We start from the raw sequence: 230,686 nt of genomic DNA, 5'->3' as shown, positions 1-230,686 counted from the left end.
TGATGTTACCGGGCTAATGGGCCCGGGCGTTGATCCCCACTTGTACAAGGCATCCCAAGGTGATATTCGCAAGCTGGAACAAGCCAAAGTCATTTTCTATAATGGACTGCATCTCGAAGGCAAAATGACAGATATTTTGGAGAAAATGTCCTCAAACAAGCTGGTTACTGCTGTTACAGAGACTATTCCCGTCAACGAGTTGCACTCAGGCAAAGATACAGGTGGCACCGAATACGACCCACACGTCTGGTTTAACGTCAGCCACTGGATGCATGCGGCAAAAGCCGTACGCGATACGCTCGTGGAGGCGGACCCGGACCATGAGGAAGAATACAAGGCTCAGGCAGAGACGTATTTAGCGAAGCTCGAAGCGCTGGATGCCGAGGTACGTGAGAAGATTGTGGAGATTCCGGAAGCAAGCCGGGTATTGGTTACGGCGCATGATGCATTTGGATATTTTGGTCAGGCTTATGGCATGAAAGTGATGGGGCTTCAGGGCATCAGTACAGCAGCCGAATACGGTGCAAAAGATGTTAGCGAACTGCGGGATTACCTCGTAGATAACCATATCAAAGCAGTGTTTGTTGAATCGAGTGTGCCTGCAAAAGCGATGGAAGCCATCATTGCGGGAGCAGCTCAAAAAGGACATACGGTCAACATTGGTGGAGAACTGTTCTCGGATGCCATGGGGGCTGAAGGAACGGAAGAAGGCACATACATCGGTATGATTCGCCACAATGTTGAGACGATTGTAGAAGCCCTGAAATAATGAATCATATGAAGAGAGGAGTTACAGGATTATGAATGATACAATTTTATCGGAACAAACTCCTACGCATCTGAACAACAGCCACTTGCAGGGAACGCAGCCGACGTCGGCTCCTCTTAGTGTGAGGGATCTGGCTGTTGCGTATCACAAAAAGCCGGTGCTTAGTAGCGTATCCTTTGATATTCCGGAAGGACAGCTCATCGGTATTCTTGGCCCAAATGGTGCAGGTAAATCCACTCTAATCAAAGCTGTTCTGGGATTGGTACCGAAGATGCATGGTGAGGTACGGATCTTCGGACAATCGTACAGGGAACAACGTCGCCGCATCGGTTATGTGCCACAACGGGAATCGGTGGACTGGGATTTTCCAACGCATGCACTCGATGTGGTGATGATGGGACGGTATGGTCATCTGGGCTGGTTCCGTCGTCCGGGGAAAAAAGAGCGAGACCTGGCAGCACACTGCCTGGAGCAAGTCGGCATGGGTGATTACATGTACCGCCAGATCAGTCAGTTGTCTGGTGGACAGCAGCAACGTGTCTTTCTGGCGCGGGCACTCGTGCAAGACGCAGATCTGTATTTCATGGATGAGCCATTTGCAGGTGTGGATGCCACTACAGAGAAAGCGATCATTTCGCTTTTGGAACAGTTGAAGAAACAAGGCAAGACGGTACTGGTCGTTCACCATGATCTGGCGACAGTCGAGGAATACTTCGACCATGTGCTGCTGCTCAATGGACGACTGGTGGCAGGTGGGCCGACAAGTGAAGTATTTGTACCGGATACACTGCAAGAGACGTACGGAGGCCGGATTGCGATGATCGGAAGCCGGACGGAGAAAGGTCAGGTGTAGTGCATGTGGAACTGGATCGTTGCCATCTTATCTGACCCCAATACACGTTGGATATTGCTTGGCTGTCTGTTGTTAGGATTCAGTAGCGGAATTATTGGCTCCTTCACCTTTCTTCGTAAACAGAGCCTGATGGGGGACACCCTTGCTCATGCTGCTCTGCCTGGGATCTGTATTGCATTTATGTTGACGGAAACGAAGTCGGTCGGATTATTCCTGTTCGGTGCTCTGGTGGCTGGCATTGTCGCTACCTTCGGAATCTCGTGGATCACGCGCTACTCCCGGATCAAGCAGGATGCGGCGATGGGAATTGTGCTGACCGTCTTTTTCGGGGTTGGTGTGGTGATGCTGACGCGCATCCAGCATGGGGCGAGCGGAAGTCAAAGTGGACTCGATAAATATTTGTTTGGGCAGGCGGCATCCATGGTCATGACGGATGTGTATGTCATGGGTGGCGTATGTCTCGTATTACTGATTGCCTGTCTTGCCTGGTTCAAGGAATTCAAACTGGTGAGTTTTGACCCGGGTTTTGCAAGAGGTATGGGACTGCCAGTTGCCATTTTGGAGCAGCTCATTTTGCTCTTAACGGTGATCGCGGTGGTTGCCGGGATTCAGGCCGTTGGTGTGGTGCTTGTTGCGGCGTTGCTGGTAACTCCAGCAGCAGCGGCACGTTGCTGGACCGACTCACTCGCACTGATGGTGGTGTTGGCTGGCATATTTGGTGCATTGAGCGGTGCAACAGGCACGATCTTCAGTACGCTTGTACCTAATCTGCCAACAGGACCTGTAACCGTTCTTGCGGCTACGGTGTTGTTTGCCGGATCAGCCTTGCTGGCTCCGCGTCGTGGATTATTAGCTCGACGGTTGCGTAGTATTCAGGCAAAGTCGGCATATATGCGTGAAGAGCGGGCTACACTTCAGACCCTCGCCGTACAGCGAAATCAGCAGGAACGGGGGGAGATGTAATGGCAACGTTTTGGATTATCTTAACGGCCGTATTGGTATCTTCTGCCTGCGCCATCCTCGGTTGTTTTCTGATTCTGCGGCGAATGGCTCTGGTCGGTGATGCGATCAGCCATGCGGTTCTCCCCGGTATTGCGATTGCTTTCCTGTGGAGCGGTTCCAGAGATTCATTGTGGATGCTGCTCGGCGCAACGGTGTTTGGACTACTGACGGTGTTCTTCATCCAGAGTTTGCAGGCGGGTGGACTTTCGTCTGACGCCTCGATCGGAATTGTGTTTACAGCACTCTTCGCAGTAGGGGTCATTCTGATTAGTCTGAACGCCCAGCATATTGATCTGGATCTGGACTGTGTCTTGTTCGGTGAGATCGCTTATGTGCAGTGGGATACACTAACCCTTGGAGGTACGGATGTCGGGCCGAGGGCGGTCTGGATGCTGGGTATCACTTTGCTAGTCATCCTCGTCGTCATTGGGCTGTTCTACAAACAGTTCAAGCTATGTGCCTTCGATCCGGCGCTGGCTGCGGCCTGCGGCATTCCAGTAGTGCTGTTCCACTATCTGCTCATGGGACTCGTTTCGATGACGTCCGTAGCTTCATTTGAAAGTGTTGGTTCGATTCTCGTTGTGGGCATGCTGATTGTACCTGCGGCAACGGCTTACCTGCTCACAGATCGTCTGGGCAAAATGATTCTGTATGCCGTCTTGATCGGAGCAGCATCCTCGGTTGGAGGTTATATCATGGCATACGCCCTAGATGCTTCCATCGCGGGCTGCATGGTAGCTGTTGCTGGAATTTTATTTGTCCTTGCACTGCTGCTGTCACCGAAACATGGCATCGTATTCCGTTACGCTCGTCGCAAATTCGCGGCAAGGTAATGGAAGTTTAAGTAGATAACAGGTGAATAAACAAAATTATAAGAAGCCGTCTGCAATGCAGGCGGTTTTTTGCGTGTCTGGTCGTATTCCTTTGACAAGGGCAACCGGATATAACATATGCAATATAAATTGATAATGTAGCGTCATCCTGCTGATTGCGGGTTATTTTGTTGCATACAGATGATCTGTGGTAAAATGTCGTTAGCTGTGACGTCCGGAGCGTCCGTTTTAAGGATGCCGGGCGATCTTGTTGTGAGAGAATGTTTAAAATAGATAAAGAGAACCTTTAAGTTGAACTGGAGAACCATTGTGGAACGTAAAGGGCAGAAAGGACCTAGAGAAGGGAAATTTGTTTATGAATTTCCTTCTTGATGTTAGGTGTTATGAGCTCTAAATACAAAGGTGATGTAGTGAAGGGGGCGGAATCGATCTGAAGAAGCGATAGCGTTCGCCTTTGTCTCCGAATTTCTAACCTTTAAGAAGAGAGAATCTAGAAAATTCGGAGACAACAGCGATCGGAAGACGATCCGTACACGTAACGGTTACCTCGTATAATCTCAATACACTAAAGAAAAAGGTAATTCTAAAACAAAGATACTACGACTCGAAAGGTTTTCTGCCCGCGTAGTGCCTGAATGGATATCCATGAGTTCAACTTGGAGAGAGACAACCTAGGAGGAACTACTGTATGAGTGAACTGAAATACAAATTGCTAGCATTGGATATGGATGGAACCTTGCTTAACGATAATCATGAAATTACACAGGAGACCGCCAAGTGGATTCAAATTGCCATTCGTCGGGGTGTACATGTGTGCCTTTCCACGGGAAGAGCGGTATTCCACGCCATGCCCTATGCGGTCCAGCTTGGGCTGGAGACACCGATGGTTACCGTTAACGGCAGTGAGGTCTGGAAAGCACCGCATGATCTGCATATGCGTCATCTGATGGACCCGGCATTGATTCGCCAAATGCAGGAGATTGGTGAGAAATATAACAGCTGGTACTGGGCATACTCCGTGGAAGAGCTGTTCAACCGTGATCGCTGGACGGACAATATTGAAGGTCTGGAATGGCTGAAATTTGGCTTCAATACCGAAGTGGATGAAGTGCGTCACCAGATCATGATGGAACTGCAACAAATGGGCGGTCTGCAAATGACCAACTCCTCACCCGTTAATATTGAGATCAACCCTGCTGGCGTATCCAAAGCCAGTGGTGTAGCCGAAGTCTGCAAGCTGCTGGGTATCGAGATGTCCGAAGTTGTTGCTGTCGGAGACAGTTTGAATGATCTGGCTGTCATTGAGGCCGTAGGTCTGGGTGTGGCTATGGGTAATGCGCAGGAGCAGGTGAAGGAAGCAGCTGATCTGATCGTAGCGAGTAACAATGAAGACGGCATCGTCGAAGTGATCCGTGAACATATTTTGAAGGGGGAGTAACCTTTGCTCGCAACCGTTGCCTGGATTTTAATTGTGCTGCTGTTTGCAGTGGGGATGGCTGGAACGGTATATCCCATACTGCCTGGTGCTGTAGCGATTTTCTTCGCGTTTCTGGTCTACGGCTGGTTCTTCAGCTTTGATCCGTTTGGTGTGTGGTTCTGGATCATTCAGATTCTGATTGTTGTTGTGTTGTTTGTGGCTGATTATGTCGTCAGCGCATGGGGCGTGAAGAAGTTCGGTGGCTCCAAGTTATCGACCACGCTGAGTACCATTGGTGTTATCATTGGCCCATTTGTCATTCCAGCATTTGGACTGGTGCTGGGACCATTTATCGGTGCTTTTATCGGGGAACTGATCGGAGGGTCTTCACCTTCCAAAGCGTCGAAAGTTGGATTTGGTTCCGTCGTGGGGCTATTTACGAGTACTGTGATGAAAATTATTTTGCAAATCGTCATGATTGTTCTCTTTATTATCTGGGTGGTAAGATTCGCCTAAACGTTCAGGATTAGCTTCAACGGGATGCACGTCCGGTGTGGAGGAAAGAAGGGGAATTGGTTTGTCTAAGAAAGAAACATTCATTAGGGGTACGCTCATTCTGGCGGCCGCTGCGCTGATCGCAAGAGTACTCGGATTGGTTCAACGGGTGCCGCTGGAGCATATCCTCGGCGATATCGGTAACGCATCATTCACGATCTCCAATACGGTATATTTAATGCTGTTAACTGTAGCAACGGCGGGCATACCGAGCACACTTAGTAAAATGGTATCGGAACGCTATGCGCTCGGACGCGCGAGTGAAGCCCAACAGATCTACCGTGCAGCCCTGATCTTTGCGGCTGTCGCCGGGGTAGTTATGTCTGCTTTATTGTGGTTCGCAGCACCTTATTATGCTACGTATGTCTCCAAAGTACCGGAGTCAGTCAGCGCCATTCGCGCCTTGGCTCCAGCCTTGCTGCTGTTCCCGGCCATTGCGATGATGCGTGGATATTTCCAGGGACGCGGCAACATGACAGCAGGCGGTATTTCACAAATCGTGGAACAGTTCGCTCGTGTAGGTACAGCCATTATCGTGGCTTATGTCATGCTGCAATGGAATTATGATGACCAGACGATTGCTGCAGGTGCTTCATTTGGTGGAGTATTAGGAAGTGTGGGTGCCTTCGGTGTCATGCTGTACTTCACCTTGAAGCTACGTCGTAGCGACCGTGCGGCCCAATTGAATTACGAGCGTGCAGAGCAGTTACCGATGCGAGGTATCTACAGTGATATCTTCAAGCTGTCTATTCCAATTGTGCTGTCTTCACTTGCGGTTCCAGCCATTAACTTCATCGATTCATCCCTAGTGGTTCCACTGCTTAGTGGCCAGATCGGACTTGAAGAAGCGACTGGTGTACTTGCGATCCTGGGTGCGAAAGCCCAAAGTATTGCGGGTATTCCTCCGATTCTGGCTATCGCTTTGAGTCAATCGTTGGTGCCTGTCATATCGGCAGCATTTGCCCGTAAGGATGAAGCTCATCTGAAGAGTCAGGTTACACTTGCGTTGCGCATTTCGATTCTGACAGGTATGCCGATTGTCATTGCACTTTGTGCGGCAGCATATTCGGTTAACGGATTGCTGTTTACCAATCTGGATGGAACGCCGATCATTGCCTTGCTGACATTCGGTACCATTTTCCAGATTACGATGATGACCACCAACTCCATTTTGCTTGGGGTAGGTAAACCGCGGATTACGATGGTCAGTGTGGCAGCGGGTGTTGTGGTCAAGCTGATTGCAAGTCTGATCCTCGCGCCGATGTTTGGCATTTACGGCATCATTATAGCAACGGCCCTTTGTTTCCTGGTTATCACCTACCTGAATCTGCGGGTCCTTCGCAAAATCGTTGATTTCTCCATCATGGGAGATCGTTGGAAAGGGTTTATCATTACGGTCTTGCTTGCAGCAGGTGTAGGATTTGCAACGAACTGGATTGGGAATATGATCTTTGGACTGTTCCTGCCAGCGCGTGTATCCTTCCTGTTTACCTGCCTTGTGGTTGGTGCGCTTGTGGTGGTGGTGTATCTGGTTCTCATGGTTGTGCTGCGTGTACTGCGCAAGGACGAGCTGGGCAGTTACCCCCGTATTCTGCAAAAAATTCTTCGTCCACTTATGCGTCTTCAACGTGGAACTGGGCAAAGAGGTTAAGAATGCAAGGAGCATCAATCAAGCTCCAATATTTTATGAAAATAGGATACAAGCTCTGTCTGCTGTTAAGCGGACAGGGCTTTTTGTATAGTTAAGGCGAGCTGAGCGACTGAGTTAGACATTGAGCCCAGCAAGCGAGGATAGCGGTGTATCGGGGTATTCACATCCTCCTCTTTGCCTGCTCTATATGATCTTCAGCATTAGTGTGTGATGGCTTTAGCATCATGAGCCAGTGCTGTTTTCAGCATGCCATACCGGTGTTCGTGACTCATCTCAAACAGCCATGGCCGACGCGGTGCCGTCAGATAACCGAGACAATCCCAAGTCTGAAGCCAGTCATGTCTGGTGATCGGTTCATAAGGCGTGTCCCCCCATACGGAGAGCAGTTCCGGACTATATAATCGTTGCCCTTCTGGAAGCCATTCCTCATCGAGCAGCGCCTGAGCGTATAATGTGTGATCACCCGCCTCGTCTTCACGATCGGTAAACAGGCTAGGCCAATATTCAGCGCGCGAGCCACGATGAGGAACCGAACGTGCGAACTCCAACACTTGTGTGTGTACTTGCTCCACGCCAAACAATAGGGCATATAGCCCTTTGCCAAACATGATTCGCTCATCCAGTTTGCCAAAATGTTCAATGACGCGTCCTGCGAGTCCTGCTCCCCGTCCAAGAGGAAAGACGATATGATTCAGACCGGCCAGATTATGCAGATGGAATGAGGGTTTGGAAAGTGCTTCTTTTTGAAAATAAGGATGCTGCACCACCCGGCTCTCGATATAGTTCTGCTCATTAATAATTAATGCCACACTTAGCAGTGAACTGCATCGTTCCAGCCAAAAGCGTTCCCAAAACGGAGTCATAAACGCTGATACGTGAAAGTGCGACATGAGATGGAAACAGCTACGTCCGATCCGGCGACTGTTCATATACAGCAGAAGCTGGGGATATGCATCCTGGAAAATGAGTGCATTGCACCGCTCCAGTAGCCGATACATATGCTCGCGATCGCTTTGATTCTGTAGATTATGCATTAAGTCACTCTGAAGATCTGTCATGTGATATCCGCCGTTGCGAGAGACCATATGGGCCAGGAGTGCCCAATGCAGTTCGGGATATTGCTCATAACATTCCAGATAGGCTGCCGTGCGGGTGATATTACTCCGATTGTGCTCCTGGGTCAGTGTCTTAATCTCTTCCAAAATGATGCAATCTTCTTCGCAGACGAGTGCGCTTTGAACCTGGTCCGTGCGTGCAAAAGACTTGCCGTTGGCAGGTAACAGACGCTCCACCTCAGACTGTAAAGCAGCTGCCGTATCTGTATCCCACTCGATGTCACGCAATGGGTGACGAAGCTGTGCAGAAGCTTGCCATGCAGCCTGTTTGCCACGCCAGATTTCCCGGGCAGCACCCGGAATGGAACGGACCATCTGCAGGAGGGACCCGTGATGTTGTTCGCTGGAAGAATCGGTTCGGGTGGAAGTCATGATGTGACATCCTTTCATGATGTTCTGGGTTTATTTTCACAGACCATGTGGTTATTCTAAGTATGCGCTGATTATTTGACTTCCACTCGCCAATTTGCTTCACTTAGGGTAAGACAAGGTACAGAAAGGGAGATGAACCGAATGGAACAGATTACTTCCAAACCGGCTTTTGATGTAGCCATCCAATCCCCACGTTTGACAATTGCCGTATTCAAGGCAGACTGGTGTGGTGACTGCAAATACATCGATCCGTTTATGCCTGAGGTTGAAGAGAAATATGCACGTGAACTGACTTTGATTGAGGTCGACGTGGATCAGGTTGGAACGGTTAGCGAAGAGCAGAATATTCTTGGTATTCCGAGCTTTGTGGCATATACAGATGGCCGCGAACTCGTACGGTATGTGAACAAGCTGCGCAAGTCGAGAGAAGAGATTGAGCAGTTCCTGGATCGCGCAGTTGAGGTGTACAACACGATCCATAAATGATAATAAAAGTATGACAGGTTCATGTTGTAAAAGGGTATAATAAAAAGAACGCCATTTCTCTTGAAATAGGGAAATGGCGTTTGTGTGTTCGACACGTTTTACATAAGAAACGTTTCTGTACATATCCTCAATGACCTGCGGGTCATTATTTCACCAGACGTTAACATTTTGTCACAAAGCGCGACGTCAAGGAACATTTTATCCGGTATAATGAATTTAGTTGTGAAATAAGTGTCAAAGTACCGAAACAAGCGGAGAATATTCTTCGCCATCTTAAACCAACAGCGGGTGAGAAAAAATTGAAACACTTAACTTTGTTTAAATGGTTAACCGTATTAACCTGTCTTATCATGTTTCTGGCCACTTTTGGTGGAGGCATCGTAACCAAAACGGAATCGGGCCTTGGCTGCGGAACAGAATGGCCTTTATGTAACGGAAAACTCGTTCCGGCACATACTGTGGCTTCACTTATTGAATATTCTCATCGCGCTGTAAGTGCACTGGCTGGACTGTTGTCCATTGCCTCGTTTGTTGCTTTTCTGCGATTTGGCAAGTCACGCCGTGACCTGCAATTGTTTTCTTTCTTAACCCTGGTATTTGTTATTGTCCAGGGAATCATGGGGGCTTTTGCCGTTGTCTTCTCCCAATCTTCAGCAGTCATGGCACTGCATTTTGGCTTTGCACTGATTGCTTTTGCCAGTTCTCTAATGATGGCGCTGGGCATAAGGCAGGAGGCCAAAGATGGCGGATTGGAGCGCCTGAATAAATACCCTCGGGTTAGTAAAAAATTCAGGAATCTGGTCTGGTTCTCCACCATTTACACATATCTCGTGGTATACACAGGTGCATTTGTGAGTCACACGGATTCTGCCGGAGGATGTTCCGGATTTCCACTCTGTAACGGTCAGATCATTCCTGAGCTTTCGGGTGGGGTAGCGGTTGCTTTTGCTCACCGTGCAGCAGCAGCTTCGCTCGTGATTGTTATCGCAATCCTGGGTCACTTCGCTTACCGTAATCATCCGGACAACAAGGAAATGCGTACCCTTGGCGTGGTATCCGTTGTTCTTATTCTGATGCAAGTAATCATTGGTATTTTCATGATGGTGACAATGAACCGTCCGGAAGTATACATGTTCGTAGCTCTTGCTCATATGCTGGATATCGCCATATTGTTCGGAGTCTTAACGTATATGAGTTTCCTGGTGTACAAGCTGCATCGACCGGCTAATCGTTTCTAAGATATAGATCCATTCTTTTTCCAAAGGTATTGGGCTAAATATGAAAGTCCACCATCCAGTGATGTACATCATTGGACAGGTGGACTTTGTTTGATGTCAGGGGGATCAGGGCAACCTATGGCAAGCAGCAATTACACGGAATGGATGATGTGTTACGTTTACGGTGATGAATTCTTGTTGATTTGGAAAAGAGGAGGTTAGATATGCTGCGAACGTTGTTGGGGGAAAAGCCACGTATAAATGAAGGTAAATTGAAGGCAGCGATGGACGCAATGGCGCACACGCTTGAGCTATTTCAGCGACAAATGCATGTGGATCATGATCCCACGCATGACTATCGGAAACTGTATGTTTGGACCCAAGGGCTCATCTCCTCACTGGATGAACTGGAGCAAAGCTGCTTCGCTGCTGCTCATTTTCGCAAAAAGGTTGTTGCAGGCTCAACGGACGATATGACGCCGGCTGAAAAAGCCGAATATGCCCGGTATGTGTATTTCTACAAAGATGGCTTCATTCGCTGCTTTGCCATTTTGGATAAAGTAGGCACCGTCTTGAATGAAATATTCCAACTGAATACTTCAAATACCAAAGCGCATTTTTCTTATTTTACTGTGTTAAGACAGTTTGAGTATGCGAGGGAGCATCATGATCTTGCGTTGCGATTGATTCAGATCAAGGACTCTTATCGTGAGCCGATGAGCAAGCTGCGCAAACGTCGTAATATGGAAATTCACTACATGAACTCCGAAATGCACGATGACCTGTGGCAGTTACACCAGACCTTGCAAGGTAAAGTGAAATTGGAGGATCTGAATCAGCATGTACAGGAAATGCGTCAGGGCGTCGATATGGTTTGTGAAACATTAACAGCCTCTTATAGCTATATCAATAAAATATGGCAAAGAAATAATTCCCTTTGACAAATCGGAATACTTGGAATATACTGAGTTTCAATCGAATGTTACACGGATATAATTGATATTTCAAAAGTTACGTTCACATTATAAAGCATAAACTACATGAACTTATAAAATCCTACAACAACATATTTCTTATCGAGAGCGGCGGAGGGACAGGCCCGATGAAGCCCGGCAACCGATTTGTAATGACATGATACATGTATCATTCGTTATAGATGTTAGGTGCTAATTCCTACAAAATGGTGCAAGACACGATTTTGGCAGATGAGAAGGTATATTCTTTCACGTGAAGAGCCCTCTTTGTATCTGCAAAGGGCTCTTTTTTTGTACTTTAAGGGGAGTTTTCCTTTAGATCGGGTAAAGATACATGTAGGTGGTTGGAAAGGGGCAAGTGCGATTGATTGAATTAAAAGGTTTAACGAAAACGTACGGCAAAGGAACAAAATCTACAACAGCGTTATCCGATTTGAATTTGAGCATCCAAAAGGGCGAAATCTACGGCGTGATTGGCCATTCCGGAGCGGGCAAAAGTACATTGATTCGCTGTATTAATTTGCTGGAACGGCCTACAGAGGGTGAAGTATGGGTTGATGGGATTAACCTGACTGAACTGAGCAAAACCGAATTGCAGCAACAGAGACGCAAGATCGGGATGATTTTTCAACACTTTAATCTGTTATCTTCGGCAACGGTATATGACAATGTAGCTTTTCCGCTAAAACTTGTGAATACACCCAAGGAAGCCATTGATCGCAAAGTGAAGGAAATGCTCGCACTGGTTGGTCTGGAGCACCATAGCAGCAAATATCCGGCTCAATTATCGGGTGGACAGAAACAACGTGTAGGGATTGCGAGAGCACTTGCAAGTGATCCAAATGTACTTCTCTGTGATGAGGCTACTTCGGCACTTGATCCGCAGACGACAAATTCAATCCTGAAGTTATTGCTGGACATTAATGAAAAGTACAACCTCACAATTGTGCTGATTACACATGAAATGCATGTCATTCAGAACATCTGTGACAAGGTGGCTGTCATTCATCAAGGCGGCATTGTGGAACAGGGACCTGTAACAGAAGTATTCCTGAAGCCGCGGCATGCCATTACGCGTGACTTCATGATGCGTGACCATGAAGCTGGACTTGCTCTGGAAGAGACCGCTCTGACAAATGCAGGCGTTGAATTGCAAGCAGGTGCTGCTTCCAAACTTGTGAAGATATCCTTTCTGGGTAACAAAACGTATGAAGCGATTTTATCCAGGACGGTACGTAAAACGGGTGTGGATTTTGCCATCCTGCAGGGTACAATCTCTACGATTAAACAGGTTCCTTATGGGCAGCTGACCGTTCGGTTCGAGGGTGATTCAAATGCGATTGATCGGACGATATCAGAGTTAACCACTGAGGGACTTGATGTGGAGGTGCTTCGTTAGATGGATTTTTCAACAGTTCGCTGGGAAGAGGTTGGTAAAGCCTCCATTGAGACACTGCAAATTTTGGGTGTATCAGGCTTGTTCACCGTAATCTTTGGTTTACCGCTCGGAGTGCTGCTGTTCATGACAGCCCGATCTGCTTCGATCAAGTCACGGACGGTGTACATTATATTGTCCTTAATTGTGAATATTTTGCGATCAGTTCCATTTATCATATTGATTGTTGCTCTTATTCCGTTCACTCGTTCACTCGTCGGTACAGCTACAGGTGTGTTAGGTGTTATACCACCTTTAGTTATTTCAGCAGCTCCTTATTTTGCTCGATTGGTGGAGACGACGTTGCGAGAAGTTGACCGGGGTGTCATTGAAGCGGCGCAGTCGATGGGTGCATCGACCGGACAGATTGTAAGACGGGTATTACTGCCTGAGGCGTTACCTGGTTTGGTTGCTGGGATAACCATTACCATCGTTACACTTGTCTCTTATACGGCAATGGCGGGCATGGTTGGTGGTGGAGGACTAGGAACGCTGGCAATCAACTATGGGTATTATCGTTATCAAAATGAAATCATGATCATATCCGTAGTGTCGATGATTATTCTAGTGCAAATTCTCCAGATGGCTGGAGATCGATTGGTTACATTTTTCACCAGGAAATAACACATAGATAACATGATGGCTATGCATTCATGCGGACGCTACATGAAAAAAATGATTAGAGAAGGGGTTTTACACATGAAAAAATGGTCTTTTGCTTTACTTAGCCTTATGTTGATTGCGGTTCTCGCAGCTTGCGGAAACAACAAGGACGCCGATAGCGGCGCAGACAATTCAGCAGGTGCACCAAGAACAGTTGAATTGAAAGTTGGAGCTTCACCTACACCACACGCAGAGATTTTGGAAAGCATCAAGCCTGAACTGGAAGCACAAGGTATTCGTTTGCAAGTCGTTACGTTCAATGACTATGTACAACCCAATCAGCAGCTTGCTGATAAAAAATTGGATGCAAACTTCTTCCAGCACCAACCTTATCTGGACACAGAGAATAAAGAACGTGGATTCAACCTCGTTTCTGTAACACCTGTTCATGTTGAACCTTTTGGTGGATACTCCAAGAAGATTAAGTCTTTGGATGAATTGGCTGACGGCGCAAAAGTAGCAATCCCAAATGACCCATCCAATGGGGGACGTGCACTGTTGTTGCTCGCGAAGGAAGGCATCATTACGCTGAAAGACAACACAAATATTACATCTACGATTCAAGATATCACAGCCAATCCGAAGAACCTGGATATCATCGAGCTGGATGCAGCCATGATGCCTCGTCAATTGGATGAAGCGGATCTGGTATTCATCAACGCTAACTATGCGCTTGAAGCAAACCTGAATCCGGCAAATGATGCTTTGCTGATCGAAGATCTGCAAGGTAACCCATACGCAAACATCCTCGTTTCCCGTGAGGACAATAAGGATTCAGATGCCATTCAGAAACTGGCTGCTGCCTTGCACTCGGAAGAAGTGAAAACATTCATCAAAGAGCGTTATAAAGGTGCAGTTGAACCTGCAACTGAATAATTCACGATATGTATGATATGATGTGAAGCTATTAAGAATAAGCCGTATGTCTCTCTAGAAGAGATATACGGCTTATTTTATGTTTCCTAATCTGTGCTGACGTGGGGATCAACATAGGTCAAAGTTTTTCTGATTTATCCACGTCGGATTGATGTCCAGACTGGCGGTAATAGGATAATTCATTCTGATCAGCATGCTGCTGTTCATCCGCTTCTTGCAGGTACGTCCTCTCAGAGGGAGAGAGTTTCTCTTCTTCTCCATTTGAGCTTTTGATTTTGTATCTGATCCAACCGATCAGCCCAAGGATGACAACCAGGATCAAGGTCCATCCTTTTTTGAGCAAAAGAAGAGAACTGAATTTCTGGGAAGCCGTGTACCCGATCCCGCCCATCAGAAGACTGTTGAGCCCTTTAGTGGATGTTTTGTCAGTCGAAGCATTGTACTCCTCATAGGTATATCCTGCATTGATGCTAAGTTGATTAAGGACAGTTTCCTCAAATGCCTGGCGGCTCTGTTGAAAGTTGGCCGTATCTGTAACCAGAATGGCTGTGATGTATCCTTCGCGTGTCAGGAGTTTTACATTGTAATTGACCATGGCTTGCTGATCAGCATTCTTGAAACCAAGGGAGTAAACCAACTGATGTTTGGTACTGTCATATGCCGGTTCGATTTCCCACCCCGTTATGTACGTTCTATATTCAGGATCAAGTTCTCTGTTATCTTCTTCTGTGCCTCGGATATAACTGTTTAACAGTTCTTCGGCACTTAAATTTTGATCGTCATCATGGATATAACCTGTCTTCACGTACTCGAACACAACATACCACGAGCCGAATTCGCTATTGCTGGTTAGACTTCCGATTTCAATCAAGATATATCTGGAATTAAAGGTGGATAATCCCTTGTGGATAAGCGAGTTGTAGGAGGACGATAAATCTTTTATACTGGATAGTGACTGCTCTTTGAAGAGGGGGATGAACGTGAAGGGAAAGATTGCCCTCATAACGGGAAGTGCCAAAGGTCTTGGTAAAATGACGGCCCTCAGTCTGGCAGATCAAGGGTGTAATATTGCCCTCAACTATGTACACAGCAGAACAGAAGCTGAGGCTTTAAAGGCTCAGATTATAGCCAAGGGTGTGCGGTGCATTGCCATCCAGGCTGATATATCCAAGGTGGAAGATATCTCTTCATTGGTTGAGCAGGTGGAAGGTAACCTGGGCAGCATTGATATTTTGGTGAATAACGCAGGTCCATTTGTCCGTGAACGACGATTATTTGCGGATTATTCTGAAGCTGAGGTCCAGATGCTTGTGCAGGGAAATCTGTTGGGACCGATGTTACTTGATCAGCGTGTATTGCCAGAGATGAGACGCAAGCAATGGGGACGCATTATCCATTTTGGCTTCAGTCATGCTGGAGAAGCGAGATCTTGGCCTCATCGCGCCGTATATGCGGCTGCCAAGGTGGGTCTGGTATCTTTTACAAAGACACTCGCGGTTGAAGAAGCCCCGTATGGAATTACGGTTAACATGGTATGTCCAGGTGACATTCGTGGTGCGAACAAAGAGAAAACGATTGATGAAATGGCAGGCATCACCGACGAGGAAACGCCAAGAGGGCGCCCAGGCAGCGGTGAAGATATTGCACGAGTGATTACGTATCTGTGTCTTGATCATTCCGATTTTATAACAGGCAACATTATGGATGTATCTGGAGGACTTGATCCGATTCGTCCAACCATACAGCGCGAGGATACTTAAAAGGTGAATTGAAGGATTGTACGTGGAAACGGGTCAAGGTGACTGTGAACATGGACTCTCTGCATATGCACACAAAAAAAGAGCCCTCCGCTTCATGCGAAGCGAAAGGCTCTTGAGGTTTATTTCGTGAAGGATTGATTAGAATACTTGTACGACTTCTTGTACACCCTCAACTTCTTCGAGAAGGGCGCGTTCAATCCCGGCTTTTAAGGTAATGGTGGAGCTTGGGCAACTGCCGCAGGCACCGACCAGTTTCAGCTTAATGATGCCGTCCTCCACGTCGACCAGTTCCACGTCACCGCCATCGCGTTGCAGGAACGGACGAAGTTTATCAAGCACATCAGATACCTCATCATACATGGTGCTTTGTGCGTTTTCGCTCATATTGTTCAACTCCTTTCCTTCCTATATTATATTACAAATGGCCACAAATTAAAATGGTCAAACAAAGCAGGTGAACTTAAATGAGACCGATTATTGAATTTTGTGCCAATAATATGCATTTTGGCACAGATGAAGTCATGGATCAACTGGAAGAAAATCCAGACTATGATGTGATTGAATACGGCTGCCTCACCAACTGCGGCCAATGTTCTATGACTCCTTTTGCACTGGTGAATGGTGAAGTTGTCATCACGGACAAAGTGGAAGATCTATATAACGCCATACTGGCCAAAATTGCCGAAGCCGATGTCTGGGACGAGCTCGATCTCGACTAACCGAGATGGCGCTTGGACATCCAGAGCACACCACTTTTCAAAATACGAGGTACACGTCCCATCATGGACGTTTTACCCATCAGCCCAAACCCAGACTTCTTGCCGAGTGCACCGAGTGTGCCACGAAGCTTGAGAGGATGTGGATTGGGCTTTTCGCCTTTCCAGAGGGCATGCTGAATATGAGCGATCTGCTCACCCTGTACTTCCGCAGCTTGACCGCTAGGTGCATAAGGTACACTGGCACAGTCACCAACGACATACACATCGGTATATTCCGGGATTTGGTAGTATTCATTCAGGACGACACGTCCTTGAGGGTCTTTGGTCACGTCCAGATCCTGTACCACTTTTACGGGCTGAATGCCTGCAGTCCACACAACAGCATCCGTTAGAATCTGTTCATCCCGGTTATAGATGGCATTAGGTTCAACGCGTGAAATGGCGATATGTCCGCGTGTCTCTACCTGGTGTTCGTTGAACCATTCATGCACATACACGGACAGACGTTGTGGGAAAGCAGATAATACACGCTCGCCACGATCCAGAATGCTGATGTTCAGATCCGGTCTGCTCTCACGAAGTTCGGCTGCCATCTCGACACCACTTAATCCCCCGCCTACGATATGCACATTGCCATAGGCTTTGACTTCATTAAGGCGAAGGTAGGTCTCGCGTGTTTTGCTAAAGCTCTGAATGGTACAGCTGTAGTCTTCGGCGCCTGGTGTGTTGTGGAAACGGTCTGTACAACCAAGTCCAATGACAAGTTTGTCGTATACGAGCGGGTCTTGGCCTTCAAATTCAATCTGACGCTGTTCCAGGTCAATCGAAGTAACTTCTCCATAACGGTAAGTGACTTTATCGCTCACTGGAAATTGGATACGCAGGTCATAATCAGATACGGTTCCTGCTGCGAGTGCGTAATATTCTGTCTTTAATCCCTGAAAGGGGCTGCGGTCCACCAAAATAATTTGTGTATCGGATGGAATTTTACCTTCCAGAAGTTCCTTGATGATGGTGAGGCCGCCATAGCCGCCTCCAAGAATGACGAAATTTTTCATGACTCGGCTTCCTTTCTGCATCAGTCCCACTGAAATGGGGCTGTAAACTGTGGAGCAGCTATGCAATGACATAGCTGCTCCTTTTGTTTGGATTTGAATAATTGAAAAGGTGACATTGAAAATTGAAGATATCATTCAGCAGTTTGCACCACTCGAATTCAAACGTCTCCCTATAATGAAAGCTGCGTTTTGGAGTGGTGCTGATGCAATATTGATTGTAAATGGTGTTCTATTTATATCCTATTCGTACACTTGAATTTCGTTGTAGAACGTATCACGTTCTACCGGAATACGTCCTGCACCCTTAATGAGCCAGATGAGCTCTTTACGTGTAAGGCCTTCAGGTGTGAGTGCACCTGCCGCATGACTAATCCGTTCGCGAACGATCGTACCGTGTGCATCCGAAGCACCGAATCCAAGAGCGACTTGAGCGAGTTGTGGACCGATGTTAATGAAGTAGGCTTTAATATGATCGATGTTATCCAGCATCAAACGGCTGATCGCAATTGTTTTGAGATCCTCGTAAGCCGAGTTACGACGCATAATGCTCGCGTTTTTACTTTTTGGCTGCATGGAAAGCGGGATAAAGACCATGAATCCGTTGGTCTCGTCTTGCAATTCACGAATCTGCACCATATGGTTGACGCGGTCTTCATAGGATTCGATTGATCCATACAACATCGTTGTATGTGTACGCATGCCGAGATTATGAGCTGTGCGGTGCACCTCAAGATAACGATCCACGTTGGCTTTGTCTACACGCATTTTTTTGCGATACTCATCTGACAGAATCTCAGCGCCGCCACCAGTCAATGTTTTCAGACCTGCTTTTTGCAGTTCTTGCAAAACTTCTCTGATACTGAGTCCGCTAATCCGAGTGAAGAAATCAATCTCGGCTGCCGTGTAAGCTTTTAGCGTAACATCCGGATATTTCTCGTTTAAAGCACGCAGGGAATCGACATAATATTGAAAAGGAACATGGTTGTTATGTCCGCCTACGATATGGAACTCACGTACGCCCGGATGAATATGCTGTTCTACATAATCGATCATTTCCTGACCGGATAATGTATAAGAGCCTTCTTCACCCTGGTCTTTGCGGAAATTACAAAAAGCGCAGCGGGCTTCGCATACGTTTGTAAAATAAAGACTCATGTTTTCGATGAAATATACTTTCTTACCATTCTTCCGCAGGTTGGCCTCATTGGCCAGCTGGCCCAAAGTCAGCAGATCATCTGTTTCATACAGATATACGCCGTCTTCTACGTTCAGCCTTACGCCGTTCTGCACTTTCTCAACGATTTCAGCCATTCTTTTGTCTGTGAACGGTGTTACCAATGTAGACATACTGTTTCCTCCTGTTCTTTACCGGAATTGAGTTGTGTGTAGGACCTGACTTACAGAACTACATAGCAAAGATGCGGTCAACTGCCGCCTTCTTATATGGACTAACTCTTATTTACCCGGTGCAGCGTGTGCTGCATATGAAAGCTAAATTTTTTCAAAAAAATGGAGTCTGTTGTGACTCATATATGCATTAGGGACTGCGTTGCAGTCTCGAAATGTGAAAAAAATTACAACTCCAATTATGACCATCGTCTGAATAAGTCATGACAAAATCCCGACATTTCAGTGCGACCACCTATTCATTATAAACCTCGTGTCCCGGGGGTTCAATACACTGGGAAGAAAAAGGAGTACAGGGGGAACGCGGAAAGAGGCAAACATGACTTGAGACCCTTGACGGGGTGGAGTATAATTTAAAGAAGAGTTAACGAAAGGTTGTTCAAAAAGTACGCTTTTGATTACGAAGGATGCCTAGCGGCATCTCAGCGTCGAATATGGGATTCAGCCGAAATGTTATTGCTCACGTAGTTTTGCCTACGCTCCGCTACTCCATTTCTATCTTCATCCCATCTTCTTGGTACTGAAAAGCGCCCTTTTTGAACATGATTTTATATGAAAAAGGAGAGTGACCTGGCATGATTAACATCAGCGAAACGGCTGCTGACAGATTGAAAGAGATGCTTGCACAGCAAGAGACACCTGGTATGTTCCTGCGTCTTGGCGTAGCACCGGGCGGTTGCACCGGATTTTCGTACGCCATGGGCTTTGACGATAAAGAGTCCGATGAGGACCTGTATATGGATATTCAGAACATGAAGGTTGTAGTTGAGAAGGAAAACCTGAAATATCTGAATGGACTCGAAATTGATTTTGAAGAGTCTGGTATGACGGGTGGGTTCACCATCCATAATCCGAACGCGGTAGCCACTTGTGGTTGTGGATCTTCTTTCCGTACGAAGGAAGACGCGGGTGTGCCTGACAAGGATTGTTAAGTTGGCGCGGGTTTGAGCGCATTCGATAACGGATGACGGACGCAAGCCTGTAACGATAGCCTTAACGGTGCAGATTGTGAATTGCGCAGGTATTTCGTTAGGTTAAAAACCCCGGACGATGAACGTTATCAATCCTTGAAATGGCATTTCAGGGTTGTGAATCACGGCCTCTATGACGTATTAGTTTCGTACTAATTACGTTATGGAGGTCTTTTTGTTATAGCGTTAAAGAAACGAGAACGGCGAACTCCGATTGGTGCGTGCGATGTACGATTATACCCGGAACTTACATTTGAACAGGCGCTTGATTTTGTATTCAGCCCGAAGAAGGTGGAGGGGGTATGCGAAAGGAGCCTTAAGGCTTACACGAAACATTACGATTACTTCGTGAAATGTCTTCATGAGTTTCATCCGGATATCACATTGATTGAGCCTATCTACGTCAGTACTATTCGCGACCACATTTCGTATATGAAATACGATCGGGTCAGATACGACTTTTCTTCTGATGGGTGGCCGAGTTTATGATTCCGTTCGATAGATTTATTTCAGGAATTTGATATTACATGAAGCTATATTCTTAAAGACACAGCTTGTAGCTCAGAAGCTATTCGGAATTAGATTAAGGCCAAACAGGCATCCTATGTTATTCCACTTAAAACTAACGGTCTAAATCCATGGAAAGTCAAATGGTTTTTGTACAAAGAACGCCACTTATGGTTAAATCGTTTTTACTATCTCTTTTTTCCAATATATGATAAGATTTTCGTTAAATATCTGTGGAAGTTGAAAGGGGTATTAGGAGAGTGTCCGAGGACTTGGAAACAATTACAGAAAGTGGAGATATCATTTCATCTGTAGAAGGTTATGAGAAGAAAGTAACTACTAGAGATGGTATTGAGTTTACAGTGTCGACTGACGATGTCATTGAATTAACTGAAAAGCAATTTAATGCACTTGCGCTAAATGTACTAAGAAAAAAAGCAGAATACATAAGAAAAGATGGAGTTGACATTGCTTCTTTAAATCAGGACCAGATCAGTAATGTGTTATCAGAAATAAAAGGAAGATTAGATCAATCTGATGATCCATTGGGTGAAAACCTAATACGGCTGTCTGAACACATAACAGATGACCATGCTCTTAATCCTAATCTGTTGCAAAAGAGAGGCTGGTATAGAGACAGTGTGCAAGAGCTTTACGACGATATTATAAACGTCATTAAACAAGCTGATGATGTGCGTAAAGCAAAATTGAAATTCCATAAAATAAAGGAACAATCAATGCCTACATTTACATTCACTGTCATAGGTATTAAAGTAGATGGTTCTCAAGGTGAAGTCTCAATTGCTTTCATAAAAGACGACAGTGGTCTCATACTTGCTGTAACTATTATATAATGTTATGATAAACAGGTATAAACTCTTACTCTGCGCATATACTAAATAAGGAGGGAATCATTATGAGTGCAACTTTATCAACTATCATGCCGGGGGTACCGATGCAAACATCAAACATAAAATGCATATGTGGAGAGCATCCAATCCTTACTCATAAGGCGAAATTAGGCAGATTGGGCGATAAATTAGTTACAGTCTTTAATGTTCCTGTGTATGTATGTGAGGGATGCGAAGAATCCTTTATGAATGGTGCTGATAGTAAGATCTTCGCAACTCGCGTAAAGACTGCAGTTGAATTAAATTTAGATTCTGTAACTTTTTAATTAAATGATGCAAACATATAAATGTAGCACATCTCTCAAGTAATATTTTGACGATGTGCTTTTTTCATACTTGTTTTTAGACACTGTATTAGGGTTGAACCTGGTTAACGAGCTTTTGCGCATTAACTATCCCGCTCACTTGCGAAAAACCGCGTATGTAGATTGACTATTCATAACCCGAATGCAGTGGCCACATGAGGCTGTGGATCATCCTTCCTTATCTAAATGATGCGTGGGTAAGGATCAGGATTGCTAAGGTCTGCCAGATGACGCCTCTGCCGCGTATCATCCTATAACCTATGATCAGTCCAGTTGAAAATCGCAACAAGAGTTTACAGCAGCTCGAACTTTCTTTTCATTTTGGGCTGAGACGCAGCAAGTGTTATTATTTCTTATCTTATGGAATTAATTTCCTTGATTGAATACCTAATTTAAAAAATAATTTCTTGTTCTGCTGAACTAAGCGGAATTGAGAACGTTTACTACACAATACCACCCCATAGCCGATATTAATTCATTGGGTTCATGAATTTCAAAGGCAAATTACCGCTTATCACTTTGAAGGTGGGCTTTTTCTGCGTTCACAGACGGAGTTTGGTCGATAAATGAATAATTTTACTGCGCGATTTTATAAGAAGTGCTCCTAGTTTTATAACTTTTTTCGTAGATCAACGTAGATAATAACCGGTGTTTTACGCTTTATATCAGTGACGTATGTTCCCCGGATACATATTCTAAAGGTAAACACACGCAAAAAAGCGTATTGTTAACCACTTTCTTCGTTGTCTTGCGGTATATAATCTATTAGTGCCTCAATACCGAATTGACGCGTGCTTCCGTTTTCCTTTGCAATACGATTGATCGCGTTCAATATTTCTACCATTGTTTCGAGCTTAATGGTTCGTGTATCTCCACTTGCGAGATCCAAGATCGTAGCAGGACGGGTCTTAGACTCGACAGCTACTTTATTTCGCGTTGTGCCGATCTCAGCAAGGACTTCATTTAAGTTAAATTTGATTTGATTAGTTGACACTTGATACGCCCCCTCGGAGTAGTCACAATACAATTATAAAGGATCACACGCAGCGAGTAAAACTTTTCAGTAAATACTATTGACGTACTACTCTCAGAGTAGTATTATTCATGTAACAGTTTTACTTTATAAGTAGTACTAGGAAAGTAAAACTGTTAAAAATTGCAACGTTTTACTCGAACGAATCATCTCTCACAAAATCACTCGTAAAGGAAGGAATAAGGGGGAAGTTGCTGGGACCGAAATAGTATATCCAGAATGGAAGGGAGAACAAATCATGATTGTGATCATCAGTATATTAACTTCGCATAACAAAGCAAAAATGAAGTTATCATGTTGCTTCGAATGGTTAGAAATGAGCCGATTCATCTATGCTTTTATCATCATTACGAAAGCATTTGAATTATGAACAGCCATGACCGCCTCGAACATGCTTCAGTTGCTATCGCACCATTTGATGATGATGAGTACTACCATTACGATGGATGTGTACTAAACAAACGCTACATATTTTTCATCGACGAGAATGTATTATGGCTTCGTGAAGTTCAGCAGGACCCGAATGATCCCAATCAGTATATTGACGGAGAGAGTGGAGGGATAGCGATTGGGAATAATGTTAAAGGTAATGTGCATCATATGACGGCCGAGCTTGTTACTCGCTTGCGCAGCATGGACGCGCTGGAATTTCTGACACGAATTTTGTTATGTGTGCCTGAGCGATGTGACTTTAACTTGCAACTGGACCGTCTTATCTTAGATCAGAACCATCACCCACGTGGACAAACTGTACAGAATGTACTTTTAAAAAAACAAGGTCAAGAGCCCTTTTACTATCACAATAACTCTAACAAAAGAGTTCGCAGCTGAATACGCATTCCTTTTGAAAAGAGAAAAGGTTGACAAACTTAGTTGTAACAAATATAGTTACAATATAAAATTCAAACATAAACAATATCGATAATTACAAAGGAGAGATCATGATGAACATTGCAATCATTGGTGCAACAGGCAAAGCAGGAAGTGTAATTTTGAAAGAAGCAGCAGACAGAGGGCATAAGGTAACGGCAATCGTTCGTAATGCATCCAAATTGGAAGATAAAAGCCTGAATACGCTGGAGAAAGATGTATTCGATCTTACAGCTGAAGATCTTAAAGCGTTTGATGTGGTTGTAAATGCATTTGGTGCTCCAGCGGGTAAAGAAAACCTGCATGTGGAAGTAGGACAAGCGTTGATCAATATCCTGAAGGATGCACCAAACACTCGTCTGATCGTTGTGGGTGGAGCAGGAAGCCTGTTCACAGATGAGTCCAAAACGTTGCGTGTCTTTGAATCCCCAGGATTCCCTGATGCATACAAAGCAACTGCAACGAACCAAGGCCAAAACTTGCAGGATCTGCAAGCATCCTCGGGTATTCAATGGACATTCCTGAGCCCGGCTGGATTCTTTAATCCAGAAGGTGTACGCACCGGCAAATATCAAGCTGGCAACGACGTTATTCTCGTGAATAGCGAAGGCAACAGCTACATCAGCTATGCAGACTATGCAATTGCTTTGGTTGATGAGATCGAGAATCCACAACACAAAAACAAGCGCTTTACCGTTGTTGGTGAAGTGAAGTAACGCTTTTAAATGATAATATGGAACATACAAACGGACGCTGATCTCCACAGATCGGTGTCCGTTTTTTATGTTATAGAAAATCTGGCTCAAAACAGACATCAAAAAAGAAATTAGTACTCGGCTTTAAACAATACTCATGCTGCACATGTTTTATAAAAGTAGTTTTTGTGGATGCTCGGGTAGCCGAATTTCTTTGGACACAAGTTGTCAGGCACTGATTACTGAATAGAGACCTATTTGTAAACTGACATGTAGCTTAACAGCGGTCGTATGTATAACTCGTAGAATCAACAGACGTACTTTGGTGAATGTTACTACTTCATCGGCGATTGGATGAAGTGCTCTTTGTTGTCTGTCAAGGACACAGTAGTACAAGGGGCCTGTGCTACTAGAGGGGCGACTATGTGCAAGTAAAGGGAAATCATAGTTAGAAAGAACATTCGGATATAAGTCTACTGGTCTTCTCCGTTCTAAAATACAAAAATCCTTTGTTGTTTGGTTGGAATTACGCAATCATGGTATTATAAAGAAAGTTAATTTCATATTGAATTTTTTAAAAAAATGTATATATATGTGCTATAGCTGAGAGGTCGGGAACTAGATATGCTAACAGGAGAAATTCGTAATAAAGTAGATAAAATTTGGTCTGATCTGTGGGCGGGTGGGATATCGAATCCACTGACGGTTATAGAACAATTAACGTACTTAATGTTTATCCGTTCATTAGACGATAAGGATTTGGATGCTGAAAGCTTTGAGGCACTTGGTGGCGACAAGCTTCCGAAAATATTCCCTCAGACAGAAGCTGGACAGGCGATGCGTTGGAGTAATTTTAAGAACAAAGATCCACGTATCATATTCGATACGATTAGTAATGAAGTTTTCCCATTTATTAAAGGGATGAGTGAAGGCTCAACGACTGCATTCGCACGTTATATGCGGGATGCCATCTTCCTCATGCCTACACCTCAGGTTTTGCAGAAGATGATTACAGGATTAGATGAATTGTATGAGCATGATATTAAGGAATTGGATATGCAAGGTGATCTATACGAGTATATGTTGGGCAAACTTGCTACTGCTGGTCAAAATGGACAATTCCGCACACCGAAGCATATTCGTGACTTAATGGTTCGCTTATTGGCTCCAACGCCAGATGATCGGATATGTGATCCTGCTTGTGGTACAGCAGGCTTCTTAGTTTCAACGGCTGAATATATTCGTGAACAATATGAAGCGACGATGACCACGGAGCAATGGGACACGTATGCAGGTGACATCGTATCTGGATTCGATACTGACCGCACGATGCTGCGTCTGTCTGCGATGAACTTAATGCTCCACTCCATTACGAACCCCAATATTGACTATGTAGATAGCGTATCGAAGCAAAATAGCATTTCTAACGAATATACGATGATTTTAGCTAACCCTCCATTCACAGGAACGGTTGATGCAGATAGTATTAATGATAATTTGAAATCGATCTGTGATACGAAGAAAACTGAGTTGCTATTCGTAGCTCTATTCTTACGTATGCTTCGCAAAGGTGGACGTTGTGCTGCCATTGTTCCAGACGGCGTATTATTTGGTTCAACGAAAGCTCATAAATCGCTTCGAAAAGAGTTAGTCGAGAATCATAAACTGGAAGCGGTCATCTCTATGCCAAGCGGTGTATTTAAGCCATATGCAGGAGTTAGCACAGCGATCATGATTTTTACGAAAACAGATGCTGGTGGTACAGAGAGAGTATGGTTCTATGATATGAAGGCGGATGGATACTCGCTAGATGATAAGCGTGCAGCAATTGCTGAGAATGATATTCCAGATATTTTGGCTCGATTCCACAATCTTGATGCTGAGACAGATCATAAACCAACAGAACAAAGCTTTATGGTTGATAAAGCTGCGATAGCGGACAATGGTTATGATCTATCCATTAATCGCTATAAAGAGATTGTCTATGAGAAGGTTGAATATGATGCTCCAGCGATTATTATGGATCGACTAGAGAAGATAGATACGGAGATTGCCTCTAAGATGCAGGAACTAAGGGGGCTTCTTGGTGAGTAAGTGGGAAAAGGTGAAGTTGGGGGATGTAATTAGAATAAATAGAATATCCATACAGGCTTCGCATATTGAAGAGGATTCATATTATATTGGGTTAGAAGATATAGAGAAAGATACTGGAATAATATTAAACAATAATAAATCTGGGGACTCCGGAATAAAAAGTAATAAGTATACTTTTACTGATCAACATATATTATATGGCAAGTTACGTCCTAATTTGAATAAGGTTGCATTACCAACGAAAAAGGGAGTATGTAGTACTGATATATTTCCTATAAGCGTTCAATTAGACAAATCTATTAAAGAGTTTATTTACTATATACTAAAGGGAAAGCGTTTTGTAAGTCATGCTAGTAGTAGTACAGCTGGTGCGAATTTACCACGTGTGAATGAAAAAATAATAAATGAATATGAAATTCCCCTCCCCCCTCTTGAAGTTCAAAAACAAATTGCTCAAAATCTTGATACCGTTTCTGAACTTCTTACTTTACGGAAAAAGCAATTTGAAGAATTAGATAGGCTTATCCGGTCTGTGTTTTATGATATGTTCGGTGATCCTGTTTTAAATGAAAAGGGATGGGAAGTTAGTAGTCTACACAATAAAATATCTATAAAACATGGATTTGCATTCGATGGAGAATACTTTTCAAATTCTGGCCTATATGTTTTACTAACTCCAGGGAATTTCTATGAAGAAGGTGGATATAGGGATAGAGGAGAAAAGCAGAAGTATTATTTAGGGGAGCCAAAGGAAGATTATATCCTAAATAGAGATGATTTACTTATTGCTATGACTGAGCAAGCTCAAGGATTATTAGGGAGTCCGCTTTTTGTACCAGAATCAAATAAATTTTTACACAACCAGCGATTGGGATTAATACAAGTCAAAAATGACGAGTTAAATAAGAAGTATTTATTCTATTTATTTAATGATTTTAATGTTAGGAAAATTATTCACTTAATGGCTACTGGCATAAAGGTCAGACATACTTCTCCTTCGAAAATCGGAGAGATAGTAGTAGCAGTTCCACCCTTATCCTTACAAAACCAATTCGCAATCATCGTAACCAAAATCGAAGAACAAAAATCTCTAGTCAAGCAATCCATTAAAGAAACCCAAACACTCTTCGATTCTTTGATGAGCCAATATTTTAATTAGTTTAATATTAATAGAGTAGGTGAATTGCTTGGCATCAGATATTCTGAAAATTTATGAAGAGTACTCTGAGCAAATTTTATTTTGCAAGTATTTTATCGCGGAATATTTAAATCATAATGCAGAGATGGGACGTTGTGGTGAGAATATTTTAATAAAAGAATTGCGAGAAAGATTTGGAATGTTAGAGTTTATTAGTGGATTTATAGTCTGTGATGGGGAGCGAAGCAATCAATGTGATATTTTAGTGTGTAGGAAAAATATGTATAAAAGGTGTTTGGGTGGAGATCTTTATTTAGTAGATCCAGCAGATTGTTTAATGGTAATTGAGGTGAAGGGAAATCTAACTTTACGTGATATTAATGAAACAAGTAGAAAAAATCAATTTTTCACTAGGTTTAGTGAAACTAAACACATCCAACTTGCTTTGTTTGCGTATAAAACTCGTGTAGCTAAGAAAACCTTATATTCTGAATTCGGATATAGATATGAGAGAATATCAAAATCATATAGCCAGAATAGAGAGGGGGTTAACATACAAATTGACTTGTTTGTTTGCTTGCATAGAGAAACTTTAAATTCAACAGCTTCTCGCGATAAACAACTACTTTTTATCAAGGATAGGCAAGAAGTCACAAAATTTCATCTATCTAGAGAATTTCCGGTTTTCCGGATTTTTTTAACATATATTTATAGTCTTCAAGAACAATGAGAGTGTTCTTTTATATTCGATTATTATTTGAGAGGTGAATGAAATGACTGCAAATTTTACATTTTTGAGTGTGCAAGCGCAATATGAGATGTTTGCACATGCTTGTATAGAAGCTGAACGTGTATGTGCGACTTCTCCTGCGATGTCCGCCGTGGGGAGCCGGAAGGCTTTAGAACTTGCGGTAAAGTGGGTGTATGCAGCAGATCGATCCATGCAGACACCGTATAAAGATAATTTACAGTCATTAATACACGAGCCATCGTTTCGTTTCGAAGTGGATTCACAGACGTGGAGCAAGCTTCCATATATTATTAAGCTAGGCAATCTAGGTGTCCATACGAACAAGAACATTACCAATAGTGAAGCTATGCTTGCCTTAGCCGCATTATTTGAGTTTATTCAATGGATCGATTACTGCTATGGGAATCAATATGAAGAACGCGTTTTTGTTGAGCAGTTGGTTCCAACAGAACAGGTTCATATAGATGTTAGACGGATTAAAGAAACACAAGGGCTGCTGTCTGAGAAAGAAAGTGAAATTGAAAAGCTTCGTGCTCAGGTGGAGGCACTAAGCAAGCAATTAACGCAAGACAAAGTGCAACATATAGAAGAGCGAACATTCACCCCTCAAGACATCTCAGAATTCCTCACACGTAAGAAATATATTGACGTTGATCTTAAATTATTAGGTTGGACCTTGGGTGAAGATGCTCGGGAAGAAGTCAAAGTGGAAGGCATGCCTAATGGCGAAAATGTTGGCTTTGTCGATTACGTGCTCTATGGTCGTGATGGGCTTCCGCTCGCTTTAATTGAAGCGAAACGTACATCGGTTAATCCCTTAGTCGGATTGCAACAAGCAAAGCTGTACGCGGATTGCCTAGAACAGAAGTATGGCCAGCGCCCCATTATGTTCAACACCAATGGCTTTGACACCTACGTATGGGATGATCAATCTTCTCCTCAACGCAGAGTCAGTGGCATGTTCTCACGCAATGATCTAGAAAAGCTAACCAAACGACGTACACAAAAGCAGCCACTAGAACAAATCGTCATTAACGATAAAATTACAGACCGCTATTATCAGAAAGAAGCGATTCGCGCGGTTGGTAAGCATATTGAAGAAGGCCATCGTAAGGCGCTTACTGTGATGGCGACAGGTACAGGGAAAACACGTACGGCATCGAGTTTAACGGATGTGTTATCTCGAAGCGGGCATGTGACGAATGTGTTGTTCTTAGCTGATCGTAAGTCCTTAGTTAAGCAAGCGAAGGACGACTTTAAGCAATATCTTCCAGATATGACCCTATGTAATTTGCTGAGCAACAAAGATGATAGGTTAGCAAGGATTGTATTCTCGACGTATCCTACGATTCTTAATGCCATTGATACAGCGAGGTCTGATGATGGACAACGTCTCTATACGCCTGCCCATTTTGACCTGATTATTATTGATGAAGCCCATCGTAGTATTTTCAAAAAGTACCGAGTCATATTTGAGTATTTTGATGCTATATTGTTAGGTTTGACAGCCACTCCGAAGTCAGAGGTGGACCGTAATACATATGAGTTTTTTGAAATGGAACGCGATGTTCCTACTTATGCCTATGATTATGAGACAGCTGTGGAGAAAGATAAAGTATTAGTTCCTTATTACAATATTGAGGTGCAAACGAAATTTTTGGAGAAAGGTATTACGTATGATGATCTCTCTCCAGAAGACCGCAACCGTTATGAAGATGATTTTGTTGATGAAGACGGTGAACTGCCTGAGGAAATTCCAGCTCCGGCGCTCAATAATTTTATTTTCAATCAAAATACGGTTGATCGGGTGTTAGAAGATTTGATGACTCGTGGTATAAAAGTTAGCGGTGGCGATCTCATCGGCAAGACCATTATTTTTGCTCAAAATAAAAAGCATGCCAACTACATCGTGCAACGCTTTAATAAGCTATATCCGCAATATCATGGTCAATTGATTCGCCAAATCACCTATGAAGATACCTATGCTCAATCATCCATTGATGAATTCAAACTAGCTGATAAAGCACCATATATTTCCGTTTCGGTTGATATGATGGATACAGGGATTGATGTGCCTGAGGTCGTGAACCTGGTCTTCTTCAAACGTATTCGCTCCAAAGCGAAGTTCTGGCAAATGATTGGACGTGGTACGAGGTTAAGGAAAGACTTGTTTGGTGAAGGCCAGGATAAAACTCATTTCATGATTTTTGATTATCTAAGTAACTTCGAGTTCTTCCGTCAAAATAAAGAAGGCTTACAAGGTGCAGAGACATTGAGCTTGTCCGAGTTCATTTTTTCCAAACGCGTGAAGCTGACTCAGCAGTTGCAGCATATGGATTATATGGGTGAAGCGTATCAAGCATTACGTGAGCAGCTCATTCATGACGTGTGGAGTCAAATTAATGCATTGAATCTTGAATTGATTTCGGTCAAAATGCAGCTTCAATACATTGAGAAGTTTAAGCATAAAGAAGCATTTATCTGCCTCTCTGAGACCGATGTATTTGAACTGAATACGAATCTTGCTTCTTTAGTATTTATGGATGATCGTGATGAATATGCCAAGCGATTCGACAATCTCTTGTATGGCTTAATGCTCGGTACATTCGGAGCGAATAAGCAATTTAAACGTAATAAAAAGCAATTGGTGGAGTTGGGTCAAGCACTACAAACCAAGGCTACTATTCCGCAGGTTAAAGCTAAAATTACGCTTATTAAAGCGATAGATACAGACGAATTTTGGTCGGAGTCAGTGATATTAGATTTTGAGAAGGTTCGTGTAGAACTGCGTGATCTCATTAAATTTATAGTGGACGAAGGTAGCAGTCGGATCATCTATACGAATCTTGAGGATGAGATTTTGGGTGAACGTATCGGCGAAGCACTGGGTGCAGCGTATGATTTTGAGAATTATAGATTGAAGGTTAATCGGTATATCGAGAACAATAAGGATCATCTAGCGATTCATAAGCTGCGAAACAATCTGCCATTAACTGCGGGTGATTATGAAAGCTTGGAGCATATCTTCACTGGTGAGTTAGGCACAGCATCAGATTACGAACGTGAGTTCAAGAAAACGCCATTCGGCCTGCTTGTTCGTAAGATTGCCAAGCTGGAGCATGAAGCAGCGATGCAGGCATTCTCTACTTTTATTAATGATCAGTCTCTTACGCAAGCACAGATTGTGTTTGTACGTAAGTTGATTGATTATATAGCAGAGAATGGGTACATTGAAGCTACATCCTCTCTAATGAAGGCACCTTTTGATCGACCGCAAAGTTTCATTAAGCTGTTTGATAGTACGAAGCAAAAGCAACTTGTTGATTTGGTGAATGCTGTGAGGGAAAACGCGGTTAACGTTATTTAAAATCATACACAAGTAAGTTTCATACTTCCAAAGCATTACTTTGGTTGATGAGATCGAGAAGCCACAACACAAAAACGAGCGCTTTACCGTTGTTGGCGAAGTGAAGTAACACTTTTAAATGATAATATGGAACATACAAACGGACGCTGATCTCCACAGATCGGTGTCCGTTTTTTTTGTGTTATCGAAAAGGGAAGTTCTGCAATAACGTTAGACAGATTAGATGATTATAGTTCAACTTCCAACTACTCCTTTGAATATATGTTATATTATTCTAAAGATGGGAAGGGGACGAGATTATGTGAAAACCATCTTCTCTTCATTGGAATTTCTGCGAGTTCAAAAGTACAAGGGAGTGAACAGTTGTGAAGATGTATTCTAAAGGAGTTATATTATTGATCTTTGCCGTTTTTATGATTAGTGTATCGAGTGGTTCAGGGTTATCCCAATATACAAACGTTAAAAATAAGATGAATCAATTTCACATCACTTCTTTTTATCCGAAAAATAAGAATGGACAGACATATGGTTCTGCCGCATATGCGACTTCTCCAGAAACGGAACCTGACTTAATCTTGGCTACTGGTGTGGATGGTACAGACGGATATCTGTTGAAAAAAGGCATGGATGGCGAGCAACCAAAAACACCTGAAGAAGCTATTGCGATACAGAACAGCAGATCACCAGATGGTCGTGATATTCCACTGTATGACAAGGATGGTGAAACCGTAATCGGTGTGTTTCATGTTGGAGGAAAGTGAAACGTTACTGAAATGAACACCATTCGTCAGTTGATCAAAAGGGTCGGTTGCTTTTTGATTTTAAGATTTATTTAGTTTGCTAAAGGATGTGACAGTAATATGAAATACTTCATTGGAATTACCTCTCCAGATGATTATAAAGAAAAAATTGTGGCATTTCGTGATCGTTGGTCCAGTAATCGTCTTAATGATGTAGTCGAGCCTCATATCACTGTAAAAGCGCAGGGTGGTCTTACCGTTGATCTTCATTGGTTAGAAAGTGTGAGACAGACATGCTCTTTAATGCCAAGTTTTCAATTATCATTATCAGAACCGGAATCGTTTGGAAGTGCTGTTACATTTCTTAGTGTTGAAACGAGCAATATCATTGAGTTACATCGAAATTTGGTAAAAGCGATTTCTCCGTCACAAGAACTTTTAGACCGTTACTTTGAAATGGATAAATATCATCCTCATTTAACCTTGGGGCAAACCTATTGGGGTATGAACGAGACTGAGATAGAAGAAATGAAGCTCTTAACAAGTAAGGAATTAGCTCCTTTTCCAACCTTTGATGTCAATTATGTACGCGTATATAAAGAAGTTGAACTGAATACATACCTACCATTTGAAGACATCCAATTGGGAACTGAAAAGTAAAGCGATTCAAATAACAGGCGGCGAGATCGAGTTGAAGGAAATTGCTCAATGTGCTTATTGTTCTTCACATCAGTTTCAGAGAATGTTCTCGTTCATTACCAATGTTTCACTTGCGGAATATATACGAAGAAGACGGCTGACTCTCGCTGCAATTGAATTGCAGAATAGTGATAGGAGAGTTGTTGATATTGCCATAAAGTATGGGTATGAATCACCTTTATCATTCGCAAGAGCTTTTCAATCATTGCATGGTGTGAATCCAGCGATGGCTCGTGAAGAAGGGACTGCCCTCAAAGCCTATCCTCGGCTTTCCTTCCTTATCTCAATTAAAGGGGAAGAGCCTATGAACTATCGTATCGAAACAAAAGAATCCTTCGAAATATTTGGAATTGAGAAAGTGTTTCAATTAAACGGAGTAGAGACCCCTGCAGAATTATGGAAGCAAAGCCACGAAAATGGCGAGGTTGAAAGACTTGCTACAAATGCCGGTGATCTACCGAACTCTTTGAATTCGAATTATCATAAAGTGCATGCTGTGTGCATTTAAAGGTGAAGCAAGTAAACCCGATGGTTACACAAGTATAACGATACCAGCACACACGTGGGCGATCTTTTCCTCTGATCCCTTTACATGGGATAAATTCGATGCAACCATTGAAACCTTATATAGACGATTCTTTTCTGAATGGCTTCCTACTACAGGATATGAACAGGTCGACGGAATGGAATTTGAAATTACTGGTGGTAAAGATGGACTGAATTTTGTTGAGCTATGGTTTGCTGTAAGAAAAATATCTTAGTTTTATTTCTTTTAGTCTTGAATGATAAAGTATTAAAGACAAATGGAGCAACCAACGGTGTCCGATTGGTTGCTTCGTTGTTCATTCACCTAATGGCCAGGGGAAATGCAACATTTTTCCTGTTAAACAGGTCAATAAAGATGTACCCATTAACATGATGAGAAGAAGGTGGAAAAACTGAAGCTTCGTATAATTACGTTAATATTTTTTATATCTAGCGTGTTCTTTATCCCAAATGCACAAAATGCTAACGCTTTGTCATGTGTTGAATCGGGAGGTCCCCAAGAACAGTTAGAAATATATGATGGAGCTGTTTATGGTGAAGTAAAGCAAGTAAAGGTCGACTTGAAGCGAGAGGGATTTACGGGGACCAAAGAGAAAATTAGATATATTTTAGTGGAAGTTGAGAGGAGTTGGAATACTGAAGTTGACTCTCAACTAATTATTGCAACTAACTTCACTTGGGGGTTTGATTTCAAGGAAGGTAACAAATACTTAATATACTTTAGCGAAGTGGATGGCGAATTAAGTAGTAGTCCGTCATTTGAACCAAGCAACTGAGCTATTCGGGGAAGGATTTCCACCAAAACAACAAGTGAACGTAGAACACAAAATGTGGTTTATGTTTGAGCAAGATATTGATTTGTTTATCGTAGGTGTAGTCGTATTTGCAGCGATCTTTATCTTCTTTATGAGATTAAGAAAGAAAAAACGCAAAGTATACTTTGGTTGCGCTAAACGGGGATTTTTGCTCAAAGAAAAAGCCATTTGAACTAGGCATGGATTTCTGTATGACCTATTACCCCCTTTACTTAAACGAGGATCGAGGCGTATAATCCGTTGAGACATTAGAGTAATAAGAGGGGAACTAGTTATGAACAATGGGTTAATTAACGCAATCATTGCGTATATCATGTGGGGGGTTCTCCCGCTGTATTGGAAGTTGTTTGAAAATGTACCGGCAGGCGAGATTTTATCGCACCGGGTTGTCTGGTCATTTGTCTTTATGGGGATTTTTGTTGCCGTCCAACGTCGTTGGAGTGACATGAAGCGCATTTTGACCAGTCGTTCGACGCTGCTGTCCCTTACTGCGAGTGGGCTGCTAATTGCTATTAATTGGCTTATCTTCATCTGGGCAGTTAACAATGGTCATGTTGTTGAGACAAGTCTGGGCTATTATTTGAACCCGTTACTGAATGTGCTGCTCGCGGTTGTCTTCCTTCATGAAAAGCCAAACCGTGGGCAATGGCTCGCGATTGCCATCGCTGGTGTCGCGGTGCTTATCATCGCTATCGACTACGGACGTTTCCCATGGGTTGCGATCTCGCTGGCCGTGTCATTTGGCTTGTACGGTCTGGCGAAGAAGAAGATTAAGCAAGACGCTTCTGTGGGTTTATTTTCGGAGACAGCTGTAGTTTTGCCCGTTGCACTGGGCTACTGGATCTACTTAGCCATAGTAGGAAAAGCCACGGCATGGACTCTGCCTGCACCGATGTTCTTCGAACTGCTGCTTTCCGGTGTGGTAACGGCGTTGCCGCTTCTTTTCTTTGCACGGGCGGCTGCTCGAATGTCGTTGTCCACACTCGGCTTTGTACAGTATATTGGGCCGACAATCATGCTGATCCTGAGTGTGTTTGTGTTCAAGGAAACGGTCTCGCCAGTTTTGCTCGTTGGTTTCGCGCTCATCTGGACAGCGCTCATCGTATACGCTGCCGCATCCATGCGTGCTACGAGACTTGCTAAGGTAAGCTGAACGGATGTATCTGGTATCGCCATAATTGCCCTTCCCGCGAATGAGGTGGAGAGGGCAATTTTTTGTTTGTTGGGAAGCGATAGGTCGATAAACTAAAAAGGAAGGCTGATCAACGTTATGGTAAAATACAGGAGTAGTAATCAAAAATAGTAACCAAACAGAGTAATAGAAAAACGAGGAGGCGACAGATATATGATGGTTAATAACACTTACCGCAAACGTGATCCATTCTTTGTAAAGAATGCTGTAGTTCAGATACTATTTCAGTTTGCAGTTTCAGCAATAATCGGTAGTATATATGGGTTCATGATGGTCAACGAGACGATAGGCAGATATATTAATAAACTATTACCGAGCACGGATGGTCCGGATCTTCATTTATATCTGCCTGTTGTGATAACGGTGTTCATCTACTCGTGTTTAATTCAGAAGAGACAACGGATTTTACTTGAAAAAATCTGATTTAGTTGTCTCCATATTTTGCTTGCCCTGCTAGGCTGTATTTCTTCAGTTGTTGTGTTATTGGTGATCTAATCCAAATCCCTACGTATCCACACCTTCAGCCCCATCAACTGCATCAATGACACCGACAGCGAGTGTTGTTACCGCAGCAGCAGCTAAAAGATTCTTGGCACCAAGCTTCACTCTGTCCTTATCTTCCTCTTTCATGCCCACAACAACATCTTTACCGCTGTTATATACATACTTGGCTGATATCGCTACACCTTTTGCAGTATTGGTTACGGCACCTCCAATATCGGCAAGCCCCGCGTCTATGGCGGTATCATCTTTTCGAATCGCACCACTCGCCAGATCATATGTCCCGCTAGCCAGTTGTCCCACGGTTTTGCCTGTATTAATCGTAGCTTTCTCTACGTCGTTTCCGATTTCTTTGATAAAGGGGCTTCCCGCAATTTCACCAACAACCCTCACGCTGCCGCCCAACACTTTCCCGGTAACTTCCCCAGCTAACTGACCGAGCCCTTTTATAAAACTCATCCTTATGCCTCCTCTCCTATAAAAAGTTGATCCTATGTGTTATCTCAATAAACTTATTATATTCATATGTAAGCCAAAAGAACATCAGTCTCCAGCCCGAGTGATGCAACCCCTCCTCGATTGATTGCGACACGCTTTAGGAGTGCCCGATCCGCCCCCGGAATGCCCACCGCGCTGCCCGCAAACACACAAAAGGCGCTACTCCCACCGGGAACAGCGCCTTCCGCCCTTGTTTACCTTACTACTAATCCATTTGCCTACACACGGTTTTAGAAGTGTCTCAAGGAGCAGCAACGTAGTGGAGGGGGCGGAATCGATTCTGAAGAAGCGGAGCGTTCGCCTTTATCCCCGGATTTTCCCCTAATAAGGGTAATTCATAAAATCTGGGGATAACAGCGATCATAAGAACGATCCGCCCCCGGAACGCCCACCACGCTGTCCGCCAAAGCCCGAACTTCTACCCACCGTACCTAGTCAATAAATCCTTCCATGACAGCCGTTGGCATCATATTGGACTGCCATGCGCCTTTGCCGTAGCCGCCGTTGTATCCTGGTGTAGCCTGAGGCTCCCAGTAGAATACACCTTTACCTTTGCCATTTGGCAGATTACGGATTTGGTTTTTCATCGCGGCAACAAAACTTTTACCTGCTGCAGCCTGATTATTGTCCATGCCAATTTCGGAGATGATGATCTCTTTGCCATAACGGTTGATCATATCCTTGGCGTTGTTTACCGTATTGGTCACAGCGGTGTTCCAGCCGGAAGCGGAAGGATAGAGGGACATGGCGATCATGTCAAAGTTAGCTCCGTTATTAATCAGACCACCAATATTCCATACATAGAGGGCATTATCATCTCCACCTGCGAGATGCACAATGGTTTTGGTGCCACTGCTCAGGGATTTCACTGCGTTATGGCCTGTGTTTACCAGCCACGCATAGTTTTTCATGTTGGTGGATGCTTTGCCATCTTCCCATAACATGCCGTTGCTTGTTTCATTCCCGATCTGTACCCAGTCCGGGGTAACGCCTTTGCTTTGCATCGCCGTCATCACATCACGAGTGTGGTTCCATACCGCATCCATGAGCTGTTGGAACGTGTAGTTTTTCCATGCGGCAGGTTTGGTTTGTTGACCAGGGTCTGCCCAAGAGTCACTGTAGTGCAGAGTGAGCATTACGCTCATGCCAGCATTCTTGGCACGTTGTGCGAGTGCAGCTGCACGATCTTTATTCATGTAACCGTTCCCATAATCATTCGAAGGATTAACGAATACCCGAATGCGAACGGAATTGATTTGATAGTCGTTTTTCAAAATATCAATGATGTCACGCTGTATCCCGTTTTTATCTTTCCATTTGTACCCTTGGGCTTCCATGCCGGGTACCCAACTGATGTCGGCTCCTTTGGCGAAACTTGGTGCTGCGCTGGCATGCTGACCTGCGGGCAACAGGATGGAGGTGAATAACAAAACAAAAGCCAACATGATGGATGTCTTGAAACCCCTTACATTTTTAAACATTACAAGATGCCTCCTCGGATTTGGGTTGAGTTGCATCTTCATTATAGCCATCTTGGTTGGCGCTACTAAAGGGTCTTTTTCCAATATTTTGGGTGTTTTCTTAACCTCTCTATAAAAAAGAGAAAACAAAAAGCCGTCCGAAGACGGCTTTTCTACCCGTGGCGCTTTTTGAAACATTGATCCGTATCCCGCGCCTCCACCAGACTCATTTAATTTGAGCTAGTGGATCGGGTAAGGGACACGTTCAACATGTCATTAGAAATGTTGACGCACCTCCTTTCCTTGTGGCAAGAGTATACAACACCTTGTTTCGGAAAGCTAGTCTTTTTTACGTATTGATGCAAAATTATTTTTCAGTCTGGAACATCGTGATATCCCGTGCATAATGACTCTTCGTTCCGTCATTGTTTCGGATGCGTACACTGTCTTCACTGATCCGCTCTACAATGCCACAACCGACCTCGCAATAGACGCCAGCCGGGTCTTCCTGCCATGCGCTTACCATACATTGCGATAGTGCCGCCGTGAAAAACTCTATATTTTTTTGTAACGTTCTAGGTTTGTTGGATTTCATTATATACTCCTTTAATCAGATATATTTGGAATGAGAACTAGCAACCGGACCAAATCACACTGTACTTCACTTTACTCTGTCTATTGACCTTTGTAAAGGGATGGAAAAAGTTGCGGCCATGAGGTATCATTTACATAAATTTTACGTAGCGTTTACACTGCGCTGACGCTTGATGTTGATTACGAATAGTACAATTATAGGAGAACTTCTAACGAAGAATAGATATGCAACACATTCGGAGGCCATACATGCATAGAGACGTCAAAACAGGCAACTACGTTAATCGTGATTTGAGTTGGGTTGAATTTAATCGGCGCGTACTTCAGGAGGCCCAGGATCCAACAACGCCTCTGCTGGAACGCATGAGATTTCTCGGCATTGTCGCTAGTAATTTGGACGAGTTCGTCAGTGTAAGGGTGGCGGAGACAAAAGAGAAGATCAAGGCCGGATTCACGCAAAAAGATTTTACAGGATACACGCCTTCGGGATTGTACCGCAGATTGATCAAACGTACCGGGACCATGGTCGCCGAACAGTATAAAACGTATCGTGAACTCATTCGTCTACTCGCCAAGAAAGGCGTAAACATTCAGGAATATACAGATCTTAATGTGACACAACAGCGCGCAATGGACCAGTACTTTCATGATATTATTTTCCCGGTACTCACACCGATGGCGATTGACCAGAGTCGTCCGTTCCCATTGGTGCACAACAAGTCGGTCTATCTGTCCGTAATGCTGCAGAAGGAAGGGGAGCAAGAGGGCGAGCCGTTTATGGCCATTGTCCAGGTACCTTCCAATCTTCCGCGGGTAGTTCAGGCTCCCATTCGGGCGAATAGCAAAAAGAAAACATTCATACTGATTGAAGACCTTATCAAACATCATATCCATACGCTCTTCAGCGGATATATCTCGCTGGCTGCGCAGGAATTCCGGGTGACCCGCAATGCGGATCTGTTCATTAATGAAGAAGAAGCGGAAGATCTGCTTGAGGCTATTGAAAAAGAATTGCGCCGCAGACGCCGCGGGGCTCCTGTACGACTGGAAGTCTGCAAGGATTTTCGTACGGACGCTTTGCTTGAATTGCAGGATGAATTCGATATTCAAGACCCGGTGTACGAAATTGATGGACCACTCGATCTGAGTTTTCTGGCTGGATTCGTGGATAGTCTGGAAGGTTTCTCGCATCTGAAGTACAGTCCGGTGAAACCTGTGTATCCACTGGAGTTCCTACCCAGAGAAAGTCATTTCGAGCTGCTGCGCAAACGGGATGTACTGGTGCACCATCCATACGAATCGTTTGAGCCGGTCACCGATTTTATATTGGAGGCTTCGGAAGATCCAAGAGTTCTGGCTATCAAGATGACATTATATCGGGTCAATGGCGATTCACGCCTTATTCCGGCACTTGCACTTGCAGCTGAGAGTGGTAAGCAGGTCACGGTGGTGGTGGAACTGAAAGCCCGGTTTGATGAAGAGCGCAACATTGCTTGGGCCCGTAAGCTCGAGAAGGCCGGATGTCACGTGGTATATGGACTGGTTGGACTGAAGACCCATGCCAAAATCATTCTTGTTGTACGCAGGGAGCAGCAGGGGCTGAGACGTTATGTTCATGTAGGAACCGGTAACTATAATGAGAGTACAGCCAAAGTGTATACGGACGTGGGACTGTTCACCTCTAATCCGATTATTGGGGAAGATGCATCCGAATTGTTCAATGAGATTACCGGATACTCCGGTCCGAAGGCATTGCAGGCGTTCCGTGTAGCTCCGGATGGTATGAAGGATGAGCTGTTTGCACTGATTCGTAGAGAAACAGAGCACGCGCTGAAAGGCAAACCTTCCAGAATTATTGCCAAGATCAACTCCTTATCCCATCAGGAAATGATTGATGAATTGTATGAGGCTTCTCAAGCCGGCGTGCAGATCGATCTGATTGTGCGTGGTGTATGTTGTCTGCGTCCGGGGGTAGAGGGGTTAAGTGAGAATATTCGGGTCATTAGCATTGTGGATCGTTTTCTGGAGCATTCAAGGTTGTTTTATTTTGAAAATAGCGGCAACCCGGATGTATTCATCTCCAGTGCAGATTGGATGACACGTAACCTGAATCGAAGAATTGAACTGATGTGTCCCGTATTTGATCCAGAGCTGAAGAAAATGCTGGTCGATATTCTTAATCTGTCCCTTATGGATAATGTCAAAGCCAGAGAGCTTATGCCTGGTGGCAATTATGTATTTGTAAAAAATGAAAAGCCCCCGCTGAGAAGTCAGACGGAGGCGATGGGTATTATCCCTTGGAAGCCTGCTGAATGGAGTGCGTTAACGTAACTCCCCAGGCTTCCTTCAGATCCTTGACGGCCTCTTCCAGGCCATCAAGTTCCAGTAACGGCTCAGCTGTACAGGTGAATTGCACCTGCAGCGAGTCGTTTTTTTTTGTTGCTTCAATCGCAGCGATGCTTTCGGATCGATTGATGGCTTCCGCTACGCGCAGCAGAGAGCCAATACGATGAGCATGCCGCTCATCCGAGTTTTTCAGAATGTCCCGGTGCTTATTCAGCAGCTGGGGCGTTCTTTTTTTTGGATGATAATCAGCTGCACTGGCACTTAGAATGGTCTCCCGATGAGAAAGCCCATAGATGCTTGAATTCATGATCCAATAGGCCGAGTGCTGGGTATAACGGAAATAGTTAATCTGCTTACCTGCCATATGCAGCATGGAGGACGCATACAGGATTCGAGCATCCGCGTGATCAGGAGGGGTACCTTGTAATGTCGTATACAGGGTAACCATATCCTGATGAATCCGTTGCAGACGTTTCTCTGGAATAGGCGGACCAAAATGGATAAAGTTGCGGATACTGTCCTTTAGCGCGTCTGGAACGACCGGCTGACCTCCAGCCATGTAATCACGCAACAACCCGTCTCGTAGACCCGCACCACTAACCACATAACGATCTCCCTGTATTAACTGGAAGACGGTTCGCAGGATCAGTACGCCGGGCACAATGATGTCTGCGCGATCTTTGGCGAGCCCAGGTACCTTTTTGCGCTGTGCCGAGGTGAGATGAGGCAAGGAGCGAGCGATGTTATCCATCGCTTCCTCACTGATCTCATAATGATGGGTGACAGGCAGAGAATACTGGGTACGCTTCTGTTCCACTTTGGCGAGTGTACGCATTGTGCCGCCAAGTCCGATGAGTGGCAGACCAGGATGCTCACGAATCCAATCCTGTCCACGGAGAGCCTCAATGACTTCGTTGCACAATGCATTTGCATTCTCCTCGGTCCACTGATCTTCGCCCCCGTAACGGGCATGTGAATTCACTGCACCAATAGGGAGGGAGATGCTATGTAACCTCTTCCGATCCCGAAAGACTGTGATCTCAGTGCTGCCGCCTCCAATATCCACGACGTAACCGTCTGCCAGTTCAATGGATTGAGTGACACCAAGGAACCCATAATAGGCCTCCCGATCTCCAGATACACATTCAATGGTAAGCCCCGTCTCTGTCTCCAGCCATTCAATAATCTCTAGGACATTGCTTGCATTACGAATGGCTGCCGTAGCTGCTGCGCGAATCAGTTTGGTCTGATACGCTTCACAGGTCGCTTTGAATTGACGCAAGATGGTGATGGCTTTATCCAGAGAATGGCGCAGAATGGTTCCATCGGATTCAACAACGCTGCTCAGACGAGCGGCGTATTTGTCTTCATGAATGATGCGATAGGCTGCGTCCTGATCCAGTTCATAGATAACTAGACGAATGGAGTTCGAGCCGATATCAATAATTCCTAAGGTTTCATTAGTACGTGTCATAAGCATCTCCTTCTACAGAGGTTCAACTACCCGAAGTGAAGAAGGGCAGCCATGGCTTCCGGTGAACCCGGCGGTGTTGCAGAGAAGGGCGTAGTTAACATAACAACAATGATAAAGACAATGAAACAGGCAAATATAAGACAACTCACGGCAAAGCCGCGATTACGCTTTTGCATAAACAGTCGAATACCTGTGACAAAGAGAAGTACCGTAACGGCTACCAGAACGATCGACATTGCAAAATAGGCTACGCCATAAAGTGATTTGAAAAATGCTTCCATTTGTTCTGAACGCTCCTTAGATCCTCATATTTAAGCCCTTCCAAGCCATTCCTTAGTAGCATACGACAGATTGACTTGTTTGAAAAGTAAACCGGGCGCTTGTTCCCATTTCCGCCATCACCCTGGGACAGGTTCCATGGAAAAGGGGCCATTGCCGTGGACAGACATCCAAGAAAGCAAGGCTTCTGTTGAGTATGTATAAGGAAGGACTATTGTTTCAAGGAAGGAGATCAACCCATGTCGAGACAACTTGCAAGCAAATGGCGGAAGACGGCGGCACTGATGAAATACCCGGTAGCGGCTGTCCATATCCCACAGACCAAGGCATTTAACTCGGGTAATCTGCTGCACATGCTCAGTCGTTATGGAATGGTGTATATCAAACCTATTGTAGGAGGCGGAGGTTACGGTGTTATCCGGGTATCGGCGAGCGGTGGGGCTTATCGATACACTCATATGAAAACAACCCGTTCTTTCGCCAGTTTCAGCCAGATGTATCGCTCTCTGGTGCGTGTAAAGGCTAGACGCAGGTACTTGATCCAGCAAGGCATTCATCTGGCAACGATTCAAGGGAGACCTGTTGATTACAGAGTCAAAGTTGTCAAAACCGAACGAGGCTGGGTATTCCGTTCCTTAGTAGGACGACTCGCTCGTCCCGGACTCTGTGTGACAAATCTGAGCAAGGGTGGCACCATGTTATCAGGAAGGCGAGCTCTTGGTTTATCCCTGCCCCATATATCAGGTCGGCACAAACGCCGGGAGATGCGTTCACTTACACTGACATGTACGTACATTATGGAACGTCAGTTCCCTGGGGTAGGTCAGCTTGGATTTGATTATGGACTGGATTATTCAGGCAAGATTTGGATTTTGGAAGTGAATACCAGACCTCAATAGAAAATGAATGGGAAAGCTCAAGAAAATTCCAGAAAAACCGATAATATATAGAAGAAAACGCTATGAAAAACGTTTGAAATTTTACATTACCGGGTAATTTACTCGCAACAAGTCTTGAAACTATGAATTTATCCCAAAAAAAATACGCTGATAAACGTTCTGATAGTAGTACAAACTTCCTGTGCATAAATATTGTCCACACTATACACGTTGATCACTCTACATTTTTTCCATTTATCAACAAACTATGCACAGGATTTCCACATATCATTGTGGATAACAAGAACGCTTGTTCTCTATATAAATCTCTGATATGATAGTTTTGAGGAAAAAAAAGGAAAGGTTGTGGCGGGAAATGGCTATGTTATCCGATGAGATGTTGTTGGATTCCTACCATAAAGCGATTGAGTTGAATCTCGAACGAGATTTCATCGCACTGCTGTTGGCAGAAATCCATAAGCGCAAACTGGGTACCGACGTATCTGCCATTCTTCACTAGAGATCCTCATTGCAGGCAATGTTACAGGTTTCCGGACAAGTCCCATAGTGAGACAGGCCACGGCGTGCTCATCTGACAATGGTGACAGTACATTACATGATTGCAAACGTTTTCGACTTCGTCTGCCGTGTCAGAGGAAGGTTGGGATACGTAGGGGCTGTATGGTCCGGTGTAATCGTCCAATTTGCCGCATTCTAACAGTCCCTGAAGGCAGTGGGGGCAAGCCTGCTCCGGTACAACCAGACCGTTACACAGCGGGCATATATAAGACAAGGGTATCCCTCCTGATATGGATTCACTCAGGAGTAAGATACCCTTTTTTGTATCAATATATGTTATTTCAGCGAAACTAGCGTTTCATGTTGCTGCTGTGTCCCGGGGACAACTTGGCATCCGGATCGAAGTATACCTTCGCATTGTTGACGGCTGTTGGAGCTTCGCCGAATCCGACAGCGATCAGCTTCAGTTTACCCGGGTAGGTTGTGATATCTCCGGCAGCGAATATTCCTGGAATGGATGTTTCCATGCGGGAATCAACAACGATGGAGTTACTGTCAATTTCGATACCCCACTCGGCAATCGGTCCGAGAGAAGAGACAAATCCGAAGTTAACGATCACGTCATCTACTTCGATTTCCTGTGTTTCTTTGGTTTTCACATGGGAAAGGGTTACCTTGGTAATGGTGTCATCCCCATGAAGTTCTGTGATTTCGGTCGGTGTAACGACATTCACCTTGGAATTCATCAGGTTTTCGACACTGTGCTCATGTGCACGGAACTTGTCCCGGCGATGGATCAGCGTCACTTGCTCAGCGATGGGCTCCAGCATGAGTGCCCAGTCTACCGCAGAGTCACCGCCGCCACTGATCAGTACTTTTTTGCCAGCGAAGGCATTCAGATCACTGATGAAGTAGTGCAGGTTGCTCTTCTCGAACTTGGCAGCACCTTCAAGCTCAAGGCGACGTGGTTCGAATGCACCTACGCCAGCTGTAATAATGACGGCTTTGGCATGATATTCATTCTCATCTGTCTTCACGACGAAATGTTGTTCATCCTTTTTCTCCACCGATACAACCTTTTCTTCAAGGCGGATGTTCGGGTTAAAATGACTCATTTGCTCAACTAGGTTATTCACCAGTTCCTGAGCCGTTACTTTCGGGAATCCGGCTACATCATAGATGTATTTCTCCGGGTAAAGAGCGGCAAGCTGTCCGCCAAGTTGTGGCATACTTTCAACCAGTGTAACGGATGCCTGACGCATCCCACCGTAAAATGCGGCGAACAGACCCGCAGGGCCTCCACCGATAATAAGTAAATCAGTCATATCATGACTGGAATTCTGTGCAGTCAAGAATCAACAACACCTTTCATATTTTAATAGGTAGTTAACAGATGGAATGTGCAGGCTACGTATCATAACCAGCATTGGTGCTGAACTGTCTTTCCTATTATAAACGGTGTATTCAGGGTTGCAAAGTTAGCGGCGTCACGAAACTGGGAACAATTGATGAAGATCAGATGAGAATAGGATGAAATTGGAAATGAAAGGTTATGAAAAATAACAAAAAAAACCTTGATCTTTACTAGAAATACAGATATCCTTGACCTGTACTATGTGTTTTTTTGTCTAATTTAGAGTCAATATGTAATATGGAGACAGATCCCGTGTTTTGTAGAATCTTGTGGTTAATTTCACAACTTGAAACGATAACTTGCGTGCAAACGTATCAATTTCATAAACCCTTTAGTTGCTTCAATCAAGTCTAGATATAGATCAAAACAGTTCAATATATCGATATCTAGTTTCATAAAATCCATTTTTAGTGAGTTATGAAATTGATGCAAACGTTTAAATAAATTCGCGAAGTTAACATTTGTCGTCATAATGGGCAAGACCTCATCAATATTTGTAAGTATGTGCATTTTGCATCTCACCCAAGATCGGGCTGATGCAAGTGAAACCGGAAGGGGTATAGACATGAGCAGTATTCCCAAAATCGTCATCCTCGGCGCGGGCTATGGCGGGATTCTGACAGCCCAGCGGCTGCAGAAGGAATTGAACTATAACGAGGCCGACGTCACATTGGTGAATCGGCATGATTATCATTATATTACTACACATCTACATATGCCGGCAGCCGGCACGGATACCATTGAGCATGCAAGAGTCCCTATTTCGAAGCTGATTGATGAGTTCAAGATTGATCTGGTCAAGTCTTCTGTGAAGGAGATTCGTCTACAGGATCGGAAGATTATTCTGGAGGACGGTACCTTATCCTATGATTATCTGATTATTGGACTAGGCGGTGAACCTGAGACTTTCGGTATTCCAGGGATGCTCGATCACGCCATGACAATCCGCAGCATTAATTCGGTCAGACTGATTCGAGAACACATCGAATATCAATTTGCGATGTACAAAAACGATAACAAACGAAATCGTATTCGGTTTGTCGTAGGTGGAGCGGGTTTCAGTGGTGTTGAATTCGTAGCTGAACTTGCAGATCGTATTCCACAGCTGTGCAAGGAATTCGACGTGAACCCAAAACATGTGCACATCTATAATGTAGAGGCAGCGCCTTCGGCCTTGCCTGGATTTGACCCGGAACTGGTAGAACATGCGATGAATGTGCTCAAGAAGAAGGGCGTTACTTTCAAAATTGGTGTTCCAATTAAGCAATGTCTCCCGGACGGGGTTATTGTGGGTGAGGGTGAAAAGCTCGATGCTGCTACAGTCGTATGGACCGGTGGTATTCGCGGTAACTCACTGCTTGAACAGGCAGGTCTTGAAGTGATGCGAGGACGTGTGAAGGTAGATGATTATCTGCGTGCCCCTGGACATGAGAATGTTTATGTCATTGGTGATAATTCACTTGTCTTTAACGCGGAAGGACGGCCTTATCCGCCAACAGCCCAGATTGCGATGCAGCAGGGTGTGAACTGCGCCAAGAACGTCGTGGCATCCATTCGCAAGAAACAGCCACAACCTTTTGTATTTACGAGCAAAGGCACGGTTGCCTCATTGGGTAAAGGTGAAGCTATTGCCGTTGTAGGCGGCAAGAAATACAAAGGCTGGAAAGCGGCTCAGCTGAAGAAGCTGGTTGATCTGCGTTATCTGTTCATCATTGGTGGTATTCCGCTGGTACTGAAGAAAGGGCGGTTTTTTGGATGAGACATTGCAGTGTTCAGGTCCGGGGACTATTAACGCGTGAGGAACTGGATCGATACAACGCCCTGATGCAGGTCGGTGGTTATCTGGAGGAACAGGATCAATATGATCTGGCCTATATCGTGCAGAAAGAAGTAGATGTTCTCATTTTGCCCGCGATTGAGCGCCTTAAAGAGAAGGGGCGTGACCGTGATCGGGCCACAGCCGAGTTCCTGGAATCACTAAAAGCGGTTGATGAGGAGCAAGATTAGAGACATAACCTTCCAATCGCTGTTATCCCCAGATTTTTTTGATTCCCTTTTGTTAAAGGGAAAATCCGGTGATAGCGTATGCTTCCGATGCAGCTTTCTTTCAGAAAGCTTGTAGCTTCGCTTTTTCAGGTTTTTTCTGTCCTTTCCGTTTTTGGGTAAATAAATAGTTCAAACAATATAGATCTAAATCAAGCTTGAGGTAGTAGAATATTGATAGATAGTAAAGCACCGCAGACAATATCCTTAAAAGGAGATGTCGCGGTGCTTTATTATGCGTTGCACAATTTTAAAGTTTAAGCATTTCTTCCAAAGTACCTTCGTTCAACAGACTTCCCACGTAGAACGAACCGAATTCGCCATAACGGGCGCTGACTTCATCGAAACGCATCTCATAGACGAGTTTCTTGAACTGAAGTGCATCATCCGCAAACAGCGTAACGCCCCATTCCCAATCGTCGAAACCGACAGAGCCGGTAATAATCTGTTTCACTTTACCCGCATAGCTGCGGCCAATCATGCCGTGACTGCGCATCATGGTACGACGCTCGTCCATGGACAGCATGTACCAGTTGTCATTCAGCTCACGTTTTTTGTTCATCGGATAGAAGCAGATGTATTGCCGTTGTGGCAGAACAGGTTTCAGACGGGCGATAATCTCCGGATTCTGCATCGGGTCTTCGCCTTCTTTGCCAAGGTAGTTGCTCAGTTCCACTACACTGACGTAAGAATAAGACTTCGTTGTGTACTGGGCAAACATCGTTTTGTTAAACGCGTTCTCAACAGCCTTCAGATCTTCCAGCGTTTCACGCAGGTGCATCATGACGAGATCGGCTTTTTGACCTACAACCGTATATACGACTGTACTTCCTTTGGATGAATCCTCGACTTCTTTCCATTCTTTCCAAAATTCTTGAAGCTCGTCCAGTGCTACAGCACGTTCTTCATCGTCTGCTGCTTTCCAGGCGGCCCAGTTAATCGAGCGAAAATCATGCAGGGCATACCAGCCCTCCAGTGTTGATGCGGCTTCGTTCATTGGTTGTGTTCCTCCTGCAAGGTATATTTCCAAATCCCTATAAGGGGTTGTTCAAAAAGTCCGCTTTTGATTACGAATAATGCCTGTTGGCATCATCAGCATCGAATATGGCATTCAGCCGAAATGTCCGTTGCTCACGTAGCTTCCTACGCTCCGCTACTCCATTTCTAGCTTCATTCCATCTTCTCGGTACTGAAAACCAGTCTTTTTGAACACGCACTATAAGGGATGGGTGAGTGCTTTATCGTTTACATTGTATCCCAACATGAAGGAGAAGGGCAAATGAACAGAGTATGAATATAGGGAAATTTGTCCAGAAAGTTCGTTGCTTCGCCACATTTTTTGCGGTACACTAACTACTATCCAGAAGTGAAACCTGAATGTGTGAAAGAAGAGGTGAGTGTCGCCCGATGCAATTTATACCTGTGTTGGTATTAATGGTATTATTTTTCGTTATGATGTTTGGTATCGGTTTCATTCTGAACATGCTGATGAAGACCACCTGGTTTCCTTCCTATCTGTTCATCATTGTGATTTTGCCTGTCGTCGTGTACTCTCTATGGGATCATACGTCATCTCTGATGTCACATCTGGGTTCTTTCCAGCTTGTAGACTATATGACGGGCATCGCTGGACTGGCTGGTGCGGTAATCAGTGGCTGGACGATCCAGAAGTTACGTTTGGGTGGGTACAGAATGTTTTAGATTGTTGGAAAGTGTAACACATGCCACTGTATTCGCGTGAAAGTCTTGTCTTTGTCGTAAACGCTTACGAGTACAAAGGGAAGGCTTTTTTGCTGTCTATTTATATTAGAAGGATTATTGTACACTTGTACTTCATATACATCTGGAGAACATTCTCTTCAGATATTCCCTTGTATTCTGCGGCTACAGCTTTTATAGTATTCTAGCGGCTCTCGACATTTTTATTTTAGAAATTTACTGAATTCGGCGAAAACGTGAATGATGTCGACCTAGGACGAAACGGAGCGAGAACAGGCCATCTTTTTACCTGTTTTTGAGCATTTGACGATCAGACATTTATGATAGAATAGATAAACATACTTTTGGGGAGAAGGAGATCAGGCTATGCGCATGAAGAATCTGCACCATTATACTGAACATCATCGCTACTGCGTATACAGGGAGTTTGGACTTAGCGCCCTGGATGACCGTATGCTTACAGGAGCATATCAGCCCATGGTAGGTGCTTTTGCGGTTGGCTTGTATCGGCTGTTGTTTCAGCATCTTCCCGGTGAGCAGGTCGGTTATTCGCCGCTTGAACAGCAACGGAGGCTGTTCATGACGCTTGGCTTGGAGCCAAGCGAGAAGGGGCGTAAATATCTGGTAGAGCAGGCGTCCAAGCTTGAAGCGGTGGGGTTACTTCAGACTTCACGGCTATATATACCGGAAAATGATGATTACATCTACGAATATGAGCTGCAACCGCCGCTCTCTCCGGCAGAGTTTTTTCGGACACAGCATTTGACACTGTTGCTTCGTGACAAGATAGGTAAATTCGCCGTCCTATCCCTGCGTTCGGGTTTCTCGGCAGTGGAAAATGGGGACGCGCCTTATCCGGCAGCCAATAAAGAGAATATTTCCGTTCCCTTTTACGATATATTTGAATTGAATACCCATGTAATTGATTACGAGCTGGAGCAAGCATTGTCGGAAGTATCAACTACGGCCCAGCGGACAGGCACGAACGGTGCAGTAGAAGAAAACAGTTTGAACTATGCCGACATTATTTTGCGTTTCCCGCGGGAGTCGGTCAATCGGCGTCATGTAGAACAGTTGCGGTTCGATCATGAACAACTGGGCATTGTAAATTATGTCGTGAACAAGTTTAACCTCAGTGTGCAGGATGTATGCCGTCTGCTGGATGAAGATGATATCTTCAGTCCACAGGGCCAGCTGATTCTGGATGATCTTCAGCATAAGGCGAGCATGCAGTTCAGGCAGACGAAGAAGCGCCATGAGCAACAGACCGTACAGGCAGCCAAGGTCGTGGCACTGAGACAGCATATGGAGGAGCCAGAGCGGAAAGAAGACTCCGGTGAACCACCTGTTGAGCATGGGGTACAGATGGAATATTACGTCGAAGTACCTCCGCAATTTATGACCAAGTGTGATATTCATCAATACAATATGATGTTACGTAATGAGCCCTATACCCGCCTGCTGCAGACGTTCTTCCCAGGAGCTGTACCAGACAATCTGATCGATATATTTGAGAAAATTGATCTGAGTTACAAGTTACCTGGTGAAGTCATCAATGTATTGATTCATTATTTGATGGCATTGCTTGTATCTGGTGGAGAGCAGCGGATTAACCGTAACTTCGTTGAGGCCATTGCCTCCAACATGTTGCTCAAGCAGGTGAACTCATATGAGAAAGCTGTTCAATATATTCGTGATCAGGCCAAGGTCAAAGGCAAACAGGCTGCTGGTGCAGCTGGAACCCGTACCCGTACATACGGCAAAGGAACCAAAGCTAAACCCGAAATTCCGATTGTACAAGACATAAGCACCGATGGGGATGCCGTATCTGAGGAAGAGTTTGAAGAGATGATGAGATTTGCCCAACAGATGCAGGCGAGTAAACAAAAAGGAACTTCTTAAATATTTTAATAAAACCAAAAAGACGAGTCCTCCCATTAATGGAGACTCGTCTTTTTGCTATATAAGTTGAACTAAAGAATCGATTTTCCGTCCAATCAAATTTTTTCATTATTTCGTAGGATATTTATCTAATTTAAACCACTGCTGAAATTCTTTTTTTGTGATTTTTTTTACAGGCTTAACTTTTTTGGTTTCTGTATCGTATCTGAAAAGAATCCATTGATCTGGAGGATACTCACTAATGAAATCAATACTTTTTCCGTTCTTATGCCATAAAATTAAACCTGTGCTAATATAGTTGGTTGCCCGAGGGAGATAAACAAAACGGTCTTTCTTAGTATCGTATATTGCTAAAGTGCTTTTCTCCGTATTTCCATAAGAAAATGCAATGATGTCTTCTTTTGGTGACCAATTATATGATGAAATGGTTTCTACATTTTGTTTACCTGCTTTTTCAAGATGTTCGTTTAAAATTGTGTTCTCTCCTGTTTTAAGGTTCACGAGAATGAGGTTGCTGCCGGCACTTTTTTCTACTTGGATAACAATCCATTTATTCGATGGAGATTGAGCAACACTAGTGATATCCAATAATTTAACTTTAAAATCTCCTGTTTGCAGGGTGTACCTTTCTTTACCATGAGTAACTACAATGGTGTCAATGATGTTTTGCTCAAAATCGGCAGTAGCATCTAGCTTTAAGGTATTTGCAGTTATAGAGGTGTTGTCACCTTTCCACATAATTTTGTTTGAGCCTATTGTTTTTTCAAACTTAGGTATACTCTGGTATGTCGAAAAGTTCACAGATGTTGAGTCAGCAGCAATGTGTGCTACTTTATCAGAAGTGTGAAACGAAGATGAAGCAATTGATAACGTGCCTAAGCTACCTAAAACAATGACGCTTGATAATAAAACATTGGTGTATTTCATTATTATCTCTCCTTCATTTTGGGAAGGCGGTTACATGATGTGATTCCCTCCAGAACTACTCCAATCTTTGCTTATCATTATAAATTTGTAAAGATATGAAATTATAGAGAATTATCATCCAGCGCGAAAAGTAACGATTGAAGTATATCCTCAGGATGACTTTATTGAAGGTACAACAGAAGAGGCTATTCTCAATTTAGAGATCCCAACGTTCGAACAATTAGATAATGATACCTGGGATTTCGAAACGATGAAGGGTTTTCAGTTTTCGTTCCTATTTGTAGAGTTTGTTGTTCAACAATATGGAATAGACCAGTTAAACAAATTGATCCGTAACCCCCAGGATTTTAATGGTATCTTTCAATGTTCCGAGAAGGAATTACATCAGAAGATGGTAGAATTTATAAGTAAGTAACCCATACAAAAATGTATGTTGCCCGGGGGGAAGAACCGGGCTTTTTTTAACGTGGTTAGAGTTATGGTAAAGGTACTATCAATAAATTGGGTTATTTTGTATAATGTATATAAAAAGGGGTTGTCTATGAATCCTATCATGATTGATTTTCCAGATGAGTTTTTTACAGAGCGTCTACTGATTAGAATGCCTAAACCAGGTGATGGAAAGGAAGTATGTGAAGCTGTAAATGCTTCTATAGAAGAGTTGAAGCCTTGGATGAAATGGGCTCAGGAAAAGCATACGGAGTATAATTCAGAACTTGGGATAAGAGAAGCTCATATTAAATTCCTAAGTAGAGAAAACCTAAGGCTACTTGTATTTTTGAAGGATACCGGGCAATTAATAGCCTCTTCTAGCTTACACAGCATTGATTGGGAAGTTCGAAAGTTTGAAATTGGGTATTGGATTGATACTAGGTATAGTGGGAAAGGTTATATGACTGAAGCTGTACAAGGTATCACTGATTTTGCTTTTAATCATTTGAATGCAAATCGAATAGAAATACGCTGTGATACTAAAAACACTAAAAGCAAGATGATCCCCGAAAGATTGAAGTTTGACATGGAAGGTGTTATTAGGAATGAAGACCTGTCTGTTGATGGAAGTGAATTAAGAGACACGAACATATATGCATTAGTAAAGTAAGAATCGTTTAGTGATGCGATTGTTTAAGCCAACGAGCAGGTTAACGCGGCTGAAGAACCGTTCATCTTTCTAGCATGTATAATATGTTTTCGTTAAGAATGGATGAATGTAAATAATACATATGGAGGTAATTAAGTTTGAAAACTCACTACTATTTCAGTTGGTTTAATCATTTTTTTCCTGAGAAGCTGGTCCATTGTTTACAGGAGGATATACAAGACAGAAAATCGCTTGTTATGATTAGTGCTAATCCGTCTGGTTATAAAGATGAGCAAGTTAACTTTGATGATGTTTCTGAATGGACATGGTTGAATCAGGCTAACATTATTTTTGATGAATATCATTTCATCGATTACCGTATGCAGAAAGAAGATGCTCAGCGATTCATTCGGAACGCTTCTGTCATTTTTTTATGTGGTGGATATCCTGTTTTACAGAACGATTTTTTGTTGGATTATGAATTATCGGATGTTATTAAGAATAGCAATGCCATTATAATGGGTGCCAGCGCCGGTGCGTTAAACATGGCTGCAAAATGGTTAAGCTTGAATAACACTGATGAAGTTGAAACAAGTACTATTTATAATGGTATTGGTTTTGATCATTTTGCCTACGAATCTCATTCTCAACGCGACTACGCCACGTTTGTTCAAGGCTACCTGTCCCCCTTGTCTGAAGCGATTGATGTTTATGCGGCAGAACAGGAGAGCGCTATACGTGTAAAGGACGGCAAAATAGAAATAATGGGACCTGTATATTTAATTTCCCACTCAAAGATTCAGAAATTGGTTGAGACGCTCTAATTAGGGTGAGTGGCTGTGACCTTACATAAGTAATTCCTTTTGAGTAAAAAATCAAGGCTAACAGGCGAATCATTTCAGGTCTCCTTTCTATAATTGGAATACAGTTTGTAAACAGATGCAATCTTAATATCCCAAGGACTTATAGTCGGCAGGGTATCGAAGTGATCAGTTGCTTATTTCAACTAACGGACTGACAATAGGGATCGTTGCACAAATGCTAACGATCCTTATTGGTATACCTTTACAGAAAGTAGAGAACACGAAAATTATGTTAGGATGATGAGCTCCTCATTAAACTAACGGGCAGGTTAGTTTTAATACCTTCACGAATACCTTAATACGAGGCTACTAAAGAGTGGTTAAATAATAGGGTTTAAGCAGACTTAATGACACGGGAAAATCGAGTGTAAAAACACTACTAGATGCTTCAAACTAATAAAGACTTGGATTTATTTAGAGAAAAAGGATTCTGTATACGGATGATTACCACCTGACATTATCCTGCACGGAAAGTCAGGCGACATAAACTACCGGATGATATGCTTCTTACGAAAGGAGGGATTGTCGTGGATTGGCTAGAGAGAATGAATCGAGCTGTCAGCTATATTGAAGACAATTTAGAACAAGATATTGATTATGACCAAATCGCTAAAATCGCCTTATGTTCGGTTTACCAATTTCAGCGCATGTTTTCATTTGTACTTGATGTCCCATTGTCCGAATATATCAGGCGTAGAAGGCTGACGCTTGCTGCATTTGATTTAAAGAACAGGAAGAACACGGTGACGGATATTGCCTTGAAGTACAGATATGAAACACCTGAATCATTCTCACGAGCATTTCAAAATCTGCATGGAATGACGCCTACATTAGCTCGAAATGCCGGAAGTGAGTTAAGAGCCTTTCCTCGTATCTCCTTTCAAATCATATTAAAGGGAGTTGTCGGAATGAATTATCGGATTGAAAAACGGGATGCTTTTCAAGTTTATGGGCTGGAGGATATCTACCATTACGACACTATTGCGAATGAGGAGGGGATATCGATCCCCGAGGTTTGGCAAACCATCAGCAAAAATGGTGAGTTGGACCGATTATCCCAGTCGGTGAGCGGGGAATGGAGAGACGAAAGCAGTTTCAGCAAGGAACTTGGAGCTGTCTTTGCATTCGACGCCTATACATTCACAAACAATACGACGTTCCCTTACCTAATCGGGTGCTACAAAGCGCTTGATAGCAAGGTGAATGGATATACAGTTGTTGATGTTCCAGCATCTACGTGGGCAGTATTTTCAACATTACATGATGGAAATGGCAGCGGCAAGTATGATTTGAGGTCTTTGAAGAATCGAATATTTTCGGAATGGCTGCAAACATCAACATTTACAATTTTAGATGGCGGCAACTTCGAGATGTATGGTACAAGTGTAGATGGCTACGAATATTGTGAACTATGGTATCGGGTCGAGGGATAAAACGGAAAAACGCGACTGCCGACATGCCCGGTCACCGCGTTTTCTTAACTCGAAGATGTCACAAGGACCATTTCAGCATGGTTCATTTAACTAACGGGATACGTTAGCTCAATAACAACAAGAAAGCAGCTGATCATTGTGATTGGCTGCTTTTACTCAACTAACGGGCAGTTTTGCTGAATAGATCTGCTGAGTATGTGGAGCGTCTGGCCTCTCACGGTTGGTTGCGGACAAAAAAGATAAAAATCGTAAGGTAAAGGAGAAATCTGGCAGATACGATCGCGATTAAAAACTACCCATGACGCATGTGCGTCATGGGTAGTTTTTAATCATTTCCATACGTTCAGGAGGAGGCCGTGTGAAATAGCGATGTCCTAATCACTTCGTTGGACAGACAGAGTGGACAGACAAAGTTTTGCGTAAAAATGGCCACCGCCCGGGAACGGCTATTCTTCGTATAGATTTCCGAACCGACTTACTTGACCGGCCCCATCCAGGTTGAAATCGTCTTCTGCTGGTGCGGCAACGGCGGTTTCAACTTCCCGTTATCGATCAAATGCTTCAAAATATAAGCGACAAGCCGGCCTCCGCCGGTGTTGCCTCTCACCATGTAAGCAAGCTGCGGCTCCAAATGCTTCGGCTGATTTTGCAGGAACAGCTTGAGCATTTTATCGTAGAGCTTGCCGACAGCAGGCGCATACAGAGCGGACAAATCCGGCATTGCTTTGTTCAACCGATCCAACGTTTGCGGAGAGTCAATCCAAACCGCATTGAACTTGTACCCCTCCTTCGTCTTGCGGATGTACCCCTTCTCCAGCAGGAACGAATATTGCTCAGCGTTCTCTTCGTTGTCGGGCAGTTCCCCTTGTTGGAACGCATGACAAATCTCGACATTCCGATATTCCAGCAAACGCCAATCCATCTGGCGGTCGCTCCAGTACGTATTGAATTGCCACAAGTATAAAGGAGAGTCTTCGACGTAGCGGAGCGACGGACCGAAGGTGACGTAACTACTCATATCAAAACCCGGATCGGCATAGTGGCTCCGATTTAACGCCGCATAGGCAATATATTGACCTCCGTCCTTTCGCATTGGTGCGACCGCATCGAAGTTTTCGCCAGCCGGCATGCTCCGCCAAGATTGCTCCTCGATGTTCTTGGGCAGCAAGGTCCAGAGCAGGAAGTTATAGTCGCCGTCCGGAACGTAAACTCCGCTATCCTCGACTTGCCGGCGAACTTCCATTAATGCGTCGAAATGAAAATCGGCCACTTCGGCGGCGCAATCTTGCCAGAATTGATGACCAGCTACGGCTAACTCGAAGAGGTCCCAGACGATGGTATTGCTTTGATATTTGCCGGGAGAGGTTTGGATGAGAAAATTGTAATCGGCCAGGTGCCGGACTTCGCCTTCCAGCAAAGACGGCGGCATTCCGAGCTCCTCCGCGATTTGATGTACGGTACGCGCCCTATGATAAGCCGCGTAAACGATATTTTGCGCCAAGGCGCGTCCAAGAAAATCGTTGGTTTCGCCCAGTCTGCCGGCCGAACCGGAATGGCCCATTTCCCCCATGCTGACCGGATTGACACTTAAAGTTCCTGTTGCACGCATACGTTTCATCCCTTTCCGTAACTTCTTTTTAGCCTCGCTCAAATGCCACTTCACCGTGCCTACAGGAATGTTCAGAGCAATCGCGATATCGCCGATTTTAAGCTCGTCGTAGTAATGCATGACCACGATCCGGCGATGGATGTCGGACAGAAACGCGACTTCTCGGCGGAGCTCGCGGTAAGCTTCGGTTACCAGCAGCCGGTCAAGCGGCTCCCGGGAAGGGGCGGCAGACAGTTCGGACATACCGTTGATTTCGATCGCTTGGGGAGCGTGCGCACGCTTTTCCAACCAATTCACCCAAGTGTATCGAGCAACCGTCCAGACGTAAGCGTCAAGGCTTCTAATGTCCCGCACCCCAGAGAAGGATTTCAACAACTGCAGCATAATCTCCTGAGCCAGATCCTCCGCCTCGGCCCGGTGCTTGACCCGGTTTAACGCAAAACCGAAAATCGGTTTGACATAGCTCCGAATCGCTTCCGCCGCTTCTTTTCCGTTTTTACCAATTGAGTCCATTTTTTTCCTCCATAGTTGCATCTGTAATTCCTGACAATTATATAGTGTGCCAGGCGAAATAAAGGTTGGGATTATTTTTTAAAAAATTGGACGTCCTACCGGATCGCTCATATATGTATAATTACAAACATCATGAGTAGATTATTTGAATGGTTAAAAAGACGTTATGAATTTTTTGTTAAGTATATTGGAAAAGAATTAAACAAGTTGAAGATTACTTTAGATGTAAAGACCTCACTTTTAGTATATAAAGATACTTCTTTTCCGTTCAACTTCGGGAGGATACAAACTAGGAGCAGGAGCCGAAGTTCTTCTTCGGGGACTTGGGGTATTCCTTCGTTCCGTAGTTAACCAGGAGTGGTCTCGATTAATTATTCAAATGCATTTCACCTTTAGGAATGGTATATAATCCAGAAAATACGGACAAAAAAAGCCCTAAAGGGCTAATTCGATAATTATCATAATAAACTTTTCCTAGCACTCTCACTGGTAAAAGAAATTATTTCCTTTAACTTTCCCTTGTAGGAGTATGGGTAGCAAATTTCCATTTACCTTCCTCATGGGTTAAAGTTATTTTTGCAGAGAGCGACCCCTCATTGGCACGATACTTACTGACCTCTATGGCAATGTTATTATCTGATTGCTTCTCCTGCTTTTCAATTTTCAGTAAAATCCCTTTAAGCGTGTTTTCAGACTGTTCAGAAAGTCCTTCTTCAATCAATTCTTCATAGGTTAGGTTATAAATTTTTACGTTATATTTGCTGTGAAGGTAATCCCCAATGCTTTTCTTATCAGAATCCTTTAATGGAATTCCTTTATCGAAATCCAATGAGATATACTCCATGTTTTCATTAAGAGCTGTATCTGTTGAAATTAACTCCTCCAACGCCACACGATAAGGTTCACCTAGTTCATTCTGCTGACTAGAGCCAGTAACACCACGCGCGCAAGCTGATAGTAAAAATAACGCTACAACACTGAGAATAAAATACATTGTCTTTACTTTTATGATAATCCCTCCTTGGTACTCGTTACCTAAATAAACGTAATAATAACTAGAAATGTTGTATTTTAGTTTAAAAAGTAGGCCCAATTAGGCTACATAATTAAGTTAGCAAGTAGGTAAAAGGCAGGATCGTCTGTTGGCAGAACTGTAATATCAGGAGAATTTATGGTTTTAATAGGGGATAATGATTACTTATTATTCCAGATATATGCTACTCTCTTTTTATTCCATAGTTTTCTTAACGGAGAAATGGAAATTTAAATGTTGGAGGTAATTGCTTGCTTCTATCCGAACGATTGCCAATTGCAGCAAGTCTGTACCCTGAGGAACCTGCGTTAATGCGACATGGGCAAACGATGAGTTATGGGGAGCTTTACGGTCTAGTTGAAAGACTCAGTCAGGCCCTGTATGTTGAAGGACTCCGGGCCGGTGATCGCTTTGCCCTTTTAGGTGATCCAGATCCCCAGCTCGTTGTTGCGTTTTATGCAGCAGTTGGAATCGGCGCTATACCGCTCGTTCCTTCTCCTATGCTGACAGTGCCTGAACTCGCTGCCATATTTCAGGATGCAGAACCACATATGGTTATTCATGATGACCAACATGCTAACGCAGCTATTGCCACAGTAAAGCTTCTTGGGTATTGTCCAAAACTGCTCACGACAGACGAAGAAGGGACGAATAGCAGTTCGCTCGCTACTCTTTTACAGCAGGAACCCGCGTCCTATCCAAAAGACCATTTCAAACGAAGTGTAGACGATACGGCAGTCCTGATTTATACGGGCGGGACAACTGGTCGGCCAAAAGGGGTCATGCATTCGCATCGAGGAATGGCTGCTTGGAATCAACTTACGCCTTCTGCAGGCTTCGGTCATGATCTCAAGCGTCGTGTGTTAGTGCTCAACTTATCCCATCTGGTGGGTCAGTTCCAGCTGTGGGCGACCATGGCTGCCGGAGGCTGTCTTGTATTTCTAGACGAATACCCAGCGGATGTACATCGGATTATGGAAGCTGTTGAACGTGATCAGATTACACAACTCAGCACAGTAGGCCAACTGCTTCGTGATCTTACCCGCGAGGCATCCGCAGGAGGTAGAAACTTGAAGAGTCTATCACTTATTGGCTGCGGAGGGTCCATTATTTCCCCGGATACACTACAGGAGATCGTATCGCAATTTCCTGAAGTTATCATTGTGAACAACTACTCACAAGCGGAATGTGGAATGTCCATAAGCCGCCTTTTTCCTGCTCAACATATGGGCGATCCTCTTCGCCTTCGATCCGTAGGTCGTCCTGCTGACTTGGCTGCCCAAGGTGAGCAGGCCTTCGAAGTTCGGATATTAGATACGGACGGAAGTGAGACAGTTACGGGCGAGGCAGGAGAAATCGTTGTTCGAGGTGCACAGACCATGCTGGGGTATTGGCGCCAGTTGGAGGCTACTGCCGAGACCATGTCCGATGGCTGGATTCGAACTGGGGATGTCGGTTGTCTGGATGTCGAAGGTTATCTTTATGTGTTTGATCGCTTGAAGGATATGGTTATTGTGGGCGGTTCCAATGTGTTCTGTGCCGAAGTGGAGCATGTTATTGTGAGCCATGAGTCGGTAAGCGAGGCGGCCGTAATCGGACATCCTCATCCCGATGAAGGCGAGGAACTCATCGCTTTCATAGTGTTACGGGACGGTGAAAGTTTGGATCTGACACAGGTGCTGGCGTTTTGTGAGCCACACCTTGCTCCGTACAAATGGCCGACTCAACTGTTCATTGTGGATACTTTGCCGAGAACAGCCGTGGATAAAATAGACAAAAAGCAGTTGCGCAAGCATCTATCCTCAATTTCATCCGAAGGACTATGCTTAACGGAAAATGCTTTTTAATAGCTGTTGGGTAGAATATTTATTGTTAGATCAACAAGAACAGCCCTTCAACCTCCTTTTGGAAGTGAAGGGCTGTACGTTTTTATCTCAACTGGTATGCAGGTTAGCTTGAAAATACCTTGTAGTGTTACCTCAAAATCGTACTGGCCTGATTGCCCGCATAATCCTCAATGACCAGCTTCAAAGAGCTGTTGCTGGACGCTGGTGTGAAGGTCAGTTCACTCAGCTTTGTTCTGCCCCGAATGATATACGGGAATTTCTGCGAAACGTAAGTGACTCCGAACTCGCGTGCCACCCCATTTTCATAAACATAGATCTTGTACCAGTCCTCCAGATCCGGGAGGGCAAGTGTGTACTTTCCATCTTTTACTGTCACCTTTTCCTTGGCGTATGGTGTAATCTGAAGATCTGCGAGCTGTCCGGTATGGGTAACCGGGTTCTGCCCGCCAATGGCAATGTTCAGCACGTAATGTTCACCATTGGTCGGAAGTCCCGTCAGAACGGCAGATGATTTTCCTTTTTTGACCTGAAGCAATTTGGTGAAGGGTTCTTTTGTGTATTCGGTTTTTAGGGTGAGCTGAATGGACTCGTTGTCTTTGCCCGTATCATTCGCTTTCTTCGGGTTGTTCCAACTGGCAATGGCATCGCCATTTTTTTTGAATTTCACATCAATATTCTGAACGGCTGCATTCAGATCGTAAGGCAGGACGGTTGCTTCACTTTCGGTACCATCTGCACCCACCGCACGGATAGACAGTTCACCAGACGGCTGTTTTAGCGATTTGATATAAAAAGTGGAATCATACACTCCACCTACATAGGCGCCATTTTCATATAAATTGTATTGTTTGACCTCTGAATAGTCCTTCATGTCCCATGCAACAACCAGTTCGTCGGTGTTGGTCAGTGCTTTGGCAATATGGAATCCGGTCGGTGCATCCGGTACAGCCGCTGAACCGTCGGAAATGCGGATCTCGCCAATATTCATCTGGTAATTCTCAATCGCTTTGCCATTCGGGTCAAAAGATAACCCCATAGCGGCAATGGTTTTTCCATGATAGGCGCTCAAATCCAGCGAAGTTGTCTTCCAACCTGTAGTATGCTGGCCTGACTGAGGCACTTCCACTTTGACCACGTTGGATGGATCATCTTCGAAGATTAACCCAACATGCAGGGAAGAAGCGTCACTAGTGGACGGTTTGTTATACGTCAGCTCCAGTTTCGATTGCCCGTTGACGGACAGGTCGGTTTTGTAGAGGCGAAGGAAGTTCTCCGCGTTCAGTGTACCGTTCACCACGAGAGAGCTGCCGCCATTGAACGCGCCAATGGAGTCATAGTTGTACCTTGCACCTTTCTCATAAGATGGACCGTAGTCAAAATCAACACTGAGCTTGTCACCTTTACTATCCATCCACCATTGCCAAGTGACAGGGATATCCTGAATGTTAATATTCGACCATTCTTTATCGTTCGAGACGGCGCCATCTTCATAATATTTCAGACCGTGGCCCGTATTGAAGTTTGTGGCAAAAATGGAGCCGTTGATGACGGATCGCTCGGTAAGATAAGCGGCAATCCCATCCCAATTTGCGCCGGAAGCATACACATCCGACAGATCGGCAGATGCATTACGACGTGCATCTGTCGGGTCTTGATTTGGGCCAGACCACCATGCACGATCGCGTACAAAGGTCATCCACTGGTACTTATCCTCAGCTCGGTGATTGGTGCTGCCATCGCCCATCTCTTCATCGAGGGCGTTGTGGGTGAAGTCGGCACCCAGTGTCGCGATGCTATTCATGGGTTGACCGTTCTCATCTAGATTATGGCGCAGGTCATAGGATTGCTTCCAGCGGCCGAATTTGTCATGTCCACCTTCGACACCAGCAAATACGGTTTCCAGTGGATCCAGTCCCAGACTAAGGGCATGATCACGGGAATCGCGGAGCATCTTGTGGTTCCACACATAGTTCAGGAAGATGGAATCCGAGACTCTGCCGAGAACGGAATCCTGTACAAAGGGGCTGTTAAGCCCATTGAATTGGTTCTGGTATTGAATTTTGCCTGTTGTATTGATGGTGGAATCATACCACTGAACGTACAGGCCTTTATCTCTTAGATATTTCATGAATTTCTTGTAGGATGCGATATCTTCAGGGGCTACACCCCGGGCAACTTCTTCCTGATTGAAGAAATATCCATCGTAGTTGTAGTATTCCGCCATCTCGGCCAGTTTCTCGGCCACAGGGAAATTACCGTTTTCATCCTGGATCAGCATTTGTTTATAGGTTTGTGGGCCACGGTCATTATCCGAGAAAAAGATGTTAGCAATGGACTTAACGCCATTTTTGTGGGCTGCATTGGTGTAGGCCGGATTCGGAATGTTCAAAATACCAAACTCGAAGTATTTCTCCGTCCACTCTTTACTCGGGTCATACAGCTCCTCAGGTACTCCCGCAGAGGCCATGCCGTGCCAATAGCTGTAGTAGTCTGTATATTGCCAATAATTAAAGAGATACTGGCTGAATTCATTGGTATAAGGTGTGCTATCGAAGAATGCATTGCCGTAATCGCCACTCATCGTGAATAGCTGGGTGTCCGGGCTAAGCTCAGGATAAGCCTGTGTGGCAGCGAACGCTTCATTACGGGGCTGCAAGGGAACATGGGCACGAAGTAAATCGCCATGGATATCACTTTCGGGTGTCCAGTTCAGAATCTGGGCTGAGGTGTATCCGTGTTGATAGGGCTGATTCACCCCTTTGGCGCTTTCGCCTGTGTAAGGGAGCGTGTCTCCTGCATAAACGGATGATGCAACAACTTGTCCAAGCAGTGCCGTAGTCAGGACCATGGCCGTTATCTTGGGAATGAGGGCTTTTGGTTTGAGTTTGCGTGTCATGCTGTTCCTCCTTCAAGTGGAATGAATGTAAGGTATTCTTTTACACAAAGCTAAACTTATGGTTAACGATAGTGGATGAAAGCGTTTTTAAATAGGGTGAAATTAAAGAAACACGGATATAAACTAAAGAAAAGTTGCAGGTGACAAGTTAATGTCAGAAGCCTGGTGATATAATTCAATATAAGTTGAACTAATCATTTACACGATAACGGAGAGGGCAGAAAAAACCTGAAAAAGCGAAGCTACAAGCTTTCTGCAAGAAAGCTGCATCGGAAGCATACGCTATCACCGGATTTTCCCTTGGGAAAAGAGAATCGAAAAAATCTGGGGATAACAGCGATTGGAAGGTTATTCTGTCATCGTAGTGTCAGTGTAAGTAATCTTTAGTTCAACTTATATAGTCAGGAAAACAGCATCGGAGGGAACATGTGACTTGAAAATTGTTAGCGTTTACAATAATTTCTTCAAAAATAATATGTTTATGAAAATGCTGCTGATCTTCTCGATGATATCGATTGTCACGATCATTACATTGTCTTATATCATCTTCCTGTCAGTGTCCGACTCCACGATTCGCCGGGAACTGGCGATCCAGAAAGCGGCTATGGAACACGTGGATCGATACATTCATCAGCAGTATGAATCGGTACAAAATATGGTGAGGGATATGCATCAGAATGAGGCACTCTCCGCTAACATTACGTATCTGATGAATCACTCATACGCTGAATATGTTCAGCACATGACAAATGGATATTACGCCAACCAGGACGACTATTCGGCCGATGTGTTGAAACATTTTCAGAACATCATGGATCGCAATTTGCAGATTAACCAACTCATGTTATATAGCGCAGAGCAGCAGGATCTGTCGACCTTTAATCAACACAAGCAGTTCCGCAAGCTGGACGCCAATGTGGCTCATTCCTATATTCCGGACGTGATGGCGATGGAAACGCCCAATATCAGTGCACCCAATTACTGGATTCGCAAAGAGATCAATCAATGGGACCCTGCGCTCTATTCCATCCGCGTACCGATTAACAATACACAGACCCTTCGGAATCTGGGCCAGTTTCTTGTCTTCTTTGACTCGGAAGGAATCGGGAATGCGCTGGATAACTACGAGAGCAATCTCAAGGGAGAAATCGTGGTGTTATCGGCCAAAGGCACAGTCCTGTTCGACTCCAACAATCAATATTATGGCAAGCAGTACCCCTACGTGAATGTGGCCGATTCCCTGTTTGATCAGACGGATATGGATTCGATGAAAAAGGAGCAGAACATGTATGTGAACAAGTTTGTCTCCGCGGATCAGGGTTATGTGGTTATTGGCACCGTTCCGGTAGAAGAGATGGCTGAAACGTATGCGGGGATTCGCAATACCATCATCTCGATCAGTATTGTGTGTATTCTGTTTGCCGTGCTGGTTCCGGCGTTTTTCATTATCAACTTTGCCAAACGAACCCGCCGAATTATTCGCTTCACCCAAAAAGTGAAATATGGCAATTTGACGGCTCGCATCGACGATCCGCGTGATGATGAACTGGGGCAGATCTCACATAGCTTCAACGATATGCTGGATGAGCTGAACCTGTACATTGAACGAGTCTACAAAGCCGAGATCAAACAGAAGGAGACCGAGTTGGTCGCATTACAGGCGCGTATCAACCCTCATTTTCTCTACAATACACTTGAAGTGATTCGGATGAGGGCCATATCCCAGGGGGCGAGAGACGTCGGCGAGATGATCTATAGTTTATCCGTATTGTTCAAGAGCCTGGTACAGCAAAAGAAAAATTATACGCTGAAGGATGAGATGGAAGCTTGCCGTTTGTACCTGGAGTTATTCCGAATCCGCTACAAGGATATTTTCATCTATACGATCCAGATCGACGCTGCTTATTATCAACACCCTGTGGTCAAACTTTCGCTGCAACCCATCATTGAGAATTATGTCGTACACGGCATTCAGACAGAACGTTCGGATAACCGATTATCGATTGTTGTGGAAGAGACGGATGATGTGGTGCAAGTGGAAGTCAAAGATAATGGCAAAGGCATTGATCCGGCACGCCTGACGGAAATCCTTGAAGAACTGGAACGTCCTGAAGAGTCTGGTCAGATGTTCGGGCTGCGCAGTGTTCATAGTCGATTGCGCTTCCTGTATGGGCCAGAGTTCGGTATCACCATAGAGAGCACCCTCGGAGAAGGAACACGGATCAGGGTGCGTTATCCACATACAGAAGGGACAGGTGTTTAACATGTACAAGGTGTTTATTGTGGACGATGAGCCATTCATCATTGAAGGTCTATACGATATTGTGGATTGGTCTTCATTTGGAATGGAAATTGTGAGCCATGCAGGTAATGGGCAAGCAGCGTTACAGGTGCTATCTTCTCAGCCTGTGGACATTCTGATTACGGATATATCCATGCCACTCATGAATGGCCTTGACCTGATTCGGGAAGCAAGGCGAGTGAAACCTGAGATTAAGGTCATTATCCTCAGTGGTTTCAATGAGTTCGAATATCTGAAGGAAGGCATGCAACTGGGGATTGAAAACTATCTGCTCAAACCGATTAATGTAGAGGAACTGGAATCCACGCTGCGCAACACGGCGTCCAAGCTGGATCATACGGTATCACCTCAAGCCGATGATGCGTATGGCATTCAGATTCTGAAAGATAACATTCTTCATCGATGGCTTACAGGACAGATTGCAGCTACTGAATTTGAAGAACGTGCCCAGTTCATGAATCTTTCGCTGGATGCACCGGACGTTGCTGTGGCCATTCTGCGTGACAAAGGACAAGTACCCGGCATGTTTGAACGTGTAGAAGAGATGCTTAGAGACAGACGCCATCTGAACGTATTTCATGATATCGATGGAGACATCGTCATTATTGCCAATATTCAGGGTACGAGTGACGAGGAACGGAAGTTGATGGATGGCCTTCAGGCGTTATCTGATGAGATAACCGTAACCCATCCGGCGGCACGCATTGGAGCAGGCAGGTTGATGAAGGGACTATACCATGCGCCGACCAGTTATGCCGAGGCCAAAAAAGCACTCCAGTATGTGATGATTTATCCCGACCTTAAAGTCATCGATCATGCCATACTGCAAAGGTGCGGAAGTTCAACGGCGACCTTTTTCATTGATTGGAGGGAGTACGCCAAACTCATTCTATCCCGCAATACAGAACAACTTGCCGACCGGATTCGCATGGATTTTGAACAACATCGCGATGGGCTTACACCTGGGGAGTTACAGAATACCGCACTGGAAGTTGTGATTCGCTTCAAAATGGAACTGGAGAGCATCAAACACTCGGATGAGTCTACCATATACCAACAAGGGCTTCAACTTGTGCTGGACAGTGGCACTTTTGATGAACTCGTGCGGGCGCTTCAGCAGGTTGGGTCGCAGACGATCCAATCCCTATTGCAGGATCTGAAAAATCCAATTGTGAACCAGGTGCTTCAGCATATCGACAAACACTACGCAGAAGAGCTTTCCCTGAAGCTGCTGGGTGCCCACTATCATCTGCATCCGGTGTATTTGGGACAATTGTTCCATAAGGAGACAGGGGAGACGTTTGCCGAATATATCAACAAATACCGGATTGAACGTGCGAAGGAGCAACTACGCAATTCCAATCTGAAGGTACATGAGATCGCTCGAAATGTGGGGTATTGGGAGACGGGATATTTCTATAAACAGTTCCGCAAATATGTGGGAATTTCACCGACTGATTTCAAGGTGTTTGGTTAATTCGGTGACGGGTAGATCCAACTATGCGGACAGAGAGCCAAGAGACATATCGGGAACAGGAATGGCATGGATGAAAATCATGGCATACGTTACCCGACATGTCTCTTTCATGTAAGCGATTTATTTAAATGGGTACAAAATAGTTGCCCAAGGACGATTTCTCTTTAATTTGTACCTCGAAAACTTAAGTTTATCTTCTTTTTGTAAATGCTTTCATTCGATAAGGTTAAAGCAGTTAGTAAGTAGAGCCTAAGGGAACACGAAAAGGGAGGATCAAAGAAATGAGTAAACAAAGAAAACGCTTCTCACTCGTTCTTGCATTGTTAATGGCCGTTACACTTGTTCTTAGTGCCTGTGGAGGAAGCAAAGATGCTTCAGAATCCGGGGGAGCTGGAGATGACGCGGTAGAGTTGATCTGGTATACCATCGGTACCCCTCAGAAAGACGTCAACAAAGTGATGGAAGAAGTCAGCAAGTATACCAAAGAGAAAATTAATGCCACGGTAACGATGAAGATGGTTGACTGGGGTGACTACCCGCAGAAGATGCAGGTTAACGTAGCATCCGGTGAGCCAATGGATATTCTGTTCACCTCTTCTGGTGGATTCGATTATGTACAAAATGCCAGAAAAGGTGCATTCCTTGAACTGGATGACCTGCTTGCTGAATACGGTCAGGATATCACTAAGACCATTGATCCCGCATTCCTCAGTGGTTCGAAGGTAGACGGACACAATTACGGAATTCCAGCCAACAAAGAACTGCCTCAACAAGAGGTATGGCGCTTTAACCAAATGCTGGTTGATAAATACAAGTTGGACATCTCTGGCGTTCGTACGTTAGACAGTCTGGAGCCTCTGCTCAAAACAATTAAGGAAAACGAGGCGAGTGTAACACCATTTGCCATGGATAAAAACTATGTTCCTTACGTGCCTTATGACTATGTCATTCAGAATCTGCCAATGGCAATCAAGCTGGATACAACAGACTATAAGCTTGTAAACATACTGGAAACACCTGAAATGAAAGAAGCACTTACCACGATGCACAAATACTACAAGGCTGGTTATGTATCGGCAGAAGCGGCAACAACAGGTTCCACGAACGATCTGACAACATCAGGCAACTGGTTCCTGGATCGTGCACAGACTCAGCCGCTCGCGGACAATCAATGGTCTGCAAGTTACGGTTATCAAGTCGTTTCAACACCTGCAAGTGAAGCAATTATAACGAATACATCTGTACAAGGTTCCATCATGGCCATCTCGGCCAACTCGGAATATCCAGAGAAAGCGATGGAATTCCTGAACCTGCTGAATACAGATCCTGTGCTGCGTAATATGGTGGACTCCGGTATCGAGGGCACACACTACAAAAAAGTGGATGACACACATATGGAAAATCTGCCTGAATCGAAAAACTACGATATGCCTTCATACTCCCTTGGGAACAATATGCTGCTCTATCTGAACAGCAATGACCCGGATAACAAATGGGATGAGTTCAAGAAGTTTAACGCTGAAGGTGTCAATTCCCCGATCCTCAGCTTTAACTTTGATGCAAGCAATGTATCGTCTGAACTGACAGCGGTACAGAACGTGAAAGAGCAATATTGGGCAGCACTGATGACAGGTACACTGGACCCGGCAGCCAATCTGGATCAAGTGATTGAGAAGTTCAATCAAGCCGGACTGGAGAAAGTAATGGCTGAAGCCCAAAGCCAGCTGGATGCCTGGAGAGCGGAAAACAAGTAACAGTACATCGTAAGGATCGGGCGGCTGATTATCGCGTCCGGTCCTTTTTCATTCAAGCCTGAAGGAGGATATCCACAATGACTACATTTTTGAAAAATCTGATTAGAAACCGAGTCATGCTGCTCATGGTGCTGCCAGGCGCCATCTGGTTCTTCTTCTTCTCCTACTTGCCACTTGTGGGCACGGTGGCTGCTTTCAAAGAATATCGATTCAGCCGTGAAGGGTTCTGGGCAAGTCTGATGAAGAGTGAATGGGTTGGCTGGGACAATTTCAAATTCCTGTTCAGCACAAGTGACGCATGGCTCATTACACGCAACACCCTCTTTTATAACATCGCCATTATCTTCCTGGGACTGGTGTTTGCTGTGGCATTGGCAATACTGCTCTCGGAACTAGTGAATAAACGACTCGCCAAACTGTATCAAACCGGCATGTTTCTGCCGTATTTTCTATCCTGGGTTATCGTTGGTTACTTCGCATTCAGCTTCTTGAGCATGGACCGCGGGATGTTGAATCAGATTATCGGCTGGTTCGGGATGGAACCAATTCAGTGGTACTCTGAGGCGAAATATTGGCCGTATATTCTGGTATTCGTAGCGTTATGGAAAACCATAGGTTATAGCAGCGTTGTCTATCTGGCTTCCATACTGGGAATTGATAAATCACTGTATGAAGCAGCCATGATTGATGGAGCAAACAAGTGGCAGCAGATTCGCAATATTACGATTCCGTTGCTGTCACCCATCATTACGATTATGACCTTGCTGGCCGTAGGCCGCATTTTCTATGCCGACTTTGGACTTTTCTATCAGGTGCCAAGGGATTCGGGTACGTTATATTCCGTGACAAATGTTATTGATACGTATGTATATCGAGGTTTGAAAACTAGTGGTGAGATCGGGATGAGTACGGCTGCCGGATTGTATCAATCTGTGGTGGGCTTTGTGCTTGTTATTATCTCCAACTATGTGGTCCGCAAAATCGATAAAGACAGCAGCCTATTCTAGGACAGGGAAAGGAGTGAACCACTATGGCTCAAGCAGGGCTTGTTAAAAAACGCGACTTCCACCACGTATCCAGCGGCTGGAACGTGATCATGAACATCATCGCCGGTTTATTTGCTCTGATCTGTGTATTTCCTTTTATATTTGTAGTCATTATCTCGTTTACGGACGAGAAAGCACTGGCCCGTGATGGGTATCGTCTGATTCCGGCAGAATGGAGTCTCGCGGCATATCAGTTTGTCTGGCAGAGTGGGGACACGCTGCTGCGAGCGTATGGAGTTACCATTCTGGTGACGGTACTTGGTACCATCATCAGTCTGATTCTCATGTCGCTGTATGCGTATGCGATTTCCCGCAAGAGCTTCAGATATCGGAGATTTTTCTCCATCTTTGCGATTCTGACCATGTTGTTTAATGGCGGGATGATTCCAACCTATATGGTTGTATCCCAGCTGCTTGGGTTGAAAGATACGTTATGGGCACTGATTCTGCCGCTGGCGATGAATGCCTTCTATATTATGATTCTGCGTACATTCTACTCCACCAGTGTGCCGGATGCAGTCATTGAATCGGCGAAAATTGATGGCGCCGGTGAGTTCTATACCTTTATGAAAATCGTGATTCCACTTTCCTTGCCGGGACTGGCAACCATCGGGTTGTTCAGTACACTCGGTTACTGGAATGATTGGTTCAATGCGCTATTATACATCGATAATCCGAATCTGGTACCGCTGCAATCCATGCTAATGCGGATTGAGTCAAGTATCCAGTTTATCCAGCAGAACTCTGCTAACAGTTCGATGAGTCTGGCAGCCATGCAGTCCATTCCGCAGGATACGTCCCGAATGGCGATGGTTGTGCTTGCCACGTTGCCGATTATATTCGCTTATCCGTTCTTCCAGCGTTATTTCGTACAGGGTCTGACGGTGGGCGCGGTCAAAGAATAACCGGATCACGCTATAGGATTGGAGAGATGCAGATTGATGACTTACAAGGACCAAAGCAAATCCGTAGAGGAACGGGTACAACACCTGCTTAGCCTGATGACTACGGAAGAAAAGGTAGGCCAACTTACGCAGCCATTTGGCTGGCAGACCTATACGAATGATCAAGGGAACATCACGTTAAATGATTCCTTTAAACAGCAAGTGGAAAATGGGGGTATCGGCTCCCTCTATGGTGCACTTCGCGCAGATCCGTGGACGGGTGTTACGCTGGAAAATGGACTATCCGCCAGAGAAGGCGCTGAGGCGGTCAATCTGATTCAACGCTATGCGGTGGAACATTCCAGACTGGGGATTCCCATCTTAATCGGGGAAGAGTGCTCGCATGGACATATGGCCATTGATGGAACGGTCTATCCTGTCCCCCTTTTACTGGGGAGTACATGGAATGTGGATCTGTATCGGGAGATGTGCCAGGCAGTAGCAAGGGAGACACGTGCCCAAGGTGGTGCGGTCACCTATTCTCCGGTACTGGATGTTGTGCGTGATCCGCGCTGGGGACGTACCGAGGAATGTTTCGGTGAAGATCCGTTTCTCATTGGAGAGCTGGCAGTTGCTTCCGTGGAAGGACTTCAGGGTGGAAGTCTTGACCGTGGAGATACAGTAGCGGCAACGCTGAAACATTTTGTTGGTTATGGCAGCTCGGAAGGTGGACGTAATGCAGGGCCTGTACATATGGGCTGGCGCGAACTGCTGGAAGTGGATCTGTATCCATTCCACAAAGCGGTGGAAGCTGGCGCTGCATCGATCATGCCAGCATATAACGAAATTGATGGCACGCCTTGCACGGTAAATACGGAATTGTTGGAAGATGTATTGCGTAAGGATTGGGGCTTTGACGGTCTGGTCATTACGGATTGTGGTGCGATCAACATGCTGGCAAGTGGGCATGATGTCGCGGCAGATGGAATGGAAGCTTCCGTACAGGCGATTGAGGCAGGCATCGATATGGAAATGTCCGGTGAGATGTTTGGGCAATATCTGGTGCAGGCGGTAGCAGAAGGTAAGCTTGATATGCAGGTTCTGGATCAGGCTGCTTCTCGCGTGTTGGCGTTGAAGTTCAGACTGGGCTTATTCGAACAGCCTTATGTGGATGCCGATCGGGCAGCAGAAGTAATTGGCAGTGAGCAACATATTCTACTGGCACGCAAGTTGGCGGCGGAAGGTGTTGTACTTCTCAAAAATGAGGCTGAAACTCTACCTCTATCCACAGCAACAGCTGGGCGGATTGCCGTCATTGGTCCCAATGCGGATCAGGCTTACAATCAACTGGGCGATTACACATCACCACAGCCGAAGTCCAAAGTGGCGACGGTACTGGAGGGGATTCGCAGTAAGCTGGCTAATCATGTGGATGGGCAAACGGAGAAGAGTTCTGTTGGTCCTTTGACTGGTGACAGCAGTACAGATCAGGTTCTCTATGCACCAGGCTGCCGGATCAAAGGTGATTCGAAAGAAGGGTTCGAGCGTGCCCTTGAAGTTGCCAGCCAGGCAGATATGGTCATTATGGTGGTTGGTGGCTCCAGTGCACGTGACTTTGGAGAAGGAACGATTGATCTGAAAACGGGCGCTTCCAATGTATCGGATAACTCCTGGAATGATATGGAGTGTGGCGAAGGGATCGACCGGATGACGTTGGGTCTTGCCGGAGTACAGTTGGAACTCATTCAGGAGATTCACAAGCTCGGCAAAAAACTTGTCGTTGTTTACATTAATGGTCGTCCCATCACTGAACCTTGGGTGGATGAACATGCCGATGCCATTCTGGAGGCGTGGTATCCAGGTCAAGAGGGCGGGCATGCCATTGCAGATATTTTATTCGGTGATGTGAATCCGTCAGGAAAATTGACGATCTCCATTCCGAAGCATGTTGGCCAATTACCGATCTACTATAACGGCAAACGTTCCCGAGGCAAGCGTTACCTCGAAGAGGATCTGGAGCCTCGTTATGCATTTGGATATGGACTGAGTTATACCACATACGAGTACAGTGAACTGAAGCTGAGTGATGCTTCCATGACAGCCGGTGAGTCAGTTACGGTATCTGTGAATGTGACCAACACGGGCCTTTATGCAGGTGCAGAAGTAGTACAGATGTATATCTCTGACGTGGTTAGTTCGCTGACTCGTCCCGCCAAGGAACTAAAGGGGTTTGCAAAAGTGAACCTGGAGTCTGGAGAGACACAGACCGTGGAATTCCAAATCGGAGCCGAGCAGTTGCAGTATATTGGTCGTGAGTTGAAACCTGTCGTTGAACCGGGACAATTCCATATTCATATCGGCAGCAGCGTAAATGATACGCAAATAGCCGAACTGACCGTAAGGGAGGCGTAAGACGTTGGAACGTATCAGACGATTTATTCGCGAGTTGTCCGAACATCAGTGGCTGGAGCAATTGCAGCTGCGCAGCTGGGACATTACCCGCGCTTATTACAATGTGCCAGGACAGTATGAGGATCAGGGTGAATACCTGGAAGGACAAGATTTTGAACGTTTTCCGAGCAAACAGGGAACGACTTATTTTTTTAGAACACGTCTGGAGATCCCTGCTACATGGCAGCAATCGCCTTATGGGCTTGTATTTGAAACAGGGGGAGAAGGTTTGCTGCGGGTAAATGGGCACGCTTATCAGGGCCTTGACCGCAATCATACCTACGTCACGCTTGATCCGTCCAAAGTCGGAAACGCTCCGGAACTTGAGATTGAGATGTTTGATCCAGTACCTGAACCTGTAGACCCGTTGAATCAACAGGCGGTTATTCAGCCGCCGATCACATCAATTACGAGCCTGCTGGTTAGACCCAATGAAGCCGTTCGCAGTCTGATGTACACCGTCATTATTGTGCGTGATTCGGCTGTGCTGCTGCCGGAAAGTGACTTTCGGCGGGTTCGCCTGTTAGAACTGGTGTATCGTGCGATGGATCAATTTGTAGGCATGTCAGCAGAAGAGATTGAGCAGGGAGAGGGTATTCGTCAGATTGAGAATAATCTGAAGCATCATGTGCGTGAGATTGGCGGAAACGCAGAAGGTCTGGAGCATATGGTGGGACAGTCCCATATTGATATTGCCTGGCTGTGGCCTGTACGTGAGACGGTACGAAAAACGAGCCGTACTTTCTCCACCGTGGATGCACTTATGAATGAATATCCGGACTATGTTTATTCCCAGAGCCAACCCTTGTTATATGCATTTCTGAAGGAACATGATCCCGAGTTGTATGCACGAGTGAAGCAACGGATCGCAGAAGGACGTTGGGAACTGGTTGGCGGCATGTGGGTTGAGCCGGATCTGAACATCCCAAGCGGGGAGTCCCTGATTCGCCAGATGTTATATGGCCAGCGTTTCTATATGGAGGAGTTTGGCAAGACATCACAGATTGAATGGTTGCCGGATACGTTCGGGTATTGTGCCTCTCTGCCACAGATTTTGAAGCATGGCAATGTGGAATATTTCATGACAACAAAGCTCGGCTGGAATGACACAAATGTGTTTCCATATGATCTGTTTCACTGGGTGGGCATTGACGGTACGCCAATTCTGTCATACCTCAATCATGGTGTTAATGAGCATACGCTGCCGAAGGACATTCATGATCACTGGCAGTCGTATCGTGAGAAAGCAGCGCATCCGGAGCATATGCTTCTGTACGGACATGGAGATGGCGGCGGTGGCGTAACACGCGAGATGCTGGAGTATGTGGATCGTGCAGACCTGATGGTTGGACAGCCCGCAAGTCGATATAGCACAGCTGGAGCTTTCTTTGCCGGAATCGAAAAGGAGCAACCGCTACTTCCGAAATGGCATGGTGATCTGTATCTGGAGTTACATCGGGGAACCTACACGACACATGCGCGCAATAAGCGCAACAATCGGAAAGCGGAAGTTCTATATCGTGAAGCTGAGCTGTGGAATACACTCGCTCTGCCAGATATGGAGGCGAATACCGAAGCTGAAGTGCGTTCAGCACTGCATGATGGCTGGAAACTGATTCTGCTGAATCAATTCCACGATATTATACCGGGATCGGCGATTACAGAGTCCTACGTGACTTCGAATGAGGAATATGTACAGGTATTTGAATTGGGCAGAACCGGATTGAATCAGGGTGTTGCAGCATTGACAACGGGGATCAACACAGGGGGCCCAGAAGGTTCAGTAGCTTATGTTGTATTCAACAGCCTGGGCTGGAAACGTAGTGCGGTCGTTCAACTTCCTGTGCAGGATGGTTTGGATCGCTACGGCATCGATGAAAAAGGCCAGCGCTTGCGGATGGATCGGGAGGATGGCAGCATGTCTATTCTCTTGACAGACATTCCGGCGTTTGGATATAAGACGATTTGGCTGGTACCGGAAAATACAAGGGAAACGAATGTACGGGAAACGGCCAACCTTGCCTCGAAACCAACTTTCAATGATACATGGGATACTGCATTTTATCATGTGCAGTTTAACGAACGAGGAGAGATTACTCGTCTGTGGGACAAGACCGCAGAGCGTGAGATGCTGAAGCGGGGTGAACGTGGCAATCAGCTTCACTTCTTCCACGATCGTCCGACACTCTGGGATGCATGGGATATCGACAGTCGTTATGAAGAACAGATTGCTGGCGAAGTGGAGCTGTTGGAGAAAAAGCTGGTGCTGGCGGGTACAACGAAGGATGTCCTGCGCTTCCACTGGAAGCTTCATCAATCGGTAATCACACAAGATATCGTTTTTTATCATGACTCACGGCGAATTGACTTCCAGACACAGGTGAACTGGAACGAGGATCACAAACTTCTAAAAGTTGGTTTCCCAATTGATGTGGTGACCTCCAAGGCCACATTTGAAATTCCATTTGGCGCACTGGAACGCCCAACGCATCGCAACACAAGCTGGGAACAAGCCCAGTATGAGGTCTGTGGGCATCGCTTCGCGGATGTATCCGAATATGGATACGGCGTGAGCCTGCTCAATGACTGCAAATACGGTTACGACGTGCAGGGAAGTACCATTCGTTTGTCCTTGCTGCGCGCACCCAAATGGCCGGATCGCACAGCCGATCTGGGAGAACATGAATTCACCTATTCCCTGTATCCACACGACGGAGATTGGCGAACAGCACACACCGTACGTCAGGCTGCTGAGTTAAATCATGAGGTTACAGTACAGCAAGTGAAACAAGTGCAACAAAAGGGCCAGATACAACAAGAGCAGCAGATAGAGCAGATAGAGCAGGTACAGCAGAGGGAAGAAGTACAGCAAAGCACAGGGACTGAGGTAGCTCCAACCGCAGATGCAACTGCAAATGCCAAACATTCTCGCCCAGCTACGGGCTCATGGATTAACTTCAACAGCAGTCACGTGATTCTGGATACCGTCAAAATGGCAGAGGATGGGCACGGAACAGTCCTTCGTTTCTATGAATCGTCAGGCAAACGCGAAAACATCACATTGCAATGGCCACATGCCTTTGAGCAAGCCTATCACTCCAACGCACTGGAAGAACCGATCAAACCACTGGCCCATACCAATGGTCAGATCACATTATCTTTTAAACCTTACCAAATACAAACCGTGCTACTGCGGTAAACCTTTTTGAAATATTTTGAGCTATACATGTCCAGCTCTTTATTCACACGTTAACGGAGAGGACAGAAATAACCAGAAGAAGCGAAGCGTTCGCCTTTATCCCCAGATTTTACCCTTTAGAAAAGGGAAACAAAAAAATCTGGGGATAACAGCGATCGGAAGGTTATTCTGTCATCGTAGTGGTCTAGTGTGAATGTTCTCAGCTTGATCCTATATAGCTACACCATTCAATTTGTTTAAGGAGTTGCACTCATCCATGGAACAGTTCAGATTACCCAAAATACCCATGCCACCTGTTGCTTTGCCTCAATCCATTCAGGCCGTGCTCAAAGAAGCAGAACAGAAACTGGCTGACCGACCAAAACTGCTTCAATTATTCAAAAACTGCTTCCCCAACACTATCGAAACAACAACCAAGTTGATGGAGGATGGTACGACTTTTGTCATCACGGGAGATATTCCGGCTTCCTGGCTGCGTGATTCCGTGGAGCAGGTGGTACATTACATTCCGTTTGCAAAAGAAGACGAGGACCTGCGACGCATCATTGGCGGGCTGATCAAACGTCATATCCAGTATGTCCATATCGATCCGTATGCCAATGCCTTCAATGAGACGGCGAATGACTGGCACTGGAATACCACGGACGAGACCGAGATGTCGCCTTGGGTGTGGGAACGCAAATTTGAGATTGACTCATTATGTTTTGTTGTACGTTTGGCTTATTTATATTGGAAGGAAACCGAACTGACTGACATTTTCGATTCAAGCTTCAAAGCAGCGATGCGTAAAATCGTGGACCTGTTCAAAGTCGAGCAACATCACATGGAACAATCTCCATATCGCTTCACTCGCAATAACGGTATCCCAACAGATTCCCTGCGCAATCACGGAAAAGGCATGCCAGTCAACTACACGGGTATGATCTGGTCCGGTTTCCGTTCCAGTGATGATGCGTGTGATTTCCACTACAATATCCCTGGCAACATGTTCGCGGTTGTAGCTCTGCGCCAAATGCAGGAGTTTGCCGAGTGGGTGTTCCGGGATATGGAGCTTTTGCAGGAATTGAAGGATCTGGAGCAGGACGTAGATCACGGCATTCAGTTGTACGGTATTTATCGTCATCCCGAATTTGGACCGATCTATGCATACGAGACGGACGGTTATGGTAACCACTGTCTTATGGACGATGCGGGTACACCGGGACTTATGTCCATTCCATATCTGGGTTACGTCACAGCAGATGATCCGATCTACCAGAATACGCGCCGCTTCGCTCTGAGCAAAGAGAACCCGTTCTATTATGAGGGCAAGGTTGCCAAAGGGATCGGAAGTCCGCACACCCCACCAGATTACATCTGGCATATGGGATTGTCCATGCAAGGGCTGACTGCCCAGTCTGCCGAAGAAAAACTGGAGATTATCCGCATGCTTGAAGCGACAGATGCAGATACAGGTTATATGCATGAAGGCTTCCACGCCGATGATCCAACGATTTTTACACGAAAATGGTTTGCATGGTCCAACAGCCTGTTCTCCCAGTTGGTCTATAAATCCATGAAGGATGGCCTGTTATGAGTATCCAACCTAATGATAAAAAGCTGATTATCTTCGCTGACCCTGCGTTTCCAGTGGATGGTGCTTTTCCAACTGAGCAGGTTCTGAATGCATGGGAAGCGGTCGAAGAGATCACTGTTGTAAACGCCGAAGAACTTGCAGAGGCTTTGAAGACTACAGCAGGTGAAGGATGTCTGGTGAATCTGCATGCACCCTATTTCCCCAAGTCCGCCTGGACGGAGATTGCAGCTTATCTGCATCAGGGAGGGAGCCTGATCAGTGTGGGGGGTGCGCCTTTCAAACGTCCGGTTCGATATGAGAATGGGGTATGGGTTGTAGAGTCAGAGCAGACCGCGTATCATCAGGAACTCTATATTCATGAGGCACTGAACGTATCTTCTGCCAATGTGAAATCGTACACTTCTTCGGAACAGATCCCGCTTCTCACTGGGAAAGAGGGGCTGTTCGAGAAGGCAGATACATGGAATCTGGTTCCACATACAACCAAAACAAGTGATCTGTCCCACCAGATGGGTTCATCAGGACCGATGAGTACGCAGATTTACCCATTACTTTGTGGCATGAGTAAGGATGGACGCAGTGTTGCCGCTCCGGTCGTTCTGTGGGAAAACTCCCGCGGGACTTTCGTTGGTTCACGCTGGATGTTTGTAAATCTGCCACTGACCACCTCATTCTGGACGCAGGATGGTGCTGACGAGATTGTGAAGTGGGCGCAATTCTGTGCGCAAGGTGTAACCGAGCTATCCCTGAAAACGAATTACGCTTCGTATGAGCCAGATGAACGGGCTGTACTCACACTTCAAGGCCAGATTTTACAGAGAGCAGGCAACAGGCGTACAGCGTCTGAGCTGTGGACGTTCGATCTGAGCGTTGAGCGAGAGAACCGTACTAGTGGCACGACGGAGAAGGTATGGAACCATCGACTGGAGATGGAACTTTCCGGTGAGCAGCGTTTCGAACGCATACTTCTCCCGATTTCCATTGAAAGTGGGCCGTATCGGATTGTATGCCAAGCGCAGGCACCTGATGGAGAAGTTCAGACCTTACGTCAAGGCTTCTGGGGACAAGATGCTGCATTGCTGGCAGAAGGGGAAGTGATTACCCGCAGCAGAGACTATTTTGTAAAAGACGGACGTCCTCTCCCAGTTGTGGGCATGACTTACATGACCTCCGATGTGGCACGGAAATTTTTATTTCTGCCCAATGCGGATGTTTGGGACAGGGACATGGCTCAGATGGCAAAAGCCGGCATCAACTGGATTCGGACGGGAATCTGGACCGCCTATCGCAACATGATGCAGGTGGACGGACATATGGCAGAGGATGTGCTCCGTGCCATTGATGCCTTTATTTTAACGGCGAAGCGTCACGGCTTGCAGGTCACGTTCACTTTCTTCTCCTTTACACCGGAGACATGGGAAGGCACGAATCCGTATTTGGACCCGCAGAGTGTCGAAGCACAGAAACGTTTCATCCGCAGCATCGTCAGTCGTCACACGCATACAACCCATGTGGACTGGGATCTGATTAACGAGCCATCCATGTTTGATCCGGTGCGTATCTTCTCGGCTGGCCCACGCTCCGCGAGGGATTCGTATGAACAGCAGGCTTATATCGCTTGGCTTGAGCAGCGGCATGAGACGATTGAAGCGTTGCAGGAGGCATGGAACATGTCACCGAAGCAGCTTCCCAATTTTGTAGCCGCGGTTATTCCGGAGGCGGAAGAGATTAATTTTGATGTACAGGACATGCACAAGGCCAAAAAAGGAACACGCTGGCTCGATTACTGTCTCTTCTCTATGGAGATGCACAATGTTTGGGCAAGAGAGCTTGTAGGTACGATCAAGGATCTGGTACCGAATCATCTGGTCACTGTGGGACAGGACGAAGCCCTTGGTGCACAGCGTCCTTCGCCATTCTTCTATGAACGTGAAGTGGATTATACAACCGTGCATTCCTGGTGGTTAAACGATGATCTGATTTGGGACGGTATTTTCGCCAAAACGCCAAACAAACCGAATCTCATTCAGGAGACGGGCATCATGTATGTGGAAACCCCGGATGGACGAGCCAAACGTACGGAAGAAGAGCTTCGTGGCATTCTCGAACGCAAATATGCCTATGCTTTCTCGACAGGCGGCGCAGGAGCGGTGCAATGGATCTGGAACACCAACTTTTATATGGATAATGCCAATGAGTCTCATATCGGAGCTCTTCGTGCAGATGGTACGGAGAAGCCAGAGGCGGATGTGTCTTATGATTTTGGCCGATTCATGCATGGCATTCGTGATCTCTTTGAAGACCGTGAGCTGGAAGATATTGCAGTGGTGTTCCCGTATTCCAATGACTTCTCCAACCGTGCCCTGGCCTATGATGCCACAACGAAGCTTACTCGCGTGATGTCCTATGATCTGAAACTACCGTTCCGTGCGTTATCCGAATATCATCTGGAAGCGTTGGAGCAGCAGCCACCGAAACTGATTATCGTGCCGAGTCCGCACAATATGGACAGCGATGCACTGCATCAATTGCTCACGTTCGCGGAGAAGGAAGGTACAAGTCTGCTCATCACTGGACCACTGGGGCTGGATGCATATTGGAAGGCAACTGACCGGGCAGATCATATCGTAGGCAAACGCAGTCTGGGTAACGTGCAGCGGGAAGAATTGCTGAATGTTAATGGCGTGAATCACCGGGTGACCTATGGACGGCGTCGTATCGCCGAGGTGGCGAAGGAGACGTTGCTTCATGGGGATAAAGGTACAGCAGATGAAGTAACCGTTTTGCCTTTGGGTAAAGGGAAATTAATCTGGACCCCACTGCCAGTGGAGTTAAACGGACGGGATGAACCACTTGCTGAATTGTATCGTTATGCGACTGAAATTTCGGGTATCGAACAGGAGTTGGAATGGATATCTGGCGGGGATATCGCTGGGATCTACGGCCGGAAGTTGAGTTTTCCAAAAGGGAATCTGTATGTATTTGTATCGGAGTTTGCCTTGAACCATGAAGTTCACGTGAGAGATCAACGTACGGGTGTATCGTACTCGTTCCAATTGGAGAGTAATCGTTCCGTCCTATTTGCCACAGATGCTTTCGGAAAGCTGACTGCGGTGTATCGCCCTGATGAGGTTGAGATTGTACAACAAGAGGAAAGAGGTGGGATAACACGATGACCAAGAAAAAGAGAGCACATATTATTTCGCATACCCACTGGGATCGGGAATGGTATTTGCCGTATGAGAAGCATCATATGCGTCTTATTCAGCTCGTCGATTCACTGTTGGATCAGCTTGATGAGGGATCAGACTATAAAAGCTTTTATTTGGATGGACAAACGATTATCATCGATGACTATCTTCAGGTTCGCCCGGAGCAGAAGGAACGACTGGAGAAACATATCCGTAATGGCCGGATTGTGATTGGACCATGGTATATTTTGCAGGATGCGTTTCTGACGAGCGGAGAAGCCAATGTGCGCAACATGCAGGTTGGACATAAGGACGCCAAACGTTACGGCACACCTTCGAAAATTGGATACTTTCCCGATACGTTCGGATTGGTCGGACAGACCCCGCAGCTGATGCAACAATCGGGCATTGATAATGTGTTCTTTGGACGTGGTGTGAAGCCTACGGGATTTAATAATACGGTATCCGATGCCGGATATGAATCAAGCTTCTCGGAGCTGATGTGGGAAGGACCAGACGGATCGAAAGTACTCGGCGTATTGTTTGCCAACTGGTACTCCAACGGAAATGAAGTTCCAGTAGACGAGGGATCTGCCCGCAAGTTCTGGGAAACCAAGCTTGCAGATGCCGAGAAATATGCATCGACCAATGAGCTGCTCTACATGAACGGATGTGATCACCAGCCGATTCAACGAGACCTGCCAGAAGCGATTCGCATGGCTGAACAATTATATCCCGATATCGAGTTCATTCACTCGAACTTTCCGGATTATCTGGAAGCTTTGAGAGCATCGGCTGAACATGAGTTGTCCACGGTCAAAGGCGAACTGCGCAGTCAGCGCACCGATGGCTGGGGAACCCTGGTGAACACGGCCTCGGCTCGTGTGTATCTGAAACAGATGAACCAACTGGGCCAGACTATGCTGGAAAAAGTGGCTGAACCCCTGGCATCTTACGCCTATCTGCTTGGACATGCCTATCCACATGATCAACTGACATACGCCTGGAAAACGCTGATGCAGAATCACCCGCATGACAGCATCTGTGGATGCAGTGTGGATGAGGTGCACCGCGAGATGGTGACACGGTTTGATAAGAGCCGTCATGTAGCAGAGGCTTTAATTGAAGAGAGCACCAGCCAGATTGCTACAGCTGTCGATACCTCCATCTTTGAGCGTTACGGCGAAAATGCTCGGCCTGTCGTGGTGTTTAATACAACGGGATGGGAACGCAGCGGTGTGGTTCAGATGGAACTGGACGCGGCTCGGTTGTATTTCCGGGATGGATATACATTGGAAGAGATGGCGGCACAGATGAAAGCCGTTGAACTGTCAGACCGCATACTGGTATATGAAGATGGTAACCACATTCCATGTACGGTGGAGGATCTGGGTCTGCAATTTGGCTATGATCTGCCGGATGACCGTTTCCGCCAGCCGTATAGTTGTCGGCGCGTTCGTATTCGTTTTGAAGCAGAGCATGTAGCAGCATTGGGCTTGAAGACTTATGCGTTGGTGAACTCAGTGGATCATGCCAAGAGTGGCTCTCAACCGAAAACAAATACGTTGTTGCGTGGTGAACGTGGTATGGAAAATCAACATATCACTGTCACGATTGCAGGCAATGGTTCATTCACACTCACAGATAAACGAACAGGCCGGACTTACAAAGATCTTGGCGTGTACGAAAATGTGGGCGATATAGGCAATGAATACATGTTCAAGCAGCCAGAGAACGAAGTGGCGCGAACAACACACGAGCTTCAGGCCGAGATTCGGGTCCTTGAGGATACATCATACTTGGCCTCGTTCGAAGTGATTCATCATTGGGAAATACCGGAGTCAGCGGATGAGATGCTGGATCAGGAACAACGGGAGCTGATTTATTATCCATACCGTAAAGCCCAGCGTTCAGCGAAAATGATCCCACTCCAGATCCGTACAGTGATATCACTCAGTCGTAGTGGAAAAGGAGTACAAATGGAGACAACCTTCAACAATCAGGGGAAGGATCATCGGGTACGTGCCCTTTTCCCTACGGATCTTGTATCTGCTGTTCATCATGTGGATTCCATGTTCGAAATTGCAACGCGTGATAACAAGCCTGCACCGGAGTGGCAAAATCCAAGCAATACACAGCATCAACAGAATTTTGTGGATGTGAGTGAAAAGGACGCCGGATTGGTCGTTGCCAATCTGGGCCTGAATGAATATGAAGTCCTTCAGGATGGACGCAACACTATCGCCGTAACGCTGCTTCGTGCTGTGGGCGAACTTGGAGATTGGGGCTTGTTCCCGACACCTGAAGCGCAATGCCTTGGTGAACATACATTTCAGATCGAGATCATTCCGCATGATGGAAATGGTGCAGCGTCAGGTGCATATATTGAGGCGTATCAGTTCCAGGTTCCTTGGACGCTGGCACAGACTGAAGTACACCCGGGTTATCTGACACCTAACAACACACCGTTTGCATGGCAAGGGGACGGTTTGGCTTTTTCTTCACTCAAGGTGAATGAAAATTCCGGTGATGTGATGCTCCGCTGGTTCAATATGACCACCGACTCTGCCACGTTGAATCTTGCAACATCACAAGCGAATTCACAGCCATTCGAAACGGCATACAAAAGCAACATCCTGGAGGAAGAGGGCGAGATGCTTCATGCCCACAGCATAGAAGAGGCGTCGACATTATCATTTGCCAACAAGGAATGGAACATACAGACAGGTTCATGCGAGATCGTTACTGTCGGCTTGCGTCGCTAATAGAGGTTGTTCAAAAAGTCGAAAAATAGACTTTTGAACACTCATTAAAGGGTACAGGACTGCAAGTGTACTCTGAACTAGGCATTACGTATGGTGGTCGAAGGGTTACGCTATTTACCAGATGTATCTGTTGAGTTATTGGTTGTTTTTCTATAGAATGAACAGTAGAATTGCGAATGATCGAAAGTTCCTATGCCATCAAGAAGGCCATGGGTACACTTCAATTGTTCATTCTATATTGAAACATTAAGGGGGCTTGAAGCCATGGAATCCTTGGGAGGACTGCTTCAGCAGCTGAACCCTGCCTTTCGTGAGCAATCGCGGCGGATTGCGGCGGAATTGATGGAAAATCCGTACGTACGCGAATTCCGCGCAGGTCATCCTGAACTGCAAGATGCACAGCTCATGACCGATCTGAGCAAGCTGTTTCAGTACGCCAAAGACTCTAAGAACTGTGCGAATTGTCCGGGACTCGACAACTGTCCTAACGATTTTCAGGGCCACTTTTGCAAACTGGAAGTAGAACATTTTAACGGTAAACCCGAAATCATAGATATAAAAGCGCCTTGTTCCAAACATATCGCTCGGCAAAATGAACATATCATTAAGCAACGCATTCGCAGTTTCTATGTGGACGAGCGTGCGCTCAGTGCCGGATACAACGACGTGGAGATTATGGGCAAGGATCGGATGCGTGCTCCGGCAGTGAATCAGGTGCTTCGTTATATTAGGGAGACCAAGGAGAATGGATTATCTCCGCAAGGACTGTTTCTGGAAGGAACATTCGGGACGGGTAAGACGTTCCTGATGTGTTATCTGCTGCATGAACTGGCGGTTGCAGGCCACACGGGTGTCATTATTTATATGCCTGACTTTGTGGAGGATCTGAAATCCATGATCAGTGAAGGGCAGAAGCTGAAGGAAATGACGGATATTTTAAAAAGTTGTGATCTGCTCATCTTTGATGATATTGGGGCAGAGAATCTGAACCCTTGGGTTCGGGATCATGTGATGGGGTCTATTTTGAACTATCGGATGAATCGTAAACCAACGTTCTATACGTCCAATTACAATCTGGATGGGCTTGAAAAACATCTTAGTTTCACCAATCGGGACGGCGAGGAATCGAATAAAGGCCAGCGTCTCATGGACCGGATTCGTCCATTCGTGGATGTCATCTCCGTTCGGGGTGAGAATCAGCGCGGTAAACGTTAAAGCGATCTAATTGAACGAAACGGTTCTGGACAAGGTTAATCTTCAAATTATCGGTGGAGCTTTTGATTTAGAAGCTCAGCTGATTGCAATCAAAAGCTACAGTAGTCCCAAAAAAAGCCTGGATTTCGCATTGTCGCGAAAACCGGGCTTTTCTGGTCCTGCGTGAGCCTGAGCAACCTATTCGGTGAGGAATTTGAAGATAACCATACCGAAAAAGATCACTGTCATCAGGCCGGCCATGCCGGCAACACCCGCGATCAGATCAAATAGATCGTTGCGGGGTTCCTCGTTCACATGTTCACGCGGGTCGCTGATCCGCACATTTGCATCCATGTTATTGCCTCCTTATGGGGAAACAGCTTGCCCGTATTGGGGGCTGAAACCCGGAGTAATTTTAGTATACTTGGAAAAGAAAGCGTTTGTAAAGATTTTGCAGTTAGTATGCCACATCCTGTAATTGTGAAGATTTGATGTTGGGAAGATGAACATTGCAGCGTTCAATTCACAAGTTTGACGTACCTGTGTTATACTGGAAGTGTCGTTCACGACGTTACAGGTTAAAATAAACCGTAAGTATATATAAGGAGGACAATTTCATGGCTATTGTTAACGTATCCGATCAATCCTTCAACGCTGAAGTAGAAGGCGAAGGAACGGTTCTTGTTGATTTCTGGGCGCCTTGGTGTGGTCCTTGTAAAATGCTCGCTCCAATCCTGGAAGAGCTGTCCACAGAAGTTGGCGATGCAGTGAAAATTGCTAAAGTTAACGTGGATGAAAATCCGGAATCTGCTTCCCGCTTCGGCGTAATGAGCATTCCAACTTTGATCTTCTTCAAAGACGGTCAACCAGTAGATAAAGTGGTTGGTCTGAACTCGAAAGATGCGCTCAAAGGAATTATCGCAAAACACCAATAATTTACAGGCTTACACATACGCCTCCGGTTTACATGCCGGGGGCGTTTTGCGTCGAATACCTTTATATAGGACAATATAAAGTATATATTTTTTATAAAATGAAACTGGAAATTTACATGTTAACGGAGAGGACAGAAATGAGCTGTAGAAGCATAGCCGTTGCAATTTTTATCCGAGTTTCACCTTTAATATGTATTGGACTAAATACTCACACAATAGCGGAGAGAACAGAAAAAACCTGAAAAAGCGAAGCGTTCGCCTTTATCACCGGATTTTCCCCTTGTAAAAGAGAATCAAAAAATCTGGGGATAACAGCGATTGGAAGGTTGTTCTGTTATCGTAGTGTCAGTGTGAATTATCTTTAGTTTAACTGATATAAAGGTATTAAAATTCTTGTATTACGGCGATCAAAAGATCATTTTGTCATCGGAGTATCTCATGTAAGGTGAGGATTTCAGCTTTTTCGGGAAGGAGGATTCACCGAATTATGGATCAATTCATGAATGATTTACAGGATCAGGAGAAGGCATTGGAGCAGATTCGCCACAAGCTTGCTCTGTTGCCAGATATGTCTGGATGTTACCTGATGAAGAACAGTGAAGGCACGATTATCTATGTAGGTAAGGCTAAAGTTCTGAAGAACCGCGTACGCTCTTATTTTATCGGCAGTCATAACGGAAAGACCCAGCGTCTGGTGTCCGAAATCCGTGATTTCGAATATATTGTGACGGGCAGTAACATGGAAGCACTTATTCTGGAGTGTAACCTGATCAAAAAACATATGCCCCGGTATAACGTGTTGCTCAAGGATGACAAAACATTTCCGTATCTTAAAATTACAAATGAAAAGCACCCCCGGTTGGAAGTAACCCGGCGTGTGCTGAAAGATAAAGCCAAATACTTCGGACCTTATCCGAACTCGTATGCGGCACACCAAACGAAAAAATTGCTCGATCGCATGTATCCACTGCGCAAATGCGGTGTAATGCCCAAAGAAGTGTGCCTGTACTATCACATGGGACAGTGTCTTGCGCCTTGTGTGAAGGAAGTGGAAAAGGAGCAGTACGATCAGATTTCCCAAGAGATTGGTTCATTTCTGAGCGGTGGTCACGAAGAGATTAAGAAGGATCTGCAGCGTAAGATGCAAGAGGCTGCGGAGGATCTTTATTTTGAACGTGCCAAGGAACTGCGCGACCAGGTAATCGCCATTGATGCGATGATGGAAAAACAGAAAATTACGATGGCCGATGCCAGAGACCGCGATGTATTTGGTTTCGCCATTGATAAAGGCTGGATGTGTGTCCAGATTCTATATATGCGTCAGGGTAAAATGATTGAACGTCACGTATCAACCTTCCCGTTTTATGGTGAGGCGTACAGTGATTTCATGTCCTATGTAACACAGTATTACAGCGATAATCCGGCATTGCCACAAGAAATTTTGTTACCGGAAATGCCCAAGGATCTTGCAACGGATAACGACAGTTTGAATACGGGTTCTGATGCTGATGGATCGGTACCTGCCGCAGTTACTGTAGAGTTCGATCAGACGGGACAAGTGGAGCAAAGTACCACTACCCAGCCACTGGTTGCTGAGACCCGTGCAGCTTACGGAAGTTCCGCTGAGGCAGAAGGTGAACAGCTTGACAGTATGCAAGAGGATGCTCCCACAATGGATACAACTGCTTCAACTGAAATGCTCCCAGCAGGTCTGGAAGACCCAACTCAGGTTGCTGCTGCTTTACAGGAGTGGTTGGAGATCAAAGTGCTTATCCCGCAACGTGGATTGAAACGTCAGATGATCACCATGGCCGTGGATAACGCACGTGTGGCATTGGAAGAGAAGTTCCGCCTGATTGAGCGAAATGAAGAACGGACATCCAAAGCTGCCGAAGGACTGGGACGTTTTATTGGATTGGATCAGCTTCACCGTATTGAAGCTTTTGATAACTCGAACATTCAGGGTACGAACCCGGTATCTGCCATGATCGTATTTACCGATGGTAAACCGGATAAGAAGGAATATCGGAAATACAAGGTCCGTTCGGTTGAAGGACCGGATGATTATGAAACGATGAGAGAAGTCATCCGTCGCCGTTACGAGCGGGTATTAAAAGAAAACCTGACCCAGCCTGACCTGATCGTGGTCGATGGTGGTAAAGGACAGATCTCGGCTGCGGTTGATATTTTGGAAAATGAGCTGGGGCTGTTTATTCCGGTATGTGGTCTGGTGAAGGATGCGAAGCATAAGACTTCACAGTTGATGATCGGTAATCCACCGGAGGTCATCTCCCTGCCTCGGGATAGTCAGGAATTCTACCTGTTGCAGCGGATACAGGAAGAGGTCCACCGTTTTGCGATCTCGTTCCACCGGGAACAGCGTGGAAAATCAATGGTGACATCACGTTTGGATGCCATTCCGGGTATTGGAGAGAAGCGGCGTAAGCTGCTGTTGAAGCATTTTGGCTCTTTGCGCAAAATAAAAGAGGCCAGCGTCGAAGACTTCCGGCCTCTATCTATTGGTGACAAGTTGGCAAATCAGATTATTGCAGCACTTCGTGATGAGGAGTCGTAACATACGGCTTCTCTTTTTGTTTTGGATTGAATTTGTAGACCACATATCCAACGATGGCCGGCAGTACAATCCAGAAGAGTCCGGCAGCCATATTCAGGGCATCGCCCATAAATACCAAGCTGAGTCCCATCAGCAAGCTGTCGAAGATCACATGTGCGAATACAACGGCAATGAAGCCGTGACGCAGCATGATCAGACTGAACAGCAATCCAATCACCATCAGCTCAATGGGACGGGTGATTACTGGATAGATCGGATACAATGTGTGTCCAAGTGCCCAAATGATGGTTGGAATCAGACAGGCAATAAACGTGTTACGTACAATCTTTTGCATCATACGAATGCCGAACAGTCGATAAACAGTTTCTTCACCAATACCGGCCATCCAGGCCATGATCGGGAAGAGCCAGGCATAGGTCATATTAAATGTAGATTGATCTGCTGACGTCGTTGACCATGTGCCGATGCTTCGCTCCAGAATGAAGAACAGGATGGATTGCACACCCAGTAGAATGAATGCCCACAGGTAACCAGCATACATGCTGTGAAGTACATATTTTCCATATCCAGGTTCTTTGGCACGAGGCCATGGGTTCAGACCTATTTTGCGCCACATGCCGTCACCGGCAACAAGGGACAGATAGATGGTTGCACTCATGACCAGTGTAATTCCCGCCTGCATTAACATCAGGAATGCTAACATGAAATTGGAGAGCCCTTGTGCCTGAAAGAGTGGAATCATGTTCAGCGTACCAATTATCGAAGCTGCGAAATACACCAGCGAGAGAATGATCCCGCGTTTGAAAGACGTATGTGCTCGGGTCAGAATGCTATAGATGATTGCCAGCACGCCCAGAACAAAGGTCAGGAATGCATAGCCGCCATAAGTCATCCAATTGGCTTGACGCGTTTGACTTTTCACATAGTCGGTATGGGATTCCGGGACCGAGAAGCCAGGATCGAACGATCGTACCGCACCATCTTCAAACGTAAAATTCAGTTCAAGCTTGGAGTTTCCGATGGCTTTTGCAGAATCTGTATACTTCAGTCCCGCTTCACCATCGCGAGTATCCAGTTGAAGTGTAGGCACTTCATAACCGAATTCGGTCAGAACGCCAGCCGCGAGCTGTTGTTTCTCGTCCAGAGATATATTGCCTTCAGCAAGTACTTGCGATGTGGTCACTCGTCCACTAACCTGCTCCGCCTCAATGGCGGTATAGAGAGAAGAAGGCAGTTCCCGTTTAAAGCCGACTACTTTTCCTGTTTTCATATGTACGTCAACATTAAGATAACCGCCCTTGTCCTGATCAGGCAAACGAACGCGGAATACATCGTAAGGATATCTTGTTTCCCATTTCTGGTTATAGGTATCAAGTTGTTTGGTTTTAGCCATATACCCGTAGATATCGGAATGTGTCTGGTAGGTTACCAGGGTTTTTTCATCATCATTTGGCAGTGTATAGTCATTCACAGAAGCTGCGAATGATCGTGCGGATTGCGTCGCCTGCCCCTTGGTTATGAAAGACGTGGACGAAATTTCTGTCGTTTGCGATGAGGTAGCAGGAAAGATCTGAAATACAAAAAATAGAATCAGGCCAATCGCCGCAAGCAACCCCAGCCGCTTGAAGTTAGCCTTGAGTTGCAAAGGCTGCCCTAAGGGATTCATGTAATGGTGTTCCTCCTTAATCTAATATGGATATTAAAGTTAACATAGCACAGGCCAAGCACCGAATGCCAATGATGTAACGAAAACAGGTGTAAATCCTTGAAAATGAATGAAAAGGACCGAAAGAATCTGATCCATCCGTCGCCATATCTGAGTTCTTCCCTTTTTGGCTGAATTCGATGCTATTTACACAAAAAACGTTTTGTCTACAAACGTCGCAGCGCTTATAATTTTGAAACAAATGTGCAATGATTCGCATGTCTTTCGCCCAACAAGGGAACGAATAGAATATATTCCAACTTCATTATATATGTCGTTTTAATCTGAATCATACATGTTTAACGTTTAGTAACAGCATTTCAAATGAAAAGGCTCCACGGGTGTGGAGTTATTTTCATATTAGAAGAGGTGGAAGATACTCAAGTGAAACTGAATGTTCAATGGATGCGATTATCGCCACCCCGTATTCTTGTGTTAGGGTTTGCTGGCATCATATTGGTAGGCACACTGTTGTTAATGCTTCCGGCATCCAACCGTAACGGTGACAGTCTTGCATTTATTGATGCGCTCTTTACAGCAACTTCGGCCGTTTGTGTCACCGGTTTGGTTGTGGTGGATACAGGGACTCATTTCTCGGTGCTGGGTCAGGTTGTGATTGCGATTCTGATTCAGATTGGTGGACTGGGCTTCATGACGATGTCCACATTGGTTGCCATTGCGTTCAAACGGCGGATTTCGCTTAGAGAACGGTTGATTCTACAGGAAGCGATGAATCAGAGCACGATGGAGGGCATCGTCCGGCTGATTCGGAAAGTTGTGATCTACTCACTCATTATCGAAGGCATATGTGGCACACTGTTTGCCATCCGCTGGTCGTTCGACATGCCAGTCGGACAGGCGATCTATTATGGCTATTGGCATGCGATCTCCATGTTCAACAATGCGGGCTTTGATATGTTTGGGGATTTCCGCAGTCTGACCGGTTATGTGTATGACCCGTTGGTTAATTTTACAGCAATGTTCCTGATTGTCTCTGGCGGTATCGGTTTTGTGGTGCTGTCAGACCTGGTGGATTACCGTAAAACGCGAAAGCTGTCTCTGCACTCCAAAGTTGTTCTGTTGATGACTGGATTGTTGATTGTGTTTGGTGCACTTGTCATTTTCGTATTTGAATTCAGCAATCCCCGGACACTGGGTGGCCTGAACTGGGGTGGCAAAATTCTCGGTTCATTCTTCCAGTCCGTTACGCCGCGAACAGCAGGAGCCAATACGGTAGATATTGCAGGGCTCAGACAGGCAACACAGTTCTTTATGATCATTTTGATGTTCATTGGTGCTTCACCGGGCTCTACCGGAGGCGGGATCAAAACAACGACATTTATGATTATGGCTGGAGCGGTCATCGCGATGATGCGTGGACGTGAAGATATCGTATTTTTCCGCTACAGGCTCGTACAGGAACGGATATTCAAGGCGCTTACTATTACGTTGCTGGCGCTCTTGTTGATCATAGCTGTAACGATGGCATTGAGTACCACAGAAGACGCCAGTTTTATGATGATCTTATTTGAAACGACTTCGGCCTTTGGTACCGTTGGATTATCGCTCGGACTGACGCTGAAGCTGACTACATTGGGCAAACTCCTAATCTGTTTTACGATGTTTGCAGGAAGGCTTGGACCGATCACATTAGCGTATGCACTTGGGCAGAAAAAGGGTAAAGAGTTATACAGGTATCCGGAAGGCAAAATGATTATTGGATAAGGGGTTCGTGAAGAACAATGAAAACACAGCAGTTTGCGGTGATTGGGCTTGGGCGGTTTGGCTCCAGTCTGGCACAGGAATTAATGGAACTCGGCTACGAGGTGCTCGGGATTGATAAAAATGAAGAAGTCGTCGAAGACATGAGTGAATTGGTCACCCATGCCGTTGTAGCCGATGCCACAGATGAGGAAGTGCTGCGCTCCCTGGGTATTCGTAATTTTGACTGCTGTATCGTTGCCATCGGGGATGATATCCAGACGAGCATTCTCACTGCGATTCTGTTAAAAGAGCTGGGCGTCAAGACGGTCGTGGCTAAGGCCATATCCGTCCTTCACGGACGAGCATTGGATAAACTGGGGATCGATCGTGTCGTTTATCCTGAGCGGGATATGGGCATTCGGGTTGCCCACCAGCTGGTTACCCCGAACTTGCTGGATTACATTGAATTATCCAATGATTACAGTATTGTCGAGATGAAGGTTCCCGCCTGTCTGCACAACAAAACACTTTCAACCCTGAATGCACGCGTACGCTTTGGTTGCAGCATTGTAGCGTTACAGAAAGAAGCTGGTGTCATTATTGCTCCAACAGCACTGGACTCCCTTCAAATGGGGGATATCATGGTCATTATTGGTAATAATGCAGATATCGACCGATTTGAAGAAGAGGTTATCAGCCAAGAGAGCTGATAATTAAGATGAGTTAAAATGCAAGCCAGGCGTTAGAGCCTGGCTGATTCAGATCAAATCTAAGGCGTCGTAGTCCTCCGTGAGGGCAATGGCGCCTTTGCTGTAAAGAGTGCAGCCGTCTCCTTGACCCATTGTCTGGAGGTCTCGCTGAGGTCCTCTTTTTCCCCATAGATCATGCAGGTTGTTCTTCGGGTCTGCTGTAATTGAGGCAAATGAACAGAAACAAGATCATTGTCCGCGAGCAATTGTGGACGAAGATAGGACTTGGGCAATAGAGCAGCAGCTTTGGCGGAAGGCAGCAGTCGGATGATCGCTTCAAAGGAATCAATCTCCATGCGAATATCCGGCATCACGGCACAGCGCTGGAAGAGGTCGTCCGTTAATTTGCGGTACCAGGTGCCTTTGGAGAACGTAATCATCGGCAGATCCTGCAAATGCTCCATCCCGGCTTCCTTACCGGACAAGGGGTGTGTGAGCGGCACAACCAGCTCCAGGTGATCGTCAAAGAGCGGCACACAGTTAAGCCCCACTTCGCTGATGGAGGAGGCGACAATACCCACATCGGCTTTTTTGTCACGCACAAACGAGACAATCTCATGTGTTTTTCCCGTCAACAGTTTCAGTTCGGCATTTGGATGTTTCTCCATAAAGGCATTGACGAGAGGTGGCAACGTGGTTTGAAGCGTCGTGAGACTGGCTCCGAGTGTAATGGTGCTCTGTTCTTCGTCTTTATATTGGGCGAGCATGGTGAGGAACCTCTGCTGCTGCTGCTTCTGTTCTACCGCGAAGGTATAGGCGAACTGGCCTACGCTGGTTAACTCCAGCCGTTTGCCACGGCGGTGGAACAGGGAAACGCCGAGTTCATCCTCCAATTTGGCAATTTTACGTGAGAGTGCGGGTTGGGACAAGTTCAGTAACTTGGATGCACGGTTCAGGCTGGATTGCTCCACGACCGCTGCAAATGCATTTAACTCCTCGAACATGAACAACGACCTCTTTTCCATGAGTGATGAGTGTGATTCTTGCCCTTGCTTAATCGTTTTCCATGTTATATGTCCTGTAAACCCAATGTTTCACTGCTTATACCTATAGGTTATAACATTTAATAATTATATTGCAATTCCCTTATAAGAAAAAATGGAGTAACATGAACCGTGACACAAGTTGTTCACACCTGGGGAAAACGGAACAATTTGTCGAACCTTTTCATGGAAAAGGATTCGTGTCATGTATAAGTAAAATTATTTATGAAAACGTTGTATTTAGCGAAAGGGGATCGACATTTTATGAAAGGGTTTTACTCCAGAAAGCTGCACTCCTTGCTTGGAGTCATTCCGCTCAGTTTGTTTTTTGTTGAGCATTTGGTGACGAACTTCTCGGCAGTTGAAGGCGGCAAAGAAGCTTTTGACGGTGCTGTTGCATTCTTGAACAGTCTGCCACTGGTTATTGTTTTGGAAACGCTCCTTATCTGGTTGCCGTTGTTCTATCACGGTGTATACGGTCTGTATATTGCATATCAGGCCAAGCCTAACGTGGGCCGTTATGGCAATGAGCGCAACTGGCGTTACACGTTGCAGCGGGTCAGTGGTGTCATTACGTTTGTATTCGTAATCTGGCATGTATGGGAGACGCGGGTGCAGGTTGCGCTGGGTACAGTCACCCACGAACAACTGGGCGGTGTTATTCACGATATCGTGATGAATCCGGTAACATTTATTCTATATCTGATCAGTGTAGTTGCGGCATCCTATCACTTTGCGAACGGTCTGTGGTCGTTTCTTGTTAGCTGGGGGATTACCGTGGGTCCGCGTGCGCAACGTGTGTCCTCTTATGTATGCATGAGCTTGTTCGGTATTATCTCCATTATGTTTATTGCTTCCTTGTTCGCTTTCCGGAGCATGGATTTCCAAGCAGTAACTTCAATGGTTGACGTAGTAAAAACAGTTCTAATCTAAGCATTTATGGAGTTAAATGCTGACTTATAAGGGAGTGAACATCAATGGCATCAACGAATGTAATTATTGTGGGCGGCGGTCTCGCGGGCTTGATGGCGGCGATCAAATCGGCTGAAGCCGGAGTCCATGTTCATTTATTTTCACTGGTTCCTGTTAAACGATCCCACTCTGTATGCGCACAAGGCGGCATTAACGGAGCGGTGAATACCAAGGGTGAGGGTGACTCCCCATGGGTACACTTTGACGATACGGTATACGGCGGTGACTTCCTTGCGAACCAACCTCCGGTTAAAGCGATGTGCGAAGCAGCACCTGGCATCATTCACCTGATGGACCGTATGGGCGTCATGTTCAACCGGACACCGGAAGGTTTGCTTGATTTCCGTCGTTTCGGGGGAACGAAGCATCACCGTACGGCGTTTGCCGGAGCGACAACAGGACAACAACTGCTCTATGCATTAGACGAGCAGGTACGTCGCTGGGAGGCAGCTGGCCTGGTTACGAAATATGAGAACTGGGAGTTCCTGCAGGCGGTTTTGGATGATGAAGGCGTATGTCGCGGGATCGTGGCTCAGGATCTGAAAACGATGAAGGTACAGACCTTCCCGGCAGAAGCGGTTATTCTGGCGAGCGGTGGTCCGGGGATCATCTTCGGTAAAACGACCAACTCGGTCATTAACACAGGTACAGCAGCAAGTGCGGTGTATCAGCAAGGTGTAAATTACGCAAACGGGGAGTTCATTCAGATTCACCCGACAGCCATTCCAGGGGATGACAAGCTGCGTCTCATGTCTGAATCCGCGCGTGGTGAAGGTGGACGGATCTGGACGTACAAAGACGGCAAGCCTTGGTACTTCCTTGAAGAAAAATATCCTTCCTACGGTAACCTGGTTCCACGTGATATCGCGACTCGTGAAATTTTCAGCGTCTGCGTAGATATGGGTCTGGGTGTGAACGGCGAGAACATGGTTTATCTCGACCTGTCTCATAAAGATCCGAAGGAACTGGACGTTAAACTGGGCGGAATCATTGAGATCTATGAGAAGTTCATGGGCGATGATCCGCGTAAAATCCCAATGAAAATCTTCCCGGCAGTCCATTATTCCATGGGCGGCATGTGGGTAGATTACAACCAAATGACTAACATTCCGGGGCTGTTCGCAGCTGGTGAATGTGAATATCAATACCATGGTGCGAACCGTCTGGGTGCAAACTCATTGGTATCTGCGATCTATGGTGGTATGGTGGCTGGACCAAAAGCGGCTGAATATATCAAAGGACTTAAAAAATCGTCCGCTGATATCCCTTCTTCCGTATTTGAGAAACACACCAAACAACAAAGCGACAAATACGAAGGCATCTTGAAAATGCAGGGCACGGAAAATGCCTATGTCATTCATAAAGAGCTTGGCGAGTGGATGACAGCCAACATGACGGTTGTGCGCTACAATGACAAGCTTGAAGCCACGATTGGCAAGATCAAGGAATTGAAAGAGCGTTATGGCAAAATCAACATGTATGACAGCTCCGGTTGGAATAACCCAAGCGCAGCGTTCACCCGCCAACTGTGGAACATGATTGAATTGGCAGAAGCAATGACTCTCGGCGCTCTGCTCCGTAACGAAAGCCGCGGCGCACATTACAAACCGGAATTCACGGAACGTAATGACGAAGAGTTCCTGAAAACGACTATCGCGAGCTGGTCGAAAGAAGGCCCGAAAATCTCGTACGAGCCAGTAGACGTATCCTTGATCCCACCACGTATCCGAGATTACTCCAAAGATTAAGTATCACGGATTATTTATAAGGTTAAACGTTAAACACCTGAACGGAGAGGCAGGAGAACTTTGGAGAAGCAAAGCTTCTTCAAAGTTACTGCCATCAAAGTGATGGAAATGCCCAGAAGAAGCAAAGCGCCTAGCAATGCTTCAGAACTGTAATACTGCCATCCACAATGAATTGGAGAGCAGTTTCCAGCAAAGTGACCCTGTGTGCACGACGTAGCGGAGGAAGCGGAAATGCCTAGAAGAAGCGAAGCGCTCGCCTTCATCACCGGATTTTAACCATGGGAAGGGTTGATCAAAAAAATCCGGGGATAACAGCGATCAGAGGGGCATTCCGCTGACGAAGCGTCTCCCGTGCACCAAAACATTTTGCGCATCAGCAATACAATCATCGTCACCAGAGGAGGGGACAACGATATGGCGGAACAAGCTACAGCCAACAAAACCGTCAAGTTTATCATCACCCGTCAGGATAGCCCGGAATCATCTTCGTACAACGAAGAATTTGAGCTTCCGTACCGTCCCAACATGAATGTGATCAGCGCCCTGATGGAGATTCAGCGGAACCCGGTCAATACAGATGGCAAATCCATTGCTCCCGTGTGCTGGGATTCTAACTGTCTCGAAGAAGTCTGCGGTGCCTGCTCTATGGTCATCAACGGTAAGCCACGTCAAGCATGTGCAGCCCTGATCGACAAGCTCGAACAGCCCGTTCGTATCGAACCGATGAAGACATTCCCGGTAGTTCGTGACCTGGTCATCGACCGTAGCCGGATGTTTAGCGCCCTGAAACGCGTAAAAGCATGGATTCCGATCGATGGTACTTATGACCTCGGTCCAGGTCCACGGATGCCTGAGAAGAAGCGTCAGTGGGCATACGAGCTTTCCAAATGCATGACATGTGGTGTATGTCTGGAGGCATGCCCGAACGTCAATGAGAAAACAGACTTTATCGGTCCAGCAGCACTGTCTCAAGTGCGCCTGTTCAACGCTCACCCAACAGGGGAGATGAACGCCGACGATCGCCTGGAAGCGTTGATGGAAGACGGAGGCATTGAGGGCTGTGGTAACTCACAGAACTGCGTGCAATCCTGTCCAAAAGGCATTCCACTGACAACCTCCATTGCCGAAATGAACAAACAAACGACCAAGCATATGTTCAAACGCTGGTTGGGTGTGTAATCTCGTCATAACATATGCAGAAGTGTAATCTGCAATTTAGAAGAAGTCGTGATCCCGTGCAGCAACATGCCGGAGATCCCGGCTTCTTTTTGTAATGAAGCAGAGGAACCGGGCTACCCTTGCAGAATATGATATACTAAGGGGATGGATTAAGAGCGTAGAAGGAGGGGGAGATATGGCAGAGACACCGCGTCAGGGCAGCAACAACTCGCCGTCCCAGCGCTCGCACAAGGCACCAGGTGCAGAAGAGTCTGTGTTTCCTGGAGAAGAAAAGGATCATGATCCCTCTCGCCGAAGTTTCTTATTGCGCATGGTTTTGATGACAGCGGGTGCCAGTTTGCTTACAGGAGGTTATGCCTGGCTATGGGAACCGCGTCGTCTGGAAATCAAGCAAGTGGAGCTGAAACTTCCGAAGTTTCCAAAGGCATTTGATGGTTTGCGTGTCGTTCAGTTCAGCGATGCCCATCTTGGTTTTCATACCGGGGTGAAAGAGCTGAAGAAGCTGGCAGCAACGATTGAGGAGCAGCAACCGGACTTGATTTGTTTTACCGGAGACATCGTCGAGAGGGAAGCAGAGCCGATGCGTGAATGTATTCCGTTACTCGCCTCCATGCAAGCGAAGTATGGCAAATTTGCTGTTTTGGGGAATCATGATTATCGGGGCGGACAGCAGAATGAAGTGACAACCATGTTCCGTGAAGCTGGATTCACTTTGTTACGTAACGAACATGTGGTGTTTGAACAAGGGGGCGAACGTCTGGCCATAGCTGGTCTGGATGACGCACTTACAGGCAGGCCTGATCCTGACCAAGCCATCAAGGGATTGGATCATGATGTGTGGAAATTGTTACTTATGCATGAACCGGATTATGCCGATATTGCCACTCCCTATGGTTTTGGATTACAACTTTCCGGTCATAGCCATGGTGGACAGGTACGTTTTCCCTGGATCGGGGCACTGACAACTCCGCGAGGTTCACAAAAGTATGTTCAAGGGTTGTATTACACGGATGTCCAGGGGGTATATTACAGCACCCAGACACAGATGCCCGTGTACGTGAATCGTGGTTTTGGCATGACTCAACTGCCCATTCGTTTTCTGTGCAGACCAGAATTAACGGTGTTTGAGCTTAAAGGATCAACCACATAAAAGAATATAAGATGAATATAAAACATAAAGGATTCAACATGAATGGAGGTTATCCAGATGGAACGAATTGCGATTGTATCCGACATTCATGGCAACATGACTGCCTGGGAAGCAGTGTTAGGAGATATTCGAAGTCGTGGCGTGGAGCGAATCTTTTGTCTAGGTGACCTCGTGGGCAAGGGGCCAGAACCGGTACAGGTTGTGGATCAGGTAAGAGCGACGTGCGAACTTGTTATCCGTGGCAATTGGGATGAACTGGTTGCGGTTAACCAAGACAATGAGAACTTTACGTGGCAAGCAGAACGTCTGGGTGAGGAACGCTTGGCGTACTTGGCGAGCCTACCCTTCAGTCATCAATTTCAACTGAGCGGTCGCACCATCCGTCTGGTCCATGCTTCACCCCAAAGTGTATACCATCGTGTACAGCCGTGGGACGCGATGGAAAAGAGGTTGGCAATGTTTGATCCTCCGGCTGATGAGCCTGAGCAAGGTGTTGCAGATGTTGTAGGTTATGGGGATGTGCATAACGCATACTTGCAGTATATGAACGGCAAGTTACTGTTTAATGCAGGCAGTGTTGGTAATCCACTCGATCTTCCCCAGGCTTCCTACTGTATTTTGGAGGGAGAAGATAGCGACGACAATAATACCCCATTTAATGTTCAATTTGTTCGGGTACCTTATGATATTGAGCGAGAAGTACAGATTGCACAGTCCGCGAATGTTCCTGCATTGGATTTCTATATCCGTGAGATTCGTACGGGTATCTATCGCGGGTTGCAGGAGTAGTCAGCATCTGGGCTCTTTAGCGTCAGGAATTGAATGATGCAATATATTAATACTAAAATGCGAATACTACAGTTCGTGGATCAGTTCAAATGGTATTACGCCGGATCATCTTCAGAGCATGCTTGTCTTACCGGACTAGAGCCCGTATAGGCAAAAGGAGCGATTGTCATGCTTACCCGAAAAATGCTGGTTCAAGGTTTGCCGGCTTTGTGGACAGAGCGTCTTGTCCTGCGATCATTACGTCAAAGTGATTACAGCACATTATCGGAACTCTTTTCCGATCCTCAAGTCATCCGATATGTGAATAGGGGAAGCCAGCCCACGCCAATCAGGGCGAGACGGTTATTGAACCAGATACGGAGCAGCAGCGCCAAGCTGGATTCGTTACATTATGGGATCTGCTGGAGAGGCAAGGAACAGGTGATTGGGATCACCTCATTCCAGCACTGGAATGATCAGAATGGAACCGCACAGATTGGTTATATCCTGAACAGGTCCTGTTGGGGCAGGGGTGTGGCTACCGAGGCGGTACAGCGGCTGTTGCAGTTTGGATTTGACGATCTTCATTTGTGGAGGGTGGAAGCACGTTGTTATGAGGCCAATGTATCTTCACAACGGGTGTTAAGCAAAATAGGGATGTCCTATGAGCGGAGTCTTCCCTCGTTCGGACTGCATGATGAGGATGACGAGGGATCAGAATCTCTGATGGATGTCAAAGTGTACAGCATGTATCGGGAACAATACGTGCGCCCGCTTCAGGAGAAAGACTTGCAAACACTGGTATCTGACAAGCCGCAATAACATAGAGTAAGAGTAGTCAAACGTGAATGAATCGAACTTCAATCATTTGTTACACAATTGAAATATAGCTGCAATTGAACTCTAACAGACAGGGGGTAAACTTATCTCATGACCCCCTTTTTGATAATAGATAATGCTGTTGGGACCCGCGCGAGCGGGTTCATTTTTTTTGAATTTTTTACACAGTCACTCCGATGACAGAATAACCTTCCGATCGCTGTTATCCCCAGATTTTTCGATTCCCTTTTGAAAAGGGGCAAATCCGGGGATAGCGTATGCTTCCGATGCAGCTTTCTTTCAGAAAGCTTTTAGGCGACCGCTTCGCTTCTTCACGTTATTTCTGTCCTCTCCGTTATCGTGTAAATGTTCAGTTGAACTTATATAATATTTTCAATCTAGAATTAAACCCAAAACCCCCACAGCGTGAACAAGCGCGCTGTGGGGGCTTTGTGTTTGCTCTATTTTACAGTGGTACAACCTGCATCTGTTTCTGTTTGAAGTATACCCAGTCGGTGAATCCAATCTCCAGCAGGCGTGTACGAACGTCATCCAGCTCGTCTGCAACCCGCTGCGGTTTATGAGCGTCCGATCCAAATGTCACCTTTACCCCATAATGATGGGCGCGTTCCAGAATGGCATCCGAGGGGTACCAGCCACCGCTAAGTTTGGTTTTGCCAGATGTGTTAATTTCAATCGCTACGTTGGATTCTGCAATGACCTGCAACGTTTCATCAATGGCCTGATCAGCGATAATTTCGGAGAAAGGGGGATAATTTCCTTTCATCGCATCAATGTGTCCAAGAATCTGGAACATGCCGCTGCGAGCCGATTGCCGGATCAATGAATAATAACTCTCTTTCACTTCAACTTTGCGAGCATTGCTTAGTCCATTCCACCGGGTTTTGTTGAAGATACTCACATCCTCGGTATGATGAACTGAACCAATAATATAGTCAAAAGGATACTGTCCCAGTATGGTACGGTACAATTCTGCATGAGCAGGGAAGTAGTCGGATTCAATGCCGAGCAGCACATCGATTTTACCAGCGTACTCTTCTTTCAAAGCAAGGACTTCTTCCACATAATGCTGCAATTCAGACTTGCCCATTGCGATCCGGGGGAATGCCTGCTCAAGCTCACTGCCAAAGTATGGCGTATGATCCGAGATACCGATGGCCTGGAGTCCTGCCTTAATACCTGCCTCTATATAATCGCGGATGTTGCCGTCTGCGTGACCACAACGAAAATGATGTGTATGAAGATCAAATTTCATATGGAATCCTTCCTTTCTCATGGCTCATTGTCATTCTGAACTGATGAATTGGGTTTCCGGCATGCCTTTGAGATCACTTATGAATTGCTGCATCGCTGAGTTAAGGTACCGACTGGACTTATAGATGACACCAACAGGATGACTGACCTCCAGCTCACTTAAGGGTATCATTCGCAATGTACCTTGACGCAACTCATGCGCAACAGATTGTTTGGAGATGACAGCTGCTCCGAGATCAATCTCGACCATCCGTTTCACTTCTTCGCTGCTCGACAACTCCATTACAATATTAGGTTCAATATTATGTTTCTTGAAGATGGTTTCTGTAAACCTTCGTCCTACTGTATCAGGGGACAGCAGAATCAATGGTGTACTCCGGAGCACATCCACTGCAGCATGTTTTTTCTTTGCCAGCGGATGGGAAGGAGATACGACGAGTTCAAATGTGTCATAGTACAGTACAGATGTATTCAGGTTGGGATTACGTTCCGTGAGATAACCGATACCAATATCAACCAGACCATTTTCGACCTGGGTATAGATCTGTGATGAAGGAAGGGATTGGATACTGGTTTTGATCAGCGGGAATTGATCTTGGAAATAGGATAACACCCTTGGCAAGATCTGAATAGCAATGGAAGTTGTTGTGCCTAACACGATACGTCCCTGAGGCGTTTCATCGAGATCGGACAATTTCTGTTTCAACTCATCAACGATGTCGAGCATCCGTTCAGCGTGCTCCAGAAATACCTGTCCACGGTCTGTCAGGGTAACGGGTTGGTTCCGATCCACAAGAACGGTGCTGAATTCGTCCTCCAGACTTTTGATCTGGGCCGAGACGGCAGGCTGGGTCAGGTTCAGAAGTTCTCCCGCTTTGCGGAAGCTCATCGTTTTGGAAATGGTAATTAGTGTCTCCAGTTGGCTTATGTTCATAGGTGACCTCCTTGCAGGAAAAGTATCTTCGTATGTAGATGTGGTGCGATGAAATCCCGTAACTGGTTATTGTTCCGTTATCTTAAATTATAGGTGATTCAGGACAGCAGAGCAATGAAGGTAATTGTCAGGAGCAAAAGTAGTTCAAGAGACTGTGAAAAAAACGCGAATACAAGAATTTGATTTTTTTAACAGTTGTGAGAAAGTAGTAATAAAGTCCTGAATACCTTTTGCCACGCACGATGATCGAAATGCTTTCTTCAAAAGAAGCGAAAAGCTCTGTTTATTCGCTAGAATCAGCTATAAACATTTGCCCCACGGATGACGATAAATTATAGTACACATGATTTAACGAATTCTTAATGAATTCTTGTACGTGATAAAGTATAATAAATTTAATGAATATGGGACTTTTGGTGTGTGACCAATAACCCAGTGTGAGGGGGACATAGACAGTGAAAGCGGAAGTGATTAATCCTTTCCTGGAATCGGCACGGAACGTATTCGAACAGCTCATCCAGGTTTCGCCTTCCACCGGGAGTCTTGGCGTGAAAAATGTAGAGTACATTGCAGACCATGTCTGGATCGTGATCGGAATGACCGGACAACTTAGCGGAAACATTGTATTTGGAATCAATGAACAAGTTGCATTGAAAATTGTATCTGCGATGATGGGCGGCTTTGTCATTACAGAAATGGATGAAATGAGCAAAAGTGCGATTTCGGAACTGGGTAATATGATCAGCGGTAATGCCAGCACCATCCTGTCGAACCAGGGTGTTGTGGTCGATATTACACCTCCACAAGTGATGAAGTCCGAACATCTGACTACATTTAGTGCAACGAAAGCACTGAGCATTCCTTTGCTGATGGATGGCATTGGTGAGATGGATATTCAGGTCATGATCTCGTAGAATAGAACCATACGCCTCAAAAGGCAATATGTGTTCAATACGGGAGGACATCACGGATGCTGAAAGATCAGGTAGTGTTTATCACAGGTGCATCGAGTGGTATCGGTGCGCTGTGTGCGCAGATGCTGATAGAAGAAGGAGCCATCCCGATTCTGGCTGCCCGTTCACGGGACAAGCTGGAAGAGATTGGTGCCTCGCTGAAAGGGCCGCATGAATTACTCACGCTTGATGTTACGGATAGTGAGCAAGTTCAGGCAGCTGTGAATGCGATATTGCATAAATACGGACGAATCGACATTTTGCTGAACAACGCAGGATACGGGAAATTCGCAGCGATGACAGAGATGTCTGTACAGGAATTCGATGAGATGATGGACGTTAATTACATGGGCATTGTCCGCTGCACCAAAGCAGTGCTTCCACAAATGCTGGAGCGTGGCAAAGGTCAGATTGTGAACGTGGCCTCCATGGCTGGCAAAATCGGTACAGCCAAATCCGCGTCCTATACAGCTACGAAACATGCTGTACTCGGATTTAGTAATGCGCTTCGTCAAGAGCTTCGCAAGACTGGGGTCATGGTGACAACGATTAATCCAGGTCCGATTGATACACCATTTTTCCATCGGGCTGACCCATCTGGCAATTATGTGAATAATGTACGTTGGATGATGTTGAAACCGGAAGACGTTGCGGGTCATATGGTTCGGGCGATGAAAAAGCGCAAGGAAGAAGTGAATCTGCCAAGACTTGCATCTGCTGGCATATGGCTGTACCAGCTATTTCCTCGTCTTGCAGATCGATTGTCGCACGGTGTAATGAATCAGAAGTAAATGTGATACGAGGCATCATATACGGGATGAAAGAAAGGCTCCGCCGAGGGGCTTTTCTTTTTTTTGGCGTGTATACATACAATTCTGGAATAAGATTTGGTACACGGGCTTTTTTCGCATATAATGAAAGGTAATGTGATGACAGGCTTCGGTTTTAGTAAGTACAAGCAGGGCTAGCATCAAAATGAATAAATTTAAAGGATGGACATACATGACGAATCAAACATTTGCTTCAATTGGCGTGGAACAGGATTTGGAGGCCGTTTTGGCGAAACATGGCATTAACGAACCTTCACCTGTACAGGCTCAGACGATCCCGGTTATTTTGGAAGGCCGGGATGTCGTATCCAAATCCCAGACGGGAACAGGAAAAACGCTGGCATATCTGCTGCCACTGTTACAATCCATCAAAATGGATATCAAAGGTACGCAGAAACTCATTATTGCACCTACGCAAGAGCTGGCGATGCAGATTGTACGTGAGGCACAGCGCTACGGGGAAGAGCGCAAGATCGGCGTATTAGGTCTGATTGGTGGCGCAGCCGCTAAACGTCAGATCGAGAAGCTGCGTGAGCATCCACAATTGGTTGTGGGTACACCGGGACGACTGAAAGAATTGATTACACTCAAAAAACTGAAAATGCACAACGTCTCTACAATTGTTATCGATGAAGCGGACCAAGTGTTCCAACTTGGCGGCGTAAGTGACGTGAACTTTGTACTCAAGAGCGCATTGCGGGACCGTCAGTTGATCTTCCTGTCAGCAACCATTGATGAGAATACGGCTGGACTCGCGAAGCGTGAGATGAAAGAGCCTGTTCAGATCGGAATTGAACCGGATCGAGCTACGGCTGCTGGCCTGGAGCATTATTATTTTGTAGAAGAAAACCGTAACAAAATTGACATGCTGCGTCGTCTGGTTAGACAGTACAATCCGGATCGCGCAATCGTATTTGTGAATGCAACCGAAGATATTGGTGAAGTGGAAGCAAAGATGAATCATCTGGGCTTGTCCGCTGCTGCGCTGTATGGGGATGCTGACAAAGTAACCCGCAGTAACGTATTGTCTGCCTTCCGTAATGGAAAACTCCAATTGCTGATCGCCAGCGAAGTCGCTGCCAGAGGACTGGATATCGAAGGCTTGCCAATGGTCATTAACTATGACCCTGCATTTGACTCGGAGCACTATGTTCACCGTGCAGGCCGTACAGGCCGAATGGGACGTTCGGGTATCGTTTTGTCCATTGTGGATGAAACACAGATTTTCATTATGCGTAAATTCGCTCGTGAACTCGGAATCGAACTGTCAGAACGTGTGCTCTTTGGCGGTAAAGTACTGGAGGCTGATCCGCGTCCGGACACGCGGCCTGAGGGACATTCCTTCTCCAGAAAACCAGGGCAATCCAGAGATCGCAAACCAGGTCAGGGCAATCGTAATGGGGGAACCAGAGCTACAATCTCCAATTCGCGTCCAGCAGGTAGCAAACCAACGGGCAATACAGGCCGCACGGAGCGCGACCAGGATCGTAAAAACAAGGGAGCACCCAAGTGGAGTAAAGACAAAACGCCACGCTCCGAAGAATAGAATCTGACGAAAGGGGTGCAGGGATAGATGGAAAACGTTCAATCACCTGTTCTGCAAATCAGCGGGCTAAGCGGAGGTTATAGCGCCAAACGACCGGTCCTTCACGGCATCGATCTGGAAGTTGGACGTGGAGAGATGGTCGGACTAATCGGCTTAAACGGTGCTGGCAAAAGTACAACCATGAAACATATCCTCGGCTTGATGACACCACAACAGGGCGAAGTGCGAGTGATGGGCAAGAAGCGGGACGAGGATGCGCAGATCTACCAATCGGCTATGGCATTTGTACCGGAATCACCTGAACTGTATGATGAGATGACGGTAATGGAGCACCTGGAGTTTACGGCAAGAGCGTACAATGTGTCGGAGGCTGATTTCAAACAACGTACGGAGAAACTGCTGGAACTGTTCCGTATGAATGAGAAAAGTACAAGTCTGTCGACTCACCTGTCCAAGGGGATGCGGCAAAAGGTCATGATTATGTGTGCTTTTGTGGCCGGACCACCACTGTACATCATTGATGAGCCTTTCCTGGGGCTGGACCCGCTGGGTATCCGCTCCTTGCTTGATTTTATGCTTGAGATGAAAGCTTCGGGATCATCCATCTTGCTCAGTTCACACATTCTGTCCACGATTGAAAATTACTGTGACCGTTTTATCGTACTGCACCGTGGGCAAGTCATTGCTCAAGGAACGCTGAATGAATTACGCGCTCAATTCGGGGAATCGGATGCCACGCTGGAGCACATGTTCTATTCTCTCGTACAAGGCAGGGATTGAGCATGGATCTCAAGCTGCTATGGAAGCAAAGACGCACAGGATTCTGGAACGGAATTCTTCCTTATCTGGGTTATGTAATCCAGAGCGGTGTAGCTATGGTCTTTTTATTTCTTGTCATTGCGTTCTCCGCCTGGTATACATCGTTTGTTCAGAATATTCCCGCAGAATTCCCGATTCGCTGGATTGCATTGGTACTGCTGGCACCACTGGTGCTGTTTAGCAGTTATCGTACATATCTGCTTCCGGCAGATATTGTGTTCCTGCGACCACAGGAATACCGGATGCAGGAATATTTGAAGAACAGCTTTGCCCGGGGCATCATCTATAAAAGTCTGGGCTTGCTGCTTGTGTTTGTTACACTGTGGCCCCTCTATGTCAGAGCAGATCTGGATGCACGGCCATTTGGCTGGTTCATCGTGTTCCTGCTACTGTGGAAAGGGTTGTCCAGTTATGGAGCATGGCAAGAGGTAAGAATGGTTCAGGTCGGGGCAGCAAGAGGATACCGTCTTTTGCGATGGGCACTGGCTGTGCTGGCGGTTGGCGCCTGGTTATGGCAACCACCACAGCGGAGCGTATGGTTCCTGTTGTTGCTGGCTGTTGTCTACATCGTCGCTTTGCGTATACCAGTGAAACATCGGGTAGCGTGGGAACGACTGATTCAGGTGGAGCAGGGGCAGGCTGGCAGAGTCATGCGGACGCTCGGCTGGTTCGTGGATGTACCTTCATCCGGACAGAAAGTAAGTTCTCGTCGCTGGCTTAGCAAATGGGGGAACGCTCTTCCTTGGAATGCGGGGAAAGCTTACCGTTACTTGATAACCAAAACGTTTATTCGAACCGAAGTGTTCTCAATCGTGTTACGCCTAATTGTACTGGGCATGTTACTATCCTGGTGGACAGCAGGCAGCTACTTTGGTGTCGGGGTATATCTGTTCTTCCTGTTGCTTGCAGGTGTACAGCTTGGTGCGCTGCGTCGCAGTCATGGTGAATCGTTCTGGATCATGATCTATCCGATCTCGGGCGAAAGTCGTCGTTCTCAGGTGTTGGGATTCATATTCCATCTTCACGCATTGGCTGCATTGCTCATGTGGCTGCCTATGCTGGTTGCCGGAGCGAGTGGACTGACTGTCACCGGAGTAGCACTTATTTTGGGGATACTGGTGATTGTGATCATGCGCCGTTCGCAAGGCAACAAGTGGTTGAAGGAAGAAGAAGACGAGTAAACGATCAATCGTACGTAATCTACCTCTCGCAGCCCAGATGGTGGTTCGAGTAGGACAGTGATGATTATTATTCAACCAACAAAGACGGGTATTCCGGGCTGTGTCCCGGAATACCCGTCTTCATGTTGTACTCAGATCACTTGGCTCCTGCGCATGTGTGTGTATTTAGTACTAACAGAGGAATGATTTAGTGATAATGACGAGCAAGATGAACAGAACGAGAATGGCACCTGTGTTAGTAAATCCTCCGTAACCGCCGCATCCATAACCGCTTCTTGTATCTTCAACTCCAGACATGGTCATTCCCCTTTCAAGTGGTTGTTTGGCACGCCCTTGCGTACATCGTATATTATGTGCCGTGGGGTTAGGCTGATTGGGCCGATGCCCGGTAAAGTTAGAAATTGAAGCTTTTGGGCAGCTGTCCCGGGTGTGGTAAGTGATATCTGGCGAGTTGTAAAACACAAAAAAGAACCCTCTGTATATTCGGAGACATCTAAGGTCGCCGGTATACAAAGGGTTCTTATATCATTCAGGGTTCAGGTCTGTGTTAACTAAGTCGTCCGCAGATCCTGAACTCCACGATAGATGGTTTCATACAGATCTTCCAATCCGGATTCTTCAATACAGGAGAAGGCGATTCGCAGATCCGATTCACCCAGCGCGATTGTACCGACACCATATTTGTGCAGCAAATGGCTTCGAAGTTCTTCAGCGCCAACTTCTTTCAGCTTCAGGCACATGAAGTAACCGGAGTTGAACGGATAATAGTCCCATGCATCTCCATACTTGCCGCTATCGAGAATGGCTTTTACCTTATTGGCACGGCCTTTCATAATCTCGAACTTCTCCTGTTTCTGTGCTTCAAACTCCGTTGCCTTGAGCGCATCCAGTACAAAAGTCTGGGAAGGATGCGGGCCACTGGAGATCGTTGCCCGGATAATACCGAGTGTTTTTTGTTCCAATGCATGCAGAATGGCTGCATCTTCATGGGCATACGTAATGAATCCAACGCGGAAGCCCCATACGAACTCTTCCTTGGTTGCACCATCCACTTTTACGGTCAACACACGTGGATGAATGTTGGCAAGTTTGCCAAACAGGGATTCATGAATGGAATCTTCGAAGAACAGCCCGAAGTACGCATCATCTGTTACAGCAACCACGTTAACGCCAGCTTCAGCTGCCTGACGAATCGTGTTCACAATGGCATCTGCTTCTTCGGCTCCAGGCGTATAACCTGTAGGGTTATTCGGGAAGTTGAGCAGAACGATCGCTTTACCTTTGTCCTTTTGATCAAGCAAAGCCTGAAGCAGACCTTCACTGTTGAAGTTCAACTGATCATCGAACAGGGGATAATGAACCAACTGGCCATGACGACGGATTCCGAAGGTCAGCTCGTAATTTTCCCAGTTTTTATCCGGATATATGACAGCGTCCCCTTCATCGGCGAACAGGTCGGCTACGATACTTAGTCCATGGGTTAATGCATTGGTTACAATCGGATTGCCGAACGTTTTGTCTTCCAGGGAAGGCGTTTCCTTCAGCATCTTGTCTCTCCAGACGGTCCGCAATTCAGGTTTGCCTGCAGGTGGAGCGTAAGGATACAGATCCTTTGGCTGGAATGCAGACAGCTTCTCCTGAATAACCTGAAGATGCATCGGCACACCACCCTCTAGGGCGATACCAATCGTGGCATTATGGGTCTTGGCCAAGCTTGCTGCTTCAGCTGATTGACTCAAAATCCCCTCTTTAGGAAAATAAATTTCTTTGCCAAGCTGTGACAGCATGGAGTAGACGTGACTGCTGCCTGTCTGAATACTTTCGTTCAACTGTTCAGCCAGTGGATTCATTCTTTTCATCCTTCCAAGTCTTTGTGATTCAACTGCCTAACATTATATCACCTTGACATGCCCCCGTCACGGAAATTACGCAATATGACAGTTATATCGCTTTACCGCGTTGTTGCAGAAGGTTTTAGGGTGGCTTATCGTTGAATTCAACCTTGGAGTAATCCTCAAGAAATGAAATTTATTGCTGATGAAATGGACAGTATTTCCGCATCATTTCAGCAGTTTCAGTATCTCTTCCTTCATTGCGCTGTTCTAACTGACCACTGATATGATCAAATCGTTCACTGGAGAGGTTTTGTCCGAATTTAAATTTGGCACTGATCCGTTCAGGAATAATTCGGACTACGGCTACAGCTTTGAGGTTTCCTGTGTAACGCGAGTCAGAAGCATCAATGGGAACATACCCGCCTTGCGGCTGGAGTTTTTCCATAAATCGTTGCAGTACCTTACCTTTGATGTCCAGATCTTTAACCGGTTCAGCCTCACCGAAGGCCATGACACTTTTGAAGAAAGAAGTCGCCGGACAAGCAAGCTCAGGATCACTGAAATAGGATGGAATCAGGGAGAACTCTTCAGCTACCGTGAAACTGACCGACGAATCCTGTTTGATCTGTTTCATCTTCTCACCAGCCAGACTGCCGTGAAAATAAAAGCAACCGTCCATATATACGAAATTCAGCGGTGTAACCCGTGGTTGTCCGTCCGGACTGACCGTTCCCAGAAACCCGAAGGAGCACTGATCCAGAAATGCGGTAATTTCCTGTTCTTCATCTACTGTGAATTCTTTCCGTCTCATGTGTATTCCCCCATCATTGAATGTATAATAGAACGCCATATCTTATGGATAACCATAGTTCATACATTGACATTGAAATAGATCCAATTTACATTCACTTTAGTAGGCCAATTCGTCGGGAATCACAGATGAAGACAAATGAAGAGAGGTGCATGATGGAATTGTGGCTGCCGATGGATACCTATGAACTTCAGCATCGATACAAGTATGAGGCATTGTACCATGCGTTACGTGATGCCATTCATGCAGGCACATTGGTGGGAGGCACGCGGCTTCCTTCCACCCGTGAGTTGTCAAGGCAATATGAGATGTCACGTGGTTCGGTAGCTCAGGTATACGACATGCTGCTTGCGGATGGTTATATCCATGCACATCGGGGAAGAGGTACATTTGTCACCGAAACATTATCCACTCAGGAAAATGAAAAACAGGAAGCCGTTCTCAAGCTGTCTGCCTGGGGCGAACGAGTACAGAGGTTGAATACGCAACATGAAGTCCTGCGGACTCAGATGTTTTCACCAAAGCCGTCCGTCATTAATTTTCAAATGCAGCGCATGCCTGCAGAACATTTCCCGCTAGGGGAGTGGAAGAGTGCACTCGCTGCGGTTCATCGCAGTGGTTGGCGAGAATCGAGCGGTGTAGCCGGTGATCCGGAGCTGCGTGAGGCCATCGCCTCCCATCTCAGATGGACACGTGGTATCCAGGCTGAACCCTCTCAGATTGTATTGTTCAGTGGTTCAATGCAAGGCATCACCTTGCTATCTCAACTGCTGATTACGGAGAATACAGCAGTTGTATTAGAGAATCCGGGTTATCCAGGCATCGCCCATGCCGTCAAGTCCTGTGGTGGGCATATCATCCCGGCAGAGGTGGATGCCGCAGGCATTATTCCTCAGCCTTGGGAGGCACAGACGTTATTTGTCACCCCTACCCGGCAGTTTCCAACAGGGGCCGTGCTGGGATTGGACAGAAGACGTGCCTTGCTTGCGTGGGCCTCGAAGCGGAATGCAGTCATTATTGAAGATGATTATGACAGTGAATTCCGATGGGGTGGAAGACCAATTGAACCCCTCAAAGTGCTTGATCGTGAACAACGTGTCGTCTACGTCGGTTCATTCTCACAAACCATGGTTGCTTCGTTCCGACTTGGCTATGCCGTACTGCCACCTGGTCTGGTAGAACCTCTCCTTGCCGCCAAGGCGCTGTATGAACCGGTACCTCCGGCGCTATTAGAGCAGCGCGCACTGGCAAAATTTATGACCAGAGGAGGTTACCTGAGGCACTTACGGCGGTTAACCCGGTTATATGGGGAACGGCATGATTTTTTTGTCCGAGAGATGGAACTACAGTTGCCGGAAGCATTCAAGATGCAGCTTGGTGATGCAGGGCTGCATATCTACGCTATCTGGAATGGCGATGCGGACAGTTATCAGCGGTTTAAAAACCTCGCTCAGGAGGATGGCATACTGTTTCGTGATGCAGAGCGATATCGGCTGACTTCAGGTCATCCGGCGGCCTGTTTTGCTTTTGCACATCTGGAGAAAGAAGAGATAACAGAGGGAATCCGGCGAATGCGGCTAGCCTGGGAGGAGTGCACATTTTCGTTTCGGTGAATTCCGCTGTATAATGGGATAAGACATTTCGCTCCTGTAGGAGCAGAGATCATATATGAGCAAGTTGTATTTAATCATGCTATACAAGTTGAACTAATTATGTACACGAAAACGTAGAGGGCAGAAATAACCTGAAGAAGCGGAGCGTTCGCCTTTATCTTCAGATTTTCACCTTTGTAAAAGTGAATCAAAAAAATCTGAGGATAACAGCGATCGGAAGGTTGTTCTGTCATCGAAGTGGCAAGTGTAAATGTTCTTTAGTTCAATTTCTATAGATACTGAAATACATATGGCCTTGATTGAAGAAGTGAGATTCAGATCAGAAGGATGCCATATGCAGAGAGATTAACTATCAAGGGGGAGTGGCGACATGCTGCAGGCATCGCCGTCATCATTTGTTATTTTGCCCGCTGTCGCCAAAATTGTCTGTGAACCGGGCTGGAAGTGGCAGAAACGGGAAAAACCGATGCAAAACTATGATTTATTTTATGTATGGAGTGGTGAAGGAACGCTTGTGCTGAATGACCAGTCGTATGAAGTTGGCAAGGGTAGTTGTTTTTTGTTCAGGCCAGGAGATCATCCTACTGCAACACATAATAAGCAAAAACCGTTGGTACTTACGTATATTCATTTTGATGTGGACGTGCCTGTTACTGACGTTCCCCAGTCCTATCGCGAGGTACAGGAAACGGTGGAGTTTGAGCACTTGCTGGCACGTTATGTAAGACTGTTCTTATCGGATGTGTACGGACGTGATGAAGAGAGCCGATTGATTCTGAAGCAATTGATGATTCATTTGCTGCGCGCCGATACGGAAGAACCTGTGGAGAAAAAGGTAAGCAACCAGTTGTCCGATGTCATCCAGGAGGTCGCCAATTATGTGCGTCAGCATCCGGGGATTACGCATCGGGTGGAAGATCTGGCTGCGCGGGCTGGCTTATCGCCCCGATACTTCTCGATTAAGTTCAAGGAACTGGTGGGATCATCGGTGCAATCGTATATTATCCGCATGCGTATTGAACGGGCGGAACATCTGCTGGTGCATACCGGCATGAATGTGACCGAAGTGGCGGATGCTCTGGGTTACCGGGATATTTTCTTCTTCAGTCGTCAGTTCAAGCAGTATACCGGCAAAAGCCCGTCCGAGATTCGTTAAAATTCTGATGGGAAGAACATGGCAACGTTTCAAGTCTGGAACGCAAGGGTAATTATCTAGCATTCCAGATGACCAAAAGGGGGAACTTGTGATGAACGGAAAACGTCGGGTCCGCAACCGGGGATGCTCTACGAAGGGATGCAATATTTTCCGGAACCGTCTGCGTCGCTTCAAACCGGCAGAGGACTTGCAAGATGTGTGGTTTTGAGGAGAACTCAGCAGACCAATAACGACGGAGCGAAGCTTCGTATTGCATGTATACATGGATGAATATGAAGGCATAAAGAGGATGGCGCAAATACCTGGTTACAGGTGCTGCGCCATCCTCTTTATTTGCGTATGGACTCATTAGTTCTTCGGTTTCAAACGACCAAGCAATGCGCCCATTTTGACCGAATCGCCTGGCTGTAAGCCTGGTTCCGGTTCGAATGTACCACTCTGCGTCAGCAGAACAACGGTGGAACCGAATTCAAAATAGGCCAGATCATCGCCTTGTGCCCAGGTACTTGTGTCCGTATCAGCATATTGTATGCTACTCACGTTCATCGCACCTACTTTGACAACCGCCACTTCACCGTAATCATGTGCGATATACGTAATGAGCCGTTCGTTTCGACTAAGCACGGATCTCATATGGGTCAGGCCAAAGTCATTCACGGGATAAACTTTGCCCTTGATGTGTTCGCTCTCTATTTTGCGGCCGCTGACAGGTGCATGAATGCGGTGATAGTCGCGAGGGCTGAGATAGAGGACGAACCCGTACCCGTGCTTGTACTTCTCCAGATGGGGAGAATGGTTTAATAATTCAGCAAGTGTATAATTTTGTCCCTTAACATTCAGGAGTGTCCCTGCAGATATTGGACCGGCTGCCGTAATCTTGGCATCTACCGGGCTGATCAGTGCATGCTCTGAAAGTTCCAACGGGCGCATGCCCGGCTTTAATTTGCGGGTAAAGAAATCGTTCAGTGAACGGTATTCCTTCCAGTCTTTCTCGGCCTCCTGAACAGGGATGTCGTAGGTCCGGACAAAATAAGGGATAAATGCCTTACTTCCCCGGCTTTTGGAGAAGGCTCCCACGGTCCGGGAGATCCATTTGCGCGAAGAAAGCTCGGTCATTAATCGCAACAGCGTTTTTGCCATGAATATCCCCCTTAGGGTTAATGCGAACTTCAAGGCCGGCAAGACCGGCCGTTCTGCATAATATTGACACAGAATGCACACGAAATCAATATGATCTCCTATCGTATGTCTGCGGTTGTCTCGGAATTCTCGAATTCTGTTCCAGCAGCAGACGCCCATAAGCCATTGGTTGGCTGTACGTTGCCTTCCAGTGTTCCGACATTCCCGCCTTGCGAAAACCGTAACGCTGGTCCCGTCCATTGCATTCAATAAAATAGATCTGGCCGCTGCGCGTTATCCCGAGATCAAGGCCCAGATCAGCCAAGTGTGGCAGACTGGCCGCCAGGTTCTGGGCAATACGGAGTGCAACGAATCCGATTCTGTATTCCAGCCGAGCCAGGTCGAAGCCAGATTCTTCTAATCCAAGGGCTTCCGCGAGCTTCATGACTTTACCGCCCTGGGCGATATTGGTGACAAACGTATGGGCAGGGGCCGCTTTGGCAAACATGCCTGTTATTCCCCAAAGACCATCGCTGCCACGTTGTACAGATACCCGCAAATCTACCGGCCTGCCCTCATAACGTACCAGTGGGATACGCTCTTCAATGAGGTAGGCATGGCGAAAGATCCGCCTTAGGGTGGAGGAAGGAAGCTGTCCTTTGCTCAAACGGAAGGTAGCCCACCCTTTGCGTGCAGCCTTCGTCTCACAGGTTAGTTTCCACTGTCCATCTTGCTCAAAGACTCGCATAATCCCATGACCGATGCTACCACTGCATGGTTTGATGACGAGGTCATCATATTGTTCCATCATATAGGCCAGAGACTCTGGCGTAGCTTTAACTGCACGGGGCAGGTGTTCTCGCAAGGCGAGGTCCTGATGAAGCATGTCATGAATGTGATCTTTACGGTACCGGTTGCGAACGTTGAATACCTGGATGCCCTGCAACATCAGCTTGGTGATCTGATGCTGTTCCGCCCGGCGAAGCTGGAGTGCTCGGTTATGAATGACGGAGGGCAGTGGCATGCGCTCGCGAACATATCTGCCTTCTTTTTTTACATAGGCAAGACATGTTTTTTGATCCGAATCAATATCTTCCAGCCTCAAAAAGCAGGGGGTTAATCCATAACTGGCCGCTGCCTGTTCATAATTCGCGAGTGATTCCTGACCGGTCCTTCCGGCCGGTATCCCCCGGTACATGCGTGAATCGAACATAATGCCGATCGTTTCTTGGAGCATGACCGTTCCTCCTTCGATGTTATCGCGACCATGGATCGTCCATTCATGGAATGCCGGCCTGTCACCGCATGGCTCAGACATCGCGATAACGCAGACCGGTGTGTAAGATGCATCGCCAAGCACTAGTGCTTGCTCAGGGCGTGTCTAAAACTCCGAAGGAAGCAGGTTTTGCCGAATTTCCGTTCCAAGCAAGGAAGTTTTCCGCAGGCGTGCCGGGGCACGTCAAGGGAAAGTGACGTAGCAGAGGGCGAAAAGACGGTGAAAGATGCACTTCAGCGAGTTTTCAGACACGACCTAGATATAATATCCTATGACATGACTGGGACGGGGGCGTGGACAGCCGCCTTTCATTTGCAGCCCTGACACGCCTATTTCCACGAAGATCATTGAACCTTCCTGTCTTGACGCCTGTACATTCGTGCTCTGGAATCCGCAAAAGTCATAAATGAAGTGGCAGATGCCCATATGGAAGCATATGATGCCGGAGACGAACGTTAGAGGAAGGAGCAAGCTGCATGAGTAAAAATGGCAAAAAGAAGGTTCCGACGCCGAAACTGCGGCATGTGAGCCCGAAATACAAGGAATTGGAACTGACTGATCGCCGGGCAGACAAGATGAACTCAGGTTTCACTGTGAATAGGGAAGAACGTTTGAATACCAATAAAAGGGATGCAAGGGCTGTTCAGGAGTCGGAAGAATTCCTATTCGACTCAATGGAGCTACCTGCTTCAACGAACGAGCTGGAAGAGCTAGAGATCGAAGCCAAAATCAAGCCGGAACCCGTAGAGTCTGATACCAAGGAAATCGAGACAGAAGATAGCTCGGATAAGCAGATTCAGGTTAGCAGCGTGGCTCCGCTTGTTCTGGAAGAAGAGGTGGGTATCATCAAGCAAGAAACAACAAGCAAGGACCGGCTGCAGATCCTGAACCAGAACCAGATGCCGGGTCATACCGGACATTACATCTACACGGACGACTTGAGTGAATTTGCTGTTACGGAGAGCAAGTTGGCTCCTTTCTCTGTAGATGCCTCCAAGCTGAAACCGGATGCGGTCGGCAGTGAAGCATTGCAGGATTATGCGGTGACCAGCATTCACATTGCAGACGGGGCCATTGTTTCAGCGAAACTTGCGGAAGCGTCTGTATCTGAGGAGCACCTGATTGACGGCTCTGTGTCTGGTCACAAAATACGAAATGCTTCTATTGCAGGTGAGAAAATCAGAGATGGCAGTATTACTTCTCAGAAACTTGGCAACCAGGCCATCGATTCGGCCAAAATTGCCGACGGTTCCATCAGCACAAGACATCTCAGCCGCATGCTGGTAACGGAAGAATTAATCAAGAATCATGCCGTAACTGGAGACAAGATCGCGATTAGCGGCGTGGATACAAGGCATCTCACGGGAGGAGCTGTGAATACCTCCAAACTGGCTGACGATGCAGTGACTACAACCAAAATTCGTGAAGCTGCTGTCACAGGCAGCAAAATCGAAGAACACTCCATCGAGTCTCACCATATTCAGGCAGGTGCTGTTAAACAGACACATCTGGCAGAAGGGTCTGTCGGTCGTTCACAACTATTAAATGGCAGTATTGGAAGTGACCAGATAGAGGATGGATCCATACAAACAAGACATTTAGCTGAGGGTTCATTAAGTGGAAGACATCTACTGGACGGTTCAATCGGTTCAAGCCAGATCCGCGCTCATTCCGTTGGCAAGGAGCAGATTGGCAATGGAGAAGTGGGCAGTGAGCATTTGACAGAAGGTGCAGTAACCAGCAGCAAACTGGCAGACCAGTCTGTTGGAACAGCAAAATTGCTGGAGCAGTCCATTACGGCATCCAAGATCTCTGATCAGAGCGTCATTTCTTCCAAAATTGCGGATGAAGCCATACAGGGTAAACATCTTGCCAAAGGGTCCATTCGTGCGGAACACATTGCGAATCGGGGAATTACGCCGGTACATGTGGACAATTCCGCAATTCACTCCATTCACATTGCAAGTGGAAGCATCGAGGCAGCCCATCTATCTGCCGGAAGTGTGTCCGGAGACGCTCTTGCAGACGACGTGGTGTGTGAACGGCATCTTGCAGAGTCGGCCGTGGGTACGTATGAATTGCAGGATGCTGCCGTTACAGACGTTAAACTCGCGGATGGAAGTGTGACAACTGAAAAGCTTGGAACGGCATCGGTGAGTAGCAGAGCGCTTGCCCCGGGAAGTGTTATATCCTCGCATCTTGCGAGTGGTGGAGTCACAGGGACACATCTGGCTCCAGGCAGCGTGGGTTCCGAGGCACTGAGACCTTATGCAGTGAAATCGGAACACCTGACAGAACATGCCGTAGGTGTACCTCATCTTCAGCCAGGCAGTGTTGAAACGGATGCGATTGCACGGGCCGCGGTCACAACAGACAAATTGGCTACTGATAGTGTAACTTCAGCCCAGTTGGCTGGCGGGTCCATTTTTCCGCCTCATCTAACAGATCATGCAGTTACCTCCCCCAAGCTTTCACCAGAGAGTGTTGCAACAGATAAACTGGCGGATTTTGCTGTCACATCAGCTAAACTGGCAGACGGCAGTGTGACTTCTTCCAAGATTATGGCAGAGAGCATTAACGCCAAACATATTCCATCAGGAACCATTCGCGGATATCACCTGAAGCAGCATGCCGTTTCCCTGGAACATTTGTCGGAAGAAATACGCTCGCCGGAATTATTCGCTGATGGCAGTATTACCGGCAAAAAAATTCGGCATGGGTCCATAAGTGCGGACCATTTGACAGCAGACTCGGTATCCGGGACAGAACTACAACAGGCTGCTGTAGGTAGCGAGCACTTGCAGCCATCCGTTATACAATCCGTCCATCTGGCTGAAGGCAGCGTGAAATCTGACCATTTGGGAACTCAAGTAGTGAGCTCACAGCATCTGAAGGCAGACATCATTCATGAGGAGCATATTGCTGAACAGGTGGTCACATCGCATCACTTGGCACCTGGATCTGTTGAGACAGACCATCTGGCACCTTTATCCATTACAGCGGCTCACCTTCAGCCAGGTTTGATTAGTGGTTTGCATCTTCAGGCAGAGTCGACAAGTGCTGTTCACCTGCAGCAAGGAGCTGTGCATTCCCGTCATATTCAAGATGGTGAAATTCTTCCTCATCATATCCATGAACGCAGCATCGGAACGTCTCATCTGGAAGAAGAAGCGGTAAGTACAATTATTTTGCAGGATGAATCTGTAACACGCTCCAAACTAGCGACTGGTAGTGTGGATGGCAGCAAATTAGCCGCAGGAACCGTATCGGCTGCTCACATTGCCGATGAAAGTGTGCAAACCCGTCATATCCAAGAAGGAGCAATCCTTGCTGATCATATTCAAGAATGCAGTATTGGCTCAGTTCATCTGGATGAGGAGTCTGTAAGTGAGGTTCATTTGCAAAATGGATCTGTAACGAGTGCCAAACTGGCGGATGGCAGTATAAATGGTAGCAAATTGCTTGAAGGAACCGTATCGGGGATTCATATTGCATCCGAAAGCGTGCAATCCGGGCATATTCAGGCAGACGCCATTCATGCTGATCATATTCAGGAGCGGAGCATCGGCACAACCCATCTGGAGGAGGAAGCAGTAAGTGCGATTCACCTGCAAAATGGGTCTGTCATCAGTACCAAACTGGCCGACGGCAGTGTAACCGGAAGCAAGTTGATCGAAGATGCGGTGTCGGGAATCCATATCGCGTCTGAAAGTGTGCAATCCCGCCATATCCAGGAAGGAGCAATCTTTGCTGACCATATTCAGGAGCACAGCATTGGCATGTTACACTTGGAACAGGAAGCAGTAAGTGCCATTCATCTGCAAAATGGATCTGTAACAAGTACCAAGTTGGCCGACGGCAGTGTAACCGGCAGCAAGTTGCTTGAAGGAGCCGTATCGGATATCCACATTGCAGACGATAGTGTGCAATCCCGTCATATTCAAGAGGGAACAATCCTTGCTGATCATATTCAAGAGCGGAGCATAGGCACAGCACATTTGGAAGAAGAATCGGTAAGTGCTGTTCATTTGCAAAATGGATCTGTAACGAGTGCAAAACTGGCGGATAGCAGTATAACCGGCAGCAAGTTACTCGAAGGTACGGTATCCGGGATTCATATCGCATCGGAAAGTGTGCAATCCGAGCATATTCAGGCAGGAGCCATTCAAGCTGATCATATTCAGGAGCGGAGCATCGGCACAACCCATCTGGAAGAGGAAGCAGTAAGTGCGGTTCATCTGCAAAATGGGTCCGTAACGAGTGCCAAATTGGCTGACGGTAGCATTAGCGGCAGCAAATTGCTCGAAGATGCTGTATTGGGGAGCCATATCGCATCGGAAAGTGTGCAAACTCGCCATATCCAGGCAGGATCGATCCTTGCTGATCATATTCAGGAGCATAGCATTGGTACGTCCCATCTGGAGGAGGAAGCAATAAGTGCGGTTCATCTGCAAAATGAATCCGTAACGGGTGCTAAACTGGCTGATGGAAGTGTGAGCAGTAGTAAACTGCTTGAAGATGCGGTGTCGGATGTCCATATTGCCAATGGAAGTGTGCAATCCCGTCATATCCAAGAGAGAGCCATACATGCTGACCATATTCAGGAGCGTAGCATTGGGATCTCCCACCTCAAAGCGGAATCGGTAAGTGCGATTCACCTGCACAATGGTTCCATAACAAGTGCCAAAATGGCGGACGGCAGTGTAAACGGTAATAAATTGCTTGAAGGTGCGGTATCGGCTATCCACATGGCAGACAAAAGTGTGCAATCTCGGCATATTCAAGATGGAACGATTCATGCTGATCATATTCAAGAACGCAGTATTCGCACAACCCATCTGGAAGAGGAAGCAGTAAGCGGGGTTCATCTGCAAAATGGGTCCGTCACAAGTGCCAAATTGGCCGATGGCAGCGTGAATGGCAGCAAACTGAGTGAGCAGAGTATTACCTCTAATCATTTGAATGCGGGGATTGTAGGTCCGGCGCATTTGAGCGAAGAGATATGGAATGCGATTCGTCAGTTCAGTGGAGAAACGCTGGAACAACTGGCAGCTATTAAAAGACAAGAGGGATTGTTTCAAACAGAAAATGAGGTTGTACAGCAATCACAGCAGGTAATCGTCGAGGCATTACCGAGTGCTGGTCTGGAGGAACAACAAGAGCTGATATCCCAAACAGATCAGCTTGGCGAACCATCGGCAGCTTTGTTCACAACTGATCAAGCAGAGCAGGCAGATCAGGAGGATCAGGCTCAGCAACCACAGCTTGAACGGTCACAGGAGATCGCTGGAACTACGGAGTTTATGTTAAGTGAACAATCGATTACACAGGAGCATCTGTGTGATGATGCCGTGGGCAGCAACCAGTTGCAATCGGGTGCAGTTCAGGCCAAACATCTGGCCTTCCAGCCCGTTCGCAGCGTAAGCAAACAACCGGTTGTGCAACAATTCGGGATGGAAGCTTTTGTACTGCCAGAGAGTGAAGTAAGCACAGAGGTAACCGTTGTTTTTGAAGAATCATTTGCTTCAGAACATTATGTGATTGTGGGCATGAGCAATGATCGGGGATTCCAGATTTCCCTGCTCTCGCAGAGTGAGGACGAAGCGGTACTTGAGGTGTCGCGTACGGCAGATTGCAAGCATACGTACGGGTTGTTATCATGGATTGCTGCGGGACCTTCGCAAGCATAGTGCAGGTAGTATCAGTAATATACAAATGACAAAAGCGGTGTCCAGAGTTGTCCGGGACACCGCTTTTGGTTCATATAAGCTTAATCCGTTCGGACGGTGAGGGGTGTCTGAACGTTTCCTTACCATTAGGATGAGTACATTATAAGTTCAACGACATTAATTAAAGTAAGATTTACAGGCCTACAGCTTGATACGCTTTGGTAATAGCAGTAGCTTCAGCGGAAGTTGCTCCGTACAGATCTTTGGCAGCTTGAATGGTAGCTGTTTTGGCAGCGGCGAATTTGGACGTTGGTGTCAGGTAGTTCACCAGTGTGCTGTAGAAAATCTGGATTGCTTTATCCCGGCCGATTCCGGTAACAGTCACACCATTATGTGTTCCGCCTTGAGCAGCAAGGTAATACGCTTTGTTGATGATGCCGCTGTTGGTATGGACACCGCCGTTGTCCTGTGTGCCTGTGTAGCGATCGCTGTATTTGTCAGGTTGGCCATACAATGTAGGATTGGAGAGGGAGCGCAGTGCATCTCCTGGAATGTTAGGTGTGTAGATATCATCACCGAGCAGCCAGTTTTTGCTTTGGATCGTATTACCGAAAATATCGGCAAAGGCTTCGTTAAGTGCACCTGGTTCATTGCGATATTCCAGATTGGCTGTGTACTCAATGACACCATGCGTCAATTCATGACCCACAACATCGAGGTCACCAGACAGGGATCGGAACGTCGTTCCGTCTCCGTCACCAAAGACAATCTGTGCCCCGTTCCAGAAGGCGTTATTGTAATTGGAGCCGTAGTGCACGGTTGATCTGATCAACAATCCGTTACCATTAATACCGTTACGGTTGAATTTGTTTTTGTAGAAATCATACGTAGCAGCCGCATGAGCGTGAGCATCTACACCTGCACGATCGGTCCAGACATTATCCGAATCCGTGAGCAAGGTACCAGGCAGTGAGGAGCCATTGTTCGCCGTGTACGTTTGGATGCCATTGCCGCGAGTGGTGTCTTTCAGTTGGAAGGTGCTGCCGGATTGGGTGGTTGTCAGGGTTTTGGTATCTCCAAGCACACCTGTACCTGTTCCAGTGGCAAAGTTAATGAGGTCAAACTGGGATACGATACTGCCATCCACTGCGTTAATGAAATATTTGGTCCGTAGAGGGGCAGGTTCAAGTACGTTTACTTCCGTAATGTACACCAGATACGTCTGACCATCTTCTTCATGATGATAGATGTTCAATTCAGCTTGAGGTGTGATTTCCGCGGCACCAAGCTCTCCAATCCGGGAGGTTGCTTCTTCGGTTGCAATACGGATCGCGTCTTCTCCGCTGATCTCGGCTACACCATCATTCGGAATGGTCTGCTCTTCAATCGGTGGAAGATCGCCAAGCGCGGAACTCACGGCTCCGGTTTTGTCCAAGTGCACCGTCTGTTCTGCACCATAAACCGGGATACCTTTAATATACTGTTTCAGGCGGAAGTGTCTTACGCCAGATGTATCTGTGTTTCTTTTGACAATTTTGAGCTGGGATTTCACATCGGAATTCAGGAATTGTTCCTGCTGTCCAAGGTAATTAAAGATGGTGTCATCTGTTCCACTGTTCAATGGGATACCCTCCTCAGAGGCATAAGGGGCCTGAAGTGGAATGGATTGATCAGACACTGGAGCTGCAGTAGCAGAGGATACGGAAGCGAGCAAAAGAGCTCCTCCAAGAATTGTTGGCATAACTTTGGCAAATTTCATAGTAAACTCTCCCATTCTTAAAATTATTTTTTGGTTGGAAATGTTCATGCCAGTCTCGGTTGGAATTCCGTCTGCAACTTGGGCAGCGCGGAGCGTGGGGCTGAACCTGAAGCGTGGAATGAGACAAGAAACGATTGGAACAAAATCGGCTTGGCCTTAGCTCGGGAAGTGTTAAGCACGACACCAAACGAAAGGATAACCGTTTATTCAGTTCAGCCCGAAGGTTTAATCGTCTATTGTGTTCCTCTTTCAGAAAGCCGGGGGTTGTCCAATTGCGCAGGTAGAAGATACGTTCACGGAAAACTGGGGTGTTCAATCCGGGTTTGCGTAAATGACAAAGGCAGTGTGTTCTGAACGGCATCACTCCTCTCAAGAGTAGAATGAATCTGTTTAACAGGTTCTGTGAATGAGGTCATAATCTAATCAACCTAAGGTCAATAAATTGATCCACAAAGGTAAATGGGAACTTACGTTCACCACAAGGTTATTTTTGTAAATAAAACTGCTTGGAACGTATATTATCACAGTGTAAAACTTTGGAAAAGATGCAATTTTAGCTTTTTGTTAAAATTGTGTCTGAAGTAGGGGAGAGGTAGCGTTTTTCACATATTTTGACGTATTTTGTCTAAAAGCAAGGCTTGTACCCTCGTGTTCACAGGGAGAACCTGCTTCGTGCAAGGACATACGCCGTTTCCACTGCTCCACGAATACATAGAATAACGTGTACTCCCTTGGCATGCCGATGATTGAATGCGGGAGGTGAAACTGTTGCGCAAAACTCGTACCACAGCACGTTATGCAACCCGATCCAATGTGACACGAAGAAAAACAGTGCTGAAGAAACGAAGATGGAAGTCTGGACACAAAAAGGGTACAAAGGCCTATACGTTCGTTATTCCGTCCAGACAACTGATGTCACAGGCTAAGGATGGAGTAGAGAATGGAGCGGAAAATGGCATGAGTGATGCTCCTTCACACAGGGATGTTTCTCAGGGACCGGTGCTCTCGGTCATTATCCCTGCTATGAATGAGGAGAAAACGATTGGTGCAGTTGTACGTGAAGCGCTGCGGATATGCCGTGATGCTGAAGTGCTTGTCATTGTAAATGGTTCAACAGACGGTACGGCTAACGCAGCCAAACGGGCTGGAGCACGAGTGCTCACGTATGCAGAAGCGCTGGGGCATGATGGAGGACGAAAAGTAGGCGCAGAGGCGGCCTGTGGTCAGGTATTGCTTTTTACTGATGCAGATATCGCCATTCCCGCAGAGCACCTTGCGCCTTACGTGAAGGCTGTGCTGAAGGGAACGGATGTGGCGCTTAACGACTACCATGGGCCGGTCACTAATAATCCTGTTCATCCGGTAGTGGAGGCCAAACACATGTTAAACAGCATACTTGCAAGATCCGATCTCCGGGGGGCATCCATGACAGCTATTCCACATGCAATAAGCCGAAAAGGACTTGAGGTCATGGGGATATCCTCCCTGGAAGTTCCGCCACTCGCACAAGCCAAGGCAGTGATCGGCGGACTTCGGGTACGCGCTGTTCATCACGTACCTGTAGGTAGAATGAATACAGTACGAATCAAGAAGCGAAGCGGGCCTGATCCGCTAAGTCAAGTGGTGCTGAATGATCATATGGCAGCGATAAAGTGGATTACGGATACACTCGGTCCCCGCGGAGGTTATACCGATCTGAAACGTGTTCGCAACCTGGCGAGGTAAGCATGTCGCATCTGATGATGCAGCATGCTGGAGGTGAGGAAATGAAGGGACGTTCAGGGATTGCCCGCCGCAGGCGGACAACAAATAGACGAACGACAGCAGGACGAACAGTAATTAACAAGCGTCATCGGAACAAGAAACATTTAAATATTCAAAAAACAAGAAAAAGCCGATCAAAGTCTGGCCAAATGGATCTGCACTTGATGTGGAAAGCGGGGCAAGTTGCGGGAAGCGAGGCAAAGGCGAACAACACAGTATCAGAAAAACACGCACGTCTCGTGTGGAATGCACACGCGGCGAACGTTGCGGAGCTAAGAAACTTCGAGCTAGCCCTGAACGCAGGTAAGGCATTTATGCAGGGGTATGCTCAGGCATCGGGACATTCATTCCAGATCGTGCCACTACCTCTTCGTCATTCGGCTGCTGCCATTGTCTGTGCCTGTAATGAGGAACACACACTGGGGCAGGTGTTGTTGCAACTAAAGCGGTTGCCTCTGACGGATATTATTGTGGTACTGAATGGAACGACAGATGACAGTTTGAAACAGGTGTTAACGCAGCCGGGACTTACAGTAGTCTATGAACCGGATCGGGCAGGACATGATGTGGGCCGGGCACTTGGAGCCAAGATGACGGATGCGGAGACGGTACTCTTTGTGGATGGAGATATGGTCGTCTCGGCTGAACAGCTTGCACCCTTTCTGTTCGCGGTTGATCGGGGACAGGATGTGGCGTTGAATAATCTGACATCTTTGCTTCCTGCGTTTGCAGGGCAGGATGAGGTAAGCCGGATCAAGGCATATCTGAACCGAACACTAGGCAGGGCAGATCTCGGTTCCAATTCCATGACAGCTGTGCCCCATGCATTGTCTCGTCGTATGATTCAGACCGTGAAGCCAGCATCACTGGCCGTTCCACCTAAGGCACAAAGTCTAGCTATTCAGCATGGAATGAGCGTTTCGGCACCAAGTCAGGTGGATGTTATTCGTTCCAATCGGTTGCGTCCTGGTAACACGGGAAATGGGAATGATGTCGCCAGATTGATCATCGGAGATCATCTGGAGGCACTGGCTACATTGCTGGGTACAGGTTGGAATTCAGCTCAGGCACATACGCTCTCCCGTGCAGAAGTGGCTTACAGGAGGAACGCCAGATGACACTGACGAGTATGATTATCCCAACGTACAACGGTCTGGATCTGATCAGGCCCTGCATTGATGCCATACGTCAATACTCGGGCGATCCTGCGTCATATGAAATTATCGTTGTAGATAACGGTTCGACGGATGGAACGGCTGAATATTGTGCGCTGGAGCGAATTCGATTTGTAAGGTTGCCAGATAATCGGGGGTTTCCGGCAGCGTGTAACGCTGGACTTCGTGCAGCTTGCGGGGATGAGCTGTTGCTGTTGAACAATGATGTTACAGTCACGCCCCGGTGGCTGGAGAACCTGCGAACGGCTCTGTACAGTGACGAAAGTATTGGCATCACGGGGCCTGTTACGAATTATGCAAGCGGCATCCAGCAGATTGAACTGGCGTTTCGGAACATGGAACATTTTCAGGAGTTGGCTAATTCCAATAATGTTGCGGATTCTTCAAGGTGGAGGGAAGTACGCCGTATCGTGGGTCTGTGCATGCTAATAAAACGAAATGTAGTGGAATCGGTCGGACTGCTTGACGAGGCATATTCTCCGGGACACTATGAGGATGACGATTATTGTTATAGAGCAAGATTGCAGGGATATCGCTTGTTGGTATGTGGAGATGTTCTTGTGCATCATCAGGGAAGTGCCAGCTTCCAGAAGACAGATCCGGTAGCGTGGAAACAGCTGCTTGAGCGTAATCGTTCGATTTTTATGAACAAATGGCATGTCGATCCGCTTGAATATATGGACATATCCGATGAAGGAGGGAACGTGGAATGAAAGGTGTAATTCTTGCCGGCGGAACAGGAACTAGACTGTATCCGCTGACCCGGCTCATTAACAAACATCTGCTTCCAGTCGGTAAACATCCGATGATTATGTATGGCATCGACAGGCTCCGCCAGGCAGGCATTGATGAACTATTGATTGTGATTAACAAACATTCCGCCGGGCTATATACAGAGTATCTTGGTGGCGGAGCGGATCATGGGGTCAAGTTGACGTATCGCATTCAGGAAAAGGCAGGTGGGATTGCGGAAGCATTGGATCTGGCGACTTCTTTTATTCTTCCTGGCGAAAGATTTGTTGTGCTTCTCGGTGATAATCTCTTCAGCGATGATCTGAAACCTTATGTGGACCGCTACATGCAGCAGCCTGCTGGTACAGCGCGAGTTCTGCTCAAAGAGGTGGATGATGCACGACGTTACGGGGTACCTGTTTTTGATCCACAGCATCCAGAGCGAATCTCGTACATTGAGGAGAAGCCAAGCCAGCCAAAAACCTCTTATTGTGTGACGGGAATATACATGTATGATGATCATGTATTTAACCTGATTCGCAATATCGCGCCGTCTGCACGCGGAGAACTTGAAATTACGGATGTGAATAATCACTACGCGTCTGCTGGCGGACTGGAATACGACATTTTGCAGAAATACTGGAGTGATGCAGGTACATTTGAGTCGCTCCAGGAAGCAGCTGTTCGCATGAAAGGACAATTGCCCTAAAATATATGCGCCTGATGCTGCCGCTGTGCGGTGCCCCATGGGAGCAGAACACTCTGCGCCGGAGCTGAAAGGATGCTCCGGCGCTTTGCGCAGCGACAATCCTCGTGCATGCCAAAGGAGGGAATGGCGTGAGAGTAGTGACACGCACCGGGGCTGCTAGGGCCACCGTGTCAGGTAAACCCCGGGGCATCCACCCGGCCGTATTTATGGGCAGTGGCACTCCGGCAGCAGCAGGTACAGAGTCTGCTGGAGTCAGAGGTGTTAAGTCAGGGAAACGTAGTACCCCGACTAAAGCGGGTACATCTGCCGGCGCAGCGCATAAGGTCCGTGCAGGCAAAGCGAGCAGCACAGGCAGTGTTGTTGGCAGAGCAGGCAAAGCTGGCCGTGCGAGCGCGAGCAAAGCGGCAAAAGCCAGCCGCACCGGCAAAGGCAAAGCCGGCCTGCGCCAGGCCACTGCTGGGCGCAGGCATGCACCAGCGCGGGGCCGGCGTGCCGCTGCCCGCGCCAAGCAGCGCACGGCGATGCGCCGTGCGCCCATGCCAGCACCGCAAGCCAGCACGCCACAGGCGATGCCTGCCAGCGGTGCTGGCCCCGCCCCGCGCCAGGCGACACACCCGAAGGGTGTCGCCCCCGCGGGGCGGGGAGGCGCTGCCGGCGCGAAGGCGGGCAGCGCGAAGGGCTTGCCGCCTCCGCCCGCGGAGCACGCAGTGCAGGCGGAGGTCGTGCCCGGTGGCTACGCCGAGGGCTACCGCGACGGCGTATTCGCCGGCGGCGAGGCGCTGGTGGCGCAGCACATCCCGCCGGATCACATTCTGCCAGCCGTGGCGGCGGCAGATCTGATCGCGGCGGGATTCCGCCAATACGCGCCTAGCCTGGCCCGACTTGCCAGCCCTCATGAGATGGCTGGACACATCACGGCGGCGCTGGATGCGCAGCGCCCCTTGTCTGTCGTTCGCCTCGGAGATGGCGAACTGCTCACGCTGGCAGCCGATACGGTGCTGCCAGGCCAGGAAGTGCAGGAGCTGGCACCGTTTCTGCCCTATGCAGGGGTGCCATGCTCAACGCCAGACATCCGCGCGATGCTTGCGGAATCCATACAGGCCGCCGACTGGGTTGGCGTCCCGATCTCGCGGGCGCCCACATTCCAGGGGCTGCTTTTCCCGGTATTGCGCCACTTCGGGATTGACTGGTCATTGCTGAAGTTGACCAGCTCCACGATCAATTACAGTCTGCATCAGTCCGGCTTGGTACTGCCTATGCTGCAAGGTCGGCGAGTTCTGCTCATAGGCAGCCAGGCACCAGAGCTTGCGGCACTGCTGCATAACCGGGGGATTCATGTCACAGGTATCATTGGTTCTGTGGCAGGAGTTATGGATGTTCCAAGGGTGATGCAGCAAACCGCAGAGCATGCCTTCGATATCGCGCTGGTGGCAGCAGGTATTCCGGCGGTCATTCTGTGTCGGCGAATCGCAGGTGAACTCGGCAAGGTTGCTCTGGATTTTGGACATTTGGCTGACAAACTGGTAAAAGGAGAGCTTCAACTCTAGTGGAACGTCCGGGGGCTGGTCATGTGCCGTGTTGGCCTTATGGACGAGTGGAAATGGAGGGAGCAATATGAGCACACCCGATCAACAGCGCGGGGAAAAACGTCATGGCCGCAACAACAAGGTTAATGCTCGAAACGTCATCCGTCGAAAGGGTCACAGTCATCACAACATCACTCCAAATATCAGCACTCGTAGTGACAACAGCCACAGTGAAAACAACCGGAATGGCAGCATAAGCAACGAAAAAAAAGCGGCCCACCGTGCCACACAGCGCGATGTCTCGCGACCTGCCATGGCAGTCCTGCATGCAGCAGGTCGTCGCTCAACGCGGAAATCCAGACGCAAAGGTAAAAGCAGCCGCACAGCCAGAGCCAAGCTCTACAAACAGGGTTATCATAGAGGCTACGACGAAGGTGTCCGCCAGGGACAGAGTTCATTTGGTCTTGTTTTTGAAGGAGTTAGCATCATTATTCCCACATACAATCAGCGGGAGTATGTGCTGCAATGTGTGTCGAGTATCGAAAAGCATACCCCTGCCCCCTTCGAAATCATTGTCGTGGATAATGCCTCCAAGGATGGAACTGCCGAGGCCATGCTCCGCAAAGGCGGCATGGTGAGGGTTGCTGCCCTGGATAGGAACCGGGGGTTTGCCGGAGGTGTCAATCATGGGCTGATGATGGCGAGAGGAAGACATATCATCGTGCTGAACAACGATACGCTGGTTACTCCGGGCTGGCTGGATAACATGATGACTTGTCTTGCCAGTGATCCAAAGATTGGTGTGGTGGGTCCGGTGACCAACTATATTGGCGGGGATCAGCAGATTGAGGTCCCGTACCGTGAGGTAGAAGAGATGTGGTCTTTTGCCGCCACACATAATCGTCCGGATGCAGACAAACATCGAATAACCGATCGGCTGGTCGGATTCTGCTGGTTGTTCTCACGGGAGTTGCTGGAACGGGTAGGTTATCTGGACGAAGGGTACGCGGTGGGCAATTACGAAGATGATGACTGGATCATCCGGGTGAAGCTGGCAGGATACCAGCTTGCGGTAGCCGGGGATGCTTTTATCCACCACTTCGGAAGTGTCAGTATGAAAGCATTGGGGGAGCAGGACTTTGCAGTAGTGAACAAGGATAACGAGCAGTTTTATAACCAAAAGTGGGGAGATCCCCATGCGCTGGTTGCCGAGACGTCCCGGTTGGCGAGGCAACAAACCTCTGGTACCTCATCCGGTCAACAAGAGGATAGAGACACAAGCCCAATCGATCCGCGTAAGCGAATCTCTACGCAAGGTAGCCATGATCCAGCACTACAGTTTAGACGCGGTTGTGACTTCTACCCGGAAGGTTCGTTCCTGTCCGATGCCAAAGGTGATGTCTATACTTTAACCGGCGGTCGGCGGCGTAAGCTGAACATCCCTGTACCACGTGGAATATCTCCTGTTCAGGTTGCCAAACCAGATCTGCTCGCCATTCCTGCCGGAGAAGCACTGATATCAGCGGGGGAAGTCCAAGGCTGGCCGATGGAGGCACATCAGTTGCACACAACAGCGGTTCAGGTTTCTCACAATGGCTGGGCAGAAGGAAGTATTGTTGCCGCAGTGGATGCACCCGAGATTCGATATCAGATCAGCGGAGGCAAGCGGAGACGATTTGTATCCGTTTATGCCGCAGAACGTTGGGGTGTACATTCCAAGCATATTATCAGCGTGTCTGCGGACCAACTGAATTCGATGGAAGAAGGATGGCCCATTATTGCCCCACCTCAGCTCTTGAACCCAGATCTGTAGTGTCAGGCGATCTGTTTATGCGAATCAGCAGCATGATGCGGAATGGAAAATGCAGCGGTATCCTGTGTAATCGCTCTGATTCATTCCGCATCCGAATATTACATATGAGTTGGTAGCTAGACTACTGAAGCAGAGCGATTCACTCCTGTAAAATGATTCATCTTTCAAATTTATAATTTAATCTTTCTATGTAACTATAGGTTTATTCTATTAGCAAATCCATTGACGCATGAAGGGTGCAGGAGTACATTTATAGCCATAATTCTTATTTAACAGATGGGAATTGAAGGTCTAAGGTGTTCAGGTTTAATCACCCGGATCTTAATTTTAAAATCTACCAGGAGGTATGTCGATGTCATCATCAACCAAAAAAGTCGTGCTGTGGAGCAAAACAGGCTGTCATTTCTGCGGGGAAGTGAAAGCATTTCTGACAGAGCGAAACCAGCCTTTCGAGAACATTGAAGTGCAAGGGAATGACGTGCTGCGTGATGTGCTTGAAGCAAAATATGGCATTCGGCATGTACCCGTTATTGAAGTGGGAGGGGACGGCAAGTTTGAAGCTTTGCTGGAACCTGATCTGGAGAAGTTGGCTGAACTTCTGGCACAACCGGACGAAGCAGCAGCGGTCTGACAGAATTCAATATATGCCTGTGGATCAAGCGTTTCCGGCTGCTGCATGATGCAAGATGGCGTTGTACAGCAGTTGGAACGTTCAACATTCAAAACTTTGATGAGATGTAAATGGTTCTAATTCACATCTTCAATGCTCATATAGAAAAAATCTATTAGTCATGCTGTTGACCCTTTTACGGGGCAGTGATAAGATTTGTGAAATTAAAACAAACCAAACTCATAGGAATAGTTAACTTTTAGTTCATTCGTATATGTAATCAGTTCAGAATGGCCCTTGATAACTCTTTTGAAGAATTTAATCCAAGGAAGGCGGAATGCACATGACAGCGAAACGCAGTTTGAAATTCGGAGCGATTGTACACGGAGTCGGAGGTAGCAATACCACATGGAGACACCCGGAAGTTCAGGCAGATGCCAGCGTTAACTTTGAGTTCTACAAACGTCAGACGCTGAAAGCGGAAGAAGGCAAGTTCGATCTGGTCTTTATCGCAGACGGTCTGTATATTACCGAGAAATCCATTCCTCATTTCCTGAATCGCTTCGAACCAATCAGTATTCTGTCCGCTTTGGCCGCCGTTACTTCACGGATTGGACTGGTGGGTACCCTTTCGACTTCCTATAGTGACCCGTTCACCGTAGCCAGACAGTTCGGTTCCCTTGATCAGATCAGTGATGGCCGTGCAGGCTGGAACGTTGTGACTTCTCCGCTGGAAGGTACAGCGAAGAACTACAGTAAGAGCAACCACCCTACGCATCCGGAACGTTACCGCATTGCTACGGAATATCTGCAGGTAACCAAAGGATTATGGGACTCTTGGGAAGATGATGCTTTTGTAAGAGACAAAGAGAGCGGTGTATTCTTCGACCCTTCCAAGCTGCACACCCTTAATCATGAAGGAGAATTCTTCTCCGTACAGGGGCCGCTCAACATTGCCCGTTCACGGCAAGGACAGCCGGTGATTTTCCAGGCAGGTTCTTCGGAAGATGGCAAAAACCTGGCTGCGCAGGAAGCGGATGCTGTCTTTACCGGACACGATACGATTGAAGATGCACAGGCATTTTATAAGGATGTGAAAACACGGGCGGCTTCCTTTGGACGTTCTTCACAGGATATTGTCATTCTGCCAGGCATCAATCCTATTGTTGGACGGACGGAAGAGGAAGCTGAACAGAAATATCAGGAAATCGCAAGCCTGGTCACGATTGACAAAGCATTGGATTACCTGGGACGTTTCTTTGAACATCATGATTTCTCCCAATATCCACTGGATGAGCCTTTCCCGGAGCTGAACGGAATTGGAAGCAATAGTTTCCGCAGTGGAACCGACAAGATCAAGAAGGATGCCAAAGAGCAAGGATTGACCTTGCGTGAAGTGGCTCTGCGGGCTGCAACACCACGCAGCAAATTCCTCGGCACACCAGAGCAGGTCGCTGACAAAATTCAGGAGTGGTTTGAGACGGAAGCGGCGGATGGCTTCATTATTGCTTCCGAGCTGCCAAGTGGATTGTCTGATTTCGTAGAACTGGTTGTTCCGATTCTGCAAGAGCGCGGCCTGTATCGTACGGACTATGAACACGATACATTGCGAGGTAACCTTGGGGTGCAAATTCCAGTTAACCGTTATACGGCTGCCAGGGAGCAAGTTGTATCTGATTTTGCATAACTGAGATCAACCTTATTCAATGTACACTACGATTCGCACTATCTTAAAACCGACTTAACTCATAGGATATATCGAGTATTAAGTATAGGCATCAATATAATGACACCTGTATACACAGAGGGGGAAGCGATATGAACAGGTCTATCTCATGGATGAAATATATGGCATTGGCAGCAGTATTGGTGATGGTTTTATCCGGTTGCGGAGCGGCGGGAGGCAGCACGAGCGGTTCGGCGCAGGCGTCAGGCGGGGATCAGGCCGGGCAAGCGGAAGGCGGCAACCTGACTTTTGCACTCGCGACTTCCCCGGATACGCTGGACCCTCATCGCAGTGGGCTTGCCGTAACGGTACGTGCGATCCGGACGATCTACGATAATCTGGTCGTGCAGCTACCTGACGGTTCCATCAAACCTTGGCTTGCTACGAAATGGAGCGTATCCGAGGACGGCAAGACTTATACGTTCAAGCTGCGTGAAGGTGTAAAGTTCCACGATGGTACACCGTTTAATGCGGAAGCCGTGAAATACAATCTGGACCGAGTGATTGATCCGGCCACCAAAGCTGCCAATTCTCTAGCCCTGATTAGACCCTATAGCTCCTCCGAGGTCATTGATGAATATACCATCAAGGTAAATCTGGAATCACCATCGCAAGCCTTTCTCGGCAACTTAAGCCAGGCACTTCTGGGGATCGTATCCCCTACAGCTGCCCAAAAATATGGTGACCAGTTAGGTAAAAATCCGGTGGGCACAGGTCCGTATACCTTTGTGAAATGGGATGAAAATGCGGATATCGTTGTTACCAAAAACAAGGATTACAACTGGGGACCTGAGACGGTTGAAAATAAAGCCGCGCCCCATGTGGATACGATCACATTTAAAATTGTACCAGAAGAAGCGACGCGCATCGGAAGTGTACAAAGTGGTCAGGTACTCGCTGCCGAGACGGTTCCACCGCAAAATATCGCTGCATTGAAAAACGATCCGAACCAGCAACTGTTGCAGGCTAACACGGTGGGATTGCCATATACACTCTTTTTCAATCTGCGCAAAGCGCCTTGGGATAATGTGAAAGTAAGACAGGCGGTACAATCCGCTGTAGATGTGGAATCGATTGTTAAAACATTGTATCTGGGCAACTACGAACGTGCGTGGTCTGCACTGTCTCCTGGAATTCTGGGTTATGATGCATCACTGGAAGGAAGCATTAAACCGGACATCAACAAAGCCAATCAGCTGCTCGATGAACAAGGCTGGGTGAAAGGTGCTGACGGTATTCGTGCAAAAGACGGCCAGAAACTGACCCTGCGTTATGTTGATGGTTCGCCCAATCGGGAGAAACGCAATGACATCGCCGCGATTATCCAGCAACAGCTGAAACAGGTAGGCATTGCCGTTGAAGTGGAAATTACAAAAGACGTGGCAACGGTCATCTATCAGAACTGGGATTATGATCTCTATGGCAATAGCCAGGTCAACTCCGATCCGAATGCATTGTATGCCTTCTATCATACGAGTGCAGAGGGGCAGCGTCCGACCTTATCCGGTTTGTCTGATCCGAAGATCGATGAACTGTTAGAGCAGGGAGCCGTGGAGAGTGACGCGGATAAACGTGTCGAGATCTACAATCAGATTCAACAATATCTGATTGAGCAAGCGGTAATCTTGCCGATCTATGTATTCCCGTATACCGTCGCAGCATCCAAAAAGGTCGAAGGCATCAAGTTTGATTCATTGGGTTATCCACTCTTTAACGACGTCCGCCTTCAGCCCTAACAGAGGTTGTTCAAAAAGTCCACTTTTGATTACGAGTCATGCCTAATGGCATGATCAGCATCGAATATGAAAACTGGTCTTTTTGAACACGCACTATAGGAACGACCAATCCAGATTCAGGAAGGAGATATCCCGGTATGGTTCAAACGATACTGTCACGACTCGCAACATCGCTTCTGGTTATTTTCGGAGCTTCGGTGCTGGTGTACTGCATCATGTATCTCCTGCCGGGTGATCCGGTTCTACTCATGCTGGACCCGTCCTCGGCTACCCCGGAGATGATCGAGAATCTGCGGGTTCAGCTAGGACTGGATCAGCCGTTCTACATCCAGTTTGCGAACTATTTCGGTGATATGCTGCGTGGGGATTTCGGCAAATCGATGATTAATTCGGACCCGGTTTTGCCAAAAATACTGGAACATTTTCCAGCCACGCTGGCTTTGACCGCACTCAGCTCCATCATTGCCATCACGATCGGAATTACACTCGGTGTATTGTCTGCGATTCATCGCAATGGCATGATTGATTTTGTCGCCCGGCTCGTTGGACTGTTCGGTATCTCCATGCCGACCTTCTGGACGGGGATTCTGCTCATCCTGTTATTCTCCGTACAGCTTGGCTGGTTCCCGGCCATGGGTTCCGACGGTTTCAGTTCACTGGTTCTTCCCGCGGCTACGCTGGGTCTCGTGGGTGCAGGGTTTATCGTACGAATGGTGCGGAACAGCATGCTGGAAGTGATCAATGAACCGTTTATCGTGGCATTACGGGCCAAAGGACTTTCGGAACGTGCCATCATGTATGGCCATGCACTGCGTAATGCGCTTATTCCTGCTGTAACGGTAATTGGCATGCTGATCGGTGATCTGCTTGCTGGAACCGTGGTGGTCGAGACCGTTTTCTCCAGACAAGGAATCGGCCGAATTATTGCGGATGCGCTTATGGCCAAGGATCTGCCAGTGGTGCAAGGTGTTGTCTTCTTTACATCTATTATCTATGTCGTCTTGAACCTGCTGGTGGATATCTCGTATTCGTACATTGATCCCCGGGTTCGGCGTGCAGTCCGCACATGATATTGGATGGAACAGTCAGAAGTGTCCTGACGCGGAGTTATGAAAGGAGGCGTTGTTGCTCATGAGCATGAAACCTTTGGCTGGTGACAAAAAAGTATGGGCGGGCAGTGTAGGACGTATCCGTCTGTGGAATCGCCGCCCTTGGCGCTATCGCGTCTCATTTGCGGTATCCCGATTATTCTTTTATGCAGCATTGCTGGTGGTGGTGTTTACCGTAGCATGTGCGATTGTACCGGGCTGGATTGCGCCCTATGATCCAACTCAGATGATGACGGATGTTATCCTGCAGGCTCCTTCTGCTGCGCACCTGTTCGGGACGGACTATTTTGGCAGGGATATCTTCAGTGTGGTTGTGCATGGAAGCAGGGATTCGCTGCTCATTGGATTTGCTTCCGTTCTTGTGGGCGGTATTGTCGGTAGTGCGCTTGGTATTATCTCCGGTTATGCCGGAGGTGTTGTTGATACCATTACGATGCGGGCTGTTGATATTCTGATGGCTGTACCTGGCGTGCTCCTTGCATTATCTGTTGCAGCTGCTCTCGGGCCAGGACTGATGAATATTGCACTGGCTGTTGCGGTTTCCTCGATCCCGGGCTACGCACGGGTGATGCGTGGGCAGGTCATATCAGTTAAAGGTCTGCCTTTCATTACAGCGACACGTTCACTGGGCGGTTCCAATACACGTATTTTCTGGAAACATGTACTGCCACATTCATTGTCACCCTTGCTGGTCATGGCTACACTGGGCGTAGGGACATCAATTCTTACGGGCTCCGGACTCAGTTTTCTGGGACTTGGGGTGTTGAAGGAAATACCGGATTGGGGCGCACTACTCTCGCAAGGTAGAGGTTATCTGACGGTTGCCTGGTGGATCTGTACGTTCCCGGGGCTTGCGATCACTTTGTTTGTACTGGCGGTTAATCTGATTGGAGACGATATTCGCGATCGGTTGGACCCCAAAGTAAAAGGAGCGGCCTGACCGCTATACCAAGGAGGAATACGTTATGTCACATGTTGTCATTATTGCCGGATCACCTTCCAAGCGTTCGCGTTTGACAGGTCTGACGGATTACAGCAGCCAAAAATTAACGGAGGCAGGCATCACCGTTGAAGTCATTCATGTTGTGGATCTGCCCGCTGAGGATCTGGTGCAAGCCCGGTTTGACAGCTCATTCATTCGTGATGCACTTGCTGTCGTGGAAGCGGCGGATGCAGTTATTGTGGCTACACCGGTATACAAGGCATCGTACTCGGGAGTACTCAAGCTGTTCCTGGATCTGATTCCGCAAGAAGGGCTACGGGGTAAGTTGACACTTCCGCTCGTTATCGGTGGTTCTATTGCTCATCTACTCGCGATTGATTATGCATTAAAGCCTGTATTAGCAGCCCTTGGTGGAAGACATATCCTGGGTGGTGTATATGCTGTGGATCAGGGAATTGAACGACAGGATGATGGACAATTCGTACTCTCGGCGGATATTACAACACGTCTGGATCGCTCGCTGGATGAATTGATATTGACACTGGAAAAGGATGGGATTACGATATCATAAAACCAAGTAAGTATATTGGATAAATCAATATAAGATCAAACGTCTGCGGACGTGGATACGGAGGCGCTCATGAATATCGAGAATATTGAAGCATTTGTATATATCAATCATTATGGAAGCTTCAATAAGGCTGCCGAAGTACTCTTCTTGTCCCAACCTTCGGTCACAGCTCGCATTCAGTCACTGGAAAGGGAGCTGGGCTGCAAGTTGTTTGATCGGCTTGGCAAACAAATTGTGCTGACAGAGGAAGGTCGGAAATTCCTTCCATATGCGCAGCAAGTGCTGCAAGTGATTCAGAAGGGCAAGCAGAAGATTCAGCAACGGCGATCAACACCGGATGCTCTTAGGCTCGGTAGTACAGTATCGGTATCTAACTATGTCATTCCCGATTTTCTACCCAAGATCAAGGAAGCTTACCCCGAAATTAGTATCAAATTAACGACAGCAACGACGGATCAGCTGATTGCCAAACTGCTTGGTCAGGAGATTGATCTTGCCTTTGTACGCAAGGTCATGCATCCTGCGATCCGTACGGTTGCTTTTTATGAAGATCCGATCCAGCTCTATGTGTACAAAGGACATCCATTCATTGATAGCGGGCATGTCAGCATGGAAGCCATCCGGAATGAGCAACTGGTCTTTTTCGAATGTGGTTCACTGGACTGGCTTCGCATTCACCGGGCTTTCGACTCGCTGGAACATCCGCCGAATATTACATACCATGTCGATAATTCGGAGACAGCGAAGAAACTGGTTATGCAAGGGGCAGGCATTGCTTTTCTCCCGGGACTGACGGTGAAGAAGGAAGTGCAGAATCAGGAGCTGTTCCCCATTCAGGTACATGAGGTAGCGGGTGTATCGTTGCAGATCAGCGTTGTCACGTTAAAGGAAGAATATTCACCCTTGGCAGAGCCCTTCGGCGAACTGCTGCGAAAGTTATAGAGCATCTAACGTTGAATCTGACTTTTACCCCAAAACGGAGAGTGCAGAACTTTAACATCTCCAGTTCAACTTAATAGTGATTCAAGAACAGAGGTTCAGCACAACCAAGGAGGAGAAGGCTATGAGTATTCGTGTTGGCATTTTGGATCAGACCCCTATCTATGAAGGGGAAACGGCGGTGGATGCTTTTCGGCATACGATTGAGCTGGCACAGCGGGCAGAGCAGCTTGGATTCCATCGGTTCTGGGTGTCGGAGCACCATGACTCAGGGCATGTTGCAGGTTCCTCCCCGGAGGTACTCATCTCCCACTTGCTTGCGCATACAAAGCGGATTCGGCTGGGGTCTGGCGGAGTAATGCTCCAGCATTACAGTCCATACAAAGTCGCCGAGAATTTCAACATACTCTCAGCGCTCGGACCAGGAAGAGTTGACCTGGGAATTGGTCGTGCACCAGGCGGGTTACCACGTTCGACACAGGCGTTGCAGGAAGGTATTCAGGAAGCCGCATCTCTTCAAGAGAAAATTGTTCAGGTAAAACGATACATCCACAATGAGCCGCTTGAAGATCAATCGCATCCACTTGCAGGTCTCAGCGCTTCGCCTGTGTCCGACATTCCAGCGGAGCTATACGTGCTCGGAGCCAGTGTCGATAGTGCGGGCATGGCTGCGGAACTTGGACTCCCATATGTCTTTTCACTGTTCATTAACAGTAATATAGAGGTAGCGCTTCAAGCGATCCGTGTATATCGTGAACAATTCAATCGTTCCCAGGGACGGGAGCCTTACGCTGCATTAGCCATATCGTTAATTGTGGCCGAAAGTGAGGAAGAAGCGGAAGGACTTGCGAGCGAACATATGCTGGTGAAGATCCATCTGGAGAGTGGAAAGGTTCTGACGGTTGGTTCTGTGGAACAGGCGGAAGAATTCGGACGTCAATCGAACGAAAGCTATCGGATCGAGATTCTGGAGCCAAGTGTGACCCGGGGTACGAAGGAAACTGTAGGTCAGGCGCTGCTGAAGTTCCAGCAGGATTTTGCCGTGGAAGAGATCATTGTGACTACAGCTACACGGGACTTTGCCAAGCGAATTCGTTCATTTGAATTGTTGCGAGAAATTCTGGCAGAGCAGGGACTAAGCGAATTTGCACTGGAATCCAAGGAAGAAGAAGCTGCAATCGGATAGAAGTAGATCGTGAATATATACGAATGGGAGGCCATGTGATGAAAAGTGATCTGGAACAGCCCAAGCAGCAGACTGAAGAGCAAGTACAGGGCCCCGAGCATGAGCTTCACGGTGAACGGGAGGAAGCATTCGCGGAACGTTTAATCACCATTCGGCGACATCTGCATCGCAACCCGGAATTGTCTGGCGAGGAAAAGGAGACGACGGCAGCCATTCGCAGCTGGCTGGAAGAGGAAGGCGTCCGTATTGCAGACGAATATGTGCTGCGGACAGGGCTTGTTGCTGAAGTAGGCCAAGGGGACGGACCTGTTGTTGCCCTAAGAGCGGACATCGATGCGCTGCCCATTCAGGAAGAGACTAAGCTGGAATTTGCCTCCCAGGTAGATGGAAAGATGCACGCTTGCGGACATGACGCACACACGGCAATTCTGATTGGTGCTGCACGATTGTTAAAACAGCGCGAGTCCACGCTTCCTGGGAAAGTACGCTTGTTATTCCAGCCATCTGAGGAAAAAGCAACGGGTGCGCGGCAAGTGATCCAGAGCGGCGCATTGTCCGATGTACGGGCCGTATTTGGGTTGCATAATAAGCCTGATCTTCAGGTAGGTACGGTGGGTATTCGGGAAGGCGCATTGATGGCAGCAGCAGACGGTTTTGTTGTCAAAGTGGAAGGTGTAGGCACACATGCAGCCGTGCCGGAAGCAGGCATTGATCCGATTGTGGTTGCTGCACATATCGTTACGGCTCTTCAGGCCATTGTGAGTCGTAATGTAGGCGCACAGGAAAGTGCCGTAATCAGCGTCACCAAGCTCCACAGCGGTACAGCCTGGAACGTTATTCCGGATGAAGCAATCCTTGATGGCACAGTACGTACCTTTGATGAGAAAGTGCGTGCACGGATTCGCGAGCGTTTCAATCAGGTGGTCGCCGGTGTGGCGGCAGCCTATGGCACACGGGCTACGGTTCGCTGGATTCAGGGACCTCCTGCCGTGGTCAACGATGAGTCTCTGGCATCTGCGGCGGAGCAAGTTGCTAGTGAGATTGGATTGAATAGTGTTAGACCGCTACCTTCTCCAGCAGGTGAGGACTTTTCCTTTTATCAAAAAGAAGTTCCCGGCCTGTTCCTCTTCCTGGGCACCTCTGGCCCGCATGAGTGGCATCACCCTGGCTTTGATGTGGATGAACGGGCTCTGCCGCTGGGAGCACATCTTCTGGCTGCACTGGCTGAGAAAGCATTACGTAATCTGTAATCATTTAGATAATGAATTCTACTTTTCATTGTGATGTGGAACGGTTTCCGCTTAGGCGGTAACCGTTTTTTTGTCATGGTCTTTAATAGGGGTTAATCCACTGTAATCCAGAGCAGGTGTGTCCAACAGACCCGTCGCTGACTTCTCCTCCTATTCATTTATGTACATGATGTGTGCTATCCTAGGAGCGGTGATGATCGTTTTTGCCTATGAACGGCGAAAATCCGTTACAGGTACATCTGTGAGTTAACTGCCAGAAGAGAAAGTGGTGACGAACGTTTGAAGTCTTCGGTGACAGCAACATCCAATGGAAAATTAAATCCGGTATCCTTTTCGTTTATCCGGTTTTATATGCTTGCCTTTTTATTTTTTGCGGCGAATTCGGCTTTAACGATTATTTTGCCTTTGAGAAGCGAGGCAGCTGGATTGAATCAGGCTGAGATTGGTCTGATGATGGGGGCATATATGTTCACCTGTATGCTCTTGAGACCTTTTGCAGCGCAGATGCTGGGTAAGCATGGGCCGCTTCGAGTGATGCAATGGTTATTGCTTTTGCATGCGGGGACGCTGCTGTTATTTGTTGTTTTTGGTGTAGAGACGTATCTGTGGTTGCGGGCCCTGCAAGGAGTGGCTACAGCCTTTTTCTCCATGACGATGCAGGCAGGCATTGTAGAAAAGCTGGAGGACAAAGACCGGGCACAAGGGCTGTCCATGTACACCCTGTTTACGATGGTTCCTTCTCTTGTTATTCCAATCCTCGCCATACAAATCTGGGAAAATGCCAGTGATCTGGCGTTTACGCTGCTGATGATCGGGCTGGCGGCTCTGCCACTTCTGATCGGATACAATGTGGATCTGCCCCGGAGTACTGTGCAGAACAAATCGTATACCTTGGGCGACATGTTTCGTTCATTTGGCGGCATCTGGCGCAGTACACCTTTGCTGATCAGCAGTGTGGTGATGCTGTTTGCTTCCTGCGTTTTTGGGGCAACAGCAACCTTCCTTCCCCTGTATATGGTATCCACCGGAATGGCAAGTGCAGGTGTATTTCTGACGATTCAGGGACTGGTTGTAATCCTGTGCAGGTTTATTTTGCGTAAAAAAATTCCGTCCGATGGTAGCTGGAATACCTGGTTGATGGCAGGGTTAATGTTGTGTGCTGCACTGGGAACCCAGTTGCTCAGTCTAATGGAGACCATCGGGCCACTGGTGTATTTATCCGCGGTATTTAGCGGTTTTGCTCTGGCCTTGTTGTACCCGACATTAACCACATATCTGTCTTTTGTGCTGCCTGCGGATTCCAGATATGTACTCATGGGGATTTTCATGTCCTCGTATGACCTTGGATTCTCTCTGGGTGGACTGGCAATGGGGCTTATTGTGCAAGTGAGTTCATATTCGACCATGTTTATGATCTGCACGTTGCTGTCTATTGCAGCGATGATTCTGGTGTTGGTGTTCAGGCAACGGATGGAAGCGGGCAATAAGGGCAGATCTGTGGTGGCAAGCTGAACCGTATGGTAGCGGAATGATCCTGAGCAGTGATAGATAGCCGGAGGTTGCTGCCGGGTATAAGTATTGTGAGGTGCCATTGGAGCACCGATGTGGGAGAAAATAGGTAAAGGCTTATGGACTGAATTTTCCGGTACGTATCATTAGGATACGAAGCTGCGGGAGACAGACCATGGGTCTTTTTTTTAGATAATAGAGTGTATACGTTTTCAGCGGAATTGACCAATTCGATTATTGCAAGAAAAACTTCAACTAAACGCGGTCTACCTTCTGTGAAAGTACGTCGATAGATGTTTTTCTTATCAATTTTCTGGACTAGTTTGTAAAAATAGTTTGACAACGACCGTCTAACAGGATTATATTCATTGTTGTTAATCGTAATAATTACTATTAAATACTGGATTACGCAGACTGAACATATAAGGAGTAGATTTCTATGATACAAAAGCAAGTTCCGGTAACCGTACTGAGTGGTTACCTCGGTTCAGGGAAAACAACCGTTTTGAATCACGTGTTGAACAATAGACAAGGGCTTAAGGTTGCCGTGATCGTCAACGACATGAGTGAAGTCAACATTGATGCAGCGTTGGTCAAGGGGGAGGCCACCTTGTCTCGAACGGAAGAGAAACTGGTGGAGTTGTCCAACGGTTGTATCTGCTGCACCTTGAGGGATGATCTGATGCAGGAGATTGAGAAGCTGGTGAACGAAGGCAAGTATGATTATATTTTGATCGAATCTACTGGCATCAGTGAACCTGTTCCAGTTGCACAGACCTTTACATACGCCGATGAGGAGTCTGGTATTGATCTGACTAGCCTGGCCCGATTAGATTGTCTGGTAACGGTGGTGGATGCGAATCGATTCTGGCATGATTTTGGATCAGGACAGAGTCTTCTGGATCGTAACCAGGCTACAGGAGATGAGGACACACGTGACGTCGTAGACCTGTTGATTGATCAGATTGAGACCTGTGATGTGCTACTGCTGAACAAATGTGATCTGGTCGATGACGCCGAGCTGAGCAAGCTCGAAGGCATTATTCGCAAGTTACAGCCTAACGCCAAGATCATTCGGACAGAGAGTGGACAGGTGAATCCGTCTGAGATTCTGAATACAGGCCGCTTTGATTTTGAGAAAGTGAGCATGTCTGCCGGATGGATTCAGGAATTAGAAAAGGAATCGCATACACCGGAAACCGAGGAATATGGCATTGGTTCCTTTGTGTATCGCCGTAGAAAGCCATTCCATCCTTCCCGTCTGGCAGAATTCATGAGTTACTGGCCGGAAGAAGTGGTACGTGCGAAAGGGTTGGTATGGCTCGCAGCCAAAGGGGATGTTGCTGCAAGCCTGAGTCAGGCGGGACCATCCATTCAATTCGGTCCTGCGGGACATTGGGTCGCGGCCTTGCCGGAAGCGGACAAAGAAGAGATTTTGCGTAATGAGCCTGATGTTCTGGAAAAATGGGATGCCCAGTGGGGAGATCGTCAGACGGAGCTTGTCATGATTGGAATCGACATGGAACGTGCCAGTATTGAAGATGAGCTGGACCAGTGCCTGCTCAGTGATGAAGAAATGCTGGCCGATTGGGGTCATTTTGATAATCCACTGCCATGGCCCGTGGAAGCTGTATAACTCGGAAGATGATGGTTCTGCATTGGGAGTAGCGCGATATAAGCACATCTATATAAATTGAAATAAACATTTACACAAAACGGAGAGGACAGAAAAAACCTGAAAAAGCGAAGCGTTCGCCTACAAGCTTTCTGCAAGAAAGCTACATCGGAAGCATACGCTATCCCCGGATTTTCCCTTTATAAAAGCAATCAAAAAAATCTGGGGATAACAGCGATTGGAAGGTTGTTCTGTCATATACATAAATTCAATGGATAAAGGAGCTGTAATGCGTGGCTAAAAAATCAAAAGTGGTACGTGAGAAGCAACGTCAGGCCATCGTGGCAAAATATGCGGACCTGCGCCGAGAATTGAAGAAAAAAGGGGATTATGAAGCCTTGCAGAAATTGCCGCGTAATGCATCTCCGACCAGACTAAAGAACCGTTGTGAAGTGACAGGTCGCCCGCGGGGTTATCTACGCAAGTTCAAGGTATCTCGGATCAAGTTCCGTGAATTGGCCCATCAAGGACAGATTCCTGGTGTAACAAAATCCAGCTGGTAAACGGATCAAGGGATATAGCTGACCACCTTTGCATGAAGGCAGGGTGTGTGTGCTGGGAGCTGTATGCGGTGCTTAGAACAGAGGTGGTATTTTGCTGAAAGGATGTGCATCTTCATGCTGGACTTGTTTACGTTACGAAGAATTCAGTACGTAATGGACGGTTATATTCACGAGAAGGTACCTGCGCCATTACGTACGATGGTGAAGTTGACGTATGAGATGAATGACAATGAATTGATCCTGACCGAAGAAAGACCTGCCGAGGAACGGTATCAATGGGACAAGATGCATATTACCCGATTTTACTGGGAAGAAAATCAGTGGAAAGTGTATGCCAGAGATGAACAGAGCAGCTGGAATCCAGTAGATGTTATTACACCTTGTTCCGATTTTGAGAATGTACTCGAGCAGGTTGAACGGGATGAGGCCGGGCTGTTCTGGCGTGAGTGAGAGAAATACGAATAAAGAATCAACCATCCAGAGCACGATGAAGAAGACACGGATGAGCATTTATGAAAAATGAGCAAAGAAGACTCTGCATGTTGTATGCAGAGTCTTCTTTTGCGTCAGCATGATGAAGTAACTTGTGCCTATAACGAATGATTGTGCATCATTCGGAATTGCATAGGTGTTATGTTTTCCTGAGTTTTAAAACATCGGATGAAGTAGCTTGACTGAGAGAACCCTGTTTCCAGCGTAATTTGTTTAATGGAAAGGTTGGTTGTCGCGAGCAGCTGTTTCGCATGTAATAACCTGGATTCCATCAGGAATTCAGGGAAGGAGATTCCAAACGTCTGACTGAACTTTCGGCTAAAGTATGTTGTACTGTATCCGGCAATTCCGGCAGCGTGGTCAAGTGTGATGTGCTCGTTACTATGGGAACGAATATAATTCCCTGCTTCTCGAATTCGCTCTGAAGTGTGATTTAACGAAACATTAATTTGGCTCGCTGCGGATTGCAATCGGGTCAGAAGTTCATAGAGTGTAGCTGCCACACTGTGCTCGTCCTCCATCTGATAGCCTCTTCCGAGCTCCAGTAATCGATCCATTAGCGCGGTAACCACCGGGAAGTTGGAACATTGAAACAGCCATGGCTCGTCAACACCTTTTCCATTTAACAGTTCTTCGAGACGAACGCCGTAAAAATGAATCCAACGAATGCTCCAAGCATCATCCGAATCTGAGTAGTACGTTTGTCTGAGGCCGGGACCATAGAGGAATCCTTGCCCATGCGTTAGCTCATAACAAGCGGTTCCCGTGTCCAGAAATCCTTTACCTTCAAGTACAAGGTGCAAATTGTAGCATTGATCCAAGTTGATTTCTGTGGTGCCATATTCTCGATGCACATGATGCTTCGGAAAGTCACTGTACCCTCCAATAAAATCGGGAAAACATACATGTCTGGGGAAAATCGGCTTGGGGAGAAAGATATGTTCTTTCACGCGCATCCTCCATTTGAACGCAATATTTTTATGCAGTGAACTGAAATAGATTCAGCCCACTGTTATTTGAATCTTATACAATGACAATATTTTATTATAAGTCGCATAATCTTGTCATTTATTATATGTGAAGGTTCCAATAGAATGGAGGCAATATGGCAGGTTAAGGGGGCAATTAAGTTGGCAAAATCAATCCAAATGGATGAATTGAAAATGGGGGTCTGTTATTACCCTGAGCACTGGTCGGAAGCGTTGTGGGAGGACGATTTCCGCAGAATGCGAGAGATGAATATTACGGTTATTCGGATGGCTGAATTTGCATGGTCCATCTTTGAACCGGAAGAAGACCAGTTCGATTTTAGTTTTTTTCAGAAGGCACTGGATCTGGCGCATCAATATGGCTTGAGCGTTATTTTGGGAACACCTACTGCAACTCCACCAGCATGGTTAACATCCAAATATCCTGAAGTATTAAACGCGAATAAGGACGGGGTATTGTATCAACACGGGATGCGACGCCATACCAACTACAGCAGCCCAATCTACAGACAGCAATGTGAAAAAATCGTGCGTAATATGGTGATTGCCTATAAAGATCATCCGGTTCTCATTGGCTGGCAGATCGATAACGAATTCAATTGTCATATGGATGTTTTCTATGCTGAGGCAGATCATGTCGCTTTCCGTGAATGGTTAAAGAATCGTTATGAAACGTTGGAAAATCTGAACCAGGCTTGGGGAACCGTTTTTTGGAGTCAGACCTATACGGATTGGGAGCAAGTTCACCTTACCCGAAATATGGTCGGTCCATCGCCCAATCCTCATTTGGCATTAGATGAAAAGAGATTCATTTCAGCCAATACGATTTCTTTTGCCAAGCTTCAGGTGGACATTATTCGGGAACTGGATCCGAAACATTGGATCACAACAAACGGTACGTTTGGACACTTGGATAATCATGAAATGACAGAAGACCTGTTGGATTTCTTCTCTTATGATTCGTATCCGCAGTTTGCCACGATCTTCCCAGGGACAGACGATAACTCATTACAAGATCGGGCCTGGAGCATGAAACTGTCGAACGTACGCAACATGTCACCGAACTTCTGCGTCATGGAACAACAGTCTGGGCCAGGAGGCTGGGTTGACAGTATAGGCATGGGTACGCCAAGACCGGGACAGATCCGATTATGGTCATATCAATCTGTTCTTCATGGAACAGACCTGCTCGTCTACTTCCGCTGGCGGACGGCAACATTTGGCACCGAGATGTACTGGCACGGCATCAATGATTACCATAATCAACCCAACAGAAGGGTACGCGAGGTTGCACAAGTGGGTGAAGAGTTTGCCAGAATAGGGCGCGTTATTGCGGGCACTACATATCAAGCCGATGTTGCGATCCTACAGGACTACGATAACATCTGGGACGGAGAGTTGGACGAGTGGCACGGTCCGCTTCAGCAACAGAGCGTACGCTCCTGGTATAAGCAGCTCCAGTATCGTCATATTCCGACGGACATGGTTACACTGCAATCAACGACAACACTGGAAGAGTTATCCGATTATAAAGTGATCATTTATGCTCACCCAGCCATCATGACAGACGAGACAGCAGAACTTTTGCAAGCCTATGTCAGTCAAGGAGGCACTCTGTTTTTCGGTGCTCGCACCGGATATAAGGATCTCAAGGGGCATTGTTACATGAGACCATTCCCAGGTGCTGTCGCTGAGCTTTGTGGTGTAACCGTGGAGGATTTCACCCTAATCAAAGGAACCGTTTCTGCAGCCGAGTTGCAATGGAATGGGGCGAGTGAGCGGCTTCATGAGGGAACGCCAACGGTCGGATATAACGAAGTTCTTCATGTGGAGCATCCTGACGTGCAGGTCATGGCTGAGTATACATCCGAATATTATGCAGGTAGCCCTGCTTTGACTAAACGTGCGGTAGGTCAGGGGCAGGTATGGTATTATGGGGCAGCTTACAACGAGCCGGTCGTAGATGCTCTCCTGGATGAAATAGGGCTATCTTCACCTGTGAATGACCTGATAGAGGTACCGTCGGAAGTTGAACTTGGTATCCGTTCCGGTAAGGATAAAGCTTATGTATTTTTACTCAACTATTCAGATCAACAAGTACCCATCAAGCTTAAGAAGCAAGCAAAAGAGTTACTATCGGGTATAACACTTCAGAATGAAAACAACATGCCCCCGTATGGTGTGTTCATTTTTGAGATTGATTTGCCACATTAAAAAATCCATTCATCCATATCATGCGTTATATATAGAAAGAAACACCAAAAACGCCTTGCAGCCATTGCAAGGCGTTTTGTATATGCATGATGTGATTGTGATGCGTAACATTCATTAAGCATGGGTGTTTTTGGCTATATTTCGTATAACTATGCTTCGTACAAAATTTCACCTGTCAGGGATACGTCATATCCCTCGAATGATTGCAGTTCCTGCCTGAACTCCGGCGATTGGAGAATTCGCACTACCGATTCTGTCCAGACTTCATTACCTTGCTTCCTAAGCATGACCAGATCATAACGTTCCTGAATGAGCGGGATAAAATCAACCTGTCCCACAAGTCGCGCAGCTTTCTCAATGCCAACTCCGACATCAGCTTCTCCTGAACTGACTTTGGCGGCCACGCCCATGTGACTGGTTTCTTCGACTTGATATCCGATCAGACCTGCGGCAGGAATTCCATGCAGTCGAAGTTGCTCATCCAGCAATACTCGCGCGCCAGAACCTATCTCCCGATTAGCTAGTCTCAGTTCAGCTTTATTCAGATCGGTCCAATTCTGCAAGTTCTGCGGGTTGCCCCGCTGTACATATAGTCCGGCAGGACGTGACAGCAGGTTCACCACAACATAGGACCGTCCCGTCAGAATTTTGCGAATATACGGCAGATTATATTCACCCGTATCTCCATCGAGCAGATGGGTGCTGACCAAGTCGGACTCGCCGCGATACATTGAGATAAGCCCATCCAGACTGCCCATGAACGAGCGGAGCGGACGGATGTCCCGGGTTTGTTTTTCCATATGGCGCATTAGAATATCCAGACTGACATCCTGACCTGTTATGACCAGATGCCGTGGTGCAGATGTCATTGTATGGGAAGAATTCGCTGGAGTAATCGCATGCGCAGACCCAATGGGTGTAGTCGATTGTAAGGAAGTTCCCTGAATATCACCATGACCTGGCTGAGTCCCTGATGCCGAGGTCTGATGCGGAGTCGGGATACGGTGACCTGAGGACTGAAGTTGCTTGGAGCGACGTTTATATGCCTCCAGATCGGTTGCATCAATTCGCATTTGTTTACCCACACGGTATGCGACGAGGTCTCCCTTTTTGATCAGGTCATAGACCGTCAGTTTCGATATTTTGAGCAGCTTGGATATTTCTTCGGTTGTGTAGGATTGCTCCTCCGTCATAAGTGAAGATCCTCCTTCAAAGGTATAGAGCAACTATGGTTTTGTTATGAATGTTTCTTGTACTATACCATTAATTGAGGGATGCCATAAACCTGAGAACACGGAAGAAACGCATAGGACAGGTAACAAAAATCAAGTGGGATTGAAATCACCTTCCCATTTGATTCGTCTTGTGTATAATTAAATATAATCAATTATAACTAGTTATATCTAAAGATAACGTTGGGGGAGAAATGAATGAGAAAGAGAATCGGATATATGTTGGGAAGTATGTCACTGGGACTGGCTCTTGTATTGGCTGGTTGTGGTGCAAGCACGAGCACTACGGATACATCCACGGGTGCAGAACAAACGACTTCAACGCCAGCGGCATCAGGTGAAAGTTCATCAGCGGGGAAAAGTGATCCTCAGGAAACGGTAGATCTGACGATCTCTGCGGCTGCAAGTCTGACCGATGCGATGAAAGAGATTGAAACCAATTATGAGCTAGCTAATCCTTATATAGAACTTAATTTCAACTTTGGTGCATCAGGTGCCTTGCAACAGCAGATTGAACAGGGTGCCCCGGCGGATATCTTTGTATCGGCGGCAACCAAAAATATGAATGCGCTGGTGGATGAGAACCTGATTGCATCGGGTGATCAGAAGAATTTGCTACAGAATTCACTGGTGGCGATTGTGCCAGCAGATGGGACCCATAACGTAACCAACGAAACGGATCTCACCAGCGACTCCATCAAGACGGTAGCGATTGGGATTCCGGAAAGTGTGCCTGCGGGAACCTATGCCAAGGAAGCTCTGACCAATGCCAAGCTGTGGGATGAACTGGAAAGCAAACTTGTGCAGGGCAAAGACGTTAGACAGGTTCTTCAATATGTAGAGACGGGTAATGCAGATGCAGGATTTGTATATAAAACAGATGCTCTTACTTCGGATCAGGTGAAAATTGCGTTTGAGGTGGACAAGAACAGCTACACACCAGCCAATTATCCAATAGGCATTATTGAAGGAACCAAACACCGTACTGAGGCCGAACAATTCTATGCGTATTTACAAACCCCTGAAGTACTGGATATCTTCGAGAAATACGGATTCACAATTCCGGAATGAATGTGAACGCCATAGACTGGTCCGTATTCTGGTCACCGGTGCGCTTATCACTTCAGGTTGCGCTGTTATCCAGCGTGGTGGCCACTGTGCTCGGAATCACGATAGCCTGGAAGATGTCACGTTCTTCATTTCGGGGAAAGATTCTGCTGGAAACGGCATTTATGCTGCCGTTAGTCCTTCCTCCGACGGTGGTTGGATTTCTGTTACTTGTCATACTGGGGCGTAAAAGTCTGTTTGGACAATGGATTGAAGCCATATTCTCCGCACCGGTTATTTTCACCTGGTGGGCTGCGGTGATTGCTGCGGTGGTGGTTGCTTTTCCACTCGTGTATCAGACGATGAAATCGGGATTCAGTGGTGTGGATCGTGATCTGGAGGATGCGGGTCGATCGATTGGGGCGAATGAGTGGCAGGTCTTTCGTTACATTTCCTTACCGCTCGCAGGCAGAGCACTGATGACCGCCTTCATCCTGGGCTTTGCCCGGGCACTCGGGGAATTCGGAGCCACACTGATGATTGCGGGCAATATTCCGGGCAAAACACAAACGGTACCCACCGCCATCTATGTCGCTGTAGATTCAGGCAATCAAACCATGGCCTGGGCATGGACTGTTTCCATTATCATCATCTCGTTTATCATGTTATTGATGACCAGACAGCAGCGCGATGGAAAAAACGACTGAAATTTAAATGTATCCGCAATATATATGATGAAGTAAAACCCGTTTTAAGGAAAAAACGTCTTCCTTAATGCGGGTTTTTATTATAGATTTCATATGTATCAATATCAAAGATTTACCCAATTGGATCTAATAGAAATGTAAAGCTTTTTTAACATAAAAAATAAAAAAAATTAATCATTCAGTACTCGCTTTCAGTGGGCTTGTTCCTGTAAGATAGAAGTAATTGATTCCAGCCAAGTACTGAAATAAGGAGAGACGACGATGAACACTAAATCTGATTGCGGCGTTTCGTTGCAAATCGATGACTATCTGGATCTTTTGCATTTTGCCATCCAAATTCAGGATCAGGAATGGCAGCAGTCCCTTATCCGCCAACTCAAAATATTTCAGACGGCGACGGAGCAGCAGCGCACACCTGAAGAGGAATTATGGACACGGTTTGATTATATCAACAGCAAACTGACAGGTCTGTGCCACCAGATTCATGCCGCTCATTCCATGGATGAACGCAAGAAGTTTGAGGAACGGATCAGTCTCTTACAATTACAGCGAGTGGAAGTTGCACGTAAAATTAAATGGGCGAGCCGCAGATAGATGAGTAGTGTAAACACCAAGTGATACACCGCCAAAATGGTATATTCAGTGAAAGTCATACAAGAAGAAGCCATCCGCCAATCGATATGGGGGATGGCTTTTTTTGTCCTATAGAGAAGTCCTATAACCATATCAGGATGTCCTATTAGTTTAGTTATTGCCCAAAGATGACTTGTAATGATATTCTTTGTTCAACCTAATTCCGACTATACAAGTAAGAATGGTTTGTTAATAGGTTAGAGGAATGGGAGTACACATCATATTTGCTGTGATAACAGCCTGTGGAGGAGATTGGGAATGATTAAAAAACGGGGGATTCAACAATTCCGGACAGCACTGCTGTTCATTACAATGCTGGCGGTACTGGCTGGATGCAGTACAGGAACTGCAAGCAATGATTCAGAATCTGCTTCGGCAGCAGGCGACACCAAAGTGAAAAAAATCATTGTAGGAACAGGTACACAGTTCCCGAATGTCTGCTTCATTGATGAGAATGGCAAGTTAACCGGATATGATGTGGAACTGATCCGGGAGATCGACAAACGTTTGCCTGAGTATGAATTCGAATTCAGCACGATGGATTTCAAAAACCTGCTGCTGAGTCTGGAAACGAAAAAAATTGACCTGATCGCGCACCAGATGGAAGTGAATGATGAGAGACAGGCCAAGTTCCTGTTTAATGATGAAGCCTATAATATTTTTCCAAATAAAATTGTCGTAAGTCAGAAAAATGAGGAAGTAAAATCGATTGAGGATCTGAAGGGTAAAAAACTGATTGTTGGTGCTACGAGTAATGCGGCTGTACTTGCTGAGAAATGGAATGCAGCGAACGGCAACGGGATTGATATCGTCTATTCCGGAGCAGGTGAGGATACCATTACTCAGATCAAAACAGGCCGGGTGGATGCCACCATCAGCACTCAGTTTGCCATTGATTATCAGAATAAAGCGGTTGATGCTCAGTTGAAAACGGTAGGAGATGCCCTCTCCAACTCCAAAGTGTACTTCATTCTGAACAAAGATGAGCAGGAGCTCAAAACCAAAGTAGACGAAGCGCTCAAAGCGATCAAAGAAGATGGAACGTTAGGCAAACTGAGCACAGAGTGGCTTGGAGCTGACTATACGGTTGAAGAGTAGTCTGAGAAAGGTGTGCAGCGGTAATGGGAAAATCATTTGATCTGTCATTGGTTCTGGATTTTATCCCGGAACTGCTACGATATTTGCATATAACACTGATTGTACTGGGTGGTTCCATCGTGCTCGGACTGGTGGGCGGCGTACTTCTGGCCGTTCCCCGGCTGTATCGGATTCCGGTACTAAGCCAGCTGGCTACCCTGTACGTCTCATTCATGCGGGGCACACCGATCCTGATCAAATTGTTCCTGGTGTATTACGGACTTCCCGAGTTGCTCAAACCCATTGGCATCGACCTGTCGAGAACCGACCCGTTGTTATTTGTCATTGTGACCTATGCGCTTAGTGATGCGGCATCCTTTGCCGAGATCTTTCGCGGAGCGGTGCGCAGTGTGGATAAAGGTCAGACGGAAGCAGCCTATGCTGCGGGCATGACGACATTCCAGTCTTTTCGGCGGATTGTTGTTCCGCAGGCACTGATTGTTGCTTTTCCCAACATGGCTAATACATTAGTCGGTTCATTGAAGGATACGTCTCTGGCCTTCTCCATCGGTGTCATGGACATGGTGGGCAGAGGGCAGACGTTAATCTCCGCCACGTCCCACGCACTTGAGGTGTATATCAGTTTGTCCGTGGTCTATTATGTCATTGTCATTGTGCTTGAAAAAGGATTTGCCGTTGCAGAACGCAGACTCCAGCGTCATGAACGCAAGAGGGTCGTACACAAACCGGCAATTCGAGCCAAACGCCTGAAACGAATAGCGGGGTGAGCATATGTCGATTGATCTCGAGTTTATCTATACATCTTTTTTTCAAATTCTGAAGGCATTGCCACTGACACTCGTCATTACGATTGTGCCGTTGATTGCAGGCTTCGGGATTGGTCTGGCTACGGCTCTGATCCGTATTTATCGTGTGCGGTGGATTCATCGCATTGCTGACTTCTACGTTTCATTCCTGCGTGGAACACCGATGCTGATGCATCTATTTCTCATCTATTACGGCATTCCGATGATTATCGATAAGCTGGCGGAACGTTACGGTTGGGCTTTCCAATCCTCGTCGATTCCAATTCTCGTATTTGTACTGATTGCTTTCTCACTCACTGCGGGCGCCTATATGTCCGAGATTATCCGTTCAGGCATTCTTGCTGTGGATATCGGCCAGATGGAGGCGGCTCACGCTGTAGGCATGAGCACATTCCAGGCTTTAAGGCGTATTATCATCCCTCAAGCGATCGGGGCTGTATTGCCTAACCTGTGCAGTATGTTTGTTGGATTCCTGCATGGATCAACACTCGCTTTTACCGTGTCTCAGATGGATATACTCGGTAAAGCGGATGTGGTGGCATCCGTCAGTCTGAAGTTTTTGGAGGCCTTTATCGCCGCAGCATTCATCTATTGGGGGCTGACCATCATTGCCGAGCGGATTACCGCTTTACTTGAGCGTCGGGTTGCCGTGTACAGCAAAGGAGGCGTGTCATGATTACACTAACAAACATACACAAAACTTTTGGCAAGCAGGAAGTATTGAAGGGCATTGATCTGACCGTGGAACAGGGCGATGTCGTAGCGATTCTTGGACCGAGCGGATCAGGTAAAACAACGCTGCTGCGCTGCGTCAATTTTCTGGAACGTGCCGATGAGGGCGAGGTTCAGATCAGCGGATTAACCGTAGATTGCAAGCATGCACGCAAACATGACATTGTGCAGTTGAGACGTAAAACGGCGATGGTATTCCAGCATTATAATCTGTTCAAACACAAGACGGTGCTGGATAACGTCACGGAGGGATTAATTATTGCCCAGAAAATGTCCAAAGCCGATGCCCGCACGCGTGCCTTGCGTGTGCTTGAACAAGTCGGACTGTCTGCCAAAATCAATGAGTATCCAAGTATGTTGTCAGGTGGACAACAGCAACGGGTAGGCATCGCCAGAGCACTGGCACTGAATCCTGAAGTGATTTTGTTTGATGAACCGACCTCGGCGCTGGACCCCGAGCTGGTGGGTGAAGTATTGTCTGTCATCCGCTCCATTGCTCAAGAGGGGATTACCATGATTGTAGTCACCCATGAAATGGGGTTTGCCCGTGAGGTGGCAAATCGGGTTGTTTTCATGGATGGAGGTTCCGTTGTGGAGGAAGGAACCCCGGAAGAGGTGTTTGTGCGTCCCAAGCAGGATCGTACACGCCAATTCCTCAGTCGCTATTCTTCTGACTGGAGTTATGTCATCTGACGATATAGGCGCAAGCTGTAGTAACTGACGATCCCGGCCCGGCATATGCTGTAACAGGCAAATGCTGATAGGCCGGGTTTTTCTATGGGTGAAGCAGGCCGTGACGGTAAGGAGGAGGACCATGCAGAGCAAAATCGATGAAATCATCACACATATTGCACACTCTCACCAGCAGATCGCACGTGTGCTGGATGCCAAACGCCAAGTCGCTGTACGCATGTCTGAAATCATCAATCATTTGCCAGATATCGAACCGGAGTTGGATGGCGTTGACGGTCTGCTGGATAGCTCTGGGCAAATCAACAAAAGCATTATCTCTTACTTGGGGGGCCTTGCAGATCTGGAAGAGGCTGTAGCCGAAACGCTGACCCAAGTCATGCGGGAGATCGCGGTTCAAGAGGAAGAATAAGCCCGGAAGGCGGGTGAAGGAACATGAGTAGAGAACAGAGCCTCATTCTGATGCTGGATGCAGCAGCCAAAATGCAGTGGAATATTGCCCTGATCCTGGAGGCAAAAGCGATTGAGGCCGAGAAGGTACGGAACTGGACGCTGAATCATTTGAATGGAGATACCTTTCTGACGCATGGGGATCAGGTAGGCGAGCCACTCAAAATGCATGATCAGCTGGTGGAGTTGCTGGAAGGTTTAACCCGGATGGAGACCGGACTGTGCAACAATCTCAAAGCGGTGATGGTACAGAACGACAGCGAAGATGGCGGCGGTATGGACGGTGGCATGTTTGGCGGCATGGATCTGGGAGACATGGGAAAATGAGTCTGATGCGGCGTGAGCAGGAAGCTAAACTGGCACTCATTGAATCCATTGCACACAGTCAGCAGGCGCTGGCACGCATTCTGGACAGTGTAGCCAGTGTAACCGCTCATTCGGAAGTATCCGCCCGCAGTCTGGCCGAGAACATTCGTTTGCTGAGTCGTTATCAGGAAGAAATGTCACGTATGGTTACGGGAATCAGGCTGGCCCGAATCCAGCATGGGGAGCCTGGCTTGCCGTGGCTCAAAGACCCCGGGTGTGCAATTCGTATCGTTCGGGACATACAGGAGGAATGTTGACATGTTAAAGAAGAAGAAAATACGACTGAGAACCAAAAGAACTTTGTTAACCCGTGGAGCCCGTCTGCGCAAAATTCGCAAGCTGCGTGCGCTCAGAGCCAAACGTGTTCTTCACAAACGCCCACTTAAAGGACGCAGTGCGTGGCTCAAAAAAAAGAAACGTACGGTACGGCGGCACCGGAGTCCGAAGCCCGTACAACCAGTCGTCCCGGCTACCCCTACCGATCCGAACCCGGACGGTGCGTACAGCCAGGGATACAACGAGGCGTACAACGAGGGATTCAACGCGGGTTTCGCAAAGGGATTCGAGGACGGACATCAGCTGGCATACAAAGCACAGTAACCGAGTAGACACGATTATTCCTGCATGGAATGATACCTGTATAACAGTAGCCCGGGGGGACAGATCCCTCCGGGATATTTGCATCGCCGCAAAAGCGGACATGCCCGTACAGGCGGATGTGGAGGGCAAGCGCCAATTTTGCGCCTTGCAGGACACCCGTCCATGATGCATCTGACCCCGAGGCATATCCTTTAGAGGGAAGACCAATCTCGGGGAGAGTCTGGAAGTGAGATCTCCTGAAGGAAGACAGGGTGAAGAATGTGGCAAAACGAAGGCACCGTCCGCTGACCGAAGCGGAAACAGCTTACCGCGGCGGATATGCAGAAGGCCGCAGATTTGGCGGCTGTCAAGCCATGATGGAGCGGGTGCAGATGTTTGAACCGACCCTGCGGGACATGAAGGTGTTATATATTCCGCAAGGATTCGATGCCATCGATGAAGGTGTCACCTTGGCTCTGCAGCAGTCTGTACGTGAATGCGTTGTTGGATCGCCAGCAGCGATGTTGCAGGAAGCCAGTCAGCATCGGCCCGATGTCGTGCTCGTCATGAATGGTCTGCATGTATTTCCCCCAGATCATGTGGAGCAGGTGAATGGCATACGTGCACTCGGTATCCGAACTGCCGTGTGGTTTGTGGATGATCCGTATTTCACCGAAGATACAACGTCCCTTTGCCAGCACTATGATGTCGTGTTCACGCATGAAGAGGCCGCGGTGTCCTTCTATCTGGGACATGGAGCGAACCAGGTCATCTATATGCCACTCGCGGTGAATCCAGGCATGTTTCAACCGCGGCGCGCGGCACCGCAGCATCAATACGACATTTGTTTTATCGGTACCGGATTTTGGAACCGGATTGCCTTGTTTGATGAGTTGGCCCCTTTTCTTGCGGACAAAAAGGTGTTCATTGCGGGTAGCCAGTGGAACCGGTTGGCACGCTTTGATGTACTAGGACGTTTCATCTACGAAGGGTGGATTGCTCCCGGAGAGACAGTGGATTATTACAATGGCGCCAAGATCGTCATTAATATTCACCGGACTTGCGAGAATGGGGAAGACAATCGTAACACACACCATCTTGTAGGTCGCTCGGTTAATCCTCGTACGTATGAGATCAGCGCCTGCGGCACAATGCAGATTACGGATGCACGTGCAGATTTACCCCGTTATTATAAGCCGGGATATGACATCGAGACGTTCACCAATGCAGCAGAACTTCAGCGCAAGATTCACTATTATCTGAAGCATGAAGAAGAACGACAGGCGATGGCGTGGCGGGGACTTCTCACCACGATGAACCAGCACACATTCACTCGTCGCATCGGTCAGTTGCTGGAACATTTGTAATCCCCATCTGAAGTGCAGCACCAACGAGAACTCTATCCCAAAAAATAAAGGAGTGGCGGTATGTCTCTCAAACACCGTAAAACCAAAAAGGTTCATGCACCTGTACTGAGCCTGACTGATCAAGCGCGCAAAAATGGGCAACATGCCGGATATGACGCAGGTAAGGAAGAAGGATATCTGCGTGGTCGCGCCAACTATATTGTGAATTGTGCACAGGAACCGTTGCCTTTCCGGCAGCTTCACGTGCTGTATGTATCCTCGGGTAAAGGCTTCCCTTACTCCCCGTTGGATGAGGCCATTATGGCCACGCTACAGGGCATGGTAGCTCAGGTAACCCTCTCTGATCCGCGTCAACCAATTTCTGAAATTGCGCTGCAGACACGTCCTGATCTTGTGCTTGTGCTGGATGGAATGGATATTCCCGTCGAGCATATCGATGCGATTCGCGAAGCGGGCATTCAGACGGCGATCTGGCTCACGGATGACCCGTACTATACAGATATGACGCTGGAAATTGTGAAACATTTTGACCATATCTTTACGCTTGAACTGAACTGTGTGGAATTGTACCGCCAAAGCGGTTGTGCGTCGGTTCACTACCTCCCTTTTGCCGCATTCACCAATCATTACTTCCCGATTACAACTCCTTCCCCGTTAAAACGGGATGTCAGCTTTATCGGCTCGGCCTACTGGAACCGGGTATATTTCTTCAATCCGATCATGCCTCAGTTGATGTCACACAATACGGTATTTAACGGAATCTGGTGGGATCGCCTGCCTGACTATACTGCCTATGGCGAGAAGATTGAGCTCGGTCGCTGGATGAGTCCGCCGGAGACCAATGATGTATATAATGGCACCAAAATTGTCATCAACCTGCATCGATCCCACGAAGATGATTCCGTCAATAATAATCACCTCAAAATCCCGCCAGCCTCACCGAACCCGAGAACGTTTGAAATTGCCGCGTCCACGACGCTACAGCTGACCGACGCCCGGGATGACATTGCGCGTTTCTACAAACCGGGGGTGGAGATTGAGACATATTCCTCGCCGCAGGAGTTACTCGACAAGGTGGAATATTATCTTACTCATGAGAAGGAACGCCGTGAGATTGCACTTCGTGGACTCGAACGTACACTGAAAGACCACACGTATGGCAAAAGAATTAATGAAATGTTAACTATCATATTTCCTTAATCCTGGCCGGGAGGAGGTGTGCACAGTACCCTGTATCGGATATCTGCATACAGGGTCCGTGCGGCCATGGCAACGAAACCAAAGATGATGTTATTTTCGCATGTGTGCAATACTCGCAGCATTACAGGTGCAGAGAAGCTGCTGCTTCATTTTATGAGAGAGATCGGTACGATCTTTGAGTGTGTGCTCATTGTTCCCCAGGATGGGAAGCTGGCGGGGCTTGCACGAAGATTCGGCATTCAGGTCAAAATATGCACTCTGCCGATGCTTCACGGTGTGTACACACCTTACCTGGGCATTGCAAATGATGCGGAGCAACTTCGCCATACACCAGCATATCAGGAAGTGGTCTCCCTCATACGGGAGACTGCTCCCGATCTCGTGTTAACGAATACCTGTGTCAATGTGATGCCGGCAGTAGCGGCGAAGTCGCTTCAGATTCCGATTATCTGGAAGATTACCGAGATCATTCATACGAATGAACATACAACCGAGGCGATTCAGATGATTGGTCGCTATGCAGACTGGATTATCGGTATATCCGAGACAGCGGTGGCCCCATTCCAAGAAGCAGGCATAGGTGACAAGGTGACCATCATTTCCCCTACCTGGGAACCCGCGTTACCAGCACCGGACCGTTGGGTTCATTTGCGCGAACGTAAGCGTAAGGAGCTCGGTTTCAAATCATCGCAGACCTGTATCGGTTATATTTCTTCATTTATATATGATGCCAAAGGGTTGAAACCTTTTGTGGATATGGCCTTGAGGATCTGCGAAACACATTCGCGCTGTCGATTCTGGATCATCGGGGCACCATCGGAGAAAAAGTATTACGACGAGTGTGTATCACGGGTGAAAAAATCCGGGTATTCACGCCGATTTACCTTCACTACATTTGAAGAGAACGTATCTCTGGCGTATACCGCCATGGATATCGTGGTCATCCCAAGCATGGTCAAAGAAGGATTTGGCATGACCGCACTGGAGGGTCTCTATTTTGCGAAACCGGTGATCGCTTTTGCTCAGGGTGGACTGAAGGAATTAATGGAATCCGTAGGCAGTGATGCATTTCTGGCACCGCCGGGTGATACCGAAGCGCTTGTTACCTTGGCAACAACCTTGCTGAATGATTCAGAGCTGGCCTCGAATACGGGGTGGCGCAATCGGACAGAAGCGGAAAGGCTCTACGGGATTGAAACCTACCGAACGAAACTGCATACGATGGTGACACAGTGGTTATTGCGTTTTCCCGGATGGTTTGCTTATATCCAACCTCCGAATGGACCTGTGTATACACATGGGGAGGGAGGACTACGCACTGTACTGGTTCTGGAGCCGGCTACGGTTCGGGCACTGTTATTCCCTCTGACCGTCATACAGGCGTTGCCACATTCCTCATTACCTCCACTCGCATTGGGTCACGACGCTCCGGGTGCCTCAGGTACTGGCCCAGCTGCAAAGCTGATTCAACAGAGGGGCAAAACGCGGAAACGTCGTCGCAAGTCACTTGCACCTCGTTCTCGCCGAGACCGTGAGGGGCTGAAGCGTACTTCCGGAACTGGTAGACGTAAGGGGAGACCCCGTACAACGAAGGGACCGCGTCCGCATATGGGTAAATCGGCTAGTCGCAGACGCAAATCTGCCAAGACGGGACGTAGCCGAGCAGGGCGCAAGGGTTCCAATACAAGATGAAGGCAGGGATTACGATGAAGATCATGACGGTGCTGGGTACGAGACCTGAGATCATACGGCTCAGCCTGATCATCTCCAAGCTGGACCAGTACGCGTCCCAACATATTCTGGTGCACACGGGACAGAACTTCACGGAAAGTCTCAGCGGTCTCTTTTTCAAGGAAATGGGCCTGCGCGCACCGGATTACGTTCTTCAGGATGAAGCGGCCTCTCTGGGACGACAGTTGTCCTCGATGTTTACGCAGATGGAAGATCTGATATTGCAGGAGAAACCCGATAAATTGCTGCTGCTCGGTGATACCAATAGCGCATTATGTGCCGTATTGGCTGAGCGCATGGGTGTTCCTGTTATTCATATGGAAGCAGGCAATCGTTGCTTCGACCTGGATGTGCCTGAAGAGAAAAATCGTAAAGTTATTGATGCCATCTCCACCGTTAATATGCCTTACACGGAACAGAGCAAGAAACATTTGATCAGCGAAGGGGTACCAAGCAGGCGCATCGTGCTAACGGGCAATCCCATCTATGAAGTAATGCAGCACTACGACGCGCAAGTAAGTTCTAGCAAAATACTCAAGAAGCTCAAACTGAAGTCCGGGCAATATTTCTTGGTTACTGCCCATCGAGCCGAGAATGTGGATCATGCCCCTCATTTGCTGGAGATTATGAAAGGACTGAACCAGGTCGCAGAGGAACACGGGTTGCGTGTGATCTGCAGTATTCATCCGCGTACAGCCATCCGGATTGCGGAGCATCTGCAACTGGAGATGGACCCACTGGTGGAGTTTCACGAGCCATTTGGATTCTTCGACTTTGTAATGCTTGAACGTCATGCACGCTGTGCACTTACGGATAGCGGTACCGTGCAGGAGGAGTGCTGCATTATGGGCGTGCCGACCGTAACGATGCGTCGAACTACCGAACGGCCGGAAACGGTGGATTGTGGCAGCAATGTGGTCTCCGGTCTGGATGCTGCGCGCATCGCTGATTGCGTGAAAATCATGACAAAGATGTCTAGCGACTGGGATTGCCCGCAAGGTTACAAAGCAACAGATGTATCCAGTAAAGTGGTTAAATTTCTGCTTGGAGGGAAAATGCATGTTTGAAAATAAGCGTATACTCGTGACTGGCGGTACGGGATCATGGGGTTATGAACTTGTGGCTCAACTGCTGCCCCAGCAGCCCAAAGAAATTATTGTATATTCCCGGAACGAGTCCAGCCAAGTGGCTATGAGTCGTGAATTTGAAGACCCACGTCTTCATTTCCGGATTGGAGATATTCGTGACAAGGACGCCTTGACGACGGCTTGCCAGCATGTGGACTATGTATTTCATCTGGCGGCACTCAAGCATGTTCCGGTGTGTGAAGACCAACCGTACGAAGCACTCAAAACCAATGTAATTGGTACACAGAATGTGATCGAGGCCGCTATTGAGAACAAGGTGGAAAAAGTAATCTATATCTCGACTGACAAGGCTGCCAATCCGTCCAACTTCTATGGCATGACCAAAGCGATCGGTGAGAAATTAATTGTATATGCCAACTTGTTACACAGCGATACCAAGTTTGTTACGGTACGGGGCGGGAATGTACTGGGAACAAACGGCAGTGTGGTACATCTGTTCAAGAATCAGATCCGCCAGAAAGGGCAGGTCTCCATCACGGATATGAGTATGACTCGATTCTTTCTTACGCTGAAGGATGCAATTACCCTGCTGTTCAAAGCTTCGGTGGAAAGTGTCGGCGGAGAGATCTTTGTCATGACAATGCCTACCTGCAAAATCGTTGATCTCGCGGAAGTGCTGATTGAGGATTCCGGTGTGGAGAATGTGAGCATTGTGGAACGTGGCATTCGTCCAGGGGAGAAAATCCATGAAATATTGATGAGTGAATTCGAGAGCATGACTACCGTTGTCTACGATGAGCAGTACCTGGTTATTCTTCCTACCCTGGGTATACCGGGTCTGCGTGAACATTACACCAATTGTCCCCCAGTCTCCTTTAACAGTTTCAGTTCTGAACACCAACTCATGACCAAAGAGGAGATTCGTGAAATTCTGAAACGCGGAGGATTCTTGTCATGAAACTGCTGATACTTGGTGGAAACGGAATGGCCGGCCATATTTTGGTCGACTATTTCCGCCGTCAAGGTGTACACAGCGTCTTCTACACATCTCGGGATGTAACGGACCCCAATGGTCTGCTCCTGGATGTGAACGACAGCTTCATGGTTGATCGATTGGTAGAAGCTGTGCACCCGGATGTGATTATTAATGCTGTAGGTGTGTTGAACAACTTTGCAGATGAGGACAAAATTACTGCATATCATATTAACGGTTTCCTGCCACATCGTCTGCGGCGGGTTGCAGATACGATTGGTGCACGCTTGATTCATATCAGCACGGACTGTGTGTTCAGCGGGGAACGGGGAGCATACCGGGAAGATGATGTTACGGATGGGACTTCAGCTTACGCCATCACCAAAGCACTTGGCGAAGTTCAGGATGAAGGTCATCTCACGATCCGTACGTCCATCATTGGACCCGAGATTCGGCAGGGCGGCATTGGTTTGATGCAATGGTTTATGTCCAGCACAGGTGAAGTCGGCGGGTATACCCGCGTATTCTGGAACGGTGTGACCACACTTGAGCTGGCTAAATGGGTAGACCATTACCTGGCCTCATCCGTTAGTGGACTGATCCACCTGGCTCATCCGGCACCTGTCAGCAAGCATGACCTGCTTGTGTTGTTCAAGCAGACCTGGGATAAGCAGGATGTGACGATTGTGCGTGATGACAGTGTAGTGCAGGACCGTACGCTGGTGTCCACTCGCGAGGATGTGAAGGCAGACCTGCCGGATTATTCTACAATGCTGAAGGAGCTGGCATTATGGATGGAGCAGAGCTGACAGGCAAGAGGGTGCTGATTACAGGCGCCTCCGGTTTTACCGGGCGACATGCCGTATCTTATTTTCGGGAAATTGGTGCAGTGGTTGCAGCGGTAGTCCGGAGACCGGATGTGCATTCGTTTGGTAAAGGTACTCAGGTCCATGTCTGTGATCTGAACGATAAACAGCAAGTACGTCATCTGATCGACGAGGTGCAGCCCGACTATGTGCTGCATCTCGCTGGCAAAAATTCAGTGCCTGATTCGTGGTCTGATCCGCTACTGGTCCTGGAGACCAATGTGATGGCCGTGCTGTATTTACTGGATGCGCTTCGCAGTTGTCCGACAGCACGAACCGTTATTGTAGGATCGAGGTTAAAATATACGCCGGAACCTGGCCGGATTCCCCAGCCTCCGCATCCATACAGCCTCAGTAAAGCGTTGGAAGAGATGGTGTCCTTGTCGTGGATGTCGCTCTTCGGACAACAGATCATGCTGGCGGAGCCGGGCAATCTGATTGGTGCGGGTCCTTCTACAGGCATCTGTTCACTGCTTGCGCGCCATGTTGTTGCCTGTGAGCAGGCGGGCAAAACCGAGGCATTCCGTCTCTCCGGCCGGGACAATACCCGTGACTTTCTGGATGTGCGGGATGCAGTCAGAGCATATGCGACCCTCCTGGTACAGGGGTCCAGCGGTACAGTATACCCGGTGGTGTCCGGAGTCGAGCGCAGTCTTGGTGAAATTGCAGATCTGCTGTTGTCTATGACAGAAGCGGAAGTCCCTGTTCGCTGGGATGGGGCATCTTCTGGTCCGGATGGCTCGGGAAAACAGGAGGAATTATCACTGCTGCGCAAGCTTGGCTGGCAGCCGATGATTCCATTTGCCACATCGCTTCAGGATATCCTGAGTGATGTTCGTGCCCAGCAAGGGAGGACGACAAATTGAATCCGAGAGTATCCATTGTCATTCCATTCTACAACTGCCCTTATGTGCCTCAGGCAATTCAGAGTGCGCTTAACCAGACGTATCCCGATGTGGAGATCATTGTTGTGAATGACGGTTCGACCCGGCATGCAGAGTTGCTTCAACCCTATCTTCGTTATATTCATGTGCTTGGCAAAAGCAATGGAGGGACGGCTTCGGCACTTAATCATGGCATCCGCCATGCCTCTGGTGATTATGTAGCCTGGCTCAGTTCGGATGATTATCTGTATCCGGATAAAATTCGTTATCAGCTGGAGTTTATGCAGCGTGAGAATGTGCTCGTCTCACATACCAACTTTCACTATATCAACGAGCATTCGGCAGTTACCAGAATGCATGGTGGGCCTGAACCGATGTCGGATATGGATTTACTACGACGGCTTGTTAACGGCAATCCGGTGAATGGCTGCACGGTCATGATTCGTAAGGATCTCTTTAGCGGAGTGGGGCTATTCGATGAACTTCTTCCCTACACCCATGATCTGGATCTCTGGATGCGTATTGTACTGAACGGTCATCGGTTCCCATACCTGAATGAACCGCTTACCGCATATCGCTGGCATGGTGGAATGGGATCGGTACGTCATGCGGATGTCATCGGCAGAGAGGCATCCATGGTATGGTCCAGATATCGGGAACCGCTGTTGCAGCGAATAGCGACGCTTGGCGGGTAGCGTAGGGAGGGCAGTTAAGAAAGCCATAAGATGGCTGATTAACGCCCTCTTTGCGCAGCATTTTTGCCGATGATAGTGAGGGTGGGGGAAGTCGATTAATGGTCCAAATGTGCTTCCGTAGCACCGCAGATGTCCGATACCGATCGAATGGATCTTCATATAATAGAAGAAAGCAATCGCTATGCAGAGACAAACGGGGGAAGGGGAGGACCGAATGGAGCCGAAGGTATCAATTGTCATTCCTTTTTATAATTGCGCGTACATCGAGCAGGCTGTTCACAGTGCCATTCACCAGACGTATCCGCATATCGAAGTCATCGTGGTGGATGATGGGTCAACCGAGCACGTGGAGCGGCTACAGCCATTCATGGATTCCATCCGCTATATTCACAAAGAAAACGGTGGAACCGCGACAGCATTAAATGAGGGCATCAAACATGCAACAGGGGATTACTTTGTCTGGCTCAGCTCAGATGATGTGATGCTGCTGGATCGGGTGGAGAAACAACTGAAGTTTATGCGAGAGGTCCAGGCTTCATTCTGCCATGGTGCCTACCATTATGTGAATGAGAAGAGTGAATGGTTGGATACGGTGCAGCCGGAAGTGGGGAGTCGTCTGGAGATGTTGCAGGTATTGCTCGAAGGTTGTCCGATCAATGGCTGTACTGTCATGTTAGAGATGGAAGCATTTGAGCGGTTCGGACTGTTCGACACTGATTTTCGCTACACCCATGACTATGAGATGTGGATGAGGCTGTTTCCAATGTATGAGCTGTTCTACTACAATGAACCTCTGATGTGCTACCGATTGCATGACTCGATGGGGACCAAACGCCATTTCAAGGCACTGGTTGCCGAGATGGAACGGGTTCAGGCGAAGCATCGGCCGATTCTGTTCAACTTGCTTCAGGTTGGTGGGTACTGGAAGTAGATGGATTTGGCAATGATGGCCGAATGGAATAGGTGTTAAATGCGCAGGAGAGCACCCTTATGAGCACTTTTTAAGTGTTATAAGTGGAAAGCTCTTTTTTTGCGCCATGGACAGATTCGTGGATAGAATGGGTGATCGATTGCTGAATTCTCTGTATAATGAAATGATTCATACACGGAAGGGACTGGACTATGCGCAGATATCAATATCTTAAACCCAACTATTAATAAACTAATGGAGGTAAAAGTATTGATTACAGAGTTACACACAGAACGGTTATATTTGCGAAAAATGAACGTATCGGATTCGGCCAGCTTGTTTCAAATTTGGTCTGATCCGGATGTGACTAGATTTATGAATATCACTCATTTTACAGATGAAAATCAAGCCATAGAAATGATTAATCTTCTGAATGATCTTTCTCAGGAAAACAAGGCCATTCGGTTCTCGATCATCGTGCAAGAATCCAACGAAATCATAGGTTCCTGCGGTTATAATTCACTGGATTTTGACAATCTTAAAGCAGAAATCGGGTATGACATTGCCAGATCACACTGGGGGAAAGGATATGCTACGGAAGCGATCTCTTCTTTGTTAGTTCACGCATTCTCGACGTTGAAGCTGAATCGAATGGAAGCAAAGGTTGACCCCGATAATGTGAATTCTATCAAGCTATTACAAAAGCTTAATTTCACATACGAAGGCACCCTCAGAGCATACGAGAGGGCAGGGGAAGCGTTCAACGATCTGAATATGTATTCCAAGTTGGCGACAGATGAATAAGATCTGGATTTCCCATGGCTCCAAGCGCTAACGAATCTGCGGCGTCTTATTAGGGTAATTACGATGAAAAACAAATCCTAATGAATCTCAGTCACGTTATTCCTTCGCAAAATGGTTTTTGAATCTGGAATTCGTCCACGATGGATGAAATAACGTCTCCGGGATTCGTTACATGTCAGATTTGTGCAAAAGATAACAAATAGCGTGTGGTGGATTCGTTAGAACAAATTAAAGCGAACAAGGGGTGTCCTCAGTCATTCTTATGACATATGGGACACCCCTTGTTTGATATTCCTGCATGTTATATGAAGAAGACATATCATTGGACGGCTCAATCTTTTGAATTCATGATCGCCATCGATGCAGGATCGGGAAATACATATCCTTTAGGCAGCTTCTTCATCAATTCATTCATTACAGCGTAATCTACGTCGATGTGAGGTGTGGAAACTGGAGTCGAAAACCAGCGATTGTATAGATCACTCGGTACAAGTAACGTCATATCGTAAGTCCTCCTCTGTAGATGGCCTCTTGGTAGACTTGAAATGTACGAAATCCCATCACTTCCAGTGAACGGTGTTGTTCAGCCCAGGCTTTCGCCGCCGCACCTACTGTTCTTCGGGTAACATCATCCTCAAGTAGTGCATCCAACAGTTCACGGAGTGAGTCGACATCCTGCGGAGGAACAACCCATCCCGTACGTCCAGGTTCAACCATCTCAGGCATGCCGGCTGTACCACTTACGATAACAGGTACACCCGCCAGTTGCGCTTCGGTAACGGAGAACGGCTGGGTGTCCTGCAGGCTGGGCTGGACATAGATGTCTGCATGGCGCAGGAAGGAAGGAATATTGTCCAGCTTGCCCCAGAACACAACATCCGCTCCAATACCCGTTGACGCGGCCTGTGACCGCAGTTCATCGGTTAGATTGCCTTCTCCTGCGATCCAGCAGACCCAATCGGAACGTTTACTTTTCAGACTGGCTAAGGCTTTGATTAACACATGAACGCCCTTGATGTATTCAAGTCGTCCGGTAAAGGCAATGACTTTCTTGCCCGCAGGTGGTCGCTGGCGGAACTTCACAGCTGCTGAGGCACGGTAGACTGGGAGATCTACAGCATAGGGAATCTGTCTGAACTTTGATTCAGGAACGGCAAGCTCTGTAAGCGTACTCTTGATCCAGTGGCTTGACACGAGAATGAGCTCGGACTGTGCTGCACTTCGCTCTTCCAATGAGAGAAAATAACGTCCACGCTTGGATTGCAGATATGAAGGGAGAGTAAGCTGCGGGTTGGAGTTTTGAGCATCGTAAAAGGCTTCGCGTGCAAGAGCGCCATGATAGCTTGTAACCAGTGGGATATTGCGGTTCAAAATGCGTTTTATGGCTACGGCAGCTACCGGATCTTGCGCATGAATAACGTCATAGTGGTCCACCCCCAGATAAGCGGCCGCCATCTCGAAGGCATATCTATTCAGTTCATAATAAGCGAGAAGAGGATCAGCAGTGAATTGTGGCAGATCAGTCGGATTGAGTTTGGCTTGCAGCATGGGCCACACTTTATCTTTGGAGAAAGCGCGGTTCAGATTCCGAACATATATTTCGTTATTGGCACCATTCGTGCCCATAATATCAACCTCTACACCAAGTGCGATTAGCCTGTCGGCCAGTTGTTTAACATATGTCCATATGCCTCCCATATGTGTAAGCTCCCAATACGTAACGAGCAGAACTCTCATGGCTACCTCCTTGTCACGGCCTGCACCGGCCGAGCTTCTATCCTTTTATTCTATGAAAAAAGAGGACCATAAGGTCGGGCATTTCCGTGTAATTGGTCGAAAATGGGTGAATGCAAATGGCAATGGACGAGAGGACGCATATCCTATGTACAGGAAGGTTCATGTGCTCCGAAGGAGGGATCTACAGTGGCGGTATATTTACTTGAGATTCATGAGAATCTGTTACAGACATTTGTTCCCGTCAAGTACATGGATGTGGAGTTGGCCTATGTGGGCGGCGAGGAAGGGACGGATGTATTTGTTGGTGGAGTCAGTATTCACGGAGAACTGTTCCGACATCTTTTTCACATAAGGCCAAATTCGGGGGGAGCGGGCGATAGTCAGGTCATTCATAATCTGGATGTGTCATCCGATCCATATGAACTGAGGATCATCAGCAACAGTTCTTCTCCGAATCATCTGGTAATTCGAATATATTGCAGAAGTATTCACGGTCAGACATTGGGCATACTGTCAGAATATCAGATGATGAAGCTTGCAGATTGATATGAAAATCATTGAATACTCATGATTAACCAACGTGTGGAGCAGGGAAGGTGCCTGTTCCATTTTTTTGTGGTGCATCCATAGTAGAAATGTCCGAAAAAAATAGCTTGACAGCAAAGGTATTTTCATTAGAATTAGATCAGTATTAAACGAAAGTTTAAAACGACGATTTAAAACGATAGTTTGAAATTAGTCGTCAATATAGGCTGAGTGAGACGCATGGATAAACCTGCGATCTCCTGGCTGGAAAAGAGTGTGGAGAACGTGAAAGAACAAACAGCAATATCACAGGAGCCTGCAGAGTTTTCGATTAAAACCATTATTTTGCCACTCCTGGCTATTATCGTCGGAATGATTATGGTTATTCTGGACAGTACCGTTGTTAATGTGGCCATTCCGAATCTCGTTCAATATTTCGAGACGGATCTTAAGACCATCCAATGGACGGTTACGGGATACACCTTGGCTTTGTCTGCAGTTATTCCACTGGCAGGCTGGTTAACGGACCGCTTTGGTGCCAAACGAGTATTTTTGTTCACGATTGCCATGTTTACCTTGGGTTCTGTATTATGTTCGATTGCCCAATCACCTGAGCAATTAATCATTTACCGTGTCATTCAGGGCCTTGGTGGAGGCATGGTTGCTCCTATTGGTATGGCAATGGTCTTTCGTCTGGCTCCTCCCGAACGAAGAGGTTCCATCATGGGCATGCTCGGAATTCCGATGCTGCTTGCCCCTGCACTAGGTCCGGTATTATCCGGGTGGTTTATTGAATCACTGAGCTGGCACTGGATCTTCCTGATTAACTTGCCCATTGGTATTGCAGCTTTCATTCTATGTATCAAGTTTTTGCCTGATACAGATCGTGGACGCACACCTGCACTGGATCTACTCGGCATGATTCTGGCGCCAATTGCATTCTCGATGCTCGCTTACGGTGTGAGCGAGGGTGGAACGAGCTGGACGTCTGCAACAACTCTGACGGGTGTAATTGTAGGTGGTGTAGCGCTCATTTTGTTCATTATTGTGGAGCTTCGTCATCAAAATCCATTGCTCGAACTCCGGGTATTCAAATCATCTGATTTCTCACGGGGAATTATTCTCGCATGGGTGTCACAAGTAGCGCTGTTCGGTGCGATGATCCTGATCCCACTTTATTTGCAACAGATCAAAGGGTACACTGCACTGGAAACTGGATTGATTTTGCTTCCACAGGCTCTGGCTTCCGGAGTGGGTATGCCGCTTGGTGGTCGGTTGTTTGATAAAATCGGTGCTAGACCTCTGGCCTTTGTGGGTCTGGGTATTATCTCGGGAGCATTGTTTATTCTGTCCTCCATCACGGCAGAGACAGGTCTTGGCCTGATTATAACGGCTCTGGTCATGATGGGTCTGGGTATGGGCTTGTCCATGATGCCACTCAATACGCATGTATTGAATGCTGCACCACGTAAGTTGGTTGGACGGGTGACACCGCTCACGGCCGCTGCACAGCAAGTGGTCGTGTCCTTTGCGGTTGCAGGGCTTACAGGCTTCCTTACTTCAAGAATCGCAGACAATACAACGAGTACAGAGCCTACCGCTATCGTTCATGGTTTGGTGGCTGGTTTCAATGATACGTTCTTCCTGGCCGCTTGTATTGCATTGTTCGGATGTTTGCTCAGTCTGATTCTGCGCAAACCAAAACCGATGCAGGAAGAAGAACTTCAAAATGGCGACAAGCCTGATCCCGCAATGATGATGGGACACTAAGACTCCCTAACAACCATATTAAGGCAGTTCAGAGAATCTCTCTGAGCTGCCTTTTTAAGATTCTCAATGGAAAACCCGCAAGGCGGTCATCATTTCACGGAAAGAAATGGCATACCGATCGGGTGAGAAAGACAAAATCATATGCTGTCTGCCCTGAATGCGAATATACTCTCGTAGTTTCTTGTTTTTCATGAGGTCCTTTGCTTCGGCTACAGCTGCCTTAACATTGCCAATCGGATAAAACTTTCCAGTCTTATTATGTGTGATAAATGAACGCACACCGTCCGAATCGGTACTGAGTACCGGGCAGCCACAGCTGATGGCTTCAGCGACGGCATAGCCGAATCCTTCCAGCAAAGAAGTGGATATCATGATGCCCCCTGAAGCGGCAATCATGGAATAGAATGCAGGCATCTGAGAATGGGGAACATTGATGAAGATGCCAATCTTATCTTCAAGCCCGTATTCTGCCAGCATGTGACGGAACATAACTTCATCTTCAGGGTTAGCCAAGGTGGGATCGTGGAACAACCATAGTCTGGCTTTCGGATTTTTTTTGACGATTTCACTCGATATGATTAAATATTCACGCCAGTTTTTGTTGTGTTCAAGTCGTCCTACCCATGCCAGCACCGGATAGGGTGGGGTATCCACCAAGATTGGTGCAAAGGTGTCGGTATCCAGCATATTGGGAATAACAAACCGATGAAGCCAAGGACAGATATGAATGAACATATCCAGCAGGTGGTCTGTGGGAGGTATAACGGCAGCATCACAATGAGCTTGAAGGTAAGGGACACCCATCTGTATCGTTTCCAGAGCCTGATCGCGTGTTCCGAGTCCCTGCGCTTCAAAAATAATTCGCCCCGTATAACCGAGTCCTCTCAAGCGGCCGGGCATAGCGATGTCTGAAGTGGCGATGATGGCATCATAATGATGAGTATGAATGATATGATGGATATCCTCGTCACTGGACGCGGTAAAAATGGGCGTATCACTGTTGTTCTGCAATCCCGAGCCTGTGTTGAGATACAATAGGTGCGCTTCAATGCCATGACGTTTCAGAACAGCGGTGCGCAGTCGATTTAACGTATCCACGCCACCGCTCGGAACATAAAACGTGAATAATACTTTCACACGATTCACCCTCTGACTTTTGGTCAGGAGCACATTCTCCTGTACTCTATGTTACGTTGGCTTTAAGCGCAGGGTGTGGGTGTTACTTGGATTGTTCACATTATGGACAAATATTTTTAAGCTGTCTTTTAAGTGACATTAAGCTGAGGCTAGGATAGCTCCCGTAATATACAAGGAACTTCCCGTGTCTATCATCCAACCTAAACGATGGTGCACGGGTATTTTAACGGGAAAGGATGAATGATGTGCTCGAAGTGAAACAGGTCAGCAAAGTTTACGAAGGGCAACGCGGCGTACATCAACTGGATTTCACCATGGAACGTGGTGAGATTGTTGGGTTTCTCGGGCCCAATGGTGCCGGAAAAACAACAACGATGCGTATGATTACGGGTTATGTGCATCCAACCGCGGGTTCCATTATGGTGGATGGGGTATCGGTGCATGAGCAGGGTCAGCGTGTTCGTTCCAAGATTGGGTATCTGCCTGAAACGCCGCCGCTGTATCCGGATATGACGGTGCAGTCCTATCTTAAATTCGTAGCCAATTTGCGAGATGTCCCGGCACGTGAGGTTAAGCTGCGGGTCAGTGAGATGGTTAGCAGACTGGGACTTCAAGGTCGGGAAAGGCAAATGGTACGTGGGTTATCCAAAGGATACAAACAACGCCTTGGGCTGGCAGGAGCCATTATTCACAAGCCGGATCTGCTGGTCCTGGATGAGCCAACATCGGGCCTGGATCCCAATCAGATTATCGAGATCAGAGATCTGATTCGGGAACTGGGAGAGAACCATACGGTGCTGCTCAGTACGCATATTTTGCCTGAAGTGAGCACGCTCTGTAATCGAATGTTGATTATCAATCAGGGACAGCTCGTGTTGGATGGCTCACCTCAGCATTTCGGATCAGCAATGGGGGATCAGTTCAAGGTGTCGATTGAAGTGAAGGCCACTGCGGAGCAATTACATAATGTGCTGACCCCATGGGAGAAGGTGCGGAGTGAAGTCATTCAAGCATCGGATGCGAATAGCAGCAAAGATACTTCACTTACTTCAGATTCGACGAATACGGTTAAAATGCTTCTTACTGGAGAAAACTCGGAAGATTTCCGGGAGGAGCTGTTCTACCTTTTGTCAGGTGCAGGATTACCGATACTGGAGATGAAGAAGGAGAACCTGAGTCTGGAGCAAATCTTCCTGAAGCTGACCACAACCGAGGCAACAGACACGGACGCGAATTCGGCAGATGTGGATAAGGTTGCTGGGGCAGAGACGGATCAGGACGTAACTTTGGACATCGACTCGTCGAGTATATCGGGAACATCAGTTAGTACAGCAGCCGATGCTTCGCCCCAAACTCGCAAAGGGGAGGACTCCAAATGAGACGAATGATGGCGGTATGTAATAAAGAGCTGCAAGCTTATTTTCTGTCACCAACATCCTATTTTGCTTTTGCCGTATATGTACTGATGACCAGTTTGCTGTTCTATTCAAGCTTCGTATATTACCAGCCGAGTATTGTCGATTATCGTCTCGTACTGGGGGATACGCTGTCCATGCTGCTGTTTGTCGTGCCCTTGTTAACGATGCGGTTAGTCGCAGAGGAATTCAGACAGGGAACGGATGAATTGTTGCTGACTTCTCCGGCACGTGTAACAGAAATTATTTTTGGCAAATATCTTGCTTCTCTCGCCATTCTGGTCGTACTCATTCTGTGCAGTCTGGTATATCCCTTCATCATGTCGTTCTATGGGACATTGGATATGACGACGGTATGGATGTCTGCGCTGGGTTTATTTTTCCTGGGCGGAAGCATGATGGCCATAGGACTGTTCGCTTCCACGTTATCCCAGCATCAGATGGTGTCTGCGGTGGCGGGTTTTATTATTTTGCTCGTTTTGTGGATGCTTGATTCATTCGCAGGTAATACAGGTTCTGTTTTACAGCAGTGGCTGGACCCGTTTGCCCTGACTAATCGGTTCGACAGCTTCATGAAAGGCGTGCTTAGTGGACCGGATATATTGTACTATGTCACACTTTCAGGTGTGTTTCTGCTGTTAAGCATTCAAATTGTGGAACGGAAGCGGTGGAGGTGAGAAGATGAAAAAATGGTTAAGTCATACCAATAGTACCGTGCTGTCCGTAGCGGTGATTGGCATCTTTATTTTGTTAACACTGTTCCTGAATTCACTTGGCGGCTTTCAGCTGGATCTGACCTCGAACAAACAATACACGTTATCTGACCAGTCCCTTACTGCGATCAAAGACGTGAAGGATGACGTCAACATTCTGGTGTTAACCGTTGAAAATGCCAACAATACCGTCCTGAACCGTGAGGTCACGGATATGGTGGAGGAATATACGAAACGTAACAGCAAGTTGAAGCTAAAACAATATAATCTGACGCAGGAACCTGCGCTTGCATCCAAATACGGCATAACAGGCAGCTCCATTGTGCTGGAGCAGGGAGATCAACACAAAGTGATTGATATCGCCAGTTTGTTCACCGCGACAGGTGACGGCAGTGACGGATCGTATCAATTCACAGGTGAGGAAAAGCTGACACAGGCGCTCATGAATATGTCATCCACCGAGATGCACAAGATGGTCTTTTTGACCGGACATGAAGAGCTGAGTCTTGATCAGATGACTACGCTGAAATCCTCCTTGGAACAAAATAATGTGCAGACAGAAGAGTTGCAGCTGAATCAGGCCGGGAAAGTTCCGGAAGATGCAGATGTGCTTGCCATTATAGGTCCACAACGTGATCTCAGTGATGCAGAAATGAAGGCCATTCGCACCTATCTGAGTAATGGAGGCAAGCTGTTATTATCCCTCGGATTTGTGGAAGATATGAAATCCAGTTGGAAAAACATCGATGCCCTGATGGCTGACTATGGCGTCGTTGACGAGCATGCGGTCATGGTTGATAATCAACAAGCCAGTACGATGGGACCACTATGGGTGGTGCCGGAGTATGGTACACATGCAATCACGGACAAACTTGCTGCAAGCCAATTGTATCCGATGTTGTCGCTGTCGATTGCGTTGACCAGCAAAGAACAGGATAAATATACCCTTTCACCGTTAATTCATTCTTCGAATGACAGTTATGGGGAGACGAATATCGGCGGTTTATTGCAGAATGAAACAACCAATGATGCCGAAAAGGACATCCAGGGACCCGTTGAATTAGGGTATGCAGCCGATACGACGGATGGCAAACCGAAGGCGGTTATTCTGGGCTCGTCCATTTTCATGCAGGATTCGGAAATTGCGAATGGCGGCAATCGGGACTTTATTTTGAATACGGTAAACTATTTGAGTGAAAAAGAGAATGGATTGACGATTCGCCCACGGGTACAAGCTGGGTATGAGACGGCATACCTGAATGGCGAACAGGCCAGAACGATTTTCTTCGTGGCTATTGTCGCGTTCCCGCTCATCTTTGTTATCATTGGTGTACTCTTATGGTGGAGGCGCAGACGGGTATGAGAAAATGGGTCCCAACGATTCTGGTGGTCATCGTACTAATTGTGGGCTGGGCGTACGCGGACAGTCAAAATTATTTTCGGGAAGAAGAAGCGGTGCAAGCCAAGTTGCTTGGAATTCAATCCGGAGATATTCAATCCATCACAATACATGACACAACGGAGGAGACATCCGGTAAAGCAGCATCTTCAACCCTGACGCTTGAAAATGGCGTATGGCAGATGGTTGAGCCAAAAGCCTATCCTCTGAACGGTTACAGTGTAAGCAGTTGGCTGGATGCGCTGAGTGGTGCGAATCAGGAACTGGTGGTGGAAGAAGCACCGACGGATCTGAATAAGTACGGTTTAGGAACAAATGCTACACGTATGGATATCAAACTCAAAGATAATCGGGAGATCAAACTGGCTATTGGCGGCCAGCTTCCAGCAGATGATGCACGTTATGTACGCGTAGATGAGGGTCCCGTAGTTGCCGTACAGACAGAGGCGATTACCAGCATAGCTTTGTCTCGTCGTGATTTGTTGGACACTACACCCTTCAACATGGATGAGACAAATGTTGGGTCTCTGGAGTGGGAGGGTGAAGCAGCTACCTGGATGTTAACATCGACATCGGAGAATGATTCGGCAGAACAGACCTGGACACTGAATGGAAAAACGATTGAAGCCACAGACGCCGTATCTCTTATCGGCAAAATCAAAAACTTGTCGACAGCAGATGATGTGCGTAAAGCGTCTGAGCTGAAGAATTCGGTTCCACGATTCACCCTGTCTGTTGAACAGACGGTTAATGGGCAACAAGTTAGAGACGTGTACCGGGGACTTACCGTGCCATCCGAATCGGATCAGATCTGGGTCATTACGCCGGACGGTCAATGGGCATATGCCATGGATGCGACAAGTCTAACGGAAGCCGAGAAATTCCCGGATACAATTAAAGCATCCACAACTTCGTCGGAAGAGTCATCGAATTCTGCAAATGACGCATCGACATCCCCTTCAACAGACGGGATAAGTGATAATAAATAACTTGAAATAACTTGGAAATGAATTTCAAGTTATATGGAAACAGTGCTGCGATCAAAGCGGCACTGTTTTTTTATTTTACAGCGAAGACCTTCCTGTACACGGATCAAAACCCACAGATCAAACCAAAACCCAAACACCAAAATCTACAGGGAAAGGTGCCATATCCTTTCAGCATATCGGTACGTACAGAAGCGCATCCTATCTTTGTGACCAAAACCAACATACATTGGAGGATGAGTACATGCCAGCAGTCAAAAAGGCAACAGCTATTACGTTATCATTATCTACTGCAATCTTTGTAATGGCCGGTTTGACAGGTTGTGGCACGAATCGGGATACCAACAATCTGCATACGCAAAGTGTTCGTCAGCAAGCCAACGGCATTAACCGTTATGGTGTGGAAACGAATGGCATGGATGGCATCCGTGCGAAAAGTTATCGCATGCATAATGTCACTGACCTGAAATCCAGTGAAGAGCTGGCAAAACGCATCACGGAGATGAAGGAAGTTAAATCCGCCCGTGTCATGTTAACGGATCGTAATGCTTATGTCGCGGTTCGTTTGGCAGATGGTCATGCAGGCAAGTTGGAAAGCAAGTCCAATGGTCGTACGAGCATGCTGAATGGAACAATGCGTAATCATGCCAGTGATACCATGCGTGGGGGCAACATGAATCACGATATGGGTGGTATGCGTGTGAATGGCGGTACGGGCACAATGTCTCCGTACAGCACTAGCGGAATTGCTCCAGGACTGAACACAAATTCAGCAACGGATCGCAGCCATATGGGCAATGATCGTGGCATTTATGGCACGATGGGCACAGGAGCGGTTGGCATGATGCGTGGTCTGACAAACAGCGGCAAAGCACGTGGGACGGACGATGGGCATTATGGTATGAAAAGTGAAGGACAACGTGTAGATAGCACAGACGATAACACATCAGCTGAGATTAAAGGTAAAATTTCAGCCAAAATCAAGCAGTTTGCACCAAACATCGAGAATGTATATGTATCAGCCAATCCAGACTTTGTGGAGCATGTGGAGAACTATGCCACAGATATTCGTAACGGTAAGCCCGTTAGTGGCATGATCGATACGTTCCAATCGATGGTGGAGCGCATCTTCCCAACGAACGGAACAGATACGAATCACCGTGATGGCATCCTTGATGATGGCCTGATGAACCGTAATCACAACGGTGGTGTCATGAATCGAATGAATCGGTAGTTTTTTTGACATGAACAAGTGTGCCTTTGCGCAGATGGTAACATCCGCTGCAGGGGCATGTTTGTTTTACATAATCTCAAATATATAGATAACTGCACACGTTCTCTTTGGACAATGAATCACAGGTTTACTGCCCATTTTTTATATAAAACTGAACCAACGCCCTTGACCTGACATAAGATGAGTTGACTGTATCCCCTTAACCTTGTTACACCAACACAACCCGAGCAAGGAGGGGTGAACATTGAAGGGTATCGATCATAAAAGCAAATTTTTGTTGACCCACCGTGAACGCGAAGTATTCGAATTACTGGTTCAAGACAAAACTACGCGTGACATCGCAGGGCAGTTATTCATCAGCGAGAAAACGGTGCGTAACCATATTTCGAATGTGATGCAGAAACTCAATGTTAAGGGTCGTTCGCAGGCAGTTGTCGAGCTGATTAAGCTTGGAGAACTGAAGATTTAGTTGCGAATTACAGTTAGGATTAAGTAGCAGCATGAAAGCCTTTCTCTATTCTTTGTCATGAAGAATGGGGCAAGGCTTTTTTGCTGCTATGGACCATGAAATGAGGGAATTAATAATAAATTTAGGGAAGATCAGAAACGTAGCATCGCTTGTTTTCATTATTTTAGTAGACCATAATGATTACATATATGAAACAGATATACACTTTTACACTAGAACGGAGAGGGCAGAAATGACCTGAAGAAGCGGAGCGTTCGCCTTTATCCGCAGATTTCCACTTTTAAAAAGTGATACAAGAAATCTGGGGATAACAGTGATCAGAAGGCTATTCTGTCATCGAAGTGGCAGGTGTAACTATTCGGTATTCAACTTATATAAAACATGAAAGGATGATCTAAATGGACCGTTTCTTAAATGAATTTGAAGACCATTTTCGTGCGGGTTTACTGCCCGATCTGGAACAAACGCTGGTTAAGGTGCAGGATGAGAAAGTATATGCTTGTGCATTTGGAACGGACAGTGATTGGGTAACGCTGTTTATGGCGGTGAATACCGAGGAATCCCTGGCAGCGCACATTTCGAGAATGAAAGAGCAAGGGTTATGTGACAGTGAGGAGGACGAGATCTATTACAGATGGGGCTGCTCCGAATATCAGTATGGCGAGGATACGCACTTTAACCATATCAGCCGATTGTTGTATGCAACAGAAGAAGTCCAGCAGTACAAGAATGAGATCATTCGAATCATAGCCAAAGTCGTGAATGAGATAGCGGATGACGTTTTTGCTCGATATGGACAAACCAAAGCAGACATTACGTTCTTCGTTTCTCTCACAGATGACGATCTGGCCGAGGAGATTGAGAATCAATCGGTTCATCAAATGACTGTGCCAAGCTTAACCAGCAAGTTCTTAAAACGTTATGATGACATGAATTAGAACGAGTTGACTTGACTTTAGTTGAATGGAAATTGCATTAAAACGAATTGAATCTTAGTACCGCGAAAGTCTTTCCTATTCTTTAACTAAAGAAGGGAAGAGGCTTTTTTGTTTTAACGTGAAAAAATGAAACAACCGAATCCATATTACGTTAGAACTTATTGATTCTCATTCGTTTGAATGAACATTCTCCATCTTTTCTTCGAAAATGGCTGATAAAAGAGCTGCTCCAATTCCTCGAATTGTGCTTCGTTCAGATGAAGATGGAGTACTCTTTTCACAATTTTGGCGGCAGGCATGGAAGAAGATCTCCGACCTCCTGCTTTTCGTTTGATCGGAATATGAAATTGCAGCAGGTCTTCGAGTTGATTCCAGCCTTCCCAACTCAGCCTACCTCCTCGTTTCCAGTCGATGGCATAGAGGGCATAATAGGCATGTCCTTCTGTTTGTTTGGTAGCAATAATCCAGATGGAAGGAACGAGCTTTTCCCATTGTCTTCGATTCATTGAATTGCTCCTTCTCTTACGATCATATCTCGATTCTCAATATATAGGATATCCACTATGAGGATCAAGCAGGTGAGAGTCTATACACGCTCAGCATAATTGCAAAAGTCATGTTAAATTCCTCTTGATTTGCAGGATCGTCTTGATTAAAATGAAGTTATAAAAATAATTTTCTTAATTTATTGAAAATAAATAAAAATAATTTTCATAAAAGTGAGGTCTTTATGGCAGCCATATTACGTGCGTTGCAGCAAGAACTGAATAACCTTCCGTCTCAGGAGCGACGTATTGCCGAAGTCATTATGCAATCTCCATCGGACATTCCCGGCTGGACGATTAGTCATCTGGCAGAGCAGAGTGGCACAAGTGCGGCGACGGTAACCCGCTTTTGCAAGTCGTTTCATTTCAAAGGCTTTCCCGATTTCAAAATGAAACTCGCCGCAGAATTGTCCCACGCATCTGATGAAACGGCGTATCAGGATATTGTAGCGGGCAATTCACTATCCAAAATTGTTGAAGCTATCGAAGCCAACCACCTCGCGTCTATTGCAGATACCACCCGTTTGCTGGATTTGGGCAGATTGGAGCAAGCAGTGCAATTATTGTGCCAGGCTCGCCGTATTGATCTGTACGGTGTGGCTACCTCGTCGATTGTTACACAGGATTTCTATCAGAAACTGGTGCGGATTGGAAAAAGCTGTACTGCTTTCTCCGACTCCCATATGCAGATTACCTCGGCATCTTCGCTCGCCGAGGGAGATGTGGCGATGGCCGTATCCTATTCAGGCGAAACACCCGAAACCATAGATGCGCTGCATTGTGCCAAACAGGCCGGAGCTTCTACGATTTCACTGACTTCCTATGGCAGTAACACGCTCGCAACGGTATCCGACATTCCACTATTCACCTCTTCTCTGGAGGAAGGCATGAGGCGTGGAGATATGGCTTCACGCATTGCACTGCTGCATGTGGTCGATATTCTGTTCACAGGCATGGTAAGTGCCGACTTTGACCGTTTTATCCCCAGATTGGAACAATCCTATCACAACGTGCAGTCCTATCGCTTACAACACAACGGAGGTGCTTAACCAGATGAATATACGTATTTTTGAAAATGAAGAAGATTTGAATGCCACGGGTGCTGGCCTTATTGCCAGCTTGTTGCAGACCAAACCCCGGGCTGTATTGGGGCTCGCGACAGGAAGTTCTCCTGTAGGCATATATAAACAGCTTATCACGTTGTACCAGAAGGGGCTGGTTAGCTTCTCACAGGCTTCTTCCTTTAATCTGGATGAGTATGTTGGGCTTCCAACAGAACATCGTGAAAGTTACCGCAGTTTCATGAACGAACAATTATTCCATCATATTGATATGGATCTTGGCAGAACGCATGTGCCTGATGGTCAGGCTGCAGATCTGGAACAGGAATGTAATTCCTATGAACAACGGCTGGACGATCGTGGACCGGTAGACCTTCAACTGTTGGGTATTGGACATAATGGTCATATTGGCTTCAATGAACCGGGAACTGAACTTACAGGACGAACACATGTCGTGGATCTGAAAGACGAGACGCGTAAGGCAAACGCACGTTTCTTCGACAGCATCGATGAGGTTCCGGCTCAGGCAATTACAATGGGTGTCGGTACCATTTTGAAAGCCAAACAGATTCTGCTCATTGCCCGTGGCGAGGAAAAAGCCGAGATTATTCGCGAAGCGTTCATGGGCCCAATCACAACGGCCTGTCCTGCATCGCTTTTGCAATGTCATCCCAATGTGGTGGTATTGCTGGACCATGCGGCTGGGAGGCTGGTGAGATGACCGGAGCGAATAGCCATGTTAGCGGGAGACAGCGTGATGAAAATATTTCTCTTCTTCGGGGCAAGTTGCTCCTTGCAGATGAAATATTGGAAGACGGTGTATTAGCTTGGAGGGATGGGAAAATCCTCTATGCTGGGACACCGGAAGGTCTTCCTGAACAGATTCGGCGAGAGGCTTTGCCACTGTCTGTACCGGACCGTGGCCTCATTGTGCCTGGATTCATTGATATCCATGTGCATGGTGGGAACGGAGAAGACTTTATGGACGCAAGCCCGGAGGTGTTGGACAAGATCACTTCTTTTCATAGTACCCAGGGAACAACAGCGATGCTTGCAACTTCCATGACGGCTCCGAAAGAGCGACTGGACAGCGTACTTGCTGAAGTGGACCGCTACCGTTCCGGTGAAATGCCATATGCCCAGCTTGAGGGTGTGCACCTGGAAGGTCCGTTCTTCAGTCCGAAATGGCCTGGTGCGCAAAATCCGGAACATATCATGCTGCCTGATGTATCCTGGCTTGAAGCATGGGAGAAGCAATATCCCGGCCTGATCCGTCAAGTTACGTTGGCACCGGAACGTGAAGGCGCACTGGAAGTCATCTCGTGGCTGCGTGAACAGCGGATTACAGCGGCACTCGGCCACACGGATGCGACCTATGAAGAGGTGGAGCGGGCAGTGGAAGCAGGACTTCATCATGCAGTACATACGTTTAATGCCATGACACTGCTGCATCACCGACTACCCGGGGCTGCCGGAGCCGTGCTAAGCGATCCACGCATAAGTGCTGAGGTGATTGCTGACGGCATTCATGTGCACCCTGCAGCGATATCAATCCTTACTCAATTGAAGCAACATAACGATCAACTCGTGTTGATTACAGATGCCATGTCTGCTGCGGGACTGGATGATGGGGAATACAAGATCGGCGACCTGCCCGTGATCGTGAATCATGGCGAGGCCAGACTGAGGGACGGCGGCGCATTGGCGGGAAGTACACTGACGATGATTCGCGGTTTCCGTTACCTGATACAGGAAGTGGGCTTGAGTCTAAACGCTGCATCACGTGCAGCAAGTCTGACTCCGGCACGCCTGCTGGGTATTGATTACCGGACAGGTTCCCTGGCTCAAGGAAAACAGGCAGATATCGTTTTGCTGAATGCGGAGCTGGATATTGATGGTGTATGGGTGAAGGGCAGACGGGTCGGCGAGTAAGTTGTAGCGTGGAGTATTTGTGGAGAGGCAACAGCTTGCGCAATATGTTAAAATAGATCTCAAAAAGACGGGATCTGCGGATCACGCATAACGGAGGCGTGAAACATGGAACGTAACGCTATGCTCGAACATGATCCGTTCATCACAGTGTTGGCGGAGAAGTTGCACATACACGGATACTATGCCTTTTATGGCGAGCATTACAATGAGACCGATATGGAGCAGTATCGCAGGCATCTGTTCACATCATTCAGCAACATCGTATGGGTAGAGTTGGATGCACGCAAAAAGTATATGATTGTCGATCATCGTGGACGCAACACGGTCATGAAACTGATCGAGGGTATGCTGAATACACGTAGAACGCTGCGAGCAAATCAGGCAATGGCAGGTACGGACACCTCAGGAGTCCGGCAGGAGATTGCACACTTATCCCGGCTTGTGCACATGCTGAAGTTCACAACATTCCGCACATAAATGGAGGGAATGAGGGGAGTAGAATCTGGAGGATGTCCCGAAAGTTGGGTTTCTCTTTCTAGTCACAGGGCTAACAAACCTCAGCCACGTTATTCCGGTAGAAAATTGATGAATGACATGCAAAACGAGGAAATAAAGCGTCTACGATTCGTTAAAAAGTAAATAACTAGCCATTGAAACGAATAAATCTAGATCACCATTTACAAAAGGGGTGTACCGTCATGAAGTTGGACGGCACACCCCTTTTATCTATTTATATACCTACCTATTACCCTTCATTTGTAAAGTAGGCTCAATCCTAAAATTAGTCTGCGAGAAGCTGCAACGTAGTGAAGGGGACGAAATCGATTCAAACAAAAACGATGACCTGTAAGCCACCGTTTTTGTAATATCTATCTGCCCCTACTCTATGAGGTTTAGTAAATAATTTACACGTTAACGGAGTGGGGAGAAAAAAGCTGAAGAAGCGGAGCGTTCGCCTTTATCACCCGAATTTCTCCCTTTAGAAAAGGGGATCAAAGAAATCGGGGGATAACAGCGATCGGAAGCTTATTCTCCCCGCGTAGTGACCTCCGTGTAAGAGTGTTTACAAACTCTTCAAGAACTGAACAACCGTCAACAACCCTTTATCAAAGTTCTCCAGGTTGAAGTGCTCGTTTGGTGCATGTAAGTTCTCATCCGGCAAGCCAAAGCCCATCATAACAGCAGGGATTTCGAGTACACGTGAAAGCTTTTCAACAATCGGAATGGAACCGCCATCTTTGGTAAAGAGGGCACGAACACCATACACGTGCTCATACGCATCTGCTGCTTTTTGCATAATTGGATTGGAAGGATCGGTATTGAAAGCAAAAGCTTTCTCGATCTGTTTCACATGCAGTGTTGCACCCGGTTGAACATGAGCGCGCAGATGTGCTTCGATACGATCCAATACATGTTGTGGATCTTGATCTGCAACGAGGCGGCAGGTGATTTTGGCATGAGCTTCCTTCGGAATAACGGTTTTGCTGCCTTCGCCTTGGAAACCACCCCATACGCCGTTCAGTTCCAGCGTTGGACGAGCGCCGACACGTTCCACGAACGAGTAGCCTTCTTCGCCGTACAATTGCTCCAGCCCGAGGTCTTGACGAAGCTGTTCTTCATTGAATCCCTGTTTCGCAAATTCTTCTCGCATCTCAGGAGATAGCGGCAGAACGCCGTCATAGAAACCGTCTACACTCACACGGCCTTGCTCATCATGCAGCGAAGCAAGCAGGGACACGAGTGCATGCAGTGCGTTGGGTACACCACCGCCAAATGATCCGGAGTGCAAGTCGGTATTGGCTGTATTGAGATCCACATGCATAGAGCATAAGCCGCGCAGGCCTGTGGAGATTGCCGGTTTTCCTTTTTCAAGCAGGGATGTATCTGAGATCAGTATCATGTCTGCACGCAACTTGTCTGTATGTTCATTCAGATAGATGGGCAGGTTCGGGCTGGAGATTTCCTCTTCGCCTTCGATACAAAACTTGACGTTAACCGGAAGTTCCTTGTTTTCGGCAAGCAGCGCTTCTACTGCCTTGATATGTATGAAGATCTGTCCTTTGTCATCCGTTGCACCACGGGCATACAGCTTGCCATCACGAACGGTTGGTTCGAAAGGAGGCGTGTCCCACAGGTTAAGGGGATCGACAGGTTGTACATCATAGTGTCCATAGATCAGAGCTGTCGGTTTGCCGGGTGCATGCAGGTGATCTGCATAGACAATCGGATGTCCAGCTGTTTGAATGACCTCTACGTTTTCCATACCTGCACGTGTGAGCGCATCTGCTGCCCATTGTGCTGCACGGTTAATATCCTCTTTATGCTCTGAAATGGCGGAGATACTCGGAATGGACAACCATTCATTCAGTTCTGCCAGGTGTTTTTCTCTATTTTGTTCAAAATAAGTCTGTTCTTTCATTAAAAAGGCCTCCTTCAAGTTTGCTTTATCTCATTGTAATCCATTTTGTCATGTTAATAAAACATTGGTTAAAAAAATGATCGGTTACAGATCGTTTCATTCACCTGAGGATTGTGCGTATAATACAAGAAAAGGATTTCATCCATATATTCTCAGGGGAGTTGAGGAAGTTTCCATGACAGTCAGACCCGATGCAAGCAGGCAGGTGAGCAGCGATGGAACCGACTAGGAGCAATCGAATATTTGGCAGATTCAAGCGGTTATCCGATTTGAAGGCTGGAAGGCATAAAGGACGATTTTATCGAAACAGCCTCATGCTTATTTTACTCATTGCCAGCATTCCCGGGCTAATCACAGGTATCGTCATGTATCAACAGGTTGTTGGCCGGATGGAAACCGAGTTCAATCAGATGCATCAGAACCAGATCGAGAACCGGGCACGCAATGTGGATGACCAGCTGGCTTATCTGGAGATGAACTTATCCCATTGGGCTTTTGAACCGAGGTTTGGCAATGCACTGCGAACGCTGGATTTTGTGTATTATTTTAATGAAACGCAGGAGATTGTGACTACCTTATACGTATTACAAGGTTCCCATCCACTGATCAAGTCAGCACAGTTGTATTTACAGGAGCCTAAGCCAATCTTGTTTAATCGGGATTATACCGAATTGAACGATGAAGCGAAAGTACAAGCATATGATCGATACCTTTCCATGGGTAATCACGTGTACTGGACAGACTGGGTTTCCAGCAGCAACAGAGATACCGAACCTTCGACTAACGATAGTCCACTGCATACGGATGCAGGCAATGCACTGGTTCTTGTACATAAGATCCCGGGGGAGAGCATTAATCCGTTTGGTGCACTGATTATTACGCTGGATAACGAGAAAGTCGCCAGTTTGTTGAAAACGCTTACTCCTTATGGCGAAGGTTTGACGTTCCTCATGGATCAGGAAGGAAACACACTGGTTACCGGGGATCCGGGAACGGCGGGAGAGACTTCTGCTTTTGAGCAGCAGCTAAAAAAAGAAGTGGCCCTGCATGCCGATAGCCGCTCATTCCTGTTCCGATATGAGGAACAGACCTATTCTGTCTCGTACGGCTCATTGAGTCGGATTGATTCGGACTGGACTTACGTCTCCGCAGCACCTCTGACCTCAGTCACTTCGCCCGTCAAGCTGGTATCCAAAATCATCGTCATTGCGAGTGCAGGCAGTCTCATCCTGGGATTATTGTTATCCTGGTTTGCTTCACGCCGAATCTATTCGCCTGTAGCGCGGATGCTGCATCTGCTTACGCCTGGCAGAAACGAAACAACACCAACAGATGAGAAGCTGGACGAGTTTGAGCTTCTGGAGAAACAATGGAACGAGCTGACCTCCCGCAGTGTCGCGGCACATCGCCAGTTGCAAGAGCAGCTTCCTCATTTGCGAGACAGCTTTGTTTTACAACTTGTACAGGGACATCTATACGCCTATAACGAGCAGGATCTCCAGCAGCGCATGCGTCATCTCGGATTTGAGCTGGAGGGTCAGCAGTATTTGCTGGTGCAGATGTATTTTACGGGGTACGAGCAGCTGCAGGGCAGATTTGGAAGCCAGGACACGGGATTAGTCACCTTTGCAGCCGTGAATATCACTCAGGAAGTGGCGAAAAATTATTTCAGGCAGATCAGTGTCATGAACTTTCATGACCTGTCTTCCGCCATGCTTGTGATTGCTCCTCAGGACGAACCTGTGAAGTCACAAGCGATGTTATGGGGACAGGAGCTCGTGGAGGTCATTGGACGAACACTCAAAATGAAGGTGACCTTGATGATCAGTCGCCCAGCAGCTTCACTTCAGGAACTGCCCGGACGATTCGTCGAGATGGAACAGGCCGTGGCATATCGCAGTGTGGAGGAAGGAAGTCAGATTCTCGATCTGGAGGATGAGGAGTGTTTCCGTAGAAACGAAGCAGCTTCCTATCCGCTTGGGCTGGAACGTGAGTTGCTACAGGCGATCAGGCTGGGCAAGCAAGTCGAAGCGGAACGTGTGCTGGAACAATTCATGAGTGAGATCACGCGGACGGGCAGTACCGAATTTCAGGTGCAGCAGATGATGCTGCAATTGCTCGGCAGTATTCAGCACATGATGCTGCAAACGGGGGTCACACCTTATAAGCTGTTTGGTGGTTGCAACATGTATGAACGACTATCCGGTATTCGTGAACCTGTTCAGATGAGACAGTGGATGATGAATGAGGTATTCACACCGTATATCCAAGAGATCGAAGCACGATCCCAGGAACCCCTGAAACAGGTGGTGGAACGAACGATGTTGTATATCGATGCACATTACCGCAGCGACATTTCGCTGGAAAACTGTGCTGACGAGGAGCAGATGACACCCTATGCACTGAGCAAGGCATTCAAACAGGTATCGGGCATCAACTTTATTGATTATCTGACACGTGTGAGAATGGATGCGGCGAAGCAATTACTACGTGAGACAACGATGAAAATCAATGATGTTGCGGCGGCTGTGGGATATCAGCATAGTTATTTTAATCGGATCTTCAAGAAACAGGAGGGAGTTACCCCGAGTCAGTATCGCGATCAATGGTTTGGACAATAACCGTTTATATCTTTGTCATTTCAGACCGGCATTCAGCTTTAGCGGATGTCGGTTTTTTCTTTTTTTACCGTGATACAAAGAAGGATAAACCCGCAAAAATGTGCAATTCTACCTGATACGTTATGTGCAATTTCTTGTGAAAATGGCGTTATAGCGGACTTTTCGGCCAGTGTGCCGGAGCAATGCAAAAAATGAAGGTTGCCGGAAATAAGGTGGCTGTATAGTCTGAGTATCAGGTTGATCGATAACGCTTACATCGTTGAGGAAGGGGAGACATGATGAACGGGAAGACGGACTGGAATACCAACGGCACTGCAACTGCTCAAGTGGATATGGCAGCAAGACCATTAAAACAGGAATCCAATTGGAAAAGGCAGATCAAACGAAACAAATGGTTATATGTGCTTGTGCTTCCCGGCTTTTTGTACTTTGTCATCTTTAAATACTTGCCCATGTGGGGGATCGTCATTGCCTTTCAGGACTACCAGCCTTTCCTGGGCATCCGGGAGAGCAACTGGGTGGGGCTAGAGAACTTTACGAACTTTTTCTCCAACCCGGACTTCTTCCGACTATTACGCAATACGCTGGTTCTTGCCCTGTATGATCTTATCTTCTTTTTCCCGGCACCGATCATTATCGCTTTGTTATTAAATGAAATTCGGGTCGCTTTCTTCAAAAGAACGATTCAAACACTGGTCTATGTACCTCATTTTGTATCCATGGTTATTATCGCAAGCATCACTTACGTGTTTCTGACCCCGCAAGGCGGAGTGTTATATGACCTGATCGGCTGGATTACAGGCAAGCCCATTGATGTACTCTCCAGTCCGGGCTCGTTCCGTCCGCTCATTATTGTGCAGATGATGTGGAAGGAGATGGGATGGGGCACGATTATCTTCCTGGCTGCCCTCGCAGGTGTGGATACGGAGCAATATGAAGCTTCCATTGTGGATGGTGCAGGACGGTTACGGCGGATGTGGCATATCACGCTTCCAGCCATTCGTACGACCATAGTCATTTTACTCATTCTCAGACTGGGGAACTTCCTCGATACCGGATTTGAGCAGATCTATCTGATGACCAACTCCCTCAACCGGGATGTGGCGGACGTATTTGATACGTATGTGTACACGGTGGGGATTACGCAAGGTGCATTCAGTTACAGTACCGCTGTGGGACTATTCAAGTCTGTGGTGGGGATCATTCTGGTGCTTGGCAGTAATAAACTTGCGAAAAAATTCGGCCATCCCGGAATTTATTAAGGAGGAGCGCCCATGAACAGCCGTCTATACAACAGCCCTGCCGGCAAGGTATTTGATATTTTCAATTACGTCATGCTGGGGATTCTGGGCATATTAACCGTCCTTCCGTTCCTGTATATTATAGGGAATTCTTTTGCAACGGAAGCCGAGATCACCGAACGCAGTTTTTTCCTCATTCCGAAGGTGTTTTCCTTCAGCGCGTATGAGTATATTTTCTCCTCGTCCACGATCTTTCGCAGCATTGGTGTTTCCATTTTCATCACGGTGGCAGGGACACTGGTCAATCTGTTTTTCACACTAACGATGGCTTATCCACTATCCAGAAGTGACTTCTGGGGTCGCAACGTCATGATGAACATGGTGATTTTCTCGATGTTATTCGGCGGTGGCATGATTCCAACGTATCTCGTCATTCGTGGACTGGGACTGCTCGATTCTTACTGGGCTCTTATGCTTCCTGGCGCGATCAGCGCATTTAACTTAATCGTTGTCAAAAACTTTTTTCAGCAAATGCCGCCCGGGCTGGAGGAAGCGGCCCGCATCGACGGCTGTTCGGATCTCGGGGTGCTGTGGCGAATTGTTCTGCCTTTATCCAAACCGGTGATTGCCACGTTTGCCTTATTCTACGCCGTGGGACACTGGAACAACTTTTTCTCGGCACTGCTGTACATTTCCGACAGTGACAAATGGCCGTTACAAGTCATGTTGAGACAGATCGTGTTACTCTCGCAAGCCAGTGTCGGAGATATGGCTAACATGGACCCAAATTTTGTTCAGCCACCAGAGCAGTCGATTAAAATGGCGGTGATCGTTGTAGGTACCATTCCGATTTTGCTGGTGTATCCGTTTTTGCAGAAGCATTTTGCCAAAGGTGTCATGTTAGGTTCAATCAAAGGCTAAAGTCAAGGGGGAGAACGTATGGGACAAAAAACGGGATTCAAAAGAGGTGCACTGCTACTCTCGGCATCATTGGTATTGAGTACAATTCTGGGAGCATGCTCCACGGACAAAACAGGTTCAGGAACTGCTGCGGGTGGCACCGACGACATTACCATTATGCTTCCGAACTTCGAAGCGGAGAATCCGCCGGAGAACAGCCCGGTCATCCAGAAGCTTGAGGAATTAACCAAGGTGGATGTGAACTTGCAGTGGGTGCCAAGCAGCTCTTACGAAGACAAATTCAACATCACACTGGCCTCGGGAAAGCTTCCTCAGATTATGGTGGTCTTAGGGAAGTCTCCAAGTTTCATTAATGCGGCCCGAACCGGGGCTTTCTGGGAGCTGGGTCCATATCTGAAAAATTATCCGAATCTGAGCCAAATGAATGAAATCATCACCAACAATGCGTCAATCGATGGCAAAACCTATGGAATCTACCGGGCACGTGCCCTAGGACGTAATGGGGTCACAATCCGCAAGGATTGGCTGGAGAATCTGGGTCTCGAAGAGCCGAAGACGATTGATGAATTTTACAATGTATTAAAAGCGTTCACGAAGGATGATCCAGACGGTAACGGCAAGGATGATACGTACGGTCTGGTTGCCAGCAAATTCACAGGCCCGTGGGATAACATGCAGGTATGGTTTGGTGCACCGAACAAATGGGGAGATGATGGCAGCGGAGGTCTGATTCCGGCGCATGAGACACCAGAATACATGGAAGCCCTGAAATTTTTCCGGCAAATTTATAGTGAGGGTCTGGTCAACAAGGACTTTGCCGTGATGGATGCAACGAAACTGCCTGATCCATTTGTGAATGGGCAAGCCGGTGTCATGGTGGATGTAGCCGATAATGCCCAGCGCATGGATCAGAAAATACTCGATAAAGACCCCAATGCGACAGGACGTGTGGACGTGCTGCAAGCGATGGAAGGTCCAAAGGGATTGCGTGATATGCCAACGTCCGGCTACTCTGGCCTGATTGCGATCTCCAAAAGCAGTGTCAAAACGGAAGAAGACCTGAAGAAGGTACTGAGCTTTCTGGATCAGCTGAATGAACCGGAATTGCAGGCATTGTTGTACAACGGACTGGAAGGCAAGCAGTATGAGAAAAAAGAAGACTACATCATACCGAGCACTGACAAGCTCGCGCTCCGCGACTTGCAGGGGTTAAATCAGATTTTGATGTTTGTGCCGGAAGACAGAACGCTTCGTGTACAACAGACACCTGTCCGTGAAAAGGTTGCACAGGTGCAGAAAGCCAATGAAGAGATTGTCATCGCCAATCCTGGCGAACCGCTGATCTCTGATGTTTACGCTCAGAAAGGACCACAGCTGGACAATATCATTAACGATGCACGAATCAAATATATCGTAGGTCAGATTGATGAGAAAGGATTCGAAGATGCTGTTGCGCTGTGGAAGAATAACGGCGGAGACGATTATGTCAAAGAAGTTAATGAATTGTACGCTGCACTGAAGTAGTCTTATAAGCCAAAGCCCGGTAGCCGTACTTTCAGTGTAGCGGAAACAGCCGGGCTTTCTTATCGCTGTGATGGCTTGATCCGTGAACAAAGTTTCATCCAACTTTCTGGGAATTACGACTTCCTGAATATGGTTTTTGATGTATAATCAAATCGAAAAAAACCTATTTGAACTGAAATGAACGTTATTGGTAAAGCTGGACACCACACACTCTTGGACACGCAGGGAGGAAGGCAACATGTGGAACGGGGATGCTTTTGAAAATCCTGAGGCGCAGTACAGGGTCCATCCCTTTTGGTTCTGGAACGGGGATATGGAAGAAGAACAGGTTAAGCGGCAAGTGGCTGAGATGGCGGCGCAAGGTGTAGGTGGATTCTTCATCTGTCCACGTCAGGGACTGCAAATTCCCTATCTGTCGGAAGCGTGGTTTGATAAGGTGCGGATTGCAGTGGAAGCGGCGGCTGCTCACGGCATGCAAGTATGGTTATATGACGAATATCCATATCCAAGTGGGATGGCTGGTGGGGAAGTGACCCTTGATTTCCCTGAAGCGAAGCAGCGACAGCTCGTGCATCATCAGTTGGTGGTTCAGGGCGGAGAAGCTGTGGATCTGGAGTTGCCATGGGGACGAGTCTTGGTTGCCAAGGCGATTCCCAAGGATGAACAGGGCAAGCGTCTGTGGCATGAGTCCATCGATCTGCGCAGCAAAATCGGCAATATCCAGACCGATCAGGTGTATCAGGAGACCGGACTCACATCGTATAACCGCAAGCGGTTCTTCACCTACCGAACAGCGTTCCGCTTGTTGTGGGATGTTCCCGCGGGTGATTGGGAGTTGATTATATTTCAAGAAATGGAGATCGACGATTTCAAATATTACGGCAACTTTGTTGATCCTTGCCACAAGGAAGCGATGAGTCGTTTTATTGAACTGACACATGAGCGTTATAAGTCAGCGGTTGGAGATCAATTTGAGAGCGTAATCAAAGGTATGTTCTCGGATGAAATTGCACCGCTGGGCCGTATCCCCTGGTCACCACAGCTTCCCCGTTATTTCAGAGAGCGTTGTGGTTATAGTCTGATCGATTCGCTACCGGCCCTGTTATATAGTGATGTTCCGGACGCGCATCGGATTCGGTATGACTACTATCAGTCCCTACACCTGCTTCTCAGGGAGTCCTATCACAAACAGGTGCATGACTGGTGTGAGGAAGCAGGAATCCAGTACGCGGCAGAGGTGCCTGGCGTACGGATGACTACCCAGTTGTTCAGTCATATGCCAGGTGGTGATTCGGCCCATGAGAAAATCGGACGATCCTTATCGTGGATTCTGGAACGGTATGGTCAAAAGATGCGTGACAATCCCAAGATGGTCAGTTCGCTTGCCCGGCAATTGGGCCGAAGCCGCAATCTGATTGAATGTTTTCACAGTGTAGGCTGGTCCATGACGCTACAGGATGCCAAGTGGATGATTGATCGAATGGCCGCCATGGGCACCAATTTCTATAACTTTCATGCCTTTTTCTATACGATTGGTGGGCTTGCGAAGCATGACGCACCACCGTCTCAATTTTTGCAGAATCCCTACTGGAAGCATTTCCGGCAGTTAGGGGATTACACCGGACGGTTGAGCTATCTCATGAGCACTGGAGTAGCAGACATTCGAATTGCTGTGCTTGACCCAACGACGACATTCTGGAGTCTGATGGGTAATCCGCTGCATGGATTTGAGTATAGCGGCGAGGACGAAGCAGAACGGGTGCAACTGGAGCGCCTGACGAAGGACTGGATGAGGATCACGACACTTCTGCTCGAAAACAGACGTGACTATGATCACCTTGATCCCGAATTGTTGGCTGAAGCTGACTTAACGGATGGTATCATTCAGATCGGCGTGGCCCGTTATGACGTACTGATTCTCCCACCGATGCTGAATCTGGAGGCCGCGGCCTGGGAACAGGTGAAGCGATTTGTTCGGCAGGGAGGAACGGTCATCTCTGTTGGGATGCCTCCGCATATTGCGATTCAGTCGGGAAGTCCGGAGGGAGATGAAGCTACCCAGTTCTTTGGCGCGGGCGAGCAGCCGCAAGAGGTGTACTGGGGCCGTAGCGTGATAACAGATCACGATAACCGTGAAACCATGTGGCATCAGGGTGAGGGGAATGCCTATTTTCTACCCGCAGGAACAGGGCAAGGAGATGACTTTTCGCTGGAGCTGATCTCCCTCCTGCTCGATCAGGTATTGCCCGAACCCATCTGCTGGATCATGGAGGAGGAAAGCGCCTCCCTGCTGATGCATACCCGTCAATTGTCGTCTGGGGAGCATATGGTTTTTTTGACCAATCAGGAGGGTCAGGACCTGATTGGTCAATTGAAGCTGGTCGCCAGACAGCTGTGGGATGGAACGGAGTTGACAGAGGGTGCTTGTATTGTGGCAGAACGACTTGATCTGGAAACAGGGCGGCTTCAGACATTGCCGTATACGAGCAGTGGTGGGGAATGGTGCATTTCACTAACACTGGCGCCTTATGAAGCGCATGCTGTTCGTCTTACTTTACAACCTGCGAAGGAAGAGGCATTAACAATGAAGGTGGATGTAACAGACAAAACGGGTTCGGCGTTCGTAACGGATGTATTGGCAGGAGCTAATCAAGCCTGTAAGATCATGGCCCCTTCGGAAGGGCCATGGCGACTCGAAACGGTGCAGCCTAACATTTTGCGAATGGGACAATTCCATCTTCAGGCTTCCAATGTTAATGGTGTGATTCTGGAAAGCCAGCATGTAGCTGTAAAACCGTTTATTGATCAGGCGGCAGAATTATCGGAGCAGCAGCATCTGCCAGTCCAGTTTAATCAGGTGTTTGGCACACCGAAAAAGGCATCCTTAGCCTATCCCATCGAATGCCGTTATACGACCACATTTGAGCTGAGAACGGCATTGCCTGCATGTTTGTTATTTATGGATAGAGCGGCGATTTCGGGCAGTTGGTCCATGGAGATTAATGGGCAACCACTTGAAAAGGAACAATTCGATCCAATCGAAATAACCGACCACAATAACATCGCTTGTGACATTACGGAGCTGCTGCACAGCGGTCTCAACGAAATGACGGTCATTGTGCAGGTAACGAAAGATGAGGATGGCATCGTGGATCCCCTTTATCTACAGGGAAGATTCGGCGTGGAGTTCCATCATGAAGGCATGGCCTCGCTCGTGCGGGAGTCGGACACGGCCCTTTGTATCGGACCAGAACCGCAGCCGCTGTATCCCCATTTTGCCGGGGAAATGAGTTATAAACGCACGTTCTGGCTGGATGAGCCAGGGGAAGATATTACCTCGTTTGAACTAGAATTTAGCGATTGGCGGGTGCAGGATGTGACGGAAGTGCGGGTGAACGGACATAGTCTGGGTGTGAGATGCTGGTCTCCATATCGTTGGAAAGGAGAGGCCTCCTGGTTGCGTCCGGGAGACAACGACATTGAAGTACGGATCACAAACACATTAATTGGCCTGCTGGAAGGTACGTATTTTGATTCAGAACATCATCGATTACAGGATGCAGGTCATGTACCTGTTGAAGAATTGGGATAAAGGAGTGGAAGTAAGGAATGGGACATCGTATTCAGTTTGACCGCTATCCAGGTGGTGTGATGAAAGCGTTAACGCTCAGTTATGACGATGGAGTGGTGCATGATCGCAGACTGGTGGAAATCTGTAATCGGTATGGTCTGCGAGGAACCTTTAATCTGAACTCCGGTACCCTGGGTAATCCAGGCCGCATTGAGGCTGGGGAAGTCGCTGAACTTTATACGGGGCATGAAGTAGCCGTTCACACGGTTACTCACCCTACGCTGCCTTATGTTCCGAATGAACTATTGACCGAAGAGATTATCGAAGACCGAAAAGCATTGGAGCAGCTCGTCGGTTATCCGGTACGAGGCATGGCTTATCCCAACGGAGGGTACGACCGTGCGTTAAGTACAAAGCTGGAGTGGCTTGGCATTGATTATGCCCGTACTGTTGAATCACATGGCAGATACACGTTGCCAGATCGGTCGCTTGAATGGCATCCGACGTGTCATCATAACCATGATCTGGCGGGGCATGCCAAACGTTTTATCCAACATTCCAAAACAGGTACACCACTATTACTCTACGTCTGGGGTCACAGTTATGAGTTCAATGACAACGACAATTGGGAGATCATCGAACAGTTCGGTGAGCAGATTGGCGGCAGGGACGATATCTGGTATGCGACAAACATCGAAGTGATTGCATACTGGAAAGCAGTGCAACGACTGGAGTGTTCAGCAGATCGCTCCATCATCCATAATCCGTCTGCCATCCCGGTTTGGTTCACGGCTGACCAGCAGGTTGTTGAAGTGCAGGGCGGAGAAACATTGCGGCTAAGCGGACGAATCAAGGTATAAGGAAGGGAGCTGACGATCATTCGTTATTTTCATGAGAACGAGGCGATTGCAGGCAAGGTGTACGATTCAATTCCGGATATATTAACTACGGTGGCTCAGCGTTATATTGGCGATCATCCGAAACATTCATTTTTGTTCAGAGCCTATCATCAGGGAGGTTTTCGTAGACGTGGGGACTACCGCTACGACCTGAATCTGAATGAGAAATGCGTTGGGGCGCATGCAGGGCAGTACGTGTATGTATGGGGCAAGTTATGGAGCGAGCAGAATACAACGTTAAATACGGGCTTGAACTGTTATAGTCCGGTGACGATTTACGTGAACGGTGAAGAGGTATTCAAGTCTGAGCTGTTGCAGGAATTATTTCCCGAGCGAAGAACCCAGATTCCGATTTCCGTGAACTATGGCTGGAATGATGTATTGCTGTGTTTTGTCAAAACAGAAGTGGGATTCGGCGGTATCTACGGAACAGCCTCGTTCAAAAATTTCCCGCTGCACTTCCTCACTCCTGGGGCAGATCGTCAGGGTCAGGAGGGCTGGTTATATTCGGAACCCGTCGATGAACCTGTAGTATCTCTTCCTCGTGACGGCATGACGGAAGAAGAAACGGGTCTTACCTGGTATCCGCGCAGGGGCTGGACAGATGAGGAGCAGAGCATGGGTTCTTTTGCCCGCATCTTTGGTACAGAAAAGCCCGCTGTTGCCTACGCATGGTCCAGATTGGATGTAACTTTGCCAGGAACATCACCAGTTATTTTAAAAGGTCGTCATGATGGAGCTTTGACCCTGTATGTGGATGGCACGGAAGTATACTCTGCTGGAAGCAGCGGTAATTTCCGCGTTGAACTTCCTCGCCGTTACGGTACATCCGATCTGGTGGCGAAAGGTGAAATTCAGGCAGTCGGCGGCTCATGGGGATTCACGTTGGAATATGCCGAGCGTTCGGATTCCAAAGGCTGGAGACTGAAATCGCCTCATCCGGTTGCGGGATGTTCTAACCCCTGGCTGTACACGGGTGTGTTTGCTCCCGGTGCTGAACCATCGCATGTCGACATCGTGCGAACAGATACCGTATTTGATGATGGCGCACAAGGTGTGTATTGTCGGGTAGATCTTCCCGACACCCATGTTCGTCCTTACCTGGAAAATACACATTACGGAAAGTGGAATTATCCGCTTGGCGTTACCCTGCTTGGACTGCTACAGACGGGACAGGAATTGGGACGGGATGATTACATTCAGTATGTGCGGCAACATATTGAACTGAGTACTTCATTTGATCGCTATGGTCTGTGGGATCGGGAAGGGTACGGTGCGGCAGGGATTAATAATCAGCTGTCTGCCATCGACAGTCTGGATGATTGCGGTTCGTTTGGATCTACACTGCTCGCTGCGATGGAGTTGGGCGATATTCGTGGGGGAAGAGATACTGCGGATCGGATTGCAGGCTACATTACGGATGAGCAGGAGCGTCTGGAGGATGGTGCCTTTTACCGGGTTCGCGGCAGTGGAGAGATGCGTCAGGAGACGATGTGGTGTGATGACTTGTACATGAGTACACCTTTTCTGATGCGTTATGGTCAATTGACAGGAGATGCGACGTATTGGGATGATGCGGTCAATCAGTTCCTGATGTTCCGTAAATACCTCTATCTTCCCGAACAACAGATCATGTCCCATGTGTATGATTTTGTGCGTGGTCGGGCGACAGGTATTCCATGGGGACGAGGGAACGGCTGGGTGCTATTTTCATTAACCGAATTGTTATCCATCCTGCCACATGATCATGTGAAACGGTCGGAACTATTACAGTTCTATCGTGATTTAAGTGAAGGTTATTTGGCGTTGCAAGGGGAAAATGGACTATGGCATCAGGTGCTGAACCGCCCGGATTCGTATGAAGAAACCTCCTGCACATCCATGTTCATCTACGCTTATGCCCGTGGTATTCGGGAAGGCTGGCTGGAACAGCCAGAGCCCTATCTGGAGGCAGTGCGCAAAGGATGGGAAGGCATGACGCGTTTGTCGATTGACTATAAAGGCAATATATACGGGGTATGCCGGGGTTCCGGGTACTCGTTTACCGCCTTGTATTATCGCGATGATCTGGGATGGAATCTGAACGATACCCATGGGATCGGCATTGTGCTCTTGGCAGGCATTGAAGTGTATAAAATGAACCAGCAGCTCCGTAAGGCGTCTATCGATTCTTCGGTTACAGCCTTGCAGCGCTGATGTTTGACACAACGAAACGAATGTATGTGGATAGCTTCTATAGGTTGATAAGCAGTTAAAGAAAGCGGCAAAGCCCCCGGGCTTGCCGCTTTTAGTTTGTTTCCAATTTCGAAACTGATCTGCATAATAGCAATGATAAATACACTTACCTTCACCCAATAATATGAATAACTCCATCATTAGTTCGGATCAAAATAATTCCAGCTGTTCCGGTCCTTCTTCCTTCTCCGGTTCAGTACGGTCAGGAAAAGGCTTCACTGGCTGGTCCAGCAGATCCATCATCATCTGGGCATTCGCCGCTGCATCACCACCGGAGTTGTTGTTAAAAATAACATAGACATCCTTGCTCTGCTCCTGCAATTGCTCCAGATACCCTTTCCATTCCAACAATTCTTCCTTGTTGTAACGGTACAGGTAACGGGTCTCGCGCCAATTAGGCGCACCATTCTGATGCCACCCGGACACATTACGTCCGTGCATGCGAACCAGTGTCATCTCGGAATCCGTCGCCTGTGGCACGATGGGGATAGAACCTAGACCTGCCTGAGGTTCGTCACAGACGCTGTGAATCCAGCCTTGCTCTTTCAGGAACGAAAGCGTCCGCTCGCGCATGTCACCTTCATACCAGCTACGATGACGGAATTCCAGGGCACACAGAATGCCCTCCATTCTCAGTTTCACTTCACGAAGCTCTTTCACGTTGTCTTTATTGCACTCAAACCAAGGCGGATATTGAAACAAGGCTGCCTGCATCTTGCCGGCTTCAATGACCGGTTCCAGTGATTCCCGAAAAGCCTTATACATCTCCGACGTGCTGGTGAAGTAGGGCTTGCCCCGCAGATGTCCGGTCATTCCCTGATAGGCTTTGATGATAAAAGCAAAGGATTCGGGCGTCTCTGCAGCCCACCGTGCCATTCGATCCCGCGGCTGAACGGCGTAGAAAGAACTATCCACCTCCACGGTGGAGAAGTACTGTCCGTATAGACTGAGCTTGTCTTTAGCTTTGGTACGGTTTGGATAGAGATCTTCCTGATCCCCCCATCCGGTAAGTCCGATGTGAATCATAAGAACACCTCCTGTTGCTACATCTGATGTCAGCATATTGCGTCCAACGATTTCTAACATTCGTTGGTTTGACAGTAGCATGCCTCGTATATAAAGCTTCTACATATAGTTAACCGGTTTACAAGAGTGTGACTATGTTTAACATTATATCGTGTGGTTTCTGGGTGTTCAATGCAGGATAAAGGGTACCAATCCTTGAGTTTCAAGGGTAAAGACGATACAATTATTCTAAGATTAAGGGATTTAATCAGTAATGAATCAGAACTTTATAACAAGGGATTACGGATAGCTGGGTTAGTGACCATCTGGAGGGTGGGATGTGCAAAGGGCATATCAGGAAGTACATAAAATGATCAATTGGTTAAAGCTTCAGCCCAAGTCGCAGGTATTGAATCTGTGCTTTGGCATGGGACGACAACTACTGGCACTTGCTGACGCAGGATACCAGGTGACCGGAATCGACCTGTAGGACGTGCTTCTGTGTGAAGTGTGCCGAATGGATACCGAAAATCGAGTAGAATGGTGTCATGCTGACATGCGTGCGGTCCTACAGCTCCTGTATGGTTACGCTTGCGCGATATGTGTTAAAAGAAAGATAAAGTCAGTCTAATACTGAACAAATAGAAAAGAGCAGATGTTTTTGCCATCTGCTCTTTTTATCTGAAGTCTATTATAGTGTGTTATTCAGTATTGTAGCTATTAAAGTTTTCTCCACTTGAATTCTTTCTTAACTTCCTCCACTTCATCTGGATAGGTGTCTTTTAATGATCCTATAGAATTTCTTAGAGCGTTTGCGACGGTTTTATTTTTCTTAACAATATTCAGTGAAAGAATAGAGCGCTCATCCTTCAGAAGTAACAAAGTATCTAATGTTTCTCTTTTAGGAATAACAAGATCGTTTCTGATGCGTACAGCAGTAAACAAAGCAAAAATCGTCCAACGATCTAATTCTTTTATGATTTCCACAATTGAATTTTGGAACCAACTATTTAGTTTTGAGTCATCAACTTTTTGGATAGTAGTTTTTACTATTTGCTGCGATATACTATCGTTGAAATTCCATGTGCCTAGCTCGTCTATATATTTTAAACTTGGCTTTATTTGAATTCTGTCTGCTAGCTTCATGCCAAACTCATGTTTAGTTTCTGTAGAATCATATTTATCTAAATATGTCTTTCTATCTTCGGGATTAAAGAAATCCCATCTTCCGATAGCGATATCTCGATGAAATTCACTTTCTGGACTATGATGAGTAATAAAGAAATCAATATACGTGTCATTGTTGAGATCTAATTTTCTGCCTAATGTAATAACGAGTGAATCGATAGCATCTGAGTCAAGAAAATCTAGCAATTTCTCGACAACTGCTCTTTGAAGGAACGAATTCCAGTCAATAGACTCATTGTTTATTAACGCTTTTATAATGGTATTCATGTAATTGGTATGATGACTTCTATAGCCAGCATTAACTGATAGTGCTCCTTGGCGGACTTTGTAAAGATCAAAAACAGAATTTACTACCCACTCCGCAAGTTCCTGATTGACTTCCAAAAATGATACCAAAAGATTAGCTCGGTCTTCTACAGCAATTGGTGGCCAGTGAAGCCAGATCGTTGTTTTGTCAGAAGGGTAAATTTCGCTAACCAGTGGTTTTAAGTTCTCCGACCAAAGGGAGTCAGTGATAAGCTCATCAATTACAACATTTGCTTTTGATGCTCTATTACTGTCTTTGGCAATCCTTAATTCATCCTTAATCACTGATATAATATGATCAAATCTATCAGTAATTGTTTTTGAACGAGCTGTTAAAATGCTTGTCACTAGTGCTAGTGATTCTCTTTCTAATTCAAATGAAAAGATCTCTCCTGCGAAACCAGCAACTCCAGGACTGTTTTTCCAATAGCCCATCAACTCAATAGTTTTATCCTGATCGTTTTCCCACCATGTTTTGAAGATCTTATAATTTAGATTTGATATGGTTTTATAGTTAAGCTGACTAAAGTGATTTTCTAGCCCCTTAAAATCATCTTGGGTAAACCCAGTGAATTTAACTTGTTTTATTTCTTCTAGCAAAGCATTCATGTCTGATTGCTTTGACTGGGAGCTAACAAATAATTCACACCAAAGTGCACCAAGACCATCTAAAAACTCCACATAGCCTTCTTTCTCGTAATCAATATCTGACAAAAGTTTATTGATTAGAGATGTAGATAATTTTCCTCCGGTTAATTTTGCCCAGACTGAAAGCCAATTAGCCAAAGGCTCATCAAGCCAAGATTTAGAGTTTATCACATCTTTGAGATTTCTAATCCAATCAAAGGATTGGTTGTCCAAAATTGAATTATCAGGGGGTATGCTAGTCAGTGCATCACCAGCAATATAGGATCTTTTATTTTTATGCAATGATTGGATAATATTTTCACCAATATTAGGTATCCCCAGCTTCTCTAAATGATGTGGATATTTTACCCATAAATTGAATAATTCTTCGTAATATTCATCTTTAGAGATTGTTTGTCCGTAGGCTTCCCAAGTTAATACACTGCACTGGATGTATTCAAGTCCTGTGCATATGTCTACAATATCGAATTCATGCAATGAATCAATGTTTTCCACGATGATTTTTTCCCACCGGTTGATATCTATTTCTGCAATGAAGTTTAAGGCTTCTTTATGCTCAAAAAGTACTTTTAAGACATTTTCAGCAAAAATATTACTTGCAGTATCCGTATCTTCTAACGTTGAAGAGAGGACAATATGTTTATCTTTATCGGATAACTTAGTAAATTCCTCTGAAAATTTGTCAGTTTGTCCATTTAAAATCAGTTCTTTTGTATTTTCAAGTTCCGGTCGTCCTGTCAAAGGATTGAGCAACTGATTGTTAAAATATATGAAAGGACGAGGGTCTGTTGGCATACTACCTTTTACTCGAGATAGAAAAGCTTCAAGTAATTGGGCTGATTCATCCGGTTTCTCATTTTCTTCTGGAAGTGAATCCTTATTATCGTGCAATTTTCTGATTTGCTCTTCAATAGGTTGTCTGAGTGTGAGTGGGTTTTGACTAACGTAATGATAATAGTTAGGGAAATCTGTCTTTAGAACAGTGAAAATAGCAATTTCATTTGGGTGTTTTCGAAGAAAATTTACACCAGCTTCTGCATCACGTTTAAATGCTAAATACCAGTCGAAAGCATACGCATTTAATATTTTTTTTACTTGCCTTGGAGTGCGGATCCCTGTGTGAATTAATATCCCTAAGAGTCTATCTACAGGCATATTCTCGTGCAGTGTCCATCTTATTCGTTGTTCGGATAATAGATTTTTTGCATAGCTTCTCATGTTGACTTTTTCTACATGTGGCAGATGAAGTTGTAAATCAAACGTTTTATTTAAGAATTCACTTACAGATAAATTAGACATCTTTTTCTCAGTAAATGCAGAAGATATACCTTCTAACAAGACTTCTTCATCACAGGGAACGATAAACGCACATTGTTTAGAACGTAAAAAGGTTTTAATAGTGTTAAGAGCTGCTACCAGTTGCTTTGGAGGAAGCCGATCAAGATCGTCAAAAACTAGAATAAGTTTTTTTCCTTTGTTGGCTTTTAGATAATCGCTTACGGCGCTTTCAAAACGGTGTTCGAATTGGTCACCATGTTGAAGTGCTAATTCATTTTTTGTTGTTTGATACGTAAGTTCAACTCCGCTTTTGTTAAGAAGAGCGGTACCAATCATGATGATTAACAAGGTCGTTGAACTTGTGAATGAAAGAGCCCAAGCATCTTTTAGATTAAATATCCATTCATACAGAATGGTGATTAAGATAAGTGTCAGTGAGTAAATAGCCATAATGAAACCATGTTTCTTCCAAAGTTCTCGTTGGAATATGGACCATATTCCAGATGTCTTTCTCATTTCTATTGTAGACTCAGTATGATCAATGCTCTTATTTTTTTTTACTTTCAGTGCTGCTTCAACTTCTCTTACGATTTTTCTATGTAAAGAAGGGGCATCGTCAGCAAATTTCCAGACATTAATGAACTTTAACAAGTACTTACGATCATTCTTTCTTTCTGCCTTCACCTTTGTTTCCAGTAGTCGTAGAACCGATGTTTTACCTGTTCCCCATGAACCCATTAATCCGATATGCAGTGGAAGTTGTCCTTCTTCTAGAAGTTCATATATGATATCTGCCATTTGGCCATATTGAAACTTATCTTCTTGACGACTCGTGACTGGAGAATCTTGAAGATAAAGTGGTTCTTTAGTTGATATCTTTTTTCGACCACTAGGATTTGTGAAAGGGATAAGTTTAGTTATTTTTAGGAGTGATTTTCTCATTGTTATAATTCGCCCTCAGTTTCTGGAGTTAATTACTTTGTATCCATTATATTCCTTAGTGAAATAAAAAAACATTAAAAAAAGTTGATCTATTTTGTAGATGAAGTGGGGAGGAGCTTCTTAAAAAAAGCAAGCGTGACTTGGCTTCCTAAAATTCACTGACTAATGTTCTTCAATATAAATCCATGTTTCCTTAACAAATTAGCATATATCTGAAAACTAAATGAGATGAGAAAAAGGAGCGGCCTTGCTTATTTCGCTAAATGCTCAGTGTATATTGAACTATAGTTTCCCTTTAGCTCAATAGGTATCTGATGTAATCTATTAGCTCCAAAAACTTGCCCTCATTATGGATTAATAAGAATTTCTAGCATTCATTAAATTTAGTATATGATACAATAATATGAGTTATAGGGTTTAAATACATATCTACTGAGGTGAATTATGAGCAATCAAGTCACACTGCTTAATATTTTTTTAGAAGAGTTTACAAAGGAAAGTAATCTAAATAATGCTGATATAGCATTCGAATCGTTTGCAACAAATCAAATATTTAAGGATTATGATATTACTTTTGAAGAAATACAGCTTGGATTAGTTGGAGAAAAAAAAGACTATGGTATTGATGGTATATTTATCTTTGCTAATGATGAGCTAATCAATTCAGATGAAGAATTTCAAACAAGCAGTAAACCGGTGTTTGATTTTCATTTTTTACAATATAAAAACACTGATACTATTTCCGAAGATGTCATTAATAAGTTCATCGTAGCTAGTGAAGAGTTATTTAATTTAGATAAAGATTTTAATACTCTTGAGGGAGTAATTTCTGAAGCACTTAAAGACAAAATATTACTAATTCACAGACTTATTAAACTGACTGCTTCAAAACATCCAAAAATTAATATCAATTTCTATCATGTTTGTAAAGGTGATGCTGCCAATATCTATGGTCCTAAACATAATAATTATAGTTACATTCATAAAATTGAAACACTAAAAACAAAAATTACAGATACAAACTTAGGTAATATTACTTTTGACTTTAGAATAATTGATGCATCAACTATTTTGGGGTTAACTCGTAAAGAACCCAGTTATTCCCTTCAGCTAAAATTAAATGAGAATCCAATTGCATTGGAATATAAAGAGACTGATGAAAGAGGTTATATCGCTTCAGTAAATGTAATTGAGTACTTTAAATTTCTTGTTGATTCAACAGATAATTCTTTGAGAAAATATTTATTTGAATCTAATATTCGTGATTATCAAAACAACACAACTGTTAATTCTGAAATAATACAAACATTAAAAAATAAGAATGAATTAGATTTTTGGTGGTTAAATAATGGAATTACGATTATAGCAGAAAATGGAACCTTAACAGGAAAAACTTTGCACCTGGATAATGTTCAAATAGTTAACGGATTACAAACTTCTCATTCAATATACCATACATTTGTAGAAGGAATTCCAGAATCAGACTCACGCTCTATTTTGTTGAAAATAATAATTACGAATAAAAAAGAAACAACTGATGTAATAATAAAATCAAATAATTCTCATAATCCTGTTCCACCTGCTTTGTTAAGAGCAACAGATAAAGTGCAAAGAGATATCGAGGACTATTTACTATCTCATGATCTTTATTATGATAGAAGAAAAAACTATTATAAGAACTTGAAAAAACCTACAAAACAAATTGTTTCGATAAATTATTTATCACAATGTTTAACTGCATTGGTCGAAAAAAACCCTTCAAAAGCAAGGTCTAACCCAACAATTTTAACAAAAAACGAACATGACTATAACAGACTATTTCCATCTACTAGACCAATGGAAGTATACTCAAACTCGATTAAATTAATGAAAAAGATTGAAACTTATTTAAAACAGTCTTTTAATGCTAAAAATGAAATGGATGTAGCAGTAGCAACGTATTATCATTTTCATATTGGTAGAGTACTCATATCTTATCTTTCGAATCATATAAGATATAATGGCGATAGATTTCTAAAATCATTAGATTTAGATCAAATTAATGACTTAGAGATAAATGCTGCACTTAGAATAACCAAAGAGCTTGTAATGGACTATTCTTTTGATAACCAACAGCAAAATTTAACATATATATCTAAACAAATACCTTTTAGTGATTATATAAATGTTAATCTTGCTTCAATGCTAACATCATATAACTGAATTATTTTAACTATCATGGCCAATAATAAAATAGTAGTAGAATAGATGCAGATCTTTAACTGAGATCCGCCGCAAACCCAGGGCAAAAGAATCGAGGATGGTGTTCTCCCCTTAGTTCTCCTTGTAGTTGAGCATAGATTTATGTGGTCGGTGCTTTTTAATGCCCTAACAAGGGCCTAGATTAAATTTAACGAACTTCATTATTAATCAACTAAATGCATAAGTATGCCAAAAAAATGAGGATACATTTTTGCAGACAGCTCGGCGTGAAGCTAGCCCTTAAAGGCCATATGTTTCAATGGATTGATCTGTTACATATAAGGCTTTACACGAGTCTTCGAGACTAACTAAATTCATTTTATCAGAACTTCTTTGCCCCTTTCCGTTTGCAACGGCAGAGCATTTTTCCCAGTTCAAGTCCTCAAGCATTCAGTGACTAACACTCCTATAAGCAAAAAAATCGAAACCAACCGGACTAGTTAGGATCACTTATAGTGAAAACTTTAATTTACGCCTCACTTAAAAAATTCCGAATAGAGAAAAATAATTTAGTTAATGACCTTAATTTTCCTTCAGTTAATAATTTTTTTGGAATGTTTAACGAACTTTGTATTTATTTTCGTTATTTCTGAATATTGTATTAACGTAATTGGTCCGTTAATTGAACAAAGGCAGCCGATTACGATGGTCGGCTGCCTCCTTGTTTATATAGCTATCACGTTTTGTCTGTTCATCCGCGAATTAATTGTTTATGGTGCGGTTCTTTTCCGTACCTAATCTAAAAAGTGAATAGAAACTTCATAACAAAATAACCATTCCGCATTATAGAGAGGTTATTTTTTCCTTTTGCTTGTTTGTCTTCAGAGAAACATTCTTCGCTATAGTTTCTGAAAAACTCGTCTGGGATGCATAAGTACGTGAACAGGCTTACTTCGTTAAATTGGTCTTCAGAAGGACCTTTAAAATATATAAATGGCGTGAGTGGATCAAAATTTTTAGCAATTGATTTAATTGACCTGATGCTACCTTCTTCTTAGTTGTTTGCAATTAATTCAATGAATAAGAAACCAAGTACTTGTCCTTGGTAAGGACAAGTACTTGGTTACATTGATCTAATGATTTTATTTTTGCAGATTTCGACTTTATATAACTATTAAAATTTCTTCTTATTTAGATAGGAAGCTATATTATCAAAATCGCCATAAATACTTTTGAGATTAATTCCGATGAAGTCTAATTCTTCAAGTATAGTTTCTTGATCTTTTATTGTGAAAGTTTCATCAGGAATATATTCTTGCTTAATAATTTCATCTGGTATATTTTCGTTTTTCGTTGCAAAAGTTTGGAATAGTTGAGATAAGAAAACACCATCTTGATTACGTATTCTATCAAACTTATAAGGTGTCTTATATAATAAGTACGGCATATTGGGGAACACGGGTTCACTCTTTAGGCCATAAAAGGAACTTGTGTAAACTCCTTTAAAGTATTCCGTAAGTAAAATTAAATACAAAGTTGATAAGACAGACTTACCCATATATTGTATACCTAGTTTCGATTCATATTTTCTTTGTAACTTTTCAAGTTCTATGGAAAGGTTGTCTTCCATTCCATAAATACCATACGGACTTGTTATTACGTTGTATAGATCCTTATCAATTCGAACATCCGGTATTACGTTTAAATATAGATCAATAACGTTGATTAAGTAGGGCTCGATACTGTTATCCCAAAAAAAATTAGAAAAGTACTCTAACAATGTATTGATTATTGAACTATCATTTCTTAGAAATAAGTCCACAATATTATATGAATGAGAGGGAGCCATCATATGTGTGTTGATTAAACTCGAAATATCAATAGTAGAGTCTTTATCAAATAAATATACATAACCAGTATTATTAGTATTCTCAGTGCCAATGTTAAATGAACAAGCAAAATATAGAGCAATCAGAGGGGACGTTGTCAGATCAATCAAATTTGTTGATAAACCATGATGTTGGCTGAATGCCAAGAAATTTTTTCTTTCAAACTCTCCTATATCTGAAGCAATTTCAGAATAATAGTCATTCACCAAATCCTCGTAGAAATTAAATTTTTCACTTCTTAAAAGTTGCATATTGCCTTTTCTCAGCAAAGAGGAAGCAATTAAAGGGTACTTGTTATTTTCTCCACGGAAATAATATTGATTGTTCCTTAATTCCTTAACAGCAGTAATATACTCATTTAAAGTGTAGATCTCGTTCAAGAAAATTCTCCTTATTTTAAGTTTTATTATATTAATCGTCTTTTAAATATCATTATTTAAGCCTAAGCTAGATTTTAATTTGTCTTTATTTATGAACACGTTCAAAATTATAAAGCTATTTATGTACGGGTTTATAATTATGTACAACCAAGGTAATGATCATTTATGTAGAATCAATCAAGAAAAAAATGAAATTTATATTTATGTACGAATTATTTTATGTAGATACTGGCGGATATTGAAACAAGGCTGCTTGCATTTTACCAGCTTCAATGACGGGCTCTAGTGATTCTCGAAAAGCCTTATACATCTCCGACGTGCTGGTGAAGTATGGTTTGCCTCGCAGATGTCCGGTCATTCCCTGATAGGCTTTGATGATAAAAGCAAAGGATTCGGGCGTCTCTGCAACCCACCGTGCCATTCGATCCCGCGGCTGAACGGCGTAGAAAGAACTATCCACCTCCACGGTGGAGAAGTACTGTCCGTATAGACTGAGCTTGTCTTTGGCTTTGGTACGGTTTGGATAGAGATCTTCCTGATCCCCCCATCCGGTAAGTCCGATGCGAATCATAAGAACACCTCCTGTTGCTTTTTGAACAACCTCTTATAATTAACCGATTTGCAGGCATATGTCTAACATTATATCGTGTGCATTTTGGCTCTTCAATGTTGGAAAATTACTGGGATTTTTTGAGTTTGCAGAATAAAGACGTTACAATACATTAAAGCTAGGGGAAATGATCAGGCCTGTACAGAGCGTACTACAGACAGAGGGCCGATGACCATGTGGAGGGCGAGTTTGGATGACGGAATGGTATGAAAAGAGTTTTGGAGAAGATTATCTTCTCGTATACAAGCACCGCGATGTGCAGGGTGCCCATCAGGAAGTACATAAAATGATTAATTGGTTGAAACTTGAGCCTAATGCTGAAGTATTGGATCTATGCTGTGGTATGGGACGGCACTCCATGGCACTTGCTGATGCAGGATTGCGAGTGACCGGAGTTGATCTATCCGATGTGCTTCTGCGCGAAGCGCGCCTAATGGACACCGAACACCGAGTATCGTGGTGTCATGCGGACATGCGTGAACTCCCGCTGAAAGGTGGCTTCGACGCTGTAGTCAATCTGTTCACATCGTTTGGTTATTTCCTGGAGGACGGAGAACAACTGAAAGTATTACGTGCCATTCATCGCATGCTTCGCCCGGGTGGCAGCTTTATAATTGATTTTATGAATACGGCTTATGTGACTCGGCATCTGGTGCCACACTCCGTCCGAGAGGATGAGGGGCAGCGGATTGAGGAGTATCGCAAGATTGAGGAAGGGTTTGTGCAAAAGGAAATTCGCATTACGGATACCACATCCGGACATGAACCGCGGGTATATCAGGAGCGTGTGAAGTTGTACACACGGGAACAACTGAGTCAGATGTTAAGTGCCGCTGGACTCCGGGTAGATCAGGTACATGGCGGCTATGACGAAGAGAAATATGACGAGCAGACTTCTCCACGCATGATTTTTGTTGGTCGTCGTCCTGTGGAGTGAACAGAGACAGTCTGGAAGGGGGATAACATGAAGCGCACAGAAGAGATGTCCATGACAGAGGGCATACACCGGGTCAAGATCAGCATGTCTTTTCCCTTACGATGGGTGAACAGTTATGTGTTATCAGAACCGGATGGGAATATAACCATTATAGATCCGGGACCGCGTAATTCGGAAACGGAACAGGAGTGGAGTGAAGCGCTGGCAGATCTCGGCCTGACCTTTAGTGATATTCGTCAAGTTGTACTGACCCACCATCACCCCGATCATCTTGGGTTGTCGGGTTGGATGCAACAGATGACGGGGTCACCCGTTCGAATGTCCACACGCTCCCGCCAAGAGGCCGATTATATCTGGGGACCTGATTCACACATTAATACAATAGTACCTGATTATTATGGTCGTCATGGTATGCCCGAAGACAAGACTGAGCAGATACATGAACATATGAAGGCATTCATTTCGCAAATCACGCCACTTCCAAATGTGACACCCGTTGAAGATGGAGAGTGGCTCGATATGGGCGGGAGACGTTGGGTTGCTGTGGAGACGGGTGGACATGCCCCAGGCCATTTATCCTTTTATGCACCGGAATCCATGGAGATTCTATGCGGAGATGCAGTTTTGCCACAGATTTCACCGAATATCAGTCTGCAACCCGGCAGTGACCCTCAGCCATTATTGTCTTATATGGAAGGATTGCAACGTCTTGGGGAGCTGAACGTCAAGCAGGCGTATCCGGGGCATCGGAATCCTTTTGCCCAGTTCAGCGAACGGACAGTACAACTGCTCGCTCATCACGAGGAACGTCTTCAGAAGATGACGGAACGAATTCAGGAGTCACCAGCGAATGCGTATGACATCTGTGTACACATGTTTGGCAATCGGCTTGGTACCCATCAACTGCGGTTTGCCATGAGTGAGACGTTGGCCCATTTGCAGGAGTTAATTCGACGCGAACTAGTGAAGCAAGAGCAACAACCGGATGGCACGTTCTATTTTCGATTTTAACGTATGATGATATCGATATGAAATGATAATACGATCTATATAGAGGCTCTGGACAGGAAATTCACCTGTTCTGGGCCTTTTTAGCCTCTCTTAACGGTTCATTCATCTATTTTTAAGCCAGCGCGCCTATGATACATCTATGAACTTCGCTAAAGAAAGCAGGGAAGAGCGATGACCAGAAGAAAACGGAATCAATGGAGAAAATGGCAAGCTTCAGCGGCAGCAACGTTGACTGTGGCTGCACTCTTTCAATATGTAAGAACTTCGGATGCCTTTGATGTGGCCTATGCAGCAGCGAATGGCACAGATACAAGTGTTACTGCTTCAAGCCAGGTGGATACGCATGATGATGTGATGGATGAATGGATCAGTAGTACAACGGACAGCAACAACTGGAACACGCAGGACAATGACAATAATGATAGTCAATATAATGGAACATCTGATAGCACACAAGCATCTCGGCCAGATCAGAGCACGAGTAACAGGGGGAATTATTCAGATTCTCAGCGTATCGGGCAAAATAACCAGGGTACAGACTCTGGATACAGCAGTGGCAACTATCAGTCACGTACAGGTGCATCATGAGCCGCACGGAGCAAGTTGCTCGTCCGCTCCGATTTCAATTCCGTGCGATGAACACGGATGTTGAAGTGCAACTGTCCGCTGGGCGGGAAGAAGCTGAACATGCAGCAAGTTTGGTCAAGAATTGGTTTGAGACGCAGGAGCAGCGCTTCAGCCGATTTGTGGCAGACAGTGAACTGAATCGTCTGAATCATTCGACCGGATGGATACCCATCTCCGCTGCGATGGATGAAGTTTTGAGTCTGGCCTACGGTTATATTGGACTGACCGAAGGGATTTTTCAACCGGGCATCTCGCAGGCTCTTCAGGCTTCGGGATACGATCTATCTTTTGAGAAGGTGCAACAAAGACAAACGCAACGCCCATTGCTTGAACGCATATTGCGAACAAAAACGCCTGAATGTTCAGGGATGACAGAAGATCGATATGACCACAGCCGTCCGAGCTGGATTCAGCGGGAAGGTAGCCGGATGGTTCATCTGGACCCTGGAGCTGAGCTGGACCTAGGAGGAATCGTTAAGGGATGGGCGGTGGAGCGCATTGCAGACTGGTTGCAGCGGACATTGCATATCCCGGCGGGTTTAATTAACGCGGGTGGAGATATTCAGGTATGGGGTACACCAGACCATCCCCAGTGGACCTTGAAAGTAGCAGATCCTTTGCAGGATCAGGGAAATGTGTCAGGGGTGGTTCGCATACAGCGAGGAGCTGTTGCCACTTCAGGTATTTCGCATAGACAATGGCAAAATTCAGACGGAAGCCTTGCGCATCATCTCATTGACCCCCGGACAATGGAGCCGGCGGCTACGGATGTGCTACAGTGTACCGTTCTGGGACAGCATGCATCGCAATGCGAGATTATTGCCAAGACGGTCTGCATTATGGGGAGTGTCGAGGCAGTAAGTTGGTTAAACCGACATTATGATCGGCATGACGTCCTGTGGATAACACAGGATGGGAGCACTTATTTCAGAGGGAATACAGATACGCTCGCTGAGCACTGGCCCGGTTTTGATCCGGATCATCGCTTCAGTCTGATATAAAAAGAGGACAAGTCTAACAGATATGGGGGAGCCTGTTATGGCACAATGGATTGTAGATTACCTGCCGACGTGGAATATCATTCGAATTAGTGGAATTGCTGCTTATGTGCTGCTCTTTGCCGGTGTATTTCTAGGCATTGCTCAAGGAATGCCGATGGCCAAAGGCAAACCCAAAGCGGCCATGTTCAAATGGCATACGCGAACGACCTGGCTCGCCTTCGGACTTGGACTCGTGCATGCGTTAACGTTATATATTGATCATTACAGTCCATTTACCTGGGGAGAACTTCTGATTCCTTTTACCGCCTCCGTGCATCCGATTGGCAGTGGTCTGGGAACGTTATCTTTCTACGGATTAGTGATCGTCCTCTTATCCAGTGACCTGCGGAACAAGCTGGGCCGCAAATGGTGGTTCATGTTCCACATGTTATCCTATCCCGTGTTCATTGGTCTGCTGGTTCACGGCATGGTAACGGGATCAGATGCTGGTAATATCATCATGCGGATGATGTATGTATTTACCGGACTCAGCATTCTCGGTATCACGGTGTTGCGTGGTATGTTGCGAGAACGCAAAGGCCCGGAAATCACGATTGGACCGAAACGGGCAACATCTGGTTCACCTTCCGAGCAGAATTGGGTTGAAGGTTTTGGTTTGGCGGGAACGGTACGACCTAAACATCTGAAATAATAACATGTGGATTATCCACTCATCATCGTACACATGCAAAAGAAGCGGCCATCAGGCCGCTTTTTCCATGAGCAGGTATCTTATTGAATAGTTAATTCACCAAACATGCACACACATCTCCAATGTTCCGTATGACTTCAGATATGAAACGAGTTATGCGTTATACCGTTTCATCGCTGACAGGTTTTTCTCCCAGTGCTTCTTCAAGCTCGGATTGTTTGCGATGGGCGATCCGACTACTCGCTGCCGATGCAATCGCACCGACAATATCATCGAAGAATGTGTGGACAGGGCCCAGGCTCTTGTCATTTAGTCGTTCAAGCACCCCTGGTTTCAGCTTGTCCACATAACCATAATTCGTAAATCCAATGCTGCCATATACATTGACGATGGAGAATGCCAAAATCTCATCCACGCCATACAGTCCTTCATCGTTCTCAACCATCTCCTGCAAAGGAGATATGAGCTGCCCCTGTTCTGCCAGAATATCAAGCTGAATCCCGGTCAGAACCGCGTTCTGTACCTCACGTTTACGGAGAACCATCTCCACATTTTCGATACATTCTTCCATCGTAAGACCTGGATAATATTTTTGCTGCAATAACATGACCAGTTCTGCGATCTCAGGGATCGTGACGCCCCGCTTATGCAGCCATTCCCTTGTTGCCTCCGCGACCTTGCGGCTATTCAGGCTGTAAGGGATTTTTTCTTGCTCAGGATGTTCCATGGGCGATTCCTCCTCTGAAGTTAGCAATGTCCCTACTCTTGCTTCCTAATACGTATTAACCTGTTTTACGTTTCTTTAAGATCATAGAACTTATAAGTTTTCAGCGAAGCGATGATCTTTTTAGTTATTTTTTGGACAAAGGCTCGTATACATGGTAGTACAAACTGTAAAAATGATGAGGGGGAACGTGATCATGAGAAAGATCCAATCTTTGCGTACGGTATCGGCAGCTGCGCTGCTGAGCATTCCTATGGTGTTGTCAGGTTGTGGCATGTTTGGAGCACAGTCTTCCGAAGCTGTTGATCCACCACCGCCCATTCAGGAAGCAGCCATGATTCAGGCAGCCGAAGGAAATGGGGCACTCGCAACGCTCCCATTAACGACGGTATATCTGCAAGACCAGCAGGGGCTGCTCGCTCCGGTATCCCTGACGCTTCCTTCTGGAACAGATGCCAGCAGTCCAAAGACAGCTCTGGATACACTTGTCACAGGCGGGGCCTATGCGGGTATGTTGCCGGAAGGATTCCAGGGCGTTCTCCCACAGGGAACGGTTGTGCAGAATGTAACAATTCACGCGGATGACAAGCTGGCGGTTGTTGAGTTCTCGGGTAATTTTGCCAAGTATGATGCGAAGGAAGAACGGAAAATGCTAGAAGCCGTCACGTGGACATTGACAGGAACTCCGGATGTGGAGAATGTGCAGATCTGGGTAGATGGCAAAAAGTTAACACAAATGCCAGTGAACAGCACGCCGTTGCCTGAACCGCTGAATCGGGCTGTGGGAATCAATCTGGATCTGGGTGATGCGTTTGTGGCGAACAGCAGCCCGGTAACGGTCTATTTCTCAGCAGCTTCACCAGCAGGCATCCAATATTATGTTCCGGTGACACGACTCGTTACCCCTGGTGAAGATCGGGTGCAGGCAGCATTGAATGAGCTGATCAAAGGACCTGACAAAGGTGGAGAACTGGAAGAGGTCATGACAGGCGGAACGGAGCTGCAATCGGTCAAAACGGCAGAGGATGGCACGGTCACGGTTGCCTTGAAAGATGATATGTTTGCCGAAGGGGATATCGTGCCAAGCGAGCTGTTACAGTCTGTCGTATTAACCACTGCGGAGAACACAGCCAGCAAGGATGCCAAAGTACAGATCGAGTGGAATGGCCAAAAAACGGTCATGGGTGACGATAACCGAGATTACAGTGCGCCTGTTTCCAAGCCTGAATATATCAACGAAATTCCGATTTAATGAGCAAGGAATGCTTTAGGATGCTTTTAACCGAACTCTTTGGTAAAATATAAGGGATTAGTAAAAGTGTGAACAAGCTCAACATTACAGGATGCTTAAGTCGTAGGAGGCAGAAAAAATGAGATCAAACGGACGAACCAGCGAACAGCTGCGCCCGCTGAATTTAACAGTGAACACGAATAAATACGCCGAGGGTTCTGTACTGATTGAAGTTGGAGATACAAAGGTGATCTGTACAGCTACAGTGGAGGAACGTGTTCCTCCCTTTATGAAAGGGCAAGGGAAAGGCTGGGTAACGGCTGAATATTCCATGCTGCCACGTGCAACACATACTCGGAACCAACGTGAAGCCAATCGCGGCAAATTAACTGGACGCACCATGGAAATTCAGCGTCTGATTGGTCGGGCACTGCGCTCGGTGGTCAATTTGCAGGCTCTTGGTGAGCGTACGATTACACTGGACTGTGATGTTATTCAAGCCGACGGAGGCACACGCACAACGTCCATTACCGGTGCGTTTGTAGCGCTGGCGCTTGCCGTGAACAAGATTTCCCAACAGCACAAACTGCAAGTGTTCCCGATTACGGATTTCATTGCCGCAGTAAGTGTGGGTGTTGTGGGTGAACAGCCTGTACTGGATCTGAACTATGATGAAGATTCCAAAGCCAAGGTGGATATGAACCTGGTGATGACAGGCGGCGGTAAATACGTCGAGCTTCAGGGAACAGGTGAGGAAGCACCATTTGATCGCCGTGAGCTGAACGCCATGTTGGAACTGGGCGAGCAGGGAATTCTGGAAATGATCGAGCGTCAAAAAGAAGTGCTTGGACCGATTGCGCTCAAGATCGGTGCGCGTGGATTAGGGGAAGCTTAAGATGAGTTTGGACAGTCCAATCCTCATTGTTGCTACCCGCAATGCGGGTAAAGTCCGTGAATTCGCTCATGCTTTCGCACCGCTTGGCAAAGAGGTTAAGAGCATGTTTGACTATCCGGAGCTGCCGGATGTGGTGGAAGATGGCGTAACGTTTGCGGAGAATGCCTGGAAGAAAGCCAAGGCGGTTGGTGATGCGCTTGGTTTGCCTGTTCTGGCAGACGATTCAGGACTTTGCGTAGATCTGTTGGACGGGGAGCCGGGAGTATATTCAGCGAGATATGCAGGCGAAGGAGCAACGGATGCACAGAATAATGCGAAGTTGCTGGAGACGCTGGAATCGTTGAAATCCGGTGAGGACACCGAGCAGCCGCTACTAAGTCCGGCTCGTTTCGTTTGTGCGCTGGTCCTGTACGATCCGACAACAGGTGATAAGTATGAATCAGAAGGCACTGCGGAAGGCTGGATTACGGCTCAAGCTGCAGGTGCTGGCGGTTTTGGATATGACCCACTATTCTATGTACCTGAATACGAGATGACGATGGCAGAGTTGACGCTTGAGCAAAAGCAGGCGATTAGCCACCGTGGTCATGCGCTGAGAGCGCTTGTATCCAGACTTGAAGGCTGAGACTAAACGAAACATCTTGATTTAACTTCATGATATGTGAACATCAAAGCGTTAATGGAAGGACAGAAGCATTCCGATGGGATGGTTCACCCGCCATTAACGCTTTTTGCATGAAATGAAGTATTTGATCGGATTTGGTGAAGGTCCATCCATATACCTAATTGAAGATAGCTATTTCTGCGACTACACATCAGAACATATGTTCTTATACCTACATAAGAAATGGTTCACATTGCACGATTGGGAATCTCATTGGGACTGGAGTTGGAAGAAGTTGCAAGCCTTGTGTGGTATGGGTTAACATTCAAATTAACGAATCATATATGAACCTTAAACGGAGGGATCTACTCATGCAAGAAGTGAAGCTTGTTGTATCCTACGATGATTATGAGGACGGCATTCGCATGGAAAAATTAATAAAGGAACTGGCGGCTAAACCGGAGGCCAGCTCATTGGAAAGTCTGGTCATCGGAGATTGGGGACAGGCTTATGAAAATTCGCCTGATGAGTTCATGAGTGCGCTCGTCGAGTCGGCTCCAAGCTTTCCGTCATTGAAGAAACTGTTTATTGGAGATATGGGATTCGAAGAATGTGAAGTATCATGGATTATCCAGACGAATCTCACACCGCTGTTAGGTGCCTTTCCAGAATTAAAATCATTCTCTGTCATGGGCAGTAGCGGCCTCAGTCTGGAACCACTCCAGCATGCCAAGCTTGAAGAATTGACTATTATTTGTGGCGGTCTCCCGAAAGAAGTTTTATCTTCAATCACCCATGCCAAGTTGCCTGAATTGCGTAAACTGGAACTGTACCTGGGTGTGGATAATTATGGTTTTGATGGATCGCTTGAAGATGTACTCCCTTTGCTAGAAAAAGGATTGTTTCCAAAGCTGGTTTACTTGGGGCTGAAAGACAGTGAAATTCAGGATGAGATTGCCAAAGCAGCAGCTCAAGCACCTATTCTGGATCAACTTGAAGTACTGGATCTATCGCAAGGAACGTTGTCCGATGAAGGGGCTGAGGCGTTGCTTGCCAGTGACAAGATCAAGAAACTGAAACATCTTGATCTAAGTTACCATTACATGACCAATGAAATGATCAGTCGCTGGAACCAATCGGGTATATCTGTAGATGTTAGCGACCAGCAACAGAGTGATGAGGATGACTGGCGTTACCCGTCTTTAACGGAATAGATGATGTCAGGTGTAAAGGAAATGAATAAAAGCCTGCATCAACCAATAGATGTACCTGATCTAACGCAAGATCAGCCCTTTTTATTGATCGGAAACCCTTATAACCGACGAACACAAGGACTGCAAGAGGCTAGGCATAGATTAGGGCTGAAACCTGCGGTTGTACTGCCATATGCTCAATTGCTCCAGAATTGGAGACACGGACGAACCATCGCTGATACAGTAAATGCGAATCTGCCTGTACCCCTGATTCGGATTGATGCTCCTGGTGAGGAGTGGGAAGTGGAACGTGAACTACTGTTCCTTGGAGCTATAAACGATACGTCAACATTAACGGGTGGAATGGGTACAGAGGCATTTTCCGCAGAACAGGCAATTGCGCTGGAACAGGAGTGGGGAAGAATCTACGCTCCTGCCCAGTGGTTCCGTGGCTGGAAAGCATGTCTGGATCGAATCGGCCATGAGTCTCGGGAAATATGGCCTGAAGTCCGATTCATGAATGATCCCGCCGATATCCAATTGATGTTTGACAAGAGAACATGTCAGCAGCATCTATCTTCTCATGGGGTTCATGTACCTCCTACGCTCCAGTCTTCACAGCCGATCCGAAATTACACTGACTTACGTACAGCGATGCAATCGGCCTATATTCATCGTGTATTTGTGAAGCTTGCGTGCGGCTCCGGGGCTTCAGGAGTTGTTGCCTATCAAGTTAATCCCCGAACGGGTGATGAAATTGCTGTAACAACGATGGGAATGGAACAGAGACAGGGCAAGACGATTTTCTTCAATGAAGGACGTCTACGCAAGTATAGCCGCAGTGAAGAAATTGCTACGCTGATGAACTGGTTATGTGAAGAAGGTGCACAGATTGAACGATGGATGCCAAAAGCCACACTGGATCAGCGGGCCTATGATATTCGCCAATTGGTTGCGGATGGACAGGCAGGCCACGCGATTATGCGACTTAGTCGTACCCCTATAACCAATCTGCATCTGCGCAATGAACGTATGCTGCCTGCTGAAGCAGGGCTGGATGAACAGCGGATGTCGCTGGTTCGGTCGGTAGCGCAAGCAGCCATGTCTACATTTCCCAACTCGTGGTCAGCCGGGATTGATGTGATGCTTACGAGTGGTTCGAATCCGCGTGCCTATGTGCTGGATGTGAATCCATTTGGAGATCTGTTATACAGGGTCGAGCATCATGGCCTCGGAACCTATGAGTGGGAAATGGAACTTTTACGAAAGGAGGAGCCTATTCAACATGCCTGATATGAACACCATTGTGGGCTCCCATGATCTGTTAATGATTACGCTGGATACGTTACGCTATGACGTAGCCAAGCTGGAAGAGGAGAATTGTCCTAATCTGTGTGGTTCGGGTCCGTGGGAGAAGCGTCATACCCCGGGCAGTTTTACATATGCGGCGCACCATGCTTTTTTTGGTGGTTTTATGCCGACTCCTGCTAATACAGATAAGGCGTCTCATGTAAGGCTATTTCATTCCCGGAATACTGGGCTCAAGACACATCCGCACACCTGGCTGTTTGATACACCGGATATCGTATCCGGGTTCGCAGTTGAAGGTTACCGTACCATCTGTATTGGCGGCGTCATTTTTTTTACGAAAAAAAACCCGCTTGCGAAAGTATTGCCCGGCTATTTCCAACAGAGCTACTGGCGAATGAACTTTGGGGTAACCAACCCCAAATCAACAGAACATCAGGTACAGCATGCATTAAAGCTGCTTGAACAGACGCCGCCGGATGAAAAGGTATTTATGTTTTTGAACGTGTCTGCCATTCATGGACCCAATCGTTACTTTGTGGAAGGAGCCAAGGAGGACTCGGTGGAAACTCAAAGGGCTGCACTTCGATATGTAGATGAGGCTCTTGGGCCCTTGTTCGAGGCGATGAGGAAACGCGCCCGGCCTGCGTATTGCCTGGCTTTTTCCGATCATGGTACAGCTTATGGTGAAGACGGGTATCAAGGACACCGGCTTGCACATGATGTCGTCTGGACGGTGCCTTACCGTGAATTTTCAGTATAGAATGTATTGATCTTATGAGGACAACAACCGGAGACAGGAGGAAACCGATGGAGAAACATATACAACAGACAACAACAGGCCATTCCACACAGTCCGGATCCAATATTGCTACAAGTCTCAGTGAAGTACTGGCATTCCCTTATCGTTCTTACTTATACTCATATCCGCACAAGACCGCCTATCGGGAGCTGGAACCACCGCTGCCACTAAGGCCACTGTGGGAACGAGAGAATACCGATACGTATTTTTTATATATGCACATTCCCTTTTGTGCTGCTCGTTGCGGATTCTGTAATCTGTTCACACTGCCGGATCGACGGGATGATACACATGAACGCTATGTAGATGCGCTGGAACGTCAGGCGAAGCAGTGGGCACCCATTACATCCAGAAGACCATATTCGAGGTTTGCGATTGGTGGAGGAACGCCTACATTATTGAATGAGGTTCAGTTGAATCGTCTGTTTGATATTGCTGAACATGTGATGGGGCTGGACCCTGCGCAAGCATCGATTTCGGTGGAAACGTCGCCGGATACCGTTACAGAAGCCAAGCTGGCCATCATGAAGGAACGAAGTGTGGATCGTATTAGTATGGGCATCCAGAGTTTTATTGAAGCTGAAGCATCTGCCATCTATCGTCCACAAAAACCGCAGGAGGTCGAACGAGCGCTTGAGAAGCTTACTCGGTATGATTTCCCGTTGTTGAATCTGGATCTGATCTATGGTTTGCCGGGTCAAACGGTGGAATCGTGGATCTATTCATTGGAAAGAGTTCTGGCCTACGAACCGGGCGAAATCTTTATCTATCCCTTGTATACACGGGAAAATACAATCGTGAAGCCTGATGATATTCGTCGTCAGGGACCTGACATTCGGATGGAACTGTATAAAGCTGCACGTGAGACTTTAAAAAGTAAAGGTTATGTGCAATATTCGATGCGCAGATTTGCCAAGGAACAGTCGTCCTCCAAAGTGCTTCTGCCTTATAGTTGTCAGGAGGAGGGCATGGTTGGTCTGGGATGTGGCGCACGCTCTTATACGAGTGAAGTACATTATGCTTCCAAGTATGGCGTGAGTTACAAGGCCACACAAAGCATCATTGCCGATTATGTGGCAACTGAGCGCTACGATGTGGCGGATTATGGTATCGTGTTAAGCCGTGAGGAACAGAGACGTCGCTTTATTCTGAAAGCCTTGCTGCATCGGGAGGGATTGACGTTGACTGACTACCAACAGCGCTTTGGTACCGATGTGATGTCCGACTATGTCTGGTTGGCTGAACTGTTGACAGAGGGCATGGCGGAGTTGGAGAGTGATGAGGGCAAGCAGGTGCTGCGTCTGACAGAAGAAGGACTTGGCTACTCCGATGCGATTGGAGATTGGCTTATATCTGCCGAAATTCGTGAACAGATGGAAGGGTTTGTTTTCTCATGAGAGCGACTTTGTATTATCGGGGGAAGTTGTCTTCTTGTAATTATGACTGTCCATACTGCCCTTTTAGCAAAACGGTGGACTCCAAAGAGACGTTGGAAGTGGATGAACAACAATTGCGTCAATTTGTGAATTGGGTTAGGGAGCAAGAGAGTGCCGGAAATCAATTTTCGATTTTTTTTAATCCCTATGGCGAAGCTTTGGTGCGTCGTTGGTACCGGGAAGCGATGGTTGAGCTGTCACATATGCCACATGTGGATAAAATTGCAATTCAAACCAACCTGTCCGTCAAGCTGGATTGGGCGAGGGAGCTGGATGCAAATAAAGCAGCCTTTTGGGCGACGTATCATCCTCGTGAGACAAAAGAGGCTTCTTTTGTAAAACAATGTCTGACCTTGCGTCAGATGGGACTTGCTTTTAGTGTCGGTACTGTCGGACTCCGTAGTGCTTTCCCCGCAATTGAGTCGATGAGACAGGCTTTGCCGGATGATGTGTATATGTGGGTTAATGCCTTCAAAGATCGGCCCAACTATTACACGCCAGAGGAGATTCAGTTTTTACGTGGGCTTGATCCGCTTTTTGAAGGTAATCTGCAGGACTATGAGAGCTTGGGCAAACGTTGTGCTGCTGGTTCAGAAGTATTTTATGTACAGGGGTCCGGGCATGTGAAGAGGTGTTACAAGGATCGTCGAATCATTGGACATCTGTATCGCGATGGTTTGCAGGCTTTGGCTGAGGATCGGCCTTGTCGGATGAAAAAATGTGGCTGTTACATCGGTTATATCCATATGAAGGATTCCCCGTTCAGGGAAACCTTTGGTAGCGGGCTGCTTGAACGTAATCCGGTATTGATCAATCGTTAACTTTGAATTGAAATGCGCTGAAATTGATAAAGACTTTACACCAGTAAGTACTGCTGGGTAAAGTCTTTTTTTTTTATTTTGGTCTAACGATTCAAAATGTGTAATTTAGGATAAAAGAGATGTAGTATATTGTCGATTATATGTGTATAAAAGCCTAAATTATAGTATGTGTAGATACTATATACCTAAATTTGATTGCGCAATATACTAACCTGGTTTAAATAGTCTCATATTTATCCATTTTTATTTGAATTAAAAGGAGGGAGAATTTTAGCATTCAGACTGACTACATAATTCATGATTGAAATACATTGAAACGTATGGGGGAAATGAAATGAAAAGAGTATCCATTAGTAGGAAATTGCTTTTAGGTTTTGGTTCTGTACTTCTTTTATTGGTAGCCGTTGTAGTCATCTCATATACTCAGTTTATCTCGGTTGAGAAAACGTTTACGGATTTAATCCGGGAGCGTACCGCCAAACTGCTCACTATTAAAAACATGATCATCGATGTGAAATCCCAGCAGGTTGCTTTACGGAATTTTGTGACGGAAGAGAATGATCAAAGCGAGCAACAATTCAAGTCTTTTTATGAAGATTATCGTAAAACAAGCGAAGAATTAAGATCAGGGATTCAAACCCCAACGATGATTGATTTTCTGGATCGTTCAGACCGCAGTGCGGAGGAATATTATGCTTTTGGACAGAGTGTCATTGAATTGAAAAAACAAGGTAGCACTAGCGAGATCACAAGGATGCTGTTAGATACAGGTCCAACGATCATATCCGGATTTGAAGAAACGGTAACTGCCATGGAACAACATCAGCAAAATTCATTGGACACTGGCATTGTAAATGCCAATGAACTCATTCAAAAAGTACTTCGTTTAATCATGATCATTGGTATCATCTCGATCGTTTTAGGCGTAGTAATTGCATTGATCATGGGGAGAATCATATCCAAACCAGTTGCACATGTGGCAAGGGCTGCAAGCCGAATTGCTGATGGAGACCTGACGGGTGAGGCGATTGTTGTTCGTAATCGGGATGAGATCGGAGAACTGGCGGAATCCTTCAACAAGATGATGGAGAACTTGCGCCATTTAATCCATCAGGTGGGTCATAATGCAGATCGGGTAGCTGCTTCTTCTGAGGAGTTAACGGCAAGTACAGAGCAAACGGCGACAGCGACCGAACAGGTAGCTACAACGATGGAAGAGATCGCTACGGGTATGGATACGCAGGTGAGTATGGTTGGAGACGGGTTTCATACGATTAATGAATTGTCCACAGGCTTTCAGCAAATGACAGTGAATACACAAAATATGTCGGATGAAGCAACGAATGCGTCAGCGAAAACCATATCTGGTAATGATGCGGTTCAATCTGCTGTTGGGCAGATGAATTCGATTCATCAGACTGTACGTGTACTCGCTACGGTTATTGAAGAACTAGGTAATCATTCCGATGAGATTGGATCCATGGTTGAAAGTATCTCCGAAATATCGGCACAAACCAATCTGCTGTCTCTTAATGCGGCTATTGAAGCGGCAAGAGCAGGGGAGCATGGGCGTGGATTCGAGGTGGTTGCTACCGAGGTGCGCAAGCTGTCTGATCAATCTGCGAAATCAGCAGAACAGATCAGTGTACTCGTAGCTGCTATACGCAAAGGGATGAATAATGCATCACAATCCATGGGAGAAGTAAACGCTGAGGTTCAGGAAGGCATAGAACTTGTCCGTAAAGCAGGAGGTACTTTTGAGGAGATTCGTGAAGCTGTCGGCAATGTCGCAGGTCAGACTCAGGAGGTATCTGCATCCATTGAACAAATGGCGGCGGGTGTGGAGCAGATCAATGTGTCCATGAAGACCATCATGGAAGTAACAGAGAATGCGGCCGCCGGAACAGAGGAAGTTAGTGCAACGTCAGAGGAGCAACTGTCTGCTATGCAGGAAATCGCTTCGGCGGCTAATGACCTTTCCTCTATGGCGGAAGAGTTACAGGAGTCCGTCAGTCGATTCAAAGTGTAATCATGGATATACTTTTAGGTGAAGTTCAATATTTATGAATGATCATATCGTGTATGTAAAACAAGTGGGTGCCAAGGGAACAACAGTTATGCTGTTCTCCTGGCGCCCTTTTTTGATGGATGAGAGATCAGTGGGTCATTCTAACGAATAGCGACTTTATATGTCCGCAACCAGGTGTTGATCTGAGTCAGATAAGCAAATAGCTGGGGACCCGACATGAGCTGCCCGAACCAGGGGAGGTTGGAAGCTGCATCTGGTGAAGAAGCAAGATTGCGGATCTGAGTTTTGTCGATCAAAGGCAAAATCGGCGAAGTGGGATCATCCAGGATATCAAGTACCTGTTGTTTGACTGCGGCCAGATATTGCGGATTATGTGTTTTCGGGTATGGACTCTTTTTGCGATATAACACATCGTCAGGCAGGACACCTTCGAGTGCTTTCCGCAGAATACCTTTTTCGCGTCCACCCGTTATTTTCATTTCCCAAGGGATGTTAAACACATACTGGATCAGACGATGGTCACAGTAAGGTACCCGCACTTCCAGTCCTGCCCCCATGCTCATCCGGTCTTTGCGATCCAGAAGTGTAGGCATGAACCGTGTAATGTTCAGGTAGGACATCACCCGCATTTGTGCAGCTTTCCCCGTTTCCCCATCCAGAAGAGGCACTTCAGCCACTGCATCGGAATAGCGGTCTGCCAAATAGTCTAGTGGCCGAATCCATTCCCGAATTTCCGGGGATAATAGCGCTGCTCGCATATCGGGTGCTACAGACCACGGAAACGTACCGGAGTTCAGCATATCTTCTCGATGGAACCAGGGGTAACCGCCGAACACTTCATCCGCTGCTTCGCCTGAAATGGCAACCGTGGCCCCTTTTTTGATTTCTTTACAGAACAGATAGAGTGAGGAGTCCACATCTGCCATGCCTGGCAGATCCCTTACTAGCATCGCCTGTGTCAGTGCATGAACCAGTTCTCCATTCTCGATCTCAATCCAGTGATGGTCGGTCTTGAGTTCATCCACCATGCGCTTAATCCAGGGCCCATCTGCACCCGGCTGAAAGGAATGTGCCTGAAAATGCTTGGCGTTATCCACATAATCGACAGAATAGGTACTGACTTGGCCCTGCCCGGTCCGATTGTAATAATCCACGGCTAATGCAGACAAGGCACTGGAGTCCAGTCCTCCTGATAAAAGAGAGCATACTGGAACATCCGAAGCCAACTGGCGCTCCAGTGTATCTTGCAAGAGAGTTCGTACCTCGGCTGCCGTCTCTTCCAGGTTATGTTCGTGATTCTGGCTTTCCAGTTTCCAGTAGGCATAGGTTCGGATTCCGTTTCGGTTATAGATCAGCGCGTGCGCAGGTTTGAGTTCGCTCAGTGAAGAGTATACGCCGTGCCCTGGTGTCCGTGCAGGCCCTACGATAAACACTTCGGCCAATCCTTCCGGGCCAACAGTGGCTTCCACATCCGGGTGAATGAGCAGAGCTTTGGGCTCTGAGCCAAATACGAGTGTGTCTTTGGCATTACTGTAGAACAGAGGTTTCACGCCAAGGCGATCTCGTGCGATAAAAACTTGTTCGCGTCCCCCATCCCATATGGCAAAAGCAAAAATACCGTTAAACCGGTCAACACATGCTGGTCCCCACTCAATATAAGAGGCGAGCAACACTTCCGTATCACATTGCGTGCGGAACTGATGCCCCCGCTGGAGTAATTCCTTTTTCAACTCGGGTGCATTGTATAGTTCTCCGTTATACACGACGGTATAGGAGGTATCTCCTTGTAACGCATGCATGGGCTGTGCGCCGTTCTCGGGGTCCATTACACTAAGACGCCGATGTCCAAAGGCACAAGGATTGGAGATCCATGTACCTGAAGCGTCGGGCCCCCGGTTCGACAAGCTATCCGTCATACGGACCAGCAGCTCTGATTCCTGGGTCAAATCCCGATTCCACTGTATGAAGCCGGTAATACCGCACATGGTTTGTTCATCCTTTCTTGGTCGAGTCATTCATCCGTATGGCTGCTTAATTACTGGCAACCAGCAAATGTTGTCTTTTTCGTCAGAGGTCGTAACAAATATATGCCGAAAGCAGGCATAAAATGTCTGTCCTCTTCGGAAACTAGTTCTAGGGACAACGGCCTCAACATGCCTGTGAAGGAGAGAACATGCAATGGACAGTATGAAGTATTATGTGTCTGTCATGGGCCGCTCCGTTATTCCGGATCCGTCGGTAACATCCTATGAATGGATCATTCAGGCAACGCCGCAGGAAGCGGAGCATTTATTGGGACTGCTTAACCTCATGCAGGAAAAGGAGGAAGAAGCCTTTCCTGGCATGGTATTCCCATGGCCAGATACACCGGAGGAATCCGTAAACCGGGCGTATGAAACGGTATTACAACAAGTGTATCGGGAGATTTACCGATTAGGCACACCAGAGACACGATACCAGATTGAACAAACGACATGATAAGAATAAAGAAAAAGGAGCGCGATAACGAATGTATGCCATTCAAGATGCCAAAATACGCAGATTAACCGAGGTAGACGGATTATCCTGTGCAGAAGTGGAAGTACAGCCTGGAAATGCCGGAGATCCGTCATTACTTGTATACGTGGCCTCCACTCAACCTGGAAATTCGCTGGAAGTTGTTCGAATTGTACGCAATCACTCCGATTCAGCGATCGACTGGTATAACAATAATATGCATACCGCGTTTGAAGAGGCGACAGAAACCGCATTTGAGAACAGCGAAGGCATGACAGTTGAAGAAGATAAAGCTCGGTTTCAAAGTGAGTTGTTTGCCTTTGGTTTGCTTGGTCCAACACTTCAGCGTTATCTGATCGGGCAGGCTTAACAGGTAACGCTCAAGCAACACATGTGGTTTTAGCGAGATAGAGTTCAATGTTGAGCATACGTTGACAGTGACCTATTGCTGTTGCCATAACTTCATCTTTAATGGGAAAACCCCGCCGTTGTTGAACGGCGGGGTTTGTTATGTGAGATCAGTTCAGGTGGAGATATGATCAAGCATACTCGCGGAGCACTTGAATCCCTTTGACCACGTTGTACACAAAGCTTAATCCGTAGATCACAAAGAATAGAACGACAAACCCGACGGCGGAACCCAGACTATGCGCAGTCACGAAGAAATAAAATAACGGAATGGCAGCGAGAAAGGGGAATACATGTGAGAATAAGGCACGTTTCGCATGTCCCTCAATGTAATCATCCTTGGCAACAATCCATATAATGATCGGAAACAGGAACGGGGCAAAGAAAATACTAAAGTAGGATAAGGCTGATAAAAGTTGTCTCATGACGATTCTCTCCTTCAATGGATCATTGAAATGTATGTATGCAAAAGATTACCCAGCAATCCTGACATTGAAAATGTCTGATGTTCATCTTACTCTAAATGTCCCAATCTCCTCAATATATCCTGGTTCAAGCTATCATATTCTTAAAGGGGCTGAAGTATGAGAATAACACCGAAAAGTACATTTTTGAAATCGCATATAAATATAATTATTAATTTTTTTATAAAACTATTGAAAAATATAGAAATCAGAGTATAATAAGAACCGCGCCGAAAATTTATTATACATATTTGTCTCAGTAGCTCAGCTGGATAGAGCAACGCCCTTCTAAGGCGTCGGTCGGGGGTTCGAATCCCTCCTGGGACGTAAAAAAGAAGAAGCTTCCTTCGGGAAGCTTCTTCTTTTTCGTTCAAGGGAAGAGAACCCCAATGGTTCGTCGGAGCATCTGCTTCGTTAGCACTACATCGCAGTCTCGACTGTAAGGAGAGTATCCCTCCTGGGACGTATTAAAAGAAAACTTCCTTTGTGAAGTTTTTTTGCGTTCAGGGTGAAATTGTTTTATTGGTTATACCTATAAATAAAATAGAATTTATATATTTAAAGAATAAACAATTCTATGCCACAATGAGGATATTAATAACGAAAGCGACGGTGGTATCCATGAAATCATTAAATCAATGGCAAGCAGATGAATATGACAACAAACTGGCTTTTGTGTCCGGATACGGCAAAAACCTGATCTCTTGGCTTCAACCCCAAAAAAGGGAATACATTCTTGATCTGGGTTGTGGGACGGGGGATTTGACGTATGAAATTTCTCTGGCCGAAGCTGAAGTTATTGGCATGGATGCATCGCCGGACATGATTCGCCGTGCGAGGGAGAAATTTCCTGAAATTGAGTTCGTGGAAGGAGATGGTCATCAGTTTGAGACGAATAGACTGTATGATGCCGTCTTCTCCAATGCAGCCCTGCACTGGATGCGAAGTCCGCGATTAGTGGTGGATAGTATATGGAAATCTTTGAAGCCCGGAGGGCGTTTTGTCGCAGAATTTGGTGGTAAAGGGAACGTGCAGACCATTGTGAATGCATTAGAGGAGGTTGTGGAGCGAAACACGGGCATTCGTGCTTCTGAACGTAATCCTTGGTATTTTCCTTCGATCGGAGAATATAGCCATATTTTAGAGCAACGTGGATTTGTGGTGCGACAGGCCTATCACTACGACCGTCCTACCAGACTGGCAGATGGTGAGCAGGGTATAGTAGGCTGGTTGACTCATTTTGGAGGGGACTATTTTGAGGGTCTCAGTCATGAAGAGATACAACAAATATGCAAGGAAACCAGTCAGATCGTGATGCCTCACCTTTGGAAAGATGATGCTCTGTATGCCGATTACAAGCGTCTGCGTATTGAAGCCGTGAAGCCAGTGTGAAGTTGGAATTTTCGGCTTAATCAAATATTTATCGTTGTTAAATGAATTATATAGATCCTTTGTATACTAATCACGCTTCACCCATATACCAGGAATCTCTTCCGGATAAAGAGGTTCTTGGTCTTTTTTTGATGCATTATTTTAAAAATGAAATATTCATACGACAAATAATTTCAAATGGACATTTTTATCATACTCAAGACCCATATAAGTAATTTCTATATCATATTTGTAAGTATTTAGAAGGGAAATGTGGTATTTTGATAGAATAATTTACCAAGGGTCAATCTTCTTGCAGATAGGCGGTGAAATTGGAGTGCGTATTGCAGTACGCACAAACAGCAGGAACCCATCATTTGGTGAGGTATTCACATTTAAAAGGAGGGGCAAAGCCTTGAGTAAACGATTGATATCCACATTATTAAGTGTTCTGATGGTCTTTTCCATTATTCTCCCCGCGGCTGGAGCCGCTCCCGCAGATTCAGGTATTCAGCTTGAGAATTTACCAAGTACGGCCGAAGCCAAACAATGGAGAGAGATTCTTGCAGGACGGGAAGCAAAACTTGCCGCAGATCCATTTTTGGATAAAAGCTTGGAAGGCCTGGGTGGAGAGAACACCCGAGTAATCGTTGAGCTTTCCAATAAACCTGTTGCAGTAGCGCAAGGTGAATCAACCCTCTCCGGAAAATCTTTTACCTCCTCTATGGAAACAAAGGCTGTGACTCAAGTTGAGCAACAACAACAGTCATTTGTACATAGCCTCACTCAGAAGAAAATCAAACATGAAGTATTGGAAGAATATGCATATGCCCTGAATGGTGTAGCGATTGAGCTTAAAGGAAACCAGGTGGGACAATTGCTTCAAATACCTGGCGTGGTCAGCGTATATCCTGACCTTGAAGTTACAATAGCGCCTGAGACAGATGAAGTGAACCCGTACATGAAAGACACAGCGCCTTTTATTGGTGCACCTGAAGTATGGGATCTGGGTTACGAAGGAAATGGCATCAAAGTGGGTGTCATCGATACAGGCATTGACTATGAACATCCTAATTTGCAGGAAGCTTACAAAGGCGGATGGGACTTTGTTGGAAACGACAATGATCCGTATGAAGCGACATATCAGGAATGGAAAGCTTCGGGTGAACCTGAGTTCAATGCTACTGGAAGCGCGTATTACACCTCCCACGGTACGCACGTAGCAGGTACGATTGCTGCTCGTGAAGCAGGGGACTACGGCATTGTTGGTGTTGCTCCTGAAGCAGATATTTATGCTTACCGTGTACTTGGACCATATGGTAGTGGTCAAACCTCATGGGTACTCGGCGGAATTGATCGTTC

General features: G+C 46.5%; 194 protein-coding genes, 1 tRNA gene, 1 pseudogene and 1 riboswitch (2 of these 197 only partly in view). Of the genes and pseudogenes, 153 read left to right on the top strand and 43 right to left on the bottom strand.

What is annotated here, in order from left to right:
- The 7 genes from QVE09_RS17995 to QVE09_RS17965 all read left to right on the top strand — a co-directional run.
- Window positions 1-769, top strand: partial view of a metal ABC transporter solute-binding protein, Zn/Mn family gene (locus QVE09_RS17995; protein WP_315937922.1) — the 3' portion only. Its footprint begins 176 nt before the window's first position; the window shows 769 of its 945 coding nt (coding positions 177-945); the start codon falls outside the window, past its left edge; it ends in the stop codon at window positions 767-769.
- A gap of 31 nt (window positions 770-800) precedes the next feature.
- Entirely contained in the window at window positions 801-1,622 is an 822-nt protein-coding gene (locus QVE09_RS17990; RefSeq protein WP_315937877.1) for a metal ABC transporter ATP-binding protein, read from the top strand.
- A gap of 3 nt (window positions 1,623-1,625) precedes the next feature.
- Window positions 1,626-2,585 (top strand): metal ABC transporter permease, encoded by a 960-nt coding sequence (locus tag QVE09_RS17985; protein WP_315937876.1) that lies wholly within the window; start codon window positions 1,626-1,628, stop codon window positions 2,583-2,585.
- A complete protein-coding gene (locus QVE09_RS17980; RefSeq protein WP_047841304.1) occupies window positions 2,585-3,457 on the top strand; it encodes a metal ABC transporter permease in 873 nt (290 codons plus the stop codon). Before QVE09_RS17985 ends, QVE09_RS17980 begins: the two co-directional genes overlap by 1 nt.
- Window positions 3,458-4,145: 688 nt before the next feature.
- Window positions 4,146-4,895: a Cof-type HAD-IIB family hydrolase gene (locus tag QVE09_RS17975; protein WP_076253219.1), complete on the top strand. Its 750-nt coding sequence runs from the start codon at window positions 4,146-4,148 to the stop codon at window positions 4,893-4,895.
- Between the two features lie 54 nt (window positions 4,896-4,949).
- The gene (locus tag QVE09_RS17970; protein ID WP_047841365.1) at window positions 4,950-5,390 is read left to right on the top strand and encodes a DUF456 domain-containing protein; all 441 of its coding nucleotides are present in this window, start codon (window positions 4,950-4,952) and stop codon (window positions 5,388-5,390) included.
- Window positions 5,391-5,451: 61 nt separating this feature from the next.
- Window positions 5,452-7,080 carry a putative polysaccharide biosynthesis protein gene (locus QVE09_RS17965; RefSeq protein ID WP_315937875.1) on the top strand — a complete coding sequence of 543 codons (1,629 nt, stop codon included), beginning with the start codon at window positions 5,452-5,454 and terminating at the stop codon, window positions 7,078-7,080.
- A gap of 200 nt (window positions 7,081-7,280) precedes the next feature.
- Here QVE09_RS17965 and QVE09_RS17960 read toward each other — a convergent pair whose 3' ends face one another.
- Window positions 7,281-8,567, bottom strand: a complete 1,287-nt coding sequence (locus tag QVE09_RS17960) for a DUF2515 family protein (RefSeq protein ID WP_315937874.1) — start codon at window positions 8,565-8,567, stop codon at window positions 7,281-7,283.
- A gap of 141 nt (window positions 8,568-8,708) precedes the next feature.
- Here QVE09_RS17960 and QVE09_RS17955 point away from each other — a divergent pair, with 141 nt between their 5' ends.
- The 6 genes from QVE09_RS17955 to QVE09_RS17930 all read left to right on the top strand — a co-directional run bounded on the left by QVE09_RS17955 (window position 8,709) and on the right by QVE09_RS17930 (window position 14,218).
- Complete coding sequence (locus QVE09_RS17955) at window positions 8,709-9,053, top strand: thioredoxin family protein (RefSeq protein ID WP_017692403.1); 345 nt, start codon at window positions 8,709-8,711, stop codon at window positions 9,051-9,053.
- A 299-nt stretch (window positions 9,054-9,352) separates the two neighbouring features.
- Window positions 9,353-10,291 carry a COX15/CtaA family protein gene (locus QVE09_RS17950; protein ID WP_315937873.1) on the top strand — a complete coding sequence of 313 codons (939 nt, stop codon included), beginning with the start codon at window positions 9,353-9,355 and terminating at the stop codon, window positions 10,289-10,291.
- 203 nt (window positions 10,292-10,494) lie between these two features.
- Window positions 10,495-11,211: a Cthe_2314 family HEPN domain-containing protein gene (locus QVE09_RS17945; RefSeq protein WP_315937872.1), complete on the top strand. Its 717-nt coding sequence runs from the start codon at window positions 10,495-10,497 to the stop codon at window positions 11,209-11,211.
- A 129-nt stretch (window positions 11,212-11,340) separates the two neighbouring features.
- Window positions 11,341-11,482: riboswitch (SAM riboswitch) on the top strand.
- 126 nt (window positions 11,483-11,608) lie between these two features.
- Window positions 11,609-12,643 (top strand): methionine ABC transporter ATP-binding protein, encoded by a 1,035-nt coding sequence (locus tag QVE09_RS17940; RefSeq protein ID WP_315937871.1) that lies wholly within the window; start codon window positions 11,609-11,611, stop codon window positions 12,641-12,643.
- Window positions 12,644-13,303: a methionine ABC transporter permease gene (locus tag QVE09_RS17935; RefSeq protein WP_047841298.1), complete on the top strand. Its 660-nt coding sequence runs from the start codon at window positions 12,644-12,646 to the stop codon at window positions 13,301-13,303.
- 75 nt (window positions 13,304-13,378) lie between these two features.
- Entirely contained in the window at window positions 13,379-14,218 is an 840-nt protein-coding gene (locus QVE09_RS17930; protein WP_133387447.1) for a MetQ/NlpA family ABC transporter substrate-binding protein, read from the top strand.
- Between the two features lie 118 nt (window positions 14,219-14,336).
- Here the strand turns inward: QVE09_RS17930 and QVE09_RS17925 are convergent, their stop codons facing one another.
- Window positions 14,337-15,089 (bottom strand): DUF2167 domain-containing protein, encoded by a 753-nt coding sequence (locus QVE09_RS17925; protein WP_315937870.1) that lies wholly within the window; start codon window positions 15,087-15,089, stop codon window positions 14,337-14,339.
- A gap of 109 nt (window positions 15,090-15,198) precedes the next feature.
- Here QVE09_RS17925 and QVE09_RS17920 point away from each other — a divergent pair, with 109 nt between their 5' ends.
- Window positions 15,199-15,978 (top strand): SDR family oxidoreductase, encoded by a 780-nt coding sequence (locus QVE09_RS17920; protein ID WP_315937869.1) that lies wholly within the window; start codon window positions 15,199-15,201, stop codon window positions 15,976-15,978.
- A 138-nt stretch (window positions 15,979-16,116) separates the two neighbouring features.
- Here QVE09_RS17920 and QVE09_RS17915 read toward each other — a convergent pair whose 3' ends face one another.
- A complete protein-coding gene (locus QVE09_RS17915; RefSeq protein WP_053783253.1) occupies window positions 16,117-16,362 on the bottom strand; it encodes a NifU family protein in 246 nt (81 codons plus the stop codon).
- 80 nt (window positions 16,363-16,442) lie between these two features.
- Here QVE09_RS17915 and QVE09_RS17910 point away from each other — a divergent pair, with 80 nt between their 5' ends.
- The gene (locus QVE09_RS17910) at window positions 16,443-16,697 is read left to right on the top strand and encodes a YuzB family protein (RefSeq protein WP_036605750.1); all 255 of its coding nucleotides are present in this window, start codon (window positions 16,443-16,445) and stop codon (window positions 16,695-16,697) included.
- Here QVE09_RS17910 and QVE09_RS17905 read toward each other — a convergent pair.
- Window positions 16,694-17,755, bottom strand: a complete 1,062-nt coding sequence (locus tag QVE09_RS17905) for an NAD(P)/FAD-dependent oxidoreductase (protein ID WP_036673332.1) — start codon at window positions 17,753-17,755, stop codon at window positions 16,694-16,696. The genes QVE09_RS17910 and QVE09_RS17905 overlap by 4 nt on opposite strands.
- 240 nt (window positions 17,756-17,995) lie before the next feature.
- The gene (gene mqnE / locus QVE09_RS17900; protein WP_315937868.1) at window positions 17,996-19,102 is read right to left on the bottom strand and encodes an aminofutalosine synthase MqnE; all 1,107 of its coding nucleotides are present in this window, start codon (window positions 19,100-19,102) and stop codon (window positions 17,996-17,998) included.
- Between the two features lie 635 nt (window positions 19,103-19,737).
- Here mqnE and QVE09_RS17895 point away from each other — a divergent pair.
- The 3 genes from QVE09_RS17895 to QVE09_RS17885 all read left to right on the top strand — a co-directional run bounded on the left by QVE09_RS17895 (window position 19,738) and on the right by QVE09_RS17885 (window position 21,817).
- Window positions 19,738-20,094: a HesB/IscA family protein gene (locus QVE09_RS17895; RefSeq protein WP_062837974.1), complete on the top strand. Its 357-nt coding sequence runs from the start codon at window positions 19,738-19,740 to the stop codon at window positions 20,092-20,094.
- A gap of 818 nt (window positions 20,095-20,912) precedes the next feature.
- Entirely contained in the window at window positions 20,913-21,494 is a 582-nt protein-coding gene (locus QVE09_RS17890) for a hypothetical protein (RefSeq protein ID WP_315937867.1), read from the top strand.
- Between the two features lie 62 nt (window positions 21,495-21,556).
- A complete protein-coding gene (locus tag QVE09_RS17885) occupies window positions 21,557-21,817 on the top strand; it encodes a YgiT-type zinc finger protein (RefSeq protein ID WP_315937866.1) in 261 nt (86 codons plus the stop codon).
- 766 nt (window positions 21,818-22,583) lie between these two features.
- On the opposite strand, the gene QVE09_RS17880 is transcribed toward QVE09_RS17885, so the two are convergent.
- Window positions 22,584-22,850 (bottom strand): XRE family transcriptional regulator, encoded by a 267-nt coding sequence (locus tag QVE09_RS17880; RefSeq protein ID WP_315937865.1) that lies wholly within the window; start codon window positions 22,848-22,850, stop codon window positions 22,584-22,586.
- 405 nt (window positions 22,851-23,255) lie between these two features.
- Here QVE09_RS17880 and QVE09_RS17875 point away from each other — a divergent pair, with 405 nt between their 5' ends.
- The 13 genes from QVE09_RS17875 to rarD all read left to right on the top strand — a co-directional run bounded on the left by QVE09_RS17875 (window position 23,256) and on the right by rarD (window position 35,757).
- Entirely contained in the window at window positions 23,256-23,720 is a 465-nt protein-coding gene (locus tag QVE09_RS17875; protein ID WP_315937864.1) for a hypothetical protein, read from the top strand.
- A gap of 113 nt (window positions 23,721-23,833) precedes the next feature.
- A complete protein-coding gene (locus QVE09_RS17870) occupies window positions 23,834-24,475 on the top strand; it encodes an NAD(P)-dependent oxidoreductase (protein ID WP_315937921.1) in 642 nt (213 codons plus the stop codon).
- A gap of 603 nt (window positions 24,476-25,078) precedes the next feature.
- Window positions 25,079-26,548 (top strand): type I restriction-modification system subunit M, encoded by a 1,470-nt coding sequence (locus QVE09_RS17865; protein WP_315937863.1) that lies wholly within the window; start codon window positions 25,079-25,081, stop codon window positions 26,546-26,548.
- Complete coding sequence (locus tag QVE09_RS17860) at window positions 26,541-27,707, top strand: restriction endonuclease subunit S (RefSeq protein WP_315937862.1); 1,167 nt, start codon at window positions 26,541-26,543, stop codon at window positions 27,705-27,707. The genes QVE09_RS17865 and QVE09_RS17860 overlap by 8 nt, the downstream gene beginning before the upstream one ends.
- Before the next feature lie 28 nt (window positions 27,708-27,735).
- Window positions 27,736-28,416 carry a DUF6602 domain-containing protein gene (locus QVE09_RS17855; protein WP_315937861.1) on the top strand — a complete coding sequence of 227 codons (681 nt, stop codon included), beginning with the start codon at window positions 27,736-27,738 and terminating at the stop codon, window positions 28,414-28,416.
- Window positions 28,417-28,459: 43 nt separating this feature from the next.
- The gene (locus QVE09_RS17850) at window positions 28,460-31,804 is read left to right on the top strand and encodes a DEAD/DEAH box helicase family protein (protein ID WP_315937920.1); all 3,345 of its coding nucleotides are present in this window, start codon (window positions 28,460-28,462) and stop codon (window positions 31,802-31,804) included.
- A gap of 395 nt (window positions 31,805-32,199) precedes the next feature.
- The gene (locus tag QVE09_RS17845) at window positions 32,200-32,565 is read left to right on the top strand and encodes a hypothetical protein (RefSeq protein ID WP_315937860.1); all 366 of its coding nucleotides are present in this window, start codon (window positions 32,200-32,202) and stop codon (window positions 32,563-32,565) included.
- Window positions 32,566-32,664: 99 nt separating this feature from the next.
- Complete coding sequence (locus tag QVE09_RS17840) at window positions 32,665-33,204, top strand: 2'-5' RNA ligase family protein (RefSeq protein ID WP_315937859.1); 540 nt, start codon at window positions 32,665-32,667, stop codon at window positions 33,202-33,204.
- A gap of 31 nt (window positions 33,205-33,235) precedes the next feature.
- Window positions 33,236-33,751 (top strand): helix-turn-helix domain-containing protein, encoded by a 516-nt coding sequence (locus QVE09_RS17835; protein WP_315937858.1) that lies wholly within the window; start codon window positions 33,236-33,238, stop codon window positions 33,749-33,751.
- A complete protein-coding gene (locus tag QVE09_RS17830; protein WP_315937857.1) occupies window positions 33,735-34,004 on the top strand; it encodes a GyrI-like domain-containing protein in 270 nt (89 codons plus the stop codon). The genes QVE09_RS17835 and QVE09_RS17830 overlap by 17 nt, the downstream gene beginning before the upstream one ends.
- 168 nt (window positions 34,005-34,172) lie before the next feature.
- Window positions 34,173-34,565: a hypothetical protein gene (locus tag QVE09_RS17825; RefSeq protein ID WP_315937856.1), complete on the top strand. Its 393-nt coding sequence runs from the start codon at window positions 34,173-34,175 to the stop codon at window positions 34,563-34,565.
- On the top strand, window positions 34,549-34,776 hold the full coding sequence (locus QVE09_RS17820; RefSeq protein ID WP_315937855.1) for a hypothetical protein: 228 nt from the start codon (window positions 34,549-34,551) through the stop codon (window positions 34,774-34,776). Before QVE09_RS17825 ends, QVE09_RS17820 begins: the two co-directional genes overlap by 17 nt.
- Before the next feature lie 102 nt (window positions 34,777-34,878).
- Window positions 34,879-35,757, top strand: coding sequence for an EamA family transporter RarD (rarD, locus tag QVE09_RS17815; protein ID WP_315937854.1), 879 nt, complete (start codon window positions 34,879-34,881; stop codon window positions 35,755-35,757).
- Between the two features lie 543 nt (window positions 35,758-36,300).
- On the opposite strand, the gene QVE09_RS17810 is transcribed toward rarD, so the two are convergent.
- From QVE09_RS17810 to QVE09_RS17800, 3 genes are all read right to left on the bottom strand, one after another.
- The gene (locus tag QVE09_RS17810; protein WP_315937853.1) at window positions 36,301-36,756 is read right to left on the bottom strand and encodes a hypothetical protein; all 456 of its coding nucleotides are present in this window, start codon (window positions 36,754-36,756) and stop codon (window positions 36,301-36,303) included.
- A gap of 470 nt (window positions 36,757-37,226) precedes the next feature.
- Entirely contained in the window at window positions 37,227-38,276 is a 1,050-nt protein-coding gene (locus tag QVE09_RS17805; RefSeq protein ID WP_397387055.1) for a glycoside hydrolase family 53 protein, read from the bottom strand.
- A 346-nt stretch (window positions 38,277-38,622) separates the two neighbouring features.
- Complete coding sequence (locus QVE09_RS17800; protein ID WP_017692425.1) at window positions 38,623-38,850, bottom strand: hypothetical protein; 228 nt, start codon at window positions 38,848-38,850, stop codon at window positions 38,623-38,625.
- 248 nt (window positions 38,851-39,098) lie between these two features.
- Between QVE09_RS17800 and ppk1 the strand changes: the two genes are divergently transcribed.
- Window positions 39,099-41,180 carry a polyphosphate kinase 1 gene (gene ppk1 / locus QVE09_RS17795; protein WP_315937852.1) on the top strand — a complete coding sequence of 694 codons (2,082 nt, stop codon included), beginning with the start codon at window positions 39,099-39,101 and terminating at the stop codon, window positions 41,178-41,180.
- Here the strand turns inward: ppk1 and QVE09_RS17790 are convergent.
- Window positions 41,140-42,669, bottom strand: a complete 1,530-nt coding sequence (locus tag QVE09_RS17790; protein ID WP_315937851.1) for a Ppx/GppA phosphatase family protein — start codon at window positions 42,667-42,669, stop codon at window positions 41,140-41,142. The two genes, ppk1 and QVE09_RS17790, sit on opposite strands and share 41 nt — an antisense overlap.
- 26 nt (window positions 42,670-42,695) lie before the next feature.
- The gene (locus QVE09_RS17785; protein WP_017692428.1) at window positions 42,696-42,950 is read right to left on the bottom strand and encodes a hypothetical protein; all 255 of its coding nucleotides are present in this window, start codon (window positions 42,948-42,950) and stop codon (window positions 42,696-42,698) included.
- Between the two features lie 237 nt (window positions 42,951-43,187).
- Between QVE09_RS17785 and QVE09_RS17780 the strand changes: the two genes are divergently transcribed.
- On the top strand, window positions 43,188-43,847 hold the full coding sequence (locus QVE09_RS17780) for a YheC/YheD family protein (RefSeq protein WP_315937850.1): 660 nt from the start codon (window positions 43,188-43,190) through the stop codon (window positions 43,845-43,847).
- Between the two features lie 355 nt (window positions 43,848-44,202).
- The gene (gene sda, locus QVE09_RS17775) at window positions 44,203-44,346 is read left to right on the top strand and encodes a sporulation histidine kinase inhibitor Sda (protein WP_017692430.1); all 144 of its coding nucleotides are present in this window, start codon (window positions 44,203-44,205) and stop codon (window positions 44,344-44,346) included.
- 21 nt (window positions 44,347-44,367) lie between these two features.
- Here sda and QVE09_RS17770 read toward each other — a convergent pair whose 3' ends face one another.
- On the bottom strand, window positions 44,368-44,619 hold the full coding sequence (locus QVE09_RS17770; RefSeq protein ID WP_315937849.1) for a hypothetical protein: 252 nt from the start codon (window positions 44,617-44,619) through the stop codon (window positions 44,368-44,370).
- 76 nt (window positions 44,620-44,695) lie between these two features.
- Window positions 44,696-45,670 carry an NAD(P)/FAD-dependent oxidoreductase gene (locus QVE09_RS17765; RefSeq protein ID WP_210437008.1) on the bottom strand — a complete coding sequence of 325 codons (975 nt, stop codon included), beginning with the start codon at window positions 45,668-45,670 and terminating at the stop codon, window positions 44,696-44,698.
- Window positions 45,671-46,324: 654 nt separating this feature from the next.
- Here QVE09_RS17765 and QVE09_RS17760 point away from each other — a divergent pair.
- On the top strand, window positions 46,325-47,518 hold the full coding sequence (locus tag QVE09_RS17760) for an NAD(P)/FAD-dependent oxidoreductase (RefSeq protein ID WP_315937848.1): 1,194 nt from the start codon (window positions 46,325-46,327) through the stop codon (window positions 47,516-47,518).
- Entirely contained in the window at window positions 47,515-47,766 is a 252-nt protein-coding gene (locus QVE09_RS17755; RefSeq protein ID WP_315937847.1) for a hypothetical protein, read from the top strand. Before QVE09_RS17760 ends, QVE09_RS17755 begins: the two co-directional genes overlap by 4 nt.
- Before the next feature lie 286 nt (window positions 47,767-48,052).
- On the opposite strand, the gene hemQ is transcribed toward QVE09_RS17755, so the two are convergent.
- On the bottom strand, window positions 48,053-48,799 hold the full coding sequence (hemQ, locus tag QVE09_RS17750) for a hydrogen peroxide-dependent heme synthase (protein WP_253440625.1): 747 nt from the start codon (window positions 48,797-48,799) through the stop codon (window positions 48,053-48,055).
- Between the two features lie 410 nt (window positions 48,800-49,209).
- Here hemQ and QVE09_RS17745 point away from each other — a divergent pair, with 410 nt between their 5' ends.
- Window positions 49,210-49,503, top strand: a complete 294-nt coding sequence (locus QVE09_RS17745; protein ID WP_315937846.1) for a YuiB family protein — start codon at window positions 49,210-49,212, stop codon at window positions 49,501-49,503.
- A gap of 384 nt (window positions 49,504-49,887) precedes the next feature.
- Window positions 49,888-51,423, top strand: a complete 1,536-nt coding sequence (locus QVE09_RS17740) for a replication initiation and membrane attachment family protein (protein WP_315937845.1) — start codon at window positions 49,888-49,890, stop codon at window positions 51,421-51,423.
- Window positions 51,424-51,531: 108 nt separating this feature from the next.
- On the opposite strand, the gene QVE09_RS17735 is transcribed toward QVE09_RS17740, so the two are convergent.
- Window positions 51,532-52,350 carry a hypothetical protein gene (locus QVE09_RS17735; RefSeq protein ID WP_315937844.1) on the bottom strand — a complete coding sequence of 273 codons (819 nt, stop codon included), beginning with the start codon at window positions 52,348-52,350 and terminating at the stop codon, window positions 51,532-51,534.
- A 541-nt stretch (window positions 52,351-52,891) separates the two neighbouring features.
- Here QVE09_RS17735 and QVE09_RS17730 point away from each other — a divergent pair.
- The 3 genes from QVE09_RS17730 to QVE09_RS17720 all read left to right on the top strand — a co-directional run bounded on the left by QVE09_RS17730 (window position 52,892) and on the right by QVE09_RS17720 (window position 55,727).
- Window positions 52,892-53,452 carry a GNAT family N-acetyltransferase gene (locus QVE09_RS17730; protein WP_315937843.1) on the top strand — a complete coding sequence of 187 codons (561 nt, stop codon included), beginning with the start codon at window positions 52,892-52,894 and terminating at the stop codon, window positions 53,450-53,452.
- A gap of 137 nt (window positions 53,453-53,589) precedes the next feature.
- Window positions 53,590-54,255 carry a type 1 glutamine amidotransferase family protein gene (locus QVE09_RS17725; RefSeq protein WP_282320280.1) on the top strand — a complete coding sequence of 222 codons (666 nt, stop codon included), beginning with the start codon at window positions 53,590-53,592 and terminating at the stop codon, window positions 54,253-54,255.
- 566 nt (window positions 54,256-54,821) lie between these two features.
- On the top strand, window positions 54,822-55,727 hold the full coding sequence (locus QVE09_RS17720; RefSeq protein WP_315937842.1) for an AraC family transcriptional regulator: 906 nt from the start codon (window positions 54,822-54,824) through the stop codon (window positions 55,725-55,727).
- 475 nt (window positions 55,728-56,202) lie between these two features.
- Here the strand turns inward: QVE09_RS17720 and QVE09_RS17715 are convergent, their stop codons facing one another.
- On the bottom strand, window positions 56,203-57,849 hold the full coding sequence (locus QVE09_RS17715) for an RNA polymerase sigma factor (protein ID WP_315937841.1): 1,647 nt from the start codon (window positions 57,847-57,849) through the stop codon (window positions 56,203-56,205).
- A gap of 508 nt (window positions 57,850-58,357) precedes the next feature.
- A complete protein-coding gene (locus QVE09_RS17710; protein ID WP_315937840.1) occupies window positions 58,358-58,843 on the bottom strand; it encodes a hypothetical protein in 486 nt (161 codons plus the stop codon).
- Window positions 58,844-59,133: 290 nt separating this feature from the next.
- On the opposite strand from QVE09_RS17710, the gene QVE09_RS17705 reads away from it, so the two are divergent.
- A complete protein-coding gene (locus QVE09_RS17705; protein WP_315937839.1) occupies window positions 59,134-60,729 on the top strand; it encodes a class I adenylate-forming enzyme family protein in 1,596 nt (531 codons plus the stop codon).
- A 127-nt stretch (window positions 60,730-60,856) separates the two neighbouring features.
- Here the strand turns inward: QVE09_RS17705 and QVE09_RS17700 are convergent, their stop codons facing one another.
- The gene (locus QVE09_RS17700) at window positions 60,857-63,625 is read right to left on the bottom strand and encodes an endo-beta-N-acetylglucosaminidase (RefSeq protein WP_315937838.1); all 2,769 of its coding nucleotides are present in this window, start codon (window positions 63,623-63,625) and stop codon (window positions 60,857-60,859) included.
- A gap of 433 nt (window positions 63,626-64,058) precedes the next feature.
- Here QVE09_RS17700 and QVE09_RS17695 point away from each other — a divergent pair, with 433 nt between their 5' ends.
- The 11 genes from QVE09_RS17695 to dnaI all read left to right on the top strand — a co-directional run bounded on the left by QVE09_RS17695 (window position 64,059) and on the right by dnaI (window position 85,485).
- On the top strand, window positions 64,059-65,888 hold the full coding sequence (locus QVE09_RS17695; protein WP_397387054.1) for a sensor histidine kinase: 1,830 nt from the start codon (window positions 64,059-64,061) through the stop codon (window positions 65,886-65,888).
- Between the two features lies 1 nt (window position 65,889).
- Window positions 65,890-67,404, top strand: coding sequence for a response regulator (locus QVE09_RS17690; protein WP_315937837.1), 1,515 nt, complete (start codon window positions 65,890-65,892; stop codon window positions 67,402-67,404).
- A gap of 281 nt (window positions 67,405-67,685) precedes the next feature.
- Entirely contained in the window at window positions 67,686-69,158 is a 1,473-nt protein-coding gene (locus tag QVE09_RS17685) for an ABC transporter substrate-binding protein (protein WP_315937836.1), read from the top strand.
- Window positions 69,159-69,235: 77 nt separating this feature from the next.
- A complete protein-coding gene (locus QVE09_RS17680) occupies window positions 69,236-70,165 on the top strand; it encodes an ABC transporter permease (RefSeq protein WP_315937835.1) in 930 nt (309 codons plus the stop codon).
- Window positions 70,166-70,188: 23 nt separating this feature from the next.
- Complete coding sequence (locus QVE09_RS17675; protein WP_062837930.1) at window positions 70,189-71,109, top strand: carbohydrate ABC transporter permease; 921 nt, start codon at window positions 70,189-70,191, stop codon at window positions 71,107-71,109.
- A gap of 36 nt (window positions 71,110-71,145) precedes the next feature.
- A complete protein-coding gene (locus QVE09_RS17670; RefSeq protein WP_315937917.1) occupies window positions 71,146-73,500 on the top strand; it encodes a glycoside hydrolase family 3 N-terminal domain-containing protein in 2,355 nt (784 codons plus the stop codon).
- Window positions 73,501-73,504: 4 nt separating this feature from the next.
- Window positions 73,505-76,738: an alpha-mannosidase gene (locus tag QVE09_RS17665; protein WP_315937834.1), complete on the top strand. Its 3,234-nt coding sequence runs from the start codon at window positions 73,505-73,507 to the stop codon at window positions 76,736-76,738.
- A 256-nt stretch (window positions 76,739-76,994) separates the two neighbouring features.
- A complete protein-coding gene (locus QVE09_RS17660; protein WP_315937833.1) occupies window positions 76,995-78,314 on the top strand; it encodes a glycoside hydrolase family 125 protein in 1,320 nt (439 codons plus the stop codon).
- Window positions 78,311-81,490 carry a beta-galactosidase gene (locus QVE09_RS17655; RefSeq protein WP_315937832.1) on the top strand — a complete coding sequence of 1,060 codons (3,180 nt, stop codon included), beginning with the start codon at window positions 78,311-78,313 and terminating at the stop codon, window positions 81,488-81,490. The genes QVE09_RS17660 and QVE09_RS17655 overlap by 4 nt, the downstream gene beginning before the upstream one ends.
- The gene (locus tag QVE09_RS17650; protein ID WP_315937831.1) at window positions 81,487-84,270 is read left to right on the top strand and encodes an alpha-mannosidase; all 2,784 of its coding nucleotides are present in this window, start codon (window positions 81,487-81,489) and stop codon (window positions 84,268-84,270) included. Before QVE09_RS17655 ends, QVE09_RS17650 begins: the two co-directional genes overlap by 4 nt.
- A 264-nt stretch (window positions 84,271-84,534) precedes the next feature.
- A complete protein-coding gene (dnaI, locus tag QVE09_RS17645; RefSeq protein ID WP_062837925.1) occupies window positions 84,535-85,485 on the top strand; it encodes a primosomal protein DnaI in 951 nt (316 codons plus the stop codon).
- A 177-nt stretch (window positions 85,486-85,662) separates the two neighbouring features.
- On the opposite strand, the gene QVE09_RS17640 is transcribed toward dnaI, so the two are convergent.
- Complete coding sequence (locus QVE09_RS17640; RefSeq protein ID WP_017692450.1) at window positions 85,663-85,818, bottom strand: hypothetical protein; 156 nt, start codon at window positions 85,816-85,818, stop codon at window positions 85,663-85,665.
- A 263-nt stretch (window positions 85,819-86,081) separates the two neighbouring features.
- On the opposite strand from QVE09_RS17640, the gene trxA reads away from it, so the two are divergent.
- Both trxA and uvrC read left to right on the top strand, forming a co-directional pair.
- Window positions 86,082-86,399, top strand: a complete 318-nt coding sequence (gene trxA / locus QVE09_RS17635) for a thioredoxin (RefSeq protein ID WP_017692451.1) — start codon at window positions 86,082-86,084, stop codon at window positions 86,397-86,399.
- Window positions 86,400-86,886: 487 nt separating this feature from the next.
- Window positions 86,887-88,974 (top strand): excinuclease ABC subunit UvrC, encoded by a 2,088-nt coding sequence (gene uvrC, locus QVE09_RS17630; protein ID WP_315937830.1) that lies wholly within the window; start codon window positions 86,887-86,889, stop codon window positions 88,972-88,974.
- Here the strand turns inward: uvrC and QVE09_RS17625 are convergent.
- Window positions 88,943-90,640, bottom strand: a complete 1,698-nt coding sequence (locus QVE09_RS17625) for a CPBP family intramembrane glutamic endopeptidase (protein ID WP_315937829.1) — start codon at window positions 90,638-90,640, stop codon at window positions 88,943-88,945. The genes uvrC and QVE09_RS17625 overlap by 32 nt on opposite strands.
- A 444-nt stretch (window positions 90,641-91,084) precedes the next feature.
- On the opposite strand from QVE09_RS17625, the gene QVE09_RS17620 reads away from it, so the two are divergent.
- Both QVE09_RS17620 and QVE09_RS17615 read left to right on the top strand, forming a co-directional pair.
- Window positions 91,085-92,404 (top strand): TrkH family potassium uptake protein, encoded by a 1,320-nt coding sequence (locus tag QVE09_RS17620; RefSeq protein ID WP_397387058.1) that lies wholly within the window; start codon window positions 91,085-91,087, stop codon window positions 92,402-92,404.
- 17 nt (window positions 92,405-92,421) lie between these two features.
- Entirely contained in the window at window positions 92,422-93,093 is a 672-nt protein-coding gene (locus QVE09_RS17615) for a potassium channel family protein (protein ID WP_074096339.1), read from the top strand.
- Between the two features lie 59 nt (window positions 93,094-93,152).
- Here QVE09_RS17615 and QVE09_RS17610 read toward each other — a convergent pair whose 3' ends face one another.
- Window positions 93,153-94,076, bottom strand: coding sequence for a LysR family transcriptional regulator (locus tag QVE09_RS17610; RefSeq protein ID WP_315937827.1), 924 nt, complete (start codon window positions 94,074-94,076; stop codon window positions 93,153-93,155).
- A 303-nt stretch (window positions 94,077-94,379) separates the two neighbouring features.
- On the opposite strand from QVE09_RS17610, the gene QVE09_RS17605 reads away from it, so the two are divergent.
- The 6 genes from QVE09_RS17605 to QVE09_RS17580 all read left to right on the top strand — a co-directional run bounded on the left by QVE09_RS17605 (window position 94,380) and on the right by QVE09_RS17580 (window position 100,754).
- Window positions 94,380-95,048 (top strand): succinate dehydrogenase cytochrome b558 subunit, encoded by a 669-nt coding sequence (locus tag QVE09_RS17605; RefSeq protein ID WP_315937826.1) that lies wholly within the window; start codon window positions 94,380-94,382, stop codon window positions 95,046-95,048.
- Between the two features lie 44 nt (window positions 95,049-95,092).
- Window positions 95,093-96,835: a succinate dehydrogenase flavoprotein subunit gene (gene sdhA, locus QVE09_RS17600; RefSeq protein WP_036673387.1), complete on the top strand. Its 1,743-nt coding sequence runs from the start codon at window positions 95,093-95,095 to the stop codon at window positions 96,833-96,835.
- Between the two features lie 414 nt (window positions 96,836-97,249).
- Window positions 97,250-98,014 (top strand): succinate dehydrogenase iron-sulfur subunit, encoded by a 765-nt coding sequence (gene sdhB, locus QVE09_RS17595; protein ID WP_036605794.1) that lies wholly within the window; start codon window positions 97,250-97,252, stop codon window positions 98,012-98,014.
- 175 nt (window positions 98,015-98,189) lie between these two features.
- Window positions 98,190-99,164 (top strand): metallophosphoesterase, encoded by a 975-nt coding sequence (locus QVE09_RS17590; RefSeq protein WP_315937825.1) that lies wholly within the window; start codon window positions 98,190-98,192, stop codon window positions 99,162-99,164.
- A gap of 57 nt (window positions 99,165-99,221) precedes the next feature.
- A complete protein-coding gene (locus tag QVE09_RS17585) occupies window positions 99,222-99,953 on the top strand; it encodes a metallophosphoesterase family protein (RefSeq protein ID WP_315937824.1) in 732 nt (243 codons plus the stop codon).
- A gap of 168 nt (window positions 99,954-100,121) precedes the next feature.
- Window positions 100,122-100,754 (top strand): GNAT family N-acetyltransferase, encoded by a 633-nt coding sequence (locus QVE09_RS17580; RefSeq protein ID WP_315937823.1) that lies wholly within the window; start codon window positions 100,122-100,124, stop codon window positions 100,752-100,754.
- Between the two features lie 463 nt (window positions 100,755-101,217).
- On the opposite strand, the gene QVE09_RS17575 is transcribed toward QVE09_RS17580, so the two are convergent.
- Both QVE09_RS17575 and QVE09_RS17570 read right to left on the bottom strand, forming a co-directional pair.
- A complete protein-coding gene (locus QVE09_RS17575; RefSeq protein WP_315937822.1) occupies window positions 101,218-102,027 on the bottom strand; it encodes a histidinol-phosphatase in 810 nt (269 codons plus the stop codon).
- A 30-nt stretch (window positions 102,028-102,057) separates the two neighbouring features.
- On the bottom strand, window positions 102,058-102,960 hold the full coding sequence (locus QVE09_RS17570) for a LysR family transcriptional regulator (RefSeq protein ID WP_036605798.1): 903 nt from the start codon (window positions 102,958-102,960) through the stop codon (window positions 102,058-102,060).
- A 455-nt stretch (window positions 102,961-103,415) separates the two neighbouring features.
- On the opposite strand from QVE09_RS17570, the gene QVE09_RS17565 reads away from it, so the two are divergent.
- The 5 genes from QVE09_RS17565 to QVE09_RS17545 all read left to right on the top strand — a co-directional run bounded on the left by QVE09_RS17565 (window position 103,416) and on the right by QVE09_RS17545 (window position 108,289).
- The gene (locus tag QVE09_RS17565) at window positions 103,416-103,874 is read left to right on the top strand and encodes a chemotaxis protein CheX (RefSeq protein WP_036605799.1); all 459 of its coding nucleotides are present in this window, start codon (window positions 103,416-103,418) and stop codon (window positions 103,872-103,874) included.
- A gap of 56 nt (window positions 103,875-103,930) precedes the next feature.
- Window positions 103,931-104,704 (top strand): SDR family NAD(P)-dependent oxidoreductase, encoded by a 774-nt coding sequence (locus tag QVE09_RS17560; protein ID WP_315937821.1) that lies wholly within the window; start codon window positions 103,931-103,933, stop codon window positions 104,702-104,704.
- A gap of 211 nt (window positions 104,705-104,915) precedes the next feature.
- The gene (locus tag QVE09_RS17555) at window positions 104,916-106,289 is read left to right on the top strand and encodes a DEAD/DEAH box helicase (RefSeq protein ID WP_315937820.1); all 1,374 of its coding nucleotides are present in this window, start codon (window positions 104,916-104,918) and stop codon (window positions 106,287-106,289) included.
- Between the two features lie 27 nt (window positions 106,290-106,316).
- Window positions 106,317-107,069 carry an ABC transporter ATP-binding protein gene (locus tag QVE09_RS17550; protein ID WP_315937819.1) on the top strand — a complete coding sequence of 251 codons (753 nt, stop codon included), beginning with the start codon at window positions 106,317-106,319 and terminating at the stop codon, window positions 107,067-107,069.
- Between the two features lie 2 nt (window positions 107,070-107,071).
- Window positions 107,072-108,289: an ABC transporter permease gene (locus QVE09_RS17545; RefSeq protein ID WP_315937818.1), complete on the top strand. Its 1,218-nt coding sequence runs from the start codon at window positions 107,072-107,074 to the stop codon at window positions 108,287-108,289.
- A 171-nt stretch (window positions 108,290-108,460) separates the two neighbouring features.
- On the opposite strand, the gene QVE09_RS17540 is transcribed toward QVE09_RS17545, so the two are convergent.
- The 3 genes from QVE09_RS17540 to QVE09_RS17530 all read right to left on the bottom strand — a co-directional run bounded on the left by QVE09_RS17540 (window position 108,461) and on the right by QVE09_RS17530 (window position 110,935).
- On the bottom strand, window positions 108,461-108,586 hold the full coding sequence (locus QVE09_RS17540; RefSeq protein ID WP_215075720.1) for a YjcZ family sporulation protein: 126 nt from the start codon (window positions 108,584-108,586) through the stop codon (window positions 108,461-108,463).
- A gap of 254 nt (window positions 108,587-108,840) precedes the next feature.
- Window positions 108,841-110,139 carry an aminotransferase class I/II-fold pyridoxal phosphate-dependent enzyme gene (locus QVE09_RS17535; protein WP_315937817.1) on the bottom strand — a complete coding sequence of 433 codons (1,299 nt, stop codon included), beginning with the start codon at window positions 110,137-110,139 and terminating at the stop codon, window positions 108,841-108,843.
- A gap of 178 nt (window positions 110,140-110,317) precedes the next feature.
- Complete coding sequence (locus QVE09_RS17530; protein ID WP_315937816.1) at window positions 110,318-110,935, bottom strand: pyridoxamine 5'-phosphate oxidase family protein; 618 nt, start codon at window positions 110,933-110,935, stop codon at window positions 110,318-110,320.
- A 152-nt stretch (window positions 110,936-111,087) separates the two neighbouring features.
- On the opposite strand from QVE09_RS17530, the gene pdxR reads away from it, so the two are divergent.
- Window positions 111,088-112,548: a MocR-like pyridoxine biosynthesis transcription factor PdxR gene (pdxR, locus tag QVE09_RS17525; RefSeq protein ID WP_315937815.1), complete on the top strand. Its 1,461-nt coding sequence runs from the start codon at window positions 111,088-111,090 to the stop codon at window positions 112,546-112,548.
- 370 nt (window positions 112,549-112,918) lie between these two features.
- Window positions 112,919-113,704, top strand: coding sequence for an AraC family transcriptional regulator (locus QVE09_RS17520; RefSeq protein ID WP_278298407.1), 786 nt, complete (start codon window positions 112,919-112,921; stop codon window positions 113,702-113,704).
- A 348-nt stretch (window positions 113,705-114,052) separates the two neighbouring features.
- On the opposite strand, the gene asd is transcribed toward QVE09_RS17520, so the two are convergent.
- Both asd and QVE09_RS17510 read right to left on the bottom strand, forming a co-directional pair.
- The gene (gene asd / locus QVE09_RS17515; RefSeq protein ID WP_169480585.1) at window positions 114,053-114,844 is read right to left on the bottom strand and encodes an archaetidylserine decarboxylase; all 792 of its coding nucleotides are present in this window, start codon (window positions 114,842-114,844) and stop codon (window positions 114,053-114,055) included.
- Window positions 114,845-114,929: 85 nt separating this feature from the next.
- On the bottom strand, window positions 114,930-116,060 hold the full coding sequence (locus tag QVE09_RS17510; protein ID WP_315937814.1) for a YheC/YheD family endospore coat-associated protein: 1,131 nt from the start codon (window positions 116,058-116,060) through the stop codon (window positions 114,930-114,932).
- A 515-nt stretch (window positions 116,061-116,575) separates the two neighbouring features.
- Between QVE09_RS17510 and QVE09_RS17505 the strand changes: the two genes are divergently transcribed.
- Complete coding sequence (locus QVE09_RS17505; RefSeq protein ID WP_315937813.1) at window positions 116,576-121,789, top strand: WIAG-tail domain; 5,214 nt, start codon at window positions 116,576-116,578, stop codon at window positions 121,787-121,789.
- Window positions 121,790-121,961: 172 nt separating this feature from the next.
- Here QVE09_RS17505 and QVE09_RS17500 read toward each other — a convergent pair whose 3' ends face one another.
- Window positions 121,962-123,527: a M4 family metallopeptidase gene (locus QVE09_RS17500; RefSeq protein WP_315937812.1), complete on the bottom strand. Its 1,566-nt coding sequence runs from the start codon at window positions 123,525-123,527 to the stop codon at window positions 121,962-121,964.
- Window positions 123,528-124,295: 768 nt separating this feature from the next.
- Between QVE09_RS17500 and QVE09_RS17495 the strand changes: the two genes are divergently transcribed.
- From QVE09_RS17495 to QVE09_RS17405, 19 genes are all read left to right on the top strand, one after another.
- Window positions 124,296-125,252 (top strand): glycosyltransferase family 2 protein, encoded by a 957-nt coding sequence (locus QVE09_RS17495; RefSeq protein WP_315937811.1) that lies wholly within the window; start codon window positions 124,296-124,298, stop codon window positions 125,250-125,252.
- 41 nt (window positions 125,253-125,293) lie between these two features.
- Window positions 125,294-126,409 carry a glycosyltransferase family A protein gene (locus tag QVE09_RS17490; RefSeq protein ID WP_315937810.1) on the top strand — a complete coding sequence of 372 codons (1,116 nt, stop codon included), beginning with the start codon at window positions 125,294-125,296 and terminating at the stop codon, window positions 126,407-126,409.
- Window positions 126,406-127,179: a glycosyltransferase family 2 protein gene (locus QVE09_RS17485; protein ID WP_315937809.1), complete on the top strand. Its 774-nt coding sequence runs from the start codon at window positions 126,406-126,408 to the stop codon at window positions 127,177-127,179. Before QVE09_RS17490 ends, QVE09_RS17485 begins: the two co-directional genes overlap by 4 nt.
- Window positions 127,176-127,907: a sugar phosphate nucleotidyltransferase gene (locus tag QVE09_RS17480; protein WP_315937808.1), complete on the top strand. Its 732-nt coding sequence runs from the start codon at window positions 127,176-127,178 to the stop codon at window positions 127,905-127,907. Before QVE09_RS17485 ends, QVE09_RS17480 begins: the two co-directional genes overlap by 4 nt.
- Window positions 127,908-128,806: 899 nt before the next feature.
- Window positions 128,807-129,454 (top strand): GT-D fold domain-containing protein, encoded by a 648-nt coding sequence (locus tag QVE09_RS17475; protein WP_315937807.1) that lies wholly within the window; start codon window positions 128,807-128,809, stop codon window positions 129,452-129,454.
- A 67-nt stretch (window positions 129,455-129,521) separates the two neighbouring features.
- The gene (locus QVE09_RS17470) at window positions 129,522-131,246 is read left to right on the top strand and encodes a glycosyltransferase family 2 protein (RefSeq protein ID WP_315937806.1); all 1,725 of its coding nucleotides are present in this window, start codon (window positions 129,522-129,524) and stop codon (window positions 131,244-131,246) included.
- Window positions 131,247-131,598: 352 nt separating this feature from the next.
- Entirely contained in the window at window positions 131,599-131,877 is a 279-nt protein-coding gene (locus QVE09_RS17465) for a glutaredoxin family protein (RefSeq protein WP_253440555.1), read from the top strand.
- Window positions 131,878-132,199: 322 nt separating this feature from the next.
- A complete protein-coding gene (locus QVE09_RS17460) occupies window positions 132,200-133,543 on the top strand; it encodes an LLM class flavin-dependent oxidoreductase (protein ID WP_315937805.1) in 1,344 nt (447 codons plus the stop codon).
- Between the two features lie 131 nt (window positions 133,544-133,674).
- Entirely contained in the window at window positions 133,675-135,318 is a 1,644-nt protein-coding gene (locus QVE09_RS17455; protein WP_315937804.1) for an ABC transporter substrate-binding protein, read from the top strand.
- Window positions 135,319-135,455: 137 nt separating this feature from the next.
- Window positions 135,456-136,388, top strand: coding sequence for an ABC transporter permease (locus tag QVE09_RS17450; RefSeq protein ID WP_315937803.1), 933 nt, complete (start codon window positions 135,456-135,458; stop codon window positions 136,386-136,388).
- 61 nt (window positions 136,389-136,449) lie between these two features.
- Window positions 136,450-137,367, top strand: coding sequence for an ABC transporter permease (locus QVE09_RS17445; protein ID WP_315937802.1), 918 nt, complete (start codon window positions 136,450-136,452; stop codon window positions 137,365-137,367).
- A 25-nt stretch (window positions 137,368-137,392) separates the two neighbouring features.
- Window positions 137,393-137,941, top strand: coding sequence for an NADPH-dependent FMN reductase (ssuE, locus tag QVE09_RS17440; RefSeq protein WP_315937801.1), 549 nt, complete (start codon window positions 137,393-137,395; stop codon window positions 137,939-137,941).
- Between the two features lie 69 nt (window positions 137,942-138,010).
- Entirely contained in the window at window positions 138,011-138,883 is an 873-nt protein-coding gene (locus QVE09_RS17435) for a LysR family transcriptional regulator (RefSeq protein WP_315937800.1), read from the top strand.
- A 121-nt stretch (window positions 138,884-139,004) separates the two neighbouring features.
- Window positions 139,005-140,066, top strand: a complete 1,062-nt coding sequence (locus QVE09_RS17430) for an LLM class flavin-dependent oxidoreductase (protein ID WP_315937799.1) — start codon at window positions 139,005-139,007, stop codon at window positions 140,064-140,066.
- A 38-nt stretch (window positions 140,067-140,104) separates the two neighbouring features.
- Entirely contained in the window at window positions 140,105-141,316 is a 1,212-nt protein-coding gene (locus tag QVE09_RS17425; RefSeq protein WP_315937798.1) for an amidohydrolase, read from the top strand.
- Window positions 141,317-141,595: 279 nt separating this feature from the next.
- On the top strand, window positions 141,596-142,828 hold the full coding sequence (gene cntE / locus QVE09_RS17420; RefSeq protein WP_397387053.1) for a staphylopine family metallophore export MFS transporter CntE: 1,233 nt from the start codon (window positions 141,596-141,598) through the stop codon (window positions 142,826-142,828).
- Between the two features lie 436 nt (window positions 142,829-143,264).
- Window positions 143,265-144,461, top strand: coding sequence for a GTP-binding protein (locus QVE09_RS17415; RefSeq protein ID WP_315937797.1), 1,197 nt, complete (start codon window positions 143,265-143,267; stop codon window positions 144,459-144,461).
- Between the two features lie 272 nt (window positions 144,462-144,733).
- A complete protein-coding gene (gene rpsN, locus QVE09_RS17410; protein WP_315937796.1) occupies window positions 144,734-145,003 on the top strand; it encodes a 30S ribosomal protein S14 in 270 nt (89 codons plus the stop codon).
- A 114-nt stretch (window positions 145,004-145,117) separates the two neighbouring features.
- Complete coding sequence (locus QVE09_RS17405; RefSeq protein ID WP_315937795.1) at window positions 145,118-145,453, top strand: DUF3024 domain-containing protein; 336 nt, start codon at window positions 145,118-145,120, stop codon at window positions 145,451-145,453.
- 140 nt (window positions 145,454-145,593) lie between these two features.
- Here QVE09_RS17405 and QVE09_RS17400 read toward each other — a convergent pair whose 3' ends face one another.
- Complete coding sequence (locus tag QVE09_RS17400) at window positions 145,594-146,451, bottom strand: helix-turn-helix transcriptional regulator (protein ID WP_315937794.1); 858 nt, start codon at window positions 146,449-146,451, stop codon at window positions 145,594-145,596.
- A 174-nt stretch (window positions 146,452-146,625) separates the two neighbouring features.
- Here QVE09_RS17400 and QVE09_RS17395 point away from each other — a divergent pair, with 174 nt between their 5' ends.
- The gene (locus QVE09_RS17395) at window positions 146,626-148,698 is read left to right on the top strand and encodes a beta-galactosidase (RefSeq protein WP_315937793.1); all 2,073 of its coding nucleotides are present in this window, start codon (window positions 146,626-146,628) and stop codon (window positions 148,696-148,698) included.
- Window positions 148,699-148,847: 149 nt separating this feature from the next.
- Here the strand turns inward: QVE09_RS17395 and QVE09_RS17390 are convergent, their stop codons facing one another.
- On the bottom strand, window positions 148,848-149,891 hold the full coding sequence (locus QVE09_RS17390) for a helix-turn-helix transcriptional regulator (RefSeq protein WP_315937792.1): 1,044 nt from the start codon (window positions 149,889-149,891) through the stop codon (window positions 148,848-148,850).
- Window positions 149,892-150,128: 237 nt separating this feature from the next.
- Here QVE09_RS17390 and modA point away from each other — a divergent pair, with 237 nt between their 5' ends.
- The 21 genes from modA to QVE09_RS17285 all read left to right on the top strand — a co-directional run bounded on the left by modA (window position 150,129) and on the right by QVE09_RS17285 (window position 167,556).
- Window positions 150,129-151,001, top strand: a complete 873-nt coding sequence (gene modA, locus QVE09_RS17385) for a molybdate ABC transporter substrate-binding protein (protein WP_315937791.1) — start codon at window positions 150,129-150,131, stop codon at window positions 150,999-151,001.
- On the top strand, window positions 150,998-151,684 hold the full coding sequence (gene modB, locus QVE09_RS17380; protein WP_315937790.1) for a molybdate ABC transporter permease subunit: 687 nt from the start codon (window positions 150,998-151,000) through the stop codon (window positions 151,682-151,684). Before modA ends, modB begins: the two co-directional genes overlap by 4 nt.
- Before the next feature lie 261 nt (window positions 151,685-151,945).
- Complete coding sequence (locus QVE09_RS17375; protein WP_315937789.1) at window positions 151,946-152,278, top strand: hypothetical protein; 333 nt, start codon at window positions 151,946-151,948, stop codon at window positions 152,276-152,278.
- A 297-nt stretch (window positions 152,279-152,575) separates the two neighbouring features.
- Window positions 152,576-153,415, top strand: coding sequence for a transporter substrate-binding domain-containing protein (locus QVE09_RS17370; protein ID WP_315937788.1), 840 nt, complete (start codon window positions 152,576-152,578; stop codon window positions 153,413-153,415).
- A gap of 23 nt (window positions 153,416-153,438) precedes the next feature.
- Complete coding sequence (locus tag QVE09_RS17365) at window positions 153,439-154,182, top strand: amino acid ABC transporter permease (RefSeq protein WP_315937787.1); 744 nt, start codon at window positions 153,439-153,441, stop codon at window positions 154,180-154,182.
- Window positions 154,183-154,186: 4 nt separating this feature from the next.
- Entirely contained in the window at window positions 154,187-154,897 is a 711-nt protein-coding gene (locus QVE09_RS17360) for an amino acid ABC transporter permease (protein ID WP_315937786.1), read from the top strand.
- Window positions 154,894-155,646, top strand: coding sequence for an amino acid ABC transporter ATP-binding protein (locus QVE09_RS17355; protein WP_315937785.1), 753 nt, complete (start codon window positions 154,894-154,896; stop codon window positions 155,644-155,646). The genes QVE09_RS17360 and QVE09_RS17355 overlap by 4 nt, the downstream gene beginning before the upstream one ends.
- Window positions 155,647-155,767: 121 nt before the next feature.
- On the top strand, window positions 155,768-156,055 hold the full coding sequence (locus QVE09_RS17350) for a hypothetical protein (RefSeq protein ID WP_017692509.1): 288 nt from the start codon (window positions 155,768-155,770) through the stop codon (window positions 156,053-156,055).
- A gap of 23 nt (window positions 156,056-156,078) precedes the next feature.
- A complete protein-coding gene (locus QVE09_RS17345; protein ID WP_017692510.1) occupies window positions 156,079-156,420 on the top strand; it encodes an alpha-helical endospore appendage domain-containing protein in 342 nt (113 codons plus the stop codon).
- Window positions 156,417-156,716, top strand: a complete 300-nt coding sequence (locus tag QVE09_RS17340; RefSeq protein ID WP_076211204.1) for a hypothetical protein — start codon at window positions 156,417-156,419, stop codon at window positions 156,714-156,716. Before QVE09_RS17345 ends, QVE09_RS17340 begins: the two co-directional genes overlap by 4 nt.
- A gap of 1 nt (window position 156,717) precedes the next feature.
- Window positions 156,718-157,059, top strand: a complete 342-nt coding sequence (locus QVE09_RS17335) for a hypothetical protein (RefSeq protein WP_315937784.1) — start codon at window positions 156,718-156,720, stop codon at window positions 157,057-157,059.
- 251 nt (window positions 157,060-157,310) lie between these two features.
- The gene (locus QVE09_RS17330) at window positions 157,311-158,405 is read left to right on the top strand and encodes a CgeB family protein (protein ID WP_315937783.1); all 1,095 of its coding nucleotides are present in this window, start codon (window positions 157,311-157,313) and stop codon (window positions 158,403-158,405) included.
- A 60-nt stretch (window positions 158,406-158,465) separates the two neighbouring features.
- Entirely contained in the window at window positions 158,466-159,605 is a 1,140-nt protein-coding gene (locus tag QVE09_RS17325; protein ID WP_315937782.1) for a CgeB family protein, read from the top strand.
- A 66-nt stretch (window positions 159,606-159,671) separates the two neighbouring features.
- Window positions 159,672-161,297 carry a glycosyltransferase family 4 protein gene (locus QVE09_RS17320; protein ID WP_315937781.1) on the top strand — a complete coding sequence of 542 codons (1,626 nt, stop codon included), beginning with the start codon at window positions 159,672-159,674 and terminating at the stop codon, window positions 161,295-161,297.
- Between the two features lie 14 nt (window positions 161,298-161,311).
- On the top strand, window positions 161,312-162,403 hold the full coding sequence (gene wecB, locus QVE09_RS17315; protein ID WP_315937780.1) for a non-hydrolyzing UDP-N-acetylglucosamine 2-epimerase: 1,092 nt from the start codon (window positions 161,312-161,314) through the stop codon (window positions 162,401-162,403).
- A complete protein-coding gene (locus QVE09_RS17310; RefSeq protein ID WP_315937779.1) occupies window positions 162,396-163,382 on the top strand; it encodes a polysaccharide biosynthesis protein in 987 nt (328 codons plus the stop codon). The genes wecB and QVE09_RS17310 overlap by 8 nt, the downstream gene beginning before the upstream one ends.
- Window positions 163,379-164,206 (top strand): dTDP-4-dehydrorhamnose reductase family protein, encoded by an 828-nt coding sequence (locus tag QVE09_RS17305; protein ID WP_315937778.1) that lies wholly within the window; start codon window positions 163,379-163,381, stop codon window positions 164,204-164,206. The genes QVE09_RS17310 and QVE09_RS17305 overlap by 4 nt, the downstream gene beginning before the upstream one ends.
- Window positions 164,188-165,129, top strand: coding sequence for an NAD-dependent epimerase/dehydratase family protein (locus QVE09_RS17300; RefSeq protein WP_315937777.1), 942 nt, complete (start codon window positions 164,188-164,190; stop codon window positions 165,127-165,129). Before QVE09_RS17305 ends, QVE09_RS17300 begins: the two co-directional genes overlap by 19 nt.
- Window positions 165,126-165,842, top strand: coding sequence for a glycosyltransferase (locus tag QVE09_RS17295; RefSeq protein ID WP_315937776.1), 717 nt, complete (start codon window positions 165,126-165,128; stop codon window positions 165,840-165,842). The genes QVE09_RS17300 and QVE09_RS17295 overlap by 4 nt, the downstream gene beginning before the upstream one ends.
- A 214-nt stretch (window positions 165,843-166,056) precedes the next feature.
- Window positions 166,057-166,773: a glycosyltransferase gene (locus tag QVE09_RS17290; RefSeq protein ID WP_315937775.1), complete on the top strand. Its 717-nt coding sequence runs from the start codon at window positions 166,057-166,059 to the stop codon at window positions 166,771-166,773.
- Window positions 166,774-167,022: 249 nt separating this feature from the next.
- On the top strand, window positions 167,023-167,556 hold the full coding sequence (locus QVE09_RS17285; protein ID WP_315937774.1) for a GNAT family N-acetyltransferase: 534 nt from the start codon (window positions 167,023-167,025) through the stop codon (window positions 167,554-167,556).
- A gap of 331 nt (window positions 167,557-167,887) precedes the next feature.
- Here QVE09_RS17285 and QVE09_RS17280 read toward each other — a convergent pair whose 3' ends face one another.
- Together QVE09_RS17280 and QVE09_RS17275 are read right to left on the bottom strand one after the other, a co-directional pair.
- Window positions 167,888-168,058 (bottom strand): hypothetical protein, encoded by a 171-nt coding sequence (locus tag QVE09_RS17280; protein WP_167483784.1) that lies wholly within the window; start codon window positions 168,056-168,058, stop codon window positions 167,888-167,890.
- On the bottom strand, window positions 168,055-169,293 hold the full coding sequence (locus QVE09_RS17275; protein WP_315937773.1) for a glycosyltransferase family 4 protein: 1,239 nt from the start codon (window positions 169,291-169,293) through the stop codon (window positions 168,055-168,057). Before QVE09_RS17275 ends, QVE09_RS17280 begins: the two co-directional genes overlap by 4 nt.
- Before the next feature lie 186 nt (window positions 169,294-169,479).
- Between QVE09_RS17275 and QVE09_RS17270 the strand changes: the two genes are divergently transcribed.
- On the top strand, window positions 169,480-169,839 hold the full coding sequence (locus QVE09_RS17270) for a hypothetical protein (protein ID WP_315937772.1): 360 nt from the start codon (window positions 169,480-169,482) through the stop codon (window positions 169,837-169,839).
- 219 nt (window positions 169,840-170,058) lie between these two features.
- Entirely contained in the window at window positions 170,059-171,588 is a 1,530-nt protein-coding gene (locus QVE09_RS17265; protein WP_315937771.1) for a DHA2 family efflux MFS transporter permease subunit, read from the top strand.
- A 63-nt stretch (window positions 171,589-171,651) separates the two neighbouring features.
- Here the strand turns inward: QVE09_RS17265 and QVE09_RS17260 are convergent, their stop codons facing one another.
- Window positions 171,652-172,725: a glycosyltransferase family 4 protein gene (locus QVE09_RS17260; RefSeq protein ID WP_315937770.1), complete on the bottom strand. Its 1,074-nt coding sequence runs from the start codon at window positions 172,723-172,725 to the stop codon at window positions 171,652-171,654.
- Window positions 172,726-172,970: 245 nt separating this feature from the next.
- Between QVE09_RS17260 and QVE09_RS17255 the strand changes: the two genes are divergently transcribed.
- The 7 genes from QVE09_RS17255 to QVE09_RS17225 all read left to right on the top strand — a co-directional run bounded on the left by QVE09_RS17255 (window position 172,971) and on the right by QVE09_RS17225 (window position 179,879).
- Complete coding sequence (locus QVE09_RS17255) at window positions 172,971-174,104, top strand: ABC transporter ATP-binding protein (RefSeq protein ID WP_315937769.1); 1,134 nt, start codon at window positions 172,971-172,973, stop codon at window positions 174,102-174,104.
- Window positions 174,101-174,817, top strand: a complete 717-nt coding sequence (locus QVE09_RS17250) for an ABC transporter permease subunit (protein WP_047841224.1) — start codon at window positions 174,101-174,103, stop codon at window positions 174,815-174,817. Before QVE09_RS17255 ends, QVE09_RS17250 begins: the two co-directional genes overlap by 4 nt.
- Window positions 174,818-174,821: 4 nt before the next feature.
- Window positions 174,822-176,216 carry a GldG family protein gene (locus tag QVE09_RS17245; protein WP_315937768.1) on the top strand — a complete coding sequence of 465 codons (1,395 nt, stop codon included), beginning with the start codon at window positions 174,822-174,824 and terminating at the stop codon, window positions 176,214-176,216.
- Entirely contained in the window at window positions 176,213-177,241 is a 1,029-nt protein-coding gene (locus tag QVE09_RS17240) for a DUF4340 domain-containing protein (protein WP_315937767.1), read from the top strand. Before QVE09_RS17245 ends, QVE09_RS17240 begins: the two co-directional genes overlap by 4 nt.
- Before the next feature lie 241 nt (window positions 177,242-177,482).
- Window positions 177,483-178,472 carry a YhcN/YlaJ family sporulation lipoprotein gene (locus tag QVE09_RS17235; protein WP_315937766.1) on the top strand — a complete coding sequence of 330 codons (990 nt, stop codon included), beginning with the start codon at window positions 177,483-177,485 and terminating at the stop codon, window positions 178,470-178,472.
- A gap of 244 nt (window positions 178,473-178,716) precedes the next feature.
- The gene (locus QVE09_RS17230; RefSeq protein WP_017692532.1) at window positions 178,717-178,941 is read left to right on the top strand and encodes a helix-turn-helix domain-containing protein; all 225 of its coding nucleotides are present in this window, start codon (window positions 178,717-178,719) and stop codon (window positions 178,939-178,941) included.
- A 398-nt stretch (window positions 178,942-179,339) separates the two neighbouring features.
- Window positions 179,340-179,879, top strand: coding sequence for a DUF4303 domain-containing protein (locus QVE09_RS17225; RefSeq protein WP_315937765.1), 540 nt, complete (start codon window positions 179,340-179,342; stop codon window positions 179,877-179,879).
- Window positions 179,880-180,037: 158 nt separating this feature from the next.
- Here QVE09_RS17225 and QVE09_RS17220 read toward each other — a convergent pair whose 3' ends face one another.
- Complete coding sequence (locus QVE09_RS17220; protein ID WP_315937764.1) at window positions 180,038-180,385, bottom strand: hypothetical protein; 348 nt, start codon at window positions 180,383-180,385, stop codon at window positions 180,038-180,040.
- A gap of 224 nt (window positions 180,386-180,609) precedes the next feature.
- On the opposite strand from QVE09_RS17220, the gene QVE09_RS17215 reads away from it, so the two are divergent.
- The 4 genes from QVE09_RS17215 (at window position 180,610) to QVE09_RS17200 (ending at window position 183,894) form a co-directional block, all read left to right on the top strand.
- On the top strand, window positions 180,610-181,473 hold the full coding sequence (locus QVE09_RS17215; protein ID WP_315937763.1) for a MurR/RpiR family transcriptional regulator: 864 nt from the start codon (window positions 180,610-180,612) through the stop codon (window positions 181,471-181,473).
- 4 nt (window positions 181,474-181,477) lie between these two features.
- Complete coding sequence (nagB, locus tag QVE09_RS17210; RefSeq protein WP_315937762.1) at window positions 181,478-182,206, top strand: glucosamine-6-phosphate deaminase; 729 nt, start codon at window positions 181,478-181,480, stop codon at window positions 182,204-182,206.
- Complete coding sequence (nagA, locus tag QVE09_RS17205) at window positions 182,203-183,417, top strand: N-acetylglucosamine-6-phosphate deacetylase (RefSeq protein WP_315937761.1); 1,215 nt, start codon at window positions 182,203-182,205, stop codon at window positions 183,415-183,417. The genes nagB and nagA overlap by 4 nt, the downstream gene beginning before the upstream one ends.
- Window positions 183,418-183,522: 105 nt before the next feature.
- Window positions 183,523-183,894, top strand: coding sequence for a hypothetical protein (locus QVE09_RS17200; RefSeq protein ID WP_315937760.1), 372 nt, complete (start codon window positions 183,523-183,525; stop codon window positions 183,892-183,894).
- Between the two features lie 586 nt (window positions 183,895-184,480).
- Here QVE09_RS17200 and QVE09_RS17195 read toward each other — a convergent pair.
- A complete protein-coding gene (locus tag QVE09_RS17195) occupies window positions 184,481-185,836 on the bottom strand; it encodes a dipeptidase (protein ID WP_315937759.1) in 1,356 nt (451 codons plus the stop codon).
- A gap of 215 nt (window positions 185,837-186,051) precedes the next feature.
- On the opposite strand from QVE09_RS17195, the gene QVE09_RS17190 reads away from it, so the two are divergent.
- The 7 genes from QVE09_RS17190 (at window position 186,052) to QVE09_RS17160 (ending at window position 198,809) form a co-directional block, all read left to right on the top strand.
- Window positions 186,052-188,457, top strand: a complete 2,406-nt coding sequence (locus QVE09_RS17190; RefSeq protein ID WP_315937758.1) for an AraC family transcriptional regulator — start codon at window positions 186,052-186,054, stop codon at window positions 188,455-188,457.
- A 332-nt stretch (window positions 188,458-188,789) separates the two neighbouring features.
- Entirely contained in the window at window positions 188,790-189,719 is a 930-nt protein-coding gene (locus tag QVE09_RS17185) for an ABC transporter permease (RefSeq protein ID WP_315937915.1), read from the top strand.
- A 12-nt stretch (window positions 189,720-189,731) separates the two neighbouring features.
- Window positions 189,732-190,619, top strand: coding sequence for a carbohydrate ABC transporter permease (locus QVE09_RS17180; RefSeq protein ID WP_017692544.1), 888 nt, complete (start codon window positions 189,732-189,734; stop codon window positions 190,617-190,619).
- A gap of 18 nt (window positions 190,620-190,637) precedes the next feature.
- The gene (locus QVE09_RS17175; protein ID WP_315937757.1) at window positions 190,638-192,143 is read left to right on the top strand and encodes an extracellular solute-binding protein; all 1,506 of its coding nucleotides are present in this window, start codon (window positions 190,638-190,640) and stop codon (window positions 192,141-192,143) included.
- Between the two features lie 238 nt (window positions 192,144-192,381).
- Entirely contained in the window at window positions 192,382-195,735 is a 3,354-nt protein-coding gene (locus QVE09_RS17170) for a glycosyl hydrolase (protein WP_315937756.1), read from the top strand.
- Window positions 195,736-195,752: 17 nt separating this feature from the next.
- The gene (locus QVE09_RS17165; RefSeq protein WP_315937755.1) at window positions 195,753-196,574 is read left to right on the top strand and encodes a polysaccharide deacetylase family protein; all 822 of its coding nucleotides are present in this window, start codon (window positions 195,753-195,755) and stop codon (window positions 196,572-196,574) included.
- Between the two features lie 57 nt (window positions 196,575-196,631).
- Window positions 196,632-198,809 carry a glycoside hydrolase family 88/105 protein gene (locus tag QVE09_RS17160; RefSeq protein ID WP_315937754.1) on the top strand — a complete coding sequence of 726 codons (2,178 nt, stop codon included), beginning with the start codon at window positions 196,632-196,634 and terminating at the stop codon, window positions 198,807-198,809.
- A gap of 189 nt (window positions 198,810-198,998) precedes the next feature.
- Here the strand turns inward: QVE09_RS17160 and QVE09_RS17155 are convergent, their stop codons facing one another.
- Window positions 198,999-199,874, bottom strand: a complete 876-nt coding sequence (locus QVE09_RS17155) for a DUF72 domain-containing protein (protein WP_315937753.1) — start codon at window positions 199,872-199,874, stop codon at window positions 198,999-199,001.
- Between the two features lie 349 nt (window positions 199,875-200,223).
- Between QVE09_RS17155 and QVE09_RS31550 the strand changes: the two genes are divergently transcribed.
- Window positions 200,224-200,343 (top strand): class I SAM-dependent methyltransferase, encoded by a 120-nt coding sequence (locus QVE09_RS31550; protein WP_397387052.1) that lies wholly within the window; start codon window positions 200,224-200,226, stop codon window positions 200,341-200,343.
- A gap of 230 nt (window positions 200,344-200,573) precedes the next feature.
- Here the strand turns inward: QVE09_RS31550 and QVE09_RS17145 are convergent, their stop codons facing one another.
- A complete protein-coding gene (locus QVE09_RS17145; protein ID WP_315937752.1) occupies window positions 200,574-204,215 on the bottom strand; it encodes a P-loop NTPase fold protein in 3,642 nt (1,213 codons plus the stop codon).
- A 444-nt stretch (window positions 204,216-204,659) separates the two neighbouring features.
- Here QVE09_RS17145 and QVE09_RS17140 point away from each other — a divergent pair, with 444 nt between their 5' ends.
- The gene (locus QVE09_RS17140) at window positions 204,660-206,417 is read left to right on the top strand and encodes an AIPR family protein (protein ID WP_315937751.1); all 1,758 of its coding nucleotides are present in this window, start codon (window positions 204,660-204,662) and stop codon (window positions 206,415-206,417) included.
- 1,153 nt (window positions 206,418-207,570) lie between these two features.
- Here the strand turns inward: QVE09_RS17140 and QVE09_RS17135 are convergent.
- Window positions 207,571-208,665 (bottom strand): FRG domain-containing protein, encoded by a 1,095-nt coding sequence (locus QVE09_RS17135; RefSeq protein WP_315937750.1) that lies wholly within the window; start codon window positions 208,663-208,665, stop codon window positions 207,571-207,573.
- A gap of 229 nt (window positions 208,666-208,894) precedes the next feature.
- Window positions 208,895-209,236, bottom strand: a pseudogene (locus QVE09_RS17130) (DUF72 domain-containing protein); the annotation flags it as partial.
- A gap of 232 nt (window positions 209,237-209,468) precedes the next feature.
- Here QVE09_RS17130 and QVE09_RS17125 point away from each other — a divergent pair.
- The 5 genes from QVE09_RS17125 to QVE09_RS17105 all read left to right on the top strand — a co-directional run bounded on the left by QVE09_RS17125 (window position 209,469) and on the right by QVE09_RS17105 (window position 213,542).
- Window positions 209,469-210,212, top strand: coding sequence for a class I SAM-dependent methyltransferase (locus QVE09_RS17125; RefSeq protein WP_315937749.1), 744 nt, complete (start codon window positions 209,469-209,471; stop codon window positions 210,210-210,212).
- Between the two features lie 27 nt (window positions 210,213-210,239).
- Window positions 210,240-211,223 carry an MBL fold metallo-hydrolase gene (locus QVE09_RS17120; protein WP_315937748.1) on the top strand — a complete coding sequence of 328 codons (984 nt, stop codon included), beginning with the start codon at window positions 210,240-210,242 and terminating at the stop codon, window positions 211,221-211,223.
- 171 nt (window positions 211,224-211,394) lie between these two features.
- Complete coding sequence (locus QVE09_RS17115) at window positions 211,395-211,811, top strand: hypothetical protein (protein ID WP_315937747.1); 417 nt, start codon at window positions 211,395-211,397, stop codon at window positions 211,809-211,811.
- A complete protein-coding gene (locus QVE09_RS17110) occupies window positions 211,808-212,851 on the top strand; it encodes an FAD:protein FMN transferase (RefSeq protein WP_315937746.1) in 1,044 nt (347 codons plus the stop codon). The genes QVE09_RS17115 and QVE09_RS17110 overlap by 4 nt, the downstream gene beginning before the upstream one ends.
- Before the next feature lie 37 nt (window positions 212,852-212,888).
- Window positions 212,889-213,542, top strand: coding sequence for a ferric reductase-like transmembrane domain-containing protein (locus QVE09_RS17105; RefSeq protein ID WP_315937745.1), 654 nt, complete (start codon window positions 212,889-212,891; stop codon window positions 213,540-213,542).
- Between the two features lie 160 nt (window positions 213,543-213,702).
- On the opposite strand, the gene QVE09_RS17100 is transcribed toward QVE09_RS17105, so the two are convergent.
- Entirely contained in the window at window positions 213,703-214,269 is a 567-nt protein-coding gene (locus tag QVE09_RS17100) for a phosphatidylglycerophosphatase A family protein (RefSeq protein WP_315937744.1), read from the bottom strand.
- Window positions 214,270-214,462: 193 nt separating this feature from the next.
- On the opposite strand from QVE09_RS17100, the gene QVE09_RS17095 reads away from it, so the two are divergent.
- From QVE09_RS17095 to QVE09_RS17055, 9 genes are all read left to right on the top strand, one after another.
- Complete coding sequence (locus QVE09_RS17095) at window positions 214,463-215,518, top strand: GerMN domain-containing protein (RefSeq protein ID WP_315937743.1); 1,056 nt, start codon at window positions 214,463-214,465, stop codon at window positions 215,516-215,518.
- 118 nt (window positions 215,519-215,636) lie between these two features.
- The gene (gene rph / locus QVE09_RS17090; protein WP_017692572.1) at window positions 215,637-216,392 is read left to right on the top strand and encodes a ribonuclease PH; all 756 of its coding nucleotides are present in this window, start codon (window positions 215,637-215,639) and stop codon (window positions 216,390-216,392) included.
- A 1-nt stretch (window position 216,393) separates the two neighbouring features.
- Entirely contained in the window at window positions 216,394-217,017 is a 624-nt protein-coding gene (locus QVE09_RS17085; protein ID WP_017692573.1) for an XTP/dITP diphosphatase, read from the top strand.
- A 350-nt stretch (window positions 217,018-217,367) separates the two neighbouring features.
- Window positions 217,368-218,210 (top strand): STM4015 family protein, encoded by an 843-nt coding sequence (locus QVE09_RS17080; protein WP_315937742.1) that lies wholly within the window; start codon window positions 217,368-217,370, stop codon window positions 218,208-218,210.
- A gap of 21 nt (window positions 218,211-218,231) precedes the next feature.
- Window positions 218,232-219,482, top strand: coding sequence for an STM4014 family protein (locus QVE09_RS17075; protein ID WP_315937741.1), 1,251 nt, complete (start codon window positions 218,232-218,234; stop codon window positions 219,480-219,482).
- Entirely contained in the window at window positions 219,475-220,260 is a 786-nt protein-coding gene (locus QVE09_RS17070) for an STM4013/SEN3800 family hydrolase (protein WP_315937740.1), read from the top strand. The genes QVE09_RS17075 and QVE09_RS17070 overlap by 8 nt, the downstream gene beginning before the upstream one ends.
- 47 nt (window positions 220,261-220,307) lie before the next feature.
- Window positions 220,308-221,696 carry an STM4012 family radical SAM protein gene (locus QVE09_RS17065; RefSeq protein WP_315937739.1) on the top strand — a complete coding sequence of 463 codons (1,389 nt, stop codon included), beginning with the start codon at window positions 220,308-220,310 and terminating at the stop codon, window positions 221,694-221,696.
- On the top strand, window positions 221,693-222,556 hold the full coding sequence (locus QVE09_RS17060) for an STM4011 family radical SAM protein (RefSeq protein ID WP_315937738.1): 864 nt from the start codon (window positions 221,693-221,695) through the stop codon (window positions 222,554-222,556). The genes QVE09_RS17065 and QVE09_RS17060 overlap by 4 nt, the downstream gene beginning before the upstream one ends.
- 334 nt (window positions 222,557-222,890) lie before the next feature.
- Window positions 222,891-224,585: a methyl-accepting chemotaxis protein gene (locus QVE09_RS17055; protein ID WP_315937737.1), complete on the top strand. Its 1,695-nt coding sequence runs from the start codon at window positions 222,891-222,893 to the stop codon at window positions 224,583-224,585.
- Between the two features lie 140 nt (window positions 224,586-224,725).
- Here QVE09_RS17055 and asnB read toward each other — a convergent pair whose 3' ends face one another.
- Window positions 224,726-226,570, bottom strand: a complete 1,845-nt coding sequence (asnB, locus tag QVE09_RS17050; RefSeq protein ID WP_315937914.1) for an asparagine synthase (glutamine-hydrolyzing) — start codon at window positions 226,568-226,570, stop codon at window positions 224,726-224,728.
- 193 nt (window positions 226,571-226,763) lie between these two features.
- Between asnB and QVE09_RS17045 the strand changes: the two genes are divergently transcribed.
- Together QVE09_RS17045 and QVE09_RS17040 are read left to right on the top strand one after the other, a co-directional pair.
- Window positions 226,764-227,063 (top strand): hypothetical protein, encoded by a 300-nt coding sequence (locus tag QVE09_RS17045; protein WP_215075788.1) that lies wholly within the window; start codon window positions 226,764-226,766, stop codon window positions 227,061-227,063.
- A gap of 31 nt (window positions 227,064-227,094) precedes the next feature.
- A complete protein-coding gene (locus tag QVE09_RS17040) occupies window positions 227,095-227,451 on the top strand; it encodes a hypothetical protein (RefSeq protein ID WP_133387111.1) in 357 nt (118 codons plus the stop codon).
- Window positions 227,452-227,620: 169 nt separating this feature from the next.
- Here the strand turns inward: QVE09_RS17040 and QVE09_RS17035 are convergent, their stop codons facing one another.
- On the bottom strand, window positions 227,621-227,914 hold the full coding sequence (locus QVE09_RS17035; protein ID WP_315937736.1) for a magnetosome magnetite crystal formation protein family: 294 nt from the start codon (window positions 227,912-227,914) through the stop codon (window positions 227,621-227,623).
- Window positions 227,915-228,206: 292 nt separating this feature from the next.
- On the opposite strand from QVE09_RS17035, the gene QVE09_RS17030 reads away from it, so the two are divergent.
- From QVE09_RS17030 to QVE09_RS17020, 3 genes are all read left to right on the top strand, one after another.
- Window positions 228,207-228,280, top strand: a tRNA-Arg gene (locus QVE09_RS17030).
- A gap of 294 nt (window positions 228,281-228,574) precedes the next feature.
- Entirely contained in the window at window positions 228,575-229,345 is a 771-nt protein-coding gene (locus tag QVE09_RS17025; RefSeq protein WP_315937735.1) for a class I SAM-dependent methyltransferase, read from the top strand.
- Window positions 229,346-229,739: 394 nt separating this feature from the next.
- Window positions 229,740-230,686, top strand: the beginning of a protein-coding gene (locus QVE09_RS17020; RefSeq protein ID WP_315937734.1) for a S8 family serine peptidase. 3,013 nt of this gene lie beyond the right edge of the window; only the first 947 of its 3,960 coding nucleotides appear in the window; the start codon lies at window positions 229,740-229,742; the stop codon falls past the right edge of the window.

The organism is Paenibacillus sp. ClWae2A, assembly GCF_032452295.1.
Lineage (GTDB): Bacteria > Bacillota > Bacilli > Paenibacillales > Paenibacillaceae > Paenibacillus.
Note: the sequence above shows the minus strand (reverse complement) of the source record. Positions and strands in the feature narration are given on the sequence as shown.

Excerpts from the sequence above, each read along its gene's own strand:
- QVE09_RS17175 (WP_315937757.1), top strand. The coding sequence starts at position 190,638 with ATGGGACAAAAAACGGGATTCAAAAGAGGTGCACTGCTACTCTCGGCA.
- QVE09_RS17675 (WP_062837930.1), top strand. The coding sequence starts at position 70,189 with ATGGCTCAAGCAGGGCTTGTTAAAAAACGCGACTTCCACCACGTATCC.
- QVE09_RS17170 (WP_315937756.1), top strand. The coding sequence starts at position 192,382 with ATGTGGAACGGGGATGCTTTTGAAAATCCTGAGGCGCAGTACAGGGTC.
- QVE09_RS17865 (WP_315937863.1), top strand. The coding sequence starts at position 25,079 with ATGCTAACAGGAGAAATTCGTAATAAAGTAGATAAAATTTGGTCTGAT.
- QVE09_RS17040 (WP_133387111.1), top strand. The coding sequence starts at position 227,095 with ATGTATGCCATTCAAGATGCCAAAATACGCAGATTAACCGAGGTAGAC.
- QVE09_RS17180 (WP_017692544.1), top strand. The coding sequence starts at position 189,732 with ATGAACAGCCGTCTATACAACAGCCCTGCCGGCAAGGTATTTGATATT.
- QVE09_RS17165 (WP_315937755.1), top strand. The coding sequence starts at position 195,753 with ATGGGACATCGTATTCAGTTTGACCGCTATCCAGGTGGTGTGATGAAA.
- QVE09_RS17080 (WP_315937742.1), top strand. The coding sequence starts at position 217,368 with ATGCAAGAAGTGAAGCTTGTTGTATCCTACGATGATTATGAGGACGGC.
- QVE09_RS17520 (WP_278298407.1), top strand. The coding sequence starts at position 112,919 with ATGCTGCAGGCATCGCCGTCATCATTTGTTATTTTGCCCGCTGTCGCC.
- QVE09_RS17555 (WP_315937820.1), top strand. The coding sequence starts at position 104,916 with ATGACGAATCAAACATTTGCTTCAATTGGCGTGGAACAGGATTTGGAG.
- QVE09_RS17810 (WP_315937853.1), bottom strand. The coding sequence starts at position 36,756 with ATGAGTTTTATAAAAGGGCTCGGTCAGTTAGCTGGGGAAGTTACCGGG.
- QVE09_RS17570 (WP_036605798.1), bottom strand. The coding sequence starts at position 102,960 with ATGAACATAAGCCAACTGGAGACACTAATTACCATTTCCAAAACGATG.
- QVE09_RS17730 (WP_315937843.1), top strand. The coding sequence starts at position 52,892 with ATGAATCCTATCATGATTGATTTTCCAGATGAGTTTTTTACAGAGCGT.
- QVE09_RS17615 (WP_074096339.1), top strand. The coding sequence starts at position 92,422 with ATGAAAACACAGCAGTTTGCGGTGATTGGGCTTGGGCGGTTTGGCTCC.
- QVE09_RS17990 (WP_315937877.1), top strand. The coding sequence starts at position 801 with ATGAATGATACAATTTTATCGGAACAAACTCCTACGCATCTGAACAAC.
- QVE09_RS17910 (WP_036605750.1), top strand. The coding sequence starts at position 16,443 with ATGAGACCGATTATTGAATTTTGTGCCAATAATATGCATTTTGGCACA.
- QVE09_RS17430 (WP_315937799.1), top strand. The coding sequence starts at position 139,005 with ATGAGTATTCGTGTTGGCATTTTGGATCAGACCCCTATCTATGAAGGG.
- QVE09_RS17235 (WP_315937766.1), top strand. The coding sequence starts at position 177,483 with ATGCCAGCAGTCAAAAAGGCAACAGCTATTACGTTATCATTATCTACT.
- QVE09_RS31550 (WP_397387052.1), top strand. The coding sequence starts at position 200,224 with ATGATCAATTGGTTAAAGCTTCAGCCCAAGTCGCAGGTATTGAATCTG.
- QVE09_RS17220 (WP_315937764.1), bottom strand. The coding sequence starts at position 180,385 with ATGAATCGAAGACAATGGGAAAAGCTCGTTCCTTCCATCTGGATTATT.
- QVE09_RS17145 (WP_315937752.1), bottom strand. The coding sequence starts at position 204,215 with ATGAGAAAATCACTCCTAAAAATAACTAAACTTATCCCTTTCACAAAT.
- QVE09_RS17340 (WP_076211204.1), top strand. The coding sequence starts at position 156,417 with ATGAGTCTGATGCGGCGTGAGCAGGAAGCTAAACTGGCACTCATTGAA.
- uvrC (WP_315937830.1), top strand. The coding sequence starts at position 86,887 with ATGGATCAATTCATGAATGATTTACAGGATCAGGAGAAGGCATTGGAG.
- QVE09_RS17945 (WP_315937872.1), top strand. The coding sequence starts at position 10,495 with ATGCTGCGAACGTTGTTGGGGGAAAAGCCACGTATAAATGAAGGTAAA.
- QVE09_RS17895 (WP_062837974.1), top strand. The coding sequence starts at position 19,738 with ATGATTAACATCAGCGAAACGGCTGCTGACAGATTGAAAGAGATGCTT.
- QVE09_RS17715 (WP_315937841.1), bottom strand. The coding sequence starts at position 57,849 with ATGGACTCAATTGGTAAAAACGGAAAAGAAGCGGCGGAAGCGATTCGG.
- QVE09_RS17735 (WP_315937844.1), bottom strand. The coding sequence starts at position 52,350 with ATGAAATACACCAATGTTTTATTATCAAGCGTCATTGTTTTAGGTAGC.
- QVE09_RS17390 (WP_315937792.1), bottom strand. The coding sequence starts at position 149,891 with ATGACGGAGGAGCAATCCTACACAACCGAAGAAATATCCAAGCTGCTC.
- QVE09_RS17760 (WP_315937848.1), top strand. The coding sequence starts at position 46,325 with ATGAGCAGTATTCCCAAAATCGTCATCCTCGGCGCGGGCTATGGCGGG.
- QVE09_RS17850 (WP_315937920.1), top strand. The coding sequence starts at position 28,460 with ATGACTGCAAATTTTACATTTTTGAGTGTGCAAGCGCAATATGAGATG.
- asnB (WP_315937914.1), bottom strand. The coding sequence starts at position 226,570 with ATGTGCGGTATTACCGGCTTCATACAGTGGAATCGGGATTTGACCCAG.
- QVE09_RS17480 (WP_315937808.1), top strand. The coding sequence starts at position 127,176 with ATGAAAGGTGTAATTCTTGCCGGCGGAACAGGAACTAGACTGTATCCG.
- QVE09_RS17475 (WP_315937807.1), top strand. The coding sequence starts at position 128,807 with ATGGCTGGACACATCACGGCGGCGCTGGATGCGCAGCGCCCCTTGTCT.
- ssuE (WP_315937801.1), top strand. The coding sequence starts at position 137,393 with ATGTCACATGTTGTCATTATTGCCGGATCACCTTCCAAGCGTTCGCGT.
- QVE09_RS17960 (WP_315937874.1), bottom strand. The coding sequence starts at position 8,567 with ATGACTTCCACCCGAACCGATTCTTCCAGCGAACAACATCACGGGTCC.
- QVE09_RS17955 (WP_017692403.1), top strand. The coding sequence starts at position 8,709 with ATGGAACAGATTACTTCCAAACCGGCTTTTGATGTAGCCATCCAATCC.
- QVE09_RS17980 (WP_047841304.1), top strand. The coding sequence starts at position 2,585 with ATGGCAACGTTTTGGATTATCTTAACGGCCGTATTGGTATCTTCTGCC.
- QVE09_RS17275 (WP_315937773.1), bottom strand. The coding sequence starts at position 169,293 with ATGAGAGTTCTGCTCGTTACGTATTGGGAGCTTACACATATGGGAGGC.
- QVE09_RS17470 (WP_315937806.1), top strand. The coding sequence starts at position 129,522 with ATGAGCACACCCGATCAACAGCGCGGGGAAAAACGTCATGGCCGCAAC.
- QVE09_RS17325 (WP_315937782.1), top strand. The coding sequence starts at position 158,466 with ATGTCTCTCAAACACCGTAAAACCAAAAAGGTTCATGCACCTGTACTG.
- QVE09_RS17190 (WP_315937758.1), top strand. The coding sequence starts at position 186,052 with ATGGAACCGACTAGGAGCAATCGAATATTTGGCAGATTCAAGCGGTTA.
- QVE09_RS17155 (WP_315937753.1), bottom strand. The coding sequence starts at position 199,874 with ATGATTCACATCGGACTTACCGGATGGGGGGATCAGGAAGATCTCTAT.
- QVE09_RS17935 (WP_047841298.1), top strand. The coding sequence starts at position 12,644 with ATGGATTTTTCAACAGTTCGCTGGGAAGAGGTTGGTAAAGCCTCCATT.
- QVE09_RS17365 (WP_315937787.1), top strand. The coding sequence starts at position 153,439 with ATGGGAAAATCATTTGATCTGTCATTGGTTCTGGATTTTATCCCGGAA.
- QVE09_RS17360 (WP_315937786.1), top strand. The coding sequence starts at position 154,187 with ATGTCGATTGATCTCGAGTTTATCTATACATCTTTTTTTCAAATTCTG.
- nagB (WP_315937762.1), top strand. The coding sequence starts at position 181,478 with ATGAATATACGTATTTTTGAAAATGAAGAAGATTTGAATGCCACGGGT.
- QVE09_RS17350 (WP_017692509.1), top strand. The coding sequence starts at position 155,768 with ATGCAGAGCAAAATCGATGAAATCATCACACATATTGCACACTCTCAC.
- QVE09_RS17790 (WP_315937851.1), bottom strand. The coding sequence starts at position 42,669 with ATGACACGTACTAATGAAACCTTAGGAATTATTGATATCGGCTCGAAC.
- QVE09_RS17025 (WP_315937735.1), top strand. The coding sequence starts at position 228,575 with ATGAAATCATTAAATCAATGGCAAGCAGATGAATATGACAACAAACTG.
- QVE09_RS17620 (WP_397387058.1), top strand. The coding sequence starts at position 91,085 with ATGCGATTATCGCCACCCCGTATTCTTGTGTTAGGGTTTGCTGGCATC.
- pdxR (WP_315937815.1), top strand. The coding sequence starts at position 111,088 with ATGATGGAATTGTGGCTGCCGATGGATACCTATGAACTTCAGCATCGA.
- QVE09_RS17140 (WP_315937751.1), top strand. The coding sequence starts at position 204,660 with ATGAGCAATCAAGTCACACTGCTTAATATTTTTTTAGAAGAGTTTACA.
- QVE09_RS17425 (WP_315937798.1), top strand. The coding sequence starts at position 140,105 with ATGAAAAGTGATCTGGAACAGCCCAAGCAGCAGACTGAAGAGCAAGTA.
- QVE09_RS17690 (WP_315937837.1), top strand. The coding sequence starts at position 65,890 with ATGTACAAGGTGTTTATTGTGGACGATGAGCCATTCATCATTGAAGGT.
- ppk1 (WP_315937852.1), top strand. The coding sequence starts at position 39,099 with ATGCATAGAGACGTCAAAACAGGCAACTACGTTAATCGTGATTTGAGT.
- rph (WP_017692572.1), top strand. The coding sequence starts at position 215,637 with ATGAGATCAAACGGACGAACCAGCGAACAGCTGCGCCCGCTGAATTTA.
- QVE09_RS17765 (WP_210437008.1), bottom strand. The coding sequence starts at position 45,670 with ATGACTGATTTACTTATTATCGGTGGAGGCCCTGCGGGTCTGTTCGCC.
- QVE09_RS17195 (WP_315937759.1), bottom strand. The coding sequence starts at position 185,836 with ATGAAAGAACAGACTTATTTTGAACAAAATAGAGAAAAACACCTGGCA.
- modB (WP_315937790.1), top strand. The coding sequence starts at position 150,998 with ATGAATGTGAACGCCATAGACTGGTCCGTATTCTGGTCACCGGTGCGC.
- QVE09_RS17355 (WP_315937785.1), top strand. The coding sequence starts at position 154,894 with ATGATTACACTAACAAACATACACAAAACTTTTGGCAAGCAGGAAGTA.
- QVE09_RS17070 (WP_315937740.1), top strand. The coding sequence starts at position 219,475 with ATGCCTGATATGAACACCATTGTGGGCTCCCATGATCTGTTAATGATT.
- QVE09_RS17185 (WP_315937915.1), top strand. The coding sequence starts at position 188,790 with ATGGCAGCAAGACCATTAAAACAGGAATCCAATTGGAAAAGGCAGATC.
- QVE09_RS17550 (WP_315937819.1), top strand. The coding sequence starts at position 106,317 with ATGGAAAACGTTCAATCACCTGTTCTGCAAATCAGCGGGCTAAGCGGA.
- QVE09_RS17700 (WP_315937838.1), bottom strand. The coding sequence starts at position 63,625 with ATGACACGCAAACTCAAACCAAAAGCCCTCATTCCCAAGATAACGGCC.
- dnaI (WP_062837925.1), top strand. The coding sequence starts at position 84,535 with ATGGAATCCTTGGGAGGACTGCTTCAGCAGCTGAACCCTGCCTTTCGT.
- QVE09_RS17680 (WP_315937835.1), top strand. The coding sequence starts at position 69,236 with ATGACTACATTTTTGAAAAATCTGATTAGAAACCGAGTCATGCTGCTC.
- sdhB (WP_036605794.1), top strand. The coding sequence starts at position 97,250 with ATGGCGGAACAAGCTACAGCCAACAAAACCGTCAAGTTTATCATCACC.
- QVE09_RS17455 (WP_315937804.1), top strand. The coding sequence starts at position 133,675 with ATGAACAGGTCTATCTCATGGATGAAATATATGGCATTGGCAGCAGTA.
- QVE09_RS17575 (WP_315937822.1), bottom strand. The coding sequence starts at position 102,027 with ATGAAATTTGATCTTCATACACATCATTTTCGTTGTGGTCACGCAGAC.
- hemQ (WP_253440625.1), bottom strand. The coding sequence starts at position 48,799 with ATGAACGAAGCCGCATCAACACTGGAGGGCTGGTATGCCCTGCATGAT.
- QVE09_RS17500 (WP_315937812.1), bottom strand. The coding sequence starts at position 123,527 with ATGAAATTTGCCAAAGTTATGCCAACAATTCTTGGAGGAGCTCTTTTG.
- QVE09_RS17100 (WP_315937744.1), bottom strand. The coding sequence starts at position 214,269 with ATGGAACATCCTGAGCAAGAAAAAATCCCTTACAGCCTGAATAGCCGC.
- QVE09_RS17405 (WP_315937795.1), top strand. The coding sequence starts at position 145,118 with ATGCTGGACTTGTTTACGTTACGAAGAATTCAGTACGTAATGGACGGT.
- QVE09_RS17215 (WP_315937763.1), top strand. The coding sequence starts at position 180,610 with ATGGCAGCCATATTACGTGCGTTGCAGCAAGAACTGAATAACCTTCCG.
- QVE09_RS17650 (WP_315937831.1), top strand. The coding sequence starts at position 81,487 with ATGACCAAGAAAAAGAGAGCACATATTATTTCGCATACCCACTGGGAT.
- QVE09_RS17415 (WP_315937797.1), top strand. The coding sequence starts at position 143,265 with ATGATACAAAAGCAAGTTCCGGTAACCGTACTGAGTGGTTACCTCGGT.
- QVE09_RS17585 (WP_315937824.1), top strand. The coding sequence starts at position 99,222 with ATGGAACGAATTGCGATTGTATCCGACATTCATGGCAACATGACTGCC.
- QVE09_RS17115 (WP_315937747.1), top strand. The coding sequence starts at position 211,395 with ATGACCAGAAGAAAACGGAATCAATGGAGAAAATGGCAAGCTTCAGCG.
- QVE09_RS17460 (WP_315937805.1), top strand. The coding sequence starts at position 132,200 with ATGACAGCGAAACGCAGTTTGAAATTCGGAGCGATTGTACACGGAGTC.
- QVE09_RS17110 (WP_315937746.1), top strand. The coding sequence starts at position 211,808 with ATGAGCCGCACGGAGCAAGTTGCTCGTCCGCTCCGATTTCAATTCCGT.
- QVE09_RS17605 (WP_315937826.1), top strand. The coding sequence starts at position 94,380 with ATGAAAGGGTTTTACTCCAGAAAGCTGCACTCCTTGCTTGGAGTCATT.
- QVE09_RS17345 (WP_017692510.1), top strand. The coding sequence starts at position 156,079 with ATGAGTAGAGAACAGAGCCTCATTCTGATGCTGGATGCAGCAGCCAAA.
- QVE09_RS17530 (WP_315937816.1), bottom strand. The coding sequence starts at position 110,935 with ATGAGACGGAAAGAATTCACAGTAGATGAAGAACAGGAAATTACCGCA.
- QVE09_RS17755 (WP_315937847.1), top strand. The coding sequence starts at position 47,515 with ATGAGACATTGCAGTGTTCAGGTCCGGGGACTATTAACGCGTGAGGAA.
- modA (WP_315937791.1), top strand. The coding sequence starts at position 150,129 with ATGAGAAAGAGAATCGGATATATGTTGGGAAGTATGTCACTGGGACTG.
- QVE09_RS17435 (WP_315937800.1), top strand. The coding sequence starts at position 138,011 with ATGAATATCGAGAATATTGAAGCATTTGTATATATCAATCATTATGGA.
- QVE09_RS17610 (WP_315937827.1), bottom strand. The coding sequence starts at position 94,076 with ATGTTCGAGGAGTTAAATGCATTTGCAGCGGTCGTGGAGCAATCCAGC.
- QVE09_RS17785 (WP_017692428.1), bottom strand. The coding sequence starts at position 42,950 with ATGGAAGCATTTTTCAAATCACTTTATGGCGTAGCCTATTTTGCAATG.
- sda (WP_017692430.1), top strand. The coding sequence starts at position 44,203 with ATGGCTATGTTATCCGATGAGATGTTGTTGGATTCCTACCATAAAGCG.
- QVE09_RS17290 (WP_315937775.1), top strand. The coding sequence starts at position 166,057 with ATGGAGCCGAAGGTATCAATTGTCATTCCTTTTTATAATTGCGCGTAC.
- QVE09_RS17870 (WP_315937921.1), top strand. The coding sequence starts at position 23,834 with ATGAACATTGCAATCATTGGTGCAACAGGCAAAGCAGGAAGTGTAATT.
- QVE09_RS17660 (WP_315937833.1), top strand. The coding sequence starts at position 76,995 with ATGGAACAGTTCAGATTACCCAAAATACCCATGCCACCTGTTGCTTTG.
- QVE09_RS17085 (WP_017692573.1), top strand. The coding sequence starts at position 216,394 with ATGAGTTTGGACAGTCCAATCCTCATTGTTGCTACCCGCAATGCGGGT.
- QVE09_RS17580 (WP_315937823.1), top strand. The coding sequence starts at position 100,122 with ATGCTTACCCGAAAAATGCTGGTTCAAGGTTTGCCGGCTTTGTGGACA.
- QVE09_RS17370 (WP_315937788.1), top strand. The coding sequence starts at position 152,576 with ATGATTAAAAAACGGGGGATTCAACAATTCCGGACAGCACTGCTGTTC.
- QVE09_RS17200 (WP_315937760.1), top strand. The coding sequence starts at position 183,523 with ATGGAACGTAACGCTATGCTCGAACATGATCCGTTCATCACAGTGTTG.
- QVE09_RS17930 (WP_133387447.1), top strand. The coding sequence starts at position 13,379 with ATGAAAAAATGGTCTTTTGCTTTACTTAGCCTTATGTTGATTGCGGTT.
- sdhA (WP_036673387.1), top strand. The coding sequence starts at position 95,093 with ATGGCATCAACGAATGTAATTATTGTGGGCGGCGGTCTCGCGGGCTTG.
- QVE09_RS17840 (WP_315937859.1), top strand. The coding sequence starts at position 32,665 with ATGAAATACTTCATTGGAATTACCTCTCCAGATGATTATAAAGAAAAA.
- QVE09_RS17590 (WP_315937825.1), top strand. The coding sequence starts at position 98,190 with ATGGCAGAGACACCGCGTCAGGGCAGCAACAACTCGCCGTCCCAGCGC.
- QVE09_RS17545 (WP_315937818.1), top strand. The coding sequence starts at position 107,072 with ATGGATCTCAAGCTGCTATGGAAGCAAAGACGCACAGGATTCTGGAAC.
- QVE09_RS17375 (WP_315937789.1), top strand. The coding sequence starts at position 151,946 with ATGAACACTAAATCTGATTGCGGCGTTTCGTTGCAAATCGATGACTAT.
- QVE09_RS17875 (WP_315937864.1), top strand. The coding sequence starts at position 23,256 with ATGAACAGCCATGACCGCCTCGAACATGCTTCAGTTGCTATCGCACCA.
- QVE09_RS17975 (WP_076253219.1), top strand. The coding sequence starts at position 4,146 with ATGAGTGAACTGAAATACAAATTGCTAGCATTGGATATGGATGGAACC.
- QVE09_RS17280 (WP_167483784.1), bottom strand. The coding sequence starts at position 168,058 with ATGACGTTACTTGTACCGAGTGATCTATACAATCGCTGGTTTTCGACT.
- QVE09_RS17125 (WP_315937749.1), top strand. The coding sequence starts at position 209,469 with ATGACGGAATGGTATGAAAAGAGTTTTGGAGAAGATTATCTTCTCGTA.
- QVE09_RS17095 (WP_315937743.1), top strand. The coding sequence starts at position 214,463 with ATGAGAAAGATCCAATCTTTGCGTACGGTATCGGCAGCTGCGCTGCTG.
- QVE09_RS17245 (WP_315937768.1), top strand. The coding sequence starts at position 174,822 with ATGAAAAAATGGTTAAGTCATACCAATAGTACCGTGCTGTCCGTAGCG.
- QVE09_RS17075 (WP_315937741.1), top strand. The coding sequence starts at position 218,232 with ATGAATAAAAGCCTGCATCAACCAATAGATGTACCTGATCTAACGCAA.
- wecB (WP_315937780.1), top strand. The coding sequence starts at position 161,312 with ATGAAGATCATGACGGTGCTGGGTACGAGACCTGAGATCATACGGCTC.
- QVE09_RS17625 (WP_315937829.1), bottom strand. The coding sequence starts at position 90,640 with ATGAATCCCTTAGGGCAGCCTTTGCAACTCAAGGCTAACTTCAAGCGG.
- QVE09_RS17400 (WP_315937794.1), bottom strand. The coding sequence starts at position 146,451 with ATGCGCGTGAAAGAACATATCTTTCTCCCCAAGCCGATTTTCCCCAGA.
- QVE09_RS17670 (WP_315937917.1), top strand. The coding sequence starts at position 71,146 with ATGACTTACAAGGACCAAAGCAAATCCGTAGAGGAACGGGTACAACAC.
- QVE09_RS17970 (WP_047841365.1), top strand. The coding sequence starts at position 4,950 with ATGGCTGGAACGGTATATCCCATACTGCCTGGTGCTGTAGCGATTTTC.
- QVE09_RS17300 (WP_315937777.1), top strand. The coding sequence starts at position 164,188 with ATGGATGGAGCAGAGCTGACAGGCAAGAGGGTGCTGATTACAGGCGCC.
- QVE09_RS17535 (WP_315937817.1), bottom strand. The coding sequence starts at position 110,139 with ATGAATCCACTGGCTGAACAGTTGAACGAAAGTATTCAGACAGGCAGC.
- QVE09_RS17505 (WP_315937813.1), top strand. The coding sequence starts at position 116,576 with ATGAGTAAAAATGGCAAAAAGAAGGTTCCGACGCCGAAACTGCGGCAT.
- QVE09_RS17540 (WP_215075720.1), bottom strand. The coding sequence starts at position 108,586 with ATGTCTGGAGTTGAAGATACAAGAAGCGGTTATGGATGCGGCGGTTAC.
- QVE09_RS17885 (WP_315937866.1), top strand. The coding sequence starts at position 21,557 with ATGAGTGCAACTTTATCAACTATCATGCCGGGGGTACCGATGCAAACA.
- QVE09_RS17560 (WP_315937821.1), top strand. The coding sequence starts at position 103,931 with ATGCTGAAAGATCAGGTAGTGTTTATCACAGGTGCATCGAGTGGTATC.
- QVE09_RS17035 (WP_315937736.1), bottom strand. The coding sequence starts at position 227,914 with ATGAGACAACTTTTATCAGCCTTATCCTACTTTAGTATTTTCTTTGCC.
- QVE09_RS17120 (WP_315937748.1), top strand. The coding sequence starts at position 210,240 with ATGAAGCGCACAGAAGAGATGTCCATGACAGAGGGCATACACCGGGTC.
- QVE09_RS17640 (WP_017692450.1), bottom strand. The coding sequence starts at position 85,818 with ATGGATGCAAATGTGCGGATCAGCGACCCGCGTGAACATGTGAACGAG.
- QVE09_RS17485 (WP_315937809.1), top strand. The coding sequence starts at position 126,406 with ATGACACTGACGAGTATGATTATCCCAACGTACAACGGTCTGGATCTG.
- QVE09_RS17490 (WP_315937810.1), top strand. The coding sequence starts at position 125,294 with ATGAAGGGACGTTCAGGGATTGCCCGCCGCAGGCGGACAACAAATAGA.
- QVE09_RS17905 (WP_036673332.1), bottom strand. The coding sequence starts at position 17,755 with ATGAAAAATTTCGTCATTCTTGGAGGCGGCTATGGCGGCCTCACCATC.
- QVE09_RS17225 (WP_315937765.1), top strand. The coding sequence starts at position 179,340 with ATGGACCGTTTCTTAAATGAATTTGAAGACCATTTTCGTGCGGGTTTA.
- QVE09_RS17465 (WP_253440555.1), top strand. The coding sequence starts at position 131,599 with ATGTCATCATCAACCAAAAAAGTCGTGCTGTGGAGCAAAACAGGCTGT.
- QVE09_RS17305 (WP_315937778.1), top strand. The coding sequence starts at position 163,379 with ATGAAACTGCTGATACTTGGTGGAAACGGAATGGCCGGCCATATTTTG.
- QVE09_RS17320 (WP_315937781.1), top strand. The coding sequence starts at position 159,672 with ATGGCAACGAAACCAAAGATGATGTTATTTTCGCATGTGTGCAATACT.
- QVE09_RS17745 (WP_315937846.1), top strand. The coding sequence starts at position 49,210 with ATGCAATTTATACCTGTGTTGGTATTAATGGTATTATTTTTCGTTATG.
- QVE09_RS17655 (WP_315937832.1), top strand. The coding sequence starts at position 78,311 with ATGAGTATCCAACCTAATGATAAAAAGCTGATTATCTTCGCTGACCCT.
- mqnE (WP_315937868.1), bottom strand. The coding sequence starts at position 19,102 with ATGTCTACATTGGTAACACCGTTCACAGACAAAAGAATGGCTGAAATC.
- QVE09_RS17985 (WP_315937876.1), top strand. The coding sequence starts at position 1,626 with ATGTGGAACTGGATCGTTGCCATCTTATCTGACCCCAATACACGTTGG.
- nagA (WP_315937761.1), top strand. The coding sequence starts at position 182,203 with ATGACCGGAGCGAATAGCCATGTTAGCGGGAGACAGCGTGATGAAAAT.
- trxA (WP_017692451.1), top strand. The coding sequence starts at position 86,082 with ATGGCTATTGTTAACGTATCCGATCAATCCTTCAACGCTGAAGTAGAA.
- QVE09_RS17450 (WP_315937803.1), top strand. The coding sequence starts at position 135,456 with ATGGTTCAAACGATACTGTCACGACTCGCAACATCGCTTCTGGTTATT.
- QVE09_RS17685 (WP_315937836.1), top strand. The coding sequence starts at position 67,686 with ATGAGTAAACAAAGAAAACGCTTCTCACTCGTTCTTGCATTGTTAATG.
- QVE09_RS17805 (WP_397387055.1), bottom strand. The coding sequence starts at position 38,276 with ATGTTTAAAAATGTAAGGGGTTTCAAGACATCCATCATGTTGGCTTTT.
- QVE09_RS17800 (WP_017692425.1), bottom strand. The coding sequence starts at position 38,850 with ATGAAATCCAACAAACCTAGAACGTTACAAAAAAATATAGAGTTTTTC.
- QVE09_RS17780 (WP_315937850.1), top strand. The coding sequence starts at position 43,188 with ATGTCGAGACAACTTGCAAGCAAATGGCGGAAGACGGCGGCACTGATG.
- QVE09_RS17250 (WP_047841224.1), top strand. The coding sequence starts at position 174,101 with ATGAGACGAATGATGGCGGTATGTAATAAAGAGCTGCAAGCTTATTTT.
- rarD (WP_315937854.1), top strand. The coding sequence starts at position 34,879 with ATGAACAATGGGTTAATTAACGCAATCATTGCGTATATCATGTGGGGG.
- QVE09_RS17915 (WP_053783253.1), bottom strand. The coding sequence starts at position 16,362 with ATGAGCGAAAACGCACAAAGCACCATGTATGATGAGGTATCTGATGTG.
- QVE09_RS17830 (WP_315937857.1), top strand. The coding sequence starts at position 33,735 with ATGCTGTGTGCATTTAAAGGTGAAGCAAGTAAACCCGATGGTTACACA.
- QVE09_RS17510 (WP_315937814.1), bottom strand. The coding sequence starts at position 116,060 with ATGCTCCAAGAAACGATCGGCATTATGTTCGATTCACGCATGTACCGG.
- QVE09_RS17335 (WP_315937784.1), top strand. The coding sequence starts at position 156,718 with ATGTTAAAGAAGAAGAAAATACGACTGAGAACCAAAAGAACTTTGTTA.
- QVE09_RS17310 (WP_315937779.1), top strand. The coding sequence starts at position 162,396 with ATGTTTGAAAATAAGCGTATACTCGTGACTGGCGGTACGGGATCATGG.
- QVE09_RS17740 (WP_315937845.1), top strand. The coding sequence starts at position 49,888 with ATGCGCATGAAGAATCTGCACCATTATACTGAACATCATCGCTACTGC.
- asd (WP_169480585.1), bottom strand. The coding sequence starts at position 114,844 with ATGGCAAAAACGCTGTTGCGATTAATGACCGAGCTTTCTTCGCGCAAA.
- QVE09_RS17065 (WP_315937739.1), top strand. The coding sequence starts at position 220,308 with ATGGAGAAACATATACAACAGACAACAACAGGCCATTCCACACAGTCC.
- QVE09_RS17710 (WP_315937840.1), bottom strand. The coding sequence starts at position 58,843 with ATGTATTTTATTCTCAGTGTTGTAGCGTTATTTTTACTATCAGCTTGC.
- QVE09_RS17265 (WP_315937771.1), top strand. The coding sequence starts at position 170,059 with ATGGATAAACCTGCGATCTCCTGGCTGGAAAAGAGTGTGGAGAACGTG.
- QVE09_RS17240 (WP_315937767.1), top strand. The coding sequence starts at position 176,213 with ATGAGAAAATGGGTCCCAACGATTCTGGTGGTCATCGTACTAATTGTG.
- QVE09_RS17055 (WP_315937737.1), top strand. The coding sequence starts at position 222,891 with ATGAAAAGAGTATCCATTAGTAGGAAATTGCTTTTAGGTTTTGGTTCT.
- QVE09_RS17060 (WP_315937738.1), top strand. The coding sequence starts at position 221,693 with ATGAGAGCGACTTTGTATTATCGGGGGAAGTTGTCTTCTTGTAATTAT.
- QVE09_RS17105 (WP_315937745.1), top strand. The coding sequence starts at position 212,889 with ATGGCACAATGGATTGTAGATTACCTGCCGACGTGGAATATCATTCGA.
- QVE09_RS17445 (WP_315937802.1), top strand. The coding sequence starts at position 136,450 with ATGAGCATGAAACCTTTGGCTGGTGACAAAAAAGTATGGGCGGGCAGT.
- QVE09_RS17045 (WP_215075788.1), top strand. The coding sequence starts at position 226,764 with ATGGACAGTATGAAGTATTATGTGTCTGTCATGGGCCGCTCCGTTATT.